Origin of the sequence: Kaistella chaponensis (assembly GCF_900156725.1) — a bacterium.
Taxonomy (GTDB): Bacteria; Bacteroidota; Bacteroidia; order Flavobacteriales; family Weeksellaceae; genus Kaistella; species Kaistella chaponensis.
Map to the genome: position 1 here is coordinate 1 of NZ_FTOI01000002.1, position 230,686 is coordinate 230,686.

Consider the following 230,686-nt stretch of genomic DNA (forward strand, 5'->3'; position numbering starts at 1 on the left):
TAAGCCCTCTAGCGCCGATGGTACTGCGAAAGCGGGAGAGTAGGTCGCCGCCAGTTTTTTTTAAAGCTCATCAATTTATTTTGATGAGCTTTTTTATGTCCTTTATACAACAGTATAATCGGCAAAATGAACATGAAGGTTTTGAGAACAATTGTATAACATTTAAAATCTGATTTTCTTTTTACTCGTTAAACGAACGAGTAGGTTTAATAAATTCGATAAATTTTTCAATTTTTTGGTTGTAATTTTATCTTCGAGCGTCGCTTAAATTATATGCTCTTTTTAGCTTAAGATATCGATCAAATATTATCTATGCTGTTTTTTTCGGTGTCAAAGTATAGGTCTGCATTGGTTTGATAGCAAATATCAGAATCTAGCCAATAATTGATTTCTCTAAGATCTATTTTCAAAAATTTCAAGTAGGATTTTTTAGCGGTAAACTTATATGCTAAGTGTGAGAAAGCACTGGACATTCAATAAGTATTCAGCTAGTATTTGGAGTCAACATGTACGCATTTGTTCGATGACTTTGCAGTATCATTTTTTGCAATTAAATAGCTTTTAATAATATAATGATTTTAAACTACAATATATATTCTGGTGTTATTGTGTTTTATGGAATTTATCACGTTCATTACCACTAATGGAAAGAAGCTTAAACGGACCTGTTTCACAACTAAATCGCTGCGTTAATTGTAAATAGTGAAATTAGCAAATGCCATTTTCTTTAATTAAGAATTATAGATAGTTTTAATGATGAATTCCATCTTTTAAGTAAACAAGAATTAATTCATGTTAATGTCGAATCGAAATTCTATATATCTTGGAAATTCTATGATGATATAGCAGATAGCGGTAAAATTATAAAATTTGAATACTCCATTTCATTTAGAATCTGCTCAGAATTCCCCAATGTATTTTCGTATCTGCAAATTTTATGGAATTTCCGAACTCACTCCCATTTGAAAGCTGAAAGCTCATTAGTCCAATTGGTAGCACAAAATTGAAACCCAACCCGAAACTATAAATCTTCGGTTTCAGTTGTAAACTTTTATTATTGAATTCTCCATACTGACCGAAAACATCAAAAAATGCTTGTTCACCTACAAGATATCGGTACTCTGCAGTGGTATAATAATACAAATTCGCATAAATTGAATTCTCATTAAAACCCCGAAAAGAATTCCAACCACCGAAACGTAATAATTCATTGGCAACAAATTCATTTTTTGAGTTCAATAAGGCGGTTTCTCCACGTAAATTTAGATAATTATTCCCCGCAATATGAAAGTTTCGTTCTGCAGAAAACAAGAAATTATTTTGTATTACTGAAGCATTTTCTTTAGAATAATTCGTGGAAATATAATCAGCTTCTGCGCGAATCTTGGTTTTATGAAGAAAAAGACCGATTTCCGAGGGTTCTGTAAATTCGTACCAAAGTCCGATTCCTTGCTTGGTAAAGTCTTTTCCCTGAGTATATAGCGTGTCGATAATGGCAGAAGTTTCAAATCTGCCGCGAATACCTATTTTTTGTCTGCTCGATAAATGCAGATAAATACTCGGTAAAAATTTCACGGTGGCGAAAGTGGAGTCTTGTCTATAGATATTTACATTAATATTGGTTCCTAAATTGGATTTGAATAGATAAGGAATATCGGTTTGTAGATCAAAAGTTTGACCTTTATCTGGATTTCTTTGCCAAAAAACATTCACCGTTTCGAAGCGATTAAAGATATTTCGGAAATTAATATTTAAACTACCGTTGAAAGTGAATTTATTGGTTTTATCATTTCCAAAACCAATTACACCGTCAAAACTATTGGATTTCTTTTTTCTAAGGAATAAAAATACTTGCGTAGAATCTTTTGTAAATAGAGTTTGTGGTGGCTTGTCTAACAATAAAAAGGGATGATTTTGTAGAGATTGATTGATCGCTACTAAGTTTTTGTCATCATATCTTTTTCCTTGAAATTCTTTTTTCAAATTTTTAATGAATCTTACGGGTACTTTTTCATAACCTTTGATCACGAAAGCATCTATTTTTCGCTGGTTTCCTTTAATCACTGAGATTTCAATCTGTGGAATACTATTTTTCATTCCGCTGAATTTAGATTTCACACGGTTAAATGCATACCCTTGATTCCGGTATTTTTCATTAATAGTTTTCTTTAAAGAGTCCACGTTTTTGGTGAAAAACTCCGTTTTCAATTGAGAAAAGGTTGCAACTTCTGCCGGAACCGTGACTTGAGCTTGATTAAAGTTTTTGCCTTTATGGAAATAGATTTCGGTAATATTTTCTTTTTTTTCTACCTTCTTCACTTCTGTAAAAAAATAGTTGTTTTGCGAAAGCGAATCTAGAAATTTGACTGCAGAAAGGGAGTCTTTTACTACCGTTTTTTGATTGTTTTCAACATCGATGAGTTGATAGTTTTTTTGCTGAGCTTTAAACAAAACACAGAAGAGCAAGAGCAATATGGAGCAAGAAATTTTCAATAAACAGGTTCTTAATTGGAACTCAATTTACGTAAGTTTATTATATTTTGAAATTTATTTTTTCATTTGCTGCCGTTTCATTTGCGGCGAATTTAGACAAAATACGGAGTTTGAAATTTCAATTTTCGAGAGATCAGGATTAATTTTTTATCTTTAAACAATTATTAAAAATAATTTTAATTGAAAGAAGATATATTTAAATATTCATGAAAAAAATAGGCTTGTTTTTCGGTAGTTTTAATCCCATTCATATTGGTCATTTAATTTTAGGAAACTATATTTTGGAACATTCTGATATGGAAGAACTTTGGTTTGTCGTAAGTCCACAAAATCCGTTTAAAGATAAAAAGTCTTTGTTGAAAGATCATAATCGTTTAGATATGGTGCAACTTGCAGTGAAAAATTATCCTAAAATGCGTGCTTCAAATGTAGAGTTTGCTTTGCCAAAACCCAGTTACACCATTGATACGCTCACTTATTTACATGAAAAACATCCCGAATATTCTTTCTCCTTAATTATGGGGGAAGATAATTTAAACGGACTTTCAAAATGGAAAAATGCGGAAACTTTGATCAAAAATCATCAAATTATTGTTTATCCGAGGACTTTTGAAGGAGAAAAAAAAGATCATGAATATTTACAACACGAAAACATTTCTTTAATCAACGCGCCTATTGTAGAAATTTCTGCAACCGAAATTCGCAAGATGATCAAAGATGGAAAAAATGTGCGACCCATGTTACCGCCAGAAGTTTTCGATTATTTGGACGGGAGCAGTTTTTATAAATAATAAACAAAATTTCCTTTTTTAAATCTTTAAATTTGCAGAAGATCTCGATAGTAAATCTTAAATAATTCTACATGCAATTCATAGAAAATTTCTTTTCAAAATATTCCGACGAAAAATTAAGTCAGTGGTTTAAACAAGCCTGTGTTGCAGAAATGATTTCGTGGCTTTTTCTTTTCAGCGCCATGATTTGGATCCGTTATGAACACGATGCTCTTTTGCCTACGATTTACATTATTATCGTTGGGAACATTCATGGTTTATTTTTTAGCCTCTATCTTTTGCTGTTAATTCCGGCGAGAAGAATTTTTAAATGGGATGATGAAGATTTTGTCTTTGCTCTAATTTCTGCATTTTTTCCTTTTGCAACCATTTGGGTCGACAAAAAACTGGCTCGCTTTGATCGGGAGTAATTTCTAAAGTTCTAAGGTTTAAATCATTAATAAAAGAGTGGATATTTTTACTCTTTTTTTTGTTTTAGAGGTAATGATTTCCTTCCCATCGTTGTCTTTTATAAGTACTGCTTTACGATTGTAAAATTTTTTAATTTGATTATCAATTAGTTGCGAACTTAAATTAAATTATTTTACTACTTTGTATTGCATGATACTAAATAAATAGCATATCTTTGCAATGTAATACTACTAAAGAAAACTAATAACTACAAAAGGAGGAAGCAAAAACGAATAACCAAAACTAATAACCTCTTCTAAACTAATAACCTCGCTTCCTTCTTTTTCTTTTAAAAAAAATAACCATGAAAAAATTAATTGTTGCCCTTTCGCTCCTTTCCGGATTTTTTGCTTTTGCACAGGGAACGCAGAAAACAGATTCTACGAAAATTCAGAAAATTGAAGAAGTTGTGATGACGAAAAAAGTTTTCAAAAAAGAAAGCGACCGTTTCGTTTTTGATGTTGCCAATTCACCAGTTGCAAAGGGAAGTACCACTTTTGATCTTTTAAAACAAACTCCACTGGTTTCTACGACCGATGGAAAAACATTAAGAATTGCCGGGAAAAGCAACGCTTTGGTTTTTATTAATGGTAGAAAAACAAATATGGATACCGAATCTTTGGATCAGTTTTTAAAAAATACACCTGCAGAAAACATTCAAAAAATAGAAGTGATCACCGTTCCTGGAAGCGAATTTCAAGTAGAATCTTCCGACGGTATCATCAATATTATACTGAAGAAGAAAATGACCGATGGAACCAGTGGAAATATGAGAATGGCAAACAGCCAAAACAAAACCAACAGTACTTCTGCTTCTGTTTCTTTAAATTACAGAAAAGATAAACTCGGAATTTCCGGTACACTCAACACCAGCGAAAATATTGAAGTTCAATCGTATGAACTCAGAAATGGAAGCGCAAAAGCATCTACACAATCTACCGGAACAGTGCGCGATCCTAACAAAAATTTAGGAGGCTACATCAATGCAGATTATCAGTTGAATGATAAATCGAATATTGCATTCACTTGGAACACATGGGCAAACCGAAGCTATGATTCCCGAACAGATCTTTTCAATACCACCAAATCGATGGATGCAGCAAACAACAGCATCACCAATTATTCGATTACCAAAGGAAGAGAAAACGCCAGATCTTACAATAATTCCTTCAACCTTAATTATGAGTGGAAAATAGATGATTTGGGAAGTAAATTAAATGCAAACGCCTCTTTGCTTATTTACAGAAGATTCCAAAACAGCACGAATCAAACCATTGTTTCTGATGCCTTTCAAAATCCTGGTATTTTGTCCACAGAAATTGCGCAGAATTTGCCGCAACTCATCAATAATTTTTCCGCAAATACCGATTACATCAGAAAATTTAAAAATGATTTAACCGTTGCTGTAGGTGGAAATTTTAATACAACCAAAACCGATAACGACACTCAATACACCACAACCAATTTTCTAACGAATGACGTCGTGCAAGAGCCGAATCATTTTATTTATGATGAAAATATTTATGGACTTTATTTAACCGTTGAAAAAAAATTGTCAGAAAAATTCTCGGGTAAGATTGGTACGCGCTATGAAATTACAAACAGTTTGGGTACCTCCGACATCGCTCAAAACCCTGAATATAAAAGCATTGAAAGAAATTACAACAATATTTTGCCTTACTTAAGTTTCAATTATGCGGTGAATGACAAGAATAATATTTCTTATGCATTTTCCAGCAGAATGAGAAGGCCAAGTTTTTGGGAACTAAACCCTGTACGAAATATCCTGACCGAAAATAACTATATTCAAAATAATCCTTTCGTAAAAGCTTCCTCTGTTTACACGAATGAATTAACATACATGTACAAAAACTCTTACTTCCTGATTTTGAATCACAGTTTTTTCAAAGATAAAATTACTCAGGTTCCTTTGCAGCGCGATGTGGTGAAAGATGGAATCACCTATCAGGAACTGCGATATATCCGTACTAATTTCGGCGACAAACAGGAAATGTCTGCAATGTTGGGACTTCAAAAATCTTATTTTAAAGGATATTTATCGGCCAATTTCAATATCGGTGTTCAACACAATATCAACAACGGAAGGTTGAGTCAGGATCCTACAACAGGTGATCAGTTCAAAGAATTTCTTAATAATCTAAAATCAACCAGTTTAGTGATTCAAACCAATAACACAGTTCAGCTCGACAAAAAGAAAACTTGGTTTTTAGGGGTAAATTATTGGTACGTTGATCAGCAACAGATTGAAATCGGTTTACTTAAAAATTTAATGAGCCTTGATCTCGACCTTAAAAAAGTATGGAACGAATGGACTTTCAGCGCCGGAATTGAGGATGTTTTAAAAACCAATATTGTAGAAATTGAAAGCTTTCAGCAAGACGGAAGTTACAATTATGTAAAAAACAATGAGTTTAACCAACAATTCAAAGTCAGCATCGTCTATAATTTCGGAAACAAGAAAGTAAAAAAAGTACGCGACATTGAAGCGGCATCAGATGCGATCAAAAACAGAACCAGGTAAATTAAATTTTCATACCACTTATTAAATTAATAAAAATCCACATCGAATTGTTCGGTGTGGAATTTTTATTTTTAAGCGAGAGCAATTAGTCTTTCGGCAAGAAAACTTCCGCCAACATGCATCTTGCACTTCCACCACCATTTGTTTCAATCGTGTTTAAATCTGCATAGATAATTCCGCAGTAATTTTCAATGCGTTCAACTTGTAATTTAGTTAAAGATTTATAAGCTGTTTCGCTCATAACTAAAAACTTGTCGCCTTCTTCATTTTGAACCTGCAACATATTTCCTGCAAATTGCTGAAGTTGATCTTCAGAAATCTCGATGAGTTCCTTATTGCTTGATTTGATGACTTCCTGCACCTTTTCGCGCTCCATTTCATCATCGATACAGTCGAGGCAAATCACCACAAACTGTTCTGCAACACACATCATCACATTGGTGTGATAAATTGGTAATCTTTGATCACCCACATTTTGATAAGAATGAAAAACGATAGGAGTAAAGCCAAATTTCGAGCAGAAATTTCTAAATAATTCTTCATCCAAACGAAGGGAAACAGAGCCATAAGCAATTTTGTAATCGTGATCGAAAATCATACTTCCGGTTCCTTCCAAATATTTTTCTTCGTTCTCAAATGGGGAGAAATCTTCAACAGTATTAATTTTGAAACCTTCATCTTTCAGTCTTTCCAAGATTTCCGGGCGACGCTCAACTCTTCTGTTCAAGGCAAACATCGGATAAAGAGCGACTGTTCCATCCTCGTGAAAGCTTACCCAGTTATTAGGGAAAATAGAATCTGGGGAATGCGGATTCAAAGTATCTTTTACCGTGATGACATTGATTCCTTTCTCGCGAAGTTTTGCCGCGAAATTATTGAATTCCTGAAGGGCTTTTTCCTGAATATCGGTTTCCTTTTGTTCTTTTTGAAAGTAATTGTTTTCTGCGGTTTGGGAATTGTAACCGAAAGCAATCGGTTCTACCATCAAAACGGTTTTGGCTGTTTGCATGAATATTAAGTTTTAATCAGCATTGAGTTGCTATTGAGCAAAAATACTTAAATTTATACATAATAAAAAACCCATGTTAGAAATTGCCTGTTTTGAAATTACCTCTGCAGAAACTGCCATGAAATCAATGGCTGATCGCATCGAATTTTGTGCTCATTTTGAACTTGGTGGTACCACTCCCGATTTTTATGAGTTTTTGCATCTGAAAAGAACCTACAAAACTCCAATTTATGTCATGATTCGTCCGAAAGGTGGTCCGTTTTTTTATTCTGAAGCCGAATTTATTCAAATGAAAAGCAGCATCATCAGTTTTAAAGAAGCGGGTGCAGATGGATTTGTTTTCGGGATTTTAGATTCGCACAATGAAATAGATGAAGCAAAAAACGCAGAACTTCTGGAACTTGCCGGAGAAATCCCGTGTACTTTTCATCGTGCTTTTGACCGGACTTCGGATTTAGAAAAATCAATTGAGATTTTAATAAAATTAGGTTTCAAAACGGTGTTGACTTCCGGCGGGAAATCTGATGCCATACAAGGAAAAGAAAATCTGAAAAATCTAATCGAAAAATATGGTGACCAAATTGAAATTTTAATTGGTGGTGGAGTTCGGTCTGAAAATATTTCGGCTCTAAAAAAATTGACGGGCGGAACGAGTTTTCATTCTTCCGCGATTTTAAAATACGACACTTTTGTGACGGAAGGTGAAATAAAAAAGTTGAAACAGCTCAGTTCTTAAGCTAATTTTAGGAGCAACAAGATTTTCGCTTCTTATAAAACCTTGTCCCGCTTTTCATTCCAATTCCTCGCTCCTCCTTCGTCGTCACTGCGGGATTTCCATTACAATCAGGGCTAAAAGTCTAGGTGTTTTGTTGACTTTAATTAATGTTGTTGAAAGGCATATTATAATCAATTAGCATAGATTCTATGTTTTGAAACTCGTGTTCAAACTTAATTCTGTTACTACTGATATTATTCTTCAAATCTGCAAGATAAATTCCTGGTTCATATGTTTCTCCATAAACTTCTATTGGATTTTCTAAAACAAAAATCTTTAAAAAATTATGAATTTTATTATCTATGGAATAGCCATATTCTTTCAAAATTTCGGCAGAGAACTTTATAGGTTCTAGACTTTCAAAATTTATACTTTCACCATTGTCAAGAACAATTTCTGTAGGAGAAATTATAGAAGTTATATAACCTTGTTTAAATTTATTACCTACACATATTTTCGTTAGTTTTATATCTATCATTTTGTATTAAATTAAAATATTTTTAATATTTATGAATTATTCCCTCGCTAAAGGTAAAGTCGAACATCTCAACAATCCACCCATTTTCGAAATCTCACGGTACGGAATCTCTTCTACCGTCATTCCCCACTCATTTCGCAGGTGATTATTCAATCGGGTAAAAGAAGAATCGGACACGACGATTTCTGGTGAAATAGAAAAAATATTGGGATTCATTTCAAACATTTCTTGCTGCGTTACATGGAAACAGTTTTCTTCTCCAAAAATATCGATGAGCAAACTGTAATCGCTTTCATCTACAAATCCGTCTTTGTAGATGATGCATTTGTCTTTTCCAATCGGGTTAAAAGTACAATCGAGATGAAGGATTCCCTTGTAAGGATCGGTATCGTTTTTTTTCAGTTCAAGATCGATAATTCTTTTTTTGGGGAAGTATTCCTTTAAAATTTCGATCGCATATTCGTTGGTTCTGGCTGTTTTAAAATTGCGATAATCTTCGGAAAAACAAGTTCCGATAAACAGGAAATCATTCCAAACAATGACGTCGCCACCTTCGATATGAGCAGTATCTGGAAGATTGATGATTTTTTTCCAGCCGACTCTTGCAAAAATTTTGCGATAGGCATCTTGCTCATCATATCGATCCTGAATGATGTTTGAGATAATCATTTTGTCATCAATAACAAAGGCAACATCTCGCGCAAATACTTGGTTGTAATCATTGATTAAAGCGGGGCGATAAACTTCAACATCATGTTTTCGGAGGACTTTTTCGAATTCCGACATTTCATGTACAATTCCTTCTTCGGTGGGATAAATCCCATGTTCGAGAGAGTGGTAGCTTTTCGCGTCGTAACTGTCTTCTAGCGAATGTGGATGACCCATGGAATTGGGCATTCCGAGTACGACTGATTTTAGTTTTCCGGTTTCGTTGGTAATGTTGAGATTCATAAAAAAGTGATTGTCCCAAATTTAAACAAAGCATTTGAGTTGAGAAAATTTAATTAAGAATGAATTCGAATGTCAAATTATCGCATATAATGACAAAATGACATGGTGAGAAAATTGATTTTGGGAATAATGATCAAAAACAATCCTAATATCATTAAAATATTATAAATCTTGTTAATCTTTCGTTAAAATTGAAACAAAGTATTTCTTCCGAATACCTATCTAGCATTAAATTTGTTCTGTTACAAACAATAAGTTTTTATAAAATTATATGACGATGAAGAATACTCTAAAAAAACTAATACCTTACGCATTTGTAGGTGTAATCTCTGGAGCGACAACTTTCGGAGCGATTAATTATTTCAATGGGAATGCAGAAGATTCAGACTATTCTTATTTTGCACCAAAAACCAATGATGCAAAATTTGCTTCTTTTAATATGAGCGGAGTGGGCGAAGATTTTGTAAAAGCCTCAAAAATGACAGTTCCTGCTGTTGTGAGTATTAAAAATTACTCGAACAAAACTGCAGGCAGAAGTGAGCAGGATATGTTCGATTTGTTTTTTGGAAATCCTTTCGGAAACAATCAGCCTAAGCAACAACAACAGCAACCGCCAAAAGATATGCCTACAGGAATGGGTTCTGGTGTAATTATCTCACCCGATGGTTATATTATTTCTAACAATCACGTGATTGCAGGCGCAAGTAAACTAGAAGTGGTTCTTTCTAACAAGAAATCTTATGTAGCGAATTTAGTAGGAACGGATCCTACGACCGATATTGCCCTTTTAAAAATCGAGGAAAAAGGGTTGCCCTATTTAAATTTTGCCAATTCTGATAATGTAGAAGTTGGGCAATGGGTTTTAGCGGTGGGAAATCCCATGGGACTGAATTCTACCGTTACTGCAGGAATTGTATCTGCAAAAGGAAGAAGTATTGATCTCCTAAGTCAGCAATCGCGAACTCCTATTGAGAGTTTTATTCAAACGGATGCTGCAATTAATCCAGGAAATTCTGGTGGTGCGCTTGTTAATCCAAATGGTGAACTGATCGGTATCAATTCTGCGATTTCCTCTAAAACTGGTTATTATGAAGGATATGGTTTTGCAGTTCCAGCCAATTTGGCGAGAAAGGTCGTAGAAGACATTAAGAAATTCGGGTTGGTTCAAAGAGGTTTCTTGGGAGTAATGCCATTGGATCTTTCTGATCAAAGACAAGTTACTGCTTATAACCGCGAAAGAAAAACCAATATCAAAACAGGAGAAGGGGTTTATTTAACCGGCGTTTCTGCAAAAGGTGGCGCTGAAGATGCAGGATTAAGAAGCGGCGATATTATTACTAAAGTTGACAATACTGTAGTTTCCAGTTATTACGATCTATCTTTCGCGGTAGGAAGTAAAAGACCGGGAGATAAAGTTGCGGTAACTTATTTGAGAAACGGTAAAGAGGATATGGTAAATGTTACCTTAAAAGATCAAAACGGTGGAACTTCGACACGGAGTAAAGCAGATCTTTCAGTAGCAGAAAAAATTGGATCAGACTTTGAACCTTTGAGCGATAAATTTAAAACTGATTATGGTTTAACAAGCGGAGTTATTGCAAAAAATGTAGTTGAAGGCCTCGAAATGTCTAAAATTGGAATTGTAGATAATTATATTGTCATGGAGGTGAATGGTAAACCAGTAAACTCGCAGAAAGATGTAGAGAAAATTTTACAAGGATACAACGGAAATGTACAGGTAAAATATGTAGACGAATACGGTAGAATTACTACAAGAGGATTTAAAATGCCTTAGTGAAATATTTAAAATTACAAACAAAAACGCAACTGTTAAAGGTTGCGTTTTTGTTTGATAGCAAATTATTCGAATAAAATTGTTGCCTAATTAAAATAATATTTAGATATTTGTCTAAATAACTAAATGAATGAATTCTCTCATTAAAGCCCTTAATGACGAAACACGCAGACAAATCGTGGATCTATTGAAGAAGGAAGATATGAATGCCGGAGAAATTGCAGCGCATTTTAATATTTCAAAACCTAGTATTTCCCATCATCTCGATATTTTGAAACAAGCAGATTTAATTACGAGTGAAAAAAAAGGGCAGTTTGTAGAATATTCATTAAATACAAGCATTTTAGAAGATTTACTAACCTGGATCATCCACTTAAAAAAATAAACCATGAACCTCAAAAAAGAAATTCCACTACTCGCAATTTTGCTTCTACCTTTTTTGTACATCGCCTTCATCTGGAACAAATTACCCCACAAAATCCCGATGCATTGGAACATTGAAGGTGAAGTGGATAGGTATGGAGAAAAAATAGAAATCCTTCTCATCCCAATTATGCTGCCTATGTTTGTTTATTTTATATTTTCCGTAATTCCGAAAATTGATCCTAAGAAAAAACTAAATAACATGGGCAAAAAATTACAAACTTTGAAGTTTCTAGTAACTTCTTTAATGTCTGCTTTGGCTTTATTCATTATTTATTGCAGCCAAAATAAAACGGCCGCAAATCCGACTTTTATTTTCGTGTTTGTGGGTATTTTATATGTTGTTTTAGGGAATTATTTCAAAACAATAAAGGCCAACTATTTTATTGGAATAAGAACACCCTGGACTCTAGAAAGCGAATCTATTTGGAAAGAAACCCATTTGCTTGCAGGAAAATTATGGTTATCCGGTGGTTTATTGATTGTAATTTCGTCTTTGTTTTTAGATGAAAAATTTAATGTGGTGCTATTTTTAATTATCACGGGAATCATTACAATTATTCCGGCGATATATTCTTTTCTTCTTTTTAAAAGAGAAAGTAAAATTGGATAGAACTTTATAAATCAATTTGAAAGAACTTTTGTGAAATTAATTGTATAAAACCAGGTTAAAAATTTTCGAAAAAAAGGGAGTCTTAATTCTAGCCGCGATGGAAACGGCATCCTTTTTTGATATTGCGGTTGCATAAATCTTCTTCAAAGCATGTCACTTCGATCGCAATGGCAAAAAAGATACAGTGGACAGCGGGATGTGTTGATGTAAAAAGCTGAAATTTTATTGCTCCAAAAAAAAATCACCGCTTTTTATTTTGCAGACGTCTCAATTTTTTCTTCTTGCGTTCGTAGATGATTTCGGTGATCTTTCCTCCCATCCAAGCGCAGGGAAAGAAAGTGAGGAAAATTGAAATTTTATAAAAAGTAGGGTGATAAGGAAAGATAATAATGTCTAACATCGCGATAAAAAGTAAAATAAATCCAATTAAAATCGCATAGGCAACTTTCGCATATTTTACGAGTATTGCAGTGACAACTCCTCCCACTGTGGCTCCAATTCCCGAGGAAATAAGAAGCGCTACAAAAAAATAAGGTTTGTGTTCCATCGATTGCAGCAAAGATTTCCAATGCTTAAATGGAGCGTATTCCTGATAGGTAATCCAAGAGGAATTTAACCTTACTCCTAAAGAAATAAGGATTCCTGCAACAGCAAGACCAACCAGAACTGCAAAAGTATTTCGAAGGAAATTCATTTAAAATTGATGTGCAATCATTGAAATTTCTATATCCACATTTTTTGGTAAACAGGAAACCTGTACCGTTTCTCTAGCCGGGAAACTCTCTGCATCTAGATAAGACGCATAGATGTCATTCACCACGGCAAAATCATCCATGTCTTTTAAAAATATGGTGGCTTTAACCACGTTTTTAAAGGTCATACCAGCTTCTGTTAGAATCGCTTCGAGGTTTTTCATTACTTGGTGCGTTTCTTTTTCAATCCCTTCTACCAATTTCCCGGTCTCCGAATTGAAGGGAATTTGTCCCGAGATGTAAAGAATTCCGTTGGCAAAATTTGCCTGAGAATAGGGTCCAATAGCAGCAGGAGCTTTCGAGGTAGAAATGATTGTTTTCATAATGACTTTATTGGGCAAATATAAAACTTATGTTTTATTATTTAAAATTGATTTTAAAAAGGAGCATTAGGTTGGGTGAAACTTTGGTCTTTGTATTTCAGCGCATCGCGTAAAATATTGGCTTTGATGCCGATAAAGAAATCATACACTTTGTACTGCCCATAAGGAATCCAGTTAAAGTTGATGGTAAAACTTCTTTGATCCCGGGAAAAGCCAAGTCTTGTGTTCGCAATTTGTTTGGTAACCAAGTCGTAATACAGGTTTCCGCTAAGACTCCAAAAAGGAGTAAGTTTCAGGGTTCCGTCTAAACCCAGGGAAGCCATTTTGTTTCCAAAGCGGGTTAAACTTCTGTTGTAGCTGTATTGTGCATTGATGTTTAAAGTCCAAGGTTGTGTAAATCGGGCATAACCATCATCATCAAAATAATATTCTTCATTTCGGATTTCTCCTTTTTTACTATATTTTTTTGAGAGGTCTTTTTTTTCTTTTCCACTAAAAGTTTCGTTGCTCAAAGGATAGGAGAACTGTGCATTGAATCCCTGAACACTGAAATGGCCGAAATTTTCAGTACGAATTCCGATATCTGAATCTGGTGCAAAAATAATCTGGTAAGGTTCCAGTGTCAAGCTCGTGTTGAGATTGAGTTTGTCAAACAAAGTAGTTTGCCCATTAAAACTGAAAATGGACCATTTGTATTGTGGAGCCGCAAAATTATAATTGGTATTGAAATTTAAAGTTTCGAAGATTTTTACTTTTTTAAAGCCGGTAGAATCTTTTTTGGATTTTACTTTCATTTCCAAATTATTGGAGATCGCAAAACTCAAAGCTTGAAGTAAGAATGAATTTGGAGAACCGATAATTCCGCGATCAAAGATAGAGTAAGGCGTCATTTCGCCACGATCGTTGTAATAATTTTTATAATATCCAAAACCTGGAGCAGAAAAATCTGGGGAGTAATTGAAACCGATTTGCGGCGTCATCATGTGACGAATGGCCTGGATTGGACCTCCTTTTTTAAAATTCAACATTCCGTAAAGGACTGTTTGTAAACTTGCGCTTGAAGAGAATGATGAATAACCTGCAATTTTTTTATTCAAAACATCTTCTACATTATTGCTGATAGGATTATAAAATCGCGTTAACGTTTTGGTGGTAAGTGCATTATTAATATCGGCAGAAATAGAAAAAGTGAAATATTTCGCAATGGTGGTGTTGGTTCCTAATCCAATTTTATTTTGTAGACCAGTCTGCAGTTTATCAAACATTGCTTTGGTGAAAAGTTCACCTTCATTCGTCTGAACATAATTATTGAAATTTAAGCCTGTGTTCACCGTGATGTTTTCCAAAAGTCCTTCTCGGATGCCGGTTTTCGGTTTAAAGAGATAAAACTGATTCACGGCAACATTTAAAACCGGCAATTTTAAATCAGCCAATCCCGTGGAGAAATTTTGCGAATAAGAAGATGTTCCAGTTATTGTAATAGGTAATGTTAAGAAACGCTTCACCACACTCACACTAGAGTTTTGCTGCGCATTGAGATTGTTTTGATTAAATGCGTAATTATTATTGACGGTGTTATTGTAAAATTTATTACTCACCACATCTACAGATGCTGCAAAAGTTAGAAAAGGGTTTGCTTTGCTGTCTTGCTGGTGTCGCCAAGCAATTCGATACGTTCCGGTTTTAGAATAGTCAGAAAGCCCTTTGATTCCTCGTATTGTGGTTCCAATATCTGCTGAGAAACTTCCAGAATACCTGTAGTTTTTCTTATAATTCATTTCCGGCCGAAGATTCCAACTTCCTTTTGTGTAAATATCGGTGAGGATTTTTAAGTCGAAATGTTCTCCGATAGGTTGGTAATAACCCAAAGAGTTTAGAAAAAATCCCACATCTTCGCGCTCACCAAAACTTGGGATCAAAATTCCGGCGCTTCTTTTATCTGAAAAAGGTAAAATAGCAAAAGGCATGATCAGTGGAGTAGGAACCTGCTCAATATATAGTTGAATCGGACCGGTAATAACTTGCGATTTATTTTTTCCTTTGATTAACTTAATGTTTGGAGCAAGCAAATAATAATCGGCGATGGTGTCTTTTTTCTTAATGAAATACTCGTCGGTCGTATATTTACCACGTTTCATGAAGAAGACAGAATCGTTGTATTTCTTTGTTTTTTCAGCCACAATTACACCTTCGCTTTCTTCGGTTCTGGCGTTAAATGCAATGGCCTGTTTGGTTTTTAAATTGTAGGAAAACTGATCTGTTTCGTATGTTTTTCCGCCTTGCGTCGTCACTACAGGGACTTTTACTTTCCCTAATGAGTCCAGTTCTCCGCGTGCAAAAATCAAAGATTTATCCCAATCAATAGAGATGTAGTCGGCTTCGATTTTCATATCTTGGTACTGAACCTCTGCTTTTTTATTGAGGTAAGTCATCTTTTTAGGGATGTCATTTCTCATATTATCAGCTTTGGTTTGTACAATCGCTTCCAGTTGTTCTTTTTTTACCTTAATGGTATCAGGTTTGCGAATAGGAGCAGTAACCATCTTGTTTTCAGGCAATTTTTGAGCGTTCAATTGTGCTAAAAAATTGTTAAAAATTAGGATAATTAGAATTAGTGGTATATTTTTGAAGCTGGTTTTGACCAAAGCGATTTTTTCTGTAATTTGTGGTCAAAATTAATACAATTTTTAAAATTTAAAGATGATTACCCACAGTTTTTCTATTAAAAGATATTTTTTATTATTTTTTGTACTGATATTCACCTTTGGTGGTGCTCAGAAAAAATTCACGATTGTTTTAGATGCTGGTCATGGTGGAACCGATATTGGAACCAATAGAAAATACAGCGATTTAGGAACAGTTCGCGAGAAGGATATTACTTTAGCGGTGGTATTGAAGTTGGGCAAAATGCTCGAAAAGGAAAAGGATTACAAAGTGATTTATACCCGTAAATTTGATGAATATCCTTCTCTTTCAGAACGAACCACGCTTGCTAACAGAAGCAAAGCAGATTTGTTTTTGTCGATTCATGTAAATGCTTCTCCTTCGTCAACGACAGAGACGAATGGTACAGAAACCTTCATACAAGGTCCTAATCAGAATCGCACGAATTTAGAAGTGGCCAAAGCGGAAAATGATGTAATTTATCTTGATGAAAAAGATCGGGAAATGTTTGCGACCTACGATCCGAAATCTCCGGAATCTTTGATCGCGCTAAAAATTCAGCAGAGTAAATATTTGGAAAGCAGTTTGCTTATCGGAAGTCTGGTCGAAGAAAACTTCACCAATAAAGATAAAAGAGCCTCTCGCGGAATAAAACAAGCCGATTTGCACGTGTTGCGAATGAATGCGATGCCTTCCGTGCTTATCGAAACAGGTTTTGTGAATAATTATGAAGATGCAAGTTATTTATCCTCCGAGAAAGGTCAAAATGATATTGCAAATAGTATTTTTGATGCCATTCAGAAATTTAAGAAAGCAATGGAACGCAATGCTGGAGAAAAAAATCGTCCAAAACTTGCAGAAAAAATAGAAGAGAAGCCACTGAAAAATGATTTCAGAATTTTACTGATGTCAACACCCATGAAATACAGTGCAGATGATCCTGCGTTAAAAGGTCTGAACTATATTCTTCCGATTAAAGAGAATGGATTTTACAAGTATTATTATGGTACCACGAATCTCGCTTCAGTACGAGATGCTAATTTAAGATCAGCTAAAGACGCGGGCTTCAAAAATGCAACAGCAATCTCTTTTGTGCCTAATCAGAAATTGGGAATCGGTTTTTATACATTAGAAATAGCAGTTACAGATCAGAAATTAAGCGCTAATTCCTATATGCTAAATTCATTGAAAGAGGTGAACCGGGACAAAGAAAATGGTAAGTTTTACTATACCTACGGGAAATTTGCAAGTTTAGAAGAAGCGATAAAGACCCAGAAAGACTTAGAGGGAAAAGGAGTAAAGAATACCGTTGTTCAAAAAGTTTTCAAATAAAAAGCAAAGATTCTTGCAGGATCAAAACAAAATTAATATTTTTGCAGTCCTCAAAGCAAAGGCCTATTCGTCTAGTGGTAAGGACTCAAGATTTTCAGTCTTGCAACAGGGGTTCGATTCCCTTATAGGCTACTAAAATTGAAAATTTTGAAAAGTTTTTTAAAAAATATTTTGTAATTAAAAAAAGATTACTATCTTTGCACCCAAGTTTTTAGAAAGATATGGCAAATCATAAATCAGCTCTGAAAAGAATCAGACAAAGCGAAAAGAAAAGATTAAGAAACAGATACTACCACAAAACTGCGAGAACAGTTTTGAAAGTATTGAGAAATGAGGAGGATAAAGCTGCTGCTGCAATTCAGTTGCCTTTAGTGATTTCTTTGTTGGATAAATTGGTGAAGAAAAACATCATCCACAAAAACAAAGCGGCCAACCTTAAAAGTAAGTTGACAAAACACGTTAATAAATTAGCGTAATTTTATAAAATTCTAAGACGCTCTGGCCCGTTCGTCTATCGGTTAGGACCTCAGGTTTTCATCCTGGTAAGAGGGGTTCGACTCCCCTACGGGCTACTTAACTTCCAAAAATTTATTTTTTGGAAGTTTTTTTTTGTGTGAATTTTTTTTGTTTTTTTTCATTGTAGTTAACTATGATGAAATTTTAGGAATGAACAAAAAAAACCGAAGCAGAATAATTTCTACTTCGGTTCCGTTCATCTTTTGTGTGTTCTTTTCTGTTGATAGTGAGGATGTTTTTATCTAATCTTTCTTGATTATTTTATAAACTTCTTCCCCATCTATCGTTCGAGTTTTAATCATGTACATTCCTGCACTTAGTCGCTCTACATTGATAGAAGTGTCTTTTTGATTGGGTTTAGATTCCATCACTTTTCTTCCTGTGCCGTCATATATTTCAATATTTAAAACATTTTGCGGAGATTTCAAATAAAGCATGCTTTTCGTAGGATTTGGGTAAACCTGCATTTTCGTTTTCGTTACCGCAGTGCTTGTCAATGTTGCACAATCTGGTACTACTGTAATGTATCCCAATTTTATTTTGGTGTCGCTTCCGATATAGTTCGCTGCGACTAATTTTACTTGATAAGTTCCCGGCGAATTGTATGTTACGTTTACCGTTTTGGTAGAAGCGGTTCCAGGTGTTCCTCCTTGGAATGTCCACGTCCAACCCGTAGGTTTATTGGTGGAGGTGTCTGTAAATTTCACAGGTCGTCCTACACAAGTTGTAGTTTGATCTGCAATGAAATCTGCGACAGGAGCAATAATTGGACAGGTGTCTGCTGTTTTTCCCATTGCGAATCCATCAGTATTCCCACTAAAATAAGCGTAGAAATGATAAGGTGTGGCGCAAACATTATTTTCTACTGTTTCTGTACTTGCTCCATCTGCATTACCACCAAAGTAGGGGAATTGATTAAATGGAGTGCTACAACTTGCATTATCTGCAAGTTTTTCTAAAGCAAAACCATCTGCATTTCCGCCAAGATAAGCGTAGTAATGAAAGGGAGTTGCACAGGTTGTGCTCTCTAGTATCTCTATTGCAAAACCATCTGCATTTCCGCCACGATACGCATAATCTTCATCGTTTTGGGCTTTCAGAAAGGTTTGGAAGAGAAAGATGAGACACAATACCGGTATTCTGGTTATAATTGTTTTCATCTTCTAATTTGATTTTTTTGTTAAAATAATTTTGGTTGAAAGTTTCCTTTCGTTTCAAATTAGAATCAATTATCTTACGCCTCTACCGCCGTAGTTTGGGTTTCTGGTTAACAAAGTAGTTTCACTTCTATCAGAAACTCTTAATTTTGCGCTGTTGCTCGTGCTGTATCCTGCTTCATAAAAATGTCCTCCTCTTACAAAAACCCCAGTTGGATCTGGCCATAGCAACTGATCAGAGTCACCATCACTAACGGTTATGGTAGATAATTCGCCATCTCCCAAAACACCTGTATAAGTGCTTCCACCCGCTGTTTTTGCAGCAACTGCAAATTCTCCTACATTACCGCTCATTTCCATTACGCCGTAATACGATGCAGCGGCAGACAATCTACCTGAAGCGTTGGTTGCTGTAAATCCGACTTTTGTTGGACCATTAAAGAATTGTGGATTACTAAAGCTTGTTGCGCCATAATTTGCACGGCCATTTGCAACTGCATTATAACCTTCATTTGCTAATCCTTGGTTGGTAACTGATGAGGTAACAATTGAAGCAAGATCGATCGATCCCCATGCATTTTCATTCGCAACTGGTGCAATAGGACCACGGCAAATTTTTTCAAATTCAATTTCACTCATTGGTCGTAATGCTGCCCAATCTAAATACGCACTTACATCTGCATAACTTAACCAATTCATTGCGATATTTTGCCCATCATTCAAATCATCAAAATCTCCTGGGGTTAAATCCATTCCATAAACAGCAGGAACTGCAGCATTGCTTCCGGGTACTTTTATTTTAATACCATTTCGATAACTATTATAAAAAGCAAACGTAGAAGCAGCAGCATCTGGACTTGCAACGGATCGACGAGCTTGCTGACCGTAAGTAAGAGAATTTAAAAATTCTACATATTGTTCTTGAGTAATTTCATATTTCATGCTGTAGAAACCATTCCATCCTTTAGGAAAAGCAGCAGGAGCAGCGTTTCCAGTTCCGATAGACCCAGAACTGATGGAGCCGTTTCCGGTAATTTCAAATTTTGTAAAAGCACTGGTAGAGATTCCATCGCCGATCCAGTAAGAAGTAGATTGTGGAATATTTACCATTTCTATGCCCATTACTTTGAAGTTATAATTCTCATAATTCGCTGCAGCAATATTCATTTTTAAAGTGATAGAGGTCGTAGCAATATTTCCTCCACCATTAATTTTTCGAGATACAAATGCTCCCTTTCCGTCTGTAACACCATCAATTTTCAGAATGGTTCCGCCTGCAACATGATCTGCGGAGGTAACGCTTAAATCAGCATGTCGCCATAATTTGTCGGCACAATCTTGGTATTTTACAAAAACCCAAACGGCATCAAAATTAGCGGGAGTAATATTGGTTTTCCAGCTGTTGTCCCATTTTAGGTTGAAGGTAATTTTTCCGGTACTGGTATCCACAGTAGTGCCGGTAATTTGTAAATTGTTTGCCTGTGTACTCATTGCAAACAAACCCATTGCAGCAATTGCAAGTTTTTTAAAGTAGTTTTTCGTGATCATTTTTTTAAGTGTTTAAGGATTGTTGATTTTTTAGTAAGATTTTTGATTGATACTCACAATCAAGATCTCTTTGTTTGTACTCATCCAAAGGTAGAAGTAGGCTGAAAAGTTTTTATACCCTCGATTGGGTATTTTTTCTTCAATTGTATTTTTAGGAACCTTCAGATTTTTTCTTCAATTTTAAAAGGAAATTATGGGTTCTTCTAAAAATTAAAATCTTTAGGAACATTCAGTCCAGGTTTGGGGATTTTTAGAAATTTTGTGTGAATCGCAAAGGAGATAGACCTCAAAAACAACGTACTTCATCCTCTGAATTGCTACCAAAGCGAGGTGAAAAGCTGAAGCATCTTGATGAGGTTTGGAAGAACTTAGAATGTTCTTTCCAAATTCCAAAACGTTTTAATAACTTTTGAATTAAAAGGGAATGCAGTGAAAATGGCACTTTTTTCAATTTTGAGAAGTAGAATCGCTCTTCTTTAAAATGATAAAAATATCCGGAATATTGCGTAATTTTTACAAGGTTGTTTGAGCGGAGGTCTCGGTAAGAGATTCTTTTTGCTGCTGAGATTGCGCGTACAATTTTTTGGCACTCCATTTTGCATGTCTTGAGGGGGCAATTTTAAAACCCTTTTTAAGGGAATAAACTTTTGTAAATTCTGCACCGAAAAAAATTAGCATGCACGTATAATTGATCCAAAGCATGATCAAGACGATGGTTCCGGCGGTGCCAAAAACTGAAGTGGGCTTCAATTCTGCAAAATATAAACTGAGAAGAAATTTGCCGACAGTGAATAAAGTTGCGGTAAGAATTGCTCCGGGCCAAACTCCTTTCCAGGAAATTTCTGCATCGGGAAGTACTTTAAACATAAAAGCAAAAACCAGAATCACGAGCATAAATCCAATGGAAAAATTAACCGTTTCTATCAAAACATAAGTTTCTAAACCTAATCTTGAAGTGATATAATTATTGAGCAAACTGATTGCAGAAGAAAGCAACATGGTAATCATCAATAAAAAACCGATGACCAAAATCATTCCGAGAGAATTGGCGCGATCGAGTAAAAATTTCACCATCGCTTTTTTCGGTGCGGCTTCGATGTCCCAGATCTCATTTAAAGCTTTTTGAAGTTGGAAAAATACGGTAGTTGCGCCAAATACAAGAGATAAAACGCCCACCGTTTTCATCACAATATTTTGTTTGTCGATGAGTGCTCCTGCTATTATATCTTCAACACTTTTCGCCGCTTCAGTTCCCATCATGGAATTAATTTGACTGCTGATTTGTCCCTGAATTGCTTCTTGGCCGACGAAATTCCCTGCAATCCAAATGATAATAATTAATAATCCTGGAATCGAAAATATGGCATAATACGCTAAACTCGCAGCATCTTTCGTAGCCGAAGAATTGTTCCACTCGGTGAAAGTTTCTACTAAGGTTTTCCAGAAAAATTTTAGATTCATCATTAATAATCGGTTTTATTTAAAATGGATATCCGATTGCGATATTCAAAATTATATTATCTTTTCTCCAAGCTCCACTTCCAAAATTAATTCGATCGAGAGTCCATCTTTCAGATTCTTCGCCATAAGGAATTCTTAATGGCATTGCCAAATCTAATCTTAAGATCAAAATTGAAAAATCTAACCGAAGCCCAACTCCTGCTCCAACCGCAATTTCTTTGGTGAATTCTTTCGAAAATTCCCCACCTGGTCTTGTTGGATCTTCATTGACGAGCCAAACGTTTCCGGCATCTGCAAAGGCGGCAACATTGAGAAATTTATAAATATTTGCGCGGTATTCTGCATTCAATTCTAATTTAATATCTCCAGATTGATCGAAGAAAAAAGTGGCATTTTGAGTTCTTGGATCATAACTTCCAGGTCCTAAAGTTCTTGCTCTAAATGCACGAATACTGTTGCTTCCACCCACAAAAAATTGTTTCGTGTATGGCATATAAATCGAATTTCCGTACGGTAATCCAATGCCCAAAATTGCTCTTGTCGCAATCGAACTTTTAAAATTTACTTTTCTGTAATACCTGAAATCATGTTCCATTTTTGCGTATTGGCTAAACGGAATGTTGAAAAATTCTTTTTGTTTATCGGCTTTTGCATCGGCTCCAGTTACCAAACCGGCGATTGTTCCGGCAATATCTACACTTCCTTTATAATAAAAAGTGTTTTTCTTTGGCAGCATTGTATTGGTGTACGTAAAACTGTAAGCAGTGCCGAAAGTCAATTGTTTATCTACAACTCTTTGCAGCGAAGGATTTGCGGGAATTCCTTTTAGTGGATTTCCGTCAATCTGCTCCTGATATTTATCGGTAATGTTTTGGGGCGCAACCAAACTCACATCCAACACTTTTAAATCGTGTTCTTTTCTTTCGTTTTCTTTCCACAGATACCCGAATGAAGTATTGAAATTGTGTAAAGTGTACAATTCCGTCCTGCTCAAGTATTCATACCCAATATTGAAATTCGTTCGTGGAACATACGCGCTGGAAGATCGAAATTTGAATGGCGCCACAATTCTGGGAATCGAAAGTTGCGCATTTGCTCCAAATCTGATGATGTTATTTGCATCTTTTGGTCCGCCAACTTGCACATCAAAAGCACCATAAACAGAAGCTTTTACTTGTTCTGCACCTCGGAAAAAATTACGGTTCGTCCAGTTTAAATTGACTTCTCCACCCGTATAATTGGCGGAATTTGTTTTTCCTAATGTTTCTAAACGTAAAGATTGAAAAGGACGTGGCGTCAATAAATAATAGGCATCAAACTGATGATTTAAAGAATCTGAAACGACGAATTCATTTTTCACAAATTTAAAAACGCCCAAACTAATCAGTCGGTTCAACGATAAATTATGATCGGTTCTATTATACAAATCACCTTTTTCAAAGTAAAGGGTGCGGTCGAAAATTTTCGGTTTAAATTTATGCTCCGGATCGATGATGTATAGATCGTTGTACGCTTTTACAGAATCCGTTTTGTAGGGAATTCCATATTTTCCCAATTTTAAATCTGCAATATTGTAATCTGCAAAAACGATGGTTTTATTAATCGTAAAAGGCTCTTTTGAAAGTTGTGGCGTGTTTTTTTTCAGCTTGACGAAAAGTTCTACTTTCGGCTCTTTTTGAACGGTAGAATCGGCTTGAACAATAATATTATCTGGACTGAAATAATAAAATCCGCGGTTTTTCAAATGCTCATTGATCCGTTCTCTTTCTGCTTTAATCACATCCAGATCAAAATGATTTCCGACTTTTAAGAAAGTTTTGTCTTTAATATTTTGAATTTCAGAATTAATAACCGTGGAATCTTCAGGGAAATTAACTTTGCTGATCAAATATCTCGCGCCGGGTTTCAAAGCATAAAGAACAGAGGCTTTTTTATTTTTAGAAATGGTGTCGGAAGAAGCTTTTGCATTGAAAAAACCTTTGTTCTCCGAATAATTAACGATAATTTTTTTATTGAATTCCCGATCTACGTCTCCTAATAAAACTGGTTTTTCGCCGATTTTGTATTTGAGCCAATACCGAATTCCTTTTTGTTTTTTGGGCTCTTTCGTGATGTTATAAATGTAAAGTCGCGGTCTTAATCCTAAAAAAGAAGAGTTAGGTTTCGGTCGTAACTGATCTTGAAGCGCTTCTTTTAAATTTGATTTTTCCTTTTTAGAAAGGGTATCATTTTTAATAGAAATTTTTGCTCCCGTGTAAAGAATTTGACCTTCCTGCAAAAATTTGGTATTGCTACAAGATGAGACGATCAACATTAATGAAAATGCTGCAAATATTTTATAATAAGATGTTTTCAATGCTATCATTATTTTGAAGACGTATTTTGTTCTTTAGTTTCTGTATTTTTCTTTGACCTTTCAAAAATCTCCCGAAATTTATCGTAATCTAAAGTGATGATAAACCCAACTCCAGTTTCGATAATTTGTCCTTGCAAAGCCACTTGATAATCATTTTTACGATACGCTCTCAACATATATCTTCCGTCTTTGGATAAGCTGTAATCCAAAGTAATGTCACCTGCAATATTGGTCATTTGCTCATTTTGTCTTGCATCACCTTCGAGCGCGAAATTATTTCCGACCGTTACTTTCAATCGGTCATCAAATAATCTTTTAGACAATCCGACATTCAAATCGGTTCTTTCATTTTTATTTCCAGTGGAATAATCTTCTGTAGAATTTAAATCGAAATTCAGTTCTACACCGCCAATTAAATCTTTCGCCAAATTGTTTAATTGTTCCGATAAGATGCGACTCACACTTTGTTTTGCTAAAGTTGAAGCCGATAAACCGGTTTCCGTTTGGAACGGATTTTCCCCGATAAATCTGTTCAGCAACAATAAAGCAAAAACCTGTTTGTTCATTTCAGATTCTTCTCTTCTCAACTGATCCAGTTTGGCTTTCGTGTTGTCTAAAACCGTTGCAGAAACCGAATTGTTTTCCTCCGCAGTCGTAATATCAAAGGTAATTATCGGTTTCAATAATTCGCCATTCATCTTTAATAATGTATTGAAAGGAATTCTCTGTTTATACTGATTCAGTTCCGAACCAGAAACTCCGGTTAACTGTTGTTGCAACAAATCGAGTGGTGCAGCGTCGGTTTGATAGATCGCCGTAATGTCAAGATTTGCAGTCATCGGTTCTCCGGTCCAAGTAATCGTGCTTCCTTTTTGGATCTCAAATTTTCTTTTCAGCAAACTCACCGACATTTCATAAGCTCCTTTTTCCACCTGATAAACGCCTACTAAAGTTGTTTTTCCTGATGGATCAATTCCGCCCGTTAACTGCGCTTCACCCTGAAGTTTTACAAAATCACCATTGGCTTTATCGATGATCAAAGAGATTTTCGCTTCTTTATTGACGTCGATATTTACATTCACATCCATGCCTTTAATTTGGCTTTGATCCGTCAAAGAATCTGTTTTAATGGTTTTCTGCAATGCGATTTGATCTTGGTCAATAAATTCTACAATTCCTTCTCTTTCCTTTAAACCAGGCGAAGATTGGGGTAAAACAAAAGTAAAATCGGTTTTGTCGGTTACCGCTAAATTGCCATCAACTTTAGGTAAATCGAGATCGCCTCTGATTCTTAATCCCGCGTCAATTGCCAAAACGCCGTACATGATTCTATCGTTGTTTTTTTCAGAATCTACGACTTTGAAATTTTTCGCATTTACTTCTAAGTTAAAGGCAAAATCTTGATAGGTTTTGGTCAAAACGGACCCACCAATTACAATTGCGTTTCCGGATTCGTCTTTAATTTTGAAATCATTGAAATCAATTCCGCGGTTCGTGAATTTAATTTCATCGTTGATATTTTTGAATTTACTTCCCAATTGCGTAATTCCTAAACCAACGTCATTAAATTTCACCGCTCCTAAAACATTTGGTGCTTTTGTATTTCCGCCAATTTTTAAATTCCCAGAAAGATAACCTTCTGGATTTTCGATGGCATTCTGAGAAAATCCTTGAACCGTTTTCATCTGAAGTTGGTTCATCTCTAAATTCATATCCAAACCGCTGGATTTGGTATTGTAAGTTCCTGCCAATTTCACATCATTATTAAAGCCGGAAAGCGCGATGTCTGCACGAATTAATTCGGAAGTTTGATTGTTCGCTTTTACGTCTAAATTCCCGACCGGACTTCCGTAAAAGAATAAATCAGTGATTTTTAGATCAGAAGTAAACGCCATGTTGTTTTTCAAATCCCGAAGTTGCGCCGTACCATTAATTTTTCCTTTTGCGAGGAGAGAATCTTTTTTCACGAGTTCGGTCAATGTTTCAATTTTGAAATCTTTCAGCGTAATATTGAGCGGACTGTTCGGAGCATTGGTTTCCGACTGAACTTGGATTTCGCTTCCTGCATTAGAAATACCGAAATTATTAGCCAAAATTCCGCGACTGCTTAGTTCTATAAAATTGTCGGGCGTCACTTGCCAATCGGTGTAATTTAATTTTAAACCATCTGGATTTAATTTTATTTTGGTGAGATCGCCCATTTTCTCTACATTTCCGGCAATCAGGAATTTCGTCGCATCTTTTTCATCTTTCGTAGAAGCATTGTACGTGATGAGGTTTTCTTTGACATCACCATTTAAGCGAACCTTCATCAATGCGATGCTTTCATTATTGAATTGTCCCAAATTGATGTCGTAAACTAAGGCATCATTCAAATTATTAATGGCTAAAGTTCCATTACTAATGTTATTTTTTCCATAAATAAGTTCTGGAATCTGTCCGTTGACTTCCAGTTTTTTGGAATCTGCATCGTAATTCCCGGATACAGTAATCGGTTCGAAACTCGTTAAATCAGGGACGAATTTTCGCAGTAGATTGTCGTCTTTTACTTTTGCATTGAAGGTAAAATATTGGTTTGCATCAACTTTTACCGTTTTTGTTCCGGGTTTTTGAAACTGATAATATTGGTTAATGGTTTGCTGTAAAGAGCCGAAAATCTGGGTTAATTTGTATTTTCCTATCAAATCAACATCTGCAATTTGGGATTTGAGCTCAATTCTGTTGCTGTCTAAAGTTGAAATGGCATTCAAATAAACTTCCTGCAAAGGGAAAATATCTTTCGTGTCAGAAATCGCAAAATTCTGCAAGTGCAAATATCCATTGGGTGCGTCGGGATTTAAACTGGAAAAATCACCCTCGATGTCTCCTGCAAGAATCATTTGATCCTTATAAAAACCTAATTTATTTAAATCTAATTTATTGATGCTGCCATTAACTTTTACAGTAGGATTTTTATTGGTAAAATTCCCGGAAGCTAATATTTTCAGATTCGCATTTGGATCTTTGGAATCAAGATTAATGGCATAATTCCCGCGGTTAATTTTGCCATTCAACGCCATATTTCGATAGGTGTAACCATTGTAATAAACCGATGTGACGTTCCCTTTTATCGCTGCATTCGCTTTTTTGGGATCAAAACTTTGACCGTTGACAGAAATTTGTCCGGTAATGGAACCTAAATCTTTATTCTGAATGATGGATCCAATTTGTAAATGCTGCAGGTTTGCCAAAACATCATATTTTTCCTGACCTTTCTGTTTCATATTTACAGAAGCTCGAATCGCGGCATTTCCTAAAGTGGAAGTCAGTTTCAGATTCGTATTTACAATTTGCGTTGTTCCTTTCGCAGTTCCCACGATTTTGAAGTATGAAGGCAAAGAAATGGTGCTTGGAATTGTATTTTTCGGAACCAAATTAAAAATTGTTTTTGCAGAAGAGGACAATTCGCGAATATTCAAATCATAATATAAATTCTTCGGATTCATCGCATTTTTGATGGTTCCAGAAGCTTTGACGATTAATTTATCCAAACCCGAAACTTCTAAATTTTGAATCGTTAAATCATTCAAAGTTCCTTTTAACCTCGTATTTAGGTTTAATGTAGAATTGGGATATTTATTGAAAGGCGCCGTATTTCGCAAGGAAGGAACCAGCATCAAAATATCGCTGAATCCCACTTTAGAATTTTTGATGTTGGCTAAAATTTTCACCGCACCTGGATTCGCAGAAAGTTGCTCAATTGAATTATAATTCAAAACCACTTCATCACGCAAAATGGTTTTCGGGGTTTGCAAATAGAGATCTTTCAGATACGCTTGTTTTTCTTCATACACGAAATCGGTTTCGAATTTTTGAATGTTTAAACCACGATTTTCTTTAATTTCTGCTGAATTCACGGTGCCTGCAAAAGTGCCGTCTTTCATTTTAAAGTTTCGAACTTCCAGATTCATTTTCGAAAAATCCAGGTGATTGAAATCTATTCCGCTTTTCGTGGAAGCAATTGCGGTGTTGTCGTAAATCACTTTTACATCATCGAAAATCAATTTGTTCAGCAAAACTGCGAGCGATTTTTCTGTCTCTGGTTTTGTATTTGTTGAAGGTTTCGGATTTGCGTTTTTAGCGGGTAAAAATAGTTTCGCATTGATGTCTGCTCCTTTTAAATAGACATTCTCAACTTCGAAATCGCTGTTTTCTAGATCGAGTTTGTTGATTTTCGTGGTGAGTTCTTTAAAAATAACTTTCGCAAAAGTTTTTGAGTTGTCATCGCCGTAATCGATATTGAAATTCGTCAAATTGATTTTATTCAAACCAATTTTCATGGGTTTTTGTTGATTCAAGGAATCTACTTTTTTCTCCACTCTTTTTGCAACTTCCTCCATCAAATCTTGCTTCAGTTTCAGCCGAAGTCCATCCATATTGATGTCATTTGCTGCGTAAGAATTATTTTGAAGATCAAAAGTTTTTACCTGCGTGTTGAAAGATTTAAAATAGACATTAAGGTCATTCCGGGATTGTTGGTCGATAAAAGAAATCCCGATATCTTTCAAATTAATTTTATCCAAAGAAATAATGAAAGGTTTGGAAGGCGTTTTTTCTTCGTCTTTGGTGGCGAAAGCATCGATAATATAATCAAAATTGAAACTTCCGTTCGGATTTCGCACCACATTTGCTTTTACTCCTTCCAAATCAATAGATGTTATATCGGCGGTATTATTGAGGAGTTTTGGAATATTTAATCCGACATCTAATTTGCGGGCAAACAAAAGCGTATCTACTTTTTGACCTTTTAAAAAGAGGTTTTCCATCACTAAACTGTTTGGAAAACCAATGTAAACGCGGTCTAAACTGACTTTGGTTTTTATTTTTTTCTCTAAATAGTTGACCAATTTTCCTTTCGCAAAATTTTGTACAGCAGGTAATTGCAGGCTTAAAACCAACGCGATGATCAACGCCAATAATGCCGCAATGCCGATTCCCGTATATTTTAAAATCTTTTTGTAGATATTCACTTATTTAAATTAGATGGATTAAAATTTACAAAAAAAATACATTACGATTGTCATTAATGTATTAATAATAGATTAATTTTATGTTTTTTCCTCTTTGCTTACGTTATAAACCGCATAATTCTTCCTCACGAAATTACTATTTTTAGGTAAACAACCTATATTTGTAAAAATTTGAAGATGAAAATTCTACTTTTAAACGGTCCTAATCTCAATCTTTTAGGAACTCGTGAACCAGAAATATACGGTACTGTTTCCATGGAAATACATTTGGAACTCTTACAAAAAGCGTACCCAAAACACGAAATCCTTTATTATCAGTCAAATGTAGAGGGCGAAATCATCAATCGGTTGCAAGAAAATGATTTTGAAGCGTTGATTATTAATCCCGGAGCTTTCACGCATTACTCGTATGCAATTGCTGATTGCTTGAAAAACATTTCTCAACCAAAAATTGAAGTTCACATCAGTAACATTTATAAACGGGAAGAGTTTCGTCAAAAATCGGTGACCGCAGTGAATGCAGATGGAATTATCAGTGGTTTTGGGATGAATGGTTATTCGCTCGCGGTTGCAAGTTTGATTTTGTAAGTCGAGATCTAGAAAACGAACTTTACGAAAGAAAATCTAAGTTGAAAATTCTGCTTTAAATCAATCGAGGAATGATTATTGCTCAAAAAAATCAAAATAAATAGACCATGAAGAAGTTTTTTTTTGTTCTTACCATTATCACTTTAGTTTCATGTAAAAAAGATAAGGAAATCATTTCTGATAACATTGTCGTGGATTCTACGAAATCAGTTACAGACAGTTTGCAGCGTCCGGAGCTCCGAAATCCAGACAAATCTGTTGCCTTTCAAATCCTTCCGCAAAATATTGCGAGCGAAAAAGGGAGAACAATTTTTAAGCAAAATGGAAATGTACTCTTTTATTTTGACCAAAATTCAAACGAAGGAAATATTAGAATTGATGGGAAAGATTACACTTTATCCCAATTTGATTTTACCGAAAATAATTATTCCATTTCTGGAAATGGAGTAGAAATTGAGGCTGCGAATGGGGATTTTAAAGACGAAAAAAATGAGTGCATGGAAGGTGATTTCCCCGAAATCAAAGTTTCTCTTGATGGTAAAATCGTTAATTTAGCAAATATTACGTCAGAAGATTGTTCGAACTATTGATCTAAAATTCCTCGTTTTCACTCCACTGCGATTCATCAAATGAATGGCTGTCTTGAGCTAAAAGTTCTGCTTCCCGCTCCAGATAAGCTTTCATGGTAAAAGTCACTTTATCCGATTTTTCTTCTTTCGCCAATTTTCTGGTCACCGCTTTATCGATGAGCATAAATCTCTGTCCTAATCTTCGGGCTGCATACGCTCTCATTCCTGTGGCTTTCAAAATATCGACTGCCATGTTCACTGCGGTTCCCAATGTTTCGCGATAAATATTATCGACGCCATTATTGATAAAATCATAAGCGTCGAGTCGGTTTTTCGACCGAACAAAAAACTGCAGTTGTGGAAATTTTTCTCGCGCATATTCGAGAATAAATTTATTTTTTTCCGGGCTATCTAAGCAAAGAATGAGTAAATCTGCTGTTTCTGCACCCGCTGAACGAAGAATTCCGGGTTTTGAAGCGTCTCCAAAATAGACTTTAAAACCATTTGATCGCAAGATGTTCACTCTTTCAGGATCATTGTCCAAAACGGTTGCCTTCACGCCATTTACACGCAATAATCTTCCAACGGTACTTCCAAAGTGACCAAATCCGACAATGATTATTTTCTGTTGTTTGATGGGTTCTGTAATTTCATTATTTTGATGGTGTGTTCTGGGCCATCTTGGTTCAATTAATTTGTCATTAATGAGTAATAAAATTGGCGTAATGCACATTGTAATGGCGGTAATTGCAAGAAGTTGTGCATTTAATTTTGGATCTAATAAATAGAGATTTGTGGAATAATTAATGAGAACAAAAGCAAATTCTCCAATTTGAGATAAGGCAAAAGCGACCATGAAATTTTGATCAATCTTCAGTTTAAAGAATTTTCCAACGCCGAAAAGTACACCGAATTTCACTACTAAAACGACGATCGTGGTGGTGAAAATAAACATCGGATCTTCCAGGATGACGAAAAAATTGATGGTTGCACCCACACTTACAAAGAAAACTGCGAGTAATAATCCTTTGAAAGGTTCGATCTGACTTTCTAGTTCATGTCGAAATTCGCTTGTCGCCAACATTACTCCTGCGATAAATGCGCCCAAAGCTGGAGATAATCCCGCAGCATTCATTAATTCTGAAACACCGATGACGAGAAATAGGGAAGAAGCGGTCAATAATTCATTCATTCCGGAACGCGAAACATATCGTAAAAAAGGGACAAAAATGTAGCGTCCTAAAAATATTAAAAGTAAAACTCCCAGAATAATTGAAAACGGTTGCAACCAATCTGGCAAATATTGCAAGAGAATCATTTGCTCTTTATCTTTTGGTCTTGAAGCCAAAACCGGCAATAATGCCAAAATGGGAATCACCGAAATATCTTGAAATAAGAGAATGGAGAAGGAGGATTCGCCGGCTTCTGTTCGGAAAACATTTTTTTCTTTTAAAGTCTGCAAAACAATCGCAGTAGAGGAAAGTGCAAAACACAACGCGGCAACTAATGCTTGATCAGGTCGCCATTTTGCGATATAAAAAATCAGAAAAAGGATGGTTACGGTGAACAACATTTGACTGAGACCCATTCCGAAAATTTTCTTCCTAATTCCCCAGAATTTTTTCGGTTCTACTTCTAAGCCTATTAAGAAAAGCAACATGATCACGCCGAATTCTGTTGTATTCATGATGTCTTCGGAGCCGCTCCCTGTCAATTTTAAAACAAAAGGTCCAATGATAATTCCACCCAAAATAAATCCAATGACCGAACTCAAACCCAGTTTTCGAACCAATGGAACCATAATGATGGCTGCACCAAGAAAAATGAGCGCGGTCATTGCAAGGGAATTTTCCATTAGCTGATGTTGAGTGTTCTTTTTATTTTTTCTGAAATCTGAGTCAATTCCTCTTTTGTTAAATCGTCGGAATTGTGAACTGCAATTAATTCTTTAACTTCGATTTGATTTACTTTTAAAGATAAAGTGAGGGATCGCAATAATTCGCCGATCGTCGTTTCATACATTCCTTGCGGTGTATAATGTTCTGCTTTTCCACCCACGGTTACAATAATAATTGCATCTTTATTTTGAAGCGGATGATTTTTTTCCGTCGTCCAAGTCATGTCGAAAACCTCATCGATCCAAAGTTTCAAAAGCGGCGGAATAGAAAACCAAATCAAGGGAAAATGAAATATCAATCGTTCGTAATCTCTAATTCTTTTTCTCTCCTTAAAAGATTGAATGTGAAAATCGGGATATTCTTCATATAAATCTTTAAAAACCAAATTTTCAACACCCTCATATATTTTTACCAGTTCCACATTTGATGTAGAATATTCAAAATATGGATGAGCAAAAATGACGAGGGTTTTTTTCAACTTTTTGAATTTTTATAAAAATACTGAAAAAAAACAAAAATTACGATTTAATCGAAAAAATATATTCAGTATTTTTGGGAGATGAAGGTTGAAAAAGTAGTTACCAATAAACATAAAATAGAATTTTTAGCGTTTCCAGCGCGGCTTTTTTCGGGAGATTCAAATTATATTCGTCCGCTTGATAAAGACATTGATGGTGTTTTTGATCCGAAAAGGAATAAATTTTTTCGTTTTGGCGAATGTGAACGGTTTCTTTTTCTGAATGATCAAAAAGTGGTGGTAGGAAAGATTGCCGTATTCATTAATAAAAAATACAAACAAAAGCAACCAACGGGTGGATTTGGTTTTTTCGACTGTATTGATGAGGAGGAAACCGCGAATTTTATTTTTGATTTTGCAAAGAATTGGCTTCAGCAAAAAGGAATGGAAGCGATGGATGGACCGATTAATTTCGGGGAGCGCGACAAGTTTTGGGGACTTTTGACGGAGGGTTTTTCTGAACCGCTTTATGCAATGAATTACAATGCACCCTATTATAAGAAACTTTTTGAGAACTATGGGTTTCAGGTTTATTTCAATCAACTGTGTTTTGGTAGAAAAATTCATAATCCTGTCGCAGATAAATTTTTAGAAATGCACGAAAGAATTTCAAAAAACAAAGCCATTTCTGCAAAAAGAATGAAGGTAAAAAATTTGGAAAAATTCGCAATTGATTTTACAGAAATTTATAATAAAGCGTGGGCAAATCACGGGGAAGGAAAACAGTTGACCAACGCACAAACATTGAAGCTCTTCCTGACTTTAAAACCGGTTATCAACGAACATATTTCCTGGTTTGTTTACGAAAATGAAAAACCGATCGCCATGTGGATGAATATTCCCGATCTCAATCAGTGGTTTAAATATTTGAACGGAAAGTTTGGAATTTTGCAGAAACTGAAATTCCTTTTGATGAAGAAACTGACGAAAAATAAGAAGATGGTCGGTTTAGTTTTTGGGATTGTACCCGAATGGCAAAAAAAGGGAATCGATGGATTTATGATTTGGGAAGGAACAAAACACTTTAGAAAAGCTACAGATTTCGAAGATTACGAAATGCAATGGATCGGTGATTTTAATCCGAAAATGATGAAGATTGCAGAAAGTTTAGAGACTGAAGTAACTAGAAAATTAGCAACTTATCGTTTTCTTTTTGATCGAGAGAAGGAGTTTGAAAGGCATCCTGTTTTATGAAGATATCGCGGTACTAATTAAACTTCACGTCGCGAATATTCAAATAGTAAGTTACGTTGCCTTTCCAGTGGTTTTCTTCAGCGGTGAAGGCAATGTCGAAAGTTTTTTGTCGGAAATCATCAGCAAAGTTTCCGAGTTTAAAACCAACACATTCAATATTTTTACCTGTAGAATCTTGCTTGATGAAGAATTTTAAGTGGTTGCTTTCTTTTCCCATCGTTTTCACATATCCTGAAACTTTTTGATTCTCTAAGACCAAAACGGGTTTCATATTGTCGGGACCGAATGGTGCTAATTTCCGATGAAAATTGAAGAAATCTTTATCTAAATCATCAATGGTAACTTTGGCGTCAATTTTTATGCTCGGTTCTTTTTGGTGCTCCTGAATTTTTTCTGCAACTACTTTTTCAAATTTTTCTTTAAAGAGATCGAATTTTTCTTTTTCCATAGAAAGACCAGCTGCTGCAGGATGACCGCCAAATTTCAGAAAAAGGTCAGAACATTTTTCCAAGGCATCATGCACATCGAAATCTGCTATTGAGCGCGCTGAAGCGACCATTTCTCCATTATTTCCATCAGCAAAAACAATGGTTGGTTTATAATAAGTTTCCGTTAATCTGGATGCGACGATTCCGATAACGCCTTTGTTCCAAGTGGAACCATAAACTACGGTGGAGAAATTTTGAACTTGTCCCGTTGTTTCTACCTGCAAAAGCGCTTCTATTGTGCTGCTTGTGTCCATTTCGCGGCGGGAATCGTTGAGCGTAATGATGTCACTTACAATTTGATGCGCTTGTTTCAAATTATCGGAAACCATCAATTCAACTGCGGCTTTTCCCTGTGAAATTCTTCCAGCAGCGTTAATTTTTGGCGCGATTTCAAAAACAATATTTGAGATTTCGAAAGTTGCCAGTTTATCTTCGGGAATCAACATTCTAAGACCTAAATTTCGCGATTTCCGTAGAACTTTTAAACCTTGTTTTGCCAAAACTCGATTTTCTCCTGTCATCGAAACAATATCTGCAGCAATAGAAATCGCAAGCAAATCTGTCAATTCGAAGAGTTCGGCTTCGGGAATTTTATAAATCGTATTTAAACCTTGACACAATTTAAAACCAACACCACATCCGGACAATTCTTTGAAGGGATACCTGCAGTCTACTCTTTTTGGATCTAAAACGGCAACTGCAGCCGGAATTTCTTCTCCTGGTAAATGGTGGTCGCAGATGATAAAATCGATGTTTAAATTTTTTGCATATTCCACTTTGTCGAGTGCTTTAATTCCGCAATCGAGTGCAATAATTAGCGAAAAACTGTTCTCTTTGGCGAAGTCGATTCCTTCATTTGATATTCCGTATCCTTCAATGTTACGGTCGGGAATATAATAAGTAAGATATTTTTTATCGACAATTTTGCTGAGATAAAGATACATCAAGGCAACTGCGGTGGTTCCATCTACATCATAATCACCGTAAACCATTATTTTCTCCCCATTTTCAATCGCTGTCGCAATGCGATCGACCGCAAGTTGCATATCCTTCATGAGGAAAGGATTGTGAATATCGTTGAGGTTGGGTTTGAAAAATTCTCGCGCTTTTTGATAATTCTCGATGCCGCGCATGACTAAAATCTTGGATTCAAAAGTGCCGAAACCTAGAGATGTACTTAATCCATCTACAATTTCTTCATCGGGTTCGGGTTTGTAAATCCATTTTTGATTCATAATCTCACAAAAATAGAGTTTTTTTTTGAACTTTTTTAGTGATTTCGATTAAACAAAAAATACAGCTTCTAAATTAAAATAGAAGGGAGTAGTTCACGTAATAAATGTCAAAATCTTATAAAAGCAGAAGATTTGATGCAGGAAAGTAAAAAATTATGAAATTTAAAGTACAGTAATTCAACGAAGTAGCGATTAATTTGAATTTATTATAAATATTTTAAATCTAAAAAGGGAGACGGCTCGTAATTGATATTAGAACCAACTTAAAAAATATTTATTATGGAAAAAACAGTTCATGTATCAAACAAAGGAGCAACTTTGGATACAAACAGAAGAAATTTTCTGAAGTTAGGAGGTGCGGGTCTCTTAGTGGCCGGACTTACTTTGGCAGGATGTAGAAATGAAGAAATGGCTTATGAACAGCCAGATTCGATATTTGATCTAGGAACAGGAGATGTAGGGATTTTGAATTATGCATACGCATTAGAACAGCTGGAAGCTGATTTTTATACGAAAGTGGTGAATAATTTTTACAGCGGTATTTCGTCTGCTGAAAAACAAGTTTTCATTGATATTTATAACCACGAGGTTATTCACAGAGATTTCTTCAAAGCAGCAATTACCGCGGCAGGAGCTGCACCGACACCCAATTTAGAATTTAAATATGACGGCGTTGATTTCAATAGCAGAACTTCTATTCTTGCCACTGCGAAGGCATTAGAAGATACAGGTGTTGCAGCTTATAATGGTGCAGGTAAATACATTAAAAATTTAGATTATTTGGTCATTGCAGGAAAAATTGTAAGTGTTGAAGCCCGACATGCTGCTGCAATTAGAGATATTATCAATCCTGGATCTATGGATTTTGCGGGTGATGATGTGATTGGTTCCAATGGTTTAGATGTTGCAAAAGAACCGAAAGATATTGTTGCAGCTGCAGGATCATTCTTCAAAACGCCATTTACGTGGAAAGAACAAGGAATCGGGTAGAATTTATTAATTTTTAAAATCATTTATTATGAACTTACTTACAATATTAGATAAACTTTCGGACGATAAATTTTTCTCCACCGAAACATCAAGATTAGGGAGCTTGGCTCAGTTTTCAGACTTCGGAAAAAAAGCAGCAGTTGCAGCAATTCCTTTAGGATTAGGGTCATTTATGGCAACATCTGCAAAAGCTGAAACTACTCAGGAAGCAAGTTTTGCTGCAGCTTCAGCATTAACAGATGCGCTGCAATTGGCATTAACATTAGAGTATCTGGAAGACGAATATTATAGATTAGGAATCAATACTTCGGGTTTAATTCCGGCGGCAGATAAAGTTGTTTTTCAGCAAATCAGCAAGCACGAAACTGCTCACGTTGTATTTTTGAAAGCTGCAATATCATCTTTAGGAGAAACGCCTATAGCAAAACCTAATTTTGATTTTACTGCTGGTGGAAATTTTCAACCATTTACAGATTATCAACAGTTTATGACTCTTGCACAAGCTTTTGAGGATACAGGAGTTCGCGCTTACAAAGGTCAGGCGGGAAATGTTGCCTCCAATAAAGCAGTTTTGCAAGCCGCTTTACAAATTCATTCTGTGGAAGCAAGACATGCTTCTAAAGTAAGAAGAATGCGTATGAACAAAGGTTGGGTAGAATCGAATAACGGTGGAAATATGCCTGCAGCAACCAATGCGGTTTATGCTGGTGAAGAAAATGTAACACAAGCTGGTTATAACACTTCAACTTTATTCGGCGCCGCAGCAGGATCGGCTTCATTTGATGAAATCCTTACCGGTCAACAAGCTTCTATGATTGCGGGTCTATTTATCTCTTAAAAACACTTCTTTATATATCCTATCCTTTTCAAATTTTATTTTGGGAAGGATTTTTTTTGATCATAAAAAAACCGTCTTATCAATTGCTGATAAGACGGTTTTAAATGAGTTAAAATATATTAAGAATACATTTGCTGCTGCAATTCTTTGATTTTTTTGTCATCCAAGTATTCATCGTAAGTCATTTGTCTGTCGATGATCCCTTTTGGAGTTAATTCAATCACTCTGTTACAAACTGTTTCTAACATTTCGTGGTCATGAGAAGAAAGTAGAATAGTACCTTTGAAATTGGTCAATGAATTATTTAAAGTGGTAATACTTTCTAGATCCAGGTGATTCGTAGGTTCATCCATGAGGAGAACGTTGGCTCTTTGGAGCATCATTCGGCTGAACATACAACGCATTTTTTCTCCTCCCGAAAGGACTTTACAAGATTTCAATGCTTCATCTCCAGAGAAAAGCATTTTTCCTAAAAACCCACGCATATATTCTTCATGTCTTTCGTCGTCATTTTTAGTAAACTGACGCAACCAATCGACCAAATTAATATCTTCTTCGAAAAAACTGTTGTTATCCAAAGGCATATACGATTGGTTGGTTGTAATTCCCCAGTTAAATTCGCCTTTGTCTGCAGTAACATTACCTGCTAAAACTTCAAAAAATTCGGTAATTGCCAAACTGTTTTTAGAAAGTACCGCAACTTTATCTCCTTTTTTCAGATTCAAATCGATTTTTGAAAATAGAAGCTCGCCATCTTTTGTTTTTTCTAGATTTTTTATTTCTAAAATTTGATCACCGGCTTCCCGTTCTGTATCAAAAATAATTGCAGGATATCTTCTGGAACTTGGCTTAATGTCATCGATGTTTAGTTTGTCGATCATTTTTTTACGAGCAGTTGCTTGCTTTGCTTTTGCCACGTTAGAAGAGAATCGTGCAATGAAATCTTGCAATTCTTTTTTCTTGTCTTCAGCTTTTTTGTTGGCTTGCTGTCTTTGTCTTGTTGCCAATTGTGAGGCTTGGTACCAGAAAGAGTAGTTTCCGGTGTATAAATTTAACTTAGAATAATCTAAATCGGCAATATTGGTACAAACGGTATCTAAAAAGTGACGGTCGTGAGAAACTACAATTACTGTGTTTTCATAAGTTGACAAAAAGTCTTCTAACCACGCAATTGTTTCGATATCAAGATCATTGGTAGGCTCATCGAGAATCAAAACATCAGGGTTTCCGAATAAAGCTTGAGCCAAAAGAACCTTAACTTTATTTTGATTTTCGAGTTCACCCATTATTTGATAATGCATTTCATCTTTAACGCCCACGTTAGAAAGCATCGTCATCGCATCCGATTCAGAATTCCAACCCCCCATTTCGTCATAAGTAACTCCTAGTTCACCTGCTTTTATACCATCAGCATCAGAAAAATCTTCTTTTGCATAAAGAGCATCCATTTCTTCCTTTATTTTGAAAAGTTTCTCGTTGCCTCGAAGTACTGTTTCTAACACCGTGAAATTATCATACGCAAAGTGATTTTGCTCTAAAACAGACATTCTTTTTCCTGGCTCAAGTGAAACGTTTCCGGTTGTAGGGTCTTGGTCCCCTGTTAATATTTTAAGGAATGTAGATTTTCCGGCACCATTTGCGCCAATAATCCCGTAGCAGTTTCCTTTCGTAAACATAATGTTCACATCATCGAAAAGTACTCTCTTTCCGAATTGCAGTGATAAATTAGATACTGTTAACATATAGTTTTGTAAATTTGGCGCAAAATTACGAAAAGAAATTGGGTTTAAAGTTCCAATTTTGTGTGATTGTAAAAAGGTATAAATTTTTAACTTCTTTTTTTAAGATAAAATTTAGTTAAAATGCAGAAATTTAACATATCTTTAAAGTATTAAGTATCCAACAAAATGAAGATCGAAAAAACTATTAATATTTTTAATAAACGGGCTCGCTTCGAATATGAGCTTTTAGATGAAATTGAAGCAGGCATGGTGCTTACAGGGACTGAAATTAAATCTTTGCGGTCTTCCAAAGCGAGTATTACCGATGCGTTTTGCCAATTTATTGATGGCGAACTTTACATCATTAATATGATGATTGATGAATATAAATTGGGAACTTTTTATAATCATAAAACAAAAAGGGAACGGAAGTTGCTATTGCACAAACGGGAATTGCAAAAGTTTGAAAAAAAACTAAAAGATGTTGGAAATACCATAGTTCCTTTGAAATTGTATATTAATGACAAAGGAAAAGCTAAAATTTTAATCGCTTTAGGTCGGGGTAAAAAATTATTCGACAAACGCGATAGTATAAAAGAAAGAGAAAACAAACGAAATCTCGAGAGAATATTAAAGAAAAGTTAAAAAAAAGACCAAAAATCTTTGTTTATAAAGAAAAATTATATTTATTTTGCATTATCAATTATTTAATCATTTAATTCTATGAAAAATCTAAAATTAGGAATTTCAGCATTGGCACTTACTGTTGCCTCTACTGTTTTCGCTCAGACTACCAGTAACCCGTGGTTAATCGGTGTCGGTGCTCACGGAGTAAATCATGCTGCGGCTGGAGGGCAGATTGGAAATGTTTTCTCTACAGCTTTTGGTAGTGGTGATAACGGTCAGTTGTATAATCTTAACAATTTTACTATTACACCTCCACTTTCTAAGTTAACAGTAGCAAGAAACATCAATAAATACATGGTTCTTGACTGGCAAACTTCTGTAGGGAACGTTGATAACAAAAGAATTGGAATGGGAAAAGAATTTTTCCTAATGACTGGTTTAGGTCTTCAATTTAAATTCAACGGTCTTTGGAATGAAGAGTCTTGGTTTGATCCTTATTTAAGAGTTGGTGCAAACTACATGAGACATGATTATTCAGGTGTTGCATTTCCACTTACTGATACTAATGGAGATTACTACTCTGGGTTTTCATTTGAGCCATCTACTCAAAGAAGAAAAGATCACTTCACTGTTTCTACAGGTTTAGGATCTAATTTCTGGTTGACGAAAAACTTCGGTCTTGGTATTCAAGGTGATTATGTTTCTACTCCAATTGATAAATCAGATGTTGCTAACTTTTGGCAAGCTTCTGCTTCCCTTTTGTTTAGATTTGGTAATAACGACAGAGATAAAGACGGTATCTTAGATAAAGATGACAGATGTCCTGATACTCCAGGTTTAGCAGAATTCAAAGGATGTCCAGATACTGACGGAGACGGTGTTCCAGATATCGATGATCAATGTCCAGATGTTGCAGGTCCAGTTGAAAATCAAGGTTGTCCTTGGCCCGATACTGACGGTGACGGTGTAGTTGATAAAGATGATGCTTGTCCTACAGTTGCAGGTCCTGCTGAAAATCAAGGTTGTCCTTGGCCAGATACTGACGGTGACGGAATCTTAGATAAAGATGACGCTTGTCCTACAGTATTCGGATTGAAAGAATACAATGGATGTCCTAAACCACAAACTGTAATTGCTGACGAAGCTACAGGAGCGCTTAAAGGAATTTTCTTTGATTTCAACAAAGCTACAATCAGAAAAGAATCTAGTTCTAAATTAGATATGGCTTCTGAAATTATCAAAAATTCTAACGGTGGTACTTTCTTATTGACAGGTGAAACTGACAAAAAAGGTTCTGACGTTTATAACTTGAAATTATCAAGACAAAGAGCTGCAGCAGTAGTAAACGCTCTTGAAGCAAGAGGAGTTTCTTCAAATCAACTAAAATCTAAAGGTGTTGGTGAAGCAAACGCAGTAGTTTCTGAAACTGCAACTGATGCTGAAAGAATGACTGATAGAAAAGTAGTTGTAACTGCTGTTGATAAAGCTGCTTTTGATGCAATGGATAAGTCTGACTTACCAGTTGTTATCAAGAAAGCTGCTAAACCAGCTAAGAAATCAATGAAAAAGAAATCTTCTAAAAAGAAATAATTTATAATTATTTTTAAATCTTAAATAAAAACGCTCCCAATTTTGGGGGCGTTTTTTATGAATTTATGTAAATTTGCAACATTAATAAATACAACTTATGGGACGCGCATTCGAATATAGAAAAGCTTCAAAAATGGCTCGTTGGGATAAAATGGCCAAAACATTCTCCAAAATTGGAAAAGACATTGCTCTTGCTGTGAAAGCGGGCGGTCCCGATCAAGATTCAAACCCGGCTTTGAGAAGATGCATCCAAAATGCGAAAGGGGCAAATATGCCAAAAGACAATGTAGAAAGAGCCATCAAAAAAGCAAGTGGAGCAGATGCGGAGCAATATGAGGAAATTACTTACGAAGGATATGGTCTTGGAGGTGTGGCGTTTTTTGTTGAATGCACCACCAATAATCCAACGAGAACAGTCGCTAATGTAAGAGCCATCTTCAATAAATTCGATGGTAGTCTTGGTAAAAATGGCGAACTCGCCTTCATCTTTGATAGAAAAGGTATTTTTTCAATCGATAAATCTTCAATAAAAATGGATTGGGACGATTTCGAAATGGAAATGATCGATGGCGGTGCAGAAGAAGTTGAAAGTGACGACGATGAGGTTATGATTACAACCGCTTTCGAAGATTTCGGTACGCTTTCTCACAAATTAGAAGAATTAGGATTGGAAGCAAAAAGTGCAGAACTCGAAAGAATTCCGAATAACTCCAAAGAAGTAACTGAAGAACAGTTTAAGATTAACATGAAAATGCTCGACCGTTTTGAAGAAGACGATGACGTTCAAAATGTTTATCATAATATGGAAATAACAGATGCTTTGCTAGATTCTTTATAAGAAAATAATATCCCATTCATTTGTAATTAACATTCAATTCTTTCCTTTGCACAAAAGCAATGAAAAGAAACGTTGACGTAGTTGTAATTTCAGATGTTCATTTGGGAACTTACGGGTGCAAGGCTAAAGAATTGTTGAGATATCTCAATTCCATTCAGCCGAAAACTTTAATTCTCAACGGTGATATCATTGATGTTTGGCAATTTAAGAAATCCTATTTTCCAAAATCTCATTTGAAAGTCATTAAAAAAATACTTTCATTCGTTACCAAAAACACCGAGGTTTATTATGTAACCGGAAATCATGATGAGATGTTCCGAAAGTTTGCTGATTTTGAACTGGGAAAACTTAAAATTTGCAATAAAATTTGTCTAACCATCGATGAAAAGAAAACCTGGTTTTTCCACGGTGATGTTTTCGATGCCTCTGTGCAGCATTCTAAATGGATCGCAAAATTGGGTGGAAAAGGGTACGATTTACTTATCCTTATCAATACCTTGGTCAATTGGTTTTTGCAGAAATTGGGTAAAGAAAAATATTCATTTTCCAAAAAAATTAAAAACAACGTAAAAAAGGCGGTGAAATTTATCGGTGATTTCGAACTCACTGCATCCGAACTTGCCATAGACAATCAGTATGATTACGTGATTTGCGGCCACATTCATCAACCTCAAATTCGGGAAGTTAGCAATAAAAATGGCTCCTGTATTTATATGAATTCTGGTGATTGGATCGAGAATTTATCAGCGCTCGAATACCATGATAAGGAATGGAGTATTTTCTATTACGAAGAGCATCAACATTCATTAAAAGATGATGATGTAGAAGAAATACAGGAAATGAATCATTTGGAATTGTTAAAGGTCGTAACCAATTTTTCCTAATGAAAGTTTTATACGCATTCCAAGGAACAGGAAACGGCCATATTGCAAGAGCGCAAGAAATTATTCCAATTCTTAAAAAATATGCAGAAGTTGATACTTTAATTAGTGGTCATCAATCTCAATTGAAGGCCGATTTTGATATTAATTTGCGCTTTAAAGGGATTTCTTTGCTATACAACAAAACAGGCGGTTTGTCTTACCGTAAAACCTTTACCGAAAATAATATTTTTGAGGCGGTAAAAAATATCAAGCAACTTCAACTTTCGCAGTACGATTTAATTATTAATGATTACGAACCTTTAACTGCATGGTCTTCCAAATTGAGGGAATTGCCCATGATCGAGTTGAGTCATCAAGCTTCCTTATGTTTTGAGGAAACACCAAAACCTTTAAAAAAAGATTTGTTGGGATCTTTCATTCTCAATTATTACGTTCCAAGCGACCGAAAAATCGGTTTTCATTTTGAGAATTATCACCCTCAAATAAAAAAACCTGTTATTAGAAAGAAAATCAGAAGTTTAAATCCTGATCGAAAAGGATATTATCTCGTTTATTTACCAAGTTTTTCAGACCTCAATATCATTCAGGTTTTAAAAAATATTCCTGTGGAATGGAAAATTTTTTCGAAATACAGCCAACTGCACTATCAACAGGAAAATGTTGAAATTTTTCCCATTGATGAAATTCAGTTTTTAAAGTATTTTGAAAATTGCGAAGGAATTTTATGCAATGCCGGTTTCGAAACTCCCGCAGAAGCTTTGTTTATGGATAAAAAATTATTCGTAATTCCGATTCATAACCAATATGAGCAAGAATGCAATGCTTTTGCTTTAGAGAAAATGGGATTTCCGACCTCGAAGATTTTAAATGCAGAAGAAATTAAAAATTGGGTAAATTCTGAGCAACATTTTAAAGTCGATTATCCCAATAACATCGAAGAAATCTTATTAAATGAGGTTTTAAGCTTTCAATAAAATATCTTCTACGTCTTTCATTCTGTTCATTACAGATCTTGCGTAAGAACAATGTGGATAAACTTTCCAGTTGTTTTCGCGTGCGAATTTGATGGCTTCTTCAACCAGATATTTTCCCATTCCGCGACCTTCAAATTTTGCATGGACCAAAACAAAGGAAATAATAAGTTTATTTTCTTCCGGGAAAATAGTGTAGGTTAATCTTCCTACTTCTTCTTCATCCTTGTTCAAAAGTAAAACGCCGCCGTTTCCGGATCTATCATTGATGTATTCCATTTTTGGTGATTTTGTTCTTTAAATTTAAGGAAAATAAATGAAAGCGAAATTTTAGATTTAATAAATCACTTTTTTTTTCGCGATTGTTGCAGCCCAGCTTGAGCGGAAATCCTTTTTTGGGTCGTCATCAGACGAAACAAAAAAGATTGGGAGCGGAAGATGGATAAAGCTGCCCAAAAAAGCATGTAAAAATCAGACCTCTTTTCCTGTGTAAAAATTGTAATCTTTGATGATGACTCCAATGAATTGCCGGTCTGTAAATTGATTGGGAAGGAGCTCTAGTTTTAGAATACCTTTGATCTTGGTCGAAAGTTTAGAGAGGATTTCTTTGTCGTTCGTTACAAGCGCTTTTTGGTAGTTTTCTTTTATAATTCTCACGTCATTATCGGTGAGTGCAATAACTTGTGGGAAAACAGGAATATAATCTGCCGATAGATTTTCCAAAATCGTATGAGAAATCGTGACGGGATTTTTCAGAAGTATTACCGCGGTTCCGGATGCGATTCCTCCTAAACGCTGATTGTTCTTCGAAATAATCATCGTGATTAATCCAACAACGCCTGAATTGGAAAATACATCAATCAACCGAAAAAACCAACGAATCAGGTAATCGCCAAATCCTGCCTGAAATCCATCGATTTTCACCACTTTAATTTTCGTCATTTTTTTTCCGAAGGTTTGTCCTTCCATTAAACTTTCGCAAACCAATGTATAGATGTGAATCGGCATTGTAATAAGGATTATAACTGCCATAACCGACCACGTATCGAGCTGATCAAGATAAAGTCCCAAATTAAAAACACGAAAAAACAGCAGATAAGCAACCAACAAATAGGCAGCTTTGATGAGCATATCAATGCCAAAAGCCAATATTCTTACTCCAATACTTGCAATATTGAAATTTATATTTACATTTTGTGAAGTATTTATGGCGATCAGCGACATATTTTTATTATTTTAGCTTCTTATGAGAGAAGTGGCATTCATCAAACAAAATAAAGAAAAATGGTTGGGAATCGAGCAGATTATCGCGGGAAAATTAAAAATAAATCCGGATGATCTCTCCTCGCTTTACATCAATTTGGTGAATGATTTGTCTTTTGCGCAAACGTATTACCCGAAGAGCAAGACTACGGTGTATTTGAATAATCTTTCCTCTCTTATTTTTCAGAAAATTTACAAAACGAGAAGAGTTGAGAAAAACCGATTCATCTTTTTTTTCAAAACTGAAGTCCCACTTTTGGTTTATCAGTATCGAAGGTATTTATTTTATGCATTTGGATTTTTCTTTTTATTCACGATGATCGGATTTATATCTGCATATTATGATAAAGAATTTGTAAAAATTATTTTAGGAGAAGAATACGTAAACAAAACGATTGAAAATATTAAAAAAGGAAATGCAGTCGGCGTTTATCAGCAAGGTTCGAATTGGGGAAGCGCAATTGCGATTACAGTGAACAACCTGAAAGTAGGCGCTGTTCTTTTTCTATATGGCGTTTTTGGCGGGGTCGGAACTTTATATGCCTTGCTCCAAAATTGCATTATGCTCGGTTCATTTCAGTATTTTTTTCACGAACACGGCGCTTTAAAAGACAGTGCAAAAGGAATTTGGCTTCATGGCGTTTTCGAAATTTTCAGTATGGTGGTAGAAACAATGGCGGGTTTAATTTTAGGAGCTTCCATTCTTTTTCCCAGAACTTATTCGCGTTTTAATTCTTTTAAATTAGGATTCAAAGATTCGTTCAAGATATTTCTCAGCACCGTTCCTTTCACCATTATGGCAGGAATAATTGAAGGTTATCTTACAAGATATGCTTTGGTAATGCCGCCAATTTTAAACGGTTTCCTTATTTTCGGCACGCTTGCAATTATTGGCTCCTACTATTTTATTTACCCCTATTTCACTTCAAAAAAACACCTTAATAATGCAGTTTTACCAGAAACGGAACTTCGGAACTTTCATTAGTGATACTTTTACCTTTTTCAAAGAAAATGGTAAAAATTATTTCAAAAATTATTTAATGATCAATGGGATTTTATTGATCTTAATGGTGTTGATTTTTGTAGTCGGATACCGCGAATTATTTTCTCAAATGTTGGGTTCCAATACGCAAGGTCAGAATTATTATTTCCAGGCGTACTTTCAGGAAAATACCGCAGTCTTAACCGTGGTTTCGGCAACGGTGTTTGTACTTTTCTTGGCAGTCATGATGGTTTCCTATTCTTATCCTATTTTATACCTGAAAAGATTGAGCGAAACGGGAAACAAAAACATTAAAGCCGACGAAATTTTAAAGGATGTAAAAAGTAATTTCGGACGGTTTATTACGTTTTTCTTTGGTTTACTTTTTATCGTAATGCCACTTTCGTTTGTACTTCTAGGGATTTCTGCCTTTTTAATGATTCTTGTAATCGGATTTTTTCTGCTGATGTTACTCGGACCCGCAATCTTAAATGTCGTCAATTTTTTGATGTTCGATTATTTTAACACGAAAAGAGGTTTTTTCGATTCTCTGAGTTATGCGGTAAGAGCACAGTTTTCTTATAAAAACGGTCGCGACAAATCACCATTCTGGAAATATTGGGGTTCAACGGTTGTGCTTTATTTGCTGATTCAAACCGTAACTTCGGTCTTTGCGATGGTTCCGATGATGATTATTTCGGGCGCCTTATTTACGGTTCCTGAAAATGGTAATTCACAAGAAGTGTTGGAAGGTTCGATGGGAATTTTGTTTTTCATCATCTATGGAATCTCAATTTTAGTTTCTTTTTTAATGATCAATGTGGTTTTTGTAAACTCTGGTTTGCAATATTACGACAGCAGAACTGATCTTCACCGAAATGTTGATCTTTCCGAAATTGATAGGATTGGTACGGATGAAATTTAGAATATTAACTCTTTTTCTGCTTTTTTCAATCTTCGGGATTTCTCAGGAAATTCCGACTTCTTCGCCTGCGGTAAGGATCGATTCCTTGGTTTATTCTTCAGGAAAATATTCTGCAGATTCTCTCCTCAAAAGAAATCCTTCTACGGATAATATTATTTTTCCTAAAAATTTCGATCCTCAATTTCAATCAAAATACAAAGGCCCCGAATTCGATTATACCACTGTAAAACCGCGGGAATCTTTGTGGCAGAAGATTGCGAAGAAAATTAAAAAAATTCTCGAATCTGTTTTTGGCGAAGTTGATCCTAACAAAGCTTCGTCGTACACTGAAATTATTATGCGGCTTTTTGCCATTGTAATTATTGGTTTGGTGCTTTATTTCTTTATTCAATTTTTGCTTAATAAAGATGGAAATTTCTTTTTTGCAAAGAAGAACAAGAAATTCAATATTACCAATCACGATTTACAGGAGAATATTCATGAAATTGATTTCAAAGAATCGATCGAGAAATTGGAGATAAATAGAGATTACCGTTCCGCAATTCGCTATCATTTTCTTTTTGTTTTGAAGAGATTAACTGATCATGCACTGATCAGCTGGAATCCGGAGAAAACCAATAAAGATTACTTGCGGGAATTGAAAACGACCGATTTAAAAAACAGTTTCAGTGAACTGTCTTATATTTTTGATTTCGTATGGTACGGAGAATTTGAAGTCAGTGAAGAGCGCTACAAAAGTTTAAAAGAGAAATTCACGCAATTTAAACTCTAATGAGTAAAGTAAAACAGAACTTTTAGAGTTGAAAGTTTTTAGATAAAAAATGAACAAAACATTCCAATTATACGGTATTATTTTCATCATCCTGATGTTGGTTTTGGCTTTGCTCGAACTCAATAAAACGGAAGTGACGGATTGGCGTAAAAATTTCGAGGTGAACCAAAAATCTCCTTTCGGTCTATTTGTTTTTAATAAGGAGGCAAATCATTTGCTCAATAATGAATTAAATCGATCGGATCGCTCTCCTTACGAACATTATAAAACCCAAAAAGAAAACCTGCATAATATTTTAATCATTCAATCGGAGATCGATTTTGAGTCTTGGAAGAAAATCCTAGAACATGTAAAATCAGGTTCCGATGCACTCATCATTGCCGAAGATTTTCACCCAATGATTGCTGATTCTCTCCATTTTAAAACGTCTAACGTTAGTCTTCGGACTGATAATATTCTTACGCTCACCGATGATAAATTCTCGAATGATTCTATTAAGATTGATAAATTACCTGCAGGTCAAGGATTTTCGGCGATCGATAAAGATCAAGAAATTTTAGGAAAAGCTCTTCTCGATGGTGGAAAGGTGAATTTCATTAAAATAAATGTTGGGAAAGGTCATTTTTATCTTCACACCGAACCTTTAATTTTGACCAACTATTATTTGCTGAAGCCAGAAAACCAAAAGTATGTACAAGATGTGTTTTCTTATCTCCCGAAACGCAAAACAATTTGGTTTACGCAGTCTAATAAAGCAAACACCGAATCGCAATCGCCATTGAGATTTATTTTGTCGAAGCCTCCACTTCGGTTTGCATGGTGGTTATTCTTGGCCGGACTTTTATTATTCGTTATTTTTAATGCTAAAAGAAAACAAAGAATTGTTCCCGTCATCGAACCATTGAAAAACAAGTCGGTAGAATTTGTAAAAAGCATCGGGAATTTGTACCTGCAGGAAGGTGATTTCCACGAAATGATGGCCAAAAAAGCACAGTATTTTTTAAACCGAGTTCGGCATGAATTAATGATCGACACGCAGCATTTAGATGAAAAATTTGTGCAATCTTTACACCTGAAAACAGGAAAAAGCCTGGAAAAAATTAACAAAGCAATTGATTTCATTAAAAGAGGACAAGATCCTTCTGCAAGTGTGATGAAGGAAGATTTGATGCAAATGAACCGATTGCTCGACGAAATATTAAAATAATAGAAACACAGATTTATTCAATTTACAATGAATTGATCTCCAAAAAATACCTATGGAAAATTTTGAAAACACAAGTTCGAGTCCCGTAATTCCTGAATTTCAACCGCGACTTGATATGAAGGAGCTTCAGCAAAGTTTAGAAGCCGTAAAAGCGGAGATCGGAAAAGTAATTGTCGGTCAGGAATCCATGATTGAGCATTTATTAGCGGCACTTTTATCCAACGGTCATGTTTTGATCGAAGGAGTTCCGGGAGTTGCGAAAACCATTACGGCAAAATTACTTGCGAAAACGATCGATGTTGGTTTCAGTCGAATTCAGTTTACCCCAGATTTGATGCCTTCTGATATTTTAGGAACTTCCATTTTTAATGTTAAAAATTCTGAATTTGAGTTTAAAAAAGGACCTATTTTTTCCTCTTTTATTTTAATTGATGAAATCAACAGATCGCCCGCAAAAACGCAATCCGCTTTGTTTGAGGTGATGGAAGAACGCCAAATCACGATGGATGGTAAACAATACCAAATGCAGGAACCTTTTCTTGTCGTGGCAACTCAAAATCCGATTGAACATGAAGGAACTTATCGACTTCCAGAAGCGCAATTGGATCGATTTCTCTTTAAAATTAATGTGGGTTATCCTAATCTTTCACAGGAAATTCAAATCATTAAAAATCAACATTCAAACAAATTAGAAGATAAAACCGATGCAGTTCAAAAGGTAATTTCCGGCGTGCAGTTAAAAAATTATCAGCAGATTGTGAAAAACATCTTGGTAGAACCACAATTGCTGGAATATATTGCGAAAATAATTATCAATACAAGAGAAAATCAATTCTTGTATTTGGGAGCTTCACCCAGAGCAAGTTTGGCTTTGTTGACTGCTTCGAAATCGTTTGCTGCAATTCGAGGTCGTGATTTTGTAACGCCAGAAGATATCAAAGAAGCGAGTTACGCAGTTTTACGTCACCGTGTTATGGTTTCTCCAGAGCGGGAAATGGAAGGCTTGACTGCAGATGAAATCATCAGACAAATTTTAGAAGCGATTGAAATTCCGCGGTAATCATTTTTAGAACTACAAGTCGCACAAATGTTTTCTGGCAAAATATTCAGGAGAAATAATTGAGTCCTGAAAAACGAAAAAATTAACTTTAAAAAAGTAAAACTTTTAAGCCTTTTTGGTAAAAGCTTTCAACATGAAAAATGTATTCCTCAATAACCGTTTTTTCTTTGCGCTTTTCGGAGTGGGGATTTGTTATGTTCTGGCTTTTTTCTTTCCCATACTGATGGGAGTTGCACACGGGTTTTTGATCGTCGTTTTTTTAGCAATCTTCGTGGATTATTTGCTTTTGTTTAGGGAGAAAAATGCAGTTCAAGCCCAAAGAATTCTGCCAGAAAAATTATCCAATGGTGATCAAAATTCAATAAAAGTTGATCTTAAGAATAATTATCCTTTTCAGATTAAAACCGTAACCATCGATGAAATTCCTTTTCAGTTTCAAAAGCGGGATTTTTTTATAGAAAGAAGTATTGAAGCCAAAAAAAATGTTCTTTTCGAATATGTTTTAGAACCCAAAGAACGCGGAGAATACAGTTTTGGAAATCTGAATATTTTTGCACAGACCTCTTTAGGATTTGTTTCGCGACGATTTACCTTTCAAAAAGATGAGTTGGTTCCAAGTTATCCTTCCTTTATTCATTTGAGAAAATATGAATTAATGGCGCTACAGAACGAATTTCTTTTGGGCGGAATAAAAAAAATACGGAAGTTGGGACACACGATGGAATTTGAGCAAATCAAAGATTACATTCCAGGCGACGATGTACGAACCATCAACTGGAAAGCAACATCCAAGCGGAATCAATTAATGGTGAATCAATTTCAAGACGAAAAATCGCAGCGGATTTTTATGCTTATCGATAAAGGCAGAACCATGCAAATGCCTTTCAATGGCTTGAGTTTATTAGATTATTCGATCAATGCGACCATGGCTTTGAGTCATATAATCCTCAAAAAAAATGATCGCGCAGGAATGATGACTTTTTCTAAAAAAGCAGAAAATAAAGTGGCGGCAGATAACAAATCGGGACAGCTCAAAAAGATTTCTCAAGCGCTTTATAATATTCAGACCAATTTTTTCGAAAGTGATTTCAGCCGATTGTATCAGGAAGTAAGACTCCATATTGGGCAGCGAAGTTTAATCGTACTTTTTACAAACTTCGAAACTTTAGATGCGGTAAACCGACAGATGAAATATTTGCGAGGCATTGCAAAAAACCATTTGTTGGTGGTTATTTTCTTTAAAAATGCTGAGCTTCAGAGTTTGATGAATACCAATCCCGAAAATATTCAAGCAGTGTACGACGAAATCATCGCAGAAAAATTAGAGTATGAGAAAAAACTCATTATTCAGCAACTTAGGAAATATGGTATTTACACAGTATATACGCTTCCTGAGAATTTGAATCTCGAAGTTATAAATAAATATCTGGAACTTAAAGCGAGAGGAATCTTGTAATTAAAAGTTTTGTCTTTTTTTAGACAAATAATTAAAAAGACCGTAAATCGCTAAAATTAGCAGTAAAATTGTAAACCAGTTCATCATTTTTGTATTTGGCACTAAATTAATAATAAAGTGTGTTTCAAAATACCGTTAAATCACCCATTTTTATGAAAATTACTCTTAATCGAATCAACGACGAATATTTATTTGAGTGCAAAAATTCTATAGGAAATTCAATCCTTTTAGATAATATTTCTCAAACAAAGGAAACAAAAGGAGTTTCTCCTATGGAGTCTCTTCTAATGGCAGTTGCAGGTTGCAGCGGCATCGACATGGTTTCGATCATGAAAAAACAGAGACAAACACTTACTCATTTTTCTGCTGAAGTTGAAGGCGAAAGGGTTCAGAAGGACGAAGCAAAACCTTTTAAAACCATCACAGTGAAATTCTTTTTGGAGGGAAAAATAGATCCGAAAAAGGCACTGAAAGCCGCAGAACTTTCTTTTGAAAAATACTGTTCGGTTTCCAAGACTTTAGAACCCAACGTAACGGTAAGTTATGCGGTTTTTGTGAATGGAGAAAAAGTGGAAATTTAAATTTTTGAGGACTATTTATCGCGGTCTCGATCCCATTCTCGGCTGAATCAGTTTAGCAATCGTCGCAGTCCAACCTGTTTGGTGAGATGCCCCGATTCCTTTGCCTGTATCGCCATTGAAATATTCGTGAAACATAATGTAGTTTTTAAAGAATTCATTGTGATTTAGTAAATCATTTCCACCATTGAATGCGCGGTTTCCCTTTTCATCACTCTTAAAAATAGAGTAGAGTCGTTGGCTTAAGTCTGTTGCAACATAATCGAGATTTCTCATCGCGCCACTTTTTGCCGGATATTCAATCTGCAGATTGTCGCCATAATAATAAAAAAACCGCTGTAAACTCTCTACAATTAAGAAATTAATAGGAAACCAAATCGGTCCACGCCAATTGCTATTTCCGCCAAACATACTGCTGTCACTTTCAGCCGGAGTATATTTTACAGTGAAATCTTTTCCATCTACCGAAAATACATAGGGATTTTCGGCATAAACTTTAGACATTGAGCGGATTCCAAAATCGGAAAGAAATTCATTTTCATCCACCATTCGGTTTAGAACTCGGGTCAATCGATTTTTGCGCAAAACGCTCATCAAAAGTTTTCCGCCGCGACCTTCTACTTCCCAATGAGAAACCAGATTAGCGAGTTCGGGCTTATTATTCAGGATCCAATCCATTCTTTTTCGGAAGTTGGGAAGTTTTTCTAACAGTTCATGTTCTACGACTTCCACTGCAAACATTGGAATTAATCCTACAATACTTCTTAGTTTCAAGGAAACAGAATCGCCATTGTTCAGTTGTAAAAGGTCGTAAAAGAAACCGTCTTCTTCATTCCAAAGTCCATTTTTTGTTTCACCCAAATTGTCCATTGCCGCTGCAATGTAAAGGTAATGTTCAAAAAATTTGATTGCCATATCTTCATAAATTGGATTGTATAGAGACAACTCCATTGAAATTCGCATCATATTGAGTGCATACATTGCCATCCAACTCGTTCCATCTGCTTGTTCTAAATGATCGCCATTTTTAAAATTCATATTTCGATCAAATGCACCGATATTGTCAAGGCCTAAGAAACCGCCACCAAAAACATTTTTTCCGTTTTTATCTTTTCGATTCACCCACCACGTAAAATTCAGCAGTAATTTTTGGAAAACACTTTCCAGAAAAGGAATATCGGGTTTTCCGTTTAATTTTTCATCAATTTTAAAAACCCGGAAAGTAGACCAAGCGTGAACGGGTGGATTTACATCACTAAAATCCCATTCATACGCAGGAAGTTGACCATTGGGATGGATGTACCATTCTTTTGTCAATAATTTTAACTGATGTTTCGCAAAACCAGAATCTAAAATTGCAAATGGTACGCAATGGAAAGCTAAATCCCAAGTCGCAAACCAAGGATATTCCCATTTATCTGGCATGGAAATAACGTCTTTGTTTTGCATGTGTTCCCATTCTGTATTACGAACATAGTGATTGAAATTTCTTGGGTTTTCAGATTTTATATCACCTTTCAGCCATTTAGAAACATTATAATGGTAGAATTGTTTATTCCACAATAAGCCTGCAAATGCTTGTCTTTGAACATTTTTTTCTTCTTCATCGTTGATTTCCCGTTGAATACTGCTGTAAAATTCATTGGCTTCTGCTTTTCTTAAACTAAAGATATCGTCGAAGTCAAAAAAGGCATCTTCCATCTCATGTGGGCTCAGTCTAAATTCGAAAATTTTGCATTCTTTTGCTTCAATTTCGGTATCAATTAAGAAACAGGCTTTTGTCCCACATTGGTCTTTATTTATTGCGTTTGTATTATTCTGAATTAGAAAATCATTAATTCCATCCTTAAAAAATTTCGCTGACGAAGCTGTATTTAAAATTTTGGCTGGATTTGTTTCATTATTACAAAATAATGCAATGCTGCTTTGGTCTCTGGAATAAAGCCTTTTTAAAGGTATTGAATCGTGATCGATATTGATAACACCGTTGACCGAGGATTTTAGTTGTGGTTCGTAGTTTCCATGTCCCCAATTCCAATTATTTCTAAACCAGATGGTTGGGAGAATTACCAAAGGCGCTTTTTGTGTACTTCGGTTTTCTACAACAATTCTAATTAGGAAATCATCATGGTTAATTTTAGCATATTCAATGAAAATATCAAAATAATTATTGTCGTTGAAAATTCCGGTGTCTAATAATTCAAATTCGGAGTCATGTTTTGATCTTCTTCCGTTTTCTGCAACCAATTCATCATAAGGAAATTCTTGGATTGGATATTTATAAACCATTTTCATGTAGGAATGAGTTGGCGTATTATCGAGGTAATAATACAATTCTTTAACATCTTCGCCGTGATTTCCTTCGTGATTACTTAGTCCAAAAAAACGTTCCTTAATCATTTTATCTTTCCGATTCCAAAATGAAAAGGCAAAACAAAGTCGCTGTTTAGAGTCACATATTCCTGCAATTCCATCTTCACTCCACCGGTAAGCTCTACTAATGGCGTCACTGTACGTAGTATGTCCCCACGCATTTCCATTAGAGCTATAATCTTCCCGAACCGTTCCCCATTGTCTGTTGCTTACATAAGGACCCCATTTTTTCCATTTCTCATCAAGCATTCGTTCTTTTTCGGCAATCATATCATATAATTTCTGCTGCGAAATTACTAATTAAAATTATTTTCGAAAATTTGTAAAATCTAAATATAATGCTTTCCTTTGCAGAATATTAGGTCATACACATATTGAAAATGTTATTAAGAAAGGTGGAGAGATAAGACTCTATGAAACCTTGGCAACCCTTCGGAAACGAAGAAGGTGCTACATTCTTACCCAGTCTGGGTGAAGATAACAGAAACTTTTTTTACCATTCTTGGTAGCATTTTCAATTTTATTTTTAAGAAAAATTGAAAAATTCGCTACAACATATCAAACTCAAAAATCAAATTTTAGAATCAGGAAAAATTCTTGATATCGATTTGTCGTATCAGTTATTCGGACCGGATTTACATTCTGCCCCGATTATTTTAGTTAATCATGCATTTACCGGAAACTCCAATGTTTCTGGCGAAAACGGATGGTGGAATTCTTTAATTGGCGAAAATAAAAAGATAGATACTACTTATTACTCTGTCATTTGTTTCAATATTCCAGGCAATGGTTTCGATGGGAATTTGATTGATAACGCGCTCGATTTTAGAACAAAAGATCTTGCAACTATTTTTCTTTCAGGTTTAGCATTTTTGAACATCCCAAAACTTCATACCATTATTGGTGGATCTCTCGGTGGTGCAATTGGGTGGGAAATGCTTTCAATTAAAGCCGATTTGGCCGAAAACTTCATTCCGATTGCGTGTGATTATAAAACGTCTGATTGGCTGAATGCTCAATGTTTAGTGCAAGAGTTTCTTTTGAACCAATCTGAAAAACCTTTAGAAAAAGCCCGTATTCATGCGATGTTATGTTACCGAACACCGGAATCTTTAAACCAACGCTTTAAAAACGAAATTCATCCTGAACAGAATATATTCAAATCCCACGATTGGCTCAACTTCCACGGAAAAAAAACTCAGCGAAAGATTCAGTCTAAAAGCGTATCGACTGATGAATCAATTGTTGAGGTCGATTAATGTGGATCAGGAAGATTTAAAGAAAATTGAAGCGAACATCCATTTTATCGCGGTTGATTCTGATCAGTTTTTTCCGGCTTTTGAAATGCTGAATTGTTTTGAAATTTTACAAAAAACCAACGCAAACACTTTCTATCACGAAATAAAATCCATTCATGGGCACGATGCATTTTTAATGGAATATGATCAACTTAACTACCTCTTAAAATCAGTTTTTAATGAAAAATAGAACCGAAATAAAAATTTTAAAACATAAATCCATCATTAAATTTGAAGGGAAGAATTTCTTGGGCGAAGTAGGAATTGACGGCAGAATTTTTAAGGCTTTAACTTACGCCAGAATCAGCGTTGGAGTCATTTCACAGCAAGCCGTAGAGAGTGGAATTTCTGTTTTGGTTAATGAATCGGATTCGGAAAAAGCAGTAAATTGTTTGATCGAAGAATTTGAGAACGAAAGAAAATCCGGAAAAGTAAGTCAGATTTATAGTATTAATAACGTTTCTGTTTTAAGTTTTGTAGCGCAGGATTTTAGTAAAATAATGTCGGAATTGGCCAGAAATAATATTTTTCCACTCATATTAAATCAAATTTCTGCAGAAAATCGTGTCAATATTGTCGTAACTTCTTCTCAGGATGAAAAAGCTAAAAACATTATCGAAGCAGAGATTTTCGCGAAACCGAAAACGGTTCATTTAGCCATCATTGGTCACGGAAAAGTTGGTTCCACGTTAATCGAACAAGTTCTTCAAAAATCTGAAGATATCCGAAACCGAAAAAAACTGGATTTAAAAATTGTGGCAGTCGCAAATTCCAGAAAAATTGCTTTTAATAGAGACGGTTTTAGTGAAAATTGGTCCGATGATATTTTAGTTTCGGAGCAAGATTCGAATGTAGATTCTTTAATTGCTTTTTCCCAGAAAAATCAGTTAGAAAACCTAATCGTAGTAGATAATACAGCGAGTTCAGATTTTGTGAAAAACTACAATACTTTTGCTGAAAATGGGTTCGATTTGGTTTCATCCAACAAAATTTTTAATACGTTGCCCATTTCAGAATACCGCGATTTCAGAAATATTTTAGCAAAGAAAAATAAGAAATATTTGTATGAAACCAATGTTGGAGCAGGATTACCTTTAATTGATACCATTAAATTATTGCATCTTTCCGGCGAAAATATTACCAGAATTAAAGGCGTTTTCTCTGGTTCGCTCAGTTATATTTTCAATAATTTTTCCGTGCGCGACGAGAAGTTCTCCACCATTTTAAAGGAAGCCATGGAAAAAGGGTTCACCGAACCAGATCCACGCGAAGATCTTTCCGGAAATGATGTCGCCCGAAAATTGTTGATTTTAGCGCGTGAACTCGATTTAAGCAATGAATTCAGCGATATTAAAATCGAAAATCTAATTCCGAAAAACTTAGTGAAATTAGACCAAGAAGAATTTTTAACTCAATTAAATTTTCTGGATGAACATTTCGAAAACGTGAAAAAAAATCTAAAAGAAGGGGAAGTTCTCCGTTTCGTTGGCGATTTACATGGCGATCTGCAACAGGAAAAAGGCGAATTGGATGTTCAATTAATTTCCGTTCCGGCTAATTCGGCACTCGGACAATTAAAAGGTTCCGATTCTATTTTCGAGATCTACACCGAAAGTTATGGTGAAAATCCGCTTGTCATTATGGGAGCCGGAGCTGGAGCAAAAGTGACTGCACGTGGTGTTTTTGGAGATATTTTAAGACTTTCAGAAAACAAATAGTAAAGACATAAGAGCCAAGAAGCAAGATAAAAGATGATGAATACAGATCAACCGACAACCGACAACCAACAACCATCAACCAACTTGGAAACCAACGCAATCCGCATACAAAACCAACGTTCACATTTTGATGAACATTCTACGCCGCTCTATTTAACTTCCAGCTTTGTTTTTGAAGATGCAGAAGATATGCGTGCAAGTTTTGCCGAAGAAAAAGAGAAAAACCTTTACAGCCGTTTTTCCAATCCAAACGTGAATGAGTTCACCGAAAAAATGGTGCGCTTAGAAGGCGCAGAAGATGGATATTCCTTCGCAACAGGAATGGCGGCGATTTTTTCAACTTTTGGAGCATTATTAAATTCCGGCGATCATATTTTGAGTTGTCGTTCCGTTTTCGGTTCCACACACACGCTTTTTACCAAATATTTTCCGAAATGGAACATCGAAACAACCTATTTTGAGGCCAATGAAACAGATTTAGAAAAATATCTGACGCCAAATACAAAAATTCTCTATATCGAAACACCGACCAATCCTGCGATTGAAGTTTTAGATTTAGAAATTCTTGGGAAATTTGCAAAAAAACACAACCTCATTTTCATCGTCGATAATTGTTTTGCGACGCCATACCTGCAACAACCCATAAAATACGGTGTCGATTTGGTCATTCATTCCGCCACGAAATTAATCGATGGTCAAGGTCGAGTTTTGGGTGGAGTAACCGTTGGGAAAAAAGATTTGATCCGCGAAATTTATTTATTTGCGAGAAATACGGGACCTGCAATGTCGCCCTTCAACGCTTGGGTTTTGAGTAAAAGCTTAGAAACTTTGGCAATTCGCGTAGAAAAACATTGCGAAAATGCTTTAAAAGTTGCCGAGTTTTTAGAAACGCAGCACAGTGTTTCCGTGGTGAAATATCCGTTTTTGCAATCGCACCCAAGTTTCGAAACTGCCAAAAAGCAAATGAAAATGGGCGGAAATATCGTCGCGTTCGAAATAAAAGGCGGCATCGAAGCCGGCAGAAATTTTCTGAACAAAATAAAAATGTGTTCCCTGTCCGCAAATCTTGGCGATACCCGAACAATTGTCACGCATCCCGCTTCTACCACGCATTCTAAGCTTTCTGTCGAGGAGCGAAATGCGGTTGGAATTACCGATGGTTTGGTGCGCTGTTCCGTTGGGTTGGAGCATTTTGAGGATATTATTAATGATTTAAAACAGGCTCTGGAAAATAATTAGGAGCAACAAAGTGAGTTCTTCGAAACAAGACTCGTCCCGCTTTCCGCTCTATCTTTTTTGCTTTGAAAACCTATTTAAAAAAAGTAAATTCGGATAAGCAAAAAAGGATGCCGCTGCAATCGGGGCTAAAATGAAGAGCATTTCTTCGAATTAAAAAAGAAATGAAGGCTTTAAAAAACAAAAAAATTATGAAATCGCCATGATTGGTTTGGAAACACAAACGCCCATGAAGATAGGCGATTGCATATGACAAATGAAGAACAATAAAATTAACATATGAAATCGCCATTAACAAATTTTCTTGCAAACAAACACCAATGAAGAAGGCGATAACATATGACCATTAAAAATAATAGAATCTACATATGAAAAATACTGCACAATTATATCAAGCACTCAACCAAAGAATCCTCGTTCTCGATGGAGCAATGGGAACGATGCTTCAACGCTACAATTTCACGGAAGAAGATTATCGTGGTGAACGTTTCAAAGATTGGGAAAGTTCTTTAAAAGGAAACAACGATTTGCTTTCATTGACGCAACCAAAAGCAATCGAAGAAGTTCACCGCAAATATTTAGAAGCCGACGCAGATATTATTGAAACCAACACTTTTTCCGGCACGACCATCGCAATGGCAGATTATCACATGGAAAAATTGGTGTATGAACTCAATTTCGAATCCGCAAAAATCGCTAGAAAAGTTTGCGACGAATTCACAGAGAAAAATCTCGCAAAACCGAGATTTGTAGCAGGTTCCATCGGTCCAACCAACAGAACTGCGAGTTTAAGTCCGGATGTTAATGATCCCGGATTTCGTGCAATCACTTTTGATCAATTAAGAATTGCCTATAAACAACAAGCTGAAGCACTTTTAGATGGTGGTTCAGATATTCTTTTGGTAGAAACAATTTTTGATACTTTAAACGCAAAAGCTGCACTTTTTGCGATTGATGAAATTCAGGAAGAAAGAAATATTCAAATTCCGATCATGGTTTCGGGAACAATCACCGATGCTTCCGGACGAACTTTGAGCGGACAAACTGCAGAAGCTTTTTTAATTTCCGTTTCGCATCTAAATCTTTTGAGTGTTGGTTTTAACTGTGCACTAGGAGCCGAACAATTGACGCCGTATTTAGAAACTTTATCCAAAAATTCCGACTTTTATATTTCCGCTTACCCAAATGCAGGATTACCAAATGCATTCGGACAATACGATGAATCCCCGGAATTTATGGCAGAACAAATCCTTGAATATGCCGAAAAGGGACTCATCAATATCATCGGAGGTTGTTGCGGAACAACGCCTCCACACATTAAAGCAATTGCAGACTTGGTGAAGAATTATCAACCAAGAAAGTTGTCGGTTGTCGGTTGATGGTTGTCAGAATTGTAAAAAACAAAATATGGAATACACAAGTTTGGAAGTCTGGATTGAATCCAGAAAATTAACCAATTTAGTCTATAACTTAATTAAAAATTTTCCGAAAGAAGAAATATACGGTTTAACAAATCAAATCCGAAGGTCTGCAGTTTCTGTTCCTTCAAATATTGCAGAAGGATGCGGAAGGAGAACTTCTAAAGATACACTTCAATTTCTGCATATTTCAAGAGGGTCTTTATACGAACTGGAAACCCAATTTTATCTCGCATTAGACCAAAAGTATATTTCTGCAGAAGAGTTTAGTCAAGTTGCGAATCAGTCTTTAATTTGTAAAAAATTGCTCAACGGATTTATTAATTATTATAAAAATTTAGAAAATGGGAAGTGATATAAATCCATCAACCAACAACCGACAACCGACAACCAAAAAATATTTAAAACTTTCCGGTTTAGAACCGCTCGTTATTACGCCGGAATCTAATTTTATTAACGTTGGTGAAAGAACTAATGTTGCTGGATCCAAGAAATTCCTTCGATTGATCAAAGAAGGAAATTATACAGAAGCACTCGATATTGCACGAAATCAGGTGGAAGGCGGCGCGCAAATTTTGGACGTAAATTTCGATGACGGTTTACTCGATGGAAAATTTGCGATGGTAAAATTCCTAAATTTAATTGCATCTGAACCCGATATTTCCCGAATTCCAATCATGATCGATTCTTCGAAATGGGAAATTTTGGAAGCCGGATTGCAAGTTGTTCAAGGAAAATGTGTGGTAAATTCCATCAGTTTAAAAGAAGGCGAAGCAGAATTTATTTCGCATGCAAAAACCATTAAAAGATATGGAGCAGCGGTCATTGTGATGGCTTTTGATGAAGAGGGACAAGCTGACAATTACGACAGAAGAGTGGAAATCTGTAGCAGAAGTTACCAAATATTGACAGAAATTGTAAAATTTCCCTCGGAAGACATTATTTTCGATCTCAATATTTTCCCTGTCGCAACCGGAATGGAAGAACACCGCAGAAATGCTCTTGATTTCATAGAAGCTACAAAATGGGTTCGGGAAAACTTGCCAAATGTTTCCGTGAGTGGTGGAGTTTCCAATGTTTCGTTTTCGTTCCGTGGGAATGATAATGTTCGGGAAGCAATGCATTCTGTTTTTCTGTATCACGCGATCAAAGCGGGAATGAACATGGGAATCGTGAATCCGACCATGTTGGAAGTCTATGACGAAATCCCAAAAGAATTACTGGAATTGGTGGAAGATGTGATGCTCGATCGACAAGATGATGCAACAGAAAGACTTCTCGATTATTCCGAACGTGTAAAATCGACCAAAAAAGAATTTGTAGAAGAATTAGAATGGCGAAAAGAACCTTTACAAAATAGAATTACGCACGCTTTGGTAAAAGGTACGGATCGGTTTATTCTCGAAGATGTGGAAGAAGCAAGAGCTAATTCTTCCAGACCTTTAGACGTTATTGAAATTAATTTAATGACCGGAATGGGCGTGGTTGGAGATTTATTTGGAAGTGGAAAAATGTTTTTGCCTCAAGTTGTAAAATCTGCGAGAGTGATGAAAAAAGCCGTGGCCTACTTGCAACCTTTCATTGAAGCAGAAAAAGATGAAAAACAAAAACCCAACGGCAAAATCTTAATGGCGACGGTAAAAGGCGATGTTCACGATATCGGAAAAAATATTGTGAGCGTCGTTTTGGGGTGCAATAATTATGAGATCATCGATTTGGGAGTAATGGTTCCGGCAGAAAAAATTATTGCAGCCGCCATTGAACATCAAGTTGATGTGATTGGATTAAGTGGATTAATCACGCCAAGTTTAGATGAGATGGTTCACGTTGCCGATGAACTGCAGCGAAAAAATTTAAATTTTCCTTTGTTAATCGGAGGAGCAACCACTTCAAAAGCGCATACCGCGGTAAAAATATTTCCAAAATACGGACATACTGTTGTTCACGTAAATGACGCTTCCAGAGCAGTTGGCGTGGTTTCTCAGTTGTTAGATCACAATAATGTTCAATATAAAGCGGATTTAAAAATTGATTATGAAGATTTTAGGATCAAATTTTTAGACCGACAGATTGAGAAAGAATATGTAACGATTGAGGAAGCCAGAAAGCAGAAATTCAACATCGATTGGGAAAATGAAGAAATATCGAAACCGAATTTCTTAGGAATAAAAGTCATTGAAAATCAGGATTTACGGGAATTACTGGATTTTGTAGATTGGAGTCCTTTTTTCCGTAGTTGGGAACTGCACGGAAAATATCCGCAGATTTTAACCGATGAGGTTGTTGGCGAACAAGCCACAGAATTATTTAAAGAAGCGAAAGTTTTATTGGATAAAATTCTGGACGAAAAACTATTTATCGCCAAAGGAATTTTCGGAATTTTCCCGGCGAATTCTAATGAAGAGGATGATATTTTAATTTCAGATGAAGATGGAAACGAAGTAGCGAAATTCCGAACGTTAAGACAACAATTGAAGAAATCTGCCGGAAAAGAATATAATGCGTTAAGTGATTTTATTGCACCGAAATTTTCTGGAAAGCAGGATTATGTCGGTGCTTTTGCAGTGACAACTGGTTTCGGAACGGAAGAACTCGCGCAGCAATATTATGATGATGGTGATGATTACAACGCCATTATTGTAAAAGCTTTAGCGGATCGTCTCGCAGAAGCATTTGCAGAATATTTACATTATAAAGTTCGAACAGAATTTTGGGGTTATGCAAAGAATGAAAATTTAGAAAACGAAGATCTGATTGCCGAAAAATATTCAGGAATTCGTCCCGCTCCAGGTTATCCAGCTTGTCCAGATCATTTGGAAAAAACCACAATTTGGGAATTGTTGAAGGTGAAAGAAAATATCGGTTTAGAATTGACGGAAAGTTTGGCAATGTTCCCTACTGCGGCAGTTTCCGGTTATTTTTTTGGAAACCCGAAAGCGAAATATTTTGGCGTTGGAAAAATTAAAGAAGATCAGCTGAAAGATTTTGCGGAAAGAAAAGGAGTGGATTTAGAATTCGCCAGAAAATGGTTAAGCCCGAATTTGGCCGATTAAATATGTCAAAAGAATACATAAAAAATGTTTTTCAAAAATTTGATGATCATTTAAATATAGAAAATAATAATCGTATTATCTTTTCTGGAAAATTTGGAATTGGAAAATCATATTTCTTAAATGAATTTTTCAAAGATGAAAATCAGAATGAGAAATATTTTCCGATTTTTTTAAATCCTGTCAATTATTCAATTGCTTCCAATGAAGATATTTTTGAACTAATTAAATTCGATATCCTATATCAAATATTGGACAAAGAAATATTAGATTTTGAAAATTTTGATTTTCCTAAAGGCAATCTTCTTTATCAATATTTTTCAAATAAATTTTTTAATGATTTTGTTTCCACAGTTGATTCTATTGGCGAAAATATTATAGATGAAGTATCTGGAAAATCATATACATTGTTAAAAAATTTAGGAAAACTTATTTCGAAAATTCAAGATATTGGAAAAAAAGACTTTGATAAATTCAAAAAAGAAATAGAAGCAAATTCCGATTTAAATGTTATTATAGATTTTTTTAATAAAGAAGAAGTTAAATTCGGCTCTATTTATGAAAATAATGCAATTACACAGCTCATATTTCACTTTGTAAAAAATGTTGAAGAAAAAACAAAAAAGAAAACTGTTTTAGTTATTGATGATTTAGATAGAATAGATCCAGAACATATTTTCAGAATTCTAAATATTTTTTCTGTGCATGATAATCTTGGAGAAAATAAGTTTGGTTTTGAAAAAATTGTTTTAGTCTGTGATATTAAAAATATCGAAAGTATTTACCATCATTTTTATGGTGAAAACGTTGATTTTTATGGATACATAAACAAATTTTATTCCTTAGATATCTATGAGTATTCCAATAGAGATTATGTGAAATGGTTTGATAAGAATTTTACAATAGATTCTTATCGAAATGGAAATATAGAATTTTTAGGATATATATTTTCCGATGCTATTTTTAAAAATGTTATTTCCGCAAGGCAACTTTTCAACAATGACTTTTCAAGACAAGGTGTTACGACTTTATATAACAAGTATAATGAACAAAATTTTAATGTTTTGCTTAATAATAAATATGTAAGCATATTTTCCTTATTTCAAAGTTCTTATGTTCTTATTAAGACTATATTTAGGTATTTTGGAAACTCAAATAATTTTTTAAAATATGTGGATAAAATTGAAAATAATCAATTAAGTAAATTCCAAAATATCATCGGAGAACTATATTTATTTATTGATTTTAAAAGAGAAAAAAATCATGACCAAGAAAATATCATTTTAACTACTCCTTATGGTTTTAACATTAAACTGAATTATGGTAGATATGAGATAACAGGTGATTTTAATAATGCTGACTTAAAAACTTTCTTTAAAGATATATTAATGCAATATCAAAAAATTATAGAAATTTAACAAATAATGAAAATTACAGAACATATCAAAAATGCGAACGGCAAAACGTTATTTTCGCTAGAAGTCGTTCCACCACAAAAAGGAATTGGAATCGAAGATTTGTACAAAAATATAGATCCTTTAATGGAATTTAAGCCACCGTTTATTGATGTCACCACGTCTCGGGAAGAATATATTTATCTCGATAAAGGAAACGGTTTGATGGAGCGAAAAATTACGAGAATGCGTCCCGGAACTTTGGGAATTTGTTCCGCAATTCAGCATAAATATGGAGTTGATACGGTTCCACACGTGCTTTGCGGCGGTTTTACAAAGGAAGAAACGGAATATCTTTTGGTGGATTGTATGTATCTCGGGATCGACAATATTATGGCTTTAAGAGGGGATGCGATGAAAGGACAACAGTATTTTGAGGCAACTTCTGGCGGACATAAAAATGCAATGGATTTGGTGCTTCAAATAAACAATTTGGGTCGCGGAAAATATCTGCATGATGAAAATATTTTGGAAGATGACAACAAGTTTTGTATTGGTGTTGCAGGTTATCCGGAGAAACACATCGAAGCACCATCGATGAATTATGATTTAAAATGGCTCAAAGAAAAAGTAGATGCAGGTGCAGATTATATTGTAACGCAGATGTTTTTCGACAATAAAAAATTCATCAATTTCGTAAAAGAAGCGCGGGAAATGGGAATTAATGTTCCGATTATTCCGGGAATTAAACCGATCGCTACAAAAGGACATCTTCAAATGTTACCGAAAGTTTTCAAAATAGATTTGCCGGAAGATCTGATTTCTGCCGTAGAAAAAGCAAAAGATAACGCCGCTGTAAAACAAATCGGAATCGAATGGACGATCAATCAGTGTCGGGAATTATTGGATTTTGGCGTGCCGGTTTTGCATTTCTATTCGATGGGAAAAAGTGATAATATTAAGAAAATTGCATCCGAATTATTTTAACTGAAAAAGAATAGGTTTAGTAAAGGACATTTTTTTAAACCACAAAAGTCACAAAAGTTTTTTTTAAAAGGTTTAATAAATCTTGTCTTGAAGAAAAAATAAGGTCAAAATCTATTTTTTTTCTTTAAAAAGAAAAAATTACGCTCGCTTTTGTAACTTTAGACTCCGTCGAAATACATTCATCGACTTTAAGGAGATAATCTTCGATTTGTGGTTTATTTTGTAGCATTATTTTTTTGTCATGCACTAAATACAATTCGCTAAACTAAAAAAACCACCTTTCAAAATAGTTGAAAGATGGTTTTTAATATTTTTATTGGTTAAGGAAATTTCCTAATTGAATTAAATCTGCTTCTCGGCTGAGTTTGATTTTGTTTTTTGAGATAAACTCACTAATTTTTTTCTCTGGAAACTTCTCCGCTAATTCTTTGCTATTATTAATTTTGAGGAAAATGTTTTCACCTTTAATAAAATAAATAGGTTTCTGAGGCATAAATATGGCGGGATTCCCTGCAATCATTGGGTTTGGAGGTGGAGTTGCAGCTTGATATTTGGTGATTATTTTCTTTAGAATTCTAAATTTTCCCTCATTGAGTTCAAAAAAATAGCCGGAATAAAGATCTTCTGTTTTCACATAAACTAACTTTTCTTTCGTCGTTTCCAGCGTAAAACTTGGGTTAGATTCCTCCTTCGGAAGTTGGTAAACATCTTCGTTATTGATAAGTTCGATGGTGTCTAAAAAACTGTTATACCGAATCGGAGCCGATGTTTTGGTGTCGCCAATTTTTGCATTAATGAATTCCGGATAATAGTATGGAATTCCCTTTATGTCCGCATATCTTATTTTCTCAGTTCCATTGTTGAATTCTTCAATTTGTTTATTGAATCGAATGTTACTCGAGATTTCACGGGTACTAATTTGTTGCGCTTGAGTAGAAATTGAAGCTCCAAAAAAACCGATCAAACTAAAAATCAATTTCATAAGAAATAAGGTGTTTTATTTTTCAAAAATCACTTTCCTATTTAGAAACGTTAATGAAATTCGCCAATCGGATCAAATCCAAATCTTGATTGAGTTTGATGTTGTTTTTCTTCACGAAATCGTTGATTTCTTCTTTTTTATCAGGTATTGCATTGGCTAAATCTTTCACGTTTTTCGTTAATTTGATCACTTCCGAATCTGATTTTAGATAATAGATCGGTTTTAGATTTTCAAATTTTGGAGCGATTGCAGGCGTAAAAGAATTGACTGCAGGAGAACCTTCTCGAAATTCAACTTGCATTTTTTTCAATAAGGTATATTTTCCCGTCGCTAATTCGAAATAATATCCCATCGGAATATTTCCCGTCGTCACATAAGTTAAAACCAATGTTGGTTTCAGAAAAGAAATTCGACTGTATTTTTGAGATTTTGGCAACTCGAAAATATCTTGTTCATTCATTAATTCAACCGTATCGGTGTACATGTTGTATCTTGTTTTGATCAAACTTGTTGCGTTTTCAATATTTGCAGTAATGAAATATTTGCCAAAATAGGCGTCACCTTCAATATCACTATAGTTTAATTGTTGTCCTTTTGGTGAATTTACCCGATCAATAAATTTGTTCCAACGAATGGCTTCATTAAAAAAATTGGCTTGAGCATTCATAGAAATTGCAGTGAAAAGCGTGATTGCAATTGTTATAATTGATTTCATATTTTCTAATTGTTTTTTGTAAATATACATTTAAAAGGGAAGAATCCTAATTGAAGTGGCAACTTCTGAGCCGAATTTACGCTTTTTTTTGAATTTTATTCCTAATCTTAATCGAGATGGTTGTATTTCTTCATCAGATTTTCATACCAATTTTGAGGTAAAATCCATTTTAAAGGAACTCCAATTTTTTGCCCGAATTTCCCTAAGTAAAAATGAGCTTTCCAAACTTTTTTTGCCAATAATTTCTCAATGTACGCTGCAACTTCAAGCGGTTCTAAACCCTCTTTTACGTGCGAATTCATCAATTCATAAACGGAATTAAAAGTCTTTTGGTAAGGTTCTGAAACTTTAGTTTTCACCCGATTTTCTGCAATATTTGTTTTAATGTCTCCCAAATGCAAAGTACAAACTTCGATATTCCAAGGTGAAACTTCATAGCGAATTGCTTCCGTCACTTTATCTAAAGCCGATTTTGAAGCGGAATAAAATCCACGAAAAGGCAATCCCATTTCACTTCCGATACTCGAAATATTGATGATTTTTCCTGATCTATTTTCCCGCATTGTTGGTAAAACTGCCGTCATCATTTGCACGGAACCAACCAAATTTAGATTAAACAATTTCAGGATTTCTTCCTGGGTAGAATCTTCTACGGCTCCAACCATTCCCATTCCAGCATTATTAATGAGCACGTCGATTTTTTCTTCAGTTTTTAGAATTTCTGAAATCGCGTTTTGAATTTGATGATGATCGGTAATGTCGGTCAGAATTGTTTTGAAATATTCGGAATCTGCAGGTTTTCTGCTTAATCCAAAAACGTGGTGTCCTTTTTTTCCGAAAAATTCGGCCAATGCAAAACCAATTCCGGTAGAACTGCCTGTAATGATAATCGTCATTTTTAATCTAGTTTATCTAAAATTTTGTGAAAATCATCCCAAAAAGCAGGATAAGATTTTTCGACAACCTCTTCATTTTGAATGTTTAAGCTTTTGATTAAACAAAATGGGGCGAAACTCATTGCCATTCTGTGATCGTTGTAGGTTTCGATAGAAATCGTTTCATTAGGCTCGAAAAATTTCTGGGAAACAATAGAATCTTCCGTAATTTCTGCAATACAACCGATTTTAAAAAGTTCGTTTTTTAAAGCTAATAGGCGGTCTGTTTCTTTTACTTTTAATGTTGATAAGCCCGTAATTTCAAACGGAATATTCATCGCAGTTGCTGTTACACAAAGTGTTTGTGCAATGTCTGGACAATCATTCATGTTTAAAATAATTTTCTCGGGGAAACTAAAATATTTTTCTGGTAAAAGGGAAATTCGTGATTCTGCACCTTCAGAAATGGTATTTACGCCAAAATATTTCCAATAAATTTCTCTTAAAACTGAATCGCCCTGCAAAGAATACGGTTTAAAATATTTCAAATTAATAGAGTCACGCGCAATCGCTGCGATGGAGTAAAAATAGGAGGCAGAACTCCAATCGCTTTCTACGACGAAAGGAATAGAATGAGAATTTTTAAGCGTATTCTTGATTTCCGGAAAGATTTGAATGCTGTTTTCTTCCCATCGATAAGAAATCCCGATCGTTCTCAGAATTTTCAAAGTCATTTCGAGGTACGGTCGCGAAGTTACTTTTCCTTCTAAATGGATTTCCAAACCGTTTTCTAATTTTGCCCCAATCAACATTAATGAGGAAATAAACTGGCTCGAAATATTTGCTGGAATGGTGACAGAACTTTTTTCTAATTTTTTTCCTGTAATTTTTAAAGGCGGAAATCCTTCATTTTCTAGATAAGAAATCTCGGCTCCTAAATCCCGCAACGCATCAACCAAAAATTTGATTGGGCGCTGTTTCATGCGGTCAGAACCGGTTAAAATATGGGTTTTTCCTTCCTGAATTGCGTAGTATGAAGTCAGAAAACGCATTGCAGTTCCGGCGTGATGAATGTCGATCGTTTCTGCATCATTGGCTAAAGCTGCTTCTAAAAGCTGCGAATCTTGAGAATTAGAAAGATTCTCAATAATGATAGTTCCGAAAAGTTTTTGCAAAATCAACAAACGATTCGAAATGCTTTTCGAACCGCTGATTTCTAGGGTTTTGTTGCCAATTAATTTGGATTTTTCTAGTACCATTTACTCTTTTAAAATTTATTTCAGCTTTTCGTTATTTTGATGACGATCTCGGTCCCGATCTGTTTTCAGCTTCATTTTTTTGTCAAAAGCTTCTTGCAAATTCGTCCCTGTTTGATTCGCCAAACATAATGTTACAAATAAAACATCGGCTAATTCTTCACCCAAATCTTTGGTTTTGTCGGATTCTTTTTCGCTTTGTTCCCCGTATCTTCTTGCAATAATTCGCGCAACTTCGCCTACTTCTTCCGTCAACATTGCCATATTTGTGAGTTCATTGAAATAACGAACGCCAACTGTTTTTATCCATTCATCAACTTCGTTTTGAAGTTTTGTAATTTCCATTTTTTAAATTTTAGTAGGGTAAAAATCAAGCGAATTTTCCTTTAGAACTTAATAGTTAAAGGTTTTAATACTAAGTAATTTCGTTGTTTTTAATTATTATTGGTAAGCGCCAATTGTCGGTGGATTTGTTCGTGTAACTCCGGCAATATCAGTTGGGAAACTCGATAAATAAACGCCTTTTCCTTTTGCGGGAGAATCTGCTTTTACTCTTAAATTCAGTTTCTGAGTAAAATAATTTTGAAATTTCGGATCCTGATTTTTAATGGAATTTGGTGCCGCATAATTGGCTTTGCTTCCATATTTCAGTAAATTATAGCTGAAATCTGTTGTAAAAGTTTGTCCACTGATGGGTTTCAATTCTACCATGTTTTCCGCGCTTCCGTAAATAATAGAATTTTTGACATTTAAAATTAAAGGACCATTTTCTAATGTTGCATTATTTTGATATTCATTCGTTGCATAAATTCCTATACTCGGAAGTGCAGTGTTGAAATCCCAGTAATTCGCCAATGTGGAATGCGTAATATTATAAGTTCCGCCTTTGAAAATCCCTAAATCTGCTTCACCGCAATTGTTCATCACTAAATTTGAAGCTGTAATGTTCGATTTCACCGCGTAAATTCCATATTCTTGATGGGTATGAATAATCGAATTTTTAATGGCTGCAGTGGTTTCAATCATTTGCAAACCTCTTGTTCCACCAAAAACTCTCGCATAATTCATATCTAATTTAGCTCCAACATCGAAAAAAATTCCTTGCCAGTTTTTTGGAATCGTATCGTACTTTGTTTCGCTTCGATCGCCCCGAAATATAACTTCATTATTGAGTTCTCCTTTAACATTCAATTCTGCATTTTTGCCAATTTTCAAAGCGCTGTTCTTGAAGAAATACACTTTCGTTCCTTTTTGAATATCTAATTTTTTACCCGCATCCAGCGTAAGATTACCGAAAATAATTTTTGCTTTTTCGTTGGTCCAATTGGTATTGTTCGTTAAAATGTTTGGATTGGTTTTGCTTTCGATATAAAATTCTGCGTCCTGAACTACGGAAAATAAAGTCACATGTTGTTTTCCAGCAGGAGTTTCAACATTAATTTGATCTTCTGCAATCGCTTGAGGAGCATTTGCAACAGGTGCAATTTCTACAAATATATAAAGACTGTCGTTTTTTCGCAGTGGTACATTCGTAAAATCGGTTCCGGCTTTTCCGTCCACGTTGATTCTATACAAAGACGCATTTCCACTTCCGAGCGAAATTTTCGGAATCATCACGTCTTTATCTTCGTTGTTGTATATTTTTACAGCATAGGTTTCAGAGCGAACCTGATTATAAACCGTGTCGCAAAAAACAGTATCTGCCGAAAAACGAAGGAGTTGGGTAGGACTTTCAAAATTGATATCATCTCTGTTACAGCTTACTGCCATTAGAAGAATCCAAAATGAAGCACCAAGTAAAAGTTTAAATTTATTCATCGATTTATAAAATAGGTAGAAGTTTCAAATTTAATTAAAATTGTTGAACATAAAAATTTTAAAATTATCAGTGCAGGTGTTTGGAGATTAAAAAAATATTTGTACTTTTGCGGTCTAAAATTTAGCAGAGGAATATCCATTACTACTTTCTGAAGCAAGACTCTAATTTATTTAAAATTTTTATTATGAAAAACGGAATTCACCCGGAAAACTATAGACTTGTTGTTTTCAAAGATATGAGTAACGACGAAATGTTTCTTTGCAAATCTACTGCAGACACGAAAGACACCATCGAATTTGAAGGATCTACGTATCCTTTGATCAAAATGGAGATCTCTTCAACTTCACACCCTTTCTATACAGGAAAAGTGAAATTGGTTGATACTGCAGGTAGAGTTGACAAATTCATGAACAAATACAAAAAATTCGCACAATAATTAAGCGGGTTTTTATGAATATTTAAAGTCTTTCAGGTTTTCTGAAAGACTTTTTTTATTTAATTCATCAGATAAAGAATAGAGTAACAAGTTGGAAAAGCCAAGTGAAAGAAAATTTATTTGTATTTTTGAATTTGTTAAATGACAATTTTTAAAAAACTATAAAAGTCACAAAAGGAAGAGTATATATTTTTCTTTTTTAAGTGAAAATAAGGCAGTTTCAAACCTTATTTTATCTTTAATACGATATTTATTTATTTTAAAACTTTTGTAACTTTTGTGGTTTAAATAACTATTTTTTTTGTCATGTACTGAAAAATGAGATAGAAATTTTTCGAAATCTATGATCTATAAGTCTTTAATCTATTAGTCTATACAATATGCAACTTGTTTTTTCCGATGCCCAGTTTTGGGAAGATTTTTTACCTTTAACTTTTACCAGACCCGTTGCAGAAATGCGTTGCGGAATTCTTACATTCTCCGAAAGATGGCAGAAATTACTCGCGATTTCTGAAGTATCTTATCTCACAGAAGATTATTTACAAGAGAAATTTAGAAAACCAGAAGATAAAGAAAGCCTTTTGATCGTTCCGAATTTTTTGCCAAGTGAAACCGTTTTGCAACAAATCAAAGATTTGAAACCAGGTGAAGCTTTGGTTTACGACAACGAACTGCTCGCTGCGAAAATCAACATGAAGGGTTTTTCTCTTCATCAGATTGAAAAAATGACCGATGTTCATGAGCAACTTGTCGTGTTCAAACAACCAACAGATTTATTTTCCTTTAATGAAAAGGCAATTGATTTTGACTTTGAATTATTGACGAAGGGAAGAAATTCCGCCGAACTTTCCGGAACAAATGGTTTTTTAGGTGAAGCACAAGATTTATTTATTGAAGAAGGAGCAAGTATCGAATTCTCTACTTTAAATACGAAAACTGGAAAAATTTACATCGGCAAAAATGCCGAAGTGATGGAAGGTTGCAACCTTCGTGGTCCGATCGTGCTTTGCGAAGAATCTAAATTTAATCTCGGTGCGAAAATTTATGGTGCAACCACCATTGGTCCTCATTGCAAAGTCGGTGGTGAAGTGAATAATATTGTGATTTTTGGATATTCGAATAAAGGTCATGATGGATTTGTAGGAAATTCGGTGATTGGAGAATGGTGCAATATCGGTGCAGATACCAATTCTTCGAACCTTAAAAATAATTATGCTTCTGTAAAATTATGGAATTATACGAAGAAAAGATTTATCGATACCGGTTTGCAATTTGCGGGATTAATTATGGGAGATCATTCCAAAACTGCCATTAATACTCAATTGAACACAGGAACCGTTGTCGGAGTTGCAGCCAATATTTTCAAATCTGGATTTCCCCCGAATTTAATTGAAAGTTTTTCTTGGGGCGGAATGAAAGGCGATGAAAAATTCAAACTCGAAAAAGCATACGAAGTTGCCGAACTGGCGATGGCGAGACGGAAAGTTGAATTCACAGAACTTGACAGAAATATTTTGAAATATATTTATGGTAATTATTAACAATATGCAAAAACAAGAATTAATAAGTAATAGACGGATTATGAGAGGTTTATTATTCACCCTAATGTTTTGTTCGATTTGTTTTGTAAGTGCTCAAACTAAAGTACTTTACGGAATGGCTAATTTCGGAGGGGCAAAAAATAGCGGCGTTATTTTCATTTATAACCCAACAACAAAAATTTTCACCAAAAAATTTGACTTTGATTATGATACAACTGGAGGATATCCTTTTGGTAGTTTAATGCGTTCATCTATCGGAAAGTTATATGGTATGCTTTATGGCGGCGCTAACAGTGTTAATGGCAGTTTATTCGGTTATGATCCTACAAATAATGTTTACGAAAATAAATATAATTTTGATGCAGTTAATGGTTCTAATCCATACGGAAGTCTCATTCAAACTACAGATGCATTAATGTACGGAATGACAAATTTTGGAGGGACAAGTAATAAAGGTGTTCTTTTCAGCTATAATGAAATAACTGGAACTTATTCTAAAAAATACAATTTTACTGATTCGCAACCGAGTAGATCAAGCGACCGCTTAGTTCAGGCTTCTAACGGATTATTATTTGGAACAAGCGATCGGTCTCTGTTTGCTTATGATCCGGCAACTGAAATTTTCACAACAAAAGTAAATTTTGAACCTAATCCGGATAACATAATATCTATGGGTTATGATCCTTCAAGTAGCTTAGTTTTGGCAGCAGATGGTTTGCTTTATGGAACAAATTTTCACGGCGGATTGTTTGGTGGTGGTGTTATATTTAGTTATAACCCCGTTACCGATACCTTTGCGAAGAAAATTGATTTTAAAGCAGAAAATGGAGAAAATCCTTACGGCAGTTTGATGCAGGCCTCCAACGGTTTATTTTACGGAATGACAAGATTTGGAGGTGCCGATGGAAATGGCGTTCTATACAGCTACGATCCTGTAAGCAATATTTATTTAAAAAAAGCTGATTTAAATTTACAGAACGGATATAATTCTTATGGTAATTTAATGCAGGCCGCGGATGGTTTATTGTATGGTATGACTTCATCTGGTGGAGCAAATAATCTCGGAGTTTTGTTCAGTTTTAATATATCGACGGGAATTTACACGAAAGAATTTGAGTTCGACGGAGTTAATGGATCTTATCCTTTTGGTAATTTAATAGAGGTTACCATGCAGAATTTATCAGTAGACAATAGCAATGAAGAAAGTCGTATTAAGTTTTATCCCAATCCCGTAAGAGATCTTCTTTATTTTTCAGAAAATTTGTCAAATATTAATATCGCAGATGCATCAGGAAAAAAAGTAAAACAATTCACAGGTACAAGAAAATCAGCAGATGTTTCCAAACTCGAAAAAGGTGTTTATTTTATTGTAGGAACTGAAAAATGGGGAAAAAAAGCCTCCAGCAAATTTGTTAAAGAGTAAACCCAACTCTTACATAGCAAATCCTTATCTTTGCACCATTATTTTTCTCACTTAAAAACGTTGATAGCATGCAACTGTATAACACTTTAAGCGCAAAAGAAAGAGCCAAACTTATTGATGAAGCCGGGAAACAACGGCTCACTTTGTCTTTCTATGCGTACGCCAAAATCTTAGATCCCAAAAAATTTCGCGACGAATTATTTTTAGCCTGGAACGCACTCGATGCTCTTGGTCGTATTTATGTTGCCCACGAAGGAATCAACGCTCAAATGAGTATTCCTGCAGATGAATTAGAAAACTTTCGGAAAACGCTTGATGCGTATGATTTCATGAAAGGCATCAGATTAAATGTCGCAGTAGAACAAGATGACCATTCTTTTTTAAAACTCACCATAAAAGTTCGACATAAAATCGTTGCCGATGGTTTAAATGACGAAACATTCGACGTAACCAACAAAGGAATTCACCTGAAAGCGCAAGAATTCAATAATTTATTGGAAGATCCAAACACCATTGTAGTCGATTTCAGAAATCATTACGAAAGTGAAGTAGGTCATTTCGAAGGTGCGATAACGCCCGATGTGGAAACTTTTCGGGAAAGTTTGCCGATTATCAACGAGCAATTACAGGATTTCAAAGAAGATAAAAACCTTTTGATGTATTGTACAGGCGGAATCCGGTGTGAAAAAGCCAGCGCTTATTTTAAACATCAAGGTTTTAAAAATGTATATCAGTTAGAAGGCGGAATTATCGAATATACGCGCCAAATCAAAGAAGAAAATATTGAAAGCAAGTTCATTGGAAAAAATTTCGTTTTCGATCATCGATTAGGAGAAAGAATTACCGATGATATCGTTTCGCAATGTCATCAATGTGGAAAACCTTGTGATAATCATACGAATTGTGCCAATGATGCGTGTCATTTGTTGTTTATTCAATGTGAGGATTGCAAAACGTCCATGGAAAATTGCTGTTCTACGGAATGTTTAGACATTTATCATTTGCCTTTGGAGGAACAGGTGAAATTAAGAAAAGGAAAAGAAGTTGGTAATAAGGTTTTCAGAAAAGGAAAATCCGAGGCTTTGAAGTTTAAAAGTTCTGGCGAATTACCGAATCAACCTTTAGCAAAAGCTGAAACCAAAAATATCCGTCAAAAAATTGCGATTAAAAAAGTATTGATCGGAAAAGCGGAACATTACTACACCAAATCTAAGATCGCACAGTTTTTAATTGAAAATAATGAGCTTTCTCTTGGTGATAAAGTATTGATTTCGGGTCCCACAACTGGTGAACAGGAATTTACGATTTCTAAAATTTTTGTAAAAGGAATTTATTGTGATACCGCAAAAGAAGGCGATCAAGTTACGTTTGAAATTCCCTTTAGAATTCGTTTGTCTGATAAATTGTATAAAATTTTAGGATAATGACGAAAGCAGGAAAAATAGAATTAATGTCTCCTGCAGGAGATTTTTCCGCGATGCAGGCAGCGATTGATAACGGAGCAGATTCCATATATTTCGGAGTAGAGCAGTTGAACATGAGAGCAAGAGCTTCCATGAATTTTACGTTAGATGATTTACCAGAAATCTCCAGAAGATGCACTGAAAAAGGAGTTCGAACATATCTTACATTAAATACGATTATCTATGATCATGATTTATCTTTGATCAAAACACTCTTAGATAAAGCAAAAGCTGCGAATTTAACTGCGGTAATTGCGATGGATCAAGCGGTTATTTCTTACGCGCGACAAATCGGTATGGAAGTTCATATTTCTACCCAAATTAATATTACCAATATCGAAACTGTAAAATTCTACGCGCTATTTGCTGATACCATGGTGATGAGTCGGGAATTGAGCATGTCTCAAATTAAGAAAATCTGTGATCAAATTGTTAAAGAGCAAGTAAAAGGACCTTCTGGAAATCTTGTGGAAGTTGAGATATTTGGTCATGGTGCGCTTTGTATGGCAGTTTCAGGGAAATGTTATTTGAGTTTACATTCGGCGAATTCTTCTGCAAACAGAGGTGCTTGCAAACAAAATTGTCGTAAAAAATATACCGTCATCGATCAGGAAACCGGTTTTGAAATCGAGTTGGATAATGAATATATGATGTCTCCAAAAGATTTGTGCACCATCAGTTTTCTTGATCAAATCGTAGATGCGGGTGTTAAAGTTTTAAAAATTGAAGGTCGAGGAAGAGCGCCAGAATATGTTGCGACCGTTACAAAATGTTATCGCGAAGCAATTGATGCGATTGAAGATGGAACTTATAACGATGAAAAAGTTGCAGAATGGATGAAACAACTGGAAACTGTTTATAACAGAGGTTTTTGGGGTGGTTATTATCTCGGACAAGAATTAGGAGAGTGGTCTTCAGAAAACGGTTCTGCTGCAACACAGAAAAAAGTGTATATCGGAAAAGGAAGAACTTTTTATTCAAAATCTAATATCGCAGAATTTTTAATCGAAGCGTATGATTTAACAATTGGTGATACCATTTTGATTCAAGGTCCCACAACTGGTTCGCAAGAAATGGTTTTGGAAGCAATGAGAGTCGATGAAAAACCTGATGCAGAAAAAGCCACAAAATCTGATTTGGTTACCTTTAAAACAAATTTTAAAGTTAGACCTTCTGATAAATTGTATAAAATTGTAGCAGCAGATTAGTTGCTTCTTACTTATTACTAGGAAAAAATGGTCATCATAACTCTTCAACGTGAAAAATGTATCGGTTGTAATTATTGTGCAGAATTTGCACCGGATTTTTTTCGGATGTCCAAGAAAGATGGAAAATCAGTACTTTTGAGAACGGTAGACAAAAAAGGATTTTATACTTTGAAAACGCCAAATGTCGAAGCATTAGAACTTTGTGAAAAAGCAGCGAAAGCTTGTCCGGTTAATATTATTTCGGTTAAATTAATTTAGAAATGAAAAAATCTGATTTAAGAATTAAATATACAAAACAACGAGAAACCTTGTCGCAAGATGAGGTTTTGTTTTTATCTGAAAAGATTTTTCTGAATTTTTTAGAGAAATTTAAGGTAGAGGAAAGTCAGAAAGTACACTGTTTCTTATCAATGTTGGATAAAAAGGAAATTGATACCCGGTTTTTCATTGACTATTTTTTCAAAAATCGAATACGAGTTTTTGTGCCAAAAATTTCCAAAGGAAAAATGATTTCAGTTGAAATAACTCCGGAAACAGCTTTCATCAAAAGCTTTTACGGGATTCTGGAGCCAGAAAGCAATTTAGATTCTGGGGAAACAGAATACGATTTTGTGATTACGCCTTTGTTATATTGCGATGAAAACGGAAATAGAGTTGGCTATGGAAAAGGTTTTTACGATCAATTTTTTGAAAATATTGATGCAAATTGTTCTAAAGTCGGAGTTGGTTTATTTCAACCACGTGAAAAAATAGATGATGTTTGGGAAAAAGATATTCCACTGAATTATTTGGTAACTCCGGTTGAAGTACTGTCTTTCTGAGGTTTTACATCAAAATCAACAAAGTAAAACTTAAATTCTTTTTTGAATTTCACAGGAGAAAGCTTCAAAATATATTGGGCGTTTTTTTCAAACTTACCAATTGAGCGTTCTTTGTTATCAAAATATTCCACCTCGAATTTGGCGAAATCTAAAGTGTCTTGTCCTTTGATTTCCTTTATGACACTTATGTTTCCCACTTTTGCAGTTTTTACTTTAAAACTGTCGAGCTGATTTAATATTGGTTTTAGTTTGCTCGAATCGGTTTCTGCAAAGTAACTTTTCATTTGTGCATAGATCACCGAATCGATCTCTGTATCCCGATTTCCGGAGGTATAAAGCGTAGATAGATCAAATAATTCTTGAATCTTTTGTTTGGTAATAAATGAAATTGCTTGCGCACTGTCCATTTTGGTTACCGGATAAGATTTTTCATTATTGTTGTTTCTAACTTTTTGAAGGTCGGAGATTTCGCTGTTTTCTTTCGTACAGGAAAATACCAGAAAAGACAAGGCTAAAAGCATTGCGATCCAATTATTTTTTTTCTTCATCTGTTCCGATTTTAAATTTAATCATTATTATTTTTCCGGCTTTGTTGATTTGCGTATCGATTACTTCTAGCTTTTCTAATGAAGTAGAGGGTAAAGTCACAAGATTGATGTACCGTTGCTTATCCATCGTTTCTACGCCATAAAACTGGTTGTCGAAAACCTGATAAATCAGTGCGTTATCGCTGATCAAGTAGTTTAAAGTAACCCTTTTCTTTTTCAAGTCTTTGATCGACTTCGAATAATAGAAAAGCATAATGGCATAATCATTCGGCTTTAATTCGATGTTTTCTGCTTCCAGTGCATTTTCCAGGTTTCTTTGAATCGTGTCGGTTTTGTAATACGGTGAGGAAACAACCATTTTCAGTGTTTTTGATTTGGTCGTATAAACAAAAGGTTCGTTGGGTTTAGCGACATATAGAATAGGAGATTCGTTTTCTTTCAAAATTTGAACCTGTAATTCTGCATTGATTTTTGAATTGCGGTCTGCATCAATAAAACTGTAATAGAATTTCTTACTGAAAAGTTCATCCTTAAAACCTAATAATCCAACCAAAATTGCCAAAATTGCCGAAATACTTAACCACAAATACTTTTTTACAAGAGATATGGTCGATTTCGAATTAGAGAGATTGCCTTGATTTAAAATTTGGTTTTCTGCTATAATTGTTTGATTATCAGATGTGCTATTTTGTAAATCAACGATTTTCTCGACTTCTAAGGTGTAATTTAATGGGTTTTTATCGTTTTTTTCCGGTTCTTGAAGAGTGATAGGGAAAACTTCTGAATTTGCTTGTTCGTTCTCCAACTTTTTAAGTGCTGCGTCTGCTAAATCTTCATGTTCTTTTAGGATTTCATCGGCAAAAAGATGGTTCTTTTTAAAATCATACCAAGAGGCATAACCCGTATACACACATAGAATGTTGAGCATATCAATTCGAGGTAGTTTTGTAACAGGAGAGTTTTTGAAATACGTGTAAAATGATTTTTCGCTGATGTTTCCCTTCGCAATTTTCCGTAGGTCTTCTTGGAAATAAATGATATCGATGCCTTTCCATTTCGAAATGTCATCGAAGGAAGGGGTGTGGTTTTCTAAATATTGAGTTTGGACCTCGTTTTTTAGCTGTTCAAAGTGGAGTAAATCTAAATCGCTCAAGGGCTATAATTTATTTAAAACGTTGATTATCAATATTGTTATTTTGTAAATTGATTTTACAAATATATTACAATTAATTTTCTAATACAAATTTAAATCTCACTATACCTTTGTCCCGTTCGAAATGATAAATGGAGAACACCAAAATTTAAAATTAACAAAACAATTAAATTTAATTATTATGAAAAAGTCATTATTCGTAGCTGCTTTCGCTGCTTTAGCTCTTGTAGCTTGTAAAAAAACTGAAACTGTAGAAACTGCTAACGCTGCTGATTCTGCTGCTGTTGCAACTACTGATTCTGCTGCTGTTGTAGCTGATTCTGCTGCTACTGTTGTTGATTCTGCTGCTGCTGTAACTGTTGATGCTGCTAAAGATGCTGCTTCTGCTACTACAGGTGCTGCTGCTGATGCTGCTAAAGATGCTGCTGCTGGTGCTGCTGATGCTGCTAAAGGTGCTGCTGATGCTGCTAAAGGTGCTGCTAGCGACGCTAAAGATGCTGTAAAAGACGCTGTTAAGAAATAATTAGCAACTACTTTTATCAAAAGATTAACCGTTTCTCTCGAGAAGCGGTTTTTTTTTGTTTATTACTATTCAATATTATTTCTCTCGTTTCTGTCTCAGCATTTCATAACAACTGATTGCGACGGCATTACTTAAGTTTAAGGAATCTATACTTCCACCCATTGGAATCAAAGTGTTTTTCCCTTTTCCTATCCAAAAATCACTTAGGCCGGAATGTTCCGTGCCGAAAAGTAAAGCAGATTTTTGAGTAAAATCTTTTTTATAGAGATCTTCTGCGCTTTCATCCATCAAAGTGGTGAATATATTAAAATCATGATTTTGTAGAAATTCAAATAATTTTTCATTGTTTGAGGTGAAAATGTTCATCCCAAATAAACAACCGACGCTGGAACGAATCACGTTTGGATTATAGAAATCTGCTTTTGGATCAGCAATAATTAAAGCATCAATTCCGAAAGCTTCGCAACTTCTGAGGATTGCTCCTAAATTCCCTGGTTTCTCGATGCTTTCTACCACTATTATGGAAGCGTTTTCTTTTGGTTTGAAATCAGAAAGATCATTTCCTTTTGTTTTGTAAACGCCAATAATTCCTTCTGAAGTTCCGCGGTAAGCGAGTTTTTGGTAAACTTTTTCCGAGACCAATGTGATTTTTCCTTTTGGGAAATCTTCATCGAAAATACTTTCGCAAATAAAAAATTCCTCAGCTTCTTGTCCGAAGTTGATGGCGCGCTGATTTTCTTGCTTTCCTTCCACAGCAAAAATTCCTGAATTTTTCCTAAACCGATTGTCGGTAAGTAGTCGGCTTAGATTTTTTATTTTTTCGTTGTTCGTGCTTTCAATTAACATGGTGCAAATTTAGAAAAATTCTATTCACTGAAATCTATTTGATTTTCAGTGTTTTCGATTAATGTTGAAGGTATGTTTTTGCGGTTTTTTGCGCCTAATTGTTTGAGTTTTTGGGTTTGCGTGACCAAATTATCATTTCCTGTTGTTAACTGTTTGAAGGCATCATTGTAGGAATTCTTTGCCTGATCGATATTTTTCCCCACTTTTTCTAGATTTTCTACAAAGCTTACAAACTTATCGTACATTTTGCCGCCTCTTTCTGCGATTTCTAAAGCATTTTGGTTATGATCGGCGCGCTTCCAAACATCTGAAATTAATTTTAGGTAGGCAATCAAATTGGTTGGACTCAACAAAATAATATGTTTATGATACGCGTAGTTCCAAAGTTGCGAATCAAATTGGACTGCTGTGAGAAATGCAGGTTCCACTGGTATAAACATGATCGTAAAATCTAACGATTCTTTTAAATCATCGTATTTTTTTTGAGAGAGCGAGTCAATATGTTTTCTTACGGCAGCAATATGAAGACTTAAGTTTTGCTTTCTTTCTTCCTCTGTTTCCGCGGAAACCATTCGTTCGTAAGCATTTAGTGAAACTTTTGAATCGATAATGACCAACTGGTTTCCTGGAAGTTTCAGGACAAAATCGGGACGTTGATTTTCGCCGTTTTCGTTTTTAATGGTGTATTGTGAAAAATATTCGCGGTCTTTTGTCAAGCCAGAATCTTCTAAAATTCTTTCCAAAATCATCTCGCCCCAATCGCCTTGAGTTTTCGTTTGTCCTTTCAGTGCTGTTGCTAAATTATTGGCTTCCTGACTGATTTTCGTGGTTTGTTCCATCATTAATTTGATGGTTGAATTTAGAGAAAATCTTTCGCGCGCTTCATTTTCATACACTTCATTCACGCGTTTCTTGAAAATTTCGAGATTTTCGCCAAGTGGTTCCAGAATGTTTTTGAGTTGAGATTGATTTAAAGCCGTGAACTTTTCTGTTTTTTCCTCCAGAATTTTTTGAGCTAAGTTTTGAAATTCAATTTTAGCTAAATCCTGCATTTTTGAAATTTCTTCCTTTTGATTGCTTAAGAGGATATGAAGATTTTCATTCTGTGCAGAAAGTTGAGATTTAATCGAAATTAGATCTTGTTTTTCCTCTTGCAATTTTTTGATTTCTTCATTTAAATTAGAATTAAGGGAAACTAATTCAGTGGTTTTTAAATGAGAATTTTCCAAATCGGAATTTAAACGGATGTATTGATGGTGGAGTTCCTCAAATGATTGTCTTGAAACATTCGAAGATTTTAAAATAAAATAGAGGAGAACAGCGCCAAGAACTGCTCCGAGAATAATTCCAGATAAAAGAGAGGTCATTTCCATATTTCAAAAATACAAAAAGAATCCTCCGGAAGTGAGATTGAATTTTTAATTTTAAGGAATCAAAATTTTACCTTTCCAAGAATGATTTTGGTATGTGATGATATAGAAAAGAATTTTACTTTTTACGTTATTTTTCAGAACAAAATTTTGATTTCCTTTGGTTTTAATCTCTTCTGTCAGCTTTCCAGAAGCTTCGTAAAATTCAACTGTACAATCGTCTGAAGATTCTCCTAAAATTTTGAAATTTTGATGTTCTTTGGAATAGTATAAGTTTATATTTTTTGCAACAGTGTTTTCCGAAGTTCCCAAAACGAGCTGGTTATTGCAAGAAACACCAGAAGTGTTTTCAAAACAATTCATTCTATTTCCATATGATAAATTTAGTTTATTAGGTTCTTCTAATAATCCACTAAAACTTCCAATTCCTTCATAAATGAATCCATAATTCGAAACATCAGTTAAGCTTACTGCTTCAAAATATTTCACATTAGTATTAAAAACATTGCCAAAACCAACTGATTTTACCATTCTATCGCATCCACAATATTTTGCATCAAATGAATCAACAGGAACGGGATCATTAACTTGTACAGAAAAATCATACAAAAGGGTTTCAGTATTTGTAGTTGAATGATAACGATAAACTTTCCTTTCTGCAATATCTTCTCTTAATAATGCAGCTAAATTTCCTTGCAAGGTATCACCACAAAATCTTATTGGAGTAGGATTGCCAAATGCAAATTCAGTAATTATTCTTTTATAATTTTTACCATTTATTGTGGCTTCGCCATCAATTTTATATCTATACGAAGAATTTCCTGCTAAGAATAAACATTGATCATAATTGGTATCATAAAAAATGATGTGCCAAATATTTCCTTCCTTTAAAAGTGGGGTGTATTCTTGCGAAAATAAATTCAAAAATGTAGACATTGATAAAATAAGTAGAATTTTTTTCATGATTTAATTTTTTTTTAAATTATTAAAATCTTTACTATAAAGTAAATTATTATGACTGATTTTCTTTGAAAGCCAGAATCTGAATATTTTTTACCACATCTCTACTTTCAAAAGATTTCATTTTCTTCAGAAGTTGTGGCGGCGTTTTGGTAGAAATGATGATGTTTCTCGCAATTAAAGTCGCTGCGTTATCGACCATATTGACTAAAGAAGGTCGAATAAAATTGATAGAATTTGACAAAATTATTGCTGTCGCCCATGAAGTTTGCCGCGCTTTTGAAATGGCAAAATCTAATATCACGTTGTCTTGACCATTAGAAATTTGATCGACGAGTTCGATAGGATAGCAAATTTTGCTCAGAGAATCCTGAACTTTTTGATTGATGGAAGCGATGACTTCATTGATTTTATTAAAATCATTTTGTAGAAGATTTACTTTTCTGTAGGGCATGATTGCTGCAGCGGAAACACCCAAATCTAAATTGATGTGCGCATTTATACCGAGAATAATATGCTGCATGATGAGTAAATCTTTGTTTTTTGCAGCTTCGAAGGCAGTAAACCAAGCGTTGCTGCATTTCTTATTGTTCTGATAATTTTCTAACGCTTCGAAATAGCGGTTTGCGAAGGCGAGATCTAAGGTTACCATTCTTTTTCCGTCTTCAAATTTTTTCTTTTTGATGCCTTCTAAAACGGCTAAAGTCATGCTTTTGTACGTGCAGGCAAAATATCCGATGGGACTTTTGTTGGCAATGCTCCACGCAATTATTTCGTCTAATTTTTGAATAACTTCTTCGATTGTTTTCATGTTTTTCATTTTTTATTGAATGTAAGATGGCGACTATTTTTTAATTTCCTGCGTTGATTATCCTAAAAAGCACCCGTGGTTTTGGTCAAGAGTACGCTAGGTTTTTTTTGGGAGGAACCTCTTCTTTATATAAACTGGTTTCTAGCCCCGATGGCAGCGGCATCCTTTTTTGTTATTGCGCGTGCGAAATTTTGTTATGTTTCCGTCTCTTGGTGCGCAATGACAAAAAAGATATAGCGGACAGCGGGAAATAGCTTCAAGTAAAAAATGCAGAACCGCTATTCGACAAAGTCAATAAGCTTCTGAAAAAATTACTCCTTAATCCTCAAAAATTCTTTTGCCAATTCAATCATTTTTGGATCACCGGTATATTTTCCGTGTTCGTCGGAGAGTTTTACCGTCGGGATCCAATCGCCGTTATTTGCTTGCACGCCAATTAATTTCATCACGATATTCATGGGTTGTACACCGACATCATTGGTCAAATTGGTGCCAATTCCGAAAGAAATCCCGATTCTTCCTTTGCAAGCGTGGGTAATTTCTTCTACTTTTTCTAAATTCAAACCATCGGAAAAAATGATATACTTAAAAAGTGGATCGATGCCGTTTTTCACATAATGCGCGATGGTTTTGTTCGCAAATTCGATGGGATCACCGCTGTCGTGACGAACGCCATCAAAGAGTTTTGCAAATTTCTTATCGAATTGCTGAAAGAAAACTTCTGTGGTGTAAGTGTCGGAAAGCGCCACTCCCAAATCGCCGCGGTAAACATCCACCCAATGTTCCAGGGAAAGTGCGTTTGCCATTTTGAATCCGTATTCTGCGGCATGAAACATAAACCATTCGTGAGCATGCGTTCCGATGGGTTTTACGCCATATTTCATGGCAAAATGTACGTTGGAAGAACCGATAAATTTGCTGGATTTGTTTCTGATTAAGGCATCTAAAACCACATCTTGCACTTTATAAGAATGTCTTCTTCGGGTGCCAAATTCTGCGAAAGTGACGCCCAAATTATTGAGTCGGTCTGCTTTTTTGATGGTGTTTTCGATGACAAAATCGTTGGAGTTTCTTTCCAGTTCATTCATTTCATAATAGAGTTCCGAAATGAGCGCCAGAATGGGAACTTCCCACAAAATCGTGCGGTACCATTCACCTTCAACTGTCACTTCTAGGTCGTTTTCTGTTTGAATGATTTTCACTTCAGAAGGATCGTAATGATAACCGCCAAGAAAATCGAGGTAAGGCAAATCCAGGTACGGACAAGTGATGCGGAGGAATTCTTTTTCGTCTTTGGTGAGTTTTAATTCAGCCATTGCGTTGATCGCTTTCCGTAATTCGAGGGCAAAATTCTCTGGGAAATAGTGTTTTCCGCGATTGATAAATTGGTATTTTACTTTTTCGTTGGGAAATAATTTCACCACGGCATTTTGCATGGTGATTTTGTAGAAATCGTTATCGAGAATTGATTTTAAGCGAACTTCACTCATTGGGAAAAATATGTTTCAGCAAATTTAGAAATTCAAAACAAAAATCGCCTTAGAAAGACGATTTTTTAATAGAATGTTTTCGGATAGCATTTATTTCTTAATAAATTTAAAAGATTGAATGCCGTCTGAAGTTTTAATCGAAATAATATAATTGGCAGAAGGCAAATGACTGATGTTGATGTCTTTTTTGTATTCTGTCATAATCAATTTCCCGGCAAGATCGAAAACAAATACTTTTTCGATGTCGCGTTTCGTAGTTTTAATGTGAATGAAATCGGTGGCTGGATTCGGATATACGACCAAACCACTCTGTACTTCATCAGTCGCTAATTCCTTTACCAAAGTGACCGGTTCGCGGTAAAAAGAAATCTCCATTAACTCTTTTGGTAGTTGTTCAAACGTGTATGCTTCACAAGTATAGGTTGCATAATCATCGTCTTGTACACTGTTGATGTTGTAATTTTCTGTCGTGGCGGTGGTTTTTTCACTCAGGTTTTTGAACCAAGTGAACTGATATTCATCCCCAGAAAGCGATTGTGGCAAGGAAACCGTGCTCCCAATAGAAGCATTTATTGTTTTTATTTCATCATATCGCTGCGGCGAATAAGTGAAATCTGCCATTGCTTTATTTTTAAGGATAAAGTTTTTGATATCCTGCCTAGAAAATCTGTTGTTATCCAGAAAAGTTAATGCCGGAATTGTTTCTGGAATTTCCCCCGAAAGTTGGTTGCCAATCAAAGAAATCATTTGTAATTGATTCAGTTGAAGCAATTGGCTTGGGAAATTTCCGACGATTAAATTTTTATCGAGATAAATTTGCTCAAGGTTTTTTAAAACCAATAAAGATTCAAAACCTCCGGAGATTTGATTATCGGAAAAATTAAGATGAACCAATTTGTTGAGTTGCGATAATTCTGTGGGGAAACTTGCAATTTGATTGGAAGCCAAGGAAAGCCACTCCAGATTTTTCAGATTTGCAAGGGTAGAGGAATAATTGGTAGAAAAAAGATTGTGACTTACGTTCAAAGCAGTGAGCGCGGTTAAGCTCGAAAGTTCGGTAGGAATTTTGGTCAGTTGATTTCCCGATAAATTCAATTCAGATAAATTAATCAGTGTTGATAAATTGCTGAAATTCTGGGAAATTGTATTGTTGCTTAAATTGAGAACTTTTAAATTTGTTAATGTTGAAATCTTTTGTGGAACAGCGTTTAAGCCAATATGGGATAAATCTAAAACTTGCAGCGCTGGAAAATATTGCAACAAATTATCGATATCAGAAAAAACAAATTGATTATTTCCGAGGGAAATTTCTTTTAAATTAAAAAGGGGTAAAATGGTATTCGCAGGATCGCCTGTTAATCGGTTATTGCTAATATCTAACCGCACCAAATTGGTGTTTGAAGAAAGAGAAGACGGCACTTCGCCAACCAATTGGTTGGAACTCAAATCGAGTTTTTGTAGTTTTGGCAATGAGGATAATAAAGTGGGGAAATTGCCTTTCAAAGCGTTTCCGCGAAGGTTGATTTCGATAACGTTGCCATTTTTTATTTTGATACCATACCAGAATTTAGGATCCTTGTCTAGGTCCCAAGTTTGGCTCCACTGTTCCCCGGAAGTTGTGGCATACAGGTTAACCAGCGCGGCTCTTTCTGCAAACGGAATACTGTATTGCTGCGAAAAAAAGAGTTGCGAAATCAATAAAAGGAATAAAAATTTCTTCACTAAATGGTGTTTTTTTGAGATACAAATATATATTAAAAGTTGGTATTTGAAATAAAACTTTTAAAATTCGCATATTTGCGAAACGAAGGCCAAAATTTATAGCTATTTATGAAGAAGTATGTTTTCTTATCGATTGCAATTGTTTTAATTTATTTTTTTCAATCATTCTATAATGCGACCGGCGGAATCGGCGCAGACAGTCTTTCCTATTTTGGGATCGCTTCAGATTTGCCGGGATTGGAGACGAATCTTTTTCCGTTGGGTTTTCCGGTAGTGATTGAATTTTTTCACAAGATTTTTGGTGATTATTTCTGGTCTTCGAAAATGCTCAATATTTCGATGGTCATCACTATCTTGCTATTTTCCTATTTCAGAAAATTTTATTTTAAAGAAACGGTTCTGCTCTTTGGGGGTAAAACGCTATTTTTTGCATTGAACTGGGCTGCTTCCGAAGGTTTATTTGTTTTTATACTCTATTTTTTGATCTATTTATTTCATCAAAGATTTCAGAATCAGATTAAGTCAAAGTTTTTTATAATTTTTGCTTCCTTATTATTTATTCTTCTTTTTTCTGTACGCTATTCCGGGATTTATATATTTCTTGGATTTGGAGTTTTTTGGATGATAATGTTTTTGAAAAATAAATTTACTCCTTTAAATAGGGATTTTTTTAAAGTGCTATTATTTAGCGGATCTGGGATTTTGGCTTATTTAATTTTTAATCAATATATATATGGTAGTTTCACGGGAGAAAATCTTCGTGGTGCTCCTGCTCAATATTATGCGGTCTATATTTTACGCGATGTTCTTGGAGTGATTAACGTTGTGGATCCTTTCATTGCGATAAAACCTGCTTCCAACAGTGTCGTAAGTATTGCCTTCCAAGTTTGTTTAATGTTGGTTGATTTAATGTTGCTTCGGTATTTTATTAAATTAGTTCGAAAGAAAAAAAATGTTATTAATTTTGATTTTCATCGTTTAATTTGGGTTGTATCGGGTGTTTATGCGATTGCTTTGTTCATTTCTGGCTATTTTCAGCAAATTGAAGAAATGAATGTAAGAATGCTTGCTGCTGCGAATTTCTGTTTGTTTTTCTCCTTTTTAATTATTTATTTTAAAGATTTAAAATCTGATCGCTTTATATTTAGATTAGGATGTTTTTTTCTGTTGTTTTTAACAGGTTATAGTTTAAAAATGCCTTCAAATTATTTTAATAATAGAAAACAGATTGAAGTTCAGATGCCAAAATTCAGCCATAAAAAATATTTATATAATAACGAAAGAGGAGGGGAAGAATCACTCACTACTTATCATGTTCCGATTATCAAGAAAACGTTTCAATATAAACACACCAGCAATCAAAAAGGTGATGTTAAACATTCTATAGCGGGAACAATTAATCCTCAGATCAAATGGTTAAAGTACGACACCATTAAAGATAAGAGTCAGGTTTTGTACACTTCCGAAATAATTTTGAAATAAATTTCTCTCGCTGAATGCTGCAATTTTTTATTAATTAAATATTTATGATTGTAGGTTTAAAAATTATTCCTATTTTTGCACCCTAAAATAAAAAGCAATTTAATGCCTACTATTCAACAATTAGTTAGAAAAGGAAGAGTCGCACTTACCAAGAAGAGTAAATCGGCTGCCCTTGATTCATGTCCACAAAGACGAGGTGTATGTACAAGAGTATATACAACTACTCCTAAGAAACCTAACTCTGCACTTAGAAAAGTTGCAAGGGTAAGACTTTCAAACGGTAAAGAGATCAACGCCTATATCCCGGGCGAAGGACATAATCTTCAAGAGCACTCGATAGTATTGGTACGCGGAGGAAGGGTGAAAGACCTACCGGGAGTACGTTATCACATTGTTCGTGGAGCTTTGGACACCGCAGGTGTAGCTGGAAGAACTCAAAGAAGATCTAAGTATGGAGCTAAAAGACCAAAACCAGGTCAAGCTGCTGCAGCACCAGCAAAAGGTAAGAAAAAGTAATCATTAATTTTTAAGAAACGAAACAATGAGAAAGACAAAAGCGAAAAAAAGACCGTTGTTACCCGATCCAAAATTTAATGATCAACTGGTAACAAGATTTGTAAACAATTTGATGTTTGATGGTAAAAAATCAATCGCATTCAAAATATTCTATGATGCAATGGATATCGTAGAAGCAAAAAAAGGAGAAAACGAAAAAGATTCATTGGAAATCTGGAAAGATGCTTTAACTAACGTAATGCCGCACGTAGAAGTACGTTCACGCAGAATCGGTGGTGCAAACTTCCAAATTCCTATGCCAATTAGAGCTGATAGAAAAATTTCTATGGCAATGAAATGGTTAATCAAATATTCTACAGCAAGAAACGATAAATCGATGGCGCAGAAATTAGCTTCTGAAGTTATCGCTGCTGCAAAAGAAGAAGGTGCTGCGTACAAGAAGAAAACAGACACTCACAGAATGGCTGAAGCGAACAAAGCATTTTCACACTTTAAATTCTAATCTGAAATGAGTAGAGATCTTAAATTTACAAGAAATATTGGTATTGCTGCGCACATTGATGCCGGTAAAACTACCACTACAGAAAGAATTTTATTCTATACAGGGGTAAATCACAAAATTGGTGAAGTTCACGATGGTGCTTCTACAATGGACTGGATGGAGCAAGAAGCAGAAAGAGGTATTACTATTACTTCTGCTGCAACTACTTGTTCTTGGAATTTCCCTACAGACCAAGGTAAAAAATTACCAGAAAGCAAACCTTACCATTTCAACATTATCGATACACCAGGACACGTTGACTTCACCGTAGAAGTTAACAGATCTTTGAGAGTATTAGATGGATTGGTATTTCTTTTCTCTGCAGTAGATGGAGTAGAGCCTCAGTCTGAAACAAACTGGAGACTTGCTGACAACTATAAAGTAGCGAGAATGGGATTCGTAAACAAAATGGACCGTCAAGGTGCTGACTTCCTTAACGTGGTAAACCAGGTTAAGACAATGTTAGGATCAAATGCAGTTCCAATCGTTTTACCAATCGGTGCTGAAGAAGATTTCAAAGGTGTTGTAGACTTGATCAAAAACAGAGCAATCGTTTGGGATGAAGCTGGACAAGGTGCTACTTTCGAAGTAGTTCCAATTCCTGAAGACATGAAAGCTGAAGTTCTTGAATACAGAGAGAAATTAGTTGAAGCAGTTGCAGATTATGATGATACTTTGATGGAGAAATTCTTCGAAGATCCAGATTCAATTTCTGAAGACGAAATCAACGAAGCGCTTAGAAAAGCAACAATCGATTTATCTATTATCCCAATGACTTGTGGTTCTTCATTTAAGAATAAAGGGGTACAGTTCATGTTGGATGCAGTATGTAAATATTTGCCTTCACCATTAGATAAAGATGATATTAAAGGTACAGACCCAAGAACAGATCTTGAGGTATCAAGAAAACCAGACGTAAAAGAGCCTTTCGCGGCTTTAGCATTTAAGATTGCTACCGATCCTTTCGTAGGAAGACTGGCATTCTTCAGAGCATACTCTGGAAGATTAGATGCAGGTTCTTATATCTTGAACACCCGTTCAGGAGATAAAGAAAGAATCTCAAGAATTTACCAAATGCACGCTAACAAGCAGAATCCTGTAGATTATATTGAAGCAGGTGATATTGGTGCAGCGGTAGGTTTTAAATCGATCAAAACTGGTGATACAATGTGTGATGAGAAAAACCCGATCATTCTAGAATCCATGGTTTTCCCTGATCCAGTAATTGGTATCGCTGTAGAACCTAAAACTAAGGCAGATCAGGATAAAATGGGTAACGCTCTAGCTAAATTAGCTGAAGAAGATCCTACTTTCCAGGTTAAGACTGACGAAGCTTCTGGTCAAACGATTATCTCAGGAATGGGTGAACTTCACCTTGATATTCTTGTAGATCGTATGAGAAGAGAATTTAAAGTTGAAGTTAACCAAGGAGAGCCTCAAGTAGAATACAAAGAAAATCTTACGATGGCTGCTAATCACAGAGAAGTTTACAAAAAGCAATCTGGTGGTCGTGGTAAATTTGCTGATATTGTTTTCGAATTGGCTCCAGCTGATGACAACAAACCAGGTTTAGAATTCATCAATGAAATCAAAGGTGGTAACGTTCCTAAAGAATTTGTTCCATCTGTAGAAAAAGGATTCAAAGCAGCAATGAAGAACGGTCCTTTGGCTGGTTTTGAAGTTGAAGGTATTAAAGTTACTCTTAAAGACGGATCTTTCCACCCGGTAGATTCTGATGCATTATCTTTCGAATTGGCTGCTAAAATGGGCTTCAAAGAAGCTGGTAAAAAAGCTAAACCTGTAATCATGGAACCAATCATGAAAATTGAAGTGGTAACTCCAGAAGAATACATGGGAGATATTGTAGGTGACCTTAACAAAAGAAGAGGTTCTGTAAACGGTATGGATGATCGTAACAATGCGAAAGTAATCAAAGGATTCGTTCCACTTTCAGAAATGTTTGGTTATGTAACTACTCTTAGAACACTTTCTTCAGGTAGAGCTTCATCTTCTATGGAATTTGAAAAATACGAACCGGCACCATCTAACGTTGCAGAAGCAATTATTGCAAAAGCAAGAGGTTAATCTTAAACTAAATTAAAATGTCACAAAGAATCAGAATAAAATTAAAATCTTACGATTACAATTTGGTAGATAAATCTGCTGAGAAAATCGTTAGAACGGTAAAAGCAACAGGTGCCATTGTAAATGGACCAATTCCTTTGCCAACAAATAAGAGAATCTTTACTGTGTTAAGATCTCCGCACGTAAACAAAAAAGCTAGAGAGCAGTTTCAATTATCTGCACACAAAAGATTGATGGATATCTATTCATCTTCTTCTAAAACTGTAGATGCGTTAATGAAATTAGAACTTCCTTCTGGAGTTGACGTAGAAATTAAAGTGTGATAAATTTGCACTTTGCGATAATTATAGAAATCCGTTCTCGAAAGAGAGCGGATTTTTTTTGCGATGTCCTACCTGAATGCTCTATCTCTAAGGAGCCACAAGATTTAGTCTTCGATCCATGATCAGTCGCGCTCTCCACTATATCTTTTTCTTTTTTCTTTAAAAAAAAAGAAAAAGGATGCCGTTTCGATCACGGCTAGAAATGAATTCCGTATGATCAACACCAAACGCTTTCTGGCTTTCACTGATTTATAGGAATTTCGGCTTCCGGTAGATCATCGAAAAAATACTTTTTTTTGGGTATTTTATCTTGGAACTGACAAAAAATTAGAGCATGACTCTTATCTCTTGTTTAAATCTAGTTTTCATATTGGTTTGGTATTTTTTATATAAAGAATGCTATTATTTCAATTATTTTTTACAAAACTTATAAATATTGATTGCTTTTGTCGCCTTAAATTTTTAAAAACATGAAAAAAATTCCTTTCCTTTTTCTTTTTCTTTCTCTAGCGGCAAATGCACAATGGAGTAAAGCTTCTGATAATGGATCAGTAGTTAGAAAAAGCGATAATTCTGTCTATTATAAATTAGACATGAATGCTATTAGAACAAAACTTTCGCAAGCCGCAAAAGTGGGTGAAAGCAAACCCGTAACAATTGAAATCCCAAATGCAGAAGGTGATTTAGAACGTTTTGCAGTAAACAGTTTCCCGGTGTTTGATGAAGAAATGTCAAAGCAATATCAACTCGGTTCTTATGTAGGAACAGGCATCGATAATCCTTCAAAAATTATTAGATTCAGCGTTTCCCCAAATGATTTTCAATCCATGATGAGTGGTGATGGGAAATTTGAATTTATAGAACCAGCAAACGATGATAAATCAATCTATTCACTGCACAGCAAAACAAGCAGAAAAGGAAAAGCATTTGTGTGCAATACCAAAGAAAGTCCAGAATCTGTTTCAAGATTAGAAAAATTAATAGAGGAAGGTTCCGCTGCAAAAGCAAACAACAGAAAATATCATACGCTAAAACTTGCAATGGCGGTAACCGGAGAATATACCGCTTTTTTTGGAAATACTTCCAATGCTGTTGCTCAAATTAATGCAACGATGACTCGTGTAAATGCAGTTTTTGAACAAGAGTTTAATTTGCATCTTAATGTTATTACAGCACCTAATTTAATTTTTACGAATGCTTCTACAGATCCTTTTAGTCCAGCTGCACAATTTTGCAAATGGAATTATGAATTGATGAATGCTTTGCATGGTGGAACTTTCGGAGTTACAGATGCTAGTTTTGATATTGGTCACTTATTTGGTGCGACAGGAGGTGGCGGAAACGCAGGTTGTATTGGTTGCATCGGAAGCAATGATATTTCTACGACTTCATATACTACTGCATCTGGTGGATGTGGTTACGCTTATATTTCACCAAACAATTACAAAGGGAGTGGAATAACTGCTCCTGCAGATGCATCACCAAAAGGAGATACTTTTGATATCGATTATGTGGCGCACGAAATGGGGCATCAATTAGGAGATAGTCATACGTACAGTTTTTATGAAACGTACTTAAATAAAGAAATGGAGCCAGGTTCTGGTTCTACGATTATGGGTTATGCGGGAATTACTGGTGCAAATACTGATGTTCAGGCTCATTCTGATCCTTATTTTCATAGTGCGAGTATCGACCAAGTTCAAGCAGTACTTGCAGCAACTGCGGTAGATGTAGAAACCAATATCACAAACAACACTCCTGTTGTAACTGCAATGCCAACAACGTATACCATTCCAAAAAGCACCGCGTTTGTGTTAACTGCTGTTGTAACGGATCCAGATAACAATCCATTAACGTATTGCTGGGAACAAGTGGATTATAGTAGATTAGCAAATGGTGTTGGAAAAGCTTCAGGAACTGGCGATGGTGCGGCTGCAATTGGAGCAAATACTTCGGGTGGAACTTTCCGTTCCATAGCACCAACTTCGAATCCTACAAGATATTTTCCAAAATTAGCTACCGTTTTGGGTGGTGCTGTGAAAAATGTTTCTGATTTTGAAGCAGCGTCTTCTGTCGCCAGAACGACCAATTTCCGAGTAACTGTACGCGATAATGTTACTGGTGGACAAGCGCAAACTGCTTATGCAAACCAAGTAATCGTGGTTGGTTCTGCGGCTGCATTTACCGTAAATGCCGCATCTGGAAAAGCAGGAACTCCTCTAAATGTAACTTGGACGGTTTCTGGTACCACTGCTTCACCGTACAACGTGGCCAATGTGAAAATAGATTATACGATTGATGGTGGTGCAAATTGGACTGTTCTTTCAGCTTCTACTGCAAATACTGGAACTGCAAGTGTTACTTTCCCGGCTTCATTGGGTGCTTCAACTCCTTATGTTCGTGTTTCTGCAATCGGAAATGTGTTTTATGCGGTCAATAAAGTGACTTTAACTGCTGCTGCACTTGCTGCGTCAGAAAATACAAAGGATCAAGTTCAAATTTATCCAAATCCTGCAACTGATAAACTTTTCGTTAAAAATATTTCGGCAAAATCAACCTATTCCATTTTTGATGCGACAGGAAGATTGGTTTCTGAAGGATCAATTGTTGATGGCGAAGTTAACGTTAGTAAATTGGTAAAAGGAACTTATGTGATTTCATTTACGAATGATGGTAATGCTACAAAAACCAAATTTATTAAAAAATAAATAGCGCTTTTCATTCATACAAATGGCTGCTTCACCAAAAAGGAAGCAGCCATTTTTTTTTACATTTCGTCACAAATTTATTTTACTTTCGTTTCTACAGAAACCGATCCGTCGTCTTTCGAGATGACCAGAATTTTCTGATCGGTCAGTAATTGATATTCTTTGGATTGAAGGTTTTCGTCGGAGTCATATTGTTCATAATAATTTCCGTTTTTTGTCCACCAAGTTCCTTTTCTATTTATTTTTTGCGTTCTTCCTTTGATCATCAAAATTTCATTTTTAATAAAAGTTCCATCGGATTTTCTCATGATTTGCCAAGTTTTATTCAAAGGGTTTTTACTGCTTTTAAAAGTTCCGTCCCAAATTCCGATTAGTGATTTCTCGTGAACTTTATTCTGATCTGTTTTTTGCTGTGCATTATTTCCGGAACTCCATAATAGGGCAAACAAACAATAGAGAAGCGCCCTGATTTTTGTTTTCATTTTAATTTTTCTTCATGAAATAATCGTAATAAGAACAGGTTCCCTGCAAACCTTTTGAAGTTTGGGTTTCTGCGTAATTTTTCTTCAACTCCACAAAATAGGTTCGGTATTTTTGGTTTTTCGATTGATCCATATTTTTCATCCATTCATCTTGTTTTTTAGACCAGTCCGGATCATCGTAATTTGCATTAAAAGTATTCTTAGCTTCATATTGGTAATATTTTCCCTGTTCTGCACTTGCCATTTGAAAAAGAATTCTTGCTTTTTGTTCTTTATCTAAAGTGTTTTGCAAAGCTTTTTTATAGAACCCAATTGCAAGATCAAAATTATCTGGAGCAATGAAAACATTAGACGAATAATTTTTATAGTAAAATTGGAACGGAGAATCGGTCTTATCAAAATGATATTTTGGTCCATTAGAATTATCAATGTCCATCACAAAAACGTGGCGATAAAATCCTAAAGCAGAAGTGTTGTACAATAAATTCCCGATGAGTTGGTTGGCTTTTGCAGCTTTTTCATCTTTTCCGGCAGCAACTTTTTTCAACTGAAGAAGCCCTGCACTCAATTCCAGTTTATTCATATTGGCTTTAATAAAAGGAAATTCGGGCACAAATTTTTCAGCTTTCATCATTTCGTTTTCTGGGGAACCGTAACTCACAAGATGATTGTGCCCGAAAATTAAACTCGAAATATTATTGAACCCATTATAAACTTTGCTTGGATCTGCAATTTTCACATATTCTCCCGTGTTGTAATCGTAAATGCCTTCTGATAAAGGAATTCCAGAAAAATCGCTCCCTTTTTCATAGTAGGTTTTTGCTCGTTCAAAATCTCCGGAACGCATCGCAAAATCGCCATATAGCACATTGAAAAAACTTGCTGTATTTCCAACGTCATTAATATTTTTCGCAATGATTTCTTGCTCAAATTGGGTTTTGTCATTCTTGTTGAAAAAGGCTTCCAGTTTTTTCGCGAGATCTAAATTCGGATTGTATCGAAGATCAGAAAGTTGATTATTCATCAAAAATGATTTCGCCTCTTCGCCTTGAAGGAAATATCGGTTTGCCAATATATCTTTCAAAAATTCACTGGTAGAAGGAGCGTGGTATTCCTCGTACCCGAAATGATCTGCCGTACTGTCTTTCTCGATAGCCGGAGCTTTTGCCACAAAAAATTCCTTGTAGTTTTTGTACAAATCATCTTCAAATTCTGGGGTGATTCTCGGTTGAGACGTGATTTTGTTCAGCATTTTCATGCGGGAAATTTCTGCGAGATATTCTGGATTCGTGGTTTTTATTTCCTCTAAAGTTTTCGTGCTTTCGTCGTAATCTTTTTTCAAAAAAGCGAGATAAGCATCAGTAATTTTCCAGAATTCATCGTTGGATTTTTCCTTTATTTTTGAGGTAATAAGTTTTAAATCCGTGGCGAAATCTTTCGAAGTTTCATCATATTCATTTTTGGTGAATTTCGGAATTCGGTTGGGGTTTTTCAAAAGATCACTTTCACTTTGATCATTTCCATTTTCAGGATCGCTAGATTTTTTGCCACCGAAAATGCCGCTGAAGAAATTTTTGATTTTCTGCCAAAAACTGGTTTCAGGAACTTTCGCAACATCGGTTTTTGTTTCTGTGGTTCTTTTCTCAGAAAGTGATGCATCTTTGGCGTTGTTGAAGTAAATCGGCAAATAACTTCTTTCGAGTTCATTGATGCTTCTTGCTGCCAAAACTTTCAGGATTTCTGAGTTGGGATCGATTTCATACATTTTTTCCATCATCGGAATTGGATTGCTGAAATCATCAAAACCCAAAAGAAAATAGGCCATATTTTTTTCCTCCGAAGTTTTCGCTCTTTTCATCAAATTATCAAAAGAAGCCGAATCGCTAAGTTTCATAGAGACAAAAGCGCTCTCTTTTCTGCTTTTACTATTGATAAAAACCTGAAAAAAGTTCCAGTTGGCGTCGGCTGTCATTTTCAAACCTCGTTGCGCTCCTGCAAATTGGTCCAAAGCCAAAAAGTAAGGCGCAGTTTTTAATTGTAATGGTTCTACATATTTTTTAAAAGCCTGCAAAGAAGCTTCGTAATTTCTGGTGTAATGATGAAAGCGAACCAATTGATAACCATATCGCAATTTAATTTCTGGGTTTTTTGCAGCGTTATAAAGAGAAGTTAAGGCTGAAACCGTCTTTTCAACATTGAGTTGGGTTGCGTTTTTTGAGTTTTCTTCTGCATTGTAATAAAACGAATCTGGACTTTCTACAAAATTGATGCGCATGAAAGGTTCCAAATATTTTGCTTCAATCAAATAATCGATTGCTTCTGCATATTTTTGATAGGAACCCAATTTGGAGAGAATTGCATTTCCGGAAACTCCTTTTTTAAAGAAATTCAAATCTTTCATTGGCATTTTTTCTACCAAAATTTGCGTTTCTGCATAAGTGAGTGAATTGCCAAAAAATCGCTGCCAAGTTTCTATATTTTCGTCGGGTATTTCGAAATGTTCATGGCCATAAAACCGATTCGACAAGGTGTGTAAAAAAGGCAGGTAGGATTTGTCTTTAATGATGCTTTGCGTGAATAAATTAAAATATTCGTAATCTGGATCATACCAAGAACAGGAGGAAACCTTAGAGGACATGAAGAACAATAACGCAGCGGAAAGAATAATTTTTTTCATAACTAAAATTTGTGGTCGCTAACAAATTTACCATCTAAATGATAATATACAATAGCATAATCAGATAATTTTTTGTCGAGGAAAGCTTTGACTTCATTTAATTGATCATCGGTAATTGCTTCTACTTTTAAGGTGAAACCTTTATTAAGATAATTTCCGAAGTAGAAACCGTCTTTTAAAACTTGAACTTTATCTTGACCTATTTTTTTGAAGTTTGGATTTTCTAAATCTTTTGAAGAGAGTGCATTGATCAATTTATGTTTCCCTAATTGATTGGTGACAATTCCCCACGAGTAAATCGGTAAAGCAACATCGATCTTTATTGGATATTTATTGACAGATTTTAAATAATCTTTTAAAGTAGGTACATCTAATATAGAATTCCGACTCGAGTTTTCTAAAGGCGAAGAAGTAGAATAGCACATTAAATAGACTTTCCGAACCGGCGGAATCCCAGAAAGCTTGCTGTTTTTAACCTGATGAAGTCTCAAAGTACAGGTAATTTGTTTTCCGGAGATTTCTTTCAGTTTGGTGAGGAAAGTGAAATACTCTTTGTTCGTTCCTGCGGTCCAGTCGCAATCGATTTGAATTTCATGAGCGATTTTGAAACCGAAGTCTTTTTGTTTCTTCTGAATCAAGGAGAACACGTTGTTTGCCAAAAAATGGATCTCTTCTAAAGTGATATCATAAAACACATCATTTTTAATAAAAACGACAGGAACGATTTCTTTTTCGGTTTTAAAGGTTTCGTCTTTTGTTACCACGGCAATTGGTTGAAATTTACCATTCACTTTTTCGATATCAAAAAACCGTGTATATAAGTAAGGAGTATTTGTTTTATTTAAAGTTTCTTTTTCTGTTGTATTTAAAGAAAGGTTGGTTCGCCAATAATAAAAAGTGTACGAATGTTTCTCTGAGTTCTGGCAGCAAAGTATAAATGCGAAAAGAAAGGTTAAACAGATTTTTTTCATGCAATAAAAGTATAAAAAATTGTAAGGTGTTAAAAATCAAAATATTTTTACTTGTTATATTGTCATTTCAAAAATTCTTCATACATTTGCACACTCAATTTAGGGAAGAAGTATGCCTATTTCAAAAGTAGAAATCACGGAAACCTTGATTGATAATCGGAGAATATAATATAATATATATAAATAATGTCAGGTATTATTGGAAAAAAAATCGGGATGACTTCTCTGTTTGACGAAAACGGCAAAAATATGCCGTGTACCGTTATTCAAGCAGGTCCTTGCTCGGTTTTACAGGTCAGAACCATAGAAAAGGATGGGTACAAAGCTGCTCAACTAGGTTTCGATGACAAGAGTGAAAAGAACGTTGGTAAAGCGTTAGCCGGCCATTTCAAAAAGGCAGGTTCAGCTCCAAAAGCTAAATTAGTAGAATTCTATCATGAATTCGTAGAAAAATTAAGCGTAGGAGATGAAGTGAAAGTTGATTTATTTGCTCAAGGCGAATTTGTTGATGTAACTGGAACTTCAAAAGGTAAAGGTTTCCAAGGGGTTGTAAAAAGACACAACTTTGCGGGGGTAATGCAAGCAACTCACGGACAGCATAACCGATTAAGAGCTCCAGGTTCTATTGGTGCGGGTTCCGATCCATCTAGAGTATTCAAAGGAATGCGTATGGCTGGAAGAATGGGTGGTAAGCAAGTTACTGTACAAAACCTTCAAGTGTTAAGAGTGGATCAAGAACAAAATCTTTTAGTAGTAAAAGGAGCTGTTCCGGGAGCAAAAAATTCTTATGTAATTATTAGAAAATGGAATTAGTAGTACTTAATACATCAGGAAAAGAAACCGGAAGAAAAGTAACTCTAGACGAAGCAATCTTCGGAATTGAGCCAAATCAGCACGCGGTTTACTTAGAAGTAAAGCAATATCTTGCCGCTCAGCGTCAAGGTACACATAAATCAAAAGAGAGAAGCGAAATCGCTGGTTCAACTAAAAAGTTGAAAAAGCAAAAAGGTTCAGGTTCTGCAAGATATGGTGATATCAAATCTCCAGTTTTCAGAGGTGGAGGTCGTATTTTCGGTCCAAAACCAAGAGACTACAGATTCAAACTGAACAAAGCTTTGAAAAGATTAGCAAAAAAATCAGTGCTTTCTCAAAAAATGAGAGATAATTCCATCATGGTATTAGAAAGCTTCAATTTTGATGCTCCTAAAACTAAAGAATTTATCAATTTGAATACTGCATTAGGTTTCGAAGGTAAAAAAGCTCTTTACATCTTACCAGAAGCAAACAAAAATGTTTATTTGTCTTCAAGAAACTTACCAAAAACTAAAGTTTTAACGTATAACGAAATCAGTTCTTATGACTTAGTTCATGCAGGTGAGATCGTTTTCTTAGAAGGTGCTATCGAGAAATTTCAAGAAAATTTAAAGAAATAAATCATGTCTATTATTATTAAACCCATCATCTCAGAGAAAGCAAACTATCTTACTGATTTAAGAGGTGCTTATTCTTTCTTGGTAAATCCAAAAGCGAATAAAATCCAAGTTAAAAAAGCGATAGAAGTACTTTACGGTGTGAAAGTTTCTGACGTAAGAACAATGATTTACGCTCCGAAAGTTTCTTCGAAAAATACCAAAAAAGGTTTGCAGATTGGTAAAACCAACAAATTGAAAAAAGCAATCGTTTCCCTTGCAGAAGGAGAAGTGATTGATATTTTCGCAACAGCTTAGGATTTGATCCTTTGCTATAAAAAAATAATATTTTATTAATTATAAATAATTGTAATGTCTGTTAGAAAATTAAAACCTATCACCCCAGGACAGAGATTTAGAGTTGTAAACAACTTTGAGGAAATTACTACCAACAAACCAGAGAAATCTCTAACGGTTGGTATTAGTAAGTCTGGTGGTCGTAACAATACTGGTAAAATGACCATGCGTTACACCGGAGGTGGACACAAAAAGAAATACAGAATTATCGACTTCAAAAGAAATAAATTCGATGTTGAAGCTACGGTAAAATCTGTTGAATATGATCCAAACAGAACTGCTTTCATCGCTCTATTAGAGTACACAGACGGAGAGAAGAGATACATCATCGCTCCAAACGGTATTAAAGTAGATATGAAAGTTATTTCTGCAGAATCAGCTGAGCCAAATGTTGGTAACGCAATGAAGTTGAAAAACATTCCTTTGGGAACTGTTGTTTCTTGTATCGAATTACGACCTGGTCAAGGTGCAGTAATGGCAAGAAGTGCAGGTTCATCGGCACAGTTAACTTCAAGAGATGGTAAATATGCAATCGTTAAATTGCCTTCAGGAGAAGCTAGAATGGTTCTTACTGAATGTATGGCAATGATTGGATCTGTTTCTAACTCTGATCACCAACTTACCGTTTCTGGTAAAGCAGGTAGAAGCAGATGGTTAGGAAGAAGACCTAGAACAAGACCAGTAGTAATGAACCCTGTTGATCACCCAATGGGAGGTGGTGAAGGTAAATCATCTGGAGGTCACCCAAGATCTAGAAACGGACAACCGTCTAAAGGTTTCAAAACAAGAACTAAAAACAAAGCGTCTAACCGATTTATCGTATCTAAAAGAAAATAATTATGGCAAGATCACTTAAAAAAGGACCTTTCATCCATCATACTTTAGATAAGAAGGTTCAGGCAAATATAGAGTCTAGTAAAAAGACAGTAATTAAAACTTGGTCCAGAGCATCAATGATCTCCCCGGACTTCGTAGGACAAACTATCGCAGTACACAACGGGAAATCTTTTATCCCAGTTTATGTAACTGAAAATATGGTAGGTCATAAGTTAGGCGAATTTTCTCCGACAAGATCTTTTAGAGGTCACGGTGGTAACAAAAATAAAGGAGGTAGATAATCATGGGATCAAGAAAAAGAGAAAGTGCTTTGGCACGTAAAATAGCAAACCAAGATGTGGCTAAATCTTTGCACAACGATTGCCCGTCTTCCCCAAGAAAGATGAGATTAGTTGCTGATATCATCAGAGGTGTTGAAGTGGATAAAGCTTTGGCAATTCTTAAATTTTCGAAAAAAGACGCTTCTAACAAGTTAGAAAAAGTTTTACTTTCTGCAATGGCTAACTGGCAATTGAAAAACGAAGGTGCGGATATTGAAGAAGCTAATTTAATCGTAAAAGAAATTATGGTAGATAGTGCGAGACAATTGAAGAGACTAAGACCAGCTCCACAAGGAAGAGGTCATAGAATCAGAAAAAGATCAAACCACATTACATTAATTTTGGGTAACAAAGAAACTAAATAATCAAGGTATGGGACAAAAAACAAATCCAATAGGCAACAGATTGGGAATCATCAGAGGATGGGATTCTAATTGGTATGGCGGAAAAGATTATGGAGATAGAATCGCTGAAGATTTTAAAATCCGAAGATACCTTGAAGCTCGTTTATCAAAAGGAGGGATTTCAAGAATTTATATTGAAAGAACTTTAAAACTAGTTACAATTACAATTACTACAGCTAGACCGGGTTTAATCATCGGTAAAGGTGGTCAGGAAGTTGATAAATTGAAAGAAGAATTGAAAAAATTGACAGATAAAGATATCCAGATCAATATTTTCGAAATCAAAAGACCTGAACTTGACGCGGTTTTAGTTGCAGACAGCATCGCAAAACAAATCGAGAACAGAATATCTTACAGAAGAGCAGTGAAAATGTCTATCCAAAGTACCATGAGAATGGGTGCTGAAGGAATCAAAGTTCAAATCTCAGGTAGATTAAACGGAGCAGAGATGGCAAGAAGCGAAAACTTCAAAGACGGAAGAATACCTTTGTCAACTTTTAGAGCAGATATCGATTATCATATCGGTGAAGCTTTAACTCAGTACGGTAAATTAGGTGTGAAAGTTTGGATTATGAAAGGTGAAGTTTACGGTAAACGTGATTTGATGCCATTAGTAGGACAACAGAAAAAAGGAGCACCTGCAGGAAGAGGAGATCGTAACGACAGAAATGATCGTGGCGAAAGAGGCGACAGACCAGACAGAAGACCAAGAGATAGAAAATAATTACAAAATTTTAGAGGCCAGTTTTAAATGACCGTTACTTTTTTAAAATCTAAAATCTAAAATCTAAAATTTAAGAAATTATGTTACAACCAAAAAGAACAAAATTCCGTAAAGTTCATAAGATGAAAATGAAGGGGATTGCTCAAAGAGGCAGTCAACTTGCTTACGGAACTTTCGGGATCAAAGCGAACGAAGGTGCTTGGATCACTGCAAGACAAATTGAAGCGGCGCGTATTGCGGCGACAAGATATATGAAAAGAGAAGGTCAATTATGGATCAAAGTATTCCCGGATAAGCCGATTACCAAAAAACCAGCCGAAGTAAGGATGGGGAAAGGAAAAGGCGCCGTAGAATATTGGGTATCTGTAGTAAAACCTGGTAAAATAATGTTCGAAGTAGGAGGTGTTCCTTATGAAGTAGCAAAAGAAGCTTTGCGTCTTGCTGCTCAGAAACTTCCTGTAACTACAAAATTTGTAGTGGCGAATGATTTTGTTCAACCTCAATAATCTGAATTATTATGAAAATAGCTGATATCAAAAATCTAAGCGCAGGAGATATTCAAAACAAATTAACTGAAGTAAAAGCAGATTTCAACAAGTTGAAAATGTCTCACAGCATCAGTCCAATTGAAAATCCTATTCAAATCAGAGACATGAGAAAAACAATCGCACGTCTGGAGACCGAACTAACACTAAAACAACAATAAGAATTTCATTTTACCATGGATAGAAATTTAAGAAAAGAAAGAATCGGAATTGTTTCCAGCAATAAAATGGAAAAGACCATTGTTGTAAGTGAAACCACGAGAGTAAAGCACCCGATGTACGGTAAATTCGTTTTGAAAACGAAAAAATATACCGCTCATGATGAGAACAACGAGTGTACTGAAGGCGATACTGTAATGATTACAGAAACAAGACCTTTAAGTAAAAGTAAAAGATGGAGATTAGTACGAATCATTGAAAAAGCTAAGTAATGTTACAAACCGAATCAAGAATAAAAGTTGCTGATAACACAGGTGCCAAAGAAGTACTGGTTATTAGAGTTCTAGGAGGAACTAGAAGAAGATATGCTTCAGTTGGTGATAAAGTCGTAGTTACTATCAAAGATTCTGCACCACAAGGACAAGCGAAAAAAGGAACTGTTTCTAAAGCAGTTGTAGTAAGAACTAAAAAAGCAGTACGTAGAAAAGATGGTTCATACATCAAATTCGATGACAATGCTTGCGTTCTTTTAAATGCTGCAGGTGAAATGAGAGGAACACGTGTTTTCGGACCTGTTGCACGTGAACTAAGAGACAAAGAATACATGAAAGTTATTTCATTAGCTCCTGAAGTACTTTAATTTTAAAATTTACAAAAATGACAAAGTTAAAAATCAAAAGAGGAGATAACGTAATCATCACTACCGGAAAAAAAGAAATTAAAGGTAAAAAAGGTGAGGTTATAGAAGTGATCAGAAAAGAAGGCAAAGACGCTAGAGTAATCGTAGCAGGTTTAAATATTGTTAAAAAACATACCAAACCTTCTGCAGGTAATCCACAAGGCGGAATTGTAGAGAAAGAAGCATCCATCCATATTTCAAATGTTATGCTTATCGACAAAAACGGTAAGACAACAAAAACAGGATCTAAGGTTGAAGGTGATAAAAAAGTAAGAGTTGCTAAAACAACCGGTGAAACTTTATAATTAAAAAGACGATGGAATATATAGTAAGACCAAAACAACAATATAAAGAAAAAATTGTTCCTGCAATGATGGAAGAATTTGGGTACAAATCTGTAATGCAGGTTCCTAAATTACTTAAAATCGTTGTATCACAAGGTTTAGGAGCTGCTTCTGCTGATAAGAAAATTATTGACTATGCAGTAGAAGAACTTACAATGATCACTGGTCAAAAAGCAGTAGGAACTATTTCTAAAAAAGACGAAGCTGCCTTCAAATTAAGAAAAGGAATGCCAATTGGTGCAAGGGTAACCTTGAGATCGAACCAAATGTATGAGTTTTTAGACCGATTAGCTTCTTCAGCTTTACCACGAATTCGTGATTTCAACGGAATCAAAGCTGATGGGTTCGACGGAAGAGGAAATTACAATTTAGGAATCACTGAGCAAATCATTTTTCCTGAAATCGTAATCGACAAAGTAAAAAAAATCCAAGGGATGGACATTACTTTCGTAACTTCAGCGAAAACTGATAAAGAAGCGAAATCATTATTAACTCACTTCGGTTTACCTTTCAAAAAGAACTAAAAGATGGCTAAAGAATCAATGAAAGCGCGTGAGCGCAAAAGAGAAGCTACAGTAGCAAAATATGCTGAGAAAAGAAAAGCTTTGAAAGAAGCTAATGATTATCTTGGTTTACAAAAATTGCCGAAAGATGCTTCACCAGTAAGACTACACAACAGATGTAAATTAACTGGAAGACCAAGAGGTTACATGAGAACATTCGGTCTTTCAAGAGTAACTTTCAGAGAAATGGCCAACAATGGTCTTATCCCGGGAGTGAAAAAAGCTAGTTGGTAACAAATTTAGAACAATCGAGATAGTAAAGTTGATTATCAGATAAAAGAAAAAAGAGTAAAGAGAAAAGATGCAAGTCTTGGCTCTTTGTTCTTGGATCTTGCTTCTCTTTTCAAAACTAACTATCACAAACCAATAATTTAAAATAGAAAAATGGTAACAGATCCAATTTCAGATTTCCTAACCAGAGTAAGGAACGCACAAAGCGCAGGCCACAAAGTGGTGGATATTCCTGCATCGAAAATCAAAAAGGAGATTACAAAAATTTTGTTTGACCAAGGTTTTATCTTGAACTACAAGTTCGAGGAAAACGCTGTTCAAGGAAATATCAAAATCGCTTTAAAGTACGACAAAGTAACCAACAAACCTGTAATCAAAAGCATTCAAAGAGCTTCAAGACCAGGCTTAAGACAATACAAAGGTAGCGCAGAGCTTCCAAGAGTATTGAACGGTTTGGGTATCGCTATTATCTCAACTTCAAGAGGAGTAATGACAGATAAAAAAGCACGTCAGGAAAAAGTTGGTGGAGAAGTAATCTGCTATGTTTATTAATTTTTAATCAAAGGAAAATGTCAAGAATTGGTAAATCAATTATAGAAATTCCTGCTAATGTTACCGTAACCGAGAGTAACGGATTGGTAACTGTGAAAGGACCGAAAGGAGAACTTACACAGCAGTTAGAAGAAGGGATCACTCTAAAACAAGAAGACGGAATCTTAACTTTAGACCGACCTTCTGAATCAAAACAACACAAAGCATTACACGGTCTTTACAGAGCGTTAATCAACAATATGGTTTTAGGAACTTCCGAAGGGTGGACCAAAAAACTAGAACTAGTAGGAGTAGGATACAGAGCATCTAATCAAGGAAACAAATTAGAGTTAGCTTTAGGATTCTCACACGGGATCGTATTAGATTTACCGAAAGAGATCGTGGTAGAAACTTTATCTGAAAAAGGTAAAAACCCTATCATTACCCTAACATCATTCGACAAACAATTATTAGGAATGGTTTCTGCGAAGATCAGATCTTTCAGAAAACCAGAACCATATAAAGGAAAAGGGGTGAGATTCGTAGGAGAAATTGTAAGACGTAAAGCTGGTAAATCTGCTTAATTTTAAAACTTAAGAACATGGCACTAAGCAAAGTACAAAAAAGAAATAGAATTAAAAGAAGAGTAAGAGGAAAAATCTCTGGCTCTGCTGAATTACCAAGATTATCAGTTTACAAAAGCAATAAAGAAATTTACGCGCAATTGATCGATGATAAAGATGGTAAAACATTAGCCTCAGCTTCATCGAGAGCGTTGACTGCTAAAGGAAATAAAGTAGAAATCTCTGCAGAAGTTGGTAAAGCAATCGCTGAAAAAGCTAAAGCTGCAGGAATTGAAAAAATAGTGTTCGACAGAAACGGATTTGTATATCATGGTAGAGTGAAAGCTTTAGCTGATGGTGCAAGAGAAGGCGGACTAAAATTCTAATCATTAAATTTCGGAAATATGTTAGGACTAGATAATATAGAAAAAGTAAAACCGGGAGGATTAGAACTTAAAGATCGTCTCGTTTCAGTAAACAGAGTTACCAAAGTAACCAAAGGAGGTAGAGCTTTCGGGTTTTCTGCAATCGTGGTTGTAGGTGACGAAGCTGGAACCGTAGGTTTCGGATTGGGAAAATCTAAAGAAGTTGCTTCTGCTATTGCAAAAGCAGTAGAAGATGCTAAGAAAAATTTAGTAAAAGTTCCTGTTGTTAATCATACCATTCCTCACCAAACTTCCGCTCGTTACGGTGGTGCAGATATCTTCTTGAGACCTGCAACTCACGGTACCGGTGTAATCGCAGGTGGTACAGTACGTATGGTAGTTGAAGCTGCTGGAATTAAAGATATTCTTTCAAAATCTAAAGGATCATCAAACCCACATAACGTTGTGAAAGCTACTTTCAAAGCATTATTGGACATCAGAAGACCTGAAGAAATTGCTAAATTGAGAGGTATTTCATTAGATAAAGTGTTTAACGGTTAATATAAAACAATGGCAAAAATTCAAGTAAAACAAGTAAAAAGCGCTATTGGTAGAACCAAAACTCAAAAGAGAACGCTCGAAGCATTAGGATTAAAAAAACTTCACCAAATCGTTGAACATGACGACTCGCCTGCAATTCTTGGAATGGTAAGAGCGGTAAGTCACCTCGTAGAAGTTCAAAAATAAAAGAAAAATAGAAGAGAGATAAGGGATTTCAAACGAAGTCTCTTATCTTCAATCTTTTAATCTCAAATCTAAATTAAAATGAATTTAAATAATATTAGACCCGCAGCGGGTTCTACGCACAGCACGAAAAGAATCGGTAGAGGACAAGGTAGTGGTAAAGGAGGTACAGCTGGGAAAGGTCACAATGGTCAGCAAGCTAGAGCAGGTTATTCGCAAAAAATCGGTTTTGAAGGGGGACAAATGCCTTTACAAAGAAGATTGCCTAAATTTGGTTTCACCAACGTAAATAGAAAAGAGTACAGAGCGATCAACATCGATACCATTCAAGTTCTTGCTGATACCAAAAATATCACTGAATTTACTCAAGAAGTATTGGTACAAAACGGATTAGCGAAGAAAAACGAAATCGTAAAGATTTTGGGAAGAGGAGAATTAAAATCAGGTGTTTCAATCTCTGCTCACAAATTCACAAAATCTGCTGAAGAAGCAATTGCTAAAGCAGGCGGTAAAGCGATTACTCTATAATTACGACCATGAAAGAATTTATACAAACACTAAAAAACATTTGGAGTCTTAAGGAATTGAGGGATAAAATACTTTTTACCCTCGGTATCATCCTCGTGTATAGATTCGCATCTTATATTTCTTTACCTGCAATTAATATGGCAGAAGTAGGAAATCTTTTGGACATTTACAAACAGCAAGGAGGCAACAAGCAAGGAGCAGGACTTCTTGGCTTGCTTTCTTCGTTTACAGGGGGTGCATTCTCCAGAGCTTCAATTATGGCGCTCGGAATCATGCCTTATATTTCTGCTTCCATTATTGTGCAATTAATGGGTATGGCAATTCCATACCTTCAAAAATTGCAGAAAGATGGCGAAAGTGGTAGAAATACTTTGAACCAAATTACAAGATGGTTAACAATTGCAGTATGTTTGGTACAAGCTCCTTCTTACCTTACTTCGATTACCCAAATGTTTTTGCCGCATGCACAGTTTGCTTCTGCATATTTTGTACATCCGGAATCAATTATGTTTTGGTTACCTAGTATTGTAATCCTGGTAGCAGGTTCCGTATTCGCAATGTGGTTAGGAGAAAAAATTACAGATAAAGGGATCGGAAACGGGATTTCTATATTAATTATGGTCGGTATCCTTGCAGATCTACCCGGAGCATTCATTCAAGAAATTGCTACACAAACCGGAAAAGGAGGCTTTGGAACGATTATGATTCTTATTGAAGTTTTATTTTGGATGCTGGTTGTTTTACTCGCAATTGTTTTATCAGTTGCTGTACGTAAAATTCCAATTCAATACGTAAGTAGAGCTCAAGCAAGAGGCGGAGTAACTAAAAATTTAATGCAAGGCGCTAGACAGTGGATTCCCCTTAAAGTAAATGCTGCAGGTGTAATGCCGATTATTTTTGCTCAAGCCTTAATGTTTGTACCTGGACTTTTAACGAAAGTTGACGAGTCAAATACTTTTTTAGCAGGTTTCAAAAATGTTTTCAGCTGGCAGTACAACGTACTCTTTGCGATATTAATTATCATCTTCTCTTTTTTCTATACAGCAATTACGATTCCTGTGAATCAAATGGCAGATGACTTGAAGAGAAACGGTGGACTTATACCAAAGGTGAGACCCGGAAAAGAAACAGCTGATTATCTGGATGATATCCTCTCAAAAATAACTTTGCCAGGTTCAATGTTTTTAGCTATCTTTGCAATCCTTCCGGCAATAGTGCACGGAGCGTTTGTTCAGACGGATAGATTTGCTCTTTTCTTCGGTGGAACATCACTATTAATCATGGTTGGTGTGATACTGGATACGATTCAGCAGATCAATACCTACTTATTAAACCATCATTATGATGGCTTGATGCAGTCGAAATTATCCAGAACAAGCAACAATCTGTAAATAATAAATGGCTAAACAAAAACATATTGAACAAGACGGCGTAATTACGGAAGCACTTTCGAATGCGCAGTTTCGGGTAGAATTAGAAAATGGGCATGTTCTCATCGCTCACATTTCTGGTAAAATGCGAATGCATTACATTAAACTTTTACCTGGTGATAAGGTAAAATTAGAACTTTCTCCTTACGATTTATCGAAAGGCAGAATCACCTTCAGATATTAATTTCAAGTAATATTGAATTTAAATATAAACGGGAACTTGTAGAATTGCAAAATTCTATTGAAGTTCTAAATTTAAACAAAATGGGAATGATTCCGTAAGATCTCATTTAACCGTTGTAAAATTAAAAAAGAAAAGTAACGAATGAAAGTTAGAGCATCTATCAAAAAAAGAAGTGCTGATTGCAAGATTGTTCGCCGGAAAGGCGTTCTATTTGTGATCAACAAGAAGAACCCAAAATTTAAACAAAGACAAGGCTAAAATTAAATTATGGCGAGAATTTCCGGTATTGATTTACCAAAGAACAAAAGAGGCGTTATCGGCTTAACATACATTTTCGGAGTAGGAAGAAGTACTTCTTCTAAAATCCTTAAAGCTGCCGGTATCAGCGAAGACAAGAAAGTCAACGAATGGAATGACGATGAATTGGCATTGATCAGAACCTACATCACCGACAACGTTAAAGTAGAAGGTGAATTGCGTACTGAAACTTCAACCAACATCAAGCGATTGATGGATATTGGTTGCCAACGAGGAATACGTCACAGACTTGGATTACCTTTAAGAGGACAAAGAACTAAAAATAATTCTAGAACCCGAAAAGGAAAACGAAAAACTGTTGCTAACAAGAAAAAAGCAAGTAAATAATCGGTAAGAATTATGGCAAAACAGACAAAAACAGTTAAAAAAAGAAAAGTTAAAGTAGAAGCGATTGGTGAAGCACATATCCAAGCGACTTTTAACAATATCATTATTTCTTTAACAAATAAAAACGGAGAAGTAATCTCTTGGGCATCTGCCGGAAAAATGGGATTCAGAGGTTCTAAAAAGAATACTCCCTTCGCAGCACAAATGGCTGCAGAAAATTGCTCTACGGTAGCTCACGATGCTGGACTACGCAGAGTAAAGGTTTACGTGAAAGGTCCTGGTGCAGGTAGAGAATCTGCAATTAGAACTATTCACAATTCAGGAATTGAAGTTAGTGAAATCGTTGACGTGACTCCTATGCCACATAACGGATGTAGACCACCAAAAAGAAGAAGAGTATAACAAAGAATTTGAATTTGATATTTTTAGTTTGATATTCATTGAATCTCAAATCTCAAATCTCAAATCTCACATCTCAAATCTAAAGAAATATGGCAAGATATATTGGACCTAAAACGAAAATTGCAAGAAAATTTGGTGCTGCAATTTACGGAGACGACAAAAACTTCGAGAAAAGAAAGAACCAACCACCAGGACAACATGGTGTGAACAAAAGAAGAGGATCTAAGAAATCCGAGTACGCTGTTCAGTTAATGGAAAAGCAGAAAGCTAAATATACTTATGGTATTTTAGAAAGACAATTTGCAAACTTATACGAAAAAGCCAACCGAGCAAAAGGGGTTACTGGTGAAGTTTTATTGCAATTGTGTGAGTCAAGATTAGACAATGTAGTGTACAGATTCGGGTTTGCAAAAACCAGAGCTGGTGCAAGACAATTGGTTTCTCACAGACACATCACCGTAAATGGAGAATTAGTAAACATCCCTTCTTACACACTGAAAGCTGGAGACGTTGTAGCAATCAGAGAGAAATCAAAATCTTTGGAAGTTATTGCTAATTCATTGGCATACAAATCCAATTATGAGTGGTTACAATTCAACGACGAAACTAAACAAGGTACTTTCATCGCAGCTCCGGAGAGAATTCAAATCCCGGAAGACTTGAAAGAACAGTTGATCGTCGAACTTTACTCTAAATAATAATTTTTTCAAATTTTTGCTCAACCCAAATTATATGGCAATTTTAACATTTATTAAACCCGATAAAGTAATCCTTCTAAACTCCGATGATTTCAAAGGTCAATTTGAATTCAGACCATTGGAGCCAGGTTTTGGTCTTACAATCGGTAATGCTTTGAGAAGAGTATTGCTTTCTTCTCTAGAAGGATATGCTATTTCCTCTATCAAAATAGAAGGCGTAGAGCACGAATTTTCAACAATTCCGGGTGTTATAGAAGACGTTACAGAAATCATTCTGAATCTTAAACAGTTGAGACTTAAAGCGAAAACTGATACTGCTTCTGCAGAGACTGTTTCTGCAAGTGTTTCCGGACAAACTACCGTTACTGCTGGAGATTTAGGAAAATCAATTCAAGGTTTTGAAATTTTGAACCCAGAGTTGATCATCTGTAATCTTAACAAGGATGTGAAATTTGAAATTACATTCAACGTAGATAAAGGAAGAGGTTATGTTCCTTCGGATCAAAACAAAACGAACAATGCTGCCATTGGTACCATTGCTATCGACTCTATCTTTACGCCGATCAAAAAAGTGCAGTACAGTGTTGAAAATTATCGTGTCGAGCAAAAAACAGACTACGAAAAACTCGTGTTAGATATTGAGACTGATGGTTCCATCTCTCCTCAAAATGCTTTAACTGAAGCTTCTAAGATATTAATTTATCACTTCATGTTGTTCTCCGACGAGAGAATTACCTTGGAAACTGAAGCCGTAAAAGCATCTATTCAATACGATGAAGAAACTTTACATACAAGACAACTCCTTAAATCTAAATTAACAGATATGGACTTGTCCGTAAGAGCACTCAACTGCTTAAAAGCTGCTGAAGTAGAAACTTTAGGAGAACTGGTTTCTTACACGAAGTCTGATTTGATGAAATTCCGAAATTTCGGTAAAAAATCATTAACAGAATTAGAAGAATTAGTGCATGCAAAAGGTCTTAACTTCGGTTTCGACGTTGCGAAATATAAATTAGACGCTGACAAATAACAAACAATGAGACACGGTAAAAAATTCAATCACTTATCTAGAACTGCTTCACACAGAAGTGCGATGCTTTCTAATATGGCTTGTTCTCTTATTGAGCATAAAAGAATCAACACTACTGTTGCCAAAGCAAAAGCTTTGAGAGTGTACGTAGAACCTATCCTTACAAAATCGAAAGAAGATACTACACACAACAGAAGAACAGTTTTCTCTTACTTGCAAAGCAAAGAAGCAGTTACTGAATTATTCAGAACAGTTGCTCCTAAAATCGCAGGAAGACCCGGTGGTTACACAAGAATCATCAAAACTGGATTCAGACAGGGCGATGCTGCCGATATGGCAATGATCGAACTTGTAGATTTCAATGAGCTTTACAATCCGAACGCTGAAGAGAAAAAAGTAACAAGAAGAAGCAGAAGAACAGCTCCAAAAGCTGAAGCAGCTGTTGCTGAAGTTAAAGAAGCTCCAAAAGCAGAAGCAAAAACTGAAGAACCAACTGCAGAAGCTGCAGATTCTAAAGAAGAAAACGCTGCTGAGTAAGCAACATTTTCACGATCATAAAAAATCATCCAAATCTTTTTGGGTGATTTTTTTTTGCAAAAAATACCCCTTTTGCGTTATTGATAAATTATAAATCATCTTGTAGATTTGTCTTATTGTTAATGATCATACCAATACAATCTTATTTTCAATTAATTTTTAATTTAAATCTAAAAGCTATGAAAAAATTATTAATGTTTTTATCCGTTTTATTTCTGATGAGTTTTGTGGTTGTGAGTTGCGAGAGAGATGATGAAGACGACAATCCCGAAGTAGAAGAAGTTGTAAGGAATAACTCAAGCATTATTCCAGCACAATCCCTGGGACGCGACAACGTGAGATTAGGTGCGCTCAATGTTAATTCCAGAACGGTCGAACTTGGCGTTTATGACCACGGAACGATTGATGGCGATATTATTTCGCTCTATGTGAACGGTCAATTGGTTCTAGACAAATACACTTTGAAAGGACCGGGTGAAATTAAAAAAGTAAATGTTACCCTTGATTATACGGGTTACAACTACATTCTGATGTTCGCACACAACGAGGGTTCTATTCCGCCAAATACTTGTACACTCACCGTAAAAGATGCATCAGCAACCAAAAGCTTCGTGTTGGAATCCAACCTTGCAACCAATGGTGCAGTTGATGTTGTAGTGGATTAAAGAATTAACTAATGCTAAAAAAAATGCCTTTCTTTGAACAGAAAGGCATTTTTTATTGGTTAAAGAATTAGCAGATGTTTTATTGAACTCTCGCTTTTTTCAAGATAATCACGTTGTCTCCCTGTGTAATCTTTATGGTATCAGTTTTTGATAAAATTTCAAAATCGTAATTGCCATAAATGATTCCTTCAGAAGTTTGCTTTTTCTGTTTTGCTGAGATCGTTTTATTATTGCTTCGAATACTGATCGATTTTTCGTTATCGGTGGTTTTAAAAGTGACCAATGCCGATGAACCATCATCTGCAACATAACGGTCTGTAAACTCATTAGTAGTGTTTTTTATGTCCTTTTCCACATTTCCCAAACTGTCTTTTGGAAGTTTTTCTGCAGATTCATTCTCCTGTTTGATAATTCCGGGATTTCCCTCGGTATTTTTACTACAACTAAAAGTTATTGCAAGCACAGCACTCAATATAATTACAAAGGTCTTTTTCATGGATGATCTTTTTGTCTTTAATCCAAATTTAATGATAAGTTTTGAAATTCTCAATATTGCAGTAGAATTAACTAAAATTTAACTCAAACCATACTAAAATCATGATAGAAATCCGAGGCAATCATTGAATTTTAACTAAATTTGTAACCACTAATAAAACTAAAAATATATACAATGAGTTACATTTCTTACATTGAAGCCAGACAGATTTTAGATTCCCGAGGAAACCCTACAATCGAAGTTGATGTGTTTACTGAAAGTGGAGCAATGGGTCGTGCTGCAGTACCTTCCGGAGCTTCTACTGGCGAACATGAAGCCATGGAACTGCGCGATGGTGAAAAAGAGTTTGGCGGTAAAGGAGTATTAAAAGCCGTAGAAAATGTAAGAGAAGTAATTTCTCCGGAATTAGTAGGATTACCTGTTTGGGATCAGAACTTTATCGATCAGATAATGATTGATTTGGATGGTACAGCGAATAAATCAAATCTTGGTGCAAATGCAATTTTAGGAGTTTCTCTTGCTGCTGCAAAAGCGGCGGCTACTGAACTAAGAATGCCATTGTACAAGTATATTGGAGGTGTTAATGCAAATACGCTTCCTGTTCCAATGATGAATGTAATTAATGGCGGTTCACATTCCGATGCGCCGATTGCGTTTCAGGAATTTATGATTATGCCGGTGAAAGCAGAATCCTTTTCTGATTCGTTAAGAAAAGGTACTGAAATTTTCCACAGTTTAAAATCAATTTTACACGGTAGAGGTCTATCTACAGCAGTTGGTGATGAAGGTGGTTTTGCCCCGAAATTTAAAGGAACTGAAGATGCTTTAGATACCCTTTCACAAGCAGTTGAAAAGGCAGGTTACAAAGTCGGAGACGATATCATGTTCGCTCTAGACTGTGCTGCTTCTGAATTTTATAAAGATGGCATTTACAATTATACCAAATTCGAAACACCAGATTCTGCTCAATTCAACAGAAGCGAACAAGTAAATTACTTAGCAGATTTAGCTGCGAAATATCCAATTATTTCCATTGAAGACGGTATGCACGAGGACGATTGGGAAGGTTGGAAAATGCTTACTGATAAAATTGGAGATCGCGTGCAATTGGTAGGAGATGATTTATTTGTAACCAATGTAGAAAGACTTTCCAGAGGAATTAAGGAAGGTATTGCAAATTCAATTCTAGTAAAAGTAAACCAAATCGGTACGCTTTCTGAAACAATGGATGCCGTTCAAATGGCGCAACATAACCGTTACACCTCTGTAATGTCACACAGATCCGGAGAAACTGAAGATGCTACCATCGCAGATTTAGCAGTTGCCATGAACTGCGGACAAATCAAAACCGGTTCCGCTTCACGTTCAGACAGAATGGCAAAATACAACCAGCTTTTAAGAATCGAAGAAGCTTTAGGGGAGACCGCAATTTTCCCTGGGTTAGATGCATTCAAAATAAAACGATAATAGATAATATTTATCAAAAATCAAATAAAAACGTTTGTGGCTTTCTCTTAATATTCATAAATTAGTAAAAAATAAATTAAAATGTCAGATAACAAAGTTATATTAAACTATGATGGTAAAGCCTTTGAGTATCCTATCATAGAAAGTACAATCGGTGATAGAGGAATCGATATATCAAAACTAAGAGACCAAACTGGATTAATTACTTTAGACTTAGGGTACAAAAATACAGGGGCAACTTTAAGCGATATTACCTATTTAGATGGTGACAATGGCGAATTATATTACAGAGGATATCCTATCGAGCAAATTGCTGAGAAATCTAACTTTACAGAGGTTATTTACCTTTTGTTAAATGGCAGCTTGCCAACTGCAGATCAATTTTCAGGGTTCGAAAAAGGAATCAAAAAATACAATTTCGTGGCCGACGAAATGAAAAGATTAGTCGACGTTTTCCCTCGCTCAGCGCATCCGATGGGAGTTTTGTCTTCGTTAACTTCTGCCTTAACTGCTTTTAACCCAAAAGCTGTTGATGTATCCTCCAAAGAAGATATGGATCACGCTGCAGAAATGCTCGTTGCCAAATTTTCTCATCTTTGCGCGTGGACTTACCGCAAAAAAATGGGACTTTCCATCAATCATGGCGATGACAGTTTGAATTATGTAGAAAATTTCTACAAAATGTGTTTCCGTCGTCCAAACCAAGAATTTCATTTAGATCCAGTGGTTGTTGGAGCTTTAGATAAATTGTTAATCCTTCACGCTGATCACGAGCAAAACTGTTCTACATCAACAGTAAGAATGGTTGGTTCTGCTCACACTGGATTATTTGCTTCGGTGTCTGCAGGAATTTCTGCACTTTGGGGACCACTTCATGGTGGCGCCAATCAAGCAGTTATAGAGATGCTCGAAATGATCGAAAAAGATGGTGGAGACGTTGCTAAATATGTTGAAAAAGCTAAAAATAAAGACGATAACTTCCGTTTAATGGGATTCGGACACAGAGTTTACAAAAACTTCGACCCAAGAGCTCGTATCATTAAAAAAGCAGCCGATGATATTTTTGCAGCTTTAGGAATTGAAGACAAAGCCTTAGATATCGCATTACAACTAGAAAAAGTAGCTCTAGAAGATGAGTATTTCATCGAAAGAAAACTCTATCCAAACGTAGATTTCTATTCCGGAATTATTTACCGCGCTTTAGGAATCCCAACAGAAATGTTTACCGTAATGTTCGCTTTAGGACGTTTACCAGGATGGATTTCTCAATGGAAAGAAATGCGTTTGCATAACGATCCAATCGGAAGACCAAGACAAATTTATCAAGGCTCACCAAAACGTGATTACGTTGACATGAACCAAAGATAATTTCTAAAAATACCTACAAAATCCCTTTCAATTAAGTTTGAGAGGGATTTTTTATTTATTGGGCGCCTTTCCCGATAGTTATCGGGACCACCTTCCACTCCCGCTTTTTTGCCTTCAAAAATTCGTAAATAATTGGAATATTTAGGTTGGCAAAAAGAGCTCCGTTCAAGTTGGGGCGCAGATTCCGCATCAAAACAAAATTTTAGCAAAATTGAAAATTTCTGTATCTTAACCGCTAGAAAATAGTTAAATTTTCTAATCTAAATGAAGATGTTCTCAAATAGAAAAACCTTCAAATAAAATTTAGATGAATGTTAAAAAAATAAATTTTGCTCAAAAATGAAACTAAAAAATTACATATACGGAGAATGGATCGAAGGATCAGGAAATGAAGTTCCACTTTATAACGCTGTAAATGGGGAACTTGTTGCAATTTCTGATACAGGTGGGATCAATTTTGAAGAAGTTTTAGATTTCGGAAGAACCGTTGGATACAAAAATTTAGCCTCCATGACTTTCTATGACCGAGGTGAAATGTTGAAAAAAGTAGCTTTGTATTTATTAGAAAGAAAAAAAAAATATTACGATTTATCCTACAAAACCGGTGCAACTCACGCAGATTCTTGGGTCGATATTGAAGGAGGTTTCGGAACTTTTTTTACGTATTCAGGTTTGGCAAAAAGAATGTTGCCCAATACACCTTTTTGGGTCGATGGTGATACTCAGAAACTTTCAGCGAATGGAACTTTTTTAGGAACTCATATTTTAACGCCAAGTGAAGGCGTTTCTGTACAAATTAATGCTTACAACTTTCCGGTTTGGGGAATGTTAGAGAAATTATCAACCTCACTTTTGGCAGGAGTACCTAGTATTGTAAAGCCTGCAACACCGGGATCCTATTTAACCAACGCTGTTTTTCAGGATATGATCGAAAGTGGAATCCTTCCCGAAGGTGCGATACAATTGGTTTGTGGCGAACCAGGAAATATTCTTGATTATGTTCAAGATGGAGATTCTGTCCTTTTTACTGGGTCTGCTTCGACTGGAAAAAAATTGAAATCTTTACCTCAAATTTCGAGCAATGCAGTCCGCTTTAATATGGAAGCCGATTCGCTTAACTGTTCAATCCTCGGTCGCGACGCAAAACCCGGAACACCAGAATTTGACTTGTTCATCAAAGAAGTCCGTACCGAAATGACCACTAAAGCCGGACAGAAATGTACCGCAATCCGAAGAATTATCGTTCCTGAAGATTTTGTAGGGGATGTTCAGAATGCATTAAGCAAAGCATTAGATAATACCAAAATCGGAAATCCTTTGAGCAGGGAAACCAGAATGGGATCCATTGTCGGTAAAAAAGAAATGGCTGTTTTGCAGGATAAAATAGAATTACTGAAACAAGAAACAGAACTCATCTATGATGGAAAACAAGAATTGGTAGATGCTGATTATGAAAATGGCGCGTTTATCACGCCAAAAGTTTTCTATAACGACAAACCATTTGAAAAAAACAGTTCGCACGAAGTCGAAGCTTTTGGTCCGGTTTCTACGATTATGCCTTATAAAGATGCCGAAGAAGCTGCAGCTTTAGCAAAACGCGGAAAAGGAAGTTTGGTTGGTTCCATCATTTCTCACGATGAAAAATTTGTCGCAGAAACTGCCTGGAAAATGGCAACATCACACGGAAGAATTTTTGTTTTGAACCGCGATAATGCGAAAGAATCTACCGGTCACGGTTCGCCTTTACCAACTTTAATGCACGGTGGTCCCGGAAGAGCAGGAGGTGGCGAAGAAATGGGTGGTTTAAATGGGCTTCACTTCTTTTTGCAAAAAACAGCAATACAAGGTTCACCAGATATTTTGACAGCGATCACGAAAATTTATCAACAAGGAGCAACCCAAAATTATTCGGATAAACATCCTTTCAGAAAATATTTCGAAGAAGTGGAAATCGGAGATTCGCTTGAAACCGCCGGAAGAACCGTGACCGATGCAGATATCGTGAATTTTTCTAATGTTTCTTGGGATCATTTTTATGCACACACCGATTCAACTTCTTTGAATGGAACCATCTTCGATAAAACGGTTGCTCATGGATATTTCATCCTATCCGCGGCTGCAGGATTATTTGTTTCCGGAAAAAAAGGTCCTGTTATCGCCAATTATGGATTAGAAAATGCCAATTTTTTCAAACCCGTTTATGCAGGAGATACGATCACGGTTTATTTGACCGCAAAAGAAAGAATCAACAAAGGAGTAAAAGGAAGAAACATTCCGAGTGGTGTGGTAAAATGGTTGGTTGAAGTGGTGAATCAAAGAGAAGAAACCGTTTGTGTCGCCACAATTTTAACTTTAGTGGCAAAAAAATCACCCTTTATTAAAATTGATTACAAAGATTTTGCAAAAAGATTAAACAATTTAACGGAGAAATCTTTACCAAATTGGGGAAGAATGAAAGCTCAGGAAATGTTGGAACATCTAGAAACGACCATGAAATACAGCACCGGAGAATTAGAAACGACAGAATGTAAAACTCCCGCTGAAAATTTAGAAATGTATCAGGATTCGCTTTACAACTTTAGAAAAATGCCAAAAGATTTCCCTGCTCCTTTTTTAGAAGAAGGAAAATTGCCGGAGTTGAAATATAAAAATTTAGAAGAAGCTAAAACTCATTTCATAGAATCGGTGAAGAATTATCTAATTTATTACCGAGAAAATCCAGAAGCTGAGCATTTGCATTTTGTCTTCGGAACTTTAAATAAAGAAATGATGGAATTGTTCCACCAAAAGCATGTGACGCATCATTTTGAGCAGTTTGGTTTGGTGTAATCAATAATATCAACAAGACTTGTTTTGAAGATTATAGCACACGGATCACACGGATTTGCACAGATTTTTTTAATGGTATTAAAGTCTAAATCGAATGACAGAAAATGAGTTGACATACGCAATCCGAAAAGGAATTTTTGCAGTGTATAATACGCTTGGTTCAGGATTATTAGAAAGTGTTTATGAAAAAGCACTTATAATAGAATTGGAAGAACAGGGTTTAACTGTTCAATATCAATATCCAATTTCGGTTTTCTACAAATCAATTGATTTAGGTTTAGGATTTCGTGCAGATATTTTGGTAGAAGAACAAATTATCATTGAAGTTAAGTCGGTTGTTGAACTTGCTCCAATACATCATAAACAATTACTTAACTATTTGAAATTGACAGATCTTCATTTAGGATTGTTGGTGAATTTTAATACAAATGATATACAAAGTAACATTGTAAGAATTATAAACGGATATCGATAAGAAAATCTGTGAAATCTGTGCAAAATAAAATCCACAGATTTAACAGATTTACATAGAAAAATAAAAAATCAGTGAAAAAAACATTCGGCGAAAAAGTAGTTGCGTTTAACAAAAAATTAAAATTTTCCGGAAATCTTCCCGAAGGTTTTGAGGTGATGAATCCTTTTTTTGATAATCCGGAAACGATTAAAGTGATGTCCAAATTTTATCAGAAGTTTTACAATGATTATCATCAAAGAAAATTTGTCATCGGAATCAATCCAAGTCGTCATGGAGCAGGAGTTACAGGAATTCCTTTCACCGATACCAAAAGATTGGAAACCATGTGCGGAATTGAAATGAAAACCGCTCATACGCATGAAATTTCGTCTGTATTTTTCTATGATGTGATTGAAAATTTTGGCGGATCAGAAATTTTTTATAAAAAATTCTACATTAATTCCCTGTTTCCTTTGGCAATTATTCGAAAGACCTTAAAAGGTAATTTAAACGCCAATTATTATGATGATAAAGATCTTTTCGACGCTGTAAAACCCTTTATGATTCAAAGTTTAAAAGATCATATTGATTTAGGTTTAGATACTTCGGAAGTCTTTATTTTAGGAAAAAAGAATGCCACTTTCATTGGTAAAATTAATAGTCAGGAGAAATTTTTCGAGAAAATGACGGTTTTGGAACATCCGAGATACATCCAACAATATAAAATTAAAGAAAAACAATTATACATCGACAAATATTTAATCGCACTAAATAAAGCAATATGAACAACGGATTTGTAAATTCAGAACTTAAAAATAACATTTCAACCATCATTTTCGGAACCCCGAAAAGCAATTCTCTACCCGGAGAAATTTTAGAAAAATTAGCGCAAACCATTTTAGATGAAGGGTCAAAAAAGGAAGTGAAAGCTATTCTTTTAAAATCAGAAGGCGACAAATCATTTTGTGCAGGTGCAAGTTTCGACGAGTTGTTGGAAATTGAAGAACTGGAAAAATCAAAAATATTCTTCGGTGGTTTTGCTAAAGTTTTAAACGCCATGAGATCTTGCGGAAAATTAGTCATTGTAAGAGTTCAGGGAAAAACAACAGGAGGTGGCGTTGGAATTGCTTGTGCCGCAGATTATTGTTTCGCTACAAAAGATTCCGCTTTGGCTTTAACAGAACTGAATTTAGGAATTGGACCTTTCGTAATCGGGCCTTTTGTTGAAAGAAAAGTCGGAAAATCGGCTTATTCAGCGATGTCGATTGATGCAGATTTTCGCAGTGCAGATTGGTGCGAAAAACACGATGTTTATCATTCCGTCTCAGAAAATATTGAAATAATGGATGTTGAAATTAATGCTTTCATGGAAAAATTATCCACCAGAAGTTCAGACGCTTTGGCTTTAATTAAAAAAGTTTCGTGGGAAGGAACCGAACATTTTGAACAATTGATGCCGGAAAGAATTTTGATGAGCGCTTCTTTAATTTTAGAGGATTCTGCCAAAGAAAATATCGGAAAAATTAAAGAAAGACTTCGGGCAAAATAAGGGATCAATGGCAAATTTGAACAAAACCGTCTTAATTCTGGGAGCTAATTCAGATGTTGCCAAACAATGTATTTTGCAATATCTGGAAAGGGGATTTTCGATAATCGCGGCTTCCAGAGATCTCAGTTCTTTAGCAGAATTTGTAAGTGAAAATAAGATTAATTCTTCGAAAATAACCCTTATAGCTTTCGATGCTGCGGATTTTTCTTCCCATCAAAATTTTTATGATGAACTTCCTGTAAAACCCAATATCGTGATTTACGCTGCTGGTTTTTTGGTCGAAAATAAGGATGCGCTTCAGAATTTCGAAAGTGCAAAAAGAATGATGGAGGTGAATTACATGGGCGCAGTTTCTATTCTGAATATTGTTGCGATGGATCAATCCAATAAAAATTTAGAGAGAATTGTTGGTTTATCGTCACTTTCTGGAGTTCGTGGTCGGAAAAGCAATTTCATTTACGGAAGTACGAAATCAGCTTTCACCCAATATTTAGCGGGACTTCGTCAGGAATTATCTTCAAGAAAAATTATCGTTAATGTTTTGGTGAGCGGTTATATTAACACTAAAATTAACGAAGGTTTGGAACTGAATAAAAACCTTTTGATGGAACCGGATTATGTGGCAGAACACATTGTAAACGCAGGAAATTCTTTTTCAATCGTTCCCAATTTTAAGTGGAAAATCATTTACCACATTTTAAAATTATTACCGGAAAGTTTAGTTTCAAAATTACCTTAAAAAAAAGCGGAAAAATTAATCTTCCGCTTCTTTTTTTAGAACTCTTTTGCGATCACGATTTTCGATGTAATCCAAAACCGCATCTTTCGTAGTGAGCCAATTTCTGCCTTCTTTAAATGCATCTATTTTTCCTTTTCTGGCCAATAAACTCACGTATTCTTGCCCATAAGGAACATCGGGTTCATTCACGATATCTGTAATGCTTTGATATTGGTCGTAAGTGTTGTTAAGATTCCCTAAATAAATATCTAGGGTTCGCTCAACTGCTTGTAAAATCAGGAGCACCAATTTAGAATAATCCTGATTATTCGCTTGGTTCAATGCATCGTAATATTTCTTGCGGTCATTTTTTAAAATAATTGCAGGCGGAAAACCACTTTTCATTAAGATTAAATTTAAAAGCAGCCTTGCTGTTCTTCCATTCCCATCAAAAAAGGGATGAATCCAAGCAAATCGATGATGAAAAATAGCTGATCTTATCAAAATATCCACTTCTGAATCGTTTGCAAAATCGATCAGTTCACTCACAAACTCATCAACTTTCAAAGCATTCGGCGGAACGAAATTCGCACCAGAGATCCGAACACCCGAAGTTCTGTATTTTCCAGCAAAATCCTTTTCTATTTTTTGCAAGACAAGATGATGAATACTCAAAATATCTAATTTATTCAGGACATATTCATTTGAAGCAAGGGATTCTACAAATTCGATGGCTTCTTGGTGATTCACGACTTCAAAATGTTCCCGAAGTGATTTTCCTTTAATGGTAAATCCATCTTCGATCACCATTTTTGTTTCTTGAAGTGTTAAAGTATTTCCTTCAATACTATTTGAATTATAAGTCCACTCTATACTCAAACTGTCTTTAATGCTTTTCAAAACATAGCTCGGAATTGGGCGTTTTTTATCCAGTTCACGTTTTTTTTCGTGAATTCTTTCGAGTTGTTTTTCTAAACCTTCAAAGTAATATGGATATACTTGCCACTTCATCCCACAAATGTACTGCTTTTTTTATAAGCTCGTATATACTACTATATTTTTCTATACGATATTAAGATTTTTAGCAGATTTATATTTTTTTAGTTTCTACTGTTTTCTTTTTGCTGCCATTTATAAAACGCAACTGCAATATTAATTTCAAAATAAGAATATTCCTCACCCAATTCTTCTTTGATCGCCTTTAATGATTGAATAGTTTGAGTTTTTGCAATCGCAATTACAGGATCAATTTTGTTTATATCGATTAACTCACTTGGTTTAATTGTTCCTACTTCTACAAAATTCACCAAATGATTTTGAATGGTATTCACAGAGAGATTTCTGATTTTGGCGATATCTTCTACACTGTTACCTTCTTTGAACAATTGAAAAGTTGTAGTGTAAGTTCCCGATTCGTGTTGATTAGCCTTTTTTGGGGCACTTTGTTTTTTAGGTGCTTTTTCGGAAATTTTACTGCTCAAATTATTTTGGTTGCAATAATTTGATATTACATTTACAAATGTTTCTCCGTATTTTTCAATTTTAAAAGCTCCGAAACCGCTTATTTGATTCAATTCTTCTTTTGTAACAGGAAGATAAGTTGCAAGTTCCATTAAAGTTGCATCTGAAAAAATAACATAAGGCGGTACATTTTCTTGCTCAGCTTGCTGTCTTCTCAAAACTCTTAATTCATCAAATAATTCCAGGTTTGCATCGATTTCATTATTGGGATATGAAGTTTCTATTTCTTCTACCGTTACAGCTTTGGCTAGTTCTTTTACTTTTTGAAGGTGTACTTTTTTCTTATTAAATAAAACTTCTTTACTTGCATCTGTCAGTTTTAATACAGAAAATTCTTCATTTGACTCACGCAGAAAATCATTAATGATTAACTGCTTTATAAGATGATGCCAATAGGTTTTATCCGCATTGTTTCCAATTCCATAAGTAGGTAAACTGCGCATATAATCGGTGATTTTCGCTCCTTTTGACCCTCGAAGAAAGTCGATAATCAGGTTTTTTCCGTAGCGTTCTTTCAGGCGAAAAACGGCGCTTAATAATTTTTGAGCATCAATTGTGGCGTCCCAATTTTCAAAATCGCTGAGACAATAGTCGCAGGAATTGCAATTCCCAGGATGAGATTCCCCAAAATATTCCATCAAATACTGTCGCCTACATTTTTGCATCTCTGCAAAGTCGGTCATGTGCTGCAGTTTTTTCAGCATTAAAGTTGATTGCTCCTCGTTGCCTTCGATCATCGCAAATTTTTTCAGTTTCATCACATCTGCATTGGAGTAAAACAAAATCGCCTCACTCGGCAAACCATCTCTTCCGGCTCTCCCAGTTTCCTGGTAATAACTTTCTATGTTTTTCGGAAGATCTGCGTGGATCACAAAACGGACATTGCTCTTGTCGATTCCCATTCCAAAAGCGATCGTTGCGACCATCACTCTAATTTTGTCTTTGATGAAATCATCCTGAACCTTTGCTCTTTCTGTGGAAGAAATTCCAGCGTGATAAAATGCGGCATTCACTCCGTTTTCTTTCAAATTATTCGCCATGTCTTCCGTTCCTTTTCGGGACAAACAGTAGATAATTCCGGAATCATTCGGATGCTCGTTGAGATATTGAACAATGTGATGAAGAACGGATTGTTTCGGCTGCACAAAATATTTAATATTGGCTCTGTCAAAAGAAGAAATCAAAACAGTAGGATTCTGAAGATCTAACTGTTTGATAATGTCTTTTCTCGTAATTTCATCGGCACTTGCAGTTAAAGCAATGATAGGAACTGTGGGAAATTGCCTTTTTAACCCATTTAAAAATAAATAATCCGGACGAAAATCGTGTCCCCAATGCGAAACACAATGTGCTTCATCTACCGCGAATAAAGAAATATGGATGTTTTTCAGCAAGTTTAAAAATGAACCGTTGTCTGCACTCAATTTTTCGGGCGCAACATATAGAAGTTTGAGTTTTCCTTCTTTCAATTGATGAAAAGTTTCATTCTGCTCCACAGGATTCATGGAAGAATTGAGGAAAGCTGCAGAAATTCCATTCGCTCGCAAAGCATCAACTTGATCTTTCATCAAAGCAATCAGGGGAGAAATTACAATCGCAGTTCCTTCCAAAATCAGCGCTGGAACTTGATAACATAACGATTTTCCACCACCAGTTGGCATTAAAACAAACGTATCTTTTTTTGCGATTACATTCTCAACTGCAGTCGCTTGGTTAAGCCTAAAGCTTTCGTACCCAAAATACTGTTGCAATATTTCATGAGATTTTTCCATTGGTCAAAATTTGTGTTGTGGTAAAAGTAGGAATTTCTTACAATGTTCTGATTACACTTTTTGACAAAAAAAAATTAAATATTTTAAAATTCCAATTTTGACTGACTGAAAATTATAGATTTTATTGAAGAATTCTTTTTATATTTGTTATTTAAGACATTGAAAAACAATTGTTTTAAGTTCAATTTTAAATAGTAGTTCCATGATCAGAAGAATTGAAGAACATAATAATTTGGATTTATTTGGGGAAGATTTCGTTCATTTTCATATTTTTTTTGATAACAAAGATGGTATTGAAGTAAAAATGCCGTGGATTATTAGTTTTTGGAATTTAAGAAAATTTCTGAACTCCTATGATCCAGATGCTGCTAATTATATTTCAAAAGTAAGTAACGGAATTAGAAGCTATGGTAGTAAAGATTCAAAGATTCTGGAGATTTTACATTCTGAAGAAATGCCCATTAATTCTTTTGTAGAAAAATATATGAGTACTTTATCAGAAGACTTACTTCAGAAACATATTGATTGGTCAGAAAATCTGAAAATTAATCCCGCTTTTCGTGAAAAAGCAAATGAACTTGAACTTTTATTGCCAGATTTAGCATTCGGCAATTCCCGTCGTAAAATTTTTGCCGATGCGCTTGATGAAGCTATAAACAAAGAAATTAGAAATTTTTATCCCGAATTTTTTGATAAAATAGATAGCAAATCTTATACAAGATATGATGCCGTTTTGATGAATGAGGTAAATAATTTGGTGACCAAACTGAATGATTTTTTTTACAACGAATCGCAAAAATAAAAAAGCGAAGATCAAATCAAACCTTCGCTTTAAATTTATCCTTTTAAATTTAATCTCAAAGCCAACTCATCCAACTGCTCTTCCGCAATCGAACTTGGCGCATCGATCATCACATCTCGTCCGGAATTATTTTTCGGGAAAGCAATATAATCTCTTATGACTTCATTTCCGTCAAGAATCGCAACCAATCGGTCGAAACCTAAAGCCAATCCTGCATGAGGAGGTGCTCCATATTGAAAAGCGTTCATTAAAAATCCAAACTGTGCTTCTGCATCTTCTTTGGTAAAGCCTAAAAGATTAAACATTTTTGCCTGCAAATCTTTATCGAAAATTCTTACTGATCCACCACCGATTTCATTTCCGTTAAGGATTAAATCATAAGCATTTGCTCTGGCTTTTCCTGGATCGGTTTCTAATAAATGAACATCTTCAGGTTTTGGTGAAGTAAACGGATGGTGCATTGCATGATAACGGTTTGTTTCTTCGTCCCATTCCAAAAGCGGAAAATCGATCACCCAAAGTGGGGCGAATTCTTTCGGATTTCTTAATCCCAATCGATTCCCTAGCTCCATTCTCAAAGCGGAAAGTTGAGTTCTTACTTTATTTTCGTTTCCGGACATCAAGAAGATTAAATCTCCTGCTTTTGCGCCGAATTTTTCTGTAATTTTCTTTAAATCTTCTTCGTTGTAAAATTTATTGACGGAAGACGTAACAACGCCATCGTTCTGGAATTTGATCCAAATCATTCCGTTTGCACCAATTTGTGGGCGTTTTACCCAATCGATCAGTTCGTCGATTTGTTTTCTGGTATATTCTGCGCAACCTTCAACATTGATTCCGACCACCAATTCGGCATCATCGAAGATTTTGAAATCTTTTCCTTTAACCAAATCGTTTACCTCCACGAATTCCATCCCGAATCTGATGTCCGGTTTATCGTTTCCGTATTTTTGCATCGCATCTGCGAAAGTCATTCTTGGAAATTTCCCGAATTCTTTTCCAGCAATATCTTTCAATAAAGTTGCGGTCATTCCTTCGAAGATTTCTAAAACGTCTTCCTGTTCTACAAATGCCATTTCGCAATCGATCTGCGTAAATTCCGGTTGTCGGTCTGCTCTTAAATCCTCGTCACGGAAACATTTTACAATTTGAAAATATCGATCCATTCCACCGATCATCAATAACTGTTTGAAGGTTTGTGGCGATTGTGGCAATGCATAAAACTGTCCCGGATTCATACGACTTGGAACTACAAAATCACGCGCTCCTTCTGGAGTTGATTTGATTAAAACTGGCGTTTCAACTTCAATAAAGTCCTGATCTGAAAGATAATTCCTTACTTTTTGCGCCATTTTATGACGGAAAATGAGTTTGTCTTTCACCGGATTTCTGCGGATATCCAAATATCTGTACTTCATACGAAGTTCTTCACCACCGTCGGTTTGATCTTCAATGGAAAAAGGTGGCGTTTCTGAAGCATTTAAAATGGTCAGTTTTTCTACCAAAATTTCGATTTCTCCTGTTGGGATTTTCTGATTTTTACTTTGGCGTTCAATGACTTTTCCTTCAATTTGAATCACAAATTCACGACCTAATTTACTTGCACTTTCGAACAGTTCTTTAGAAGAACGGTCTGCATCAAAAACCAACTGCGTAATTCCGTACCGATCGCGCAAATCGATCCACATCATAAAGCCTTTGTCACGAATGGTTTGAACCCAACCGGAAAGGGTTACGTTTTGATCAAGATTTTGTACTGTTAATTCTCCGTTGGTGTGCGTGCGAAACATTGTTTTCAGATGTTAGATATTAGACGTTAGATATTAGACTTTTATTTGTCTAAATTTTAGACGGCAAAGATAAGTTTTTTGGATGATTACGGGAAGTGATTTTTCAGCGATTCCCTGCGTGAGGGATTGCAATGGAAATCCCGGAATGAAGCAAAGCGGAATGAGGAATTGGAATGAAAAGCCCGACCCGAGCTGCTGGAAATATTTGCGGCATTTTGTAAGCGTTGGAAAAGGGTCACGCCCAAAACTTTATGATTATTTAAGAAGTGGTTGCGAGAATATTATCTTAACTTTGAGCTAATCAATACATTAAAAATAATTAATTATGGGTAAAGGAGACAAAAAATCGAGAAAAGGAAAGGTAATTTCCGGAAGTTATGGTAACACAAGACCAAGAAAATCTAGTTCAGTCGCTAATATTCCGGTGAAAGTTTTGGATGAAGTCGATAAAAAAGCATCCAAAGAAAAAGTAAGAAAAGAGGTGGGTTTTCCTACTGAAAAATCTGAAAATGCCACAGTAGAGAAAAAACCTAAAGCTGAAGCAAAACCAAAAGTGGAAAAAAAAGAGGAAAATCCCGAAGATCAACCGAAAGCATAAAAAACCAAAAAAACCGAAGAATAATCTTCGGTTTTTTTTATAACTAGTTTTTGTTCAGTTATTTTCCGCCCAAAATCCCTCCTAAAAGTCCTCCTAAGCCGCCTTGTTGTTGGTTTTGTTGTCCACCACCAAGAACACTTCCTAAAATATCTGTCAAAGGATTTCCAGAAGAATTTGCTTGTGAACCGCCACCAAGAACGCTTCCTAAGATATCGTTCAATGGGTTTCCAGCAGATTGTCCGTTTGAACCTCCTCCTAGAACGCTTCCTAAAATGTCATTCAGTGGATTTGAAGGTTGAGATTGCGCCTGATTTTGTGCATTCCCCAAAATTCCACCCAATAAGTCTCCCAAACCACCACTGGAAGTTACGCCGTTTGATTGTTTTTCTTTACCAATATATCCCATGATAATAGGAGCTAACATCGCTAAAATTGGGCCTATTTTATCCATAGAAATTCCGGTATTTTGAGACAATTGATTTTCAACATTGGCTTTTTCGCCTCCAAAAATATGGCTTAAAATAGAATTTCCCTCTGCTTGTCTTTCAACAGCTTGGGAAGGATTATTTAAAATGCTTCCATCATGATCTTTGTCGAGCGCATTGTTTAATGCATCTGCTTCGGAACTGTTTTCCTGTGATTTTTTTCTTAGATATGAAATGACTAATGGTGCTGCAACTGCCAATAAAGCAATTACTTGGTTTTTGCTGATTCCGAATTTGTTTTCGGCGTCTGTAGCTACTTGATTTCCTGCATTTCCAGTGATAAGGTCGATTAAACTCATAGTTTGTGCATTTTATTTTTAAAAAATTAGAAAGCAAATCTAATCAATATTCATTCTCAATTGTTTTTTGTATTCCCAAATTATTGTTAAAATTTTAAATTAATAACAATTTATGGATTAATTAATTTTTAAAAATAGGAACATTGGAGCAAGCTTCTCCAAACATTAGCGATTTCACAATCGGTTTTAGCTGTTCTACCAATTCAATATATGCGTTTTCTGGGATTGATTCATCAGAACATCCTTTTACCAAAACTCTTTTGCCTATCATTTCGGTATAATCATAAGTTTGAACTGCATTGTGCATCAGTAGAACTTCTAAATCTTCCCTGTTTCCGAAAACGATTTTTTTTGCAGTTTCAGTGAGTTTTGCCGTAATCAAAAAATAAGCCCATAAAGGAACAATTGCATCTGCCGAATTGTAAATGTAGAGGTAAGAATTTTCGTAATCTTCAGGATTTAATGCAGAAATTTTTTCGCGAAAATCTTTTTCCTTTAAGATTAATCCTTCAAAAAGGAAATCTTTTAAATCAATTCCTATTCTTTTTCCTTTTGGGAGTAGTGTTGACAAATCAAAATTGATTAATCCGCTTTCGGCTATTTTATTTTTTATTTCTAAATCTTCAGACATTTTTTTATTTTATCTTTGAACAAAATTAAGCTAAATTATTTGTTTTAAATTGAAGATTGAAAAATCTAAATTCTAAAATCTAAAATCTAAATTCTAAACTTGAAATACTACATCATCGCAGGAGAAGCTTCCGGGGATTTGCACGCTTCTAATTTAATGAAATCCATTTTGAAAAAAGATTCAACCGCCGAATTTAGATTCTGGGGAGGAGATTTAATGACAGAAGTTGCGGGATTTCCGCCGGTGAAACATTATCGCGATTTGGCTTTCATGGGATTCCTGGAAGTGGCAAAAAATCTGACTACGATTCTAAAAAATATCAAATTTTGTAAAGAAGATATTCAAAAAAACAAACCCGATGTTTTAATTTTAGTTGATTATCCTGGATTTAATTTAAGGATTGCTGAGTTCGCGAAAAGCTTAGGAATTAAGGTTATTTACTACATTTCCCCACAACTTTGGGCCTGGAAAGAAGGGCGTGTTGAAAAAATCAGAAAATTCGTAGATGAAATGTTGGTGATTCTTCCTTTTGAAAAAGATTTTTATAAGAAGCATGAAGTTGACGCTCATTTTGTAGGTCATCCTTTATTAGATGCTATTTCTGATTTAAAGGAAATTGATATTGATCAATTTAAGGCTGAAAATAATTTAAATCAGAAAGAAATCATCGCACTTTTACCGGGTTCTCGGGAACAGGAAGTCACGAAAATGCTCGAATTAATGCTTTCTGTGCGACCAAATTTTCAAGAATATCAGTTTGTAATTGCAGGAGCGCCGAGTTTACCAAAAGAATTTTATCAAAAATTCGTCGATGAAAATGTGCATTTCGTTTCAAATAAAACCTACGATTTATTGAGATGCTCAAAAGCAGCTTTGGTCACCTCTGGAACGGCAACTTTGGAAACTGCATTGCTCAATATTCCGGAAGTAGTTTGTTACCGAAGCAGCCGGATCTCCTATGAAATCGGGAAAAGAGTAGTGAAAAACATTAAATATATCTCGTTGGTTAATTTAATAATGGATCAGGAAATTGTGACCGAACTCATTCAAAGTGATCTTAATACTAAGAATTTAGTGAAAGAATTAGAACTCATTTTAAAAGGAAATTCCCGAGAAAAAATGTTGCATAATTTTGAACTGCTCCGCGAAAAACTTGGCGGAAAAGGAGCAAGTGATCTTGCTGCAGAAATTATTATAAATGGGTGATTTCACGGGTAATTTTATCAGCAAAAGTTGATAATTTTACACGAAAATACCATTGCAAAAACAGCCATTACTTATCCTTTGTATTTGTTTTATTCTTGGGATTTTCTTTCAGGATTATGCGAGTTTGAAAAGTAGCGAAATTTATTTATTCTTAATAATCAGTCTATTTTCACTGGGTTTATTTTTGGGCAAAAACTTCCTGTTTTATCGACTAAGACCTGTTTCTCTCTGTTTATTGTTTTTCTCGTTCGGAATTTTTTTGCACCTTCTCAATTCTGAAAAACCAAAACTTCCAGAATTGAAGACGAAGGAGAATGTTATTTTTAAAATCACCAAAAAACTCAATTCTAATCAAAAAAGCCGAAGATACGAAATCGAAGCGTGGAAAGGAAATAATGCGTTCAAAAGTGTTTTGTCTTTACCAAAATCTGAAAAGGAGTTTGATTTCTTGCATTATTATAAAGCCGAAGTTTACATCAACAAAATTGAAAAACCTTACAGCGATTTCCAATTTGATTACGCAAAATATTTGGCGCGAAAAGATATTTTTTTTCAAATTTATTTGCCGAATTCTTACCAATCCAGTAAACGGGAAGATCTTTCCATTGCCGAGAAAATTCGTCAAAAACGTTTAGAAACTTTAGTTAAAATTGATGCTTCTGATTTAAGCAAACCCAGTCGAGAATTTACGAAAGGTATTATTCTCGCAGACCGAACAGAGATGGATAAAGAAATCGTGCGGGATTTCAGCAAATCCGGATTGGTTCATATTTTAGCGATTTCCGGTTCTCACATGGCAATTATTTTTTGGCTTATTTTACTCATTTTGAATCCGATTTTTCCGGCTCGATTGATCAATTATAAAATTGTGATTTCGCTCTTGTTAATTTGGAGTTTCGCTATTTTTATCGATTACGGAAGTTCTGTTGTTCGAAGTTGCGTGATGATTTCTGCGTATTACCTATTTATTTTGTTGCAAAGAAAAACAGATGTGCTTCATTCGATGGCTCTCGCTGCGTTTGCGATTTTAATCTTCGATACCAATCAAGTTTTTGATGTGGGATTTCAGTTGAGTTTTCTCGCGGTTTTTGGAATTTGTTGGTTGAATCAACCTCTTTTGAAATACCTCCCGAAACCGAATAATAACTTTCAGAATTTTTTAGTGAATGTCATTTCCATTAGTATTTCGGCGCAATTGGCAACGCTTCCATTGGTGATTTATTATTTTCATCAATATTCGTTTATTTCGATCATTGCAAATTTGGTGGTGATTCCATTTTCGGAAATTCTCATCATTTTTGCTTTGTTGATGACCGTTTTAAATGCGTTTTCGCTTCAGTTTTCATTTTTAAATTTGATTTATGATTTTTGTGTCTCGTCTACATTAAAAGTCATTCATTTTTTTGCGACTTTAGAATTTGCCTTTTACAAAACAATTCCGTTTACACTTTTAGAGGCAGTCGTGGTTTTTATCATCATTTATTTTTTAAGATTTTTAATTGTAAAATTCAATGGTAAAAATATGCTTCGAGTCGCCTACTTTCTTTTATTATTTATCGTATTGCGAGTAGTTTTAAATTTTAAAGCAAAGGAAATTGATGAGGTTTTAATTCATCAATATTTTAAGGAAAAGGTAATTTCTGTTAAAAATCAGGATAAAGTTCAGTTTATCATGCATGAAAATTTGAATCGGGATAAAATAGAACAATATGTGATCGAACCCTATTTAACTTCCCGAAGAACTAAGAATTTTGAAGTGATACAAATTGCGAAATCAATTGACCAGATCAAAATTGATGGAGTAAAGTATGATTTAAAGTAGATTTTCACAGTCAATACTTTTTGTGATTTAGAATGTCTTTTAAAGCGGTTTAAGGAAGAAGTTTTGTTATTTAGAAGTATTACAAACTAAAAAATTGTGACTTTTCTCACCTTAAAGTAGCTTAACATTTTTTTAACTTTGTGAAAATTCAAATCAAATATTAATTATGGCAGGATTTACAAGTTCTACTATCGGTAGAAAGTACGCAATGGCATTGTCTGCAATGTTTTTGCTCCTATTCCTTATCATGCACCTTTCGGTGAACTTACTCTCAGTTTTAGGAAAAGATGGACCGTTTAATGCGGCTTCAGAATTTATGGGTTATAATCCACTGATTCAATTTTTCATGCAACCCATTTTAGGTTTCGCTGTTATTTTTCACTTTGTAATGGGATTTGTGCTGGAACTTAAAAATAGAAGTGCAAGACCAGTAAAATACGGAATGAACAACGGCGCTGCGAATTCTTCATGGATGTCGCGTAACATGATCATTTCTGGATTAGTTGTTTTAGCTTTTCTAGGATTACACATGTATGATTTCTGGTGGCACGAAATGAACTTTAAATATATTGAAGGAAATACACCGGATCAGTTCAGGTTTTGGCCAGAACTTCATGAGAAGTTTGCAAATTTGTGGAGAGTAGTGATTTATGTGGTTGCTTTTGTTTTACTAGGACTGCATTTAGCACACGGTTTTCAATCATCGTTCCAGTCGATCGGTGCAAGACATCCTAAATATACGCCAGTAATTAAAGCAATCGGAAATTGGTATTCGATTCTTATTCCTGCAGGTTTTATTTTCATTGCACTTTATCATTTCTTAACTCAGCAATAGAGATTAAAAATTAGGCATTAGATTTTAAGCTAAAGTTTGAAATACAAGTGTCTAAAATTTAAAATCTATAATTTAAAATTTTTAAAATGAGCAAATTAGATTCAAAAATTCCGGCTGGTCCTTTAGCGGACAAATGGACCAATCATAAAAATCATATGAACCTTGTGTCACCCAACAATCGAGATAAAATCGATGTTATTGTGGTGGGAACAGGTTTAGCAGGAGGTTCTGCCGCTGCTACTTTGGCTGAGCAAGGCTACAATGTAAAAGCATTTTGTTATCAGGATTCACCAAGAAGAGCGCATTCAATTGCTGCTCAAGGTGGAATTAACGCTGCCAAAAATTATCAAGGAGACGGTGACTCAACTTACCGTTTGTTTTATGATACCATCAAAGGTGGTGATTACCGTTCAAGAGAAGCTAATGTTTACAGACTTGCAGAAGTTTCCGCGAATATTATCGATCAGTGTGTTTCGCAAGGTGTTCCTTTTGGTAGAGATTACGGCGGACAATTAGATAACCGGTCATTCGGTGGAGTTCAAGTAAAAAGAACCTTTTACGCAAAAGGTCAAACCGGACAACAACTTTTGTTAGGTGCTTATTCTGCAATGAGCCGTCAAATTGGAAAAGGACGAATCAAAATGTATAACCGTCACGAAATGCTTGATTTAGTTCTAGTAGACGGAAAAGCAAGAGGAATTATTGCAAGAAATTTAGTGACAGGAGAGATTGAAAGACATTCTGCACACGCAGTAGTGATCGCTTCTGGTGGTTACGGAAATGTGTATTTCCTTTCTACCAATGCAATGGGATCCAATGTTTCTGCTGCTTGGAAAATTCATAAAAAAGGTGCGTATTTTGCAAATCCTTGCTACGTTCAGATTCACCCAACCTGTATTCCTGTTCATGGAACACAACAGTCGAAACTGACTTTGATGTCAGAATCTTTGAGGAATTCTGGGAGAATTTGGGTTCCTAAAAATATTGAAGATGCAGTAGCAATTAGAGAAGGCAAATTGAAAGCCGAAAACATTGCCCCAGAAAACCGCGATTATTATCTAGAAAGAAGATACCCAGCTTTTGGAAATCTTGTTCCTCGTGATGTCGCTTCCAGAGCTGCAAAAGAAAGATGTGATGCTGGTTACGGAATCGAAAACAATGATACTAAAGAAGGCGTATATTTAGATTTCTCTACCGAAATTCAAAAGAAAGGAAAAGAAGCAGCCATCGAAAAAAATATTCACAATCCAACCGAGCAACAAATCTATGATTTAGGAAAAGCTTGGATTGAAGAAAAATATGGAAACCTTTTCGTGATGTATGAAAAAATCACAGGCGAAAATCCGTATGTAACTCCAATGAAAATTTATCCTGCAGTGCATTACACCATGGGTGGAGTTTGGGTGGATTATAATTTACAATCAACCATTCCAGGATGTTTTGTGATTGGGGAAGCCAATTTCTCTGACCACGGTGCAAATAGATTAGGAGCTTCCGCTTTGATGCAAGGTTTAGCAGATGGTTATTTTGTACTTCCTTACACCATTGCAGATTACCTTTCCGCGGATATTAGAACTGGTGCAATTCCAACAAATACTGCTGAATTTGATCAAGCAGAACAGGAAGTTAATGACAAAGTGAATTTCTTTATGACCAATAAAGGATCGCACTCAGTAGATTATTTCCATAAAAAATTAGGACACATCATGTGGAATAAAGTAGGGATGGGAAGAACTCCAGAAGGTTTAAGAGAAGCAATTCAGGAAATTGATGAGGTTAAAAAAGATTTCTGGCAGAATGTAAAAGTTCTCGGGGAGGCAAACAGCATGAATCCTGAGTTAGAGAAAGCTTTTAGAGTTGCTGATTTCATTGAATTAGGACAATTAATGGCAATGGATGCTCTGAATAGAGAAGAGTCTTGCGGTGGTCATTTCCGTTGGGATCACGCTACACCAGAAGGTGAAGCAGAAAGAGACGATGAGCTTTACAAATTCGTTTCAACCTGGGAATATCAAGGAAACGACATTAAGCAAGAAGTTTTACATAAGGAAGATTTGATTTATGAAAACATCGAAGTTAAAACAAGAAGTTATAAATAATCTCCATTAAAGTAAATAAGAAAATGAGTACACAAAAAGGATTAAACCTGACTCTGAAAATTTGGAGACAGAAAAATAATAAAACAAAAGGCCAGTTCGAAACCTACAAAATATCCGACGTTTCTACCGCTTCTTCATTTCTCGAAATGCTAGATATGCTCAACGAAAATCTGATCAACGAAGGGAAAGAAGCAATCGCTTTTGATCACGACTGCCGCGAAGGAATCTGTGGAATGTGTTCGTTGTATATCAACGGAAGACCTCATGGTCCCGATACAGGAATCACCACTTGCCAATTGCACATGAGAATGTTCAAAGACGGCGAAACCATTCATATCGAACCTTGGAGAAGTGCTGCTTTTCCGGTGATCAAAGATTTGGTGGTTGATCGTAGTGCTTTTGACCGTGTAATGGCTGCAGGTGGATTTATTTCCGTTAATACCTCTGGAAATACGTTGGATGCAAATTCAATCTTAGTTCCTAAAGAAGATGCTGATAAAGCAATGGATGCAGCAGCTTGTATCGGTTGTGGAGCATGTGTTGCAACCTGTAAAAATGGTTCTGCCATGTTATTTGTTGGTGCAAAAGTTTCGCAATATGCGCTCCTTCCACAAGGTAGAGTAGAAGCGAAGAGAAGAGTTCTGAATATGGTAAAAGCAATGGATGAAGAAGGTTTCGGAAATTGTTCCAATACCGGAGCTTGTGAAGTTGAATGTCCGAAAGGAATTTCTTTGGAAGTGATCGCAAGAATGAACAGAGAATTCACGGTTGCCAATCTCGAGAAAGAATAAAAAATAATATTTATGATCATTGAATCGCCTTTTTAATCAAAGGGCGATTTTTTTTGTGCTATAATTGTGCTATTTCACCAAACTAAAATTTAAATATTATTATTCTAATATTATTTGTTAGATTAGTCTAACATTTGTAAGTTTGTTGAAAATAAATGATTACGATTTGAAAAGAAATAGCGCTAATTCCATTACATCGATTTTTACACTTCTTTTTGCATTCAATATTTCTGCGCAAAAGAAATTGGATTCAATTCGAAATGATTCCACCCAAATCCGAAATGCCTCCCTCTCCGTTAAAATGAAGGATATCGAACAAATTGTAATCACAGGAACCAGAACGCCAAAAAGAAAAACAAATTCCGCCGTAATTGTAAATCTCATTAATAGTAAAACCTTGGATCAAGTTGTCGCAACAACGCTTTCCGAAGGTTTAAAATATCAACCTGGACTTCGGGTAGAGACAGATTGCCAAACTTGTAATTATACGCAGTTAAGAATTAATGGTCTTCAAGGTGGATATTCTCAAATATTAATCAACAGGCGACCAATTTTCAGCCCTTTGATGGGATTATACGGAATGGAACAAATTCCTACCAACATGATCGATCGCATCGAAGTTGTTCGTGGTGGAGTTTCTGCGCTGTATGGTTCGAGTGCAATTGGCGGAACCGTAAATGTGATTACCAAAATTCCAGATGGAAATACTTTTAATTTCACCAACAAGCTTCAAAGCATTAAAGGAAAAACAACGGATCATCTCCTTACTGGAAACGCCTCGTTCGTCAATGAAGATCGAAATTTGGGAATCAGTTTGTTTGTAAACAACAGAAATCGTGGGTTATACGATGCGAATAGCGATAATTTCTCGGAACTACCTCAATTAAAAGACCATACTTTTGGAACGAATTTTTTCTTCAAACCTGCCAAAAATCAAAAGCTTGAATTAAGTTTCAGCAGCATTAATGAATACCGATACGGCGGTGAAATGGTCGAAAAACCAGCCTATCTCGCAAAACAGTCAGAAGAAAGAACCCACCATATTTTGATGGGAAGTGCAGATTACTCGATCGCTTTAAATGACAATAAAAATTCAGTAAGCTTTTTCTACGGCGGACAAAAAACTGACCGAAAACATTACACCGGAATTCATCCAGATGATCCAGCGGAATTGACTGCTTTTTTCGCAAATCCACCTTACGGAATTTCCAAGGTAATCACTCATCAAGGTGGAGTTCAGATCAATCATCATTTCGAAAAATTTCTCGTTGGAAGTTCAGTTTTAACCGCAGGTGCAGAATATATTCATGATAAAGTCTTTGATGAAATTTCAAGATATCGCTACGAAATCGATCAAACTACCAAAAACTTTGGAATTTACCTTCAAAATGATTGGGACATTACACCAACTTTAAATTTTCTCGCTGGTTTTCGGTTCGATAAACACAATTTATTAGCTCGTGCGGTTTTCAGTCCACGATTATCTTTGCTCTACAAAGGAGTCGAGAACACCCAGTTTCGCGTTGGTTGGGGAACAGGATTTCGTGCGCCACAAGCTTTCGATACCGATTTGCATATCGCATTTGCAGGTGGTGGAGTTTCCAGAATAGTGTTGTCGCCAGATTTGAATGAAGAAAGATCCACCAGTTTTACAAGTTCAGTAAATTATGATAAAGCCACGCCGCATTTTATTGCTGGATTTACGGTCGAAGCGTTTTATACAAGATTGAAAGACGCTTTTTTCCAGTTTCCACTTGGTAAAGATGAATTCGGAGCTATTTTCGAAAAGCGAAACGGCGATGAAGCTACTGTAAAAGGAATTACGATCGAAGCGCGTGCAAATTTTGATTATTTGGTCCAGCTTGAAGGTGGTTTTACTTTTCAAAAAAGCCAATTCAAAACGCCGGTTTCCACAATTGACGGATTAGAACCAAAAAGAGAATTTCTCCGCACTCCAAATCATTATGGATATGCTACAATTACTTATAATCCTACAAAAAATTGGAACCTGAGTTTGAATGGTGTTTTTACAGGTACGATGACTCTTGCGCACGCTGCAGGAACCGAAACTGGACAAAATATAGATGAATATTTTCAGACAAAATCTTTCACGGATGTTGGTTTCCGCGCAGGACATGTCTTCGGTTTTCCGAAAATTAAATCTGGAATTGAAATATTTGGAGGAATAAAAAATATTTTCGATTCCTATCAAAAGACTTTTGACCTTGGCAAAAACCGCGACAGCAACTTTATTTACGGTCCCAATTTGCCACGAACTTTGTTTGTAGGAATTCGTTTAAAATCACTTTAAATATATTTTTGGTTTGAAAGGTTCAACTTTTATCATTCTGTTTTTTTTCCTTTTCGGCGGCAATTCTGTGCATGCACAAAAATCTGCTGAGACAATTCAATGGCTTAGTTTTGAACAACTGAACGATTCTTTGTGGGTAAAACCGAAGAAAGTTTTCGTCAATTTTTATGCAGATTGGTGTTTGTATTGCAAAGAAATGGACAGAACTACTTTCCAGGATTCAGCCGTAATAAAAACGTTAAACGAAAATTATTACCCTGTGAAAATGAACGTGGAGAGTAAGGAAACCATCTTTTTTGGAAACCAGATTTTTTCTAACAAAAGAATAAAGAAAGTTAATTCTGTTCACGAGATCGCGTTACTTTTAGCCGGAAGAAAAAATAAACCATTTTCCCTTCCCGCTTTTGTTTTGTTTGATGAAAATTTTCAGGCACAATCAAGATATTTTCAGTTTTTAGATGAGGTTTCGTTATTGAAAATACTGCAGAAAGAGTAGGGTTGAAGTCGAAAACCTTGTTTTTAGAAATATTTGGGCGCAAAATCAAATCATTACCTAGAACGGAACTGGATGAAAGATTGTGAAATTCACAAATCTTAACGTTTTTTTGTGAACGGATAGTGAATGCATTCAAAATAAAACACCTATTTTTGCGGAAATTTAAATTTAAAAGATGAAAAATTATTTGTTGATGCTTTTCGTGGCGCTCGCTACGATCTCATGTTCAAAAAAAGTAGAAGTAAAAGGTAATTTTGCAGGTGGTTCACCATTAGAAAGAATCGAGTTTGTAGAAGCTTCAGGTGTGGCAACTTTACCGCTTGTTAATATGGGAGTTGACGCGAAAGGAAGTTTTTCCGGAAGTTTCGATGCCCCAAAAAACGGAATGTACATCATGTCTTACGCCGGGAAAACTGCAATGGTTTACCTAAAAGGAGGTCAGTCATTCAATATTTCAGGAAAAGCTGAAAATTTCCCAAATCAATTTACCATTACTGGTGATGCGAAAAAGAACAATGATTTTCTTTTAGAAGCTCAGAAATTCATTCAATCGTATGCCGCTAAAATTAATGTGGGGGAATTGGTTGCTAAAGATGAAGCTGGTTTTTTGAAAGAAGCAGACAAAATTAAATCTGACATCGAGAAAAACATCGACCTTTCTGCTAAAAATACTTCTGCTGACAGCGAAGTAACAAACTGGAAAAAAGATGAACTTCGTGCAAGTATTTTGGGATTATACAACCAGTATGAAGCCAATCACGGGCAGGTTGCACAGGATGTTGCATACAAACCTTCACAAAAATTCAAAGATGCTGTTTCGAAATTAGACAGTGATAGTGATCGTCTCTTAAAAGAACAACCTATTTACAGAAATTATTTGTTAGGAAAATTAAGTCCAGAAATTCAAACGTTCAGTACAACCAATAAAAAAGAAGGTGAACTTCCTTCTTCTATGTTTTCTAGATTTTTGGATGCGAAAAAAGACATGTCCCAAATCGCAAAAGATTACCTTTTAGCTTATGTTATTGGTGGTGATCTTGCACCGGGTATGACTGCGGCAAACATTGCTTCCGTTTCAAAAACGATTAAAGAGAAAGTAAAAGATGCTGCAATTAAAAAAGATTTAGAACATCTTCAATTTGTAATTAGCGGTCCGAAAATTGGCGACGCGGTTCCAACAGCAAAACTAATCAAGCAAGATGGTGCTGATTTCAAAATGGCAGATGTAAAAGGAAAACCAACCTTAGTGATGTTTTACGCCTCTTGGAATCCTTACATTTCAGAAGCAACCGTTCCTGTTTTGAAAGAAGTTGCTAATTTCTACAAATCGAAAATGGATTTCACATTTGTGAATTTTGATGATACAAAAGAACAGTTTATCAAAACCAGCAATGCGATGTTGAAAACAATTCCAGGTAATAATGTTTATGCTGAAGGTGGATTAAATTCTCAAATGGCAAAGGATTTAGGACTTTATGGTTTTAAACTTCCGTCTTTCGTTGTTTTAGATAAAAACGGAAAAATTGCAAGCCGATTCTTTAATAATCTTGGCGATCCAGAACTGATTGCTGCATTGGATAAAGTTTCTGGGTTGAAAGCTCCGACTGTACAACCACAAGCACAGCTGCAAAATGATTTGTTGGCACCACAGAATCAGGCGCCGCAACCAGCACCTGTAAAATAGAGATAAGAATATAAAATATAATTCCTGACAGATAATTTTCTGTCAGGAATTTTTTTATTAAGTGAAAATCAACTTGTTGATTCCTGTAAACTTTCTGTATTAATATCCAAAACCACATTGATTTATCGCTTCTTTTTTATTTTAAAACCTTACTTTTGCCATCATTAAAATTCCCATGAGAAGAAAAAATAAAAATATCGTTTTAGAAAATATTAGATTGGTTTCAGCAGGATCAAAAGGAATCGCAGTCGGACGTACGGAAGAAGGAAAAACCGTTTTGGTTTCCGGTGCAGTTCCAGGCGATTTGGTCAATGTGCGCGTGAAGAAATCGAAATCGAATTATTATGAAGCTGAAATGATTGAGATTTTAGAAAAATCTCCTTTCAGAGTAGAACCAAAATGTGTTCATTTCGGTGTTTGCGGCGGTTGCAAATGGCAAAACCTTTCCTACGAAAAACAACTCGATGTTAAACAAGACGAAGTTTTTAACAATATCAAAAGAATTGGTGGTTTAGAGGATTTCGAAACCTTGCCGATATTAGGAAGCGAGGAACACTATTTTTACCGCAATAAAATGGAATTTTCTTTTTCCAATGCTCGTTGGTTAACGCAATATGAAATCAGTTCTGAGGAAAATTTTGGGAACAGAGATGCTTTAGGTTTTCATATTCCCGGAATGTGGAGCAAGATTTTAGATTTAAAAGAATGTCTGCTGCAAGAAGATCCATCCAATGCAATTCGATTGGCGGTGAAAAATTACGCCGTGAAAAATGGTTTAGAATTTTTCGATGTAAGAGAACAGAAAGGATTCTTGCGAACAATGATGTTGCGGCAAAATTCTAAAGGTGAATGGATGGTTTTATTCCAGCTTTACCGCGAAGAGCAAGAAAATCGCAAGAATTTATTTAAATTTTTATTGAGTGAATTTCCCCAAATAAAAACCTTGGTGTATTGCATCAATTCAAAACAAAACGATTCAATTTACGATCAGGATGTTCAAACTTATTTTGGTGAAGGCTTCCTGATGGAGGAAATGGATGGTCTTCAATTTAAAATCGGTCCGAAATCATTTTTCCAGACCAATTACAAACAGGCTTTAGAATTGTATAGAAAAACATTAGAATTTGCCGATTTAAAAGGGGATGAAGTGGTTTATGATTTGTATACCGGAACGGGAACAATTGCACAATACGTCGCGCGAAATGCAAAACAAGTCATCGGAATTGAATCTGTTCCAGAGGCGATTGAAGCAGCAAAAGAACATGCAAAATTAAATGGCTTAGAGAACTGCACTTTTTATTGTGGAGACATGAAAGCTATTTTCAATGATGAATTTTTAGAAAATCATCCAAAAGCTGATGTCTTGATTACGGATCCGCCAAGAGATGGAATGCACCAAAAAGTAGTAGAGCAAATTCTGAAATTAGCACCCGAAAAAATCGTCTATGTAAGTTGTAATTCTGCAACTCAGGCAAGAGATTTGGCCTTGATGAAAGAACAATACAAGCTCGTAAAAATACTTCCTGTAGATATGTTCCCGCAAACTCATCATGTGGAAAATATTGCATTGTTGGTAAAAATTTAAATTCTAAATTTGACTTATGAAATTTTTCAGAATATTTGGCGTCTTCTTTTTTCTGATTACGCTTTATTCTTGCGGAAGCGACGATGATATTTGTCTTGGTGGAGAAGCGACTCCCAGAATGAAACTGAAATTTAAAACCAAATCGACAGGTAAATTGAAAACGATGGATTCCCTTTTTATTAATGTCGATTATGGAAACGGTCCGATCCAATTGGTTGCAAAATCGCGGGTAGATTCCGTACTCATTCCTTTGCGTGTTGATGATGTTCCTTTTACCAAAATTTTTGTAGGTGTCACCAAAAAGGCGGTTACTTCGCAAATAAAAGTAAGTTACACCACAAATTCGCAGTACGTTTCACCCGCATGTGGAGTAAAAAAAATATACGAAAACCTGACTTCAGTTTTAGAAGTTTCTAACCCTGTGTTAGATCTTGAACAGAATCAAAACCAAATTACCGATGAATCCAAAACTCATTTTTACCTTCTTTTTTAGTGTATTTTTTTCCTTTGGTTTTGCGCAAATAAAAGAGCAGGATACGATTCAGACCCAACGAAAATATGAGCCTAATTTCATGGTGGGTTTTGATCTTTTGAATGCAGGAATTGGAGTCTTTTCAGATCGCAAACTTTTTCAGGGATTTGTTTCTTCGCGCATTACCAAAAATATTCATGGAGTTGCCGATGTAGGCTTCGAAAAAAATATTTATCAGAAAAATGGATACGATGCTTCCGTGAATGGTCCTTTTTTGAAATTAGGAGCTTTTTATATGTTGGCAAACGACAGAGAAAATGAAATGAACGGTTTCTACGCCGGAGGAAAAGTAGGTGGTTCTTTCTATCAGCAGGAATACAAAGCAGTTCCGGTGCGTGGTTTCGGTGGAAGTGCAACTTCGATCTCTTTCCCAGGAACCTCTCAAAGTTCGTACTGGATTGAAGGTACTGTTGGTGGAAGAGTGCAGCTTTTTCAATCTCCATTTTATATTGATGTTACTGTACAGCCTAAATATCTGGTCTTTTCAACGACTCAAGATGAAATTCAACCCATGATTGTTCCTGGTTTTGGTAAAAGTTCTGCAAAATTTAACATGGGATTTTCTTGGAATATTGCATATCAGTTCTAAGAACTTTCAAGTACTATGCAATGAATACGGTATTGGTATTTTTTCGCAATAATTTTGGCGATATTTTCTTAAACTTTTTTCTTGATTTGAATACTCTTTAATGTTTTCTTTATAATATTGTAGATAACTTATTAATACTGTTTTGGAGTTGTGTTATTTTTTGGTAAATCCGAAAAACTTTAACATAATTATTTTGATTGCAAGGTAAAAAAGATCTATTTTTGAGAAACAATTTTAATAATCAAATCTTATGAAGAAAATTTTTACTTCTTTGCTTTGCGGATTGATGACTACGGCTGCTTTTGCACAATGGAGTCCTACCTCAATGCAGGGTGAAAAAATCCGAACGACATCTAATGTCACGAGTTATTATTCGCTAGATCTTGCAGCGATGAGATCTACACTTGCCAATGCGCAAGAAACGGGAAAAGGGGCAGTTCCTGTAGAAATTAAATTACCAACTCTTGAAGGTAAAATTGAAAGATTTGCCGTTTACAGTTCGCCTGTAGTGGTAAAATCTCTTGCTGACCGTTATCAATTAGGTTCTTATATAGGAGTAGGTATCGATGATCCTACTGCATATGTAAGATTCAGTGTTGCTCCAAATGATTTTCAGTCTATGATTGTCAGAAGAGGAGTTTATGAATTTATTGAGCCTCAAAACACAAACAAATCGGTTTATGGAGTTCATCCGAAGACCAATAAGTCTGAAGCTGACAAAGCATTTGTTTGTGCTACAAGCGAAGCGCCACTTACAAAACAGCAAATTGACAAGCTGTATATGTCTGGAAAAAGCTTTGCTAACAATCCAGCTGATTTCAGCAAAGCATCTGATAAAAAATACAGAACAATGCGTATAGCCATGACTACTAATGGTGAATATACTGTTTATCATGGTGGTTTAGCCGGAGCGATGGCTGCAATCAATGCAAGTATTACCCGTTGTAATGGTATTTTCGAAATGGATTTCGGTCTTCATTTAATTGTGCAGGATTTCCCGGCATTGGTTTATTTAGATCCAGCAACAGATCCTTATAGTACAACATTATCCTCTTGGAATTTAGCCGCTCAAAAAGCAATCACAGCAGTTGCTGGTGAAGGAAATTATGACATTGGTCATATGTTTGGTGCTTCCGGTGGTGGAGGTAATGCAGGATGTATTGGTTGCGTATGTGTGAGTCCACCTGTAGATGGTTCTGGCGTACCAACTGGTAACGGAAAAGGATCAGGAATCACATCTCCTGCAGATGGTATTCCAATGGGAGATAATTTCGATATCGATTACGTAGCTCACGAAATAGGTCACCAATTAGGAGGTAATCACACGTTCTCTATGAGTCTTGAAGGAACAGGTCAAAATGTTGAGCCAGGTTCTGGTTCTACAATTATGGGTTACGCTGGAATCACTGGTGCAACTGATGTACAACCACATTCTGATGCCTATTTCCATGTTAATTCAATTATTCAGATTCAAACAAATTTAACAAATAAAACTTGTGATATTGAAACTGCTGTAGCAAATACTCCTCCAGTAATTACTGCAATGCCGGATATTACTATTCCAAAAGGAACTGCTTTTGTGTTATCAGCACAAGCTACCGATGCGGAAGGTGATCCATTGACTTATACTTGGGAGCAGGTTGACAATGCGACTTCAACTACTACGATCGCCAACCTTGGTACTTTAACCAACGGACCATCTTTCAGATCTTGGACTCCAACAGCAAGCCCGACAAGATATTTCCCTAAATTAAGTACAGTATTGGCTGGAAACCTAAAGAACAATGCTGATTGGGAAGCGGTATCTACTGTAGCAAGAGCTACAAACTTTAGAGTTACTGTAAGAGATAATAATGCAGATGCAGCTCAAAAACAAACTCAAAGTGCTTTGCAAAAAGTAACAGTTAGTGCAAACGGACCTTTCAAAATTACAGCGACCAAAGTATATAACAATGCTCCAGGACCATTAACTTGGGATATCGTAGGAACTAATGCTGCTCCATTTAATGTTGCTAATGTAAAAGTTGATTATACTTTAGATAATGGTGCAAATTGGGTGGTTTTAAGTGCTTCTACTCCAAATGACGGAACTGAAGATTTTAATTTCGCTTCTTTAGCGACCAATACAGCATTGAAAATTAGAATTTCTGCAATCGGAAACGTATTTTACGCAATTGCTCCAGTTACTGTTTCTGCACTTGTTGCATGTGATGGTACTGCTCCTGCTGGTCTTGCTGTTTCATCTATAACTACAGTAGGTGCAAACGTTTCTTGGGATCCAGTTGCAACTGCAACCTACAAAGTTAGATACAAAGCTGCAGCGGATGCTACATGGACTGAAGTCGCAGTACCTACAAATACTTATACGATCGCAGGATTAACAGAAGGTACAGCGTACAATGTGCAAGTTGCAGCAGTGTGTGGTTCCACAACTGGTGCTTATTCCGCAACTGTTAATTTCACTACTGCAACAGTAGCTTATTGTACATTGACTTCTACCAATTCAAACGATGAGTATATTTCTAATGTTAAAATTACTGCAGAAGGTGCTGCAGGTGTAAACAGTACTTCTGGTGCTTCAACTTACACTAATTATTCAACAGATCCAGCAAGATTGGTGAAATTGGCTAAAGGAACTACCAATAATACCCTTTCTGTTACTAAAGCTTGGACTGGAACTCAGTATAGCGAAGCAATAAGTGTTTGGATTGATTTCGATCGTAGTGGAACATATGAAGCAGGTGAAATGGTAATGTCAACTGCGGCAAACACTACTACACCAGTTACACAAGTTTTCTCTGTGCCTGCAACTGCTTATTCAGGAGCTCAAACAGTAGGAATGAGAGTAGCATTAAGATTTAATACTCCTCAAACATCACCTTGTGGTACTTACACTTATGGTGAAGTTGAAGATTATGCAGTAACGATTTCTCCAACTCTTGGGGTAAGTACAGCTACTGTACAGTCAGCTCAGGTTTATCCAAATCCTGCAATTGATTTGTTGAATATTACAAAAGTTTCAGACAAAGCAACATACAAGATCGTCAATATGGCAGGTCAAGTAGTTGCAAAAGGAAATATTGTTGACAACAAAGTGCAGATTTCACAATTAACCAAAGGAGTTTATGTGATCGCGGTTGATAACGGCGGCGAAGTAAGCCAAGTGAAATTTATTAAAAAATAGTAATTTTCTCTAAATAGGAAGTCCCCAGAATTTTTCTGGGGATTTTTTTTTGCCTTCCACCCAAATAAATAGATTATTGTTAACAGTATTTGGTACTATTTAACCAAACTTTAACCACCAATTTTAGCAGGACTTCACAGATTTGTGCGAAAATTCAATTATTTTTGCGCTCTATATGAAGAATCTTTTTCTGCTCGTCACTTTGTTTCTTTTAACTAAAGTTAACGCACAATACTTTTCCGGGGATATTATCATCAGAGATAATTCTGTTTATTACCTTAATCAGGTATATGTAACCAATATTACGGAACAAAAAACAGTATACACCGATTATTTCGGAGCATTTAAGATTCCCGCTAAACCAGGCGATATTATTCGATTTACTTCCATCGTAACCGATAGAAAAGATGTTTTAGTAACCGAAGAAAACCTCCAGAATACCAATAATTTTGTTGAATTGAAAGTGGCTTACTATGACATTCAGGAAGTGGTAATCAGCAGATTCAGACCCACAGGAAATCTTCGAAAAGATGTGAGTTCCTTGAAAACCGGCGAGAAAACTTTAGCGCTGCAAAAAATGCTCGGTCTTCCTTCTCCCAATGGCGACGGAACGCCGACTCAGCTTCCTGTAGCAGGACTTTCGGGAGGTGGACTCACTTTTGGTCTCGACAGTATTTATGATATTATTTCTGGGGAACGCAAAAAGAAAGAAAGAGCCAACCAATATGAAAAAATGAATGCTACCATTAGTGGAATAAAGAACTATTACGGTGTCGATTATTTTACCGATCTAAAAATCCCTGCTTCTCTTATTGATAATTTTCTTCAGTTTATCTATTCATCCGAGAGTCTTTATCCGTACATTCAAGCGGGTAATTATGAAGCGGCTGCCATTTATATTGAGAAATATCTTCCCATTTATCAACGAAGATTAAAAAATTCACACTTAATGGATTCTAAATAAGAAATAAGCCTTCAATAGAAATGATTATCAATATTTTTTTTTTAATTTCGCTACCATAGCAATTTTGGAATAATAGTATATTTTAATCAAGAAAAATTGTGCTGTAAATTAAATTGATCTAATGTTTTCATTCAAAAATATTTTCTTTCTCCTGATTCTTGGATCATTCTCTACTCTTTCTGCACAGAAAAAGAGTAAAGATTATTCCAATATTCTCAACAGCACCAATATTTATGAAATTGACGCGTACTTAAGAGATGCGCATCCCGATGATCCTAAACGTTTGGTACTGAAACCCAAATTGGTAAAAATGCTGAAAGAATATATCAAAACTGCGCATGTGGGAGATCAAAGGGTAAAAGACTTTCAGGAAAAAATTGTTTTATTGCGAAAAAGAGCTTCTACACGAATCAGTTTCGAGGAGTTGAACGAAAAAATAAGACAAAAGCAAATTGCTAAATTTAAGGAGGAGCTGCAAAAAAAAGACGGCAGTTCCATCACGTATGTTACCACTGTTTATGGCAGCGAATCTGTGCCGAATAATGCGAAAACATTTGGAAGTTTTGTCGATAACGAAGAAGAAGAATTTAAGATGTTATTATCGGTAAGTCCCATCGAACATAAAAATAACACCGTGAAGATACTGAATTCACTTTTTGATAATAATCCAGAGAGCAAAGAAAGTATCGTAATGATTGAAAACAAGTCAGACTGTAATCTTATTATGAGAATCGAAGGTGTAGGAAACGCCAAATACCGATTGGCAGTTCCGGCGCATGCACAAAATACTATTGTGGTTCCAAAGGGAGATTATCTCTTCTCCAGTTTGGTTTGTGGCGCGCAATACGCTTCGCAGAAAACGATTCAGAAGGCAATAATGGTTGCATTGGGCGATTCACCAGCGAAATAATTTTAATTAATAAATAATAAAACGTACAATCTCAAAAGTTGTACGTTTCTAATGAGAAATGGGTAAAAATAAACAAGCAAGATTTGACGAGAACAAGATTCTTCCAAATGTTTTTCAACCAACCAGAGCTGAAGTGCTCGAAGGTTTTAGCATAAAAGGAAAGTGGCGTCAGGAAATCTTTAAAAATAATAATCCAATTGTTTTAGAATTGGGTTGTGGCAAAGGAGAGTATTCGATTGGTTTAGCAAAAGCTTTTCCTGAGAAAAATTTTATTGGAATTGATATCAAAGGTGCGAGATTTTGGTTTGGTGCGAAAGAAGCGGTGGAAAAAAATTTGACCAATGTAGCATTTCTCCGTACTCAAATAGAACTCGTAGATCATTTTTTTGAGACCGATGAGGTGGATGAAATTTGGATCACCTTCCCGGATCCGCAAATAAAATACCGACGAACAAAACACAGAATGACGCATCCGGATTTTCTGGATCGCTATAAAAAAATCCTAAAAAATGATGGAATTATGCATCTGAAGACCGATTCGGAATTTTTGCATGGCTATACTTTAGGATTGCTTCAGGGGCAAAACCGAGAAATTTTATTTGCCAATCATGATATTTATGGAGCTCCTGAATTCGATCCGGAAACTCCACTGTTGCGGGAAATTAAAACCTATTACGAAACCCTGTTTGAATCGAAAGGAAAAACAATTACGTACATCAAATTTAAAATATAAAACTGCGTTTCAGGACCGATGAAGAAAATTATTTTTGCAATTGCTCTTTTTTCTGCGCTCTCAATTTCTGCACAGAAAAGGAAGTCGGATATTCTCAAAAGTGTGAATATTTCTGAAATTGAAAGTTTTTTGAAGACAGCTCATCCGGACGATCCCAGGAGAACTGTTTTGAAACCCAAATTAATTGCCCTAAAAAACGCGGCCTGGATGAAACCTGGTGAGAGTAAAAAATACGCGGTTCAGGCAAATGTGGTGCAAATTCCGAAAGATATTTTAAAACTTAAGCAAAATTCCGAAGCAGAAGAATTCAAAAAATTAATGGCGGAGACGCAGGACATTAAAAAGGAGAAAACCGTAAAACTTCTCAATCAGCTTTTCACAGATCAGCTTGACAGTAATGAGGCGATTCTTCTTTTTCAAAATAAGTCAGACTGTAATGTGGTGCTTCGTGTGGAAGGAAAAGAGTATTATAATCTCGCGGTTCCGGCAAAAGGAGAAAATACATTGGTCCTGAAAAAAGGGAATTACCAGCTTTCTGCAAATGTCTGCAACGTAAAATATTTGTCTGAGAAAAGTATCATAAAAAACATTATGATTTCCCTCAATGAGCCGGTTTTACAGGTTACCAATAAGAAAGTTACGGAGAGCAACGGAACAAGTTCATTCTGATTTTATTCAGTAAAATTGAGTTTGAGTTCCCAACTTGATCCTCATTTAATTGCTATCGTTTCTGCGAACTGGAATTTGGTGCTGTGAATTTACTGTCTTTACCATCAAAAAATTGATATTGTATATTCAAATGAATCTGTTGTCATTAAAAGAATAGACGAACGTTAAAGACTTTTAGATCGTAATTTTAGATTGATTTTTGCAAGTTATATTTTGACGTTAAAATTTAATTCAAAAAGTCATAAAAAAAGGTCCAGAAAATTAATTCTGGACCTTTTTTATTATCAAGATAAATCTTATTCAGCTGCAGTTGCAGGAGCTTCAGAATCGAAATCAGCATCAGCATCTGCTGAAACTTTTTCTCCTTCTTCTTTAGATTTTTCTTTATCTGCTTTTCTTTGAGACAATCCGTCTTTGATTGATGATGAAACAATGCTCAAAATCATATCAATAGATTTAGAAGCATCATCATTTCCTGGGATTACGTACTCTACTTTTCTTGGATCAGAGTTTGTATCTACGATTGCGAAAATAGGAATCCCTAATTTCTTAGCCTCAGTAATTGCGATGTGTTCCTTCATGATATCAACAACAAAAAGTGCTGATGGAAGACGAACCATGTCAGAAATAGAACCTAAGTTTTTCTCCAAGTTAGCTCTTTGACGATCAACTTGTAGTCTTTCTTTTTTAGATAAAGTTTCGAAAGTTCCGTCTTTCTTCATTTTATCAATATGGTTCATTTTCTTAACAGCTTTTCGGATGGTAACAAAATTGGTTAACATTCCTCCTGGCCATCTTTCAGTAATATAAGGCATATTAAGTTCTGCTGCATATTTCGCTACAACTTCTTTTGCTTGCTTTTTAGTAGCAACAAATAGAACTTTTTTACCTGCAGAAGTAATTTTTTCTAAAGCTGAACAAGCTTCGTCTAATTTTACTGCCGTTTTATGTAAGTCTACGATGTGAATACCGTTTTTCTCCATAAAAATGTATGGAGCCATATTTGGATTCCACTTTCTGGTCATGTGACCAAAGTGTACTCCTGCCTCTAAAAGGTCTTTAACATTCGCTTTTGCCATGTCTCTTTTTTGTTTTTAGTTTACGTTCCGCATTTGTGCAATCAACAATTTCTTTAGATGGGAGAAATGTTTGGGTGCTAAACTAACGGGGCATTTAGCGCTTCGCTTCTTGCTTTTGGCAATTGGCTTTTCGCTGGGATTAAGATAAAATTTAATTTAAAAAATTTTTGCAGCCAACAGCTAATCGCCATTCGCCAACAATAAATCTTAACGTTTCGAGAATTGGAATTTCTTTCTCGCTTTTTTCTGACCTGGTTTCTTTCTTTCAACCATTCTTGCGTCTCTTGTAAGCAATCCGTGTGGCTTCAAAAGCAAACGGTTTTCTTCATTGATTTCGCACATCGCTCTAGAAATAGCGAGTCTAATTGCTTCAGCTTGACCTGTAATTCCACCTCCGAAAACATTTACAGTAACGTCATATTGACCTGCTGTTTCTGTTAACAAAAATGCCTGATTCACTTTGTAAACCAAAACGTCAGTTCCGAAGTATTCCTTAGAATCCTTTTTGTTTATCGTGATAACACCAGAACCTGGTCTCACGTAAACTCTTGCAACAGAAGTTTTTCTTCTTCCGATTTTATGAACTATTGACATATTAATTATTTGAATTCGTTAATATTAATTACTTTCGGCTGCTGAGCTTCATGTTTATGTTCTGTTCCTTCATATAAATAAAGGTTTTTGAACAATTGATTTCCCAATTTAGTTTTTGGAATCATTCCTTTTACAGATTTTTCCAATACTTTCAAAGAGTCTTTCTTTTGAAGTTCGAGCGCAGTCATTGACTTTTGACCTCCTGGATAACCAGTATGCCAAATGTAAGTTTTGTCACCCCACTTGTTTCCGGAAAGAGTAATCTTTCCTGCATTCAAAACGATTACATTGTCTCCGCAATCTGCGTGAGGTGTAAAATTCGTTTTGTGCTTACCTCTCAAAATCTTTGCAACCTTAGAAGCTAATCTTCCTAAAGGTTGTCCTTCAGCGTCTACCACAACCCATTCTTTGTTAGCGGTAGCTTTGTTAGCTGAGACGGTTTTGTAACTTAATGTATTCACACTTTTTTCGTTTACGATTAAACATAATTTTCCCCAAAACGGGTGCGCAAAGGTATGCATTTTTTTTCTAACTGAAAATATTTTGCAAAAGATTATTCCAACGAATTACTATTGAATCTCTCAGCGAACTTCTGTACATACAATTTCTACAAAAAAGAGAGGAATGTTTTCTAGTTACGAAGGGATTTCGAAGACTTAAAGCTTGCAATAAGATAGTAGGCTACAAAAACCATGGAGAATTTAATGACTGAAGGAACGGCAAGCTGAAGATCGAATAACAGTAAACCTATTAAGAGAAGTAAGCCCATTCCAAGAAAAGAAATTCCTAGTTTTTGAGGAAGTGAAAATTTTACATCATCTAAAAAATACGCAATTCCCCAAGCCAAACCGAAAGAAAATCCGTAGAATAAATCCAGTTTCCAACCTTGGCTTCCCAGAATAAAATGATTCAGTAAAAAACTGATGGCTGTTCCGGCTATTAAATAAAGGAGTGCTTTTTTCATTCTAAAATTTTGTCAAAAATATCGAAATTTTGATAATCTATTGTTTTAAATTGATTTTCTGTTAAACACAGAATGGCCTGTTTTATTTTAAAGCTCTTTTATTCAATTGTTTAAGTTGACTTTAAAATTTTTATTTAATTAATTATATTTGAAGACAACCGAAATTATATTATGGATCAAGAAAAATATACCCCGAAAAATAAAGTGAGAGTGGTTACAGCCGCTTCCTTATTCGATGGTCACGATGCTGCAATTAATATTATGCGCCGAATGATTCAGGCAACTGGCGCAGAAGTGATCCATCTCGGTCACGATAAATCTGCGGAAGAAGTCGTGGATTGTGCAATTCAAGAAGATGCAAATGCAATTGCGCTGACTTCTTATCAAGGTGGTCACAACGAATATTTCAAATATATTTATGATCTTTTGCGGGAAAAAGGCGCTCCTCAAATCAAAATTTTTGGCGGCGGTGGCGGCGTAATTCTTCCAGAAGAAATCAAAGAGTTAATGGAATACGGAATTGACCGAATTTATTCTCCAGATGATGGCCGCGAAATGGGTTTGCAAGGAATGATAAATGATTTGGTGCGAAAATCCGACTTTGCAACCGGAGCGCATATACAAGTTTCAGATGTAGATCAAATTAAATTCGAAGATTCTAAATCCATCGCGGAGGTGATTTCTGCCGTAGAAAATTTTTCTGATGAACGTCCTGATTTGGTTGAAGCCATTGAGGAAAAAGCAAAAGATTCTAAAATTCCAATCATCGGAATTACCGGAACAGGTGGAGCCGGAAAATCTTCTCTAACAGACGAGTTGGTGCGTCGTTTTTTACGTTCCAATCCTGATCAGAAAATTGCGATTGTTTCTGTGGATCCTTCCAAAAAGAAAACAGGTGGTGCACTTTTGGGCGACAGAATTCGGATGAATTGCATCCATGATTCGCGCGTTTATATGCGTTCTATGGCGACCAGAGAAAATAATGTTTCGGTTTCTCCGTACATTCATTCGGCTTTAAATATTTTAAAATTAGCAAAACCTGATGTCATCATTCTCGAAACCTCTGGAATCGGGCAGTCTGGTTCGGAAATAACAGAAATCGCCGACGTTTCTATGTATGTGATGACGCCGGAATATGGAGCTTCTACCCAACTGGAAAAAATCGACATGTTAGATTATGCGGATTTAATTTCCTTAAATAAATCAGACAAACGCGGCGCACTAGATGCTTTGCAGGCGGTTCGAAAAACCTACCAGAGAAATCATACGGCGTTTGATCAACCTCTGGAAGAAATGCCGGTGTTTTCTACAAAAGCCAGTCAGTTCAACGATTTCGGTACTACAGAATTATACAATGCTTTAATTAATAAGGTTAATGAAACTTTAGCAAAATCGTACGGTGAAAACGCAGCAAAGTTCAATGAATTTGTAGAACAGAATATTTCCGATGACGCTACTGTAATTCCTCCGAAAAGAGTGCGTTATCTTTCTGAAATTGTAGAGAGCAATCATGCTTACGATAAAGAAGTTGAAAACCAAGCGCTTATTGCAAAAAAAATGTATTTGTTGGAAGGTGCGAAAGTTTTAATCACCGATGATCAACATACTACTGATAAATTAGAAAAAGTTTTTCTTAAAACAAAAAAGGAACTTTCGGAAGAAAATATTGCCTTTCTAAAAGGGTGGAAAAACTTTAAAGAAGAAATGAATCAGGATTCTTTCTCCTATTTTGTTCGTGGAAAAGAAATTAAAGTAGAAACCAAATACGAATCGCTTTCTCATTTAAAAATTTCGAAAATTTCTTTGCCGAAATTTCAGGATTGGGGCGATTTGTTGCGTTGGAAAGGTCAGGAAAATGTTCCCGGACAATTTCCGTACACCGCCGGATTATTTCCTTTTAAAAGAACGGGTGAAGATCCTACAAGAATGTTTGCAGGTGAAGGTGGACCAGAACGAACGAACCGCAGATTCCATTATGTTTCCGCAGATATGGATGCGAAAAGATTGTCGACCGCTTTTGATTCTGTGACTTTGTACGGACAGGATCCCGCTTTACCACCAGATATTTATGGGAAAATTGGAAATGCAGGAGTTTCTATCGCAACTTTAGATGATGCCAAAAAACTCTATTCCGGATTTGATTTGGTGAATGCCATGACTTCAGTTTCCATGACGATTAATGGTCCGGCTCCAATGTTACTCGCGTTTTTTATGAATACCGCAATCGATCAGAATGTGGAGAAATATTTAACGGAAAATAATCTGTGGGAAGCGGTTGAAGCAAAACTTAAAGCCAAATTTGACGATAAAGGTTTGAAAAGACCAGTTTACGAAGGCGAACTACCAAAAGGAAACAATGGTTTAGGTTTAAAATTATTGGGACTTACCGGTGATGAAGTAATTGATGCTGAAACGTACAATACAATTAAAGCGGAAACCATCGCCAATGTTCGTGGAACGGTTCAAGCAGATATTTTGAAAGAAGATCAGGCACAAAATACCTGTATTTTTTCTACGGAATTTGCTTTACGTTTGATGGGCGATGTACAACAATATTTCATCGACGAGAAGGTGAGAAACTTTTATTCGGTTTCTATTTCCGGTTATCACATTGCCGAAGCTGGCGCAAACCCGATTACGCAGTTGGCATTTACTTTGGCAAATGGTTTCACTTATGTGGAATATTATTTGAGCCGCGGAATGAACATCAATGATTTTGCACCGAATTTATCCTTCTTCTTCTCGAACGGAGTTGATCCCGAATATGCGGTTATTGGTCGGGTTGCGCGTAAAATTTGGGCCAAAGCAATGAAATTCAAATACCATGCGAACGAAAGAAGTCAGATGTTGAAATACCATATTCAAACATCGGGAAGATCGCTTCATGCGCAAGAAATTGATTTTAATGATATCAGAACCACTTTGCAGGCTTTGTACGCGATTTACGACAACTGTAATTCGCTTCATACCAATGCATATGATGAAGCGATTACCACACCGACCGAAGATTCGGTAAGAAGAGCAATGGCGATTCAGCTCATCATTAATAAAGAATTAGGTTTAGCGAAAAACGAAAATCCGCTTCAAGGTTCTTTTATTATTGAAGAATTAACCGATTTGGTTGAAGAAGCAGTTTATACCGAATTTGATCGAATTACCGAAAGAGGAGGCGTTCTCGGAGCGATGGAAACCATGTACCAACGCTCAAAAATTCAGGAAGAATCGATGCATTACGAAATGCTGAAACATACTGGAGAATATCCGATTATCGGGGTCAATACATTTTTAGGAAAAGATGGTTCACCAACGGTTCGTCCGGGAGAAGTAATTCGTTCCACAGAGGAAGAAAAGCAGATCCAGATTCAAAATTTAGAAAATTTCCAGAAATCACATGCTGATAAAAGCGAACAGATTTTACGGGATTTACAGTTAGGCGCGATCAATCAGAAAAATTTATTTGAAATGATGATGGAAGCCGTGAAATACTGTTCTCTCGGTCAGATTACAAACGCTTTGTTTGAAGTTGGCGGAATGTATAGAAGGAATATGTAAAATCTTTCAACCTATAAATCTTAATTATTTATCAACCGTGTCAAGGTTTTGAACCCTGACACGGTTTTTTTTTTAAAATTCGGCAGTCATTTTTCCCTTTTAATTTAAATTCAATATTTTTATCAAAAATACAACAAATGATGCTTAAAATTCGACCGATTTATTTTCTGGTCTTTTTAATATTTTTATTTTCCTGTAAATCCGAAACAGAAAAAATAGCGGAGCGAACCGCCGCACGAAATGCAATAATTGATAGCACTATTTCTAGTTTTGAAAAGGATTTATTGATGCAACAAATCGATTCTGTCTTTTCGAAATATGATTTTAATGGGTCCGTTTTAGTCGCAAAAAATGATGAGGTTCTTTATGAAAAAGCAAACGGTTTCGAAGATTTTCGAGCAAAAACCCAATTGACAAGCAACTCTGTTTTTGCGATTGCTTCTATAAGTAAACAATTTACTGGGGTTTTGGTTTTGCTTCAAGAAGAGCAAGGGAAACTTTCGGTTACCGATAAAGTTTCAAAATATTTGGTAGAATTTCCATCGAAGGAATTTGAAAATATCACCATCAAGCAATTGCTTAATCACACTTCAGGAATCAGTGATTTCGGGCAAGGATTGCTCTCAAAACCTGGAGAAAAATTTCATTACTCGAATAAAGGATTTCGGTTTTTGGGAGCAATTATAGAAAAAGTGTCGGGTAAATCGTATGATGAAAATCTAAAAGACCTCTTCGAAAAAGTAGGAATGAAAAATACTTTTACCCCAAATTCCTTTCGTGGAACTAATTTCGCAAGCGCATTTATAGGAAATCACAAAAAGTATTTTGAGGTAGAAAATATGCCGAAAAGATTGGCGGAATCTTCCATCAGTATTGCAGCAGGTGGAATTTTATCTACCGCACAGGATATGAATATTTGGAATCAAAGTTTATACAACGGAAAAATTTTAAAGCAAGCATCTTTACTAGCATTTAAGAGTAAATCAGCCGATCGAAACCATCCGATTTTAGGAAAAATGGGGTATGGTTTTGGGATCATGATGAATCTAGAAAAACCGAATTCCTATTTCCATTCTGGTTATGTGAAAGGTTCTCCATCGCTGAATATTTATTATCCGGAAACGAAAACTTCAGTCATTATTCTCTCCAATATTGCCGATGAAACCCTGGGAAAAGCAGGCTTTTTTAATCCGCATAAAAGCATTAAGAGAATAACAGATAACCTCCAAAAAGTAGTTTTAAAAAAGCGTGCAGAAGTAGAGAAAGCGATTTTCGAAAAGAATGATGCTTCCTATAATAAGGTGAACTAAGCGATTTGGTTTTTACAATTTTTCGGTTTCTTTCCCGAGCTTTTCCTTGAAATCATCAATCCTCCAATCGGTTTCTGCATTTCCTTTTTCGATTTTTTCTTTGGAATACAATCGGAAATCGTTTTCCGTTTTTTCTAAAAGATAATCATACGGTCCAACTGAGGAAATGAGTTTGATGAGAACTGGTGAAATTTCTAGGGTGATAAAAAGTCCCATGATAAAGGCAGCTGCGACACCAATTATTGCCGAATTTTTGCCAAGTTCATCCAATGCTTGAAGTCTCGCCGCAAATCCATTGAACTGATCTTCGAAGATTTCTGTTTTATCTCTTTCTTTTTCAATATTGGTATATACTTTCGAAACTTCTTTATCCAAATATTCCAATCTTGGAGCAATCTGTTTTTGATAATTTTCTAGATCTTGGCGGCGTTGTTCTTTAAGTTCTGCTTTTCGTTTGGCATTGGTTCCATATCCTACTTTTCCGCTTGTTAAGCTGCTTTGCTTTCCTAAAATTTCTTTTTCTAATTCTACTGCTGCAGAATCATACGATTTTTGGTAGGCGATCGTCTTGGCTTGAATTTGTTTTTTTTCCGTATCGAAAGGACCCGATTGCTGCATGATTCGTCCATTCATTTCTGCTTGAAGTTTGGTTTTGTTTCTTTGAATAATGGTATTCAATTGTTTATTGACCTCTTTTTCAAATATTTTCAATTCTAAAGGTTTTGAAATGATGATTCCCAAAAAAGTCGCTAAAATCAATCTCGGAATTGCCATTAGAATTTGGTTCCACCAGGTTCCGGTTTTTTTTATAGAGGATACAATATAACGATCGAGGTTAAAAATCATTAAACCCCACAAAATAGCAAAGCCAACTGATGCCCAAATATCATCAAATATCGTAAACATTGCATAGCCTGCAGAGAGGGTTGCAAAAACCGCAGTAAAGAGAACAATTCCTCCAATTCCAGCAAATTTATTCCATTCGCTGGGTGTTTTTTTTAAAATATGAACATTGCTTCCTGAGCAAATTACCAAAAATTGCTGAAACCAGTTCATTCTATGATGAGTCGTTTTGATGAGGTTTGTTTTTTTAGATTTCATTTTTTTACAGGGTAAAGAATATTAAATTGGTCTTATAAAACGCAACAATGTTACAAATGGTATTAGGTTAAGCAATGGTCGGTGAAAAATATTTTATTTTATGTTGTGATATTTAGGTATTTATGTAAAAAACGTTGTAACTTTGAGATTAAATACAATAAAAACTAATTTTAATTTAATAATCAATGAAAAAAACAATTTTACTTTTTGCAATATTCCTATCGATGGGGATTTTTGCACAAACATGCGGTTTCGACCAAGTACAAAAAGAATTGGAAACTCAATTTCCTCAAATTAAAAAAGACAGAGAAGCACTTGATGCAAAACTTCTACAAACAGATTTGAGAGCTTACCTCGATAAATTGGGAGCAACAAGTAAAAACGGTATGTATACGGGAACCATTTATGAAATCCCAATCATTGTTCACGTAATTACATCTAGTGATCCATCTAATGCCTCATTAAGTTTATCAGATGCTCAGATCCAAACTTGGATTGATAACTGTAACAAGATGTTCGCAACCAATTTTGGAGCGCCATTTTTCCCAGAAGGTAGTGGCAGTTTAGATGGGAATGTGATTCCTTATAAATTGGTCTTGGCAAAAAGAAGTCCACAATGTACAGCGAGTAACGGTATCAGCAGATATAACGGAAGTACAATTGCTGGGTACGATCAATATGGAGTTCGCAGCAGTGGAACAAACGGAGCAACAGTGGCACAAATCAAAACATTAGCTCCACATTGGCCAGAAAATGCTTACTTTAATATTTACATTCCAATAGGATTTGATGGTGATAAATCTACTTTTGGTTTAATGGGATGGTGTGGCTATCCAACTAATCCAGATTCATCCTATGAAAGTTTCATGAAAGCAACGGTAATTACCAATGTAAATGATACAACAATGGCACATGAATTCGGACACGGTTTGGGATTGGCTCACGTTTTTGATGGCGCAAACGCGTCTCCTGGGAATAATCCTACCGCAGCAGATTGCCCTGCAAATGTGAATTGCTTAACAGACAATGATAAAATTTGCGATACTGCGCCTTCCGCAAGTCTCTTAAGCGTTTATCCAACACCAACAAATGCTGTAACAAACCCTTGTACAAATACTTTATATGACGGCGTACAATATAACATCATGAACTATACGTACTCGCCGAGGAAGTTTACCGCAGGACAAAGAGATCGGGCAATTGCGGTTTTTATGTCGGTTCGAAGTAATCTAACAAAATCTTTAGGCGGAACAGATTTAGCTGCGGATCCAGGTGCAGGAACTTTAGTGGCGGCAAATTGCAGTCCCACAGGAATTACTAATCCAGGAAATTTCGGAGTGGGGCCAAGAAAAGTAGTTCTAGGAAATATTGATAATTCATCAGATCCATATTCAACTGGAAATCCACAGTATTATGTAAATTACTCCCTTCAAAATTGTGCAAGTAAATCTGTTTACACCGATATACCTGCATCAAGTCCAAGTCAATTAAGTGTAAGCATAACTACCAATCCGCAGTACGTAAAAGCTTGGATTGATTATAATAATAATGGTATTTTTGAATCTACTGAATTAATTGGTGTTTCACCTTCAGCTGTTGCAGTGGCAAGTTCGCCTTATATTATTACATTTACCCCAGTTGCAACTGCACAGAAAAATACTTATTTAAGAATGAGAGTTATTGCAGATATTTCCAATACTGCGCAATGTGCCAATTTATCTTATGGACAGGCAGAAGATTATTCGGTAAGAATTCCGAGCACTTTGGCAACCGGAGAAAATCCTACAAAAGTTGATGGCGTTGTGATTTACTCAAAAGCACAGAATAAATTAAGCTTAGTAAATGCAGCTTCAAACAAGGATTTTGGAAAATATGAAGTGTATAATATGTCGGGAACGTTAATTCAAAAAGGAGATGCTCGTGAAGAGATTATTCTACAACAAACCCTTCCAAGAGGTACTTACCTGGTTCAGTACCAAAATACTTCGCAGAAATTTTTAAACTAAATGAATACAAGAAGAGCCATCGTAAAACATGGCTCTTTTTTATAAAAATTTAAAATGAAAAATACCATTCTTGTCCTAAGTTTACTGTTTTTTTGTATGCAATGTAACTCTCAGAAACCAGAAAAAAATACAAATCCCCTCCTAGAAGATCAGTCGTCGCGAACCGCAGATGATGATTATTTTGTTGGAAATTGGATGAAAAGTAAAATTTTTGTCAACAATGCTGAAGGAAGAAAATTGCAAAGCCAAGATCGCTGTTCTCAAAAATCGTATTGGAAATTTGCCAAAGTAAACAAAACTCTAAAACAATCGAAATTTACGGCCAAAGGAAAAGATTGTGAAACCTTTATTTCTACCACATTCGGCAATGTTGTCTTAGAAAACAATCAAATGAACTACTTTGTTGATGATGTGTTATATTCCGTAAAAGTCCAAATCATTTCTGATGATGAATTTGTGATTGAAAAAAAAGATTTCATCGCAGGAAAAATGGTGCAAGTGGAAGAAATTTTCGAAAAAATAAAGTAAAATTATTTCAACCTTTCTGGATTCTGTTTTAGAAAACTATCCCATCCAGTGTAGGATTTTTCTTGAGAAATACCGCCGGAATTGAAATGATGGCAAACTGCGACCGCTAAACCATCAGAAGCATCCAGATTTTTCGTAGGAAATTCTTTCATATTTAAAAGGGTCTTCAACATTCCCGCAACTTGTTCTTTGCTTGCATTACCATTGCCGGTGATTGCCATTTTAATTTTTTTCGGCGAGTATTCTGTAATCGGAACATCTCGATAAAGAGACGCCGCCATTGCAACACCTTGTGCACGTCCCAGTTTCAGCATCGACTGTACGTTTTTTCCAAAAAATGGCGCTTCAAGTGCCACTTCATCCGGATGAAACTCATCAATTAAAGCTAAAGTTCGCTCAAAAATATACTTAAGTTTTGTGGCGTGATTGGGATATTTCTTTAAAATCAGTTCGTGCATAGAAATCATTTCTATTTTATTTCCTTTCACTGAGATAAGTCCGAAACCCATGATGGTGGTTCCAGGATCGATTCCTAAAATTATTTTTTCTGTTTGCACCGTGCAAAAATAATTGGTTTACTTTAATAAACTGCGAGAAATATGCTTATTTATTTAATTTATGCTAATTTTGCTTCAAACCACTTCGATATGTTTCGCATTATTTCGTACGTTCTTTTCGGTCTTTTTTTATGCTTGATGGTTGCGTGTGAATCGCAGTCGCTGAATTCATCGGCTTCTAATGGTAGTTCTAAATCCATTCCACTTCAAAATAGTATTGTCTATCTTTTTTTTGAAATGGAAGCAACCTCAGCTGGAGGAGAAAAAGTGACGCATACCGATACAAAAATTGCGGAAGGAACTTTAAAAAGCAGTTCCGTTGAAAATAAAGAAAATATCCCTGGAAATCTGCTGATTACAATGCTCGGAAAAGACGGCGGAATTATAGAAGAACGAATCATTGAAGATCCATTAAATCCAGTTTTGGAAGTTTATGCCGAAGAAGGATTAAATAAAGCCAAAGTCAAACTGAAAAAGGCAGATTTTAGTGTAAGATTTAATCAAAAAGGAGCAATTACTTCTGTGAAAGTTGAGAAATTAACGATCAATTCAAAAAACAATTTACTAACCATTAAACTTTAATACCGATGAAAAAAATTCTACTTTTCTTATTATTGAGTCAGTTTTGCTACTCACAGGTTTTTGAAACCACAGCAATTATTGAGAATGGACCAAGAGACAAACGAATCAATATGGTCGTGTTAGGAGATGGCTTCACCGCAAGTCAACAAACTGACTTTATTACCAACGCAACCACTTTGGTTAATTACGTTTTCAGTAAAGCTCCGTATGCGCAGTATAAAAATTATTTTAATGTGTATGCGGTCAAAGTGATCTCTGCAGAATCGGGCATTAAACATCCTGGAACAGCAACCGATGTAACTGAGCCGGTTTTTGCCGTAAGTAATCCAAATAATTTTTTGGGAACAACGTTCGATGTTGGTGTTCACCGATGTGTCTATTCGAATACAACGAATAAAGTGACCGGTGTTTTGGCAAGTAATGTTCCGGATTTTGATATTGCTTTTGTTTTAGGAAATTCACCTGAATACGGAGGTTGTGGCGGTACGTACGCGTTTTTATCCAACCATCCTTCAGCGCCAGAAATTTTGGTGCATGAATTGGGGCATTCTTTTGGGAAGTTAGCAGATGAATACTGGTTCTCCGGAACGGGAGAGTCTCCCAACAAAACGAAAGACAATAATACAGCAACCAACCGATGGAAAAACTGGGTTGGCTCCAATTCTGTGGGGATTTTTCCCTACGAAGAAAGTCCTACTTGGTTTAGACCTCATCAAAATTGCGAAATGCGTTATCTGAATCGTCAATTTTGCTCGGTTTGTTCACAGCAATTGATTGAGCGAGTTCATTCCATACAAGATCCAATTGATTCATTCACGCCAAGTAATGCCGCAGCAATTAATCTAAGCGCTCCAATTACCTTTAAAGTAAACGAGATTTTGCCTATTCCAAATACTTTGCAAAATACTTGGTCTTTGAATGGGACATTGTTGCCAGAAACTTCAGATACGACAACAATTAGTCCTGCAAGTTTCAACTTGGGAACGAATACAGTGCTTTTTTCAGTGGTAGATAACAATAGTTTATTAAGGGTTGATAATCATTCCTCGCTTCATGTAGGAACAGTTTCTTGGACCGTAACTAAAACACTAGGTGCGATTAACGTAAATGCAACACAAAGAAATTTTACGCTTTTTCCTAATCCTGTGAAATCACAAATATTCATTAAGGATCAAAATAAAAGTTTGAAAAATATTACAGTTGAGATTCTCGACGCTTCTGGTCGAAGTTTACGAAATCCTAAAGTTCAGGTTTTAAGTTCAGGTGAGGTTTCTGTAGATGTTGAAGGACTTTTACCTCAAAATTATTTTATTAAAGTATATGAAGATAAAGCTTTAATTCTGACCCAAAAGATCATTAAAGAATAATTAATTATATCACCTATTTACAAAATCCGAAGTCTCCTTGAGATTTCGGATTTTTTTTATTTCATTATTCATATGTTTTAGTGTAGTTGTTTTTGAATGATATAAGTTTTCAGCGTTTTAATTAATAAAAAACTAAGAAATATTAGTAAATTTGATATCATTAAAAACATTATTATGAAAAAAATTTTAAGTAGACTTAGTGTAATTGGAGCAGTAATACTTTCCAATTTTACTTTTGGTCAAAAAGCAGAAGCTCCTCAATTTATTGGAAATATTGAAGGAGTAAAAGAGTATTCATTAACCAATGGGATGAAGATTTTGCTGATTCCAGATGGCTCTCAAAGCAATATGATTGTTAATATTGTGTACAAAGTAGGATCTAAAGACGAAGGATATGGAGAAAAGGGAATGGCTCATCTCCTAGAACACATGCTTTTTAAAAGTACAAAAAATCTAGGCGATATCAAAAAACAGCTTTCTGATAAAGGCGGTGCTGCAAATGGAACGACTTATTACGACAGAACCAATTATTTTGAAATTTTTCCTTCGAATGATGAAAATTTGAAGTGGGCAATCAATATGGAAGCAGACCGAATGATTAATGCTACAATTTTGCAATCTGATTTAGATAAGGAGTTTTCGGTTGTTCGAAACGAATTTGAAATTGGTGAAAATCAACCCAGTGGAGTTTTAATGGATAAGGTTTTCTCTACTGCTTATATGTGGCATAATTACGGCAATTCTACGATCGGAAGCAAAGAAGATATTGAAAGAGTAAAAGCAAATACGCTTCGTAAGTTTTATGAAAAATATTATCAACCTGATAATGCAGTCTTGCTTATTGGTGGAAAATTTGACGAAAATAATGCTTTGAAATATGTGACAGAATATTTTGCCAATCTACCGAAGCCAACTAGAGAACTTGGCGGAACCTATACCGTAGAACCGCCACAAGACGGAGAAAAAACAATCGTTCTGAATCGCGCTGGAGAAAGCAAATTGGTTGCAGCTGCTTATCATACTGCCGCTTATGCAGATAAAGATTACGCTGCTTTGGCTGCTTTAAGCGAAATTTTATCGGCAAATCCTTCCGGATATTTATACAAAAATCTGGTAGAAACCCAAAAAGTTTCTAATATTTGGGCGTATTCTCCAGAAGTTAGAGATCCCGGAATGATGTATTTCAATTTTGATGTGCCGAAAGACAAAGATTTGAATGTAACTGAGAATTTAGTGAAAACCGAATTGGATAAAATTGCAACAAATAATTATACACAAGAAGATTTAACAAGGGCAAAATCTAAACTCCTGAAACAGATTGCAGATCGTAAAAACAATACCATTGATTATACCATTTCACTCACCGAAATCATCGGTGCAGGAAATTATAAACTAGGATTCTTATATCGAGATCATGTAGAAAAATTAACCCTTGCTGATATAAAAAATGTGGCACAAAAATATTTTAAATCAAATAACCGGACCATAGGACTTTTTCTTCCCACAGCTAATGAAATGCGCGTAAAACCTTCCGAGTTTCTACCTTCTCAAATTGCATCTATAACTTCCGGTTATAAAGGAAAGGATTTAGAAAAAGAAGCGACTCCATTTGAAGCGACAATTGCTAATTTAAAGAAAAATTTATCTGAAGGATTGCTGTTAAATGGTATGAAATACGGATTGATCAATAAAGAAGTTAAAGGTGAGAAAATCATGGCAACCTTTAAGCTACCTTTCGGAAATGAGAAAGATTTGGCAGGTAAAAATAGCATTGCTAATTTAACTGCAGAATTGTTAAAAGCGGGTACTAAAACTAAAACCAAAGAACAAATTCAAGATAAGCTGGATCAGCTGAAATCATCGATTGATACAAGAATTAATGGGCAGAATTTATTCATCACTATAGAAACCTACAAAAATAGTTACGAAGAAGTGATGGATGTTTTGAAGGATCTATTGTCCAATTCTACTTTCCCCCAAAATGAATTAACAAAAACAGTCGCAGAATACACCACTACGTTAGAAGGTCAACTTAAAGATCCTCAAGCTCTGGCTCAAAATGAATTGCAGCGTTTAGCGATGCCTTATCCGAAAGAAAGTATTTTTTATAAAGCGTCTTTGCAAGAAGAAATAGATGATGCTAAGAAGGTGACCCGGGAACAAATTCTGAATTTTTATACAAATATTTTGGGTGCAAACAACGGTGTTGGAACCGTTTTAGGAAATCTTGATCCAAAAATTGCAAAAACTTCGCTAGAAAATACCTTCGGAAAATGGAATGCGAAATCAAATTATACGGTAATTAATCCCACTTATTTTGAAACCAAAAAGATGGATAAGAATTTCTTAACTCCAGACAAAGAAAATGCGATGGCATTGGGAACAGCAAGCTTTAGAATGGATCAGAAAAGTGCTGATTATCCTTCGTTTCTTTTAGCCAATGAAATATTGGGAAGTGGTGGTTTTTTATCGGCACGATTACCGATGAGGTTGCGCGAAAAAGAAGGCATCAGTTACGGAGTAGGATCTTTTATCAATATTCCGGTTTCAAATGACGTCGCTTCTTGGGGATTTTATGCGTTATTTAATCCTCTCAAAAGAGATGCTGTAGATAGCGCAATAAAAGATGAAGTAAGCAAAGCTTTGAAAGATGGCTTTACCGCAGAAGAAGTGGCAACCAACAAAAAAAGTTACAGCAACTTCCAAAAAACAATGTTAGGAATGGATCAAACACTCATCAATTTGGTGAACAAAAAATTGCAGTACGGTATTTCTTTGGATGAATATGATGCTATAAACGCAAAAATTGAAAATTTAAAAGTTGAAGAGATCAATACTGCATTGAGAAAGTACTTAACTTTAGATCACTTAACTTCAGTGTATGCAGGAGATTTCAATAAGAAATAGAAAGCATCGTTTCGCATAAAAGTAATCCGATTCACTACTGAGTCGGATTTTTTATGTGCTGTAAATAGTATTTTTCTAATGATTTCTAAGTTATAGACCATTTACCGTTTTTGCAACCGCTTCTGCATTCACGGTTCCTTCTTCTTGGCTTACCATTTCTCCATTTTTATTGAAAATACTGATGATGTTGGAATGGGAGAAAATTATAGGCGTTATCTTTTTATATTTTACGGCCAAAACATTGGCAAATTCTCTGGTAGATTCCATATCGGTGCGCAAAAAAATCCAAGGATTACCATACATCGTTCGTTCTTGGGCATATTTTTTCAATACTTCCGGCGTATCATTTTCGGGATCAATGGTGATGAGAACCATCGATGTTTCTTTCAGTTTTTTTGGATCAATTTTAGAAGCTACTTTTTTCATGTCTGCGATCAAAAGTGGACAAGCGGTTTGACAACTCGTGAAAATCATTGCCACGACCAGGTTTTTTCCTTTTAAATCTTTGAGCTGAAGTTCTTTACCGTCTTGATTTTGCCATTTCGAATCCAGTAGAAAAATAGAATCTGCCGTTTTTTCTGTGATGAGCTCTTTTTTTTCGGTATTTTCTTTACATGCAGAAAGCAGAAGAAGGGAAATCAAAAGCAGGATGAGATTTTTCATTTTTATTTTATTTTAAGTCTTTTGCACATCTGAAACCTAAGTTTTCAACGGTATAATTTGCCTTTAAGCTAGATCTGAAAGCATATCTCATAAACGAAGCATAATTGAGTACATCGGAAGCGCTTGTTGCTGCAGAAGCACAGAACAGTCCTTTGTCATCATACTTGGCGTTTCGTGAGTCTGAAGTTGTCATGATCGAATTAAAATCATAAGTCCATTCCCAAACTAAATCAAACATGTTATAAACGCCGTGAAAATTGGGTTTCGAAATTTTGACTTTGTTTTTCTCTCTTAACTTTTCATTATAAAGATTGATAAGGTGCGATGAATAGGTAGGTTTATTTCTGGCATTAGCGCTTACTTCATCTGCCATTGCAACATATTCCCACTCATCTAAAGTAGGCAATCTTTTTCCAGCACTTTTTGCGTAGGCTTTCGCGGCAAACCAGGATACAAAGGTTATCGGTGCATCAGGATCCGCATTTTTTGGTAAGGTTTCATCATTTTGCCAATCTTTTAGATAGGTTTCATCTGCAAAAATGGTTTTAATGGTGCTGCGTTTCCATTTCGGATTTTTCTTTACAAAATCGAGAAACTCTCTATTAGTAACCGGTCTTTCGTCCAAAAGAAAATCGGCAACATTAACCAAAGAACTGTCGCCAAAAAAAGGCAAATAAGTTCCGCCTTTGATGTGTTTCATTTCTACTGTTGGATGAATTGCGACTCCTTCAGAAATAGGAATTTCAGTTTTATTTTCAAGATGATCGCTCTCTTTTTTCTCGCAGGAAAGGAAAAGAAAAAAGAAACCACCGATGAATACTGTTATTTTGAAAAATTGGGACATGGCAGTTTCTTTTTTTTTGATCAATTATTGGAGGAGATTATTGTACTTTGTTGTAAATGTTCGGATTTTTTTCGCCGGTAACTTTTAGTTTTCCAATGGCTCCTTTGTTAAAGGCTCTGAAAATTGAGTGATCTACAATTACATATTCTCCAGGTTGTTCTACTTTGAATTCGACCATCGCGGCTCCACCTGCGGGAATTACTGTGGTCTGTACATTTTCATTGTATTTAGTTCCTCCTTCTGCATATACTTTGTCGAAAATTTCTCCTATAACGTGGAATGAAGAAACCAGGTTTGGACCTGCGTTTCCTACGAAAATACGTACCGTTTCGCCCACTTTTGCCTGCAACATTTTCTCTCCCATTAAAGCATTTTTCTTGCCATTGAAAACCACATAAGACGGTCTTTCGTCGAGTGCTTTGTCTTGGTCAAATTCTTGAAGTCCTTTGTCATCGGTTTTTCCTTTGGTGTAAAACTCACCTTGCATGATGTAATATTCACGATCAACTTTTGCTAAACCGCCTTCTGGTTCTACCAAAATTAAACCATACATTCCGTTTGAAATATGCAATGGAACTGGTGCTGCAGCGCAGTGATAAACAAATAATCCCGGATTTAACGCTTTGAAATGAAAGATCGCTTCTTTTCCTGGTGCAACATTGGTGGCTTCTGCACCTCCACCTGGACCGTTTACCGCATGAAGATCAATGTTGTGCGGCATTACACTGTTACTCGCGTTTTTTAAATGAAGTTCAACTTCATCACCAACTCTAATTCTGATAAAAGAACCAGGTACTGTTCCATTGAATGTCCAGAATTTGTAAGTGGCACCGTCTGCGAGTTCACCAACTTCTTCGGTGGCTTCCAAATGTACGATTACTTTTTTTGCAGCTCTGTCCCCAATTGCAGCAGGAACTGTAGGCGGATTCACTGGTTTTTGATCTTCTGTTTCGCCACTTACTTTAATATCGATCGCTGTATTGGTGGTTTTTGACGCAGAATTTTCCGTCGGATTCTGTTTGCATGCTTGTAGCGCTAAAAGAGCAAGTACAAAGGTTGTAAGAATGTTTTTCATTGATTGAGATTTTACTGTTTTTTAATAGGACAAAATTATCCGAATTAAATATATTTCCGAAATTTTATGGTATGAATTTTATCACCCAATGATGTCAATTGTTCTCTAAAGAGGCATCATTTAAAATTATTTAGATAATTTAAGGATCAAAGGTTCTGTAATGCTTTTTTGGGAGTAATAGTTGGAATTGCAAACTTTAGATTTCAGGGTGTACTTTCCTTTTTCGATCACAAATTGATTTTTAGAATTCCGCGCAACCGGCAAATTATAGTACAGATTGCTATTCAATCTCACCATTCGGAAAATGAGGTCACAATTTGATTTGTTCTCAACAACGACGGCCGTTCTGGATTCTCGGGAATCCGATTCGTTAAGAAGGTACGTCAAGACTTCCGCAGTTACTTTGTCTTTATTAATTTTATCTTTTTCCATTAATGTTGCAAATTCATTGCTTTCATCAGAAGGAGTAGAAGTGGGTCGGGAAACACTTCCGGAAGGTAAAATTTCACAAGACGATAAAAGAGATAAAACTCCAAGCAGACGGAAAAATTTCATAAAAATTATTTTTTTTCTTCCCTAAATATACGGCTATTTTAAAATCAAAAAAAAATACCGAAGAAAAACTTCGGCATTTGTAAATTTTATAAGGAATAATTCGGAGCTTCCTGCGTGATGATTACATCATGTGGATGCGATTCCTTCAAACCGCTTCCGGTGATCATGACCATTTTTCCATCTTTTTGCAAAACTTCGATATCTTTCGTGCCACAATATCCCATTCCTGCTCTGATTCCGCCGGTTAATTGGAACACTACTTCTTCTAATTTTCCTTTGTGAGGAACACGGCCTTCAATACCTTCCGGTACGAATTTTTTCGCTTCACTTTGGAAATATCTTTCTTTTCCACCACGTCTCATGGCAGAAAGGGAACCCATTCCTTGGTAAGCTTTAAATTTTCTCCCTTGGAAAATAATTTCTTCACCTGGAGCTTCATCTGTTCCAGCCAAAAGCGAACCTAACATGACTGCACTTGCTCCGGAAGCCAAAGCTTTCACAATATCGCCAGAAAGTTTAATTCCACCATCGGCAATTACAGCAATGTTTTTGGTTTTTGCATATTCGAAAACATTGTAAATCGCTGAAAGTTGTGGTACACCAACTCCGGCTACAACTCGGGTTGTACAAATGGAACCGGGACCAACGCCAACTTTTAGAATATTAGCTCCGGCTTCGATGAGATCTTTTGCAGCTTCTGCGGTTACGATGTTTCCACCAACAATATCTAAATCAGGGAAGTTTTTTCGGATTTCTGCTACTTTATCGAGCACACCTTTTGAATGTCCGTGTGCAGAATCTACCGCGATGATGTCGACTCCCGCTTCAACCAAAGCTGTAACTCTGTCGATGGTGTCTTCGCCAACTCCAACTCCGGCTCCAACAATTAAGCGGCCCGTTTTATCTTTATTAGCGTTCGGATATTCCATTTGATTGTCGATATCTTTAATGGTAATTAATCCCACTAATTTGTAATCTTTGTCAACAATAGGAAGTTTCTCCACGCGGTTTTTCAAGAGAATTTCTTTGGCATCATCTAGACTTGTTGCTTTATCAGAAGTAATAAGTTTATCTTTCGTCATTAATTCTTGAACTTTTGCCTGCAGATTTTCCTGATATTTTACATCGCGGTTCGTGATGATTCCTATTAAAGTATTGGTTTCATCAACCACAGGAAGTCCAGATATTTTAAATCTCGCCATTAATTCTTTGGCTTCTGCTAAAGTATGATCTTTGGAAAGCGTTACAGGATCGGAAATCATACCGTTTTCGGAGCGTTTCACATTGTAAACCTGTGTTGCTTGTTCCTCAATCGGCATATTTTTATGAATAAAACCGATGCCACCAACTCTTGCCATTGCAATTGCCATTTCTGCTTCGGTCACGGTGTCCATTGCGGCGGAAACGATTGGAATATTGAGCGTAATTTTATCGGAAAGTCGTGATTTTAGGGAAACCTGATTGGGTAAAACTTCTGAGTAAGAAGGGATTAAGAGAACGTCATCGAAAGTGATGGCGGTTTCTACGATTTTGTTGTGGATAGACATCTTTACTTTCTGTGCAAAATTAAGGTATTTTTATTTATCATGAAAATTTTTACTTTTCTTGAACAAAATTTAATGTAAAGCCGAGTCGTAACTAGCCCTGATTGCAACGAAAAGCCCGGAATGAGGCGTGAGCAAAGCGAACGCCGAAATGAGGACTTGTAGTGGAAAGCAGGTTCCCGGCTCCTAAAAAAAATAGCCACACGATTTGCAGCTATCTTTGTTAGGAAAAATCATTTACTTCGATACCAATTTTTTTACATCTTTCTTTTCGGAATAATTGATAATTTGTGAAATGTCATCGGCGGTGAATTTCCCGGAAATATCCACATACACCAAATCTTTGTCGGATGCTATTGTGATGAGTAATTTTTTTATTTCTTCGCCTTTTTGTTTTGCCTGAAGGTTGATGACTTCATTTTCTTTTTTGATGGTCATCCATTCTTCGTAATTATTTTTGGTGAGGAATTTCGCGTAATCCGAAACCATTTTTGCGCTTCCATTTTCCACCGTCATTATTTTTACGTCAGAGATTTTTCTGATGAGGTTTATGAGTTCCTCGCTTTCACCGTCTTCTTGCAAAGCCCTTTTAACAATAGGTTTTGCCAAAAACATGGGTACATTGATGCTCGTATATTTTACATCTTTGTTATCGTAATTGGACTTATCAAAGAAATCAAGTCTTGGTTTTTGAGAAACCATGCAAGATTGAAGTGAAATGAGGAGCAATAAAAAAGCACTTAGCCAATATAATTTTTTCATGATTTTTAATTTAAAGGTTTGATGCTTCCGCCGCTGGATTCTTTGGTGGAATTTTTTTCACTCGGATTTCCTTTGTACCGAATCGATGAACCGGAGCTTGAATTTGCGGTCAAAGATTTAGTCACATTCACTTTTAAAGTAGAGCCGGAAGAAGTTTGTGCAGTGACCTCAGAACCTTCTAAATTCTGGGCATTACAAGCTGCAGCACTGGATAAATCAAATTCAGCTTTTTGCGCGTTTCCGGTAATTGTAGACATCGATCCGCTGCTTCCTTCTAATTTGAAAGTGTGGGATTGTACCTCAATTTTCGCATTTGATCCGGAAGTGATATTCACATTCACGCTGTTTTTTATATTTAAATCTGCATTTAAGTTTGCGCCAGAAGAAATTTCTGCCTCGAAATCATTAGAATTAATGGTGTTCAAGGTGGTGAAAAGGGAACCGCTGGAAACTTTTGCCAAAGAAAGTTCAGGTGATTCTATGGAGACCAATAATTTTTTGAAATTAAGATTCTTTTTGGTTGTATTGTTGATCCCAACATGTAAAATCCCATTGATAACCTCTGTAGAAACGTATTGCTGCATGTTTGGATCGGTTTCTACAACTACAGATTGGTTGTTTCCCTGTGTAAAATTAACTTTAACGCCGCTGGAAACAGAAATCCCGGTAAATTTGCCCACATTTCTTACTTGGGTAACTCCATGGGAACTGATATTTTCTGAAACAATAGAATTAATGGGAGCAGATTTTTCCGCTTCGTTTACTAAATTATTGATGTCATCCATGGAAATTTTTCCGTCAAGCATCATTAAGACTTGGTTTCCCTCAGAATTGATGCTCAGCAAAAGATTGTCGAGAATTCCGTTTGCAGCATCAGAGGAGAGAAATTTTATTTTATTGTCTTTGCTGTTTACGGTGATCAGTTCCTCGTATTTCATGTTTTTAATCGAAGAAGAGATATCCGACTGTAATTTCAAAAAACCATTTGCGGCTTTCTGTTCTTCAGTTCCTGATTTTGCATTAGAATTGGGTTTTTCTACGATCAGAATTTTCAAGCCATTGATTTTACTCAGCAAAGGTTTGATCTGTGAAAGTTCCGCATCATCGATGTTCAGCTTGTTGAGCATATTAAACATCGGTTTGGCAATTTTGATGGAAGTAACACCTTCTGCGTCCTGGTATTTTTCAAAAAGCTGATCCAGTTTATCTTTCTGCGCATTGATTTGGAAAAAATGGGAGAAAGTAAGGGCAAATATTAAGAGTAATTTTTTCATTTTTTTAAGATTTAATAATCATTATTCAAGTTTAATGCTTCGGTTGAGGCCACTGTTTTAGAAACATTTTCAGAAAGAATTCGGAAGGAGTACTTCGTCAAGTCGATCGCTTCTTGTTCGCTTTCAATTTTCTGACCATTAATTATTACGTAATTAGATTGATAGGCGGAATCTTTTGCCTTAGATGAATTATCAACAGCATTGGAGTTTTTTGCATATCTCGGTTTCGAATCTCTTCTGATTCGGCCTCTTTTTGGTAAAATCTGATTCATTATATCGGTCTCATTCTGATCTACGGTAGAAGTAGAATCTGCGAGAATGCTGTCGGGTTTTATTTTTAAAGAATCATCAATTTCGTTTACTGCCAATTGGGTTTCCTGTTGGAAGGTGTCTTTTTGTTTAAGGATTTCATTTTGAACCAAATGATCTTGTTCTTTTACAGATTTTTTAGTTTCATAGTTATAGAAGATTCCTACAGATACAAGTAAAATTAAACTTGCAGCCATCCAAAATGTTTTCGGGAAAGACCCGCCTTTTGTTTTTTGAACCAAAGGAATTATTTTTTCTTCTTGCTTTGTTTTTTCCAAGAAATCTTCAAAATCCCAATTCATTTTCTCTTCCTTGAGTTCTTGGGTGATTTCTTTATATTGATCGTCGGTCGTATCTTTTTTCATCGTAATAATTGCTATAAATTTTCAATCATTTTGTTTTCGAAATCCATGAGTTTCAGGATTTGTTCTTTCACTTTCTGTCTTGCTCGCATGAGGTTTGCGCGAACTGCGTTTTGTTCCATTTCGAGAATTTCGCCGATTTCTACAACATCGAAATCTTCTACATCTTTCAGGTGAATCACGGCTTTCTGTTTCTCTGGAAGAGCATTGATAAATCCGATAATCTGGTCTTTCATATTATTGGATTCAAATTCATGAATTTCACTTCTATGCTTTTGAAAATCGGCGAAACCCATTTTTACGTCTTCATGTTTTAGTCGGTTCAGGCATTCATTTTTTACCGATTTCAGGGCATATGATTTCAGGTTTCCAAAAGCAGCGAGTTCTTCTTTTTTCTGCCAGAATTTCATCATTAAATCCTGCACTACATCTTCCGCTTCGTCACTACTGATCACAAATCTTTTCGCAAAACGGTACATCTCATCTTTGAGGCAAAATACCGTGTTTTTAAAGATTTCGTGGGTCATAGTTTTGTTTCTATAAGTAAGACAAGTAATTTCGGGATTATATTACATCAAAATAAAAAAAACTTCAAAATAGTTTTTGAAGTTAGTGGTAATACAAGTTGTAAGCGAAAAATTGTTTGACCGATTATTTGATCTCTAAAGTTTTATCTTCCCTATTTCCATCCCAAACCGTTAATACTTTTAAAACGGTTTCATCATATTCGTAAAACAGGAGGTAGTCTCTAACAATTTTTACTCTTACATGATCAAATTCAGTTGGTCGTCCAATAGTTGGACTTTCAGAAACTTTTGCTAAACTATCTATAAAAAGTTTGTTAAGTTTTGTGCTGTAAGTTTTAGATTTATTTCGAGTAATCCAATATTGAAGAATTTCTTTCCTTTCAAGATTCGCTTTTTTTGTCCAAATCACTTTTCTTTTAGCCATTCTTCAATTTCTAAATTTGCTTCTTCTTCCGATAAAACATCATCATTTTTGGCTTCGAGAATTCTATTTCTTTGGGCAGGGTTTATTTGAAAAATTCCTCGATCTGTTTCAAAATCTAAAAGGTTCTGAAGTTCTTCGATAATCCGAATTTCTTTTAAATCCGTAATTTTTTGGATTAAATCTAATTTTAATTCTGCTGTACTCATCAGATTATTTTTATCAAAGTTAATGATATAATTTCATTATCGTAAATTCTAATCCTTAGATTTTTTTTAAATTTATAAGCACTATGCTCTTACAAATCCGTCACTTTCTTCTCAATTTTATACACCGTTCCCCGAAAAGTGGCGACCAAAACTTTATGCTGATTCGTGATCGAAATATCGTAAACTCCGGTTTTTCTCGTATCGGAAATCAGAATACTTTCTGCGGTTAAAGTATCGCCTAATTTCACGGCTTTTGTAAAATTCAAAGAACAATGCAATGCAACCGAAGCTTCATTGGTATTATTACTCGAAAAAGCCAAAGCCGAATCTGCAAGCGAAAAAGTAACACCACCGTGAACAGTTCGCAATCCGTTGATCATTTCCTGTTTGACGGGCATTTCAATCAGGCAGTATTTTTCGCGTACTTCGATGAGTTTTATTCCCATCCATTGCGAGAAATGATCCTGATTGAGCATGTATTGAGCGAGTTCGTGTGGTGTCATATTTTTAATTTACCAATTTAGCAATTTACCATTGTAACAATTTTTAAATTCAAATTTTGATTTTTAAATTGATACATTTTCACATTGATACATTGTTACATTTTTTTAAGTAACGGACTTTGTCGGTACCTTTCTTCCTGATAAGTTTCGTATAGATTTTGTAAAGTGTCTGAAATTTTTTGATAGCCAATTTCTTTTCCCCACGCTATTAAACCTTTCGGATAATTAACGCCTTTTTGCATGGCTAATTCGATGGCTTCATCACTCGCAATTCCCAATCTTTTCCCTTCTACCGCTTCATTAATCAACATCGAAATAATTCTTAAAAATATTTCTTCGTACAGTTTTTCGTCCTTAATATCTTGATTCTTGATTCTTGGTTCTTTGCTCTCTTCAGAATAATCATAAAATCCTTTTCCACTTTTCCGACCAAGTAATTTAGCCTCGCTCATTCTTTGTTGAAGCAAACTCGGTTTGTATTTTGGATCGTAAAAATAATCGGCGTAAACGGTTTTGGTGACAGAAAAATTCACATCAATTCCGATGAGATCCATCAATTCAAAAGGTCCCATTTTGAAATTCCCCAAAGTTCGCATCGCATCATCAATCTGTTCGAAAGTAGCGATGTTTTCTTCAGCAATTCTCAACGCTTCGCCATAAAACGGTCGTGCAATTCGGTTCACAATAAATCCAGGAACATCTTTCGCAATCACGGGAACTTTGCCCCAAGTTTTCATTAAACTAAAAATATCGGCAGCTAAATTTTCTTTCGTTAAAAGTCCGGGAATGATTTCTACCAAAGGCATCAACGGAGCCGGATTGAAAAAATGAATTCCAATAAAACGCGAAGGATTTTTTAATTCCGACGATAGGGAAGTGATCGAAATCGATGAAGTATTGCTCGAAATAATACAGTCTTGAGATACAATTTCTTCGAGTTGCTGAAAAACTTTCGTTTTAATTTCTTTGTTTTCAATGATGGCTTCAATCACCAGATCACAATCTTTGAAGTCTTTAAGTTCCGTGCAGAATTTAATTCGATTGTAAATATTTTCACTTTCTTCGAAATCGATTTTATTTTTTTCGACCAATCTTGACAAAACTTTTTGAAGTCCTTGCAACGATTTTTCGGTTTGCTCAGCGTTTTGATCATACAAAAAAACTTCACACTGATTCATGGCTGCAACTTGCGCAATTCCAATTCCCATCGTTCCCGAACCGATAATTCCTACTTTATTCATTTTGTACTCTGTAAAATGTATGATGTACTATGTAAAATGTACTATGTACAATGTACAATGTAAAATGTACTATGTAAAATATACTATGTATAAAGTGTTGATTATTAATTAGATTTTACTTTATACATCCGACATTGTACATTATACAATATTTATTTTCCTTTATATTCCGGTTTTCTTTTTTCCAAAAATGCAGAAACACCTTCCATGAAATCTTCAGATTCTGCAGCTTCCTGTTGTAAAATTCCTTCGATGTCTAATTGCTGAGTCAGCGTATTATCATACGATTCGTTGAAGGCTTTTTTAGTCAAAGAGATTGCTTTTGTGGGTAAATTGGAGATCTGCTCCAAAATCCCCATTGAATTCTGCATGAAATTTTCGTCTTCAAAAACATCTGCGATCAAGCCTAAATTTTTCGCTTCCGCAGCTGATAATTTTTTTCCTGTAAAAGCCAAATAATTCGCCTGTTGTCTTCCCAAAAGTTTCGGCAACCAATAGGTTCCGCCAGTATCTGGAATCAAACCAATATTTACAAAAGCCTGGGAAAAATAAGAAGATTCTGTCGCCAAAGTAAAATCACAAATCAAAGCCAACATCGCTCCAGCTCCAACTGCAGGTCCATTTACCAAAGAAATAACAGGCTTTCTGGCATTCGCAATTTCTTTCACCAAAGGATTATAAAAATCGATCACAATTCTTTGTATCACTCGATCTTCTTCAGGATCGCTGAATGACATCGCATCTTTCAGATTTTGTCCGGAACAGAAGGCTTTTCCGCGTCCTGAAATCGCAAGACAACGTACGTTTTCATTTTTGCTGCCTTCGTGAACAAAGGTTTTAAGTTCGGAAAGTAATGTTTTATTTAAACTGTTAAAAGTTTTTTCGTCATTTAAATAGGCGATTTGAAGTTTCCCATCTAGGTGCGATTCTATTTCGAGTTGTTTGTACATAATATTTTGATGTGATAATTTGATAATTTGATGATTTGATAATTTGATGATGTGGTGATGTGGTGATGTGGTGATTTGAAAATGGATTTTAACAAAGATAAAACTTTAATTATATTAAAAATAATGCTTTGAATAATGCTTTTTAAACATCAAATTTTCAAATCATCACCTTTTCAAATTGAATTAATGACATTTGAAATAGTCGAAAGGTTCCAAACAATCGTTGCACTGATAACTGGCTTTACAAAGCGTAGAACCGAATCGGCTGATTTGTTTGGTGTTTTCAGACCCACATCTCGGACATTTTTTGGGAATATTCAAATGATCTTCGTGATTTCCTTTTTCGGGAGGAGTAATTCCGTAAACGCGCAATTTTTCACGAGCTTCATCGGTGATCCAATCGGTCGTCCAAATTGGGGCAATTCTTGAAATAACTTTGGCGGTAATTCCTTTTTCTTTGAAGAGTTTTACAATATCTTCTTCAATGTTAAACATCGCCGGACACGCCGAATAGGTCGGTGTAATGATAATTTCGGCTTCAATCTCGGAAACCATTTTTGCTTCCCGAACAATGCCAAGTTCCACGATATTGATCACGGGAATTTCTGGATCGGGAATTTGGGAAAGAAGTTCTAATAAATTATTTTCTATTTTAACCACAGAATTTATTTTTTTTTAACCACATTCCGATAGCTATCGGAAGTCACAAAAGTTATTTTTCTAACACATGAGTCACATCAGTTTCTGCAAATCTTAAACTGATATAAAGGTCACAAAAGTTAGAAAATCAAAGAATATCTGGAATCAACCATCAACCAAATTTTACCACGCGCAATTCGGATACGTCTTCTGCATAAACTGCAGTTCGCATAGAATAAATCCAAAATATTCGGTGTGATATCCAGTTCGGGAACCTTTTTGCATAAAATCACTTTCGGGAATATCAATTCCAAAATTCTGGAAATCTTCAGTAACGGTTTTTGTCCAAAGTTCTTGGATCTCTTTTCCGTTCGGAATGATTTCCAATTTCGCTAAATCTTCTTCGCCACTGGTTTCTGCAAACATTCCGCCGGTGTATTCCCAAAGATTTTCAACTGCGTTTTTAACGCGCGTTTTGCTTTCTTCGGTTCCACCTGCAAACATTTTGAGCCAGGTTGAAGTGTGCGTGTAATGGTATTTTACTTCTTTCAAAGATTTTTCGGCAATTCCAGAAAGTTGCACATCGCTGCTTTTCATTAATTCGGTGTACAGAATTTTTTGATAAACCGAAAAGAAATAAACTTTCATAATTGTGTTCGCATAATCTCCGTTCGGAAGTTCTGATAAATGACAATTCAGATATTCTTTTTCCAACCGCAGAAACGCCAAATCGTCTTCCGTTTTCCCCAAATCCTGAATTTGTGCTGCGTATTTATAAAAATTATTCGATTGTCCGAGATAATCCAGAGCGATATTCGTCAAAGCGATATCTTCTTCGAGATAAGGACCTTGTCCGCATAATTCGCCCAATCTTTGACCAAAAATCAAAGTATCATCGGCTAATTTTAAAGTATAATTAAAAAGTGGATTCATAATTTTTTTTGTTGGGTGTTAAATGTTGGGTGACGGATGATGGGTGTATTTAAAAACATCCGACATCCATCATCTGACATCCCGCATTTACATATTTTTCACATCATTTGGGATCTCGTAAAAAGTCGGGTGGCGATAGAGTTTATCATCTGCAGGATCGAAGAAAGCTTCTTTATCAATTCCTTCAGAAGTCACCAAATATTTGCTTGGAACGACCCAAATTGAGGTTCCTTCCATTCTTCTGGTGTACACATCTCTTGCTGCCTGAAGCGCCATTTCTGCGGTTGAAGCTTGTACAATTCCTGCGTGTTTATGGGATAATCCGGGTTTAGTTTGGATAAAAACTTCCCATACATCTAAGTTGCTCATTCTTTATTTTTTGAGGCGTTAAGATAAGAATTTTAATTCATTTCGTAGCGTGCAAACGATTGCCAATACTTGTCTTTGTAGATTTCGAAAGACATTACATATTCAGGATATTGTTGGATGGTTGCTGCCAGAACTTTAGAAATTTTCCTAAAATCTTTACTTGCAAAGTAAATTTCTCTAATGTTTTCTGCCGTTTCTCGACCGATATTTAAGTTTCCATCTTCAGATTTTAGTTCTGCTAAAAGTTGGTCTTCAATGGAATTAAATTTTTCATAATCCTCTTCATTTGGAAAACCGTTGTTCTCATCGCCGTTATACTCAATTCTAAAAACGGAAATCCATGGGTGAGATGCTTTTTTATCCCATTTCAAAAGATCTGAATTTACTGTGGCAATGAGTGGAAAACCATTATTTAAAGTTGCTTCCAACATTGAAAATGAATCGTCATCAGTCGTGATTTTTGCACCTTTATATTTCTCGATAAATTCTTTTTCTCGCCAACTTAGAAAATCTTTTAGTTTTTCAATCGGAATCAGTTTTTTTTCAGCCTCATCTTTTCCGATGATCGCATAATTATCTATTTGCGTTACGAAATTGAATTCTCCTAAAAAATTGTCAAGGAAAATAAAAGTACCGTTAAAGATTTCATTTTCATTTTCTTCGTTGAGATCTGTATGAACAAAGGTCAGATCGATTTCATCCGGATAATTTTGATCATCATTGGAATAGAAAAAAATGTTGTTTTTGTCGAAAACAAAACCATTCATGTTGATGGAAACATTTTCAATCTCACTTTCAGGTTTTAAGGCAGTGAGTCTCCAATTTTCAATGGTCGGAGCAGTAGCGATAAAATCTTCTGCATTTGCAATTTCTTTGAGGTTTCCGTCAACAGTGATAATGAGTTCTGCGGTTTCATCTTCACACATCCCAGTGAGAAAAAAGAAATTCTCATTGATGTTTTTGATTGCCGGAGAAATTTCGTCTAAAAAATTTTTCTCAACCTCGTCATTATTTTTTACCGTATTGAAAAATTCTTTTTCTCTGGCTTTAAAGAACTTCCAAAAATCTTCATAATTTTTATTTTCATTCATAAAATTGTATTTTTTATTGTTTGAATTGATCTCCATTAATATAAACCGAATCCGCTTTCAAACTTCCTTGCTGATAAAGTACATTCTGGAAATTATCAGTTTTAAAGGTGACAAAATCTGCCTTTTTCCCTTTTTCTAAAGTTCCGCGGTCTTCTAAACTCAATGCAAAAGCCGACCGAAAAGTGATTCCCGCCAAAACTTCTGCCGTTGATAATTTTTCAAACGTGGCTAAAATGGAAGCTTGTGTAATGAGATTTCCCATCGGTGCAGAACCTGGATTCCAATCAGAAGCGATGGCTAAAATTCCACCTGCATCTAAAATTTTTCTGGCGGGCGTAAATTTTTCACCCAAACCTAAACTCGCACCCGGAAGTGCCGTTGCAACCGTTTCTGATTGTGCTAAAAATTCAATGTCTTCATCGATCGTCGCTTCCAAATGATCGGCGGATTTTGCGCCAACTTCCACCGCAATTTTTGAACTTCCCGAAGTGAATTGATCGGCGTGAACGGTAATTTCAAAACCTAATTCTTTCGCCTTTAATAAAAATTCTTTACTTTCTTCTGGCAAAAAAGCAGATTTTTCAATGAAAATATCAATCCTTTTTGCAAGGTTTTCTTCTTTTACTTTTGGTAAAATTTCATCTAAAATATATTGCAAATATTCCTGCGAACTTCCTTCAAAATCTCGTGGTTTTAAATGGGCAGAAAGACAGGTTGGAACCAAAGTGGCTTTTGTAAAAGTTTGTGCTTTTTGAATGACACGCAGCATTTTTAATTCATTTTCAACATCCAAACCGTAACCGGATTTTATTTCAATCGTTGTAATTCCTTGCGAAATCAACGAATTAATTCTTTCTAAAATCGTTTTTAATAATTCTTCTTCCGACGCTTTTCTGGTATGTTGAACGGAACTCCAAATTCCGCCGCCATTTTCTGCGATTTCTAAATAAGTTTTTCCGGCATTTCTCATGGCAAAATCATTTGCGCGATTTCCTCCGAAGCAAATATGCGTGTGAGAATCTGTAAATGCGGGCAGACAAATTTGTTCACCTTCAATGTTTTCAATTTCTGAAATTTGATTTTTTGATTTTAATTCTTCAAAATTTCCAACTTCTTCAATTTTTTCATCTTTAATAAGAATTCCCCCATTTTCAATTATTTCCAGTTGCTCGTCTGAAAGTTTTCCTCTTAATGGAAGATTGCGAAGTGTTACGATTTGTTTGAAAGGTCCGATTAATTTCATGTTGGAGATTTTACTTTTTCAAAATTAATATAAAAGCCCGGTTAATAAAAAAGAAGTGCTTATTTAATTTTTTCGAAAGACAAAATACCTGAACTTCTAGCCCCGATTGAAGGGAAAATCCTTTTTTTTTCGTGGCTGGAAAAGCGCTGGCAAAAAAAAGATTGGAATGAAAAGCGGGTTCGAGTCTTCGGAGAAACACCCCTCTTGTTGCTCCTTATAAAATGATCTCAAAATTTCGGTATTTTTCTTTTCTGAACGGAATTTAGCAAAGTTCTAACCGACCTTTTTTAAATGATCGAAAACCATTTTCGAAAGTGGAATAAACGTTAATCCGGCGAGTGCAAACACGATAAAGGCTTTCTGCAAACCAAATCCATGTGCAAGATAACCGATGATTGGTGGTCCCAAAAACATTCCGACCGTAGAATAGGTGCCGATAATCGACATGACGATCGCAACCGAATATTTTTTAGATTTTCCCGCTAAAATAAATGTCATCGGATACAATCCGGAAACGCCGAAACCAACCATTCCAAATCCGATCAGAACCGGATAAAGATAAGGGAAAACTGTTGCCAGTAAAATTCCCGAAATGATCAGGATGGATCCTGCAATGTACAATTTTTGCATTCCGAAATGTTCCATCAGTCGATCGATGGTCAATCTGGAAATGGTCATACAGATCATCAAAAGTAAATATCCATAGGTGAAAACTTCCTGTTTTACAATTTCCTTGAGGTAAACTCCGTTCCAATCGTACATTCCACCTTCGCAAATGGCGGCAAAAAAGACCATTAAACCTAAAAGTGTAATGTATTTGCTGGGTTTTCCCAATTTAAACTTGGTCCCAACTGTAGATTTGTCATTTCTAATGAGCATCGGAAACATAGAAACGGTGAGGAGCAAACCAAAAACGGTGACGAATAAAAAATGCCAAAAAATTGAAATATCATAGTTCAGCATAATGGTCGAAAAAAGGACACCTAAAATTCCACCAATGCTCCAAACGCCGTGAAATGACCCAATAATTTTCTTTTCAAATTTCTGTTGAACCGCAATTGACTGTGTATTGATTGCGATATTGATGATTCGCATCGCAATGGAAAATAGTACCAACGAAATGCAAATTCCAAAGATCGAAAATCTCCAACTCAAAGAAAAAAGCGAGAGTAAAAACGCTGCACTTGCGATTAGCAGAGGAATTCTGCTGTCAAATTTAGCAACGAGCCAACCCGAAAGTGGAATACCTATAATTGCACTTGCAGGCATAATCATCAATAAATTTCCAAGATCTTCTTCCGTTAAATTGTAGATGGTTTTGAGGGTAGGAATTCTGGAAGCCCAGGTTGAGAAACAAATTCCGGATAATAAAAAGTATGCAGACAGCGCAATTCTTTCCTTTTGAGGGGTTGAAAACATATTCTGCAAAATTACAAAATCAGTTTTTAGATTTCGAGTGTTTCATTATTAATTTCAGATTAAAAAAAGAAAAAAGTCCTGCGATTTATGTTTTAAAAAAGATAAGAATATTTCCCTCTGAAATTTTTCTATCTTTGACTAAATTTATTAAAATGCCCGATTTTTTGCATCCCGATCAGGAAAATTTCTCCGAGGATGAATTGATTTTAGAAGAGAAAATCCGTCCGCAGAGTTTTCAGGATTTTGCCGGACAACGAAAAACCCTGGATAATTTGGAAGTATTTGTTGCAGCGGCGAAAAACCGTGGCGGCGCTTTGGATCATGTTCTTTTGCACGGTCCTCCCGGATTGGGAAAAACAACTTTAGCAAATATCATTGCGAATGAATTGGGAGTGGGTTGCAAAATAACTTCGGGTCCTGTTTTGGATAAACCCGGAAGTTTGGCTGGTTTGCTCACCAATTTAGAAGAAAATGATGTTCTTTTTATCGATGAAATTCATCGACTTTCACCGATTGTTGAGGAATATTTGTACTCGGCAATGGAAGATTATAAGATCGATATCATGCTGGAAAGCGGTCCGAATGCGAGAAGTGTTCAGATCGGTTTAAATCCTTTTACTTTGGTTGGCGCAACTACGAGAAGTGGAATGTTGACCAAACCAATGCTCGCAAGATTCGGAATTCAGTCCAGATTAGAATACTACACGATTGAACTTTTGGGAATGATCATCGAACGAAGCGCAAGAGTTTTAGATGTTAAAATCTATGAAGATGCCGCTTTAGAAATTGCCAGGAGAAGTCGGGGAACGCCCAGAATTGCTAACGCTTTATTGAGAAGAGTGCGTGATTTTGCGGAAATCAAAGGAAACGGCGAAATCGAAATTAATATTACAAAATTTGCCTTAAATTCATTAAATGTTGATGAATTCGGACTCGATGATATGGACAATCGAATTATGCGCGTGATGATCGAAAATTTCCGGGGAAAACCTGTTGGAATTTCAGCACTTGCAACTTCGATTGGTGAAAATCCGGAAACTTTGGAGGAAGTTTACGAGCCATTTTTGATTCAGGAAGGTTTTATTATTAGAACTCCAAGAGGAAGGGAAGTGACGGAAAAAGCGTATAAACATTTGGGGATTTCTGTTCCGAGAAGACCGGATGAGCTTTTTTAATTATTTATTGACAAAAAATGTATATCCCAAAAATTTACCGAAGCGAAGACGCGGAATTGATGAAGAAAATCATCAGTGAAAATGCTTTTGCGCTTTTAATTTCTGATAAAGAAAAAATATCCGCAACGCATTCTATGTTTTTATTGAATGAAACGGAAGATGATTTTTACTTAGAAACGCATATTTCTAAAGCCAATTTTCAGGCGAAAGTTTTGAAAGATGGCGATGAAGTGTTGTGCGATTTTCTGGGCGCTCATTCTTATATTTCGTCATCTTGGTACGAAAAAACCAACGTTTCAACCTGGAATTACGAAGCCGTACAAATTCGTGGGAAAGTGAAATTGATGAACGATGAAGAATTGTTTCAACATTTGGAAAAGCTCACTTTTAAATATGAAAAGACCCAAAAATGTCCGATGTTGGTGGAAAAAATGTCCGATGATTTTGTAAAAAAAGAAATGAAAGGTGCTTTTGGAATACATATTTTTCCGACAGAAATTTTTATTGCCAATAAATTAAGCCAAAATAGAAATAAACTTGATTTTGAAAATATTATTCTTAATTTAGAGCAATCAAACAATGAAAGTTCAAAAGAAATTGCTGAAAAAATGAAGATGATTTAAACGCAACAGTGCGCAAAGAAAATAATTTCTAACTGCATATTGAGTTCGCAAAGGCGTTTCACTGAGCAAAGGGTTAATTTAAAAATTAAAACTCAATAAAAATGAAATATGAGTGAAAATGAAATTTCAAAATTAGTATTTGAATCTGGTTTAAAAATTCATCGAAAACTTGGAGTTGGGCTTTATGAAATGGTGTATGAGGAATGTTTGGTTTATGAATTAAAAAAGCAGGGGATAAAAGTTGAAAAACAAAAAAATATTTCAATAGAATATGAAGAATTGGTTATTGAGAAAGCATTTAGATTAGATTTGCTTATAGAAGATAAAGTTATTGTAGAAATAAAAGCGGTTCCTGAAATCAATAGTTATCACACCTATCAACTCCTAAATTATTTGAGAATAACTGGCTGTAAATTAGGATTAGTACTCAATTTTCACTCTGTTTTATTTAAAGATGGTGTGAAAAGAATCGCAAATAATTTGTAAAAATATCCTTTGCTAAGTGTTAACGCCTTTGCGAACTACAAAAAAAGAATGCAATGCAGGTAGCAATCAAAAAAGACTTTGCGCACTTCGCGTTAAAAATAAATATTAAAAAGTATGAAACTATATCCAATCCAATGCGGAAAATTTAAATTAGATGGTGGTGCCATGTTTGGTGTGGTGCCAAAAACGCTTTGGCAGAAAACGAATCCTGCTGATGAAAATAATTTAATCGAACTCGGAACCCGTTCGCTTTTAGTGGAAGACGGAAAAAAACTGATCCTCATCGATTGTGGTTTGGGAAATAAACAAGACGAAAAATTCTTTGGACATTATTCCCTTTGGGGAGATGATACGCTGGATAAAAGTCTAAAAAAATACGGTTTTGTGAAAGACGATATTACGGATGTGTTCTTGACTCATCTTCATTTCGATCATTGTGGTGGTGCAATTGAGTGGAATGATGACCGAACCGGTTACAGACCAGCTTTTAAAAATGCAAATTTCTGGACGAATGAAAATCATTGGAAATGGGCAACTGAACCAAATCCGAGAGAAAAGGCAAGTTTTTTGAAAGAGAATATTCTGCCGATGCAGGAAAGTGGTCAATTGAATTTTTTGCCCACCCCGAAAAGTGGAAATTACGGTTTCGCACCTGATCTGAAAATGGATGTAATTTTTGCGGATGGTCATACCGAAAAACAAATGCTTCCCGTGATTCAATATCAGGAGAAAACGATTGTTTTTGGCGCAGATCTCATTCCGACAGCTGGTCATATTCCGCAGGTTTATGTGATGGGATATGATACTCGACCTCTTTTAACCATGGAAGAAAAAGGAAAATTTTTGAAACAGTGCGTGGATAATGACTATCTTTTGTTTTTCGAACATGATGCGCACAACGAACTCGCAAGTTTGAAAATGACCGAAAAAGGAATTCGGTTAGATGAAACCTTTAGTATGAATGAAGTTTTTGGGTATTAAAAATAGAACAATATAAAAAATATGATAGAAGAAGAGACCGAACCTGAACCCAGGAAAAAGGTAAAAATTATTGGAATAACGGGCGGAATTGGCTCCGGAAAATCAACAATATCAAAATTTATTGAAGAAGCCGGATTTCCCGTTTATTATTCGGATGTCCGAGCAAAAACAATCGTGAATGATGATGCAGAACTTCAGCAAAAAATCAAAGAACTTTTAGGAGAGAATTCCTATGATGAGAACGGATTTTATAACAGAAGATATGTGGGCGAAATTATTTTTAAAGATGATCAATTGCGGTTACAGCTTAACGCACTCATTCATCCCGCAGTAAAAATTAATTTTGAAAACTGGATTTCTGAGCAGAAAACACCCTTCATTTTTAAAGAAACTGCACTTTTATTTGAATTAAAACTCAATGAAAGTTGTTACAAATCAATATTGGTAACGGCAGATGACAACATCAGGATTAAAAGAGTAATGGATCGCGACGGTAAAACATATCGGGAAGTTGAAGCCGTGATGAACAAGCAAATGCCAGAAAAAGATAAAATAAAAATTGCTGATTTTGTAATTTTTAATAATGATGGATTGGAAGAACTGAAAATAAAAACGAATCAATTTATTAATGAATTGAAAGAAGGTTTAGCAGAATAAATTTTCTTGTATAGCGATTTACATTTTCCCTTAAAGCCAAATAAAAACCTGAATTCAATTGAATTCAGGTTTTTATTTATTGTAAAATTGGCTTTTGAATTATCTGTTTTTAACCAAAATCCAACCGCTGTATTCCATTACGGTTGAGAATCCCGGTTCTTTCCATTTCATGATATACCAATAGCTTTCTGTATTGACTAATTTCCCGAAGGCTTTTCCGTCCCAAGAATACCGATTGTTTTTATCACCAGTGAAAACTAATTTTCCATATCGGTCATAAATCTGGATAAAAGGTTCTTCTTTTTTCAACAGTGCGGAATAATTAAGAATATCATTCATGCCGTCACCATTTGGCGTAATCACATTGTACAATTCAATGACATCGATATTTGCAGAAACCGGCGTACAATTATCTGCCGAAATTACGTAAATGGTGTGGTCACCGCCGCGTACATTGGTGAAAATGTTGGATGATTGATAATTTCCATTGTCAATCGCATATTGGTAAGGTGGATTTCCGCCGGTTACTGTCACAGTTACTGTAGAACCTTTGATTTCTACGCTCGTAATGGTTGGTAAAGAAACTGCTTTTACAGAAACATTTTGCTTATAAGTACAACCATTCGTCGTGAGTTCAACCCAATAATTTCCTACAGGAACATTGATCGTTTGTGTTTTTTCACCAGTACTCCACAAATAATTATCAAAACCAGCTCCTGCATCTAAAGTTGTAGTTGCATCCGGACAAATATCCTTGTTTTTTAAGATATCAGATTTTACGGCTTTTTGAATATTGACTGTTAATTTACCAATTACATCACAGAATAAATTTTTGTGAAATCTTAAATAGTAAATTCCAGAACTAGTTACTGTGACAGCGCTTGAAATGGTATTTACGCTGTTCTGAGCATCTGCTAAACTTCCAAAGTACGATACAGTAACTCCAGAATCCGTTGTGAATTCAGAAATATAACTCGACAAATTAACCGATTTAATTCCATCGAAATCATCATCACAAACTTTTACAGTAGCGTCGTTTTTAATTAAAGGAAGATTATTCCCAAATTTGAAATCAATTGATTTCGTCTCCGCTGGACAATATGGGGAACTTGCTCTCACATAAATCGTAGTATTCGCAGAGTACGTCCAGTTGATAAGATTTGTTATCGGATTTAGCAGGGAAGCATCAGTAAAATATTCTACGGTGAATAAAGTAAAATTCGGTAAAACTACTGGTGTTACTTTCGTGAGATCGATCGCAATAATTCCATCAAAATTATCATCACAATTCGTTGCGTTATACGTTGCCACTTTCCAAATCGGTTTAGGAGATTCGAGAATGGTGATATTTTTTGTGAAGACGCAACCAGAAGCATTTGTAAATGAAACGGTATAAACTCCTCCACTTAATACTGCAGTTTGAGTGGTCGAAACGGTAGTCGCTCCTTTTTTCCAAAGGTAAGCGGTGTACGTTGATTCGGCAGTAAGCGTTTGGGAAGATCCTGCACAAACCGTGTAAGAATTGAGCAATGCAGTCGGAGTAGAAGCTTTAAAACTAATATTCAACGTTCCGATCACATCACAGAAACCTGCTTTTGTAAATCTGTAATAAAACGTTTTGTCAGCAGTAATGGTTTGAGCCGCCGGAATTGCCGTCGTATTATTTTGAGCATTGGCTAAAGTTGCAAAATATTTGATGGTCGCCGTTGCATCTGCGGTAAAGAGTGTTCGGTAATTTCCTAAATTAATGTTTTCGGAATTGTTCAGATCATTATCGCAGATTGTCGTGGTTTCGATAGGTTTAATTAAAGGCAGAGAAATCCCAAATTTAAAATCAATTGGTCTCGATTCTGTCGGACAAACCGTGGAAGTTGCTCTTACAAAAATCGTGGTATTTGCAGAATAAGTAAAATTCGCTGGATTTGCAATTGGAAGCGTTAAAGCTGAATCAGAGAAATATTCTACGGTAAATGAAGCAAAGTTGGGTAAAATTAAAGGAGTTACGTTATTTAAATTTACTTTAATAATGCCGTCGAAATCATCATCGCAATTGGTTGCATTGTACGCAGCAATATTCCAAGTAGGTTTTGGTGAATCTACTACGGTTACATTTTGTCGGTAAACACAGCCAGAAGCATTCGTTAAATCAACATAATAATTTCCCGCACCTACTGTAATCGTAGTCGAAGTTGAACCGGTGCTCCAAAGAATACCGCTATAACCAGAACCTACATTCAAAGTGGTGGTATTTCCTTGGCAAACTGTAACTGAAAGTGGAAGCGTTGTTGAAGGTGTTCCTTTCTTAAATTCAATATTTAAAGTTCCGATATTCGCACAGAAACCAGGAATATTAATCCGATAATAAAAAGTGCGATTGCCAGTAATTGTTTGGTTAACATTGATGGCGTTCTGATTATTTTGCGCATTGGCAATGGTATCGTAATAAGTGGCAGAATTTCCTGCAGCAATTGTAAATAAAGAAATGTAATCTGAAAGAGTTACGGGTTCTGTATTATTTTCGAGCAAATCACATACTGGAATTGTTGCAATTTGGGTGATCAGAGCAGCTTTTGTTCCAGTGGTTAAGAAAACTTCTTTGATAACCGGCGGACAAATACTTGGAGATTCCACTCGAATCCAAACTGAAGTATTTGCTGTAAAAGTGTAATTACCGGTAATATTATTGGTTCCTCCTGCAATTGCTTGCGGTTGAGTTGCGTAATATTTCACAACAAATGCACTTGGATTTTGAACAATTGTTGGAGTAATCGCGGTTAAATTCACTTTGTAATTCCCGTCAATCATTCCATCTATATCTTCGTCGCATATTTGTTGGGTATAAAGTGAGGGAGTTACAACCGGCTCTGAAGTTATTTTTAATTCAATTTTCGCGGTTTCAGAACAACCAAAAGCATTATTAAGTTGTACATAAACAAATCCTGGCGCAGAAGTATAATTGTTTAATTGTGCCGCAGGAATTTGATTGGTAAATGCAGCATCAGTAAAATATTTTTTGATGACTGTCGCATCCGGAGTTATCGCAGCAGTAGTTAAATTGTACGTTGCTGTGGAAGTTGCGGAACATTCGTTGAGAACTACATCATAATTTTCGATTTGATTGAGATGAATTGTTGCTTGTACCGCTTCACAATCTGGAATGGTACCAATTCCACAAAAAGAAAATTTGAAAGTATCCGTTCCTGTTGCATTTGGATTTGCAGTGTATGTTAATGTTCCATCAGGATTTTTTACCACATTTCCTTTTGTAGGTGGAGTGTCAATGACAATCGTAGGAATATTGATCGATTGGGAACTTAAGGCAAATTGTGGTGTAATTGTTTGGGTTGAACACGTATCAAAATCGTAATTGGTAAAGGTAGTACAGTTAAAAAATTTGAAATCTTTGGTCTGAATTTCTGCACAGGAACCTTGTTTTACGCGTACTGCATAAATTCCAGCTTGAGTGGGTTCGTATTGGAATAAATTATTTACACCTGGAGCTGGATCGTAAGTTCCACCTGCATTTTTGATGAGCCATTCATAAAGATCAAAACCTTCTGTAACTTCCAAAGTAACTCCGGGAAGACAATCGCCATCCGTTTTTAGAATTAATGGAATAGAAGAAAATCCTGCGAAATAACCGCCGTAACCAAAAGCTGCATTGCCACTGGCAATTCCCGCTGTTACAGCTTTTGTAGATTCTACAGTAATATTTCCAGTAACATTTGGAACGGAATAAGAAACCCAATTTTGGTTCGCTGTGATTGTTGAAATGTCGTATGGCCCATATAAAATACTTGGAACTACACCGTTCACTTTTACGACAGCATTTTTTTCAGTGATTATATTTAGTTTGGTACTGAATGGCGGATTATGTGGAACATTTGAAAGATAATTGATATAGCTAATTTCATCAATTTTTTTTGGCAAATAGCAATTGAGTGGGGGAATATAATTCATTCCACCTGTTGCAAGTGGTGCAGATCCAGAGGCAACCCCTGCTAGAAGTTGATACACATAAACATTTTTATCTGTAACAATATGTAGGTTAAAATGTTGGTTACCACGATCAACGTAGCTCGTTTCTTCAACCTTGAAAAAATCTCCAGGATTTGCTAGAATTCTTGCAGGAATCGTAGCATCATTTAAATAAACGGCAGTATTTGGCTCTGTTGCAACAACTATTGCTCCCTCCATTTTATTTCCTATTATTCCATAACCTTTTACGATCACGAATTCATCACCTAATTTATCAACAGGGACAGATTGATCCATTAAAATATCAGATCCATCACCATTAATAGTAGATGCGTATTGTCCATTAAAATTACCATTACTCATAGATATTGGTTTGTCCGCGTTTACTTCAGCTCCAATAAAACCATCTCTATTATTTAAATTAGAAATTCTACCATCTATAATATAGGATTCGCCTTTACTTAAAATAAATGTAAAACTTGTTGTAGCACCATAATTATTAAAAATTAAAGGTTTTTTAAAATTATTTACAGTTACTCTCGTGTTGTCTTCGGTAGCTAAAAAACTTGCCGCAAAACCTAAATTTTCACTTGAGGAAGGATTTGTTTGTGCACTTGGTGCAACAACAGTGTAAAATTTGGTTCCAATTCCAGCGGTTCCTTTAGACGTAATAATCTCTGTATGATTTGTAACACCAAAACGTAAATTGGCAAAACACGGTTTATCCGCTTTTATATATAGTCCTTTGTTTATAACTTTATGTAATTGAGAGATTTCATCTGTTATTATGTTATCTCTATCTATTTCATTTAAACCTGGATTATACTTAATGACAATCACACCGGGGTTTCCTTTACTAATTGTTTTTTTAGCAACTAGTAAATTATTACTATAGACATTAACATTAAAAGGAGTTGTTTCGTTTGTGGAAAGATGCAGAAATTGCTCGTCACCACTATTTGATTGTCCGTCATACATCGGTGCAAACCAATGTTCGCGGTCAAGTTGCGCGTATGCTGTTATCGAAAAACATACAAATAAAAAGAATAGAATTTTTTTCATAATAAAGAATAGAAATCTTCGCAAATGTAGTATTTTCTTAGTAAAATTTAACTCATTTTCTGTTTTTGTTAGAAAGGTCGTAAAGTGAAATGGGTGAAATCGTTTATTATTCTCCCTTTTAAGGTATAAATGATGCGTCTTACAGAGATTTTACTCCTTCAATTTCAAGGGATTTCCCCTACATTTGTTCGCTAATTTGAACTCATGAAAAAATTATTTGCACTTCTGTTTATTCTGGTCTTTTCTGTTGTATTTGCTCAAGTAGATACAGCGCAAGTCGTGATACCCAATAGAAAAAATTCCGCGGAAGCTCTTTCGAAACCTTATTTAATCTTAATTTCTGCAGATGGTTTCAGATCCGATTATTTTGAAAAATATAATCCTAAAAATCTGGTGAAATATGCCCAAAATGGTGTTTCTGCAAAAGCAATGATTCCCAGTTTTCCTTCGATTACGTTCCCGAATCACTGGAGTTTAATCACAGGTTTATATCCTTCTCATCACGGTTTGATCGATAATTATTTTTATGATTATAAAAAGGAAAAATTCTACGCCATGAGCAACAAAGAAAATGCAGAAGATGGTTCTTGGTACGGCGGAATTCCATTGTGGAGTTTGGCGGAAAAGCAAGGAATGCTTTCTGCTTCAATGATGTGGGTTGGTTCTGCGAGTGATGCGGGTGGAATGAGACCAAGTTATTACTACCACTATCACGAAAAATTCAGACCCAACGAAAAAGCAGATAAAGTCATCAACTGGTTAAAATTACCGGAAGCAAACCGACCTCATTTTATTTCCCTTTATTTTCCCGAAGTTGATGAAGCGGGACATCATTTCGGGCCAGATTCTCCCGAAACAGAAAAAGCAGTGCATCTTCTCGATGAGGCTTTCGGGAATTTAGTGAGAAAAGTAAATGATTTGGGCTTAAAAAATGTGAATTTTATCTTTGTTTCGGATCACGGGATGATCAAGATTGATGCTGAAAAACATCTGGTGATTCCAGAAATGCTTTTTGATAAAAATCGTTTTGATTTCTATAACGCCCAAACTTTAGTGCGCATTGTCGTTAAAAATCCTGAAGAAGTAAAAAAAGCATACCGCGAATTGAAACAAAATAAAACCAGTGATTATGATGTTTATTTGGACGAAAGATTTCCAAGAAAATTAAATTTTGCTCAGCGCGACGATCATTACAATAGAATCGGACAGATTTTACTCGTGCCGAAACCTTCAAAAGTATTTGTAGAAAAAGGCAAAAAAATTTCCACGGGGAAACACGGGTACAATCCTTATAAAGTTCCTGAAATGAAAGCGGTCTTCTTCGCTTCTGGGCCAGCTTTTAAACGTAATCACCGAATTGGTGAATTTAGAAATGTGAATATTTATCCGATTGTTTCCGGTGTTTTAGGATTAAAGATTAGCACACCTATCGATGGAACATCAAAAATTGAAAAGAAAATTCTTCAATAATAACGACAAAAAAATCCGGCTGAAATTTTTTAGCCGGATTTGCTTTTTTTTGAAGGAAAATTAATCTTTTAAAGATTGCATGTCGATCACAAAACGGTACCGAACCTCACTTTTCAGCATTCTCTCGTACGCTTCATTGATATCCTGCATATTGATCATCTCGATTTCTGGTAAAATGTTGTGTTCGCCACAGAAATCCAGCATTTCCTGGGTTTCTTTAATTCCGCCAATGACCGATCCTGCGACAGATCTTCTTCCTAAAATCATCGGTGGAGTGAAAAGTGCATCTTCCATCTTGCCGATAAAACCTACTAAAACTAAGGTTCCACTGATGTTCAACGTATTGATATATGGATTGATGTCATGATCATAAGGAACGGTATCGATAATCAAATCGAATTTTCCTTTAGCGCTTTCCATTTCATTTTCGTAGGTAGAAATCACCACGGAATCTGCTCCTAAATTGAGCGCATCCTGAATTTTATCTGGACTTCGGGAAAACAAAGTGACTTCTGCGCCTAAACCTTTTGCCAGTTTAATTGCCATGTGTCCCAATCCGCCTAAACCTACGACCGCAACTTTGCTGCCTTCTTTTACATTCCAGTGTTTTAGGGGAGACCAAGTTGTAATTCCCGCACACAATAGTGGTGCGACTGCTTTTAAGTCTAAATTTTCTGGGATCTTCAAACAGAAAGATTCCGTTACTACCACTTTTTCAGAATATCCACCGAAAGTGTGTCCTTGCAAATGTTGATCTGTACCGTTGTAAGTTCCTGTAGAACCGTTTAAACAATATTGTTCCAGATCCTGTTTGCAGCTTTCGCATTCTTTGCAGGAATCTACCAAACATCCAACTCCGGCTAAATCACCGACTTTAAATTTGGTCACTTCTGAACCGATTTTTGTAATTCTTCCTACAATTTCGTGACCCGGAACGGAAGGATATTTGGTTCCGCCCCAATCATTTCTCGCGGTGTGCAAATCGCTGTGACAAACGCCACAAAATAAAATTTCGATTTCAATATCCGTTGGACTTACTTCTCTTCTTTCGATCTGCATTTCGTTTAAATCCTCGTCTTTAGAAGGGGTTCCGTATGCTTTAACGTTGAATGTATTCATATTTCTGTAATTTTTTTTTATTCGAAAACAAATTTAAATCTAATAAACCCATTTGTCTAATGATTGTATGTTTTTAATATAATCTTAACGATGTTATTTCTCTATCAATTTAATGTTGGAATGTTCGGCGATTATTTCTGCAATTATTTCGAAGTAAGTTTGCCCGTTTCCGTTTTCCAGTGCTTCAATTTTCTCTTTAATAAAATCAGTGTTGAAAATTTCTGGTGATTTTAATTTTGATTCATAAAAATTTTTGGTCATTTCTAAACCAAGTGCTTTTTTATTTTCCTCAAAATTTTCCCAGATCAAACTGATGTTTTCTTTTCCCTTGATCTCGCCAAAACCGCCATAAAACAAATCATTCAGTGCGTCTAAACTTTCGCCGATTTTCCAGTTTTCATGCTGCATAAAAACACGGTTGATTTCTTGGTAAAATGTTTTGATGTTGCTGATGTTTTTTCCTACAATTACCAGATGCTTCACCATTATATTTTAAAGGATAAAAATTATTCCGGCACCCAAACTGAAACATTTCCGGCTGGAACAGGGAAAATTCCCCATCCGTTCTCATCGATTGTGACTTTATCTGGAAACCATCCGAGAAAATCAAAGAATTTCTGTCCTGCGTATTGTTTGCCTATTTCCATGGACTTTTCATAAGCATCTTTGTTGCTTAAAACTACGGCACAACCTTTATTGTTACCATCACCTTCGCGAATCCAACCTAAGCAATTGGCATCTTCGAAATAATCACGTTGTTCACCGTAGGCAAAAAGCTGTCGCGCTTTCAGGAGTTCTTCAATTTTTTCTACTTTGTCTAAAAATATTTCCTGATCATTGCCTTCTTTGTCTTTATCGGTATAGGTTGCGCCAAATAAATCCGGGTAAAAAACGCAAGGATAACCGTCTTTTCGAAGCAGAATTAAAGCATAAGCCAAAGGTTTAAACCACTGTTCAACCGGAGCTTCTAAATCCTGAAGAGGTTGGGTATCATGATTGTCAACTAATATCACGGATAAAAGCGGATTGTTTTTCGTTAATGTGTTGTCGAAAATTTGTCGTAAATCATATTCCGCACCTTTCAAAGAAGCTTCATGAAAATTGTGATGCAGAGAAGAATCGAATAAACTCATCGATCCTTCTGTTGCCTCGATATATTTTTCCAAAAGGGGCAATTCTCCTGGAGCCCAATATTCACCGACCGCAAAAATATTTTTTTTGGTATTTGCGCGCAAAGTATAGAGCCATTCCTTATAAAATTCTGGTGATTGGTGTTTTACTGCATCCAAACGGACTCCATCAAAATGAATCTGATCATGGTACCATTTTCCCCAGTTATTCAGCTCTTCCCGAACGAATGGATTTCGCTGATCAATATCGTTGTACATTAAATAATCATAATTTCCTTTTTCATCAGAAACCATTTCTTCCCATCCATCGCCGTGATCATTGATGATCTGGAAAATTCCTTCGTCTTGACCTTCGGCAAAATCAACACCGGAAAAACATTGAAAATTCCATTTAAAATCTGAATATTTTTCACCTCTTCCAGGGAAAGTAAATTTGGTATAACTTTCAATTTCAAAAGGTTCAGAAATGTTTTGCTGACGGTTTTCCGGATCCACTTTAATGGCGTGAAATTTTTCTTTTTCGTCGCCACCGGCTTTATGATTGAGAACAATGTCTGCAATGACAGAAATTCCTTTATCCTGCAAAGTTTTGCAACAATCGATGTATTGATCTTTGGACCCATATTTTGTGTGAACCGTTCCTTTTTGATCAAATTCTCCCAGATCAAATAAATCATAAGGATCATAACCTACGGAATAACCTCCACCTGCGCTTTTGTAAGCGGGCGGAAACCAAACTGCAGAAATTCCGAGTTCTACCAGATGATCTGATTCTTTTTTCATCTGTTTATATAGTTCACCGTTCCCTTCAGAATACCAGTGAAAACCTTGAAGCATTGTAGGATTCATTGTTTATTATTTTTCAGGATTGTTTAAGCAAAAATTGTCCCGAAAATTCTTTGAAGCCGAAATTAGGTGCCGATTGTTAGTTTTTCTTCCTGAAGATCGAGTAATCGCAGATGTTTTCTAATGATTTCTTCATCCAATAAAAGTTCATCACGGTTTTTATTGACCAGCCATTGTCTTTGAGCTTCAATAATATCAGAATAAATATTTTTGTATTCAGAATAGTTGATGATGATTTCCGAACTGTTTGCGCGGCTTTCCCACAGTTGAAGCTGATCTTTTAATGTTGGAAAATTTTCTATTTTGTCTGCGTAATCTTCCCGAATTTTAGTAATGGCAACCTGAGCAAGTTCATTTCTGATCTCGTAATCTATTTCCTTTTCGCTTTTAATAAAATCGCGGTCTTCCGGTGGAAATTTTTTAAGCAAAACAGGTAAAGTAAGTCCTTGGATAACAAGTGTTAATAAAATTACAACGAAGGTTATAAATAAAATCAGATTCCGCTGTGGAAAAGGCGATCCATCTTCCAAAAATAAAGGGATTGAAAGCGCGGCTGCTAAAGAAACTACACCTCTCATTCCAGTCCAGCCGATAATCAGTGGCGTTTTCCATCCCGGAGGTTCCGGATCTGCGACGGTGATGAAATTTCTCATGACTAAAGTGGTGATAACGGCTGCATAACCGGCAAAAATTCTTACAACAACCAGAACCGCTGTAACTGCAACTCCGTAACCGATCGCAGTATAAATATTGGTGTCTCCTAAACCAGAAACGATTTCGGGTAAATCCAAACCGATCATCATAAACACAATTCCGTTCAGCAGAAAAGTAAAACTTTCCCAAACAGTTACCGCACGAAGCCGGGAAGAACTGCTCAGAAAATCGTGGTTTCGGTAAGATAAAAATAAACCGCCACTTACCACGCCCAAAACTCCCGATGCACCGAGTTCTTCTGCACCGAGATACATGGCAAAAGGTGCTATCAAACTTAAAACCATATCCGTATTCGCATCGGTGGGTAAAAATTTGTGCATTTTTAAAAATAAATAACCAATTAGAACACCGATTCCCACTCCGCCGATACACATCCAAATGAAACTTCCGGCAGCATCCATCCAGATAAATTGTCCGGTTGCAGCGGCAATTGTTGCAAATCTGAAAATGATGAGCGACGAAGCGTCATTCAGCAAACTTTCGCCTTCTAGAATTGAAGCTAATCTCTTCGGAACTTTTACAAATTTTAAAATAGCGCCAGAACTTACTGCATCTGGTGGAGAAACGATTCCGCCGAGTAAAAATCCTAGTGCTAAGGAAAAACCGGGAATAAAATAATTCGCAAAAATAGCTACAGAAAAAGCCGTGAAAAACACGACAACAAAAGCGAAACTGAAAATTATTCTTCGCCATCGCCAAAGTTCTTTCCAGGAAGTGGTCCAAGCTGCTTCATAAAGCAAAGGCGGCAAAAATATGAGAAAAATGAGTTCCGGTTCAATTCTAATAATAGGAATTCCTGGAATAAAACTGATACCAAGTCCCGCTAAAACAAGCAAAACAGGATATGCAACCTGAATTTTGTTTGCCAGCATAATGATGAAGGTGATGAGCAAAACCAAGGAAAGGTAAAACGCGAAGTTTTCTAGCATGTTCTAATTTTAATGTAAAAATAAACAATAATTGATGCCATTTGTACCTCACTCATCATTTAATCAAATTCTTCGAAAGGAATTTTCAGCTGGACAGAAATTTGTTTTTTTTCAGAAATATTGAGGTTTGAAAGCGATAATCCCAATAAGCGAACCGGTTTATCAAATGGTCGAAGTTCCCAAAGTTTTTGCGCAGTTTCATAAAAATCTAGATTACCATCGAAATAAACTTCTTGGGTTTTGCTTCGCGTGTATTGCGTGAAATCCATGTATTTTATTTTTAAGGTTAAAGATTTTCCCTTAATTTCTTTTTTACTGAGGCGAATTTCTAATTCTTCACTGATGATTTTCAGTTGCTTGAAAACGGCTTCTTCATCGAGTAAATTTTCCCAAAAAGTTTCTTCCACCGCCACACTTTTTTGGATCCGATGAGGTTTTACTTCGCTGTTGTGAATTCCGCGGACAACATTGTAATAATAATTTCCGGACTTCCCGAAGAGTTTTATGAGGTCGTCCAGCGATTTTTTCTTTAGATCGGAACCTTTAAAAATATGCAGCTCGTGCATTTTATTTGCGGTGACTTTTCCGATCCCAAAAAATTTCTCGATCGGTAAATCTTCCATAAAATCCAAAATTTGGGTGGGATGAATGGTTTTTTGTCCGTTTGGTTTATTGTAATCAGATGCAACTTTCGCCAAAAATTTGTTGATAGAAATTCCTGCAGAAGCGGTTAAACCGGTTTCTTCGAAAATTCTTTTTCGGATTTCGCGCGCAATATCATTCGCGGATTCCATGTCTTTTTTGTTTTCGGTAACATCAAGATACGCTTCATCCAAAGAAAGCGGTTCTACCAAATCGGTAAATTCATAAAAAATTTTGCGGATCTGTTGAGAAATTTCTTTGTACCGCTGAAATCTGGGTTTTACTACAATTAATTGCGGACATTTTTCCATTGCAGTTTTTCCGGGCATCGCAGAACGGACGCCGAATTTTCGGGCTTCATAACTTGCTGCTGCCACAACTCCATACATTCCACCGCCGACTGCTAGAGGTTTTCCTTTCAATTCCGGAAAATCATGCTGTTCCACAGACGCGTAAAACGCATCCATATCAATATGAATAATCTTTCGGTCGGTTTGCATGGCGCAAAATTAGCGAATGGAATTGAAAAATGAGGTTTCAAAATAACTTTAACCGAAATGACGTAAATTTGAATATTGATAAACTCAAGTTTAAAAAATAAATGATTATGACCGACGATAAATTAGCCGTCCTCATCGACGCAGACAATGTTCCGTACAAAAATGTAAAAGAAATGTTGGAAGAAATTTCCAGAAATGGAACTCCCACGATTAAAAGAATTTACGCAGACTGGACAAAACCGAATGCTTCCGGGTGGAAAAATGTTCTGCTGGAAAATGCGATTACTCCAATTCAGCAATACAGTTACACTACAGGGAAAAATTCCAGCGACAGTGCTTTAATTATTGATGCGATGGATATCTTGTACTCCGAGAAAGTGAATGGATTCTGCATCGTTTCCAGTGATAGCGATTTTACAAGATTGGCGACAAGACTTCGGGAAGCCGGAATGATGGTGATGGGATTTGGAGAAAAGAAAACCCCGAAACCATTTATTTCTGCGTGTGATAAATTTATTTATCTGGAAATTCTCAATAATACAGAAGAATCAGATCTTACCGAAACAGCAGAAGAACCGGAAATTACCGTCACTAAAAAAACGGAGAAATCGAAACGAAAAAAGGAGCCACTCAGTAAGTTAGATTTTAAGACCATTAAATTAATTACAGAAAGCATCAATGATTTAGGTGATGAAGAAGGTTGGACTTTTCTGGGAAATCTCGGCAGTTTTATCATCAAGAAAAAACCCGATTTTGATCCGCGAAATTTTGGCTTCCCGAAATTATTACCTTTAATCAAAAGCATTGGAAAAATCGAAATCGACGAAAGAGAATCGGGCAACAATAATATCCGACATATTTATGTGAAGGTGAAGTAGGTACGACCGCACAGATAAAACAAAACGCATCTCAAAAAGATGCGTTTTTCTATTTATATTGGTAAAAATTAAGCGGTATAATTTTTCACCAAACCCTTTACAATTTTAATCACATTCGGCATGGCTTTGTTTGCGGCTTGCAAAACTTCTTCGTGAGTAACGTTATATGCGATATCTGGTCCACCAACATCAGTAATAATCGAAATTCCGAAGCAAGCCATTCCTTGATGTTTTGCGACGATCACTTCGGGAACGGTGCTCATTCCAACCGCATCTCCGCCGATCGCTTTGATCATGCCGTATTCTGCCGGAGTTTCAAAAGTTGGTCCCTGCAATGCAACATAACAACCTTCATGCGCCTTGATTCCTAAATCTTTCACTACATTTTGCGCAACTTCGATCATTTTCTTGTTGTATGGTTCGCTCATATCTACGAATCTTGGACCAAATTCTTCAATATTTTTTCCACGAAGCGGATGTTCCGGCATCATATTAATATGGTCATTGATAATCATCATGTCTGCAACATGAAAATTAGGATTTACACCGCCGCAAGCATTAGAAACGATCAAATTTTTGATTCCTAAAAGATGAAAAACCCGCACCGGGAAAACTACCGTCTGTATGTCATGCCCTTCATAGTAATGAAACCGACCACTCATCATCAGTACTTTTCTACCTTCCAGAAGTCCGTAAATTAATTCACCACCGTGACCAACCACCGTTGTTTGCGGAAAGTTGGGGATTTCTGAATATTTTAAAACATGAATCGGCTCCACTTCATCTTTGAGTTTACCCAATCCTGAACCTAAAATAATAGCGAATTCAGGCGTTGCATTGATTTTGCTTTTGATAAAATCTGCGGTCTCTTTAATTTTTGCTAACATAATTCAGAATGATTTGGTTAAACTCTTCCTTTTTGTCGATATCAACATTGATTGGCCAATAATAAACCAGTTCCCGAAGGTAATCAAAAGTTTTCAGCCTTACATAATCCTTTTCAGTCGTCAGAATTAATTTGTATTCCCCCAGTTTTTTATATTCTGCAATGATATTTTTAAAGTCCTGATCACTAAAATTGTGATGGTCTTTATATTTTAAATGTTTGACCCGCTGCGAAAATTTCGATAAATGATTCAGCAAAGGCTTTGGATTTGCAATTCCTGTAATTAATAAAATATCGTAGTAACTTAAATTATTATCAGGCAAAAATTGGTTGTGTGCATAGATATTTTCATCATAACCGATGCTGGAGAAAAATACTTTCTGATCAGATCGCGGTTTGATTCGCGAAATATAATACTGTTTTTGCTCGGCTGTTAACTCCGCCGGACATTTAGAAACCATGATGATTTGCGCTCTGGATGCGCCATTCCGACTTTCTCGCAAATCTCCCGCAGGTAGCACATAATCTTTGAAATAAGGATCGTTGTAATCGGTCATCAAAATCTGCAGACCAGGTTTGATGGCTCGATGTTGATAGGCATCATCCAATATCAAAACATCCAGATCCATATCTTCGATCATTTTTTTTGCTCCCGGAACCCGAGCTTCCGAAACACCGATGACGAACTTATTCTTAAATCTTTCAAAAAGCTGCATGGCTTCGTCGCCTACAGTTTTATAATTGCTGTCGTAGTTCGTAATTCCGTATCCTTTCGTTTGTCTTCCATAACCACGAGAAAGTACGCCGGTTTTGTAAGTTTTACATAAAAATTCAGCCAAATACATGACCATCGGAGATTTTCCACTTCCGCCAACAGAAAGATTTCCGACATTAATAATCGGAGTTTTAAAGGAGGTCGATTTTAAAATTCCCCAGTCATACATTAAGTTTCTTAGACTTGTTGCGAAATGATAAACAAGGGAAAAAGGGTAGAGATACCATCTTTTCATAGCCCACAAAATTACATATTTTTACTTTGAAAATAAAACACCTGAAGAATCTATTTTGTAAAGGGAAGAGAAAAATGGTCTTTGTAAACTGATTCTAAAGGATGCAATTCAATAAAGATTTTAATTTAAACCAAGGAAGAAACACATCTATAAGTAAAACGATTTTCCATTTTTTTTAATTCGCTAGAAGTGCTTGATAGAGCGCGTTCGAACTGCTTGTAAAAATTACACACGCATCAATTAGGAAAAACCACACGTGCCATTTAATTGAACCAAACGTATCATTTTTTTTAATGGGCTGAATCATTTGTAGATTCATGATTATTATCATTAAAAAAATAGAAGCGTAAAAACTTTGAAATCTAATGGAGGATTACCCGAAAATATTATTTACGTTCGGAAAACTTTACTTTTAAACATTTTGTTTAAATTTGCTACTATAGATAAAACTCATGAACAAGAAAAACGTAGCCGTAGTGATGGGCGGTTATTCCGACGAATACAAAGTATCGCTGAAAAGCGGACAACTCATTTATGATTCCCTTGATCGCGATTTATACAATGTGTACAAAGTCATCATTTTAAAAGACGAATGGTATTTTTTAGATGACAGAGGCCAAAAATCACCTATTAATAAAGCAGATTTCTCTGTCAATTTAAGCAGCGGTTTCGATGTAAAATTCGATGTATGTTTCAACATTATTCATGGAAAACCTGGTGAGAATGGGGAACTTCAAGCTTATTGGGATGCGATCGGACAAAAATATACCGGTTGCGATTTTTATCAAAGTGCTTTAACATTTAATAAAAAAGATACCCTTGCTGTTCTTTCAAAATACGGAATTCCATCTGCTAATAGTGTCTATTTAAGGAAATCAGAAACCATTAATGAAGATGAAATCATAAAAAAATTAGGGCTACCTTTGTTTGTGAAACCTAATCAATCTGGTTCTTCATTAGGGATTTCGAAGGTTAAAGAACAAGCCGAATTTCAAAAAGCACTTGCCTTTGCTTTTGCCGAAGACGACGAAATTTTGATTGAAAGCTTTCTCGATGGAATGGAAGTTTCTGTAGGTGTTGTAGATTTCAACGGAGAAACCATCGTTTTGGGTATTACAGAAATTGTTCCTTTTAAAGAATTTTTCGATTACGAAGCCAAATATGAAGGTGCATCAGAAGAGATTACTCCTGCAAGGATAGATGATGAAACCCGGAAAAAAGTAGAGGAAATTGCAAAAAAAGCCTACGATTCTTTAGGAATGAGTGGGTTTTCTAGAAGTGAATTCATCATCATGAGCGGAATTCCTTATATGCTCGAAATGAATACCAATCCTGGGTTTTCGCCAGCTTCTATTCTGCCGCAACAAGCTGCGATTTACGGAATTTCCATTAAAGATTTGTGCGGAAACGAGGTGGAAAAAGCCTTTTTGAAAAATAAATAAACCCTTTTTTATTTTAGATTTAAAAATTATTTTCATCTAAAATTTATAATTTAAAATCTAAAATCATTTATGAGAGTCGCCATTTTTCCCGGTTCATTCGATCCCATTACTCTTGGACATTACGATATTGTAGAAAGAGCTACACCACTTTTTGATAAGATTATTATCGCCATCGGACAGAATTCGCAGAAAAAATACATGTTCTCTTTGGAACAAAGAATGGAATTCATTAAAAAAACGTTTGAACATTTCCCGAATGTTGAAGTGGATCATTTTGAAGGGTTAACCATTGATTATTGCCGAAGCAAAAATGTAAATTTCATCTTGAGAGGTTTACGGAATCCCGCTGATTTCGAGTTTGAAAAAGCAATCGCACAAACCAACCGAGAACTCACCAAAGACAATAAAATTGAAACCATTTTTCTATTGACATCTTCTGGCAAATCCTTTATCAGCAGTAGTATTGTGAGAGAAATTATCACTTTTGAAGGCAATTACGAATTGTTGGTTCCCGAAGCGGTTCGTGTTGAGAAATAAATAAATGAACCCTTTCAGCCTTTTAAAGGCTGAAAGGGTTTTCAAAGTAAAATGGAAATACATCAAAACTTAAACTTTGTCATCGAAATTCTGGGCACGATTTCCTTCGCGATGTCGGGGAGTTTTGCTGCAATGCAAAAACGATTGGATCCTTTTGGAGTGCTCATTATTGCATTTGTAACTTCTGTCGGCGGTGGAACGGTTCGCGATTTATTGTTGGATGTGCCGGTTTTTTGGATGCACGATATGATCATGTGTTCTGTGATTTTCATTACGTGTTTGTTTTCGATGGTTTTCAAATCCATTGAGAAAAAATTCAGAGTTACATTGTTTCTTTTTGATAGTTTCGGGTTGGGTTTATTCACCATTGTGGGAATACAAAAAGGGTTGAATGCCGATCTTCATCCTTTGATATGCTTGACTTTAGGAACAATAACAGGTTGTTTTGGAGGAATTATTCGCGATATTTTGTTGAACAGAATTCCCCTGATTCTCCGTAAAGAAATCTATGCGACGGCTTGTATTTTGGGAGGTGGTGTTTTTTTGATTTTAGTCAAACTCACAGGTCTTTCTTATACTTTTGTTCAAATTTCTACCATACTTTTAATTGTTGCCATTCGAACTTTCGCAGTAAAATATCATTGGCAAATGCCGAAGTTTTACGGAGCAGAGCAAAATTCGGAAATGTAATTTTATACGTTGTGCAAGTTTTGTATTGTTAAGCTGTAAAACAGCGCAATCATGAGCATGGGGTGAAACCTTATGAAATAGTTTAGATATTTATCTAAGTCCTGAAATGGAGAAATCTTATCCAGATAAATTCCATGTCTTTGGTTGAAAAACGATCTCATTCTTTTCGGCGCTCCATTTGCGTTTTGCACAAATAAAGTCCTGAAAAATTAATTTCAGGACTTTATTTGTTACTTAAATGTCTGTTTATTTTTAAGAGAATTTCCCTCTGTTACGCATATTTGGATTATGAATATGTTTCTGCATAGAAGGCATTTTCAACTGATCTTTCATCATTTTAATCTGATCAGTCATCATTCCTGCAGTGTCGAGTCTTTTTGCTTCTTCTAATAATTTCGTCGCTTCCTGTCGTCTTCCTTTTTGCAAAGCACCTGCAGCGATATTCAAAGTCGCCATTGCTCGATCATGTTTCATATTTAGACCAAATTCAAGAGCTTTTTTCATTAAAGGTTCTACTTTTTCCGGATGTTTTTCTGCTAAAGTTAATCCCTGTAAATAATGAAAATATCCAAATTGTGACTTGTGAAGTTGTGATTCATAGTTCGTAATTTTCGAAAGCCAGAGATTTGCTTTTGCCGTATTCTGTTTTCTTAGAAACCAAAATGATAAAAGGATCATCTCATTTTTAAAAAATAAAAAGATCGGTATGGCCGACAAGATTACGACAACAATTCCCCACCCGATATTTCGGTTCATCATCAGGTAAATTCCGGCGGCAATCATTAATGCTGCAATAACGAATTTTAGGTATTTGTTCATTGTATAATTTTTAGAAATGCAAAGATAATCATTTGAACTAAGGGAGAAAATCCGAACGCAGAAAGATTTGTTATAATATTAAATACTTTCTTTTCTTTCATAAGTTTGAAAGCAGAAGTCATATTCGTTTTTATCGTCTTTTTCGTGGCAAATTTCTGCTGTTTTATCCCACACTTTTAAATTGATTTTAGGAAAAAAAACTTCCGCTTTTGATTGGGTTTTAACTAATGTTACCTGAAGCTTGTCTGCCAAATCTATGGTCTGTTCATAGATATTTCCACCGCCGATAACAAAGATATTTTCGTTCATTTTTTTGGCAAATTTTAGGGCTTCTTTTACGCTTCCTACGATTAAGATTCCCTCTTCAAACCAATCCTTTCTTTTTGAAACCACGATGTTGGTTCGGTTTGGCAAAGGTTTTCCAATGCTTTCATAGGTTTTTCTTCCCATGATAATGGGATGATCAGTGGTGGTTTCTTTAAAATATTTTAAATCTTTGGGTAAATGCCAAAGTAATTGGTTGTCAGCTCCAATCCCGTTATCTAAACCCATTGCGACAATGATTGTTATCATTTTTCTGTAATTTTCACAAATTTACCACATAATTTGTATATTTGGGTTCTATTTTAAACATTAAAAACATTAAACGATGAGAAATAAGGGATGTATGAGTGCCGGAACAATTGGTATTGCACTATTAGTAATTGCTGCTGTATTATTTTTTTGGGGCAAAAGTGGATATAACAGTTTTACGACAAAAGAACAAAACGTAAATACAAAGTGGTCCAATGTAGAAACTGTTTATCAAAAGCGTGCGAATTTGATTCCGAACCTAGAAAGAACGGTAAAATCCTATTCCCAATTTGAGCAGGAAACTTTGGGCAAAGTTATTGAAGCCCGATCAAAAGCAACATCTATTACGATAGATCCTACCAATATGACCGAAGCAGATATGGCGAAATTTCAGGCTGCACAAGGTGAATTAAGTGGTTCATTAAGCAGATTAATGGCCGTGGTAGAAAGTTATCCGAATTTGAAAGCTGATCAACAATACATTAATTTTCAGAGAGAATATACGGCAATTGAAAACAGCATCCGAAGCGAAACCGTTTATTTTAACGAAGCAGCACAAGAATACAATACTTCTATAAAAACATTCCCAAATAATATTTTGGCGAATTTTACAAACTTCAAAGAAAAACCGTATTTCAAAGCTGCAGCAGGTGCTGAAAAAGCGCCTGAAGTTTTTACCAAATAATGAACAATTTTTTAACAGATCAACAAATGGCTTCTCTCGTAGAAGCCATTCAAACGGCGGAAGATCATTCTACCGGTGAAATTCGAATTCATATTGATTCGAACACGGAAGGAAATAATGCCGAAATTGCGTTTGAGGTTTTCAGAAGACTTTGTAAGGATCAAACTGTTGAAAAAAATGCCGTTCTTTTTCATGTGAATTTTGAACAAAAATACCTCACTATTATTGGTGATGAAGGAATTCATGCAAAAGTAAATCAAACCTTTTGGGATCAAATGCACGATCAAATCACCACCCAATTTTCAAAAGGAAATTTTCACGATGGTTTGAAAAATGCCGTTTTGGAAACAGGTTTGGAACTCAAAAAATATTTCCCAATCAAGGGAGTAAATCCCAATGAACTATCCAATGAGATTACGTTCTCTTAAAAACTTTTTCGCATTCCTCCTTTTAGGTTTAAACATATTTGTTTTTGCCCAAAAAATCCCGGAAAAACCTAACGTTCTTTATCCCGTTTACGATCAAGTAGGCTTACTGACGCAAACCGAAAAAGATCAACTCAATCAAAAGCTCATTAAATTTTCAGATTCTACTTCCACGGAAATTGAAGTCATTATTATTCCTACAACCGGTGGCGAAGATGTCAATTACTTGGCAACGATGTATGGTGAGAAATGGGGAATCGGACAAAAAGGAATTGATAACGGAATTGTTTTCCTCATTGCAACAGAAGATCGTACGATGGCAATTCAACAAGGAAGAGCTGTTGAACAATATTTAACCGCTTCAGTTGCCGGACAAATTTTAGACTATATCGTAACTCCAAAGTTTAAACAAGGATTATGGTACGAAGGTATCAATGGTGGTACAATTGCTTTAATGGAAGCGGTTCAAGGAAAATTTAAGCCTATTGCAAAAACATCGCAAGAAGAAGGATTGAGTGCGATACAAATCATAATGATTGCGTTCTTTATAATTATGATTTTGAGTTTTCTCTTTAAAAATCGTGGAGGCGGAAATAATGGTGATGATGACGACGACGAAATGCTTTCTCGACGTGGGAGACGTTCATATCCAGGCGGATTTTTCCCTTTCCCGGGAAATTTCGGCGGTGGTGGATTTGGTGGCGGTTTCGGCGGCGGAAGTTCTGGTGGTGGATTTGGGGGATTCGGTGGTGGCGGAAGTTTCGGCGGCGGTGGAGCTTCTGGAGGTTGGTAAAACAAAGATTCAATTCACTACTTCTTTATAATCTGAAAATTTTACAACATTATTTAAAAAAAAATTAATCAATAGAAACGGACTTTAGTCCGTTTTTTTTATGGTCAGAATTTGTCGTTTTTAGCCAAAATCCAATTTCAATATTTATAAAAAAATTCAAAAAAAATCAGCTACAATGTAGCCGACTTATTTATTTAAAGAGTTTAGAAAAAAGAACTACAAATATTTTTGCAGTCTTTTTCTATCATCTTTAATCTATCATCTTTAATCTTACTGTATCGAAACACTTCCGCCGCTGCTTTCTTTATTAGAAAGAATATTTAAATTTCCTTTTCTCGTCACGTTGATGTCTCCTGATGAACTCGCAGAAGCGTTTAATTGATTGCTCACAGAAATACTCACGTCTCCTGAACTCGAGGCTTCGATATTTGCATTTTCAGCAAGTACTTTTTGCGCATTGAGTGTTCCAGAAGAAGAAGCCGATAAATCGGTGTTTTTTGCTTTACCAGAAATATCAATATCTCCAGATGAATTCGCTTCAGATTTCAAATTCACGGCCCAAATTTGTCCAGTAAAACTCCCCGAACTTGAAACATCGATCGACATTTCGTTGGCTTCTAAATTTCCTTTAATATCTCCAGAACTGGAAGCTTCGATTTCCATTTTGTCTTGCGTAAATTTATCTTTGATTACAATAGATGCGGAAGAACTTGCTTTTACAGAAGAAAAATCTTTAGCGAAAATTTTGGCCGCCACATTTCTTGCCGAAATATTAATACCGGATTTAAAATGAATGTATAAGTTCCCACCTTCATTTTCTACCAAAATATCATCTAAAATATCAGAAGGAGCAGTAATCACCACTTTTTCTTCATCCGATTTTACGACTTCTGCAGAGATCGATTGCGCCACCCGAATTTCATCGAAAGACATTTTGTACTCTTTGTTTTTGATGATGCCGGTTCCTAATTTTGGTGTTACATTGTAAGGGAAGCCGTTATCTGATTTAATGTTGCATGAAGACAACAATAAAAATGCGGCGAGAACAGAGATGCTTAGTGTTTTCATAGGTTTAGTTTTTTGCTGATATTTATTATGTTAAAGGTAAAATTTAAATTAATATCTTTATCCTTTAATAACAATTTACGAATGAAAAATATTACCTCGGTTTTTTTAATTTCTTCTTTAGCGATGACAACTGCTTGTACAACAATGAAAACTACCACTAATTCTCCTACAGAAATTCCAACACCCGATGCAAATTTGGCGGGAAATCCCTTCATGAAAAAAAGTTCCCTGCAATACCAAGCTCCGGAATTTGATAAAATTAAAGACGACCATTTCAAACCGGCTTTTGACTATGGAATGAAAGTTCAGATCGCTGAAGTGGATAAAATTGCCAATAATGCTTCTGCTCCAACTTTTGAAAATACCATCATCGCTTTAGAAAACAGCGGTGAAGTGTTGAAAAGAGCACAACTTGTTTTTTATAATTTGACAGGCTCCAACACGAATCCCACTTTGCAGAAACTGGAAGAAGAGTATGCTCCTGTTTTTTCTGCGCTGAGTGATAAAATTCTTTTGAATGAAAAATTATATGCCCGAATCAAAGCCATTAAAACAGAAAATTTAGGTTCAGAAGAAAAACGGGTTTTAGAATTATATACAACCAATTTTGAAATTGCTGGTGCCAATCTTTCTGCGGAAAGTAAAGCAAGTGTAAAGAAAATCAATGAAGAAATCGCGACCCTTTCTACGCAATTTTCCAGCAAATTATTAGATGCCAGAAAAGATGGCGCACTTTTAATTACCGATATCAAAGAACTAGACGGAATGTCTGCTGATGAAATTGAAGCCGCTGCAGCGGATGCAAAAACTGCCGGGAAAACAGGTTATTTATTGGCTCTGCAAAACACCACGCAGCAACCTTTGCTTCAAAATTTAAAAAACAGAGCAACCCGCGAAAAATTATTCAAAGCATCTTGGTACAGAGCTGAAAAAGGCGATGCAGATGATACAAGAAATCTTCTGGAAAGACTGGCAAAAATCCGTATGGAAAAAGCACATTTGATGGGCAAAAAATCCTTCGCCGAATGGAAATTGCAGGATCAAATGGCAAAAACTCCAGAAAATGCGATGAATCTTTTGGCAAGATTGGCAACTCCGGCGGTAGAAACTGCGAAAAGAGAAAGTGATGAAATTCAAGCCTTAATTGATAAACAAAAAGGAGGTTTTACCGTAGAACCTTGGGATTGGAATTTCTACGCAGAACAGGTTCGTAAAGAAAAATATGATTTAGATGAAAATCAAATCAAACCTTATTTTGAGGTGAGAACGGTCTTGGAAAAAGGCGTTTTCTATGCTGCCGAACAATTTTATGGCATCACCTTTAAAGAAAAAAAAGATATTCCGGTTTATCATCCTGATGTGACCGCGTACGAAGTTTTCGACCGCGACGGAAAATCCCTCGCCATTTATTACCTGGATTTTTATACAAGAGATAATAAAAACGGCGGTGCTTGGATGAGCAATTTTGTGGAGCAATCCCATTTACTAGGTCAGAAACCTGTTATTGTAAATGTTTTCAATTTCCAGAAGCCGGCAGAAGGAAAACCATCACTTATTTCCTATGATGATGTTTCTACCATGTTCCACGAATTTGGGCATACTTTGCACGGTCTATTTGCAGATCAGAAATACATCTCTATTTCCGGGACCAGTGTTCCGCGTGATTTTGTAGAATTCCCTTCTCAAATTAATGAGTTTTTTGCGTTGGAACCTTCCGTTTTGAAAAATTACGCATTGCATTATCAAACCAAACAACCAATGCCACAAACTTTGGTGGATAAAATTAAAAAAGCCGCAACTTTCAATCAAGGATATTCAACAACCGAGTTGGTTTCGGCAGCAACTTTAGACATGAATTGGCATTCTGTAACCAACGAATCGCAGTTTCAACCAGCCTTGGAATTCGAGAAAAATGTACTGGCAAAATATGGCTTTATCTTAAAAGAAGTTCCGCCGAGATATCACACTCCGTATTTTGCACACATTTGGGGAGGAGGTTATTCTGCAGGATATTATGCGTACATGTGGAGCGATATGCTCAACGCCGATGCGTGGGATTGGATCTCTACACACGGTGGAATGACGCGTGAAAATGGCGATCGTTTCCGTAAATATATTCTGTCGGTAGGAAATTCTGTGGATTTGAATAAAGCGTTTAAAGATTTTACAGGAAGAAATCCTGATTTAAAACCGTTGTTGAAGAATAAAGGATTTACTAAATAGCTATTTTTTTATGTATTTTTTTTAAAAAACGAACCTTGTCAAAGCTTTAATCTTGACAAGGTTTTTAGTTTGTGCTCCCGCAAGTTAAATTGAAATCTTTGGAAAAAATCTTTGCGTCATTGCGTGAAAAAGTATTTTAAAAATTTCGAATGACAAAACACCTGAACTTCTAGCCCGGATAGAAACGGCATCCTTTTTTTTCGCGTTGGCTTTAGGGAAGGCAAAAAAAAGATATAGTGGATAGCCGGACCGGTTTTGATAAGAAACGAAAATCGTGGCGCTCCCAAATAAAATCCTTAATTTTGTCGAAAATTTTATACAATGCCGAAAATTTCTCACAGAGCACAAAATATGCCTGCATCACCAGTAAGAAAACTGGTTCCTTTTGCCATCAAAGCGAAGCAAAGAGGAATCAAAGTGTATCATTTAAATATTGGTCAACCCGATATTGAAACACCACAATCTGCTTTGGATGCTGTGAAAAACAACGATTTGAAGATTTTTGAATATGCTCTCTCAGAAGGGAATTTGGATTACAGAACCGCTTTAAACAATTACTATCATTCATTGGGTTTTACCGATTTAACGCCCGATCATTTTATTGTGACCAACGGTGGATCTGAAGCATTGAATTTTGCCATTTCTACGTTGTGTGATGATGGCGATGAGGTTATTATTCCAGAACCTTATTATGCGAATTACAATGGTTTTGCCAATACTTTTAATGTGAATGTTGTAGCCGTTTCTTCGACGATTGATACGGGATTTGCATTGCCTCCGATTGAAGATTTTGAGAAAAAAATTACGCCAAAAACAAAAGCAATCCTGATTTGTAATCCCGGAAATCCGACCGGATATCTTTATACAAGAGAAGAATTGCAGAAATTGGCAGATATGGCTTTGAAACATGATATCGTGATCATTTCTGATGAGGTTTACCGGGAATATGTCTATGATGGAAAACAGCAGGTTTCTATGTTCGAATTTCCAGAAATCGCAGAAAATTGTATCATCATCGATTCTGAGTCTAAGCGTTATTCCATGTGCGGCGTAAGAATTGGTTCCTTGATCACGCGTTCTAAAAAAATTCATGATGCTGCAATGCTTTTTGCGCAGGCAAGATTGAGCCCGGTTCTTTTGGGACAAATTGCAGCTGCTGCAGCACACGTGAATGATACCGAATATATTTTGAAAGTTCGTGCCGAATATACGCATCGCAGAAATGTGTTGGTCGATTTATTGAATGGAATTCCGGGCGTGATTTGTCCGAAACCGAAAGGCGCATTTTATTGTGCAGTAGAACTTCCGGTAGATGATACCGACAAATTTGCACAATGGTTGTTGGAAAGTTATTCCCACAACAACGAAACTATTATGGTTGCACCGATGAGCGGTTTTTACAGCAATCCAGAATTAGGAAAAAAACAAGTGAGAATTGCGTACGTTTTGAATGAAACCGATTTGCGCAGAAGTGTAGAATTGTTGAGTGATGCGCTTGAGAAATATAAATTAGAATTTAATTGGTAACATCATCTATTGAATGTTTAAAAAAAATAAAATTTTGGTAGGTTCGATTTTGCTTTCTTTTGCGATGATCAGTTGCACAAGTTCGCTACAAAATAACGATTCCAAAAATAGCAATATCCAGTCTGTTTCCTACTCAAAAACATTGGGAAGAGCTGGTTTTTTGAATATTTCAGCGACGAAAGATTCCGTGATTTCTACCAAATTTGGAAGCGCTTTCAATGATGTTCCGGCGGTGAAAGAAAAGATGAGTTCTGAAGATTGGAAAAAAATTGTTTCTGCTATTAATGTAGAAGACATTGAAAAAACCAAAAACGGAGAAGGTCGCGGTTATTATGATGGTCCCGACGAAATCTTCGAAATAGAGACGACAGAAAAAAAATACAGGTTGTTGAATGTTGCAGATGCTACGCAGTACAAACAACTCGAAAATTTAAAAGAAGTGATTAAAAAAATTGCTGCCTCCAAAAAATAATGCAGGAAAATAGATCTTTAAAAGCGTACAATACTTTCGGAGTCGATGTTTCTGCGAAATATTTTGTAGAAGTGAGTTCCGTAGAAGAACTAATCGAAATTTTCAAAAACGCTCCAACTCAAAAACGCTCCAACTCAAAAACCCTTTTCCTCGGCGGCGGAAGTAATATTTTGTTGACCAAAGATTTTGATGGACTGGTTATTCAACTCAATTTGAAAGGAATTTCTGAAGAGATTGTGAATGAAAATGAAGTTTTGGTGACCTCACAAGCGGGTGAAAATTGGCATGAATTTGTCGCATATTGCTTGAATAAAAACTATGGCGGATTAGAAAATTTGTCGCTCATTCCAGGAAATGTAGGCACTTCGCCGATGCAGAATATCGGAGCTTACGGAACTGAGATTAAAGATACTTTCGTGCGTTGCAAAGTTTTGAATTTAGAAACTTTGGAAGTAGAAGAATTTGATCATGAAAAATGCAACTTCGGTTATCGGGAATCTATTTTCAAAAGAGAAGGAAATGGGAAATATGTGATTCTGGAAGTGACTTTTAAACTGACTCGAAAAGAGCATTTGATTAAAACCGAATACGGCGCAATACAATCGGAGCTTGCAAATTTAGGAATTGAAAATCCTACGATTCAAGAAGTTTCAAAAGCCGTAATCAACATTCGACAAAGCAAATTGCCCGATCCGAAAGTTCTGGGAAATGCGGGAAGTTTTTTTAAAAATCCGACCATTGCTTTATCCCAATTTGAAGAATTAAAAGAAAAATTTTCAACGATTCCAGGTTATCCGAACGGAGATTTCGTGAAAGTTCCTGCAGGTTGGCTCATCGAGCAATGCGGTTGGAAGGGAAAACAAATCGGAAATGTAGCGTCGCACGAACTGCAAAGTTTGGTGATTGTAAACAAAACAGGAAATGCTTCCGGAAAAGAAATTTTCGATTTCTCTACGATGATTATTGAGTCAGTAAAAGAAAAATTTGGGATCGAACTGGAAAGGGAAGTGAATATCATTTGATAATGTAATCATTTAATAATGTGATCATTTGAGAATGTGACAATTTGATAATTATAAATGCATTCACACCTTACCAAATTAGCGTATTACCAAATCACCAAATCATCACATCAACCAAATCACCACTTCAACTTATGAAAATAGCGGTTCTCGGCGCCGGAAATATGGGTTTATCTTTTTCGAAATCTTTTTTGAAGTATGAACTGATCAAACCGGAAAATCTCCATTTAGTTACGCGGAAAAAAGAAAAAGTTAATAAAATTTCCAGGAATTTTCCCGGTTCGAAAGTTTCTGTTTTTTCAGATTTAAAAACGATTGAGGCAGATTTGGTTATTATTGCGGTTAAACCTCAAGATTTTCAGTTCGTCGCAGAAAATATTTCCTTTCAATTTAAGGAAAATCAAATGGTGCTTTCGATTATGGCGGGAATAAAAATTGAGAAAATTCAGAAATTTTTAAATCATAAAAAAGTAGTTCGAGCCATGCCCAATTCGCCCACTCTTTTGGGAATGGGAATTACGGGTTATACGGCGGCAGAAGGAATTTCTTTTCCCGATCTCATGCAAATAGAAAGGTTTCTGAATTCTACCGGACGATCTGTTTATTTAGAAGATGAAAATCTTTTAGATGGCGTTACAGCGCTTTCTGGAAGTGGACCAGCTTACTTTTATTACATTGTTGATGCGATGATCAAAGCCGGAACAAAAATGGGAATCGAGGAAAATCTCGCCAAACTTTTTGTAAAGCAAACCATGTTGGGAGCGTATCATTTGATCAATAATTCAGAAAAAAGTTTAGAAGAATTGATTGAAGATGTCGCCTCAAAAGGCGGAACAACGGAAGCAGCTTTGAAGGTTTTTGATGAAAATGAGCTGAAAGAAACCTTGCGAAAAGGGATTTTAGCAGCAGAGAAGCGATCAAAAGAATTAAGTAATTAATTCCCTCATCCGCTATAAGTTGTAGGAAATGGAATGAATGTAAAATTCTAAAGAATTAATTTAAAAATATTTGTCTATTTGAAATTTTCTTCGTTATTTTGCACTCTCAAATATTCATAAGAAATAAGAACATCCAGATATGTCAAGAATTTGCCAAATAACAGGAAAGCGTGCAATGGTAGGAAACAATGTTTCTCACGCTAATAACAAAACGAAGCGTCGTTTTGAAATTAACTTATTAGAGAAGAAATTTTACCTTCCAGAGCAAGAGAAATCTGTAACACTAAAAGTTACTGCTCACGGATTGAGAATTATTAATCGAATCGGGATTGAAGAAGCGATCCTAAGAGCAACTAGAAACGGATTTATTAAATAATTAGAATCATGGCAAAAAAAGGAAATAGAGTACAGGTGATTTTGGAGTGCACAGAGCACAAAGAAACAGGTGTTGCAGGAATGTCAAGATACATCACGACAAAGAATAAAAAGAACACTACTGAGCGATTAGAATTGAAAAAATTTAATCCGGTTCTTAAGAAATACACCCTTCACAAAGAAATCAAGTAATTTTTTAAAAAAATAAAAGATGGCAAAGAAAGTAGTAGCAACGCTTCAAGGTGGTGCAGGTTCAAAAAAAATGACCAAAGTAGTGAAAATGGTAAAATCTGCTAAAAGTGGTGCTTACGTTTTCGAAGAGAAAGTAATGAACGCAGACGAAGTTGAAGGTTTTTTGAAAAAATAATTTTCTGCTTTAGCGAGAATATATAAAACTATCCGATTGGGTAGTTTTTTTGTTTTATCTTTGTTTGCAGTCCATGACGGGCAGGAAGTCTAAGTATTAAATTTGTAAATAGTAGAATGAGTTGGTATAAAAAGATCTTTAAGAAAGAAGAAAAAGAAACTTTAGATAAAGGTTTGGAAAAATCGAACCAAGGTTTTTTTGAAAAAATTTCTAAAGCAGTCGTCGGAAAAAGTACAGTTGATGATGAGGTTTTAGATGGCTTAGAAGAAGTACTCATTGCTTCAGATGTTGGTGCTTCTACTACGATAAAAATTATTGAAAGAATTGAAAAACGCGTCGCCAAAGATAAGTTTGTAGGTACTGATGAATTGAATCAAATTCTGCGCGAGGAGATTTCGGGTTTGTTATTAGAAAATCCACACGCGGCAACAGGGAATATCGACGAGTCTAAAAAACCTTATGTCATCATGGTTGTTGGCGTAAATGGCGTAGGTAAAACCACCACCATTGGAAAATTAGCGCATCAGTTTAAATCAGAAGGCAGAAAAGTTCTTTTGGGAGCTGCTGATACTTTTCGAGCGGCTGCAACTGAGCAATTAACGATTTGGAGCGAAAGAGTTGGTGTTCCGATTGTGAAGCAAAATATGGGATCAGATCCGGCTTCAGTGGCTTTTGATACGGTTCAAAGTGCTGTTGCAAATCATTCAGATGTGGTGATCATTGATACCGCAGGAAGACTTCATAATAAAGTCAATTTGATGAATGAGTTGACGAAGATTAAAAGAGTGATGCAAAAAGTAATTCCAGATGCACCACACGAAATTCTTTTGGTTTTAGATGGTTCCACAGGACAAAACGCTTTTGAACAGGCAAAACAATTTACTGCGGCGACCGAAGTTAATGCTTTGGCGGTGACCAAATTAGACGGTACTGCGAAAGGTGGAGTAGTAATTGGGATTTCTGATCAGTTTCAGATTCCAGTGAAATATATAGGAGTAGGTGAGAAAATGACCGACTTGCAATTGTTTAATGGAACAGAATTTGTAGATTCTTTTTTTAGAAAGCGAAATTAAATAGTATTATTTAATTTTTTTTTCTAAATTTATTTAATCATTCAGAAATTATTAACATTAAATTTTTTAAACTATGGGAATTTTAACTTGGATCATTTTTGGTCTTATCGCAGGTGCAATCGCTAAAATGATTATGCCAGGAAATCAGAATATGGGATGGCTTTTGACCATCATTCTTGGAATTGTAGGAGCCTATGTTGGTGCTTTTATTGGCCAGGTTTTAGGTTTGGGAGATGTTACAGGATTTAACTTCGGGAGCATGTTTTTGGCTATCGGTGGTGCGCTTTTAGTGCTATGGATTTATGGAATGGTAACCAAGAAAGGTTAATTAGTATTTAGTAAAAAAAATCCCGATTTGAAAATTCAAATCGGGATTTTTTGTGATCTTAATCGAATTTGATGTGGTACGGCATTTCCATCATCACACTGCTTTGTAATTTTGGATTGGTAATCTGTTCGAAAATCTTATAATTATCGAGGCCGATTTTATTTTTTATAATTCTTGCCGAGATTTCGTCTTCGCTCATGTCTTTAAATAACTGTTCGAATTTGCTTATTTTTTTCGGATAATTGGTAACACTGTACGTTTTTAAATTGGCTTTTTGTGCAGCAAAAGTAAGCGCGTCATTAATAGTACCCAATTCATCTACCAAACCAATTTCTTTTGCTCTTGTACCACTCCATACTCTTCCTCCACCGACTTCATCAATTTGGGCAAATGATTTTTTCCGGTTCACGGTTACAAAATGTACAAATCTTTTATAAGTTTGTTCCACGCTTTTGGTCATCATGGAAACGCCACCTGGAGTGATTCCGTTGATAGGAGAGTACATATTAGAATTGGCATTGGTATTAACTGCATAAGAATTTAAACCATTTTTATCTGCAATTTCTTTAAAATAAGGAATCATCCCGAATACACCGATGGAACCGGTTAAAGTGTTTGGCTCAGAATAAATTTTATCTGCAGCCATTGCAATGTAATAGCCGCCGGAAGCTGCGTAATCGCCAAATGATACAATGAGCGGTTTTTTCTTTTTCAGTTGTTGAAGTTCAAAAAGAATTTCATCAGAGGCATTGGCGCTCCCTCCTGGGGAATTAATTCGAAGAACAACTGCTTTTATTTTTTCGTTTTCTGCAATTTTTTTAATTTCTTTGATAAAATTTTCGGAGTAAATATTATCATAACCTTCACCGTTATAAATAGCACCCGAAGCGTATAGAATTGCAACTTGATTATCTTCGGTTTTGTTTTTCTCTTCTAAACTTGAAATATAAGTATTAAAAGATATTTTATTTAATTTGTCTTTTTCATTCAATTTTAATTGAGATCGTAATAAATCATCATATTCAGATTTCTGTATAAGTTTGTCGGCTAACTTATATTTAATACTTAAGTCAGGAATTATTCCGTAAAGGCTATCTACCACTGTCCGAAACTGTGCGGTATCCATTTTTCTGGCGGTTGCCATTTTTGTGGCGTTGGTGGTCCAAATGTCTTTTAATAAAGTAGAAAGCTGTTCTCTGTTTTCAGGCGACATGTCTTCTCTCATAAATGGTTCTACGGCAGATTTGTACTTGCCATGGCGAATAATTTCTATACCGATCCCATATTTTTCAGCAAATTTTTTCATGTACAAAACTTCTGTACTGAGTCCTTTCAAATCAATTCCACCCGAAGGATTCAGAAAATATTGGTCAGCCACAGATCCCAAGTAATACGCGGATTGGGAAACCACATTACCATATGCGTACACGAATTTGCCACTCTTTTTAAAGTCTTGCAGTGCAGTGCGAATATCATCAAGCTGGGTCATTCCGGCTTTTATTCCGTCGGTTTCTATACTGATGCCCTTAATTTTTTCATCGGTCTTCGCATTTTTAATTGCTTCGAGAATATCAAAAACCATAATGTTTTTTTCCTTTTCATTCAGCGAAAATAATTGGGGGTTATCTTCGTTAGGACTGTCTATAATTTGCGTTTTGAAATCTAATATTAAAACGGAATTGGTTTTTATATGGGGTTTTGAATCTGAGCTAAAAGTACTTGCTGCAATTATTACCACCAAAAATAGGAGAAAAACTGCGCCAACAATCATAATTGCGACTATATTTGCCAAGACATTCTTAAAAAAACTTTTCATAATTTTTTAAATATTTTCTAATATGTCGCAATATGAGGTCACTTTGTTACTCGGAAGCAATCTCGGGGATACAAAAAAAAATATCGAAACTGCATTGCATTATATCGAAAAAGAATTTGGTCCTATATTAAGGAGAAGTGATATTTTATTAACTAAACCCGTAGAGTTTGCTAGTAATAATATTTTTTGTAATATTGTAGTATTGATAAAAACACAATTTTCTCCTATTAAACTGTTGAATTTCATAAAAAAAATTGAGTTCGATATGGGGAGGATAGAAGATTCATCTGTTACAAATGCTTATTTAGACAGGATTATCGATATTGATATTGTTCTATATGGAGACCTTAAGTTTGACTGCAAAACTTTAAATATTCCTCATAAAAAACACTTGTACGAACGTGAGTTTTCGCGAAATTTATTAATGAGTATAAAAAGACATTAAAAACAACAAATATGAAATTAGGTTTATTTTTAGCAATAACCTTGCCTATTGCTTTCTATGCGCAAGATCGCTCAGGAGTTGCCACTAAGAATGAGTATCCCAATGCATACTCAAATGGTTCGGCGAAGGTAAGCTCTTTTACGAATTCATCCAGATTGTTCAAAGATTGGTCAATATCAGTAGGAGGTGGAGCTGCTGTTTTTCAAAATGCAGATTTATCATCTTTTTACGATGGCAAAGTTAATCTTGGCTGGAACGGATATGTGAGTATCGATAAACAAATCTCTCATACTTTCGGAATAAGTGTACTTTACCAAATGGGTATGCTTAACCAAAAGGGTCTTTTACCAGGAGCAGGTGGCGTTGCAGCAGGTGTCGCAACTGCATGGACAAAATATCAACAAGTTTCTATTTTGGGAGACATTAATTTTTCAAATTTACTTCGTCGCGTAGACAACCATTCTCCTTATAGATGGGCTCTACACGGTTATGGAGGAGTTGGTTTGCAAGGTTACAACACTTTGTTGTTAGATAATGACATGTCTAGATACAGTACAGTTCCAAAAAGAATTCCTATCGAAATTGATCAAAAATTAGGTTTTGATACGTTCTTTTACCAAATTGGAATGGGAGTGAAATATAATGCATCAAAATTAATTGATATCGAAGCGCGAGCGATGTATATTATTACTGGAGATGATTCGTTTGATGGCGGTGGAAATGGCAAAAATGCAATTCCTCGTTATAACGCAATTACAACAGGAAATTCTGACAATTTTGTTACGGTAAATTTAGGCTTGTCAATCAAGTTAGGGAAACATGATACACATCTGTCATGGTACGATCCATTGCAAGATATTCACAACCGCATCAATGTTTTGCAAAATTCACCTGATGAATTCATAGTTTGCGAAAAAGGTGATAAAGATAATGATGGCGTTTGCGACGATTGGGATCGACAATTAGATACTCCTGCAGGTGCGAGAGTTGATGGTGCAGGTGTAGCTTTGGATATGGATTTAGATGGAGTAATCGATCTTTATGACAAGTGCGTAACAGTTGCGGGTCCTGTAGAAAACAATGGATGCCCGATGAGTAGTCCGTCAAACAAATAATAACAGCGATCCTATTTTTTTAGTGGGTTTATTAACTGATAAATTCCGGGCCTGAATTAGTCAATGAGATTTTGCAATTCAGGTTATTATTCGCAAACATTTATAACTAATAATTACATTACAAATTAAAATACACATTATGAAACTAAATTTAGCAATCGTGGCCTTAGCTGTAGCTTTACCTACTGCTATCTTCGCGCAAGATTCGACAGCAGTTTCTACCGGAGGATATCCTAACGCATTCTCTTCAGGATCTGCAAATGTCTCACCGTTCACACAATCATCCAAGAGATTCAACGATTGGGCGATATCTGCAGGTGCAGGAGTACCATTGATGCAGTCATCCGATCTAACTTCAATAAAAGGTTTTGGGGCAGGTAAAAACTTGTACGGATGGTCTGCTTATGTTAGTATTGATAAAGCAATCACTCATGCTTTTGGTTTAAAATTGCAGTATGATAAAGGAGAAACAAGACAAGGATTTGTAAATACCAATGATAAAGTAGCTTCACCAACTGGAGCGGGCGCTAGAACTCAATATGATGCTATTTCTGTTTTGGGAGACATCGATTTTTCTAACCTTCTTCGAAGAGTAGATAATCACTCACCATTCAGATGGGCTCTACACGGTTATGCAGGAGTCGGAACTTTAGCGTACAGAGCATACAGACAAGATGCAGGTGCCGCTTACAATCAAAATTTGATTACAGAGGTGAAACCTTTTATTTTAGGAAGTTTCTTCGGTCAAGCTGGAGCTGGTATTAAATACCGCGCAACAAAATCAGTAGATTTAGAGGCGAGAGGAATGTATATCATATCTGGTGATGATAATTTTGATGGAGCAGGTGGAACATCTTACAACGGAAAAGTAAATGACAATCCTTCAGATAACATCATTAATCTAAGTTTAGGGGCAACTTTAAATTTAGGAAAACATGAATCACACCTTTTCTGGCACGATCCATTGCAAGAAATCTACTACAAATTAGATGTATTGGCGGATAAAAACCAAGATGTTGAAGTTTGTAAAAAAGGAGATGCAGATAATGACGGAGTTTGTGACGATTGGGACAGACAATTGGATACTCCTGCAGGTGCAAGAGTTGATGGTGCAGGTGTAGCTTTAGACACAGATCTAGATGGAGTTATTGATCTTTACGACAAATGTGTTACTGTTCCTGGTCCTGTAGAAAATAATGGTTGTCCTAAAAACGAAACCTCTGTTATTACCGACAATACAAGAACAATGGAAGGAATCGAATTCGATCTGAATTCTGACAAAATTCTTCCATCAAACACCCCAATTTTGAACAATGCAGTGAGTTATATTAACTCTTCTACTGGTTCATATAATGTAATTGGTGCTACAGATACAAGAGCTTCTGATGTTTACAATCAGAAATTATCTGAAAGAAGAGCAAATAGTGTTAAAAATTATTTGACCAAAAACGGAGTAGAAGCAGGTAAATTAAACGCAATTGGTAAAGGTGAAAAAGACCTTAAATATCCAGAATGTGAACCAGCTGACAAATGTCCAGAATGGAAAAACAGAGCAAACAGAAGAGTTTACTTTGAAGCAAAATAATTGATAAAAATTATATAATAAAAGTCACGCATTGCGTGGCTTTTTTTGTTTTCTGAAATTTCTTTACCTATTTTTACTCCATGATTTATCCACAGGATTTTCACCAACTCAAATTTCAAACCCTTAAACATTTTTGGGGATACGAAACATTTCGGGATTCACAGGAAGAAATTATCAATTCCCTTATTGATGGCAAAGATACATTGGCGCTTCTTCCAACTGGTGGTGGAAAATCGTTGTGCTACCAATTACCTGCTCTTATTTTAGAAGGAACTTGTCTCGTTATTTCGCCACTTTTAGCCTTGATGAAAGATCAAGTCTATCAACTCAAAAATAGCGGAATCGAAGCCGAATATTTATCTTCTGAACTCGATGACTTTGATGCAGAAATCATTTTTAACCGGTGTAAAAATGGATTAACAAAATTATTGTACGTTTCCCCAGAACGCCTTACAAACAGGACTTTTTTGCAAAATCTCGAAGAAATTCAAATCTCTTTTTTAGCAGTTGATGAAGCGCACTGTATTTCAGAATGGGGACAAGATTTTCGCCCGAGTTATCAGAATATTAAGCAATTTCGGGAGAATCTAAAAAATATTTCTGTGTTGGCTCTTACTGCAACGGCAACAGCAAAAGTTTTGGCCGAAATTCAGCAGAAATTAAGTTTAAAAAATGCCAATATATTTCAGCGCAGTTTTCGTCGAACGAATATCAAAATGATCGCAGACAAAATTGCTGATAAATACGAAATGGTTTTAAATATTATGAAATACAATAATTCTTCCGGAATTATTTATGTCAGAAGCCGCAAAGAAACAGAAGAACTGACGAAATTTCTGCAAAGAAACCAAATCCAAAACGTTGATTTTTTTCATGCAGGTTTACCTTTAAAAGAAAAAAATGCCAAACAAAAATTATGGATTCAAAGTCCTAATCATGTTTTGATTTCTACCAATGCTTTTGGGATGGGAATCGATAAAGATCAGGTTCGTTTTGTAATTCACTTTTCGCCCGCACAGTCGATTGAGAATTATTACCAGGAAATTGGTAGAGCAGGTAGAGATGGTTTAGAGTCTTATGCTTATTTGCTGTGGAATGAGCAGGAATTAACCAATTTTGATCAAATTCTAAGAAATCAAATTCCCTCGAAAGCAGAGTTTTTAAAGATTGTATCTTATCTATATTCCACGTTTCAAATTGCAGAAAATGATCTGCCCGAAAATATTTTTCAACTTCATATTCAAAGGATTCAAAATTTCACGAAAACTTCTTTGGCTAAAATTAGAAATGTATTGAATTTTCTCCATAATCAGGAATTTATATTTTTTAACAGCAACCAATCGCTTTCTTCTTTGGAGTTAAAAATGGCTCCAGAGGAACTCGAGCTGCTTTCCCAAAATGACTCTTATTTTATCGAACTTTTACTTCGTACATTTTCGGGTTTTACGACACACAAAATTATGTTCAGTGAGAAAACGCTGAGCAATAAAATAAACTCCGATCCGCATTTGATCAAAGAACGCCTCAAGGAACTGCAGCGAAAAGGCTATTTAGAATATATTGATGGCGCGTTATCAAGTATTAAATTTTTGAAACCTCGTGAAGACCGTCATTTCAATGGTAAATACTGGAATCTTTTTGAGCAGATTCAAAAAAACAAATTGCAGAAATGGGAAGAAATGAAATTCTTTGTACAAGATTCTGATTTTTGCAAGATGAAATTAATTCTCTCTTATTTTGGGGAGAAAAATGTGAAGAACTGTGGTCAATGTTCAGTCTGTGAAAAGCAGAAAGAGAGCGTTTTTGGCAGAAACATTTCTGCAGAGATCCTGCAAGTTCTTCAACATAAACCATCTAATGTAGAAGAAATTGCCATTAAACTCAATTATTACGAAAAAGAAAACATTCTAGAAAATCTTATTTTTCTTTTAGATTCTGGTCAGGTGAAAATGCTGAATTTCCGAACGTATATGATAAGCTGATCGATTTTGAAATCAAACCTTGTTATTTTTGATAACAATTAATTTTTTATTCTCCTTTAAATTTATAATCTCCTTTATTCCTTTTAAAAATGAAACCATTAAAAATAATATTCTTCGGAACTCCTGAATTTGCAAAATCGTGTTTAGAAGCGATTCATCATTCTTCGCATGAGGTTGTAGGTGTGGTAACTGTTGCAGATAAAGCAAGTGGTCGCGGACAAAAAATGAATCAATCTGCGGTGAAAGTTTTTGCAGTGGAAAATAATCTCACCCTTTTTCAACCCGAAAAATTACGAAATCCAGAATTTTTAGAGGAAATTTCCAATTTAGATGCCGATGTTTTTGTGGTTGTCGCTTTTAGAATGATGCCCAAAATTTTATTTGAAAAACCAAGGTTGGGAACTTTTAATCTTCACGCTTCCCTGTTACCGGATTATCGTGGAGCTGCACCGATTAATTATGCGATCATTAATGGCGAGAACAAAACTGGCGCTACAACATTCTTTATCAATGAAAAAATCGATGAGGGAAATATTTTATTGCAGGAAGAATTAGAAATTTATCCGGATGAAAATGCGGGTGCTCTTCACGACCGTCTCATGGCAATGGGTGCGCAACTTATTGTGAAAACATTAGATGGTTTGGCTGCAAACACCATTCAGGAAACACCGCAAACAAATGTTGAACACCCCAAAAATGCTTTTAAAATATTCAAAGAAGACACGAAAATTAATTGGAATGGCAGCTCCGAAACCGTTCATAATTTTGTTCGCGGTATGTCGCCATATCCATGTGCTTTCACCAATTTAAAGATTGGCGAGGATGAAAAATCATTAAAAATATATCGCGGAAAAATTGAAATTGACGCGCATGAAAATACTCCCGGAACTTTAGAAATAGATAAACATCGATTTAAAATTTTCACAGAAGATGGTTTCTATCTTCCCGAAGAAGTGCAACTTGAAGGAAAAAAAAGAATGTCGGTGAAGGATTTTTTAAATGGTTTTCAGCATTTCGACCATATTTCTATGGCTTGAATCAGTTGCGGTTTTTAAGTAAAATCCAACCTTTATAGGAAACCGGTAGATTCGTGTCAGGTTCAGTCCAGTTCAGGATGTACCAATAATTTCCTGTTGGCAACGCACGTCCTTTTGATTTTCCGTCCCAAATAAACTGTTGGTTTTGTGATTGAAAAACGCGAGTTCCGTACCGATCATAAATCGAAATACTCACGTCTTTTTTAATGTTAAGATCTGAGTAATCGAGATGATCATTGTACCCATCATTATTTGGGGTAATTGCGTTGATTAAGTTAATAATTAAGAATTCTTTTTCGACAATCTCACATTTTGCAAAATCTCTCACAAAAATCTTGTGAAGTCCACGTGGAATATTTGTAAAAACATTTGAAGTCTGATAATTGCCACTATCCAAAGCATATTCATACGGAGGATTTCGCCCAGTTACAAAAATGGTTGCCGTACTTCCCGTTACTTCAATATTAACAATTTGCGGGAGTTGTGCGGCGATTACTTTTACCGGTTGAATGAGTGAACAACCATTCATCGAAGTTAATTCTACCGAATAATTCCCAACCGGAATGTTATCTACGAAATTGATCGTTGCGCCTTGAGCGATGATCGTTCCGTCTTCGCGCACCCATTTATAATTTTTATATCCTAGTTCAGCTTCTAATTTTGCGGTGCTATTTTGGCAGATAATCTGATCACGGAGAATTAGGGATTTTTTAGGGGTATAAAAATGTAAAGTTTGTTTTGTTTTTGCACAACTTCCGCTTTCAACTTCTACATAAATATTGGTATCTGCAGTGTAAGAAAATGAGTCGGAAAGAGGGATTAGATGATCTGAATCCTGATAATATTTAACTAAAAAATAATCTTTAAGATTAGGGATAATTTGCGCATTCAGGTCTTGCAATTTGACGATAATCGGATTTCCATTATTATCATTACAAAATGTTTTTTCTAAAATCACTGGCTTTTCGGCAAATTCAATTTTAATGGAGCCTATTTGTTTGCACCCAGAATCGTCGATCATTACGTCGTAATTTCCCGGCGTCGTCACGGTATAAGTTCCGAAAGTTGCGCCAGGAATTAAAACGTTGTTTTTAAACCATTGATAAGTTGCACCCGGAGTTGTGGCATTTAATGGTAAGGTAGAGTTTTCACAGAGTGCGGTTCCGGTGGAAAGAAGACGGTCTGTTCCCAGATCTTTATTCCCCAGAAAACTTCCAGCTCTCAGAAAAACTGCGGAATCAAAAAGTCCTGTGGAGTCACCATGGTCTGCGATGACTAATTTAATATGGTATTTTACGCCAATATCAACATTTGCTTTTGCAGACAGAATTTTAGTTTGCCCATTGAAATTTGTTGGAGTTTGTACATCGTTGTAACTTCCGAAATAATTGCTGTTTTGAGGACAACCAGCAGAAGCATTAATGGTAAGCGTAGAAACTGGGATGTTGGTTCCAGGAACTACCGCGATATTCAAGTATGGATCTGGAGTGTTGGCTTTTTTAATAAGAAAGGCAAAAGCATCGGAATATCTACAATTTCCTTCTCGATATTCTTCAGAAAGAAACATGTAATCAAAACTGATTTTATTGCTTTTCAAAGCGGTAAAATCGAATTCTAAAACCGTTGCATTGAGAATATTATCGTAATTCAAATTAGATTGCGCGAGGACATCGATTAAATCTTGATCTCCGCCCCAATTCGAATTAGCAAACGGGCTGTTTCGATCTGCGGTTTGAATAAAGGAGTTCGGACCAACACCTGCTAAAGCGCTTCCAGTGGAAAGAATAATTCCTTCAGACATCTCAAAATTGGTCCCGTTTTTATTAAAGTAACCGAAACTTTTATCTCCAAAGCCGAAATCAAATCCAGTAACGGTGACATTATCTACAGCTATACATGTGGCATTTTGGCTGCCAAAAAAAACATCTTTCACCAGCTGATCTGCAGTGTAATTCGTATTTACACTGATGTTTTGTGCATGTAAGATCGAGAAGCCCAATGTGAAGATCAGGCTGAAAATAAAAGTAAAAATGGAGCTAAATTTCATGTGTGAAAGTGGAATGCAAAAATAGGCCTTATTAACCGAAAAAAAAATCTCTCCTTCTATTTTTAGAAAGAGAGATTTTTATGATTATTCTAATGTAATTAAGTAAGACTTACTCTTACGAAACCAACCACTTTTAGATCGCCATTTACAGATTTTACATAATCTGCAACAGACATGTTTCCGTCTTTAATAAAAGCTTGGTGAATCAAAGTATTGTCTTTGTAGAATTTCTGCATTTTCCCTTTTAAGATATTATCAATGATGTTTGCAGGTTTTCCTTCTTTAACCAATAATTCTTTTTCGATTTCTAATTCCTTGTCGATCGTTTCTTGAGAAACCATTGTTTCATCCAAAGCGATTGGATTCATTGCAGCAACCTGCATAGAAACCGCTTTTGCAACTTCAGCAGCACCATCTACATCGCCAGAAAGTGAAGTAATTGCAGCAATTTTATTTCCTGCGTGGATGTAAGCTCCTAAAAATGGCCCTTCAATTCTTTCGAAAGATCCGATTTCGATTTTCTCTCCGATAAGACCTGTTTGTTCAATCAACTTATCTGCAACAGTCATTCCGTGAAAATCAGAAGCGAAAAATTCTTCTTTATTAGCATAAAAAACAGCCTGCTCAGCAAGTTCGTGAGCTAACTCAACGAAATTGTCATTTTTTGCAACGAAATCTGTTTCGCAATTCAAAGCGATGATCGCACCCATGGTGTTATCTTGGTTTACTTTTGCAATTACAGCTCCTTCGTGAGAATCTCTATCGGCTCTGTTTGCAGCAACTTTTTGTCCTTTTTTTCTAAG

At 35.6% G+C, this 230,686-nt stretch carries 220 protein-coding genes, 2 tRNA genes and 1 riboswitch (1 of these 223 cut by a window edge); of the genes, 140 read left to right on the top strand and 82 right to left on the bottom strand.

Features of this window, described 5'->3' with window-relative positions; all coding sequences use genetic code 11:
* Positions 1-888: 888 nt before the first annotated feature.
* Positions 889-2,493, bottom strand: coding sequence for a BamA/TamA family outer membrane protein (locus BW932_RS02040; protein ID WP_076384884.1), 1,605 nt, complete (start codon positions 2,491-2,493; stop codon positions 889-891).
* Positions 2,494-2,699: 206 nt separating this feature from the next.
* On the opposite strand from BW932_RS02040, the gene nadD reads away from it, so the two are divergent.
* The 3 genes from nadD to BW932_RS02055 all read left to right on the top strand — a co-directional run bounded on the left by nadD (position 2,700) and on the right by BW932_RS02055 (position 6,276).
* Positions 2,700-3,284 carry a nicotinate (nicotinamide) nucleotide adenylyltransferase gene (gene nadD, locus BW932_RS02045; protein ID WP_076384886.1) on the top strand — a complete coding sequence of 195 codons (585 nt, stop codon included), beginning with the start codon at positions 2,700-2,702 and terminating at the stop codon, positions 3,282-3,284.
* Between the two features lie 71 nt (positions 3,285-3,355).
* On the top strand, positions 3,356-3,694 hold the full coding sequence (locus BW932_RS02050; RefSeq protein WP_076384887.1) for a DUF3817 domain-containing protein: 339 nt from the start codon (positions 3,356-3,358) through the stop codon (positions 3,692-3,694).
* A gap of 344 nt (positions 3,695-4,038) precedes the next feature.
* Positions 4,039-6,276 carry a TonB-dependent receptor domain-containing protein gene (locus tag BW932_RS02055; protein WP_076384889.1) on the top strand — a complete coding sequence of 746 codons (2,238 nt, stop codon included), beginning with the start codon at positions 4,039-4,041 and terminating at the stop codon, positions 6,274-6,276.
* Between the two features lie 85 nt (positions 6,277-6,361).
* On the opposite strand, the gene ctlX is transcribed toward BW932_RS02055, so the two are convergent.
* Entirely contained in the window at positions 6,362-7,285 is a 924-nt protein-coding gene (gene ctlX / locus BW932_RS02060) for a citrulline utilization hydrolase CtlX (protein WP_076384891.1), read from the bottom strand.
* 73 nt (positions 7,286-7,358) lie between these two features.
* Here ctlX and BW932_RS02065 point away from each other — a divergent pair, with 73 nt between their 5' ends.
* Positions 7,359-8,021 carry a copper homeostasis protein CutC gene (locus tag BW932_RS02065; RefSeq protein ID WP_076384893.1) on the top strand — a complete coding sequence of 221 codons (663 nt, stop codon included), beginning with the start codon at positions 7,359-7,361 and terminating at the stop codon, positions 8,019-8,021.
* Positions 8,022-8,160: 139 nt separating this feature from the next.
* Here BW932_RS02065 and BW932_RS02070 read toward each other — a convergent pair whose 3' ends face one another.
* Together BW932_RS02070 and BW932_RS02075 are read right to left on the bottom strand one after the other, a co-directional pair.
* Positions 8,161-8,538, bottom strand: a complete 378-nt coding sequence (locus BW932_RS02070) for a hypothetical protein (protein ID WP_076384895.1) — start codon at positions 8,536-8,538, stop codon at positions 8,161-8,163.
* Between the two features lie 36 nt (positions 8,539-8,574).
* On the bottom strand, positions 8,575-9,489 hold the full coding sequence (locus BW932_RS02075; RefSeq protein ID WP_076384897.1) for a dimethylarginine dimethylaminohydrolase family protein: 915 nt from the start codon (positions 9,487-9,489) through the stop codon (positions 8,575-8,577).
* A 277-nt stretch (positions 9,490-9,766) separates the two neighbouring features.
* Between BW932_RS02075 and BW932_RS02080 the strand changes: the two genes are divergently transcribed.
* From BW932_RS02080 to BW932_RS02090, 3 genes are all read left to right on the top strand, one after another.
* Positions 9,767-11,284: a trypsin-like peptidase domain-containing protein gene (locus BW932_RS02080; RefSeq protein ID WP_076385446.1), complete on the top strand. Its 1,518-nt coding sequence runs from the start codon at positions 9,767-9,769 to the stop codon at positions 11,282-11,284.
* 130 nt (positions 11,285-11,414) lie between these two features.
* The gene (locus tag BW932_RS02085; protein WP_076384899.1) at positions 11,415-11,669 is read left to right on the top strand and encodes an autorepressor SdpR family transcription factor; all 255 of its coding nucleotides are present in this window, start codon (positions 11,415-11,417) and stop codon (positions 11,667-11,669) included.
* 3 nt (positions 11,670-11,672) lie between these two features.
* The gene (locus tag BW932_RS02090) at positions 11,673-12,320 is read left to right on the top strand and encodes an SdpI family protein (protein WP_076384901.1); all 648 of its coding nucleotides are present in this window, start codon (positions 11,673-11,675) and stop codon (positions 12,318-12,320) included.
* A 241-nt stretch (positions 12,321-12,561) separates the two neighbouring features.
* On the opposite strand, the gene BW932_RS02095 is transcribed toward BW932_RS02090, so the two are convergent.
* From BW932_RS02095 to BW932_RS02105, 3 genes are read right to left on the bottom strand one after another with little or no spacing between them, the layout of a single operon-like run.
* Positions 12,562-13,014 carry a hypothetical protein gene (locus tag BW932_RS02095; RefSeq protein WP_076384903.1) on the bottom strand — a complete coding sequence of 151 codons (453 nt, stop codon included), beginning with the start codon at positions 13,012-13,014 and terminating at the stop codon, positions 12,562-12,564.
* Complete coding sequence (locus BW932_RS02100) at positions 13,015-13,395, bottom strand: RidA family protein (RefSeq protein ID WP_076384905.1); 381 nt, start codon at positions 13,393-13,395, stop codon at positions 13,015-13,017.
* A 53-nt stretch (positions 13,396-13,448) separates the two neighbouring features.
* Positions 13,449-16,040 carry a putative LPS assembly protein LptD gene (locus BW932_RS02105; RefSeq protein WP_084566418.1) on the bottom strand — a complete coding sequence of 864 codons (2,592 nt, stop codon included), beginning with the start codon at positions 16,038-16,040 and terminating at the stop codon, positions 13,449-13,451.
* Positions 16,041-16,095: 55 nt separating this feature from the next.
* Between BW932_RS02105 and BW932_RS02110 the strand changes: the two genes are divergently transcribed.
* The 4 genes from BW932_RS02110 to BW932_RS02125 all read left to right on the top strand — a co-directional run bounded on the left by BW932_RS02110 (position 16,096) and on the right by BW932_RS02125 (position 17,963).
* A complete protein-coding gene (locus tag BW932_RS02110; protein WP_076384909.1) occupies positions 16,096-17,391 on the top strand; it encodes an N-acetylmuramoyl-L-alanine amidase family protein in 1,296 nt (431 codons plus the stop codon).
* 60 nt (positions 17,392-17,451) lie between these two features.
* Positions 17,452-17,523: transfer RNA gene (locus BW932_RS02115), tRNA-Glu, on the top strand.
* 89 nt (positions 17,524-17,612) lie between these two features.
* Complete coding sequence (rpsT, locus tag BW932_RS02120) at positions 17,613-17,867, top strand: 30S ribosomal protein S20 (protein WP_076384911.1); 255 nt, start codon at positions 17,613-17,615, stop codon at positions 17,865-17,867.
* A gap of 24 nt (positions 17,868-17,891) precedes the next feature.
* Positions 17,892-17,963: transfer RNA gene (locus tag BW932_RS02125), tRNA-Glu, on the top strand.
* Positions 17,964-18,149: 186 nt separating this feature from the next.
* Here the strand turns inward: BW932_RS02125 and BW932_RS02130 are convergent.
* The 5 genes from BW932_RS02130 to BW932_RS02150 form a co-directional block, all read right to left on the bottom strand.
* Positions 18,150-19,067: a PKD domain-containing protein gene (locus BW932_RS02130; RefSeq protein WP_076384913.1), complete on the bottom strand. Its 918-nt coding sequence runs from the start codon at positions 19,065-19,067 to the stop codon at positions 18,150-18,152.
* A 69-nt stretch (positions 19,068-19,136) separates the two neighbouring features.
* Positions 19,137-20,612, bottom strand: a complete 1,476-nt coding sequence (locus BW932_RS02135) for an SUMF1/EgtB/PvdO family nonheme iron enzyme (protein ID WP_076384915.1) — start codon at positions 20,610-20,612, stop codon at positions 19,137-19,139.
* Positions 20,613-21,125: 513 nt separating this feature from the next.
* A complete protein-coding gene (locus BW932_RS02140; protein ID WP_076384917.1) occupies positions 21,126-22,076 on the bottom strand; it encodes a YihY/virulence factor BrkB family protein in 951 nt (316 codons plus the stop codon).
* A 16-nt stretch (positions 22,077-22,092) separates the two neighbouring features.
* Entirely contained in the window at positions 22,093-24,438 is a 2,346-nt protein-coding gene (gene tamL / locus BW932_RS02145; RefSeq protein WP_076384919.1) for a translocation and assembly module lipoprotein TamL, read from the bottom strand.
* On the bottom strand, positions 24,438-29,432 hold the full coding sequence (locus tag BW932_RS02150) for a translocation/assembly module TamB domain-containing protein (RefSeq protein WP_245820643.1): 4,995 nt from the start codon (positions 29,430-29,432) through the stop codon (positions 24,438-24,440). The genes tamL and BW932_RS02150 overlap by 1 nt, the downstream gene beginning before the upstream one ends.
* Before the next feature lie 183 nt (positions 29,433-29,615).
* On the opposite strand from BW932_RS02150, the gene BW932_RS02155 reads away from it, so the two are divergent.
* Positions 29,616-30,026 carry a type II 3-dehydroquinate dehydratase gene (locus BW932_RS02155; protein ID WP_076384923.1) on the top strand — a complete coding sequence of 137 codons (411 nt, stop codon included), beginning with the start codon at positions 29,616-29,618 and terminating at the stop codon, positions 30,024-30,026.
* Between the two features lie 107 nt (positions 30,027-30,133).
* Positions 30,134-30,616 (top strand): hypothetical protein, encoded by a 483-nt coding sequence (locus BW932_RS02160; RefSeq protein ID WP_076384925.1) that lies wholly within the window; start codon positions 30,134-30,136, stop codon positions 30,614-30,616.
* A 1-nt stretch (position 30,617) separates the two neighbouring features.
* Here the strand turns inward: BW932_RS02160 and BW932_RS02165 are convergent, their stop codons facing one another.
* Both BW932_RS02165 and BW932_RS02170 read right to left on the bottom strand, forming a co-directional pair.
* Positions 30,618-32,450 (bottom strand): monovalent cation:proton antiporter-2 (CPA2) family protein, encoded by a 1,833-nt coding sequence (locus BW932_RS02165; protein ID WP_076384927.1) that lies wholly within the window; start codon positions 32,448-32,450, stop codon positions 30,618-30,620.
* Positions 32,450-32,971 carry an NAD(P)H-dependent oxidoreductase gene (locus BW932_RS02170; protein WP_076384929.1) on the bottom strand — a complete coding sequence of 174 codons (522 nt, stop codon included), beginning with the start codon at positions 32,969-32,971 and terminating at the stop codon, positions 32,450-32,452. Before BW932_RS02170 ends, BW932_RS02165 begins: the two co-directional genes overlap by 1 nt.
* Positions 32,972-33,052: 81 nt before the next feature.
* Between BW932_RS02170 and BW932_RS02175 the strand changes: the two genes are divergently transcribed.
* The gene (locus tag BW932_RS02175; RefSeq protein WP_076384931.1) at positions 33,053-34,204 is read left to right on the top strand and encodes a hypothetical protein; all 1,152 of its coding nucleotides are present in this window, start codon (positions 33,053-33,055) and stop codon (positions 34,202-34,204) included.
* A gap of 13 nt (positions 34,205-34,217) precedes the next feature.
* On the opposite strand, the gene recJ is transcribed toward BW932_RS02175, so the two are convergent.
* Positions 34,218-35,927: a single-stranded-DNA-specific exonuclease RecJ gene (gene recJ / locus BW932_RS02180; protein ID WP_076384933.1), complete on the bottom strand. Its 1,710-nt coding sequence runs from the start codon at positions 35,925-35,927 to the stop codon at positions 34,218-34,220.
* 279 nt (positions 35,928-36,206) lie between these two features.
* Here recJ and BW932_RS02185 point away from each other — a divergent pair, with 279 nt between their 5' ends.
* Both BW932_RS02185 and BW932_RS02190 read left to right on the top strand, forming a co-directional pair.
* A complete protein-coding gene (locus BW932_RS02185; RefSeq protein ID WP_076384935.1) occupies positions 36,207-36,917 on the top strand; it encodes a ferritin-like domain-containing protein in 711 nt (236 codons plus the stop codon).
* A gap of 28 nt (positions 36,918-36,945) precedes the next feature.
* Entirely contained in the window at positions 36,946-37,755 is an 810-nt protein-coding gene (locus BW932_RS02190) for a ferritin-like domain-containing protein (RefSeq protein WP_076384937.1), read from the top strand.
* Between the two features lie 119 nt (positions 37,756-37,874).
* Here BW932_RS02190 and BW932_RS02195 read toward each other — a convergent pair whose 3' ends face one another.
* On the bottom strand, positions 37,875-39,497 hold the full coding sequence (locus BW932_RS02195; protein ID WP_076384939.1) for an ABC-F family ATP-binding cassette domain-containing protein: 1,623 nt from the start codon (positions 39,495-39,497) through the stop codon (positions 37,875-37,877).
* A 165-nt stretch (positions 39,498-39,662) separates the two neighbouring features.
* Between BW932_RS02195 and smpB the strand changes: the two genes are divergently transcribed.
* The 5 genes from smpB (at position 39,663) to BW932_RS02220 (ending at position 44,389) form a co-directional block, all read left to right on the top strand.
* The gene (gene smpB, locus BW932_RS02200; protein ID WP_076384941.1) at positions 39,663-40,121 is read left to right on the top strand and encodes an SsrA-binding protein SmpB; all 459 of its coding nucleotides are present in this window, start codon (positions 39,663-39,665) and stop codon (positions 40,119-40,121) included.
* Positions 40,122-40,199: 78 nt separating this feature from the next.
* Positions 40,200-41,693: an OmpA family protein gene (locus tag BW932_RS02205; protein ID WP_076384943.1), complete on the top strand. Its 1,494-nt coding sequence runs from the start codon at positions 40,200-40,202 to the stop codon at positions 41,691-41,693.
* A gap of 97 nt (positions 41,694-41,790) precedes the next feature.
* Positions 41,791-42,531 carry a YebC/PmpR family DNA-binding transcriptional regulator gene (locus BW932_RS02210; protein ID WP_076384945.1) on the top strand — a complete coding sequence of 247 codons (741 nt, stop codon included), beginning with the start codon at positions 41,791-41,793 and terminating at the stop codon, positions 42,529-42,531.
* Between the two features lie 59 nt (positions 42,532-42,590).
* A complete protein-coding gene (locus tag BW932_RS02215) occupies positions 42,591-43,415 on the top strand; it encodes a UDP-2,3-diacylglucosamine diphosphatase (RefSeq protein WP_076384947.1) in 825 nt (274 codons plus the stop codon).
* Complete coding sequence (locus BW932_RS02220) at positions 43,415-44,389, top strand: glycosyltransferase family protein (RefSeq protein ID WP_076384949.1); 975 nt, start codon at positions 43,415-43,417, stop codon at positions 44,387-44,389. Before BW932_RS02215 ends, BW932_RS02220 begins: the two co-directional genes overlap by 1 nt.
* Here the strand turns inward: BW932_RS02220 and BW932_RS02225 are convergent.
* Entirely contained in the window at positions 44,375-44,665 is a 291-nt protein-coding gene (locus BW932_RS02225) for a GNAT family N-acetyltransferase (RefSeq protein ID WP_076384951.1), read from the bottom strand. The two genes, BW932_RS02220 and BW932_RS02225, sit on opposite strands and share 15 nt — an antisense overlap.
* A 192-nt stretch (positions 44,666-44,857) precedes the next feature.
* Entirely contained in the window at positions 44,858-45,610 is a 753-nt protein-coding gene (locus tag BW932_RS02230) for an RDD family protein (RefSeq protein WP_076384953.1), read from the bottom strand.
* A 22-nt stretch (positions 45,611-45,632) separates the two neighbouring features.
* Here BW932_RS02230 and BW932_RS02235 point away from each other — a divergent pair, with 22 nt between their 5' ends.
* From BW932_RS02235 to BW932_RS02265, 7 genes are all read left to right on the top strand, one after another.
* Positions 45,633-46,634 carry a stage II sporulation protein M gene (locus tag BW932_RS02235; RefSeq protein WP_076384956.1) on the top strand — a complete coding sequence of 334 codons (1,002 nt, stop codon included), beginning with the start codon at positions 45,633-45,635 and terminating at the stop codon, positions 46,632-46,634.
* Entirely contained in the window at positions 46,594-47,556 is a 963-nt protein-coding gene (locus BW932_RS02240) for a DUF4013 domain-containing protein (protein ID WP_076384958.1), read from the top strand. The genes BW932_RS02235 and BW932_RS02240 overlap by 41 nt, the downstream gene beginning before the upstream one ends.
* Positions 47,546-48,328 carry a DUF4129 domain-containing protein gene (locus tag BW932_RS02245; protein WP_076385448.1) on the top strand — a complete coding sequence of 261 codons (783 nt, stop codon included), beginning with the start codon at positions 47,546-47,548 and terminating at the stop codon, positions 48,326-48,328. Before BW932_RS02240 ends, BW932_RS02245 begins: the two co-directional genes overlap by 11 nt.
* A 49-nt stretch (positions 48,329-48,377) precedes the next feature.
* Positions 48,378-49,535 carry a hypothetical protein gene (locus BW932_RS02250; RefSeq protein WP_076384960.1) on the top strand — a complete coding sequence of 386 codons (1,158 nt, stop codon included), beginning with the start codon at positions 48,378-48,380 and terminating at the stop codon, positions 49,533-49,535.
* A gap of 52 nt (positions 49,536-49,587) precedes the next feature.
* Positions 49,588-50,595, top strand: a complete 1,008-nt coding sequence (locus BW932_RS02255; RefSeq protein WP_076384962.1) for an AAA family ATPase — start codon at positions 49,588-49,590, stop codon at positions 50,593-50,595.
* Positions 50,596-50,728: 133 nt separating this feature from the next.
* The gene (locus BW932_RS02260) at positions 50,729-52,051 is read left to right on the top strand and encodes a DUF58 domain-containing protein (RefSeq protein ID WP_076384964.1); all 1,323 of its coding nucleotides are present in this window, start codon (positions 50,729-50,731) and stop codon (positions 52,049-52,051) included.
* Positions 52,052-52,203: 152 nt separating this feature from the next.
* Positions 52,204-52,632 carry an OsmC family protein gene (locus tag BW932_RS02265; RefSeq protein WP_076385450.1) on the top strand — a complete coding sequence of 143 codons (429 nt, stop codon included), beginning with the start codon at positions 52,204-52,206 and terminating at the stop codon, positions 52,630-52,632.
* A 15-nt stretch (positions 52,633-52,647) separates the two neighbouring features.
* Here BW932_RS02265 and BW932_RS02270 read toward each other — a convergent pair whose 3' ends face one another.
* On the bottom strand, positions 52,648-55,272 hold the full coding sequence (locus BW932_RS02270; RefSeq protein ID WP_076384966.1) for an MGH1-like glycoside hydrolase domain-containing protein: 2,625 nt from the start codon (positions 55,270-55,272) through the stop codon (positions 52,648-52,650).
* 110 nt (positions 55,273-55,382) lie between these two features.
* Positions 55,383-55,486, top strand: a riboswitch (SAM riboswitch).
* A 52-nt stretch (positions 55,487-55,538) separates the two neighbouring features.
* Between BW932_RS02270 and BW932_RS02275 the strand changes: the two genes are divergently transcribed.
* The 9 genes from BW932_RS02275 (at position 55,539) to metF (ending at position 66,103) form a co-directional block, all read left to right on the top strand.
* The gene (locus tag BW932_RS02275; RefSeq protein WP_317043726.1) at positions 55,539-56,261 is read left to right on the top strand and encodes an alpha/beta fold hydrolase; all 723 of its coding nucleotides are present in this window, start codon (positions 55,539-55,541) and stop codon (positions 56,259-56,261) included.
* A complete protein-coding gene (locus tag BW932_RS14470; protein WP_317043727.1) occupies positions 56,236-56,490 on the top strand; it encodes a hypothetical protein in 255 nt (84 codons plus the stop codon). The genes BW932_RS02275 and BW932_RS14470 overlap by 26 nt, the downstream gene beginning before the upstream one ends.
* Entirely contained in the window at positions 56,480-58,018 is a 1,539-nt protein-coding gene (locus BW932_RS02280) for an ACT domain-containing protein (RefSeq protein WP_076384968.1), read from the top strand. Before BW932_RS14470 ends, BW932_RS02280 begins: the two co-directional genes overlap by 11 nt.
* 33 nt (positions 58,019-58,051) lie before the next feature.
* Complete coding sequence (locus BW932_RS02285; RefSeq protein WP_245820628.1) at positions 58,052-59,257, top strand: trans-sulfuration enzyme family protein; 1,206 nt, start codon at positions 58,052-58,054, stop codon at positions 59,255-59,257.
* Between the two features lie 365 nt (positions 59,258-59,622).
* The gene (locus tag BW932_RS02295) at positions 59,623-60,633 is read left to right on the top strand and encodes a homocysteine S-methyltransferase family protein (protein ID WP_076384972.1); all 1,011 of its coding nucleotides are present in this window, start codon (positions 59,623-59,625) and stop codon (positions 60,631-60,633) included.
* A 28-nt stretch (positions 60,634-60,661) separates the two neighbouring features.
* Positions 60,662-61,027, top strand: a complete 366-nt coding sequence (locus BW932_RS02300) for a four helix bundle protein (protein WP_076384974.1) — start codon at positions 60,662-60,664, stop codon at positions 61,025-61,027.
* Positions 61,017-63,725, top strand: a complete 2,709-nt coding sequence (gene metH, locus BW932_RS02305) for a methionine synthase (RefSeq protein WP_076384976.1) — start codon at positions 61,017-61,019, stop codon at positions 63,723-63,725. The genes BW932_RS02300 and metH overlap by 11 nt, the downstream gene beginning before the upstream one ends.
* Positions 63,726-63,727: 2 nt before the next feature.
* Positions 63,728-65,140, top strand: a complete 1,413-nt coding sequence (locus tag BW932_RS02310; RefSeq protein ID WP_076384978.1) for a P-loop NTPase fold protein — start codon at positions 63,728-63,730, stop codon at positions 65,138-65,140.
* 6 nt (positions 65,141-65,146) lie between these two features.
* Positions 65,147-66,103 carry a methylenetetrahydrofolate reductase [NAD(P)H] gene (gene metF / locus BW932_RS02315; RefSeq protein WP_076384980.1) on the top strand — a complete coding sequence of 319 codons (957 nt, stop codon included), beginning with the start codon at positions 65,147-65,149 and terminating at the stop codon, positions 66,101-66,103.
* 313 nt (positions 66,104-66,416) lie between these two features.
* Here the strand turns inward: metF and BW932_RS02320 are convergent, their stop codons facing one another.
* From BW932_RS02320 to BW932_RS02345, 6 genes are all read right to left on the bottom strand, one after another.
* Positions 66,417-67,085, bottom strand: a complete 669-nt coding sequence (locus BW932_RS02320) for a hypothetical protein (protein ID WP_076384982.1) — start codon at positions 67,083-67,085, stop codon at positions 66,417-66,419.
* 37 nt (positions 67,086-67,122) lie between these two features.
* Positions 67,123-67,800 carry a hypothetical protein gene (locus tag BW932_RS02325; RefSeq protein ID WP_143745489.1) on the bottom strand — a complete coding sequence of 226 codons (678 nt, stop codon included), beginning with the start codon at positions 67,798-67,800 and terminating at the stop codon, positions 67,123-67,125.
* Between the two features lie 107 nt (positions 67,801-67,907).
* Entirely contained in the window at positions 67,908-68,696 is a 789-nt protein-coding gene (locus BW932_RS02330; RefSeq protein ID WP_076384986.1) for an SDR family oxidoreductase, read from the bottom strand.
* Positions 68,697-68,698: 2 nt separating this feature from the next.
* Positions 68,699-69,934 carry a 3-phosphoshikimate 1-carboxyvinyltransferase gene (locus BW932_RS02335; RefSeq protein ID WP_076384988.1) on the bottom strand — a complete coding sequence of 412 codons (1,236 nt, stop codon included), beginning with the start codon at positions 69,932-69,934 and terminating at the stop codon, positions 68,699-68,701.
* A gap of 15 nt (positions 69,935-69,949) precedes the next feature.
* Positions 69,950-70,276 (bottom strand): nucleotide pyrophosphohydrolase, encoded by a 327-nt coding sequence (locus tag BW932_RS02340; protein ID WP_076384990.1) that lies wholly within the window; start codon positions 70,274-70,276, stop codon positions 69,950-69,952.
* 96 nt (positions 70,277-70,372) lie between these two features.
* The gene (locus tag BW932_RS02345; RefSeq protein ID WP_076384992.1) at positions 70,373-71,749 is read right to left on the bottom strand and encodes a hypothetical protein; all 1,377 of its coding nucleotides are present in this window, start codon (positions 71,747-71,749) and stop codon (positions 70,373-70,375) included.
* Positions 71,750-71,934: 185 nt separating this feature from the next.
* Between BW932_RS02345 and BW932_RS02350 the strand changes: the two genes are divergently transcribed.
* The 7 genes from BW932_RS02350 (at position 71,935) to BW932_RS02380 (ending at position 78,642) form a co-directional block, all read left to right on the top strand.
* Positions 71,935-72,186: a type B 50S ribosomal protein L31 gene (locus BW932_RS02350; protein WP_076384994.1), complete on the top strand. Its 252-nt coding sequence runs from the start codon at positions 71,935-71,937 to the stop codon at positions 72,184-72,186.
* Positions 72,187-72,566: 380 nt separating this feature from the next.
* The gene (locus tag BW932_RS02355) at positions 72,567-73,727 is read left to right on the top strand and encodes a GlmU family protein (RefSeq protein WP_076384996.1); all 1,161 of its coding nucleotides are present in this window, start codon (positions 72,567-72,569) and stop codon (positions 73,725-73,727) included.
* A 40-nt stretch (positions 73,728-73,767) separates the two neighbouring features.
* Positions 73,768-75,150, top strand: a complete 1,383-nt coding sequence (locus BW932_RS02360; protein ID WP_159436414.1) for a choice-of-anchor tandem repeat GloVer-containing protein — start codon at positions 73,768-73,770, stop codon at positions 75,148-75,150.
* Positions 75,151-75,218: 68 nt separating this feature from the next.
* Positions 75,219-76,574 carry an oxygen-dependent tRNA uridine(34) hydroxylase TrhO gene (gene trhO / locus BW932_RS02365; protein ID WP_076385000.1) on the top strand — a complete coding sequence of 452 codons (1,356 nt, stop codon included), beginning with the start codon at positions 75,219-75,221 and terminating at the stop codon, positions 76,572-76,574.
* Positions 76,574-77,821 carry a peptidase U32 family protein gene (locus tag BW932_RS02370; RefSeq protein ID WP_076385002.1) on the top strand — a complete coding sequence of 416 codons (1,248 nt, stop codon included), beginning with the start codon at positions 76,574-76,576 and terminating at the stop codon, positions 77,819-77,821. The genes trhO and BW932_RS02370 overlap by 1 nt, the downstream gene beginning before the upstream one ends.
* Before the next feature lie 27 nt (positions 77,822-77,848).
* On the top strand, positions 77,849-78,079 hold the full coding sequence (locus BW932_RS02375) for a ferredoxin (protein WP_076385004.1): 231 nt from the start codon (positions 77,849-77,851) through the stop codon (positions 78,077-78,079).
* 2 nt (positions 78,080-78,081) lie between these two features.
* Complete coding sequence (locus tag BW932_RS02380; protein ID WP_076385005.1) at positions 78,082-78,642, top strand: 5-formyltetrahydrofolate cyclo-ligase; 561 nt, start codon at positions 78,082-78,084, stop codon at positions 78,640-78,642.
* Here the strand turns inward: BW932_RS02380 and BW932_RS02385 are convergent.
* Both BW932_RS02385 and BW932_RS02390 read right to left on the bottom strand, forming a co-directional pair.
* A complete protein-coding gene (locus BW932_RS02385; RefSeq protein ID WP_076385007.1) occupies positions 78,606-79,190 on the bottom strand; it encodes a hypothetical protein in 585 nt (194 codons plus the stop codon). The genes BW932_RS02380 and BW932_RS02385 overlap by 37 nt on opposite strands.
* Positions 79,174-80,343, bottom strand: coding sequence for a hypothetical protein (locus tag BW932_RS02390; protein WP_076385009.1), 1,170 nt, complete (start codon positions 80,341-80,343; stop codon positions 79,174-79,176). Before BW932_RS02390 ends, BW932_RS02385 begins: the two co-directional genes overlap by 17 nt.
* Before the next feature lie 181 nt (positions 80,344-80,524).
* Between BW932_RS02390 and BW932_RS02395 the strand changes: the two genes are divergently transcribed.
* Positions 80,525-80,866, top strand: coding sequence for a hypothetical protein (locus BW932_RS02395; protein WP_076385454.1), 342 nt, complete (start codon positions 80,525-80,527; stop codon positions 80,864-80,866).
* Positions 80,867-80,941: 75 nt separating this feature from the next.
* On the opposite strand, the gene BW932_RS02400 is transcribed toward BW932_RS02395, so the two are convergent.
* The 6 genes from BW932_RS02400 to BW932_RS02425 all read right to left on the bottom strand — a co-directional run bounded on the left by BW932_RS02400 (position 80,942) and on the right by BW932_RS02425 (position 88,065).
* Entirely contained in the window at positions 80,942-81,712 is a 771-nt protein-coding gene (locus BW932_RS02400) for a TrmH family RNA methyltransferase (protein ID WP_076385011.1), read from the bottom strand.
* A 20-nt stretch (positions 81,713-81,732) separates the two neighbouring features.
* Positions 81,733-83,079, bottom strand: coding sequence for a DNA recombination protein RmuC (locus BW932_RS02405; protein ID WP_076385456.1), 1,347 nt, complete (start codon positions 83,077-83,079; stop codon positions 81,733-81,735).
* A gap of 57 nt (positions 83,080-83,136) precedes the next feature.
* On the bottom strand, positions 83,137-84,045 hold the full coding sequence (locus BW932_RS02410) for a hypothetical protein (RefSeq protein WP_076385013.1): 909 nt from the start codon (positions 84,043-84,045) through the stop codon (positions 83,137-83,139).
* Between the two features lie 49 nt (positions 84,046-84,094).
* On the bottom strand, positions 84,095-84,853 hold the full coding sequence (locus BW932_RS02415; RefSeq protein ID WP_076385458.1) for a DUF5995 family protein: 759 nt from the start codon (positions 84,851-84,853) through the stop codon (positions 84,095-84,097).
* A 311-nt stretch (positions 84,854-85,164) separates the two neighbouring features.
* Positions 85,165-86,343: a nicotinate phosphoribosyltransferase gene (gene pncB, locus BW932_RS02420; RefSeq protein ID WP_076385015.1), complete on the bottom strand. Its 1,179-nt coding sequence runs from the start codon at positions 86,341-86,343 to the stop codon at positions 85,165-85,167.
* A 90-nt stretch (positions 86,344-86,433) separates the two neighbouring features.
* Entirely contained in the window at positions 86,434-88,065 is a 1,632-nt protein-coding gene (locus BW932_RS02425) for a T9SS type A sorting domain-containing protein (protein ID WP_076385017.1), read from the bottom strand.
* 108 nt (positions 88,066-88,173) lie between these two features.
* Here BW932_RS02425 and BW932_RS02430 point away from each other — a divergent pair, with 108 nt between their 5' ends.
* The 6 genes from BW932_RS02430 to BW932_RS02455 all read left to right on the top strand — a co-directional run bounded on the left by BW932_RS02430 (position 88,174) and on the right by BW932_RS02455 (position 95,720).
* Positions 88,174-89,547 carry a hypothetical protein gene (locus tag BW932_RS02430; RefSeq protein WP_076385019.1) on the top strand — a complete coding sequence of 458 codons (1,374 nt, stop codon included), beginning with the start codon at positions 88,174-88,176 and terminating at the stop codon, positions 89,545-89,547.
* A 102-nt stretch (positions 89,548-89,649) separates the two neighbouring features.
* The gene (rpsL, locus tag BW932_RS02435) at positions 89,650-90,063 is read left to right on the top strand and encodes a 30S ribosomal protein S12 (protein ID WP_039349192.1); all 414 of its coding nucleotides are present in this window, start codon (positions 89,650-89,652) and stop codon (positions 90,061-90,063) included.
* A 25-nt stretch (positions 90,064-90,088) separates the two neighbouring features.
* Positions 90,089-90,565 carry a 30S ribosomal protein S7 gene (gene rpsG / locus BW932_RS02440; RefSeq protein WP_076385021.1) on the top strand — a complete coding sequence of 159 codons (477 nt, stop codon included), beginning with the start codon at positions 90,089-90,091 and terminating at the stop codon, positions 90,563-90,565.
* Between the two features lie 6 nt (positions 90,566-90,571).
* Positions 90,572-92,689, top strand: coding sequence for an elongation factor G (fusA, locus tag BW932_RS02445; RefSeq protein ID WP_076385023.1), 2,118 nt, complete (start codon positions 90,572-90,574; stop codon positions 92,687-92,689).
* A 17-nt stretch (positions 92,690-92,706) separates the two neighbouring features.
* Positions 92,707-93,012 carry a 30S ribosomal protein S10 gene (rpsJ, locus tag BW932_RS02450; protein ID WP_039349183.1) on the top strand — a complete coding sequence of 102 codons (306 nt, stop codon included), beginning with the start codon at positions 92,707-92,709 and terminating at the stop codon, positions 93,010-93,012.
* A 470-nt stretch (positions 93,013-93,482) separates the two neighbouring features.
* Positions 93,483-95,720 (top strand): zinc-dependent metalloprotease, encoded by a 2,238-nt coding sequence (locus BW932_RS02455; RefSeq protein ID WP_076385025.1) that lies wholly within the window; start codon positions 93,483-93,485, stop codon positions 95,718-95,720.
* 77 nt (positions 95,721-95,797) lie between these two features.
* On the opposite strand, the gene BW932_RS02460 is transcribed toward BW932_RS02455, so the two are convergent.
* From BW932_RS02460 to BW932_RS02470, 3 genes are read right to left on the bottom strand one after another with little or no spacing between them, the layout of a single operon-like run.
* A complete protein-coding gene (locus BW932_RS02460) occupies positions 95,798-96,202 on the bottom strand; it encodes a hypothetical protein (RefSeq protein ID WP_076385027.1) in 405 nt (134 codons plus the stop codon).
* Position 96,203: 1 nt separating this feature from the next.
* Positions 96,204-98,879 (bottom strand): hypothetical protein, encoded by a 2,676-nt coding sequence (locus BW932_RS02465; protein WP_076385029.1) that lies wholly within the window; start codon positions 98,877-98,879, stop codon positions 96,204-96,206.
* Positions 98,880-98,881: 2 nt separating this feature from the next.
* Complete coding sequence (locus tag BW932_RS02470) at positions 98,882-99,850, bottom strand: hypothetical protein (RefSeq protein ID WP_076385031.1); 969 nt, start codon at positions 99,848-99,850, stop codon at positions 98,882-98,884.
* A gap of 186 nt (positions 99,851-100,036) precedes the next feature.
* Between BW932_RS02470 and rplC the strand changes: the two genes are divergently transcribed.
* The 29 genes from rplC (at position 100,037) to BW932_RS02615 (ending at position 114,744) form a co-directional block, all read left to right on the top strand.
* Entirely contained in the window at positions 100,037-100,663 is a 627-nt protein-coding gene (gene rplC / locus BW932_RS02475) for a 50S ribosomal protein L3 (protein ID WP_076385033.1), read from the top strand.
* On the top strand, positions 100,654-101,283 hold the full coding sequence (rplD, locus tag BW932_RS02480) for a 50S ribosomal protein L4 (RefSeq protein WP_076385035.1): 630 nt from the start codon (positions 100,654-100,656) through the stop codon (positions 101,281-101,283). Before rplC ends, rplD begins: the two co-directional genes overlap by 10 nt.
* Before the next feature lie 3 nt (positions 101,284-101,286).
* The gene (rplW, locus tag BW932_RS02485) at positions 101,287-101,577 is read left to right on the top strand and encodes a 50S ribosomal protein L23 (RefSeq protein ID WP_076385037.1); all 291 of its coding nucleotides are present in this window, start codon (positions 101,287-101,289) and stop codon (positions 101,575-101,577) included.
* A 54-nt stretch (positions 101,578-101,631) separates the two neighbouring features.
* Positions 101,632-102,453: a 50S ribosomal protein L2 gene (gene rplB / locus BW932_RS02490; RefSeq protein WP_076385039.1), complete on the top strand. Its 822-nt coding sequence runs from the start codon at positions 101,632-101,634 to the stop codon at positions 102,451-102,453.
* Between the two features lie 2 nt (positions 102,454-102,455).
* Positions 102,456-102,734, top strand: coding sequence for a 30S ribosomal protein S19 (gene rpsS / locus BW932_RS02495; protein ID WP_076385041.1), 279 nt, complete (start codon positions 102,456-102,458; stop codon positions 102,732-102,734).
* Positions 102,735-102,736: 2 nt separating this feature from the next.
* Positions 102,737-103,138 (top strand): 50S ribosomal protein L22, encoded by a 402-nt coding sequence (gene rplV, locus BW932_RS02500; protein WP_076385043.1) that lies wholly within the window; start codon positions 102,737-102,739, stop codon positions 103,136-103,138.
* A 7-nt stretch (positions 103,139-103,145) separates the two neighbouring features.
* Complete coding sequence (gene rpsC / locus BW932_RS02505; RefSeq protein WP_076385045.1) at positions 103,146-103,901, top strand: 30S ribosomal protein S3; 756 nt, start codon at positions 103,146-103,148, stop codon at positions 103,899-103,901.
* Between the two features lie 80 nt (positions 103,902-103,981).
* Positions 103,982-104,407, top strand: coding sequence for a 50S ribosomal protein L16 (rplP, locus tag BW932_RS02510; RefSeq protein ID WP_076385047.1), 426 nt, complete (start codon positions 103,982-103,984; stop codon positions 104,405-104,407).
* Between the two features lie 11 nt (positions 104,408-104,418).
* Entirely contained in the window at positions 104,419-104,607 is a 189-nt protein-coding gene (rpmC, locus tag BW932_RS02515; protein WP_076385049.1) for a 50S ribosomal protein L29, read from the top strand.
* A gap of 15 nt (positions 104,608-104,622) precedes the next feature.
* Positions 104,623-104,877 carry a 30S ribosomal protein S17 gene (gene rpsQ / locus BW932_RS02520; RefSeq protein ID WP_034718699.1) on the top strand — a complete coding sequence of 85 codons (255 nt, stop codon included), beginning with the start codon at positions 104,623-104,625 and terminating at the stop codon, positions 104,875-104,877.
* A complete protein-coding gene (gene rplN, locus BW932_RS02525) occupies positions 104,877-105,245 on the top strand; it encodes a 50S ribosomal protein L14 (RefSeq protein WP_039349143.1) in 369 nt (122 codons plus the stop codon). Before rpsQ ends, rplN begins: the two co-directional genes overlap by 1 nt.
* A gap of 17 nt (positions 105,246-105,262) precedes the next feature.
* Entirely contained in the window at positions 105,263-105,589 is a 327-nt protein-coding gene (gene rplX, locus BW932_RS02530) for a 50S ribosomal protein L24 (protein ID WP_076385051.1), read from the top strand.
* A gap of 11 nt (positions 105,590-105,600) precedes the next feature.
* Positions 105,601-106,152 carry a 50S ribosomal protein L5 gene (rplE, locus tag BW932_RS02535; protein WP_076385053.1) on the top strand — a complete coding sequence of 184 codons (552 nt, stop codon included), beginning with the start codon at positions 105,601-105,603 and terminating at the stop codon, positions 106,150-106,152.
* 3 nt (positions 106,153-106,155) lie between these two features.
* Positions 106,156-106,425: a 30S ribosomal protein S14 gene (rpsN, locus tag BW932_RS02540; RefSeq protein ID WP_039349136.1), complete on the top strand. Its 270-nt coding sequence runs from the start codon at positions 106,156-106,158 to the stop codon at positions 106,423-106,425.
* A gap of 150 nt (positions 106,426-106,575) precedes the next feature.
* A complete protein-coding gene (gene rpsH, locus BW932_RS02545) occupies positions 106,576-106,974 on the top strand; it encodes a 30S ribosomal protein S8 (RefSeq protein WP_076385055.1) in 399 nt (132 codons plus the stop codon).
* Between the two features lie 17 nt (positions 106,975-106,991).
* Positions 106,992-107,537, top strand: a complete 546-nt coding sequence (gene rplF, locus BW932_RS02550) for a 50S ribosomal protein L6 (RefSeq protein ID WP_076385057.1) — start codon at positions 106,992-106,994, stop codon at positions 107,535-107,537.
* 17 nt (positions 107,538-107,554) lie between these two features.
* Positions 107,555-107,902: a 50S ribosomal protein L18 gene (gene rplR, locus BW932_RS02555; RefSeq protein WP_039349130.1), complete on the top strand. Its 348-nt coding sequence runs from the start codon at positions 107,555-107,557 to the stop codon at positions 107,900-107,902.
* 18 nt (positions 107,903-107,920) lie between these two features.
* Positions 107,921-108,442 (top strand): 30S ribosomal protein S5, encoded by a 522-nt coding sequence (gene rpsE / locus BW932_RS02560; protein WP_039349128.1) that lies wholly within the window; start codon positions 107,921-107,923, stop codon positions 108,440-108,442.
* A gap of 9 nt (positions 108,443-108,451) precedes the next feature.
* Positions 108,452-108,628 carry a 50S ribosomal protein L30 gene (gene rpmD / locus BW932_RS02565; RefSeq protein WP_076385059.1) on the top strand — a complete coding sequence of 59 codons (177 nt, stop codon included), beginning with the start codon at positions 108,452-108,454 and terminating at the stop codon, positions 108,626-108,628.
* A 78-nt stretch (positions 108,629-108,706) separates the two neighbouring features.
* Complete coding sequence (gene rplO / locus BW932_RS02570) at positions 108,707-109,153, top strand: 50S ribosomal protein L15 (protein WP_076385061.1); 447 nt, start codon at positions 108,707-108,709, stop codon at positions 109,151-109,153.
* An 8-nt stretch (positions 109,154-109,161) separates the two neighbouring features.
* The gene (secY, locus tag BW932_RS02575; protein WP_076385063.1) at positions 109,162-110,544 is read left to right on the top strand and encodes a preprotein translocase subunit SecY; all 1,383 of its coding nucleotides are present in this window, start codon (positions 109,162-109,164) and stop codon (positions 110,542-110,544) included.
* Positions 110,545-110,551: 7 nt separating this feature from the next.
* Positions 110,552-110,767 carry a translation initiation factor IF-1 gene (infA, locus tag BW932_RS02580; RefSeq protein WP_031503426.1) on the top strand — a complete coding sequence of 72 codons (216 nt, stop codon included), beginning with the start codon at positions 110,552-110,554 and terminating at the stop codon, positions 110,765-110,767.
* A gap of 141 nt (positions 110,768-110,908) precedes the next feature.
* Complete coding sequence (rpmJ, locus tag BW932_RS02585; protein ID WP_007839480.1) at positions 110,909-111,025, top strand: 50S ribosomal protein L36; 117 nt, start codon at positions 110,909-110,911, stop codon at positions 111,023-111,025.
* A gap of 9 nt (positions 111,026-111,034) precedes the next feature.
* A complete protein-coding gene (rpsM, locus tag BW932_RS02590) occupies positions 111,035-111,412 on the top strand; it encodes a 30S ribosomal protein S13 (RefSeq protein ID WP_076385065.1) in 378 nt (125 codons plus the stop codon).
* A gap of 12 nt (positions 111,413-111,424) precedes the next feature.
* On the top strand, positions 111,425-111,814 hold the full coding sequence (gene rpsK / locus BW932_RS02595) for a 30S ribosomal protein S11 (RefSeq protein WP_076385068.1): 390 nt from the start codon (positions 111,425-111,427) through the stop codon (positions 111,812-111,814).
* Positions 111,815-111,903: 89 nt separating this feature from the next.
* The gene (gene rpsD, locus BW932_RS02600) at positions 111,904-112,512 is read left to right on the top strand and encodes a 30S ribosomal protein S4 (RefSeq protein WP_076385070.1); all 609 of its coding nucleotides are present in this window, start codon (positions 111,904-111,906) and stop codon (positions 112,510-112,512) included.
* 34 nt (positions 112,513-112,546) lie between these two features.
* Entirely contained in the window at positions 112,547-113,542 is a 996-nt protein-coding gene (locus BW932_RS02605; protein ID WP_076385072.1) for a DNA-directed RNA polymerase subunit alpha, read from the top strand.
* Between the two features lie 6 nt (positions 113,543-113,548).
* Positions 113,549-114,079: a 50S ribosomal protein L17 gene (rplQ, locus tag BW932_RS02610; RefSeq protein ID WP_076385074.1), complete on the top strand. Its 531-nt coding sequence runs from the start codon at positions 113,549-113,551 to the stop codon at positions 114,077-114,079.
* Between the two features lie 179 nt (positions 114,080-114,258).
* The gene (locus BW932_RS02615; protein WP_143745491.1) at positions 114,259-114,744 is read left to right on the top strand and encodes a hypothetical protein; all 486 of its coding nucleotides are present in this window, start codon (positions 114,259-114,261) and stop codon (positions 114,742-114,744) included.
* A gap of 79 nt (positions 114,745-114,823) precedes the next feature.
* On the opposite strand, the gene BW932_RS02620 is transcribed toward BW932_RS02615, so the two are convergent.
* Positions 114,824-115,240: a hypothetical protein gene (locus tag BW932_RS02620; protein WP_076385078.1), complete on the bottom strand. Its 417-nt coding sequence runs from the start codon at positions 115,238-115,240 to the stop codon at positions 114,824-114,826.
* A 174-nt stretch (positions 115,241-115,414) separates the two neighbouring features.
* On the opposite strand from BW932_RS02620, the gene eno reads away from it, so the two are divergent.
* The 7 genes from eno to BW932_RS02655 all read left to right on the top strand — a co-directional run bounded on the left by eno (position 115,415) and on the right by BW932_RS02655 (position 123,646).
* Complete coding sequence (eno, locus tag BW932_RS02625; RefSeq protein ID WP_076385080.1) at positions 115,415-116,707, top strand: phosphopyruvate hydratase; 1,293 nt, start codon at positions 115,415-115,417, stop codon at positions 116,705-116,707.
* Positions 116,708-116,788: 81 nt separating this feature from the next.
* Positions 116,789-118,075 (top strand): citrate synthase, encoded by a 1,287-nt coding sequence (locus BW932_RS02630; protein WP_076385082.1) that lies wholly within the window; start codon positions 116,789-116,791, stop codon positions 118,073-118,075.
* Between the two features lie 339 nt (positions 118,076-118,414).
* Entirely contained in the window at positions 118,415-120,904 is a 2,490-nt protein-coding gene (gene paaZ, locus BW932_RS02635) for a phenylacetic acid degradation bifunctional protein PaaZ (protein ID WP_076385084.1), read from the top strand.
* Positions 120,905-120,998: 94 nt separating this feature from the next.
* Complete coding sequence (locus BW932_RS02640) at positions 120,999-121,379, top strand: GxxExxY protein (RefSeq protein ID WP_076385086.1); 381 nt, start codon at positions 120,999-121,001, stop codon at positions 121,377-121,379.
* A gap of 71 nt (positions 121,380-121,450) precedes the next feature.
* Positions 121,451-122,143 (top strand): SMUG2 DNA glycosylase family protein, encoded by a 693-nt coding sequence (locus BW932_RS02645; protein WP_076385088.1) that lies wholly within the window; start codon positions 121,451-121,453, stop codon positions 122,141-122,143.
* Positions 122,140-122,907, top strand: a complete 768-nt coding sequence (locus BW932_RS02650; protein WP_076385090.1) for an enoyl-CoA hydratase/isomerase family protein — start codon at positions 122,140-122,142, stop codon at positions 122,905-122,907. Before BW932_RS02645 ends, BW932_RS02650 begins: the two co-directional genes overlap by 4 nt.
* Positions 122,908-122,914: 7 nt before the next feature.
* A complete protein-coding gene (locus tag BW932_RS02655) occupies positions 122,915-123,646 on the top strand; it encodes an SDR family NAD(P)-dependent oxidoreductase (RefSeq protein WP_076385092.1) in 732 nt (243 codons plus the stop codon).
* A 15-nt stretch (positions 123,647-123,661) separates the two neighbouring features.
* Here BW932_RS02655 and BW932_RS02660 read toward each other — a convergent pair whose 3' ends face one another.
* Complete coding sequence (locus BW932_RS02660) at positions 123,662-124,636, bottom strand: Fic family protein (RefSeq protein WP_076385094.1); 975 nt, start codon at positions 124,634-124,636, stop codon at positions 123,662-123,664.
* Positions 124,637-124,725: 89 nt separating this feature from the next.
* Positions 124,726-126,918: a DNA helicase RecQ gene (gene recQ / locus BW932_RS02665; RefSeq protein WP_076385096.1), complete on the bottom strand. Its 2,193-nt coding sequence runs from the start codon at positions 126,916-126,918 to the stop codon at positions 124,726-124,728.
* 202 nt (positions 126,919-127,120) lie between these two features.
* Between recQ and BW932_RS02670 the strand changes: the two genes are divergently transcribed.
* Positions 127,121-127,720, top strand: coding sequence for a hypothetical protein (locus BW932_RS02670; protein WP_076385098.1), 600 nt, complete (start codon positions 127,121-127,123; stop codon positions 127,718-127,720).
* Between the two features lie 35 nt (positions 127,721-127,755).
* Here the strand turns inward: BW932_RS02670 and aspS are convergent, their stop codons facing one another.
* A complete protein-coding gene (aspS, locus tag BW932_RS02675; protein WP_076385100.1) occupies positions 127,756-129,510 on the bottom strand; it encodes an aspartate--tRNA ligase in 1,755 nt (584 codons plus the stop codon).
* Between the two features lie 325 nt (positions 129,511-129,835).
* Here aspS and BW932_RS14475 point away from each other — a divergent pair, with 325 nt between their 5' ends.
* Entirely contained in the window at positions 129,836-130,108 is a 273-nt protein-coding gene (locus BW932_RS14475; protein WP_076385104.1) for a 30S ribosomal protein THX, read from the top strand.
* A 58-nt stretch (positions 130,109-130,166) separates the two neighbouring features.
* Here BW932_RS14475 and BW932_RS02690 read toward each other — a convergent pair whose 3' ends face one another.
* Positions 130,167-130,892: a DUF937 domain-containing protein gene (locus BW932_RS02690; protein WP_076385106.1), complete on the bottom strand. Its 726-nt coding sequence runs from the start codon at positions 130,890-130,892 to the stop codon at positions 130,167-130,169.
* 121 nt (positions 130,893-131,013) lie between these two features.
* Positions 131,014-131,523 carry a DUF2480 family protein gene (locus BW932_RS02695; protein WP_076385108.1) on the bottom strand — a complete coding sequence of 170 codons (510 nt, stop codon included), beginning with the start codon at positions 131,521-131,523 and terminating at the stop codon, positions 131,014-131,016.
* Between the two features lie 99 nt (positions 131,524-131,622).
* Here BW932_RS02695 and lpxB point away from each other — a divergent pair, with 99 nt between their 5' ends.
* The 16 genes from lpxB (at position 131,623) to BW932_RS02775 (ending at position 151,933) form a co-directional block, all read left to right on the top strand.
* Positions 131,623-132,729, top strand: a complete 1,107-nt coding sequence (lpxB, locus tag BW932_RS02700) for a lipid-A-disaccharide synthase (RefSeq protein ID WP_076385110.1) — start codon at positions 131,623-131,625, stop codon at positions 132,727-132,729.
* Positions 132,730-132,853: 124 nt separating this feature from the next.
* Positions 132,854-134,551 (top strand): ComEC/Rec2 family competence protein, encoded by a 1,698-nt coding sequence (locus tag BW932_RS02705; protein ID WP_159436415.1) that lies wholly within the window; start codon positions 132,854-132,856, stop codon positions 134,549-134,551.
* A gap of 166 nt (positions 134,552-134,717) precedes the next feature.
* Complete coding sequence (locus BW932_RS02710; RefSeq protein ID WP_076385114.1) at positions 134,718-135,386, top strand: succinate dehydrogenase cytochrome b subunit; 669 nt, start codon at positions 134,718-134,720, stop codon at positions 135,384-135,386.
* Positions 135,387-135,472: 86 nt separating this feature from the next.
* Positions 135,473-137,485, top strand: a complete 2,013-nt coding sequence (locus BW932_RS02715; protein WP_076385116.1) for a fumarate reductase/succinate dehydrogenase flavoprotein subunit — start codon at positions 135,473-135,475, stop codon at positions 137,483-137,485.
* 23 nt (positions 137,486-137,508) lie between these two features.
* Positions 137,509-138,276, top strand: coding sequence for a succinate dehydrogenase/fumarate reductase iron-sulfur subunit (locus BW932_RS02720; protein ID WP_076385118.1), 768 nt, complete (start codon positions 137,509-137,511; stop codon positions 138,274-138,276).
* A 166-nt stretch (positions 138,277-138,442) separates the two neighbouring features.
* Positions 138,443-140,587, top strand: coding sequence for a TonB-dependent receptor plug domain-containing protein (locus BW932_RS02725; protein ID WP_245820632.1), 2,145 nt, complete (start codon positions 138,443-138,445; stop codon positions 140,585-140,587).
* A 13-nt stretch (positions 140,588-140,600) separates the two neighbouring features.
* Complete coding sequence (locus tag BW932_RS02730) at positions 140,601-141,083, top strand: thioredoxin family protein (RefSeq protein ID WP_076385120.1); 483 nt, start codon at positions 140,601-140,603, stop codon at positions 141,081-141,083.
* A gap of 175 nt (positions 141,084-141,258) precedes the next feature.
* Entirely contained in the window at positions 141,259-142,767 is a 1,509-nt protein-coding gene (locus BW932_RS02735) for a TlpA family protein disulfide reductase (RefSeq protein ID WP_076385122.1), read from the top strand.
* 175 nt (positions 142,768-142,942) lie between these two features.
* Positions 142,943-144,352: a 23S rRNA (uracil(1939)-C(5))-methyltransferase RlmD gene (gene rlmD / locus BW932_RS02740; RefSeq protein WP_076385124.1), complete on the top strand. Its 1,410-nt coding sequence runs from the start codon at positions 142,943-142,945 to the stop codon at positions 144,350-144,352.
* Between the two features lie 16 nt (positions 144,353-144,368).
* Positions 144,369-144,845: a DUF6452 family protein gene (locus tag BW932_RS02745; protein ID WP_076385126.1), complete on the top strand. Its 477-nt coding sequence runs from the start codon at positions 144,369-144,371 to the stop codon at positions 144,843-144,845.
* Positions 144,811-145,473 (top strand): DUF6048 family protein, encoded by a 663-nt coding sequence (locus tag BW932_RS02750; RefSeq protein ID WP_076385128.1) that lies wholly within the window; start codon positions 144,811-144,813, stop codon positions 145,471-145,473. The genes BW932_RS02745 and BW932_RS02750 overlap by 35 nt, the downstream gene beginning before the upstream one ends.
* A 250-nt stretch (positions 145,474-145,723) precedes the next feature.
* Positions 145,724-148,657, top strand: a complete 2,934-nt coding sequence (locus tag BW932_RS02755) for a reprolysin-like metallopeptidase (protein ID WP_076385130.1) — start codon at positions 145,724-145,726, stop codon at positions 148,655-148,657.
* 175 nt (positions 148,658-148,832) lie between these two features.
* Complete coding sequence (locus BW932_RS02760; RefSeq protein ID WP_076385132.1) at positions 148,833-149,621, top strand: hypothetical protein; 789 nt, start codon at positions 148,833-148,835, stop codon at positions 149,619-149,621.
* Positions 149,622-149,742: 121 nt separating this feature from the next.
* A complete protein-coding gene (locus BW932_RS02765) occupies positions 149,743-150,531 on the top strand; it encodes a DUF6759 domain-containing protein (RefSeq protein WP_076385134.1) in 789 nt (262 codons plus the stop codon).
* A 58-nt stretch (positions 150,532-150,589) separates the two neighbouring features.
* Positions 150,590-151,264: a tRNA (guanosine(46)-N7)-methyltransferase TrmB gene (trmB, locus tag BW932_RS02770; RefSeq protein ID WP_076385136.1), complete on the top strand. Its 675-nt coding sequence runs from the start codon at positions 150,590-150,592 to the stop codon at positions 151,262-151,264.
* Between the two features lie 18 nt (positions 151,265-151,282).
* A complete protein-coding gene (locus BW932_RS02775) occupies positions 151,283-151,933 on the top strand; it encodes a DUF6759 domain-containing protein (RefSeq protein WP_076385138.1) in 651 nt (216 codons plus the stop codon).
* Between the two features lie 296 nt (positions 151,934-152,229).
* Here BW932_RS02775 and rpsB read toward each other — a convergent pair whose 3' ends face one another.
* From rpsB to BW932_RS02795, 4 genes are all read right to left on the bottom strand, one after another.
* Positions 152,230-153,012, bottom strand: coding sequence for a 30S ribosomal protein S2 (gene rpsB / locus BW932_RS02780; protein ID WP_076385140.1), 783 nt, complete (start codon positions 153,010-153,012; stop codon positions 152,230-152,232).
* A 207-nt stretch (positions 153,013-153,219) separates the two neighbouring features.
* Positions 153,220-153,606 (bottom strand): 30S ribosomal protein S9, encoded by a 387-nt coding sequence (gene rpsI, locus BW932_RS02785; protein ID WP_076385142.1) that lies wholly within the window; start codon positions 153,604-153,606, stop codon positions 153,220-153,222.
* Between the two features lie 5 nt (positions 153,607-153,611).
* Positions 153,612-154,067 carry a 50S ribosomal protein L13 gene (rplM, locus tag BW932_RS02790; protein WP_076385460.1) on the bottom strand — a complete coding sequence of 152 codons (456 nt, stop codon included), beginning with the start codon at positions 154,065-154,067 and terminating at the stop codon, positions 153,612-153,614.
* A 170-nt stretch (positions 154,068-154,237) separates the two neighbouring features.
* Positions 154,238-154,570: a hypothetical protein gene (locus BW932_RS02795; RefSeq protein WP_076385144.1), complete on the bottom strand. Its 333-nt coding sequence runs from the start codon at positions 154,568-154,570 to the stop codon at positions 154,238-154,240.
* Positions 154,571-154,741: 171 nt separating this feature from the next.
* On the opposite strand from BW932_RS02795, the gene BW932_RS02800 reads away from it, so the two are divergent.
* Positions 154,742-158,122 (top strand): methylmalonyl-CoA mutase family protein, encoded by a 3,381-nt coding sequence (locus BW932_RS02800; RefSeq protein ID WP_076385146.1) that lies wholly within the window; start codon positions 154,742-154,744, stop codon positions 158,120-158,122.
* Positions 158,123-158,259: 137 nt separating this feature from the next.
* Positions 158,260-159,432, top strand: a complete 1,173-nt coding sequence (locus BW932_RS02805) for a serine hydrolase domain-containing protein (RefSeq protein WP_245820635.1) — start codon at positions 158,260-158,262, stop codon at positions 159,430-159,432.
* A gap of 12 nt (positions 159,433-159,444) precedes the next feature.
* Here the strand turns inward: BW932_RS02805 and BW932_RS02810 are convergent, their stop codons facing one another.
* Positions 159,445-160,533, bottom strand: a complete 1,089-nt coding sequence (locus tag BW932_RS02810; protein WP_076385150.1) for a DUF4407 domain-containing protein — start codon at positions 160,531-160,533, stop codon at positions 159,445-159,447.
* Positions 160,534-160,718: 185 nt separating this feature from the next.
* Between BW932_RS02810 and BW932_RS02815 the strand changes: the two genes are divergently transcribed.
* Positions 160,719-162,539, top strand: coding sequence for a GEVED domain-containing protein (locus BW932_RS02815; protein WP_076385152.1), 1,821 nt, complete (start codon positions 160,719-160,721; stop codon positions 162,537-162,539).
* Positions 162,540-162,593: 54 nt separating this feature from the next.
* Complete coding sequence (locus BW932_RS02820) at positions 162,594-163,067, top strand: hypothetical protein (RefSeq protein ID WP_143745494.1); 474 nt, start codon at positions 162,594-162,596, stop codon at positions 163,065-163,067.
* Between the two features lie 2 nt (positions 163,068-163,069).
* Here the strand turns inward: BW932_RS02820 and ruvC are convergent, their stop codons facing one another.
* Positions 163,070-163,624 carry a crossover junction endodeoxyribonuclease RuvC gene (ruvC, locus tag BW932_RS02825; RefSeq protein WP_076385156.1) on the bottom strand — a complete coding sequence of 185 codons (555 nt, stop codon included), beginning with the start codon at positions 163,622-163,624 and terminating at the stop codon, positions 163,070-163,072.
* A 90-nt stretch (positions 163,625-163,714) separates the two neighbouring features.
* Between ruvC and BW932_RS02830 the strand changes: the two genes are divergently transcribed.
* From BW932_RS02830 to BW932_RS02840, 3 genes are all read left to right on the top strand, one after another.
* Positions 163,715-164,206, top strand: a complete 492-nt coding sequence (locus BW932_RS02830) for a hypothetical protein (RefSeq protein ID WP_143745495.1) — start codon at positions 163,715-163,717, stop codon at positions 164,204-164,206.
* Between the two features lie 5 nt (positions 164,207-164,211).
* A complete protein-coding gene (locus BW932_RS02835; protein WP_076385160.1) occupies positions 164,212-165,573 on the top strand; it encodes a M64 family metallopeptidase in 1,362 nt (453 codons plus the stop codon).
* A 174-nt stretch (positions 165,574-165,747) separates the two neighbouring features.
* Entirely contained in the window at positions 165,748-168,480 is a 2,733-nt protein-coding gene (locus BW932_RS02840; RefSeq protein ID WP_076385162.1) for a M16 family metallopeptidase, read from the top strand.
* A 90-nt stretch (positions 168,481-168,570) separates the two neighbouring features.
* Here the strand turns inward: BW932_RS02840 and BW932_RS02845 are convergent, their stop codons facing one another.
* The 20 genes from BW932_RS02845 to BW932_RS02945 form a co-directional block, all read right to left on the bottom strand.
* Positions 168,571-169,143: an SCO family protein gene (locus tag BW932_RS02845; protein ID WP_076385164.1), complete on the bottom strand. Its 573-nt coding sequence runs from the start codon at positions 169,141-169,143 to the stop codon at positions 168,571-168,573.
* A 7-nt stretch (positions 169,144-169,150) separates the two neighbouring features.
* Positions 169,151-169,987, bottom strand: coding sequence for a formylglycine-generating enzyme family protein (locus tag BW932_RS02850; RefSeq protein ID WP_084566430.1), 837 nt, complete (start codon positions 169,985-169,987; stop codon positions 169,151-169,153).
* A 37-nt stretch (positions 169,988-170,024) separates the two neighbouring features.
* Positions 170,025-171,062: a copper-containing nitrite reductase gene (gene nirK, locus BW932_RS02855; RefSeq protein ID WP_076385166.1), complete on the bottom strand. Its 1,038-nt coding sequence runs from the start codon at positions 171,060-171,062 to the stop codon at positions 170,025-170,027.
* Positions 171,063-171,188: 126 nt separating this feature from the next.
* Positions 171,189-171,617 carry a DUF6759 domain-containing protein gene (locus tag BW932_RS02860; RefSeq protein WP_076385168.1) on the bottom strand — a complete coding sequence of 143 codons (429 nt, stop codon included), beginning with the start codon at positions 171,615-171,617 and terminating at the stop codon, positions 171,189-171,191.
* An 86-nt stretch (positions 171,618-171,703) separates the two neighbouring features.
* Complete coding sequence (gene guaB / locus BW932_RS02865; RefSeq protein ID WP_076385170.1) at positions 171,704-173,164, bottom strand: IMP dehydrogenase; 1,461 nt, start codon at positions 173,162-173,164, stop codon at positions 171,704-171,706.
* A 234-nt stretch (positions 173,165-173,398) separates the two neighbouring features.
* Complete coding sequence (locus BW932_RS02870) at positions 173,399-173,923, bottom strand: DUF4252 domain-containing protein (RefSeq protein WP_076385172.1); 525 nt, start codon at positions 173,921-173,923, stop codon at positions 173,399-173,401.
* Between the two features lie 5 nt (positions 173,924-173,928).
* Positions 173,929-175,197: a DUF4252 domain-containing protein gene (locus tag BW932_RS02875; RefSeq protein WP_076385174.1), complete on the bottom strand. Its 1,269-nt coding sequence runs from the start codon at positions 175,195-175,197 to the stop codon at positions 173,929-173,931.
* A gap of 11 nt (positions 175,198-175,208) precedes the next feature.
* Positions 175,209-175,871 carry a hypothetical protein gene (locus tag BW932_RS02880; RefSeq protein ID WP_076385176.1) on the bottom strand — a complete coding sequence of 221 codons (663 nt, stop codon included), beginning with the start codon at positions 175,869-175,871 and terminating at the stop codon, positions 175,209-175,211.
* A gap of 11 nt (positions 175,872-175,882) precedes the next feature.
* Positions 175,883-176,395, bottom strand: coding sequence for an RNA polymerase sigma factor (locus tag BW932_RS02885; RefSeq protein ID WP_076385178.1), 513 nt, complete (start codon positions 176,393-176,395; stop codon positions 175,883-175,885).
* A 124-nt stretch (positions 176,396-176,519) separates the two neighbouring features.
* Positions 176,520-176,819, bottom strand: coding sequence for a type II toxin-antitoxin system RelE/ParE family toxin (locus tag BW932_RS02890; protein WP_076385180.1), 300 nt, complete (start codon positions 176,817-176,819; stop codon positions 176,520-176,522).
* Complete coding sequence (locus BW932_RS02895; RefSeq protein WP_076385182.1) at positions 176,801-177,025, bottom strand: hypothetical protein; 225 nt, start codon at positions 177,023-177,025, stop codon at positions 176,801-176,803. The genes BW932_RS02890 and BW932_RS02895 overlap by 19 nt, the downstream gene beginning before the upstream one ends.
* A gap of 89 nt (positions 177,026-177,114) precedes the next feature.
* Positions 177,115-177,528, bottom strand: coding sequence for a PaaI family thioesterase (locus tag BW932_RS02900; protein ID WP_076385184.1), 414 nt, complete (start codon positions 177,526-177,528; stop codon positions 177,115-177,117).
* A gap of 95 nt (positions 177,529-177,623) precedes the next feature.
* On the bottom strand, positions 177,624-178,769 hold the full coding sequence (locus BW932_RS02905) for a 3-hydroxyacyl-CoA dehydrogenase NAD-binding domain-containing protein (RefSeq protein WP_076385186.1): 1,146 nt from the start codon (positions 178,767-178,769) through the stop codon (positions 177,624-177,626).
* Positions 178,770-178,921: 152 nt separating this feature from the next.
* Positions 178,922-179,719, bottom strand: a complete 798-nt coding sequence (locus BW932_RS02910; protein WP_076385188.1) for an enoyl-CoA hydratase-related protein — start codon at positions 179,717-179,719, stop codon at positions 178,922-178,924.
* A 183-nt stretch (positions 179,720-179,902) separates the two neighbouring features.
* Positions 179,903-180,379 (bottom strand): 1,2-phenylacetyl-CoA epoxidase subunit PaaD, encoded by a 477-nt coding sequence (paaD, locus tag BW932_RS02915; RefSeq protein ID WP_394333203.1) that lies wholly within the window; start codon positions 180,377-180,379, stop codon positions 179,903-179,905.
* Positions 180,380-180,541: 162 nt separating this feature from the next.
* The gene (gene paaC, locus BW932_RS02920; RefSeq protein WP_076385190.1) at positions 180,542-181,291 is read right to left on the bottom strand and encodes a 1,2-phenylacetyl-CoA epoxidase subunit PaaC; all 750 of its coding nucleotides are present in this window, start codon (positions 181,289-181,291) and stop codon (positions 180,542-180,544) included.
* A gap of 87 nt (positions 181,292-181,378) precedes the next feature.
* Positions 181,379-181,660 (bottom strand): 1,2-phenylacetyl-CoA epoxidase subunit PaaB, encoded by a 282-nt coding sequence (gene paaB / locus BW932_RS02925; protein WP_076385192.1) that lies wholly within the window; start codon positions 181,658-181,660, stop codon positions 181,379-181,381.
* Positions 181,661-181,692: 32 nt separating this feature from the next.
* Positions 181,693-182,751, bottom strand: a complete 1,059-nt coding sequence (locus tag BW932_RS02930) for a DUF695 domain-containing protein (protein ID WP_084566431.1) — start codon at positions 182,749-182,751, stop codon at positions 181,693-181,695.
* Positions 182,752-182,764: 13 nt separating this feature from the next.
* Positions 182,765-183,994 carry an imidazolonepropionase gene (gene hutI / locus BW932_RS02935; protein WP_076385196.1) on the bottom strand — a complete coding sequence of 410 codons (1,230 nt, stop codon included), beginning with the start codon at positions 183,992-183,994 and terminating at the stop codon, positions 182,765-182,767.
* A 273-nt stretch (positions 183,995-184,267) separates the two neighbouring features.
* A complete protein-coding gene (locus BW932_RS02945; RefSeq protein ID WP_076385199.1) occupies positions 184,268-185,413 on the bottom strand; it encodes an MFS transporter in 1,146 nt (381 codons plus the stop codon).
* Between the two features lie 152 nt (positions 185,414-185,565).
* Here BW932_RS02945 and ruvB point away from each other — a divergent pair, with 152 nt between their 5' ends.
* From ruvB to coaE, 5 genes are all read left to right on the top strand, one after another.
* Positions 185,566-186,588, top strand: coding sequence for a Holliday junction branch migration DNA helicase RuvB (ruvB, locus tag BW932_RS02950; RefSeq protein WP_076385466.1), 1,023 nt, complete (start codon positions 185,566-185,568; stop codon positions 186,586-186,588).
* A gap of 17 nt (positions 186,589-186,605) precedes the next feature.
* Positions 186,606-187,211 (top strand): FMN-binding negative transcriptional regulator, encoded by a 606-nt coding sequence (locus tag BW932_RS02955; RefSeq protein WP_076385201.1) that lies wholly within the window; start codon positions 186,606-186,608, stop codon positions 187,209-187,211.
* 108 nt (positions 187,212-187,319) lie between these two features.
* A complete protein-coding gene (locus BW932_RS02960) occupies positions 187,320-187,697 on the top strand; it encodes a GxxExxY protein (protein WP_076385203.1) in 378 nt (125 codons plus the stop codon).
* Positions 187,698-187,811: 114 nt separating this feature from the next.
* Positions 187,812-188,678: an MBL fold metallo-hydrolase gene (locus tag BW932_RS02965; RefSeq protein ID WP_076385205.1), complete on the top strand. Its 867-nt coding sequence runs from the start codon at positions 187,812-187,814 to the stop codon at positions 188,676-188,678.
* Between the two features lie 21 nt (positions 188,679-188,699).
* On the top strand, positions 188,700-189,335 hold the full coding sequence (gene coaE, locus BW932_RS02970; RefSeq protein ID WP_076385207.1) for a dephospho-CoA kinase: 636 nt from the start codon (positions 188,700-188,702) through the stop codon (positions 189,333-189,335).
* 99 nt (positions 189,336-189,434) lie between these two features.
* Here the strand turns inward: coaE and BW932_RS02975 are convergent, their stop codons facing one another.
* Positions 189,435-194,375, bottom strand: a complete 4,941-nt coding sequence (locus BW932_RS02975; protein ID WP_076385209.1) for a T9SS type B sorting domain-containing protein — start codon at positions 194,373-194,375, stop codon at positions 189,435-189,437.
* Between the two features lie 204 nt (positions 194,376-194,579).
* Between BW932_RS02975 and BW932_RS02980 the strand changes: the two genes are divergently transcribed.
* A complete protein-coding gene (locus BW932_RS02980) occupies positions 194,580-195,845 on the top strand; it encodes an alkaline phosphatase family protein (protein WP_076385211.1) in 1,266 nt (421 codons plus the stop codon).
* 60 nt (positions 195,846-195,905) lie between these two features.
* Here BW932_RS02980 and BW932_RS02985 read toward each other — a convergent pair whose 3' ends face one another.
* From BW932_RS02985 to dinB, 5 genes are all read right to left on the bottom strand, one after another.
* On the bottom strand, positions 195,906-196,964 hold the full coding sequence (locus BW932_RS02985; RefSeq protein WP_084566420.1) for an NAD(P)-dependent alcohol dehydrogenase: 1,059 nt from the start codon (positions 196,962-196,964) through the stop codon (positions 195,906-195,908).
* Between the two features lie 93 nt (positions 196,965-197,057).
* Positions 197,058-197,450: a barstar family protein gene (locus tag BW932_RS02990; RefSeq protein ID WP_076385213.1), complete on the bottom strand. Its 393-nt coding sequence runs from the start codon at positions 197,448-197,450 to the stop codon at positions 197,058-197,060.
* Between the two features lie 20 nt (positions 197,451-197,470).
* The gene (locus tag BW932_RS02995) at positions 197,471-198,943 is read right to left on the bottom strand and encodes an alpha-amylase (RefSeq protein WP_076385215.1); all 1,473 of its coding nucleotides are present in this window, start codon (positions 198,941-198,943) and stop codon (positions 197,471-197,473) included.
* Between the two features lie 62 nt (positions 198,944-199,005).
* Positions 199,006-200,583 (bottom strand): Na+/H+ antiporter, encoded by a 1,578-nt coding sequence (locus tag BW932_RS03000; protein ID WP_076385217.1) that lies wholly within the window; start codon positions 200,581-200,583, stop codon positions 199,006-199,008.
* A gap of 59 nt (positions 200,584-200,642) precedes the next feature.
* Positions 200,643-201,725 carry a DNA polymerase IV gene (gene dinB / locus BW932_RS03005; RefSeq protein WP_076385219.1) on the bottom strand — a complete coding sequence of 361 codons (1,083 nt, stop codon included), beginning with the start codon at positions 201,723-201,725 and terminating at the stop codon, positions 200,643-200,645.
* A gap of 107 nt (positions 201,726-201,832) precedes the next feature.
* On the opposite strand from dinB, the gene BW932_RS03010 reads away from it, so the two are divergent.
* Complete coding sequence (locus tag BW932_RS03010) at positions 201,833-202,603, top strand: NYN domain-containing protein (RefSeq protein WP_185113908.1); 771 nt, start codon at positions 201,833-201,835, stop codon at positions 202,601-202,603.
* A 68-nt stretch (positions 202,604-202,671) separates the two neighbouring features.
* On the opposite strand, the gene BW932_RS03015 is transcribed toward BW932_RS03010, so the two are convergent.
* Both BW932_RS03015 and lpxK read right to left on the bottom strand, forming a co-directional pair.
* Positions 202,672-203,490 (bottom strand): purine-nucleoside phosphorylase, encoded by an 819-nt coding sequence (locus BW932_RS03015; protein ID WP_076385223.1) that lies wholly within the window; start codon positions 203,488-203,490, stop codon positions 202,672-202,674.
* The gene (gene lpxK / locus BW932_RS03020; RefSeq protein ID WP_076385225.1) at positions 203,474-204,499 is read right to left on the bottom strand and encodes a tetraacyldisaccharide 4'-kinase; all 1,026 of its coding nucleotides are present in this window, start codon (positions 204,497-204,499) and stop codon (positions 203,474-203,476) included. The genes BW932_RS03015 and lpxK overlap by 17 nt, the downstream gene beginning before the upstream one ends.
* 452 nt (positions 204,500-204,951) lie before the next feature.
* Here lpxK and BW932_RS03025 point away from each other — a divergent pair, with 452 nt between their 5' ends.
* The 3 genes from BW932_RS03025 (at position 204,952) to BW932_RS03035 (ending at position 207,168) form a co-directional block, all read left to right on the top strand.
* Positions 204,952-205,941: a D-alanine--D-alanine ligase gene (locus BW932_RS03025; protein WP_076385227.1), complete on the top strand. Its 990-nt coding sequence runs from the start codon at positions 204,952-204,954 to the stop codon at positions 205,939-205,941.
* 69 nt (positions 205,942-206,010) lie between these two features.
* A complete protein-coding gene (coaD, locus tag BW932_RS03030) occupies positions 206,011-206,478 on the top strand; it encodes a pantetheine-phosphate adenylyltransferase (RefSeq protein ID WP_076385229.1) in 468 nt (155 codons plus the stop codon).
* 57 nt (positions 206,479-206,535) lie between these two features.
* Complete coding sequence (locus BW932_RS03035; RefSeq protein ID WP_076385470.1) at positions 206,536-207,168, top strand: trimeric intracellular cation channel family protein; 633 nt, start codon at positions 206,536-206,538, stop codon at positions 207,166-207,168.
* Positions 207,169-207,420: 252 nt separating this feature from the next.
* Here BW932_RS03035 and BW932_RS03040 read toward each other — a convergent pair whose 3' ends face one another.
* Both BW932_RS03040 and BW932_RS03045 read right to left on the bottom strand, forming a co-directional pair.
* On the bottom strand, positions 207,421-207,987 hold the full coding sequence (locus BW932_RS03040) for a hypothetical protein (protein ID WP_076385231.1): 567 nt from the start codon (positions 207,985-207,987) through the stop codon (positions 207,421-207,423).
* A 78-nt stretch (positions 207,988-208,065) separates the two neighbouring features.
* Positions 208,066-208,560: a dihydrofolate reductase gene (locus BW932_RS03045; RefSeq protein WP_076385233.1), complete on the bottom strand. Its 495-nt coding sequence runs from the start codon at positions 208,558-208,560 to the stop codon at positions 208,066-208,068.
* Between the two features lie 76 nt (positions 208,561-208,636).
* Between BW932_RS03045 and BW932_RS03050 the strand changes: the two genes are divergently transcribed.
* The 3 genes from BW932_RS03050 to BW932_RS03060 are packed head-to-tail and all read left to right on the top strand — an operon-like array spanning position 208,637 to position 210,463.
* Complete coding sequence (locus tag BW932_RS03050; RefSeq protein ID WP_076385235.1) at positions 208,637-209,245, top strand: LemA family protein; 609 nt, start codon at positions 208,637-208,639, stop codon at positions 209,243-209,245.
* Complete coding sequence (locus BW932_RS03055) at positions 209,242-209,673, top strand: TPM domain-containing protein (RefSeq protein WP_084566421.1); 432 nt, start codon at positions 209,242-209,244, stop codon at positions 209,671-209,673. The genes BW932_RS03050 and BW932_RS03055 overlap by 4 nt, the downstream gene beginning before the upstream one ends.
* Positions 209,654-210,463 (top strand): TPM domain-containing protein, encoded by an 810-nt coding sequence (locus tag BW932_RS03060; protein ID WP_076385239.1) that lies wholly within the window; start codon positions 209,654-209,656, stop codon positions 210,461-210,463. Before BW932_RS03055 ends, BW932_RS03060 begins: the two co-directional genes overlap by 20 nt.
* A gap of 270 nt (positions 210,464-210,733) precedes the next feature.
* Here BW932_RS03060 and BW932_RS03065 read toward each other — a convergent pair whose 3' ends face one another.
* Positions 210,734-211,531 (bottom strand): head GIN domain-containing protein, encoded by a 798-nt coding sequence (locus tag BW932_RS03065; RefSeq protein WP_076385241.1) that lies wholly within the window; start codon positions 211,529-211,531, stop codon positions 210,734-210,736.
* An 81-nt stretch (positions 211,532-211,612) separates the two neighbouring features.
* Here BW932_RS03065 and BW932_RS03070 point away from each other — a divergent pair, with 81 nt between their 5' ends.
* From BW932_RS03070 to BW932_RS03115, 10 genes are all read left to right on the top strand, one after another.
* The gene (locus BW932_RS03070) at positions 211,613-213,754 is read left to right on the top strand and encodes a M3 family metallopeptidase (RefSeq protein ID WP_076385472.1); all 2,142 of its coding nucleotides are present in this window, start codon (positions 211,613-211,615) and stop codon (positions 213,752-213,754) included.
* A 321-nt stretch (positions 213,755-214,075) separates the two neighbouring features.
* Positions 214,076-215,281 carry a pyridoxal phosphate-dependent aminotransferase gene (locus BW932_RS03075; RefSeq protein WP_076385243.1) on the top strand — a complete coding sequence of 402 codons (1,206 nt, stop codon included), beginning with the start codon at positions 214,076-214,078 and terminating at the stop codon, positions 215,279-215,281.
* Between the two features lie 13 nt (positions 215,282-215,294).
* Positions 215,295-215,753, top strand: coding sequence for a hypothetical protein (locus tag BW932_RS03080; protein WP_076385245.1), 459 nt, complete (start codon positions 215,295-215,297; stop codon positions 215,751-215,753).
* A complete protein-coding gene (gene murB, locus BW932_RS03085) occupies positions 215,753-216,775 on the top strand; it encodes a UDP-N-acetylmuramate dehydrogenase (RefSeq protein WP_076385247.1) in 1,023 nt (340 codons plus the stop codon). Before BW932_RS03080 ends, murB begins: the two co-directional genes overlap by 1 nt.
* A gap of 134 nt (positions 216,776-216,909) precedes the next feature.
* Positions 216,910-217,713, top strand: a complete 804-nt coding sequence (proC, locus tag BW932_RS03090; protein WP_076385249.1) for a pyrroline-5-carboxylate reductase — start codon at positions 216,910-216,912, stop codon at positions 217,711-217,713.
* Positions 217,714-217,852: 139 nt separating this feature from the next.
* Positions 217,853-218,089 (top strand): 50S ribosomal protein L28, encoded by a 237-nt coding sequence (rpmB, locus tag BW932_RS03095; RefSeq protein ID WP_039348836.1) that lies wholly within the window; start codon positions 217,853-217,855, stop codon positions 218,087-218,089.
* A gap of 8 nt (positions 218,090-218,097) precedes the next feature.
* Complete coding sequence (gene rpmG, locus BW932_RS03100; RefSeq protein ID WP_015806891.1) at positions 218,098-218,280, top strand: 50S ribosomal protein L33; 183 nt, start codon at positions 218,098-218,100, stop codon at positions 218,278-218,280.
* Between the two features lie 19 nt (positions 218,281-218,299).
* On the top strand, positions 218,300-218,455 hold the full coding sequence (locus BW932_RS03105) for a DUF4295 family protein (protein ID WP_076385251.1): 156 nt from the start codon (positions 218,300-218,302) through the stop codon (positions 218,453-218,455).
* A gap of 116 nt (positions 218,456-218,571) precedes the next feature.
* Positions 218,572-219,528 carry a signal recognition particle-docking protein FtsY gene (gene ftsY, locus BW932_RS03110; protein WP_076385253.1) on the top strand — a complete coding sequence of 319 codons (957 nt, stop codon included), beginning with the start codon at positions 218,572-218,574 and terminating at the stop codon, positions 219,526-219,528.
* 73 nt (positions 219,529-219,601) lie between these two features.
* Positions 219,602-219,856 (top strand): GlsB/YeaQ/YmgE family stress response membrane protein, encoded by a 255-nt coding sequence (locus BW932_RS03115; RefSeq protein WP_076385255.1) that lies wholly within the window; start codon positions 219,602-219,604, stop codon positions 219,854-219,856.
* A gap of 58 nt (positions 219,857-219,914) precedes the next feature.
* Here BW932_RS03115 and sppA read toward each other — a convergent pair whose 3' ends face one another.
* Complete coding sequence (gene sppA, locus BW932_RS03120) at positions 219,915-221,672, bottom strand: signal peptide peptidase SppA (RefSeq protein WP_076385257.1); 1,758 nt, start codon at positions 221,670-221,672, stop codon at positions 219,915-219,917.
* Between the two features lie 22 nt (positions 221,673-221,694).
* On the opposite strand from sppA, the gene folK reads away from it, so the two are divergent.
* The 5 genes from folK (at position 221,695) to fmt (ending at position 227,836) form a co-directional block, all read left to right on the top strand.
* Positions 221,695-222,117 carry a 2-amino-4-hydroxy-6-hydroxymethyldihydropteridine diphosphokinase gene (gene folK, locus BW932_RS03125; RefSeq protein WP_076385259.1) on the top strand — a complete coding sequence of 141 codons (423 nt, stop codon included), beginning with the start codon at positions 221,695-221,697 and terminating at the stop codon, positions 222,115-222,117.
* An 11-nt stretch (positions 222,118-222,128) separates the two neighbouring features.
* Positions 222,129-223,232, top strand: coding sequence for a flagellar motor protein MotB (locus tag BW932_RS03130; protein WP_076385261.1), 1,104 nt, complete (start codon positions 222,129-222,131; stop codon positions 223,230-223,232).
* Between the two features lie 139 nt (positions 223,233-223,371).
* Positions 223,372-224,817 carry an OmpA family protein gene (locus tag BW932_RS03135; RefSeq protein WP_076385263.1) on the top strand — a complete coding sequence of 482 codons (1,446 nt, stop codon included), beginning with the start codon at positions 223,372-223,374 and terminating at the stop codon, positions 224,815-224,817.
* Between the two features lie 80 nt (positions 224,818-224,897).
* Positions 224,898-226,799, top strand: a complete 1,902-nt coding sequence (locus BW932_RS03140; protein WP_076385265.1) for a RecQ family ATP-dependent DNA helicase — start codon at positions 224,898-224,900, stop codon at positions 226,797-226,799.
* Between the two features lie 89 nt (positions 226,800-226,888).
* Positions 226,889-227,836, top strand: a complete 948-nt coding sequence (gene fmt, locus BW932_RS03145) for a methionyl-tRNA formyltransferase (protein WP_076385267.1) — start codon at positions 226,889-226,891, stop codon at positions 227,834-227,836.
* Between the two features lies 1 nt (position 227,837).
* On the opposite strand, the gene BW932_RS03150 is transcribed toward fmt, so the two are convergent.
* Together BW932_RS03150 and tsf are read right to left on the bottom strand one after the other, a co-directional pair.
* Positions 227,838-229,883 carry a choice-of-anchor L domain-containing protein gene (locus BW932_RS03150; protein ID WP_076385269.1) on the bottom strand — a complete coding sequence of 682 codons (2,046 nt, stop codon included), beginning with the start codon at positions 229,881-229,883 and terminating at the stop codon, positions 227,838-227,840.
* A 98-nt stretch (positions 229,884-229,981) separates the two neighbouring features.
* Positions 229,982-230,686 carry the 3' portion of a translation elongation factor Ts gene (tsf, locus tag BW932_RS03155; RefSeq protein ID WP_076385271.1) on the bottom strand. 120 nt of this gene lie beyond the right edge of the window, so 705 of the gene's 825 nt are visible here — the last part of the coding sequence; the start codon falls outside the window, past its right edge; its stop codon occupies positions 229,982-229,984.

Excerpts from the sequence above, each read along its gene's own strand:
- BW932_RS02800 (WP_076385146.1), top strand. The coding sequence starts at position 154,742 with ATGGATCAAGAAAAATATACCCCGAAAAATAAAGTGAGAGTGGTTACA.
- BW932_RS02605 (WP_076385072.1), top strand. The coding sequence starts at position 112,547 with ATGGCAATTTTAACATTTATTAAACCCGATAAAGTAATCCTTCTAAAC.
- BW932_RS02270 (WP_076384966.1), bottom strand. The coding sequence starts at position 55,272 with ATGATTGCCGAAAAAGAACGAATGCTTGATGAGAAATGGAAAAAATGG.
- BW932_RS02300 (WP_076384974.1), top strand. The coding sequence starts at position 60,662 with ATGGAATACACAAGTTTGGAAGTCTGGATTGAATCCAGAAAATTAACC.
- ruvB (WP_076385466.1), top strand. The coding sequence starts at position 185,566 with ATGCCCGATTTTTTGCATCCCGATCAGGAAAATTTCTCCGAGGATGAA.
- BW932_RS02620 (WP_076385078.1), bottom strand. The coding sequence starts at position 115,240 with ATGAAAAAGACCTTTGTAATTATATTGAGTGCTGTGCTTGCAATAACT.
- lpxK (WP_076385225.1), bottom strand. The coding sequence starts at position 204,499 with ATGAAAAGATGGTATCTCTACCCTTTTTCCCTTGTTTATCATTTCGCA.
- BW932_RS02175 (WP_076384931.1), top strand. The coding sequence starts at position 33,053 with ATGAAGGTTGAAAAAGTAGTTACCAATAAACATAAAATAGAATTTTTA.
- BW932_RS02710 (WP_076385114.1), top strand. The coding sequence starts at position 134,718 with ATGGCAGGATTTACAAGTTCTACTATCGGTAGAAAGTACGCAATGGCA.
- BW932_RS03045 (WP_076385233.1), bottom strand. The coding sequence starts at position 208,560 with ATGATAACAATCATTGTCGCAATGGGTTTAGATAACGGGATTGGAGCT.
- BW932_RS02220 (WP_076384949.1), top strand. The coding sequence starts at position 43,415 with ATGAAAGTTTTATACGCATTCCAAGGAACAGGAAACGGCCATATTGCA.
- BW932_RS02065 (WP_076384893.1), top strand. The coding sequence starts at position 7,359 with ATGTTAGAAATTGCCTGTTTTGAAATTACCTCTGCAGAAACTGCCATG.
- coaE (WP_076385207.1), top strand. The coding sequence starts at position 188,700 with ATGATAGAAGAAGAGACCGAACCTGAACCCAGGAAAAAGGTAAAAATT.
- secY (WP_076385063.1), top strand. The coding sequence starts at position 109,162 with ATGAAAGAATTTATACAAACACTAAAAAACATTTGGAGTCTTAAGGAA.
- rpsN (WP_039349136.1), top strand. The coding sequence starts at position 106,156 with ATGGCTAAAGAATCAATGAAAGCGCGTGAGCGCAAAAGAGAAGCTACA.
- rpmG (WP_015806891.1), top strand. The coding sequence starts at position 218,098 with ATGGCAAAAAAAGGAAATAGAGTACAGGTGATTTTGGAGTGCACAGAG.
- ftsY (WP_076385253.1), top strand. The coding sequence starts at position 218,572 with ATGAGTTGGTATAAAAAGATCTTTAAGAAAGAAGAAAAAGAAACTTTA.
- BW932_RS02760 (WP_076385132.1), top strand. The coding sequence starts at position 148,833 with ATGAAGAATCTTTTTCTGCTCGTCACTTTGTTTCTTTTAACTAAAGTT.
- BW932_RS02815 (WP_076385152.1), top strand. The coding sequence starts at position 160,719 with ATGAAAAAAACAATTTTACTTTTTGCAATATTCCTATCGATGGGGATT.
- dinB (WP_076385219.1), bottom strand. The coding sequence starts at position 201,725 with ATGCAAACCGACCGAAAGATTATTCATATTGATATGGATGCGTTTTAC.
- BW932_RS02900 (WP_076385184.1), bottom strand. The coding sequence starts at position 177,528 with ATGACACCACACGAACTCGCTCAATACATGCTCAATCAGGATCATTTC.
- rplF (WP_076385057.1), top strand. The coding sequence starts at position 106,992 with ATGTCAAGAATTGGTAAATCAATTATAGAAATTCCTGCTAATGTTACC.
- recQ (WP_076385096.1), bottom strand. The coding sequence starts at position 126,918 with ATGGAAAAATCTCATGAAATATTGCAACAGTATTTTGGGTACGAAAGC.
- BW932_RS14475 (WP_076385104.1), top strand. The coding sequence starts at position 129,836 with ATGGGTAAAGGAGACAAAAAATCGAGAAAAGGAAAGGTAATTTCCGGA.
- BW932_RS02340 (WP_076384990.1), bottom strand. The coding sequence starts at position 70,276 with ATGGAAATTACAAAACTTCAAAACGAAGTTGATGAATGGATAAAAACA.
- BW932_RS02235 (WP_076384956.1), top strand. The coding sequence starts at position 45,633 with ATGAGAGAAGTGGCATTCATCAAACAAAATAAAGAAAAATGGTTGGGA.
- BW932_RS02185 (WP_076384935.1), top strand. The coding sequence starts at position 36,207 with ATGGAAAAAACAGTTCATGTATCAAACAAAGGAGCAACTTTGGATACA.
- BW932_RS02765 (WP_076385134.1), top strand. The coding sequence starts at position 149,743 with ATGTTTTCATTCAAAAATATTTTCTTTCTCCTGATTCTTGGATCATTC.
- BW932_RS02265 (WP_076385450.1), top strand. The coding sequence starts at position 52,204 with ATGAAAATTACTCTTAATCGAATCAACGACGAATATTTATTTGAGTGC.
- BW932_RS02310 (WP_076384978.1), top strand. The coding sequence starts at position 63,728 with ATGTCAAAAGAATACATAAAAAATGTTTTTCAAAAATTTGATGATCAT.
- BW932_RS02370 (WP_076385002.1), top strand. The coding sequence starts at position 76,574 with ATGACGAAAGCAGGAAAAATAGAATTAATGTCTCCTGCAGGAGATTTT.
- nirK (WP_076385166.1), bottom strand. The coding sequence starts at position 171,062 with ATGAAAAACATTCTTACAACCTTTGTACTTGCTCTTTTAGCGCTACAA.
- BW932_RS02975 (WP_076385209.1), bottom strand. The coding sequence starts at position 194,375 with ATGAAAAAAATTCTATTCTTTTTATTTGTATGTTTTTCGATAACAGCA.
- BW932_RS02350 (WP_076384994.1), top strand. The coding sequence starts at position 71,935 with ATGAAAAACGGAATTCACCCGGAAAACTATAGACTTGTTGTTTTCAAA.
- rlmD (WP_076385124.1), top strand. The coding sequence starts at position 142,943 with ATGAGAAGAAAAAATAAAAATATCGTTTTAGAAAATATTAGATTGGTT.
- BW932_RS02280 (WP_076384968.1), top strand. The coding sequence starts at position 56,480 with ATGAAAAATAGAACCGAAATAAAAATTTTAAAACATAAATCCATCATT.
- BW932_RS02995 (WP_076385215.1), bottom strand. The coding sequence starts at position 198,943 with ATGAATCCTACAATGCTTCAAGGTTTTCACTGGTATTCTGAAGGGAAC.
- BW932_RS03135 (WP_076385263.1), top strand. The coding sequence starts at position 223,372 with ATGAAACTAAATTTAGCAATCGTGGCCTTAGCTGTAGCTTTACCTACT.
- rpsS (WP_076385041.1), top strand. The coding sequence starts at position 102,456 with ATGGCAAGATCACTTAAAAAAGGACCTTTCATCCATCATACTTTAGAT.
- BW932_RS02845 (WP_076385164.1), bottom strand. The coding sequence starts at position 169,143 with ATGAAAAATCTCATCCTGCTTTTGATTTCCCTTCTTCTGCTTTCTGCA.
- BW932_RS02230 (WP_076384953.1), bottom strand. The coding sequence starts at position 45,610 with ATGTCGCTGATCGCCATAAATACTTCACAAAATGTAAATATAAATTTC.
- BW932_RS02630 (WP_076385082.1), top strand. The coding sequence starts at position 116,789 with ATGTCAGATAACAAAGTTATATTAAACTATGATGGTAAAGCCTTTGAG.
- BW932_RS14470 (WP_317043727.1), top strand. The coding sequence starts at position 56,236 with ATGAATCAATTGTTGAGGTCGATTAATGTGGATCAGGAAGATTTAAAG.
- BW932_RS02250 (WP_076384960.1), top strand. The coding sequence starts at position 48,378 with ATGAACAAAACATTCCAATTATACGGTATTATTTTCATCATCCTGATG.
- BW932_RS03040 (WP_076385231.1), bottom strand. The coding sequence starts at position 207,987 with ATGAACAAATACCTAAAATTCGTTATTGCAGCATTAATGATTGCCGCC.
- rpsK (WP_076385068.1), top strand. The coding sequence starts at position 111,425 with ATGGCAAAACAGACAAAAACAGTTAAAAAAAGAAAAGTTAAAGTAGAA.
- BW932_RS03060 (WP_076385239.1), top strand. The coding sequence starts at position 209,654 with ATGAGATTACGTTCTCTTAAAAACTTTTTCGCATTCCTCCTTTTAGGT.
- BW932_RS02245 (WP_076385448.1), top strand. The coding sequence starts at position 47,546 with ATGAAATTTAGAATATTAACTCTTTTTCTGCTTTTTTCAATCTTCGGG.
- guaB (WP_076385170.1), bottom strand. The coding sequence starts at position 173,164 with ATGTCTATCCACAACAAAATCGTAGAAACCGCCATCACTTTCGATGAC.
- BW932_RS02195 (WP_076384939.1), bottom strand. The coding sequence starts at position 39,497 with ATGTTAACAGTATCTAATTTATCACTGCAATTCGGAAAGAGAGTACTT.
- BW932_RS02755 (WP_076385130.1), top strand. The coding sequence starts at position 145,724 with ATGAAGAAAATTTTTACTTCTTTGCTTTGCGGATTGATGACTACGGCT.
- rpsT (WP_076384911.1), top strand. The coding sequence starts at position 17,613 with ATGGCAAATCATAAATCAGCTCTGAAAAGAATCAGACAAAGCGAAAAG.
- rplR (WP_039349130.1), top strand. The coding sequence starts at position 107,555 with ATGGCACTAAGCAAAGTACAAAAAAGAAATAGAATTAAAAGAAGAGTA.
- BW932_RS02075 (WP_076384897.1), bottom strand. The coding sequence starts at position 9,489 with ATGAATCTCAACATTACCAACGAAACCGGAAAACTAAAATCAGTCGTA.
- BW932_RS02750 (WP_076385128.1), top strand. The coding sequence starts at position 144,811 with ATGAATCCAAAACTCATTTTTACCTTCTTTTTTAGTGTATTTTTTTCC.
- BW932_RS02455 (WP_076385025.1), top strand. The coding sequence starts at position 93,483 with ATGAAAAAAATTCCTTTCCTTTTTCTTTTTCTTTCTCTAGCGGCAAAT.
- BW932_RS02050 (WP_076384887.1), top strand. The coding sequence starts at position 3,356 with ATGCAATTCATAGAAAATTTCTTTTCAAAATATTCCGACGAAAAATTA.
- BW932_RS02840 (WP_076385162.1), top strand. The coding sequence starts at position 165,748 with ATGAAAAAAATTTTAAGTAGACTTAGTGTAATTGGAGCAGTAATACTT.
- BW932_RS02110 (WP_076384909.1), top strand. The coding sequence starts at position 16,096 with ATGATTACCCACAGTTTTTCTATTAAAAGATATTTTTTATTATTTTTT.
- BW932_RS02895 (WP_076385182.1), bottom strand. The coding sequence starts at position 177,025 with ATGAGTACAGCAGAATTAAAATTAGATTTAATCCAAAAAATTACGGAT.
- pncB (WP_076385015.1), bottom strand. The coding sequence starts at position 86,343 with ATGAGTGAAGTTCGCTTAAAATCAATTCTCGATAACGATTTCTACAAA.
- BW932_RS02225 (WP_076384951.1), bottom strand. The coding sequence starts at position 44,665 with ATGGAATACATCAATGATAGATCCGGAAACGGCGGCGTTTTACTTTTG.
- paaZ (WP_076385084.1), top strand. The coding sequence starts at position 118,415 with ATGAAACTAAAAAATTACATATACGGAGAATGGATCGAAGGATCAGGA.
- BW932_RS02090 (WP_076384901.1), top strand. The coding sequence starts at position 11,673 with ATGAACCTCAAAAAAGAAATTCCACTACTCGCAATTTTGCTTCTACCT.
- BW932_RS02955 (WP_076385201.1), top strand. The coding sequence starts at position 186,606 with ATGTATATCCCAAAAATTTACCGAAGCGAAGACGCGGAATTGATGAAG.
- BW932_RS02745 (WP_076385126.1), top strand. The coding sequence starts at position 144,369 with ATGAAATTTTTCAGAATATTTGGCGTCTTCTTTTTTCTGATTACGCTT.
- BW932_RS02165 (WP_076384927.1), bottom strand. The coding sequence starts at position 32,450 with ATGGAAAATTCCCTTGCAATGACCGCGCTCATTTTTCTTGGTGCAGCC.
- proC (WP_076385249.1), top strand. The coding sequence starts at position 216,910 with ATGAAAATAGCGGTTCTCGGCGCCGGAAATATGGGTTTATCTTTTTCG.
- BW932_RS02890 (WP_076385180.1), bottom strand. The coding sequence starts at position 176,819 with ATGGCTAAAAGAAAAGTGATTTGGACAAAAAAAGCGAATCTTGAAAGG.
- BW932_RS02260 (WP_076384964.1), top strand. The coding sequence starts at position 50,729 with ATGAAAAATGTATTCCTCAATAACCGTTTTTTCTTTGCGCTTTTCGGA.
- smpB (WP_076384941.1), top strand. The coding sequence starts at position 39,663 with ATGAAGATCGAAAAAACTATTAATATTTTTAATAAACGGGCTCGCTTC.
- BW932_RS02130 (WP_076384913.1), bottom strand. The coding sequence starts at position 19,067 with ATGAAAACAATTATAACCAGAATACCGGTATTGTGTCTCATCTTTCTC.
- BW932_RS02880 (WP_076385176.1), bottom strand. The coding sequence starts at position 175,871 with ATGAAAAAAGATACGACCGACGATCAATATAAAGAAATCACCCAAGAA.
- BW932_RS02650 (WP_076385090.1), top strand. The coding sequence starts at position 122,140 with ATGAACAACGGATTTGTAAATTCAGAACTTAAAAATAACATTTCAACC.
- BW932_RS02205 (WP_076384943.1), top strand. The coding sequence starts at position 40,200 with ATGAAAAATCTAAAATTAGGAATTTCAGCATTGGCACTTACTGTTGCC.
- rpsD (WP_076385070.1), top strand. The coding sequence starts at position 111,904 with ATGGCAAGATATATTGGACCTAAAACGAAAATTGCAAGAAAATTTGGT.
- rplV (WP_076385043.1), top strand. The coding sequence starts at position 102,737 with ATGGGATCAAGAAAAAGAGAAAGTGCTTTGGCACGTAAAATAGCAAAC.
- BW932_RS02095 (WP_076384903.1), bottom strand. The coding sequence starts at position 13,014 with ATGAATTTCCTTCGAAATACTTTTGCAGTTCTGGTTGGTCTTGCTGTT.
- folK (WP_076385259.1), top strand. The coding sequence starts at position 221,695 with ATGTCGCAATATGAGGTCACTTTGTTACTCGGAAGCAATCTCGGGGAT.
- rpsG (WP_076385021.1), top strand. The coding sequence starts at position 90,089 with ATGAGAAAGACAAAAGCGAAAAAAAGACCGTTGTTACCCGATCCAAAA.
- BW932_RS02660 (WP_076385094.1), bottom strand. The coding sequence starts at position 124,636 with ATGAAGTGGCAAGTATATCCATATTACTTTGAAGGTTTAGAAAAACAA.
- rplW (WP_076385037.1), top strand. The coding sequence starts at position 101,287 with ATGTCTATTATTATTAAACCCATCATCTCAGAGAAAGCAAACTATCTT.
- rpmC (WP_076385049.1), top strand. The coding sequence starts at position 104,419 with ATGAAAATAGCTGATATCAAAAATCTAAGCGCAGGAGATATTCAAAAC.
- rplC (WP_076385033.1), top strand. The coding sequence starts at position 100,037 with ATGTCAGGTATTATTGGAAAAAAAATCGGGATGACTTCTCTGTTTGAC.
- rpsI (WP_076385142.1), bottom strand. The coding sequence starts at position 153,606 with ATGTCAATAGTTCATAAAATCGGAAGAAGAAAAACTTCTGTTGCAAGA.
- BW932_RS02960 (WP_076385203.1), top strand. The coding sequence starts at position 187,320 with ATGAGTGAAAATGAAATTTCAAAATTAGTATTTGAATCTGGTTTAAAA.
- BW932_RS02795 (WP_076385144.1), bottom strand. The coding sequence starts at position 154,570 with ATGAAAAAAGCACTCCTTTATTTAATAGCCGGAACAGCCATCAGTTTT.
- fusA (WP_076385023.1), top strand. The coding sequence starts at position 90,572 with ATGAGTAGAGATCTTAAATTTACAAGAAATATTGGTATTGCTGCGCAC.
- BW932_RS02100 (WP_076384905.1), bottom strand. The coding sequence starts at position 13,395 with ATGAAAACAATCATTTCTACCTCGAAAGCTCCTGCTGCTATTGGACCC.
- BW932_RS02410 (WP_076385013.1), bottom strand. The coding sequence starts at position 84,045 with ATGAAAAAAATTCTACTTATTTTATCAATGTCTACATTTTTGAATTTA.
- tamL (WP_076384919.1), bottom strand. The coding sequence starts at position 24,438 with ATGATAGCATTGAAAACATCTTATTATAAAATATTTGCAGCATTTTCA.
- BW932_RS02400 (WP_076385011.1), bottom strand. The coding sequence starts at position 81,712 with ATGTTAATTGAAAGCACGAACAACGAAAAAATAAAAAATCTAAGCCGA.
- BW932_RS02715 (WP_076385116.1), top strand. The coding sequence starts at position 135,473 with ATGAGCAAATTAGATTCAAAAATTCCGGCTGGTCCTTTAGCGGACAAA.
- rpsE (WP_039349128.1), top strand. The coding sequence starts at position 107,921 with ATGTTAGGACTAGATAATATAGAAAAAGTAAAACCGGGAGGATTAGAA.
- metF (WP_076384980.1), top strand. The coding sequence starts at position 65,147 with ATGAAAATTACAGAACATATCAAAAATGCGAACGGCAAAACGTTATTT.
- BW932_RS02335 (WP_076384988.1), bottom strand. The coding sequence starts at position 69,934 with ATGGTACTAGAAAAATCCAAATTAATTGGCAACAAAACCCTAGAAATC.
- BW932_RS02615 (WP_143745491.1), top strand. The coding sequence starts at position 114,259 with ATGAAAAAATTATTAATGTTTTTATCCGTTTTATTTCTGATGAGTTTT.
- paaC (WP_076385190.1), bottom strand. The coding sequence starts at position 181,291 with ATGAATCCACTTTTTAATTATACTTTAAAATTAGCCGATGATACTTTG.
- BW932_RS02140 (WP_076384917.1), bottom strand. The coding sequence starts at position 22,076 with ATGATGAATCTAAAATTTTTCTGGAAAACCTTAGTAGAAACTTTCACC.
- rplX (WP_076385051.1), top strand. The coding sequence starts at position 105,263 with ATGACAAAGTTAAAAATCAAAAGAGGAGATAACGTAATCATCACTACC.
- BW932_RS02210 (WP_076384945.1), top strand. The coding sequence starts at position 41,791 with ATGGGACGCGCATTCGAATATAGAAAAGCTTCAAAAATGGCTCGTTGG.
- BW932_RS02810 (WP_076385150.1), bottom strand. The coding sequence starts at position 160,533 with ATGAAATCTAAAAAAACAAACCTCATCAAAACGACTCATCATAGAATG.
- BW932_RS03010 (WP_185113908.1), top strand. The coding sequence starts at position 201,833 with ATGACCGACGATAAATTAGCCGTCCTCATCGACGCAGACAATGTTCCG.
- BW932_RS02870 (WP_076385172.1), bottom strand. The coding sequence starts at position 173,923 with ATGAAAAAATTATATTGGCTAAGTGCTTTTTTATTGCTCCTCATTTCA.
- BW932_RS02830 (WP_143745495.1), top strand. The coding sequence starts at position 163,715 with ATGTTTCGCATTATTTCGTACGTTCTTTTCGGTCTTTTTTTATGCTTG.
- BW932_RS02985 (WP_084566420.1), bottom strand. The coding sequence starts at position 196,964 with ATGAATACATTCAACGTTAAAGCATACGGAACCCCTTCTAAAGACGAG.
- BW932_RS02910 (WP_076385188.1), bottom strand. The coding sequence starts at position 179,719 with ATGTACAAACAACTCGAAATAGAATCGCACCTAGATGGGAAACTTCAA.
- rplE (WP_076385053.1), top strand. The coding sequence starts at position 105,601 with ATGGAATATATAGTAAGACCAAAACAACAATATAAAGAAAAAATTGTT.
- BW932_RS02965 (WP_076385205.1), top strand. The coding sequence starts at position 187,812 with ATGAAACTATATCCAATCCAATGCGGAAAATTTAAATTAGATGGTGGT.
- rpmD (WP_076385059.1), top strand. The coding sequence starts at position 108,452 with ATGGCAAAAATTCAAGTAAAACAAGTAAAAAGCGCTATTGGTAGAACC.
- coaD (WP_076385229.1), top strand. The coding sequence starts at position 206,011 with ATGAGAGTCGCCATTTTTCCCGGTTCATTCGATCCCATTACTCTTGGA.
- BW932_RS02405 (WP_076385456.1), bottom strand. The coding sequence starts at position 83,079 with ATGACCTCTCTTTTATCTGGAATTATTCTCGGAGCAGTTCTTGGCGCT.
- BW932_RS02160 (WP_076384925.1), top strand. The coding sequence starts at position 30,134 with ATGAAGAAGTTTTTTTTTGTTCTTACCATTATCACTTTAGTTTCATGT.
- BW932_RS02850 (WP_084566430.1), bottom strand. The coding sequence starts at position 169,987 with ATGTCCCAATTTTTCAAAATAACAGTATTCATCGGTGGTTTCTTTTTT.
- BW932_RS02990 (WP_076385213.1), bottom strand. The coding sequence starts at position 197,450 with ATGGTGAAGCATCTGGTAATTGTAGGAAAAAACATCAGCAACATCAAA.
- rpmJ (WP_007839480.1), top strand. The coding sequence starts at position 110,909 with ATGAAAGTTAGAGCATCTATCAAAAAAAGAAGTGCTGATTGCAAGATT.
- BW932_RS02885 (WP_076385178.1), bottom strand. The coding sequence starts at position 176,395 with ATGACCCACGAAATCTTTAAAAACACGGTATTTTGCCTCAAAGATGAG.
- BW932_RS02295 (WP_076384972.1), top strand. The coding sequence starts at position 59,623 with ATGAAAAATACTGCACAATTATATCAAGCACTCAACCAAAGAATCCTC.
- BW932_RS02655 (WP_076385092.1), top strand. The coding sequence starts at position 122,915 with ATGGCAAATTTGAACAAAACCGTCTTAATTCTGGGAGCTAATTCAGAT.
- BW932_RS03025 (WP_076385227.1), top strand. The coding sequence starts at position 204,952 with ATGAACAAGAAAAACGTAGCCGTAGTGATGGGCGGTTATTCCGACGAA.
- BW932_RS02325 (WP_143745489.1), bottom strand. The coding sequence starts at position 67,800 with ATGAAATCAATTATAACAATTGCAATCACGCTTTTCACTGCAATTTCT.
- BW932_RS02470 (WP_076385031.1), bottom strand. The coding sequence starts at position 99,850 with ATGAAAAAAATCTGTTTAACCTTTCTTTTCGCATTTATACTTTGCTGC.
- rplP (WP_076385047.1), top strand. The coding sequence starts at position 103,982 with ATGTTACAACCAAAAAGAACAAAATTCCGTAAAGTTCATAAGATGAAA.
- BW932_RS02820 (WP_143745494.1), top strand. The coding sequence starts at position 162,594 with ATGAAAAATACCATTCTTGTCCTAAGTTTACTGTTTTTTTGTATGCAA.
- BW932_RS02465 (WP_076385029.1), bottom strand. The coding sequence starts at position 98,879 with ATGAAAAAAATTATTCTTTCCGCTGCGTTATTGTTCTTCATGTCCTCT.
- BW932_RS02690 (WP_076385106.1), bottom strand. The coding sequence starts at position 130,892 with ATGAGTTTAATCGACCTTATCACTGGAAATGCAGGAAATCAAGTAGCT.
- BW932_RS02190 (WP_076384937.1), top strand. The coding sequence starts at position 36,946 with ATGAACTTACTTACAATATTAGATAAACTTTCGGACGATAAATTTTTC.
- BW932_RS02380 (WP_076385005.1), top strand. The coding sequence starts at position 78,082 with ATGAAAAAATCTGATTTAAGAATTAAATATACAAAACAACGAGAAACC.
- BW932_RS02055 (WP_076384889.1), top strand. The coding sequence starts at position 4,039 with ATGAAAAAATTAATTGTTGCCCTTTCGCTCCTTTCCGGATTTTTTGCT.
- BW932_RS02360 (WP_159436414.1), top strand. The coding sequence starts at position 73,768 with ATGAGAGGTTTATTATTCACCCTAATGTTTTGTTCGATTTGTTTTGTA.
- aspS (WP_076385100.1), bottom strand. The coding sequence starts at position 129,510 with ATGTTTCGCACGCACACCAACGGAGAATTAACAGTACAAAATCTTGAT.
- BW932_RS02430 (WP_076385019.1), top strand. The coding sequence starts at position 88,174 with ATGAAGAAGTATGTTTTCTTATCGATTGCAATTGTTTTAATTTATTTT.
- trhO (WP_076385000.1), top strand. The coding sequence starts at position 75,219 with ATGCAACTGTATAACACTTTAAGCGCAAAAGAAAGAGCCAAACTTATT.
- BW932_RS03150 (WP_076385269.1), bottom strand. The coding sequence starts at position 229,883 with ATGAAATTTAGCTCCATTTTTACTTTTATTTTCAGCCTGATCTTCACA.
- metH (WP_076384976.1), top strand. The coding sequence starts at position 61,017 with ATGGGAAGTGATATAAATCCATCAACCAACAACCGACAACCGACAACC.
- BW932_RS02860 (WP_076385168.1), bottom strand. The coding sequence starts at position 171,617 with ATGAAATTTTTCCGTCTGCTTGGAGTTTTATCTCTTTTATCGTCTTGT.
- fmt (WP_076385267.1), top strand. The coding sequence starts at position 226,889 with ATGAAACCATTAAAAATAATATTCTTCGGAACTCCTGAATTTGCAAAA.
- BW932_RS02135 (WP_076384915.1), bottom strand. The coding sequence starts at position 20,612 with ATGATCACGAAAAACTACTTTAAAAAACTTGCAATTGCTGCAATGGGT.
- BW932_RS03000 (WP_076385217.1), bottom strand. The coding sequence starts at position 200,583 with ATGCTAGAAAACTTCGCGTTTTACCTTTCCTTGGTTTTGCTCATCACC.
- BW932_RS03115 (WP_076385255.1), top strand. The coding sequence starts at position 219,602 with ATGGGAATTTTAACTTGGATCATTTTTGGTCTTATCGCAGGTGCAATC.
- sppA (WP_076385257.1), bottom strand. The coding sequence starts at position 221,672 with ATGAAAAGTTTTTTTAAGAATGTCTTGGCAAATATAGTCGCAATTATG.
- BW932_RS02640 (WP_076385086.1), top strand. The coding sequence starts at position 120,999 with ATGACAGAAAATGAGTTGACATACGCAATCCGAAAAGGAATTTTTGCA.
- BW932_RS02355 (WP_076384996.1), top strand. The coding sequence starts at position 72,567 with ATGCAACTTGTTTTTTCCGATGCCCAGTTTTGGGAAGATTTTTTACCT.
- recJ (WP_076384933.1), bottom strand. The coding sequence starts at position 35,927 with ATGAATCAAAAATGGATTTACAAACCCGAACCCGATGAAGAAATTGTA.
- BW932_RS02460 (WP_076385027.1), bottom strand. The coding sequence starts at position 96,202 with ATGAAAACAAAAATCAGGGCGCTTCTCTATTGTTTGTTTGCCCTATTA.
- BW932_RS02395 (WP_076385454.1), top strand. The coding sequence starts at position 80,525 with ATGAAAAAGTCATTATTCGTAGCTGCTTTCGCTGCTTTAGCTCTTGTA.
- BW932_RS03140 (WP_076385265.1), top strand. The coding sequence starts at position 224,898 with ATGATTTATCCACAGGATTTTCACCAACTCAAATTTCAAACCCTTAAA.
- paaB (WP_076385192.1), bottom strand. The coding sequence starts at position 181,660 with ATGAGCAACTTAGATGTATGGGAAGTTTTTATCCAAACTAAACCCGGA.
- BW932_RS02285 (WP_245820628.1), top strand. The coding sequence starts at position 58,052 with ATGATGAATACAGATCAACCGACAACCGACAACCAACAACCATCAACC.
- rpsC (WP_076385045.1), top strand. The coding sequence starts at position 103,146 with ATGGGACAAAAAACAAATCCAATAGGCAACAGATTGGGAATCATCAGA.
- BW932_RS02080 (WP_076385446.1), top strand. The coding sequence starts at position 9,767 with ATGAAGAATACTCTAAAAAAACTAATACCTTACGCATTTGTAGGTGTA.
- BW932_RS02980 (WP_076385211.1), top strand. The coding sequence starts at position 194,580 with ATGAAAAAATTATTTGCACTTCTGTTTATTCTGGTCTTTTCTGTTGTA.
- rpsJ (WP_039349183.1), top strand. The coding sequence starts at position 92,707 with ATGTCACAAAGAATCAGAATAAAATTAAAATCTTACGATTACAATTTG.
- BW932_RS02720 (WP_076385118.1), top strand. The coding sequence starts at position 137,509 with ATGAGTACACAAAAAGGATTAAACCTGACTCTGAAAATTTGGAGACAG.
- BW932_RS02835 (WP_076385160.1), top strand. The coding sequence starts at position 164,212 with ATGAAAAAAATTCTACTTTTCTTATTATTGAGTCAGTTTTGCTACTCA.
- BW932_RS02215 (WP_076384947.1), top strand. The coding sequence starts at position 42,591 with ATGAAAAGAAACGTTGACGTAGTTGTAATTTCAGATGTTCATTTGGGA.
- murB (WP_076385247.1), top strand. The coding sequence starts at position 215,753 with ATGCAGGAAAATAGATCTTTAAAAGCGTACAATACTTTCGGAGTCGAT.
- BW932_RS03070 (WP_076385472.1), top strand. The coding sequence starts at position 211,613 with ATGAAAAATATTACCTCGGTTTTTTTAATTTCTTCTTTAGCGATGACA.
- infA (WP_031503426.1), top strand. The coding sequence starts at position 110,552 with ATGGCTAAACAAAAACATATTGAACAAGACGGCGTAATTACGGAAGCA.
- BW932_RS02240 (WP_076384958.1), top strand. The coding sequence starts at position 46,594 with ATGCAGTTTTACCAGAAACGGAACTTCGGAACTTTCATTAGTGATACT.
- BW932_RS02945 (WP_076385199.1), bottom strand. The coding sequence starts at position 185,413 with ATGTTTTCAACCCCTCAAAAGGAAAGAATTGCGCTGTCTGCATACTTT.
- BW932_RS02375 (WP_076385004.1), top strand. The coding sequence starts at position 77,849 with ATGGTCATCATAACTCTTCAACGTGAAAAATGTATCGGTTGTAATTAT.
- BW932_RS03105 (WP_076385251.1), top strand. The coding sequence starts at position 218,300 with ATGGCAAAGAAAGTAGTAGCAACGCTTCAAGGTGGTGCAGGTTCAAAA.
- BW932_RS03050 (WP_076385235.1), top strand. The coding sequence starts at position 208,637 with ATGAGAAATAAGGGATGTATGAGTGCCGGAACAATTGGTATTGCACTA.
- BW932_RS03075 (WP_076385243.1), top strand. The coding sequence starts at position 214,076 with ATGCCGAAAATTTCTCACAGAGCACAAAATATGCCTGCATCACCAGTA.
- BW932_RS03130 (WP_076385261.1), top strand. The coding sequence starts at position 222,129 with ATGAAATTAGGTTTATTTTTAGCAATAACCTTGCCTATTGCTTTCTAT.
- eno (WP_076385080.1), top strand. The coding sequence starts at position 115,415 with ATGAGTTACATTTCTTACATTGAAGCCAGACAGATTTTAGATTCCCGA.
- BW932_RS02255 (WP_076384962.1), top strand. The coding sequence starts at position 49,588 with ATGGAAAATTTTGAAAACACAAGTTCGAGTCCCGTAATTCCTGAATTT.
- rpsH (WP_076385055.1), top strand. The coding sequence starts at position 106,576 with ATGGTAACAGATCCAATTTCAGATTTCCTAACCAGAGTAAGGAACGCA.
- BW932_RS02385 (WP_076385007.1), bottom strand. The coding sequence starts at position 79,190 with ATGAAGAAAAAAAATAATTGGATCGCAATGCTTTTAGCCTTGTCTTTT.
- rpsB (WP_076385140.1), bottom strand. The coding sequence starts at position 153,012 with ATGGCAAAAGCGAATGTTAAAGACCTTTTAGAGGCAGGAGTACACTTT.
- BW932_RS03065 (WP_076385241.1), bottom strand. The coding sequence starts at position 211,531 with ATGAAAACACTAAGCATCTCTGTTCTCGCCGCATTTTTATTGTTGTCT.
- BW932_RS02805 (WP_245820635.1), top strand. The coding sequence starts at position 158,260 with ATGATGCTTAAAATTCGACCGATTTATTTTCTGGTCTTTTTAATATTT.
- BW932_RS02070 (WP_076384895.1), bottom strand. The coding sequence starts at position 8,538 with ATGATAGATATAAAACTAACGAAAATATGTGTAGGTAATAAATTTAAA.
- rpsL (WP_039349192.1), top strand. The coding sequence starts at position 89,650 with ATGCCTACTATTCAACAATTAGTTAGAAAAGGAAGAGTCGCACTTACC.
- rplD (WP_076385035.1), top strand. The coding sequence starts at position 100,654 with ATGGAATTAGTAGTACTTAATACATCAGGAAAAGAAACCGGAAGAAAA.
- BW932_RS02155 (WP_076384923.1), top strand. The coding sequence starts at position 29,616 with ATGAAAATTCTACTTTTAAACGGTCCTAATCTCAATCTTTTAGGAACT.
- BW932_RS03015 (WP_076385223.1), bottom strand. The coding sequence starts at position 203,490 with ATGTTAGCAAAAATTAAAGAGACCGCAGATTTTATCAAAAGCAAAATC.
- BW932_RS02415 (WP_076385458.1), bottom strand. The coding sequence starts at position 84,853 with ATGAAAACAATCGAAGAAGTTATTCAAAAATTAGACGAAATAATTGCG.
- BW932_RS02085 (WP_076384899.1), top strand. The coding sequence starts at position 11,415 with ATGAATTCTCTCATTAAAGCCCTTAATGACGAAACACGCAGACAAATC.
- BW932_RS02775 (WP_076385138.1), top strand. The coding sequence starts at position 151,283 with ATGAAGAAAATTATTTTTGCAATTGCTCTTTTTTCTGCGCTCTCAATT.
- BW932_RS02320 (WP_076384982.1), bottom strand. The coding sequence starts at position 67,085 with ATGAAATTGATTTTTAGTTTGATCGGTTTTTTTGGAGCTTCAATTTCT.
- BW932_RS03080 (WP_076385245.1), top strand. The coding sequence starts at position 215,295 with ATGTTTAAAAAAAATAAAATTTTGGTAGGTTCGATTTTGCTTTCTTTT.
- rpsQ (WP_034718699.1), top strand. The coding sequence starts at position 104,623 with ATGGATAGAAATTTAAGAAAAGAAAGAATCGGAATTGTTTCCAGCAAT.
- BW932_RS02695 (WP_076385108.1), bottom strand. The coding sequence starts at position 131,523 with ATGTCTGAAGATTTAGAAATAAAAAATAAAATAGCCGAAAGCGGATTA.
- BW932_RS02875 (WP_076385174.1), bottom strand. The coding sequence starts at position 175,197 with ATGAAAAAATTACTCTTAATATTTGCCCTTACTTTCTCCCATTTTTTC.
- hutI (WP_076385196.1), bottom strand. The coding sequence starts at position 183,994 with ATGAAATTAATCGGACCTTTCAAACAAATCGTAACACTTCGCAATCTT.
- trmB (WP_076385136.1), top strand. The coding sequence starts at position 150,590 with ATGGGTAAAAATAAACAAGCAAGATTTGACGAGAACAAGATTCTTCCA.
- BW932_RS02905 (WP_076385186.1), bottom strand. The coding sequence starts at position 178,769 with ATGAATAAAGTAGGAATTATCGGTTCGGGAACGATGGGAATTGGAATT.
- rpmB (WP_039348836.1), top strand. The coding sequence starts at position 217,853 with ATGTCAAGAATTTGCCAAATAACAGGAAAGCGTGCAATGGTAGGAAAC.
- rpsM (WP_076385065.1), top strand. The coding sequence starts at position 111,035 with ATGGCGAGAATTTCCGGTATTGATTTACCAAAGAACAAAAGAGGCGTT.
- nadD (WP_076384886.1), top strand. The coding sequence starts at position 2,700 with ATGAAAAAAATAGGCTTGTTTTTCGGTAGTTTTAATCCCATTCATATT.
- rplN (WP_039349143.1), top strand. The coding sequence starts at position 104,877 with ATGTTACAAACCGAATCAAGAATAAAAGTTGCTGATAACACAGGTGCC.
- BW932_RS02735 (WP_076385122.1), top strand. The coding sequence starts at position 141,259 with ATGAAAAATTATTTGTTGATGCTTTTCGTGGCGCTCGCTACGATCTCA.
- BW932_RS02670 (WP_076385098.1), top strand. The coding sequence starts at position 127,121 with ATGATCAGAAGAATTGAAGAACATAATAATTTGGATTTATTTGGGGAA.
- rplO (WP_076385061.1), top strand. The coding sequence starts at position 108,707 with ATGAATTTAAATAATATTAGACCCGCAGCGGGTTCTACGCACAGCACG.
- BW932_RS02330 (WP_076384986.1), bottom strand. The coding sequence starts at position 68,696 with ATGACGATTATCATTACAGGCAGTTCTACCGGAATTGGTTTTGCATTG.
- ctlX (WP_076384891.1), bottom strand. The coding sequence starts at position 7,285 with ATGCAAACAGCCAAAACCGTTTTGATGGTAGAACCGATTGCTTTCGGT.
- BW932_RS02930 (WP_084566431.1), bottom strand. The coding sequence starts at position 182,751 with ATGAATGAAAATAAAAATTATGAAGATTTTTGGAAGTTCTTTAAAGCC.
- rplQ (WP_076385074.1), top strand. The coding sequence starts at position 113,549 with ATGAGACACGGTAAAAAATTCAATCACTTATCTAGAACTGCTTCACAC.
- BW932_RS02345 (WP_076384992.1), bottom strand. The coding sequence starts at position 71,749 with ATGAATAAATTTAAACTTTTACTTGGTGCTTCATTTTGGATTCTTCTA.
- rplB (WP_076385039.1), top strand. The coding sequence starts at position 101,632 with ATGTCTGTTAGAAAATTAAAACCTATCACCCCAGGACAGAGATTTAGA.